Raw genomic sequence first — 227367 nt, 5'->3', positions numbered from 1 at the left:
ACCCGCTGCGGCTGCGGCTCGTTGCAGATCCGGACGATCGACGAGCACGGCACGCGGATCGTCTCCCGCAGCCTCCCCGCCCCCGACCGGCCCCGTCAGTCGAGCTCGGCCAGCCGCTGAACCACGGGCGCGGCGGACCGCTCGATCCAGGCGGCCGGCTCCCCCGCCCGCGGCGAGAGGATCACCGTGTCGACGCCGAGCTTGGTGTACCGGTCCACGTCCCGCACGAAGGCGTCGAAGTCGCCCTCGGTGAGCGCCTCGGCCGTGTGCAGGACGGTCTTGCGGATCTCGTGGTAGTCCCGGCCCTCGGTCTCGCAATGGCCGCGCAGGACGTCGAGCTTGTGCCCGACCTCCTCCGGGGTCGTGGCGAACAGATTGCAGGCGTCGCCGTACCGGGCCACGAACCGCAGCGTCTTCCGCTCGCCGCTGCCCCCGATCATGATCTCGGGGCGCGGGCTGCTCACCGGCGCGGGCACGCACAGCGTCTCGGCGAGGCGGTAGTGCGTGCCCTCGAAGGAGCCGTTGTTCTGCGGGTCCCACATCTGGAGGCAGATCCGCAGGGTCTCCTCCAGCCGTTCGAAGCGCTCCGCGACCGGCGGGAACGGCACCCCGAGTCCTTCGTGCTCACGGTCGTACCAGGCGGCCCCGACACCGAGGGTGGCCCGGCCGCCGGAGAGCACGTCGAGCGAGGTGACGATCTTGGCGAGGAGACCGGGGTGCCGGTAGGTCACCCCGGTCACCAGGGCGCCGAGCCGGACCGTGGAGGTGTGCGCGGCGAGGAAGCCGAGGGTCGTGTAGGCCTCCAGCATGGGGTCCTCGGCGCCGCCGTTGAACTCCATCTGGAAGTAGTGGTCCATGACGGACAGCCAGCTCACGCCCGCGGCCTCGGCGGCCGCGCCCGTCGCGGCGAGTTCCGCGCCGAGCGCGGGCCCGCCGCCGCTGTGGTCGAACCGGTTGATGTGTACGCCCACCCGCATGTCCGTCTCCGTTCACGGGATCCGTCGCCGATGCCGGTGACGCTAGACGCTGGAGCGCTCTCGAAGTCAAGCGCGCCCCGGGGCGGCCACAGCGGGGGACGGGTCACACCACCCGCTCCGCCTCGGCCGCCTCCTGCTTCTTGGAGGCCCGCAGGCTGGTGATCGTGGTGACGGCCAGCACCAGCACGATGAAGCCTAGCGAGAAGGGGATGCTGATCTCCGGGACGTGGACGCCGGACTCGTGCAGCGCGTGCAGGACGAGCTTGACGCCGATGAAGCCGAGGATGATCGACAAGCCGTAGGAGAGGTGGACCAGCTTCTTCAGCAGTCCGCCGATGAGGAAGTACAGCTGCCTGAGACCCATCAGCGCGAACGCGTTGGCGGTGAACACGATGTACGGGTCCTGGGTCAGACCGTAGATGGCGGGGATGGAGTCCAGCGCGAACAGGACGTCCGTGGAGCCGATCGCGAGCATCACGACCAGCATCGGGGTCATGATCCGCTTGCCGTTCTCCTCGATCCACAGCTTGGTGCCGTGGTAGCGGTCGGCCACACCGAAGCGCTTCTCGACCATCTTCAGGAGCTTGTTCTCCTCGTACTCCTCCTCGTGGCTCCCCTTGCGGGCGTCCTGGACCAGCTTCCACGCGGTCCAGATCAGGAAGGCGCCGAAGATGTAGAAGACCCACGAGAAGGTGGAGATGATCGCGGCGCCGGCGGCGATGAAGGCGGCGCGCAGCACCAGGGCCATGATCACGCCGACCATCAGCACGCGCTGCTGGTACTGGGTCGGGACCGCGAACTTCCCCATGATCAGGACGAAGACGAAGAGGTTGTCCACGCTCAGCGACTTCTCGGTGATGTACCCGGCGAAGAACTCACCGGTGGGCTTGGCACCCCCGAAGACCAGCAGCCCGACGCCGAAGAGGCAGGCCAGGACGACCCAGACGACGGTCCAGATCCCGGCCTCTCTGATCGAGACGTCATGGGGTTTCCTGCCGATGAAGAAATCCACGGCCACGAGGGCGCACAGGGCCGCGATGGTCAGCAGCCAGACGCTGAGAGAGACGTTCACTGGTACTCCTGTTGCATGGGGGGCACCGACAGCGTTGTCACCACATCAGATCCCTTCCACCTACGCCGGATGAAGAACAGGCAATGTCATGGTAAAGAACAGCAGGTCATCAGGTGGCCGGGGCTGAGGTCGCGGGCTGCCACCCGCCGTACGGCGGGCAGGTTCCGCCGTACGGCGGCGCTCCGGACGGCCCCCGCCGGGCCGACCATGACGGCACGAGCCGCCGCATCACTGTGTGAGGAGTTGCCATGAGTCACGTCCCGCCCCCGTTCGACCCGGAGCTGGCCGCCACCCTGGAGCTGATCAAGGACGTCATCTCGCCCGGCCTGACGATGGACGACATCGACGTCGTCCGGCAGGGACCGGGCATCGAGATGCTGGCCGAGCTGGATCTGACCGTGGGCGGCTTCTTCGAGATCGAGGACCGCACGGTGCCCGGACCCGAGGGCGCGCCCGAGATCTCCCTGCTGATCGGCCGCCCCGCCGCGCCCGACGTGGAGGGCCCGATGCCGGTCGTGTACCACGTGCACGGCGGCGGCATGATCCTCGGCAACAACCGGGTCGGCGTGGACGGTCCGCTGGGCTGGGCGAAGGAGCTGGGTGCGGTCGTGGTGTCGGTGGAGTACCGGTTGGCGCCGGAGCACCCGTATCCCGCCGCGATCGAGGACGTGTACGCCGGTCTGGTGTGGACCGCGGAACACGCCAAGGAGATCGGCGGCGACCCGGAACGGATCGTCCTCGCGGGGGCCAGCGCGGGCGGCGGCCTCAGCGCGGCACTGGCCCTGCTCACCCGGGACCGCGGCGGTCCCCGTCCCATCGGCCAGCTGCTGCTGTGCCCGATGCTCGACGATCGCAACGAGAGCGTCTCCTCCCACCAGATGGCGGGCCTCGGCGTCTGGGACCGTACGGCGAACGAGACCGGCTGGACCGCCCTGCTCGGCGAGGCGCGCGGCGGCCCCGACGTCCCCGCGTACGCGGCGCCCGCCCGCGCCGAGGACCTGACCGGACTACCGCCCGCCTTCCTGGACGTCGGCTCGGCGGAGACCTTCCGCGACGAGGTCGTCACCTACGCCACCCGCATCTGGCAGTCCGGCGGCGTGGCCGAACTGCACGTCTGGCCCGGCGGCTTCCACGGCTTCGACGGCTTCGCCCCCCAAGCCGCCCTCTCCCAGGCCGCCCGCACCGCCCAACTCGAGTGGCTGCGCAGGCTGCTGGCCTGACGTCGGCGGTACGACGACCCGCGAGACGCGGCGCGGGCGGCATCGCGGATCACGGGGAGGCCGGGCCGGGGGCCACTCGCCCGGGATCCCGGCCGCTCCCGCGAGAGCGACGGCTCCGCCTCTCGTGCCCGCTCAGTCACTTCTGCGGGCTCCACGGGGTCGGCCGGCCGGATTCCGTGCGGTGATCCGCAGGGGCGGAGGCCAGGCGTCCGCGGGCCTCGGACGGGGCGAGTCGGGGTGCCGTCGGGCACAGGGCTGCCCCCGACTGCCACGGCCGTAGCCCCGCCCGCACCGGCCCCGCCACTTCCCCGGGCTCCACGAATCGGACCGCATGGCGCACCATGGGCGTATGAGAGAGCTGGCGGGGCGTCTGACCGCGCTGGATCCGGACGCCGGTGCCGCCGTCCAGGTCATCGCCTACTTCGACCGACTGGCCGAGTCACGGGCCGGCCTGGAGGCACTGGTGCGTGGGGCGGCGGTGCTGGCCGGGGTGCCCGCGCGGCTGGCCGACACGGAGCGGCGGGTGCGGGTCCGTGTCGAGGCCGACGGCGTGCGCCGCGACTCGGACGTACCGCCGGACGCCGCCTGGCCGTGCGCGGCGTTGGCCCCGGGCGGTGCCCCGGCACTGTGGCTGGAGCGGGCGGAGGCGGCGCCGAGTGTGGTGGACGCGGTGATCCTGGAACGGGCCGCCGGCGCCGTACGTCTGGTCCTGGACCGCACGCGGGGCCGAGCTCCCGCCGACGACCCGGCGCTGGTGGAGACGGTCCTGGACCCCACCGCTCCGGAACCCGCACGGCTGCACGCGGCGCGCGGGCTGGGTCTGGACGTCACCGCGCCCGCGCGCGCACTGGCCCTGCGCGACGGCCGTCCCCGTATCGTCCCCGCCGACGCCGAACCCCCCGTCGGGCGCCTCGGCGTCGGTCCGGCCGTACCGGTGCTCGACCTGCCCGGCTCCTGGGCCGCAGCGCGGACCGCGCTGCGGTTCACGGCGGAGGGCACCGCGCGGGATCCGGGGCCGCGGGTGGTACGTGCCGAGGAGTTGGGCGCTGTCGCCCTGCTGAGCGAGCTCGTCGCGCCGGGCGCCGAACCGCCGCCGGACGTGCGGGCCCTGGAGTCGGCCGCCGCGTCCACGCCCTGGCTGCTGGCCACCCTGTACGCCGTGGCCTCGACGGCGAGCCTGCGCGCGGCGGCCGCCGAGATCAACGTCCATCACTCCACGCTCCAGGACCGCCTGGCCCACGCCGAGCACCTCCTCGGCTGGCCCCTGCGCACGCCTCAGGGCCGCCTCCGCCTCCACCTGGCCCTGACGATGCGGCACCTGGCGCGGCCGTAGCGGTCAGGTCGGTCAGGTCGGTCAGGTCGGTCAGGTCGGTCAGCGGAACTCGTGCACCACCTGGATCTCACCGACGATGTGCGCGTTGAACTCGAAGCGGGTGACGAAACCGGCGCCGTCGTGCTTGACGTTCCAGTCCCGGGCGATCCTGACCGCGTAGTCCTCGTTGAGGACCGGGGAGAAGATCGGCTGCTCGGGCAATCGCGGCGGCCAGGCCACACCATGCCCTCACTTGCCCACTTGCCCGCACACCATTACTTGCACACGCGCTATAGATGCGTGCGCTGGAAATTTCATCCATACCCTATCCTGGAGCGTGTCACTTCGGGACGGAGGAGCAGCCCCCATGACCGCCACGGACCCCGCACTCACCGCCCTCGCGCAGGGCTGGTGCGCGCTCTCCCTGCTGCACGGCAGGATCGAGACCCATATCGAGCGGGCGTTGCAGGCGGGGCACGACCTGAGCGTGCGGGAGTACTCGCTGCTGGACGTGTTGAGCCGTCAGCACGACGGGCCAGGTGGCCACCTTCAGATGAAGCAGGTCGCCGACGCGGTGGTGCTGAGCCAGAGCGCCACCACCCGGCTGGTGACCCGGCTGGAGGACCGCGGTCTGCTGTCGCGCTACCTGTGCCCCACCGACCGCCGGGGCATCTACACCGACGTGACCGAGGCAGGCCTCGACCTGCTCAAGGAGGCCCGCCCCACCAACGAGGCCGCGCTGCGCGAGGCCCTCGACCAGGCCGCGCTCAACCCCGAACTGGCGCCGCTCGTCCGGGCGGTGGAGACACTCCGCGCTCCCGCCTGAGCCCCGGGAAGACCTGCCCCGGGGCACGGCAGCACGCCTCAGTCGTCGTCGCCGACCTTCAGCACCAGCTTGCCCCGGGTGTGGCCCTCGCGGCTGAGCCGCCAGGCCTCCGCGGCCTCGGCGAGGGGCAGCACCCGCTCGACGGCCACGGACAGCCGCCCCTGGTCGGCCAGTTCGGCGAGGGCCGTGAGGTCGGCCGCGTCGGGGCGCAGCCAGACGTACTTGCCGCCCTTCTCCGCGGCCTCCGGGTCGACGACGGACGCGATGCGGTCGGGGCTCTTCAGGACCTGCCGGGAGACCTCCACCGCGCCCTCGCCCACGAAGTCGAAGGCCGCGTCGACGCCGTCGGGTGCGAGCGCGCGGACGCGGTCGACCAGTCCGTCGCCGTAGGTCACGGGCTCCGCGCCGAGGCCGCGGACGAAGTCGTGGTTGCGCTCGCTCGCGGTGCCGATGACGCGGGCACCGAGCGCGGCGGCGATCTGTACGGCGAACATGCCGACGCCGCCGGCCGCCGCGTGGACCAGGACGGTCTGCCCGGCCTCGACACCGATGCGCTTGATGCACTGGTAGGCGGTGAGCCCGGCGAGCGGCACTCCGGCGGCCTCCTCCCAGCTGAGGGAGGCCGGCTTGTGGGCGATCATGCGGACGTGGGCGGCGGCGAACTCGGCGTAGGAGCCGAGTTGCACCCAGTCCTTGCGGATGTAGCCGAACACCTCGTCACCGGGCGCGAACTCCTCCACGTCCAGCCCGACCCGTTCGACGACTCCGGCCACGTCCCAGCCCGGGATCAGCGGGAAGTGGGCCTCCATGACGGGGTCGAGATACCCTTCGCCGATCTTCCAGTCCACCGGGTTCACCCCGGCCGCCTTCACTCGGATGAGGACCTCCCCCGGAGCCACCTTGGGCTCGGGGTGGTCCACCAGCTTCAGGTCCTGTCCGTACTGATGCAGTGCGATGGCCTTCATGTCCCCCATGCAATCACATGCCGCGCGTGCGCACCGATCAGCCGCAGGCGAGGAAACGAGCGGGGAAAAGTACAGGTCAGGGGCGAGGACCCGCCGTTGACAGCCGCTTCGGCCCGCCCGTACAAATGGGCCCCATGAGCCTCCCCCAACGGCCTTTGTCCGGGATCACGGTGGTCAGCCTGGAGCAGGCCGTGGCCGCGCCCTACGCCACCCGGCAGCTCGCCGATCTCGGCGCCCGGGTGATCAAGGTGGAGCGGCCGGGCGAGGGCGACTTCGCACGCCGCTACGACACCACCGTGCACGGTCACTCCAGCTACTTCGTCTGGCTCAACCGCTCCAAGGAGTCGCTCACCCTCGACCTGAAGGACCCGCGGGGCCGCGAGGTGCTGCACCAACTCCTCGGCGACGCGGACGTGTTCGTGCAGAACCTCGCGCCCGGCGCGGCCGACCGCCTCGGCCTGGGCGTCGGGACGCTCACCGCCCGCCACCCCCGGCTGATCCCGTGCACGATCTCCGGGTACGGCACGTCGGGCCCGTGGGCCGACCGCAAGGCGTACGACCTGCTGGTGCAGTGTCAGACCGGGCTGGTCTCGCTGACCGGGACGGCCGAGGAGACCGCCCGGGTCGGGATCTCGGTCGCCGACATCGCCGCCGGGATGTACGCCTACAGCGGCATCCTGACGGCCCTGTACACCCGGGCCACCACCGGCACGGCGCACCCGGTGGAGGTCTCCCTCTTCGAGGCGCTGGCGGAGTGGATGGGCCAGCCCGCCTACTACACCGAGTACGGCGGCACCCAGCCGCCGCGCCTGGGCACCCAGCACGCCACGATCGCCCCCTACGGCTCCTTCACGGCCGCCGACGGACAGGACGTGCTCTTCTCCGTCCAGAACGAACGCGAGTGGGCCGCCCTGTGCGCCGAGTTCCTGGGCCGGCCCGAGCTGACCGACGATCCGCGTTTCGCGACCGGCTCCGCCCGGGTCGCCCACCGCGACGAGGTCAACGCCGTCGTCGCCGAGCGTGTCGCCCGCTCCGACGCGGAGGACATCCTCAAGGACCTGGCGGACATCGGCATCGCCTGTGCCGGGGTCAACGACGTCGCCGCGTTCCTGGACCACCCGGTCCTGGCCGCGCGCGACCGCTGGCAGAACGTGGCCGTTCCGGGCGGGGCGATGGTCCGGGCCCTGCTGCCGCCGGCCGACCTGGCGGGTCTGCCCGCGCGGATGGGTCCGGTGCCGGCGGTGGGCGAGCACACCGAGGCGATCCTCACCCGACTCGGCCGCGACGCCGCCGACATCGCGGCGCTGCGGGCCGACGCGGTGATCTGAGCGCGGGCGACGCTCAGCCGACCGGCTCCGCGGGGACCGCCAGATCGCGGTGACCGAGCAGTCGGGTCAGCGCCACCGGATCGTCCTTGGCGCAGGCCTCGGCCACCGTGTCGACGAGGTCGTCGTAGTCGGGTCCGGTGAGCCCGTCGTAGGCCTCGGTCATCCGGCCCCACTCGTCCCAGGGCAGCATCTCCCGGCCGCCCAGCGCCGCGAGGTCGCGGACGGTGTTGCCGCTGATCTCGGCCGGCCCCCAGGCGTGGTCGGTGCCGGGGACGCCGAAGGTCTGCGGGTCGATCAGGCCGGCCCGGTACCGCGTCCAGGCCTCGCCGCCGGTCAGGAACTCGCCGGGCGCCAGGTCCTCGGGGTGCTCGACGTGGTCCTTGTCCAGATGCTCCACGTCGACGCGCACCCAGCGCCGCTCCCCGGCCTTCCAGTACTCCGTGATCCAGTGGTCGAACCCGCGCCCGGCGGCGAAGTAGGTACCGAAGCCGCAGCGCGCCCGGGCGGGTGTCCCCCGCGCCCGCAGCAGCGCGCAGGCGAGGGTCGCCCAGTGACGGCAGGTGCCCACCACCCTCGTCTCCGGTGTCCGGGCCCGGTGCGGCGGGGCGGGGTCGAGCGCCATGAGCCTGTCCACCAGCTCGCTCACCGGGCGGATGTTCCGCTCCGCCATCCGCTCCTCGGGGATGCCGAGCCGGGCGGCGTCGAACGGCTGGATGAACAGGTCGTGCACGGCGGTGCAGATACCGACCGGATCGTCCGGCAGGCCGTCCAGGACCGCCGACTGCTCGGCACGGAACCGGGTGAAGGGCCCGGGACGGGACGGGTCGAGCAGGTCGTCGGTCATGGTGGGCATGCTAGGCGGCGGGTCTGACAACGCCCCCTGCCTGCGGCGGCCCGGCCTACCAGGGCAGGCGTCCCCCGGCGTCGACGTAGGTGCCGGTCGGGCCGTCCGGGCCCGCCTGGGCCATGCGGACGATGATCTCGGCGCCCTGCTCGACGGTCTGAGTGCCTGTCCGGCCGTTGAGGTCGGTCGCGGTGAAGCCGGGCTCCACGGCGTTGATCCGCATCCGCGGGAATGCCTTCGCGTACTGCACGGTGAGCGCGTTGACGGTGGTCTTCGAGGCCGGGTAGGCGACGCCGGGATAGGCGTGGCCGGGGTGGTCCGGGTCGGAGAGGTGGGTCAGGGAGCCCAGGCCGCTGCTGACGTTGACCACCACCGGCGCGGCCGAGCGGCCCAGCAGCGGCAGGAAGGCGTGGGTGACCCGGACCAGGCCGAAGACGTTCGTGTCGAACACGGTCCGCATCTGGTCCGCGGTGAGGTCGGCGGCCCCGGGCACGCTGTTGTCCCGGCCGCGGAGTTCGATACCGGCGTTGTTGACCAGGACGTCCAGCCCGCCGTCGGCCTCGACGGTCTTGGCGGCGGCCTGGACGCAGGCGTCGTCGGTGACGTCCAGCCGGACGAACCGGGCGCCGAGCCGTTCGGCGGCGAGACGTCCGCGGTCGGTGTCGCGGGCGCCGACGTACACGGTGTGGCCCGCGGCGACGAGCCGGCGAGCGGTCTCGAATCCGAGGCCCTTGTTCGCTCCGGTGATCAGTGTCGTTGTCATGCCTCCACGCTCCCGCCGGGCCGCCCGGCCTGCCAGGAGACCCTTCTTCCTGGGACTGCCGGTACCAGGCACCGTCGTGCGGAACGCTGTTCACTGGAGGCATGACGGCGACGGAACTCGGACAGGCGCTCAGGCGCTGGCGCGACCGGGTCTCCCCCGGCTCGGCCGGACTGCCCGCCGGCGGACAGCGGCGGGCCGCCGGGCTGCGGCGGGAGGAACTGGCCCTGCTGGCGGGGATCTCGGTGGACTACGTGACCCGTCTCGAACAGGGCCGGGCGGCCAACCCGTCCGTCCAGGTGGTGGAGGCCCTGGCCCGCGCGCTGCGGTTGTCCGGGGACGAGCGGGCGCATCTGTTCCGGCTGGCCGCGCTGGCCCGGCCGGGTCCCGACACCGTGCCCGCGTACATCACACCCAGCGTCCAACGCCTGCTGGACCGGCTGGTGGGCACACCCGTCGCGGTCTCCGACGCCGCCATGACGCTGCTCGTGGCCAACCCGATGTACGCGGCGCTGATGGGCGACCGGTCCGGACTGCGCGGCTTCGAACGCAACGGTGTCTGGCGGAACTTCACCGGCCACCCCACCCGGGCCCGGCACACCCCCGAGCAGCGGCGTGCCTTCGAGGCGGGCATGGTCGGCGAGCTGCGCGCGACCCTCGGCCGCTATCCGGGCGACCGTGAACTGCGGCGTATGGTCGCGCAGTTGCGCGCCAGGAGCGAGCGGTTCGCGGAGCTGTGGGACGCGGGGGTGGTCGGCAGGCTGGATGCCTCCCGCAAGACGATCGAGCATCCGCAGGTGGGTCTGCTGACGCTGGACTGCGATCTGCTCCGGGTGGACGGCAACGACCTGCACATCCTGGTGTATTCGGCCGAGCCGGGCACCGAGGACGCCGAGAAGCTGGAGCTGGTCCCGGTCCTCGGCACCCAGTCGCTCACCGCGCAGGCTCCCTGAGCTCCCTAGGGCTGTTCCTCCGTGAGGACCTTGACGTCCCAGGGGCCGAGGGGCACCTCGTCGGCGTATGCCGTGTCCGACAGCGCGTCCCGCAGGGGGCGCGGGACGGGCACGGAGACCGGTTCCCAGGACCAGTTGTGCAGGAAGCGGACGCGGCGGCCGTCCCGGGCGGTGGCCGAGGTGGCGGTGACGCTCGGGTGGCCCGGCCGCCAGGCGCCCTCCGTCTCGGCCGCCCATCGCAGCAGGGCTTCCGCGAACTCCGGATTCGGGACCGTGCCGACGTAGGTGATGCGTCCGGCACCGTGGCGGTGCGTGGTGACGGCGGGCCAGCGGCCGAAGTGCGGGTGCTCGTACGTCGCCAGCACCTCGGCACCCTGCGCCTGGAGGCCGTCGGCCCAGTGCAGGGCGCGGGCCTCGGGCGGTAGGGGCAGGGTGTCCGTGCCGGTCGCCGTCAACGGGGTGCTCAGGTTGCTGAACTCGTCGTAGGTCACGCCCGCCGCCTCGGCCAGCCGGGCGGGCTGGGCGTCGGTGCGGGCCCTGGCCTCGCTGTCGCCGTAGCCGGTGCGCGGGCCGAGCACCAGGTGACCGCCCGCCTCGGCGTAGGCCGTGAGCCGGTCCAGGATCGCCTCGTCGGCCGCGTAGTAGCCGGGCACGACCAGCACGGCAGGCAGGTCGGCTTCGGCGAGCTGCCCCGGGTGCAGGACGCGTGTCTGGAGGCCCGCGTCGAAGGCACCCCGGTAGAAGGCGTCGAAGATCGTCTCGTACGACCGCCCGTCCGGGCCCCCGTCGGCGGTGCCCAGCGGCGGCTGGGCCTGGAGCGCCCACTTGCTGGGGGCGTCGTAGAGGAAGGCGACGTCGGCGTCCGGGGTGAGGGAGGCCACCAGATCGCCCGCCTTCTCCAACTCCGCTCCGAGCGCGGCGAGTTCGCGGTAGACGCGGCCGGGCCGGCCGTTGTGCGGGAGGATGCCGCCCCAGTAGGTCTCGGCGCCGAAGTGCAGCGTGTGCCAGTGCCAGTACTCGATCATCGAGGCGCCGCGGGAGACCAGGGCCCAGGCGGCCTGGCGCCACTGGCCGTCGTAGGCCGGGCGGTTGTCCCACGGGTAGCCGATGGCCTGCGCGTTGGTCTCCGTGACCAGGAAGGGTTCCTGGCGGGAGGAGTACATGCGGTCGGCGCTGCGGTACAGCGCCCAGGTGCCGTTGGTCGTCCAGTGCTGGCCGGCCCCGCCCCTGTCGGGGAGTTCGAGGGCGTCCTGCATCGTGTAGTACGGGTTGCCGGCGGTGACGTCGAGCCGCTCGGTGAGCTTGTCGTCCTCGACGCCGGGGCGGTCGTAGGAGATGCAGGTGGTGACGAACTGGCCGGGGTGAGCATACTCGCGGACGAGGTCCGCCTGCCAGGTGATGAACTCGGTGACCAGGCGGGCCTGGAAGCGCCGCCAGGCCAGGTCGTACTGCGGCTGCACGTTGCCGTCCGGGGTCCACAGGTCGGCCCAGGTGGACAGGCGGTGCGACCAGTAGACCAGGCCCCATGCACGGTTGAGGGTCTCCACGTCGCCGTACTTCTCGCGCAGTTCGTCGGTGAAGCGCTGGAACACGCCGTGGTTGTGCAGGAGATGCAGGCCCGGTTCGTTGTCGACCTGGAAGCCGATCACGGCCGGGTGGTCGGCGTACCGGGCGACGATCTTCCGGATGACCCGCTCGGCGTGGAAGCGGAAGGCGGGGTGGGTGAGGTCGACCTCCTGCCGGGCGCCCCAGCCGATGCGCTCACCGGTGCGCACCTCCCCCGTGATCTCCGGGTACTGGCGGGCCAGCCACGGCGGTACGGCGTACGTCGGGGTGCCGAGGATCACCGAGATGCCCCGCTCGTGGGCGCCGTCCAGGACGGGCTGGAGCCAGTCGAGGTCGAAGCGGCCGTTCTCCGGTTCCCAGGTGGACCACACGGACTCGCCGACCCGGATGACGGTGAAGCGGGCCTCGGCCATCAGGTCGAGGTCGTCCTTGAGCCGCTCGTACGGCTGGTACTCGTGGTAGTAGGCCGCGCCGAACAGGACCCGGGGTGGAAGCTCGAACATCCTTCTCCAATACGGTGGTTGAGTGGGCGTCAGCCCTTGACGGCGCCGGTGGACAGCCCCTCCAGGAGCTGTTTGCGCAGCAGGACGAAGAGGGCGACGGCCGGGACGACGGCGATGACGGCCCCGGCGAGCACCAGGTCGTACTGCCGTTGCTCGGACACGAACAGGGTCTGCAGGCCGAGCGGCAGGGTGTACTGGGAGCTGTCGGAGACCAGCACCAGCGGCCACAGGAAGCTGTTGTAGCTCTGCAGGAACTGCCAGACGGCGAGCGCGCCGAGGGAGGGCCGCAGCAGGGGCAGCACGATGGTGCGGAAGATGCCGAACTCGCTCGCGCCGTCGATGCGGGCGGCCTCCAGGACCGAGTCCGGGACGGACTGCACGATGTACTGCTGCATCATGAAGATCCCGAACGCGGGTGCCACCCAGGGCACGATCAGCGCGAACCAGGGGCTGCCGAGCCCGGTCTTGACGAGGATCACGAACAGCGGCACGAGGATCACCGCGAAGGGGATCGACAGCGAGCTGAACATCACGCCGAACAGCAGCTTCTTCCCCGCGAAGCGGAACTTGGCGAAACCGTAGCCGGCCAGGGCGCAGACGAAGACCGAGACGGTGGTGGCGACGAGGGCGACGACCGTGCTCATCAGGAACCAGCGCCAGAACGGCTGCCCGGAGAACAGGCGTTGGTAGTTGTCGAGGGTGAACGGGTCGGGGATCGGCTGCGGCGGGTAGCCGAAGATGTCGCCGCGCGGCTTGAACGAGCCGCTGAGCGCCCACAGCAGCGGGGCCAGGAAGGCCAGGAGCAGCAGGACCAGGACGCCGTAGAGCGGGATGCGCGCGCGTGTCATGAGGTGGCCCTCCCGATGCCGAGGAGGCGGTTGAAGAGCTGGCTGAGGCCGAAGACCAGGACGAAGAGGACGACGGCCGCGGCGGCCGCGTAGCCGAACTGCTGGCGCTGGAAGGCGGCCCGGTAGATGAACATCGTCACCGACAGGGTGGATTCGGCGGGACCGCCGCCGGTCAGCAGGTACGGCTCCTCGAAGATCTGGGCCGCGCCGATGAAGGAGGTGACGACGACGAACGCCGTCACCGGCTTGAGCGCCGGGAGGGTGACGGTGGTGAAGGTGCGCAGTCGGCCGGTGCCGTCGATGGCGGCGGCCTCGTACAACTCCCGTGGCACGTTCTGCAGTCCGGCGAGGAAGAAGACCGTGAGATAGCCGGTCCAGCGCCACAGCATGACCAGGGCGATGCTCACCTTGGCCAGGCTCGGGTCGCCGAGCCAGTCGACGCCGCCGGTGCCGAACAGGGCGCGCAGCACCGAGTTGACGAGCCCGAACTGCCGGTCGAAGAGCAGCCCGAAGATGAGCGCGACGAGGATCGGGGAGACGACGATCGGCACGAAGTAGGCGGTGCGCCACAGGTCCCGGGCGCGCAGGCCGCGGGTGTTGAGGGCCTGGGCGATGAGCAGGGCGAGCGGGACGACCACGCAGACGGCGACGAGCACGAAGACGGCCGTGTTGCCCAGGGCCCGGTGGAAGCTGATGTCGGTGGCCAGGAGCCGGTAGTTGCGCAGGCCCACCCAGTGCGGGGTGCCCAGGCCGACCCATTCGGTGAGGCTGAGCCACACCGAGACGGCGACCGGGACCAGCATGAACAGCACGTACAGGAGATAGAAGGGCGAGATGAACAGGTACGGCGCCCAGGGGCGGCGCGGGCGGCGGGCGGTGCCGTCCGCTGTCGTACGCTCGTCGGCGGTGCGGGTGGGTCCCGCGATGGCGGTGGTCATGGCGGGGCCTCCTAGCGTCCGGCCTGGTCGCGGTAGTCGGCCGCGGTCTGCTTGAGTGCCTGACGTGGGGTGACGTCGCCGCGGTAGGCGCGCAGGAGGTTGCCGGCGAGGACGTCGAAGAGGATCGACTGGTCGGGGCTCTGGTAGAACGCCGGCACGTCGGGCAGCAGGGAGCGGTAGAGGCGGAAGAGGTGCTGGCCGCCGCAGAAGTCGTCGGTGGTGGCGTTGAGTCCGGGGTCCGTGTAGACGGAGCGGCGGGTGGGCAGGTAGCCGGTCTCGGTGAAGCGGCGGACCTGGCCGTCATGGGTGAGCCAGGTGTTCAGCAGGAAGTCGGTGGCCGCCACCGTGTTGGCCTTGTCCTTGACGACGCCGAATCCGGTGCCGCCCAGCGCGGCGGTCACTCCGCCGCCCTCGGTGAAGCGGGGCAGGGCCCGCACCCGCCATCTCCCCTTCTGTTCGGGCACGTTGGCGATCAGGCCGTAGTTCTTGTACCAGATGGCCATGGGCAGGCCGACGACCTTGCCGCTCTTCAGGGCCGCCTGCATGGCGGCGCCGTAGTAGTCGGAGATGTCGATGACGAAGCCGGTGCGCAGTCCCTCGCACAGGAAGCGCAGTGTCTCCTCGGCCTCCGGGGAGTCCAGGACGAGGTTCTGGTCGGCGTCGAAGAAGGCGCCGCCGCGCTGGTAGAGGAGCATCTGGAAGGACTGGACGATCTGTCCGGGGTCGCTGCCGGCGGTGGAGACGACGCAGAGCGAGGCGCCGTGGTCCCGGTGCACGCGGGCGCCGAGTTCGGCGAACTCCTCCCAGGTCGCCGTGGACTTGGGGAGCTTCCAGCGGGTGAAGAGGTCGTCGCGGTAGTAGTAGACGACCATCGGGGTGTCGGAGTCGAGGGCGTAGACCTTGCCGTCCTTGCCGAAGGGGGCGAGGCGGGCGGGCAGCAGGTCGTCCTTCAGGCCGGGGACGGCGGCGAGGTCGGGGGTGAGGTCGCGCAGGAGGCGCGGGGCGATGTCGCCGCGCAGCATCCTGGGGAAGCTGCCGATCTCGAAGCCGATGGTGTCGGGGGTGCCGCGGCCGGCGACGGCCTGGGCGAGGAGTTTGGTGACGAGGTCGGCGGGTCCGGCCCGGGTGACGTCGAGGTGGTAGCGGAAGTCGGTGAGCCGGTCGGCCTCGGGTATGCCCTTGCGGAAGAAGGTCTCGTATCCGGGGTCGTGGGTCCACAGGGAGAGCGTCACGTCTCCGGAGGTGCGGGCGGTGGTGCTGCCGCCTCCGCAGGCGGTGAGGGCGGCGGCGGTGCCGAGGCCGAGGGCGCCGCGCAGCAGGGTGCGGCGGGTCGGGGGTGCGGTGAACACACGTGACTCCTCACGTGGTGCGGCTACTGGAGGGCGCGTCGCGCCGCCGTCCCGGGCGGTGCGCGCGAACAGGGGTGGTGCGCGGGTCAGGCGACGGGGGCCTGTGCGCGCACCGGACCGCTGGAGGCTCGTACGGTCAGCTCCACGGCGAGGCCGGTGGGTCGGGCCGGGCGAGGGCGGCCCTCGATCATCGCGATCAGCACGTCGACGGCGTGGTCCGCGAGGGCCGTCGTGTCGTGGTGGACGGTGGTCAGGGGCGGTGAGGTGTAGGGGGCGGCGGGGATGTCGTCGTATCCGACGACGCTGATGTCATCCGGGACGGAGAGCCCGGCCTCGGCGAACGCGTGCAGGGCGCCGAGGGCCATGTCGTCGTTGGCGGCGAACACGGCGGTGACGTCGGAGAGTCGGGCGAGCTGCCGGCCGGCGGCGTACCCGGACGCCGGGCTCCAGTCGCCCGCGGTGGGCAGGGGGGGTTCGGGGGCTCCGGCGGCCGCCAGGGCCTCGCGCCAGCCTTGCAGGCGGTCGCGGGCGGCCCACCAGTTCTGCGGTCCGGGGATGTGCCAGACGGTGCGGTGGCCCAGGGAGAGCAGGTGCTCGGTCGCGAGGCGGGCGGCCGCGACGCCGTCGGCGCCGACCACCGCGCTCGCGCCCTCGGTGAGTTCGAGGCCCTCACCGAGGCTGACCACGGGCACGTCCGCGCCGATCCTGAGCGGGGTGCCGTCGTCGATCGGCTCGGACAGGACGATGCCGTCCACGCCCTGTTCCATGAGTGCCTCGACGGCGACCGAGATCCGCTGCCCCTCCAGGGTGCTGGCCAGGGCGAAGGAGTACCCCGCCTGCTGCATCGCCCGTTCCAGCGCGATGAGCAGGGTCGACGGGCCGTACAGGGCGGTGCCCAGGGAGACCACGCCGATGCGCCGGTAGCGGCCCAGGAGCAGGGCGCGCGCCGCGTTGTTCGGACGGTAGTCCAGTTCGCGGATGGCCCTCAGTACACGGTCGCGCACCTCCGGGCTGACGTGCGGTTCACCGTTGACGACCCGGGACACCGTCTTCTGCGAGACGCCGGCGGCCCGCGCGACCTCGGTCATACCGGGACCGCGGCGCCGTCGACCGGGGGTGGGACCGGTTGTCGTCATGGTCTTCTCCTGTCGATGGACTACGTAGTCATCACACCTCAGGCAAGCGCTGAAGAGGCGTGGTGACTACGTAGTCAGGACAGTGACAGGCGACTCCGGGCCGCGTCAATGGTTCGTACGGCGTGAACCTCTGTCGACGACGAACGGGCTCCGGGGACGGTCAGTAGCCGTAGCGGCTCTTGAGGTGGCGCCAGAAGTCACGGAGCATCCACTTGTCGAACTCCGTGATCCGGTCCGCGCTGCCCGCCTTCATCAGGAAGCAGCACTGGCCGGTCGGGGTCCAGTCGTAGAAGTCGTCCAGGCCGAAGGTGTGGCCGACCTCGTGCAGATAGATGTGGATGTTTTCCTGGTCCAGCGCTCCGGTGAAGTACTCCTGGCCGACCCGCTGGCCCCAGTCACCGCCCGCGCCGCCCTGGAAGCCCTTGGTCAGCCACAGCGACTGGTCGTAGTGGCGGGCGGCTCCGCCCGGGCACTTGGAGTAGTTGCCGTCCTGGTGGAAGAAGCGGCCGCAGTCGGGGGCGCACTGCGGGGCTCCGCCGCCGTCGAGGTTCCCGGCGTAGATGTCGACGGAGTTGTCGGTCCACTGGAGGGTGGAGCGGTTCTTCACCGCCCAGCCGACGATGTTGACGGGGACGGTGGTGTACGGCCAGGCGTTGTGGCCGGTGCCGTTGTCGAGCATGGCCGCCATCCACTTACCGAACTGCTTCTTCAGGGCGGCGTGGACGCGGTCGCGCAGTGCGGCGGAGACGGGTGCGTCGGACTCCCAGCGGACGCAGTAGTTGACGCTTCCGCGGTTGGCGACCAGCTGGTCCCAGCCGTAGTTGCGGAAGCCGTAGAGGTTCGGGTAGGTCGACTCGACGTGGTTCCAGACCTCGTTGAGCGGCTGGACCAGGTGCGCGGGCGGGTTCCAGGCGGCGGCCTGCCGTGGAGCCGAGACCTCCGCCGCGGCCGTGCCGGGTGCGGCGAGGAGCGCGGCCACGGCAGCGAGGACGGCGACCAGACGCGCGAGATGGGTGCGCATGGGTGAACTCCCTCGGTGGGGGACGGGATTTCACCTTCAGGTCGCCGCCGGCTCCCGGCGGGTTGCCGCTTTCTGACGGTGGGTCAGCCGGTCTGCGCTCCGGCGGCCGGGACAGCCGCGGGCAGATCGGCCGGCAGGTCGGCGGGCAGGTCGGCCGGCAGCTTGGGCAGTCCGCCGCCGAGCAGCCCCGTGACCAGGCCGAGGACCGGTGTCAGCAGGCCGGTGACGGCACCCAGGACCCCGCCCAGGTCGAGCGAGGTGAGCGCGCTCAGCAGTCCGTCGACGGCCTTCTGGAGCGACGCGAGCAGGTCGGACACGGGGTCCGCGGCGGCTCTGGGGGCGGATTCCGAGGCGGTCTGCGGGGCCGTGGCCGCCGCACCCGAGGCCGTCTCCTGGGCCGTCTCCGGGAGGCCCGCGGCCAGGAGCCGCTGCTGCACGGCGGTGTACGCGGCCCGGACCGTCTCCGCGTACCGCGTCGCCTCGGCCGGGTCGAGGCGGCCGTCTTCCGTCAGGGCGATGGAGTTCACCGCGTCGACCAGCGGGGCGAACACGTCGTCGTGGTCCGCCCTCTCCAGTACGTCGAGCCGCCCCGCGATCGCTTCCGCGGTGGGGGCGGACCACGCCACGGTGGTCCGGTCCGCGGTCTCCGCGTGGAGGTCGCTCGCTGCCGCGGCGGTGCCGACCGGCACGAACAGCAGGGCCGAGCACAACAGGGGCGGCAGGAGGAGACCGCGGGATACCAGGGGGCGCATGCGCGTTCCTTTCGAATACGTTGTCCTGGGCCCACCGTGAGAAGGCCCACCCCCGGCCGCAACCGGTCCTGGCGCCCGCGCGTCGCCGAGGCAGCCCGCGAGGCGGCCCTGACCAGCGCCTTTTCCGTGTCGGGCGCCCCCTGTCGGCCGTCGGCCGGCATTCGCCCGTCAGAGTATGAGCGGCCTCTCACCGGCGCGGAGGTTTGGGCCGCCCGCAACCGGTCAGGCGCGGCGGATGTCGTCGTTCTCCCCCGCCCCGGCCTCGATCTCCGTCCCCCGCGCATCCGAGAGGCCGACGCCTCCAAAGGCCAGAACGGCACAACGCGACGCCTTCTTCGACAACGCCAAGTACCTGGCGATCGTGCTGGTGGCTATGGGCCACGCCTGGGAGCCGCTGCGCGCCGACAGCCGTACCGTCACCGCGCTCTACACGATCGTCTACGCCTTCCACATGCCGGCCTTCATCATCATCTCCGGCTACTTCTCGCGCGGCTTCGACGCGAGCCCCCGGAAGATCAAGCGCCTGGTCACCGGGGTCGTCGTCCCCTACGTCGTGTTCGAGACGGCGTACACCTACTTCACCCGGTGGTCCGACGGCGTCCCCGACCGGCCGGTCAGCCTGCTGGACCCGCTGTACCTGACGTGGTTCCTGGCGGCGCTGTTCGTCTGGCGGCTGACCACGCCCGTCTGGAACAAGCTGCGCCATCCGCTGCCCGTCGCGCTCACCGTCGCGGCGCTGGCGTCGCTGTCACCGGGCATCGGAGGAGACCTCGACCTCCAGCGCACCCTGCAGTTCCTGCCCTACTTCGTGCTCGGCCTGTGCCTGCGGCCGGAGCACTTCAAGCTCGTACGCACCTGGCGGACGCGGCTGCTGGCGGTGCCGGTCTTTCTGTCCGCGCTGGTCTTCTCCTACTGGGCGGTGCCGCGGATGGACTACGCCTGGTTCTTCCACCGCGCCGCCGCCCAGGAGTTCGGCGTGCCCGCGTGGTACGGGCCCTTGATGACACTCGCCCTGTTCGGCTGCTCCCTGACCCTGGTCGCCTGCTTCCTGTCCTGGGTGCCGGGACGGCGCATGTGGTTCACCACGCTGGGCGCCGGCACGCTCTACGGCTACCTCCTCCATGGCTTCCTCATCCAGGCCGGCAACCACTGGGAGTGGTTCCGCCACGACTGGCCCCACTCCCCGCTCGGCGAGATCGCCGTCACCCTCGTCGCCGGCCTGGCCGTGACCGCCCTGTGCACCGCACCCGTCCGGCGGGTCTTCCGGTGCGTGATGGAGCCGAGGATGGACTGGGCGTTCCGTCAGGACCGGAACCGGGAGCCGGCGTCGGCTCCCGCATGACCGCCGGGGACCGGGGCGAGGGCCCTGAGCAGTACCGGCAGGGCGTGGTGCAACTCCCGTTCGCCGTAGGCCGGATGGTGGGTGCCCGCGTGGAAGTGGCCGGTCACCGGTGCGCCGAGCTGCCGTAGCCGGGTGTGCAGGGACCGGGTCAGGTCCTGGATGACGGCTTCCGAGGGGTCGTACGCGCTGCCGGGCGGATCCAGCGGCCCGGGCGTGCCGTCGCCCGTGGACAAGTAGACCGGCGTACGGCGCAGGCGCTCGGCCAGGTGGTACGGGTCGTGCGCCTGCCAGACGGCGCGCTGGGCCCCTGGGTCGCCCCAGAGGGCGTCCAGGTCGCCGCCGTACGCCTCCTCCAGCAGGGGCCAGACCTCGCGCATGCGGGGGTGGAGGAGGTGCACGGGCCCGCTGAAGCTCGCGGCGGCGCGGAACAGGTCCGGGCGGCGGGCCGCGTAGGACACCGCGCCGAAGCCGCCCATCGACAGCCCGGCCGCGGCACGGCGGGTTCCGGCGCCGTAGCGCTGTTCGAGCAGCGGGCGCAGCTCGTCCAGGTGGAAGGTCCCCCAGGCGGGCGGGCCGCCACTGCCGTGGTTCCACCAGTCGCTGTAGAAGCCGGCCTGCCCGCCCTCCGGCATCACCACCAGGACATCCCGCAGCGCGGGTAGTTCCTCAATGTCGGACTCGCGGATCCAGGTCTTGTACGTCTCCGGCTCGAACCCGCCGTGCAGGAGGTAGAGCACGGGCCAGGTGTCGCCGGGCCGCCGCCGCTCCCAGCCGTCCGGGGTCAGCAGCCGCACCTTGGCGGTCCCGCCCAGGGCGGGCGAGTCGACGGTGAGGTCGACCTGGCGGTGCCCCACCCGCTCCTCCGCCCGCACCTCCGGCTCGCGCAGGGCGTCCAGGAGGAGGGGCAGCGAGCGGTGGAACTCGCGCGTCCAGTAGGGCGGGGAGTGCGTGCCCGCGTAGAAGTGTGTCGTCACCGGGGTGCCGAGAGCCCTCAGACGGGCGGCCACCGCCTTCGACTCGCGGTGCATGAGGGTCTCCGTCGGGGAGACGGCGTCCTTGGGGAACGGGTCGGCCGGGTCCTCCAGTCCCGGGATCTCAGGGTCGGGTTCGGTGCCCGGTGGGTCAAGGACGCCGACCCGGCCGTCGCCGCTGGAGAGATACACCGGTGTGGTGCGCAGCCGGTGGGCCAGGTGGTAGGGGTCGTGGGCCCGCCAGACCGTGCCCTGGGCGACCGGGTCGCCCCACAGGGCCTTCCAGTCCAGGCCGAGGTACGTCATCGCGGCCTTGACCGCGTGCGGGTGCCGGCTGGGATGCACGAAGCCGCTGTAGCTCGCCGCCGCGCGGAAGAGGCCCGGGTGGCTTGCCGCATAGGAGAGGGCGCCGAACCCGCCCTGCGACTCCCCGGCGGCCGCACGACGGGTGCCCGCCCCGTAGTGGTGCTCCAGGAGGGGCCGCACTTCACGCAGGTGGAAGCTCTCCACGGCGGGCGGGCCGCCCCGGCCGTGGTTGAACCAGTCGCTGTAGAAGCCGAACAGCGGCATCTCCGGCATCACGACGAGGACGTTCCGCAGCTGGGGCAGGTTCTGGAGGCGGGCGTCGTAGTCCTCGGTCCAGGCCCTGTGGTTTCCGTCGCCGCCGACCAGCAGGTACAGCGTCGGCCAGGTGTCGCCCGGTTTCCGGTCCTCCCAGCCGTCCGGCGTCAGCAGCCGGACCTTCGCGGTGCGGCCCAGGGCGGGCGAGTCGACGGTGAGGTCGACCAGGCGCTCGCCCACCTCTTCCTCGGCCGTGATCCGCGCTCCGTGGGGCGCGGGCGGGGTCTCCCCGGCGTGAGCGCGGGAGACCCCGGCCGTCAGCAGGAGCTCGGCGACGACCAGGACGAGCAGCAGCCGCAGGCGGGCGGGGGTCCACGGCATGGTGAAACTCCTTTCGCGGAAAGGCTCTTGGTCCATGCCGACGACCGTAGGAGGCCCGGACGACCCGGACATCCGCCGCCGGGAGTCGACGGCTACTCCGCCGGGAGCAGGGGCCGGCGTGTCCGACCCGGCGAGTACACAAGCCCGCCGGAGGTCAGCGCTCGCCCGGCCTGACCAGCCCCGTCTCGTACGCCAGCACCACCAGCTGGGCCCGGTCCCGTGCGCCGAGCTTGGTCATCGCCCGGCTCACATGGGTCTTCGCGGTCAGCGGGCTCATGAGCAGGGCCGCACCGATCTCCTCGTTGCCGAGCCCGCCCGCGACCAGGGCCATCACCTCGCGCTCCCGCTCGGTCAGCACCGCCAACCGCTGCCGGCCCGCCGCCTCGGGTGCCTTCAGCCGGGCGAACTCCTCCACGACCGCGCGCGTGACGGCCGGTGCGAGCAGGCTCCCGCCGGCCGCGACCGCGCGGATCGCCGCCCGCAGGTCGTCCGGCTCCACGTCCTTCAGCAGAAAACCGGCCGCGCCGTGCCGCAGTGCCTCGAAGACATACGCGTCGACCTGGTACGTCGTGAGCACCAGCACCCGTACGGCGTCCAGGCCGGGGTCGGCGGCGATGCGGCGGGTGGCCTCGATGCCGTCGACGCCGGGCATGCGGATGTCCATCAGGACGACGTCGGGCCGGGTCAGGCGTACCGCCTCCACGGCCTGCTTCCCGTCGGCGGCCTCCGCGACCACCACGAGGTCGTCGGTCAGGTCCAGCAGGGCGCGGAACCCGGCGCGGACGACGGTCTGGTCGTCCGCGAGCACGACCCGCACGGTCATCGTCCACCTCCGGTCACGATCAAGCTTCCCCCACCGTCATCCGCGACCTCCCCATCACCCTCGTCCTCTCCCATCACCCTCGCCCTCTCCCATCACCCTCGCCCTCTCCCATCACCCTCGCCCTCCCCCGTCACCCTCGCCGTCGGCCCGGAACACCGCCCGTACCCGAAAGCCGCCCTCGGGACGCGGCCCGTGGTCGATCGTGCCTCCGGCGGCGAGCGCGCGCTCACGCATTCCGATCAGTCCGAAGCCGCCCTCCGCCGTCCCGGAGGACCCGCCGTCGTCCACGACCTCCACCGTCAGCCGGTCGTTCTCCCGGACGACCGAGACCGTCGCGTGCCGGGCTCCCGCGTGTTTGACGACGTTCGTCAGTGCCTCCTGGACGATCCGGTACGCGGCGAGCCCGACCACCGGCGCCGCTCGCTCCGGCTCCCCCTCCCGGCGGAGCGTGATCGCCACGCCGCCGCCCGCGAAGCGCTCGACCAGTTCCGGGATCCGGTCCACCCCGGGGGCGGGTTCCGCAGGGTCGCCGTCCGGGTCCCGCAGCACGGTGACCGTCGCCCGCAGCTCGCGCACCGCGTCCTTGCCCGAGTCGCGCACCTGCCGCAGCGCCCGCCGCGCCACCTCCGGCCGTACGTCGAACGCGTCCAGCGCCACGCCCGCCTGGACGGTCATCGCCGTGACCGTGTGCGCGACGACGTCGTGCAGCTCGCGGGCGATCCGTACCCGCTCCTCGTTCACCCGGCGGGCCGCCTCACGTTCCCGGTCCTGCTCGGCGCGGGCGGCGCGGGCGGCGTACTCGTCGAGCAACTGCCGCCGGGTGCGTACGACTTCACCGAGGAGCAGCGGCACGAGCGGCCACAGCATCTCCAGTACCGGCAGTCCCTGCGGGTTGACCACGTCGTGGCCCACCGCCAGAGCGACCGCCCCGGAGGCGAGTGAGGCGGCGAGGCCCGTCCACAGGGTGCGGGTGCGGTCGCCCCGCACGGCGACCGTGTACAGCGCCACGATCGTCGGCAGGTTCAGCAGTTCACCGATGTGCCCGTGCAGCGCCCAGCCCGCGCAGGCGGCCCCGGTCACCACCGCCACCGTCCTCGGCCATCGCCGCCGCCACACCAGGGCCGCCAGCGAGACCGCGAGCAGCAGCCAGGTGAACGAGTCCGCCTGCCGGTACTGCGGGTCGTTCGCCGCCGCGTCCAGTCCGGTGAACCAGGCGACCACGGCCACCACCAGCAGGTCCACGGCACGCGGCGGCAGTGCCCGGAGCCGGTCGGCCGGACGGTCGAAGGTCGTCACCCGCCCACCGTAGGAGCGAGGGCACGGGGGCGCATACGACGGCGGGAGTATCCGCGCGGTCGGCGACAGGAGGTCCCGGACACGACCCTGAGCCGACCCTGAGATGTCCCCCATCCGACCCCCATCTGTCCCCGAGAGGTGTCAGAAAACTTTGACAGGTGCTTCCCGCGCCTGTCAGTCTTTTCTGACAGGTACGACGGAAAGGGGCCGCAATGCCCGAGGTCCCGCCTCCGGCACCGACGGGCGACACCTTGCTGAAGGTGCTCTCCGCGCTCGGCAATCCGCACCGCATGCGGATCGTCGCGGCACTCGTGGAGCGCCGGAACTACGTCAGCGCGCTGGCCCGCGAGATCGGCATGGGCCGTCCGCTGCTGCACATGCACCTACAGCGCCTGGAGGCGGCCGGACTGGTCGTCGGCACGCTGGAGCTCGCCGAGGACGGCAAGGCGATGAAGTACTTCGACGTCGCCCCGTTCTTCTACGAGTTGACGCCCCAGGTCATCGCCCGGGCCGCCGCGACGATCACCGAGTCCGCCGATCGGACCGAGAAAGAGGACGCGAAGTGAAGGAGCAACTGGTGACCCTCGCCGCCACGGAGGACGAGTGGGGGGTGCTGGTCGGCGCCGTCGGCGCGGCCGGGCTCTTCACGCTGCTCATCGTGATCGTCTGGCAGGTCGCCGCCACCTGGCGGGCCCGCATGCTGGCGGCACGCGAGGAGCAGTACAAGGAGCTCGCCGTCAAGTACGCCCGACTCCTGGAGGACACGGTGGAGTTGCAGCGCCGGACGGTCGAGGAGCAGCGGCAGACCCTGGACGAGCTGACGCAGACCCGGCTGGCGGTCGGCTCGATGGAGAAGATGATGCGCGAGATCGAGTAGAGCACCGGCGGAGGTACGGCCGGATACGGACGGATGCGGCCGGATGCAGCCGGATGCAGCCGCGTACGGCCGGGAGCGGCAACTCCCGGCCGTACCGAGGAAGAACACCTTCGGTCACACATCCCGTACGCCACGGCAGGTTGTCACACCCTGTGCGCCGTGGCGCGGGTCCCGTGCGCCCCGATGCCGGTCACCGACCGGCGGCGCGCTTCCCACCCAAGGAGATTACTCATGCGTGCACTGTTGCAGCGCGTCGCCCGTGCGCCCGGCGGGCGGGGCGGCTGGGGGTCCCCCCTCTGGGGGAGGATGGTGCTGGCGGCCTGGCTGATCCTGGTCGTCGTGCTCGGCCCGCTGGCCGGAAAGCTCGGTGACGTCGAGGACACGGGGGCCAACGCCTTCCTGCCGCGCGGGGCCGAGTCCGCGCGCGTCAACACCGAGCTGGAGAAGTTCCGTACGGACACGATCGTGCCGGCCGTGGTCGTCTACACCGGTGCCGCCCCGGGCGCGAAGGCGGCGGCCGACCGGAGTGCGTTCGCGAGGTTCGCGCCCGTCGGCGAGGAGGTCTCGCGGCCGGTCCCGTCGGACGACGGCAGGGCCCTGATGACGGTGGTCCCGCTGGACAGCGAGGACGACGTCACCGCCAAGGTCGACGAGCTGCGGGAGATCGCCCACGCGAACGCACCGCCCGGCGTGGATGTCGAGGTCGGCGGCCCCGCCGGCTCTCTCACCGACTCGGTGGCGGTCTTCGACAGCCTCGACTCGACGCTGCTGCTCGCCACGGGTCTGGTGGTGGCGGTCCTGCTGCTGATCACCTATCGCAGTCCCGTGCTGTGGCTGCTCCCGCTGTTCTCGGTCGGCTTCGCGGCCGTCCTCACCCAGGTCTGCACCTACCTGCTGGCCCGGCACGCCGGCCTGCCCGTGGATCCGCAGAGCGCCGGCGTGCTGATGGTGCTCGTCTTCGGCGTCGGCACCGACTACGCGCTACTGCTGATCGCCCGCTACCGCGAGGAGCTCCACCGCCACGAGGACCGGCACACGGCCATGCGCGTCGCGCTGCGCCGCTCCGGCCCGGCGATCCTGGCGTCCGCCGCCACCATCGCCGTGGGACTGGCCTGTCTGGCCTTCGCCGACGTCAACTCCTCGCGCTCGCTGGGCCTGGTCGGCGCGGTCGGGGTCGTCTGTACCTTCCTCGCGATGGTCACCGTGCTGCCGGCGCTGCTCGTCGTCGCGGGCCGCTGGGTGTTCTGGCCGCTGATCCCGCGCCACGGCCCGCCCGCCCGCAAGGCGGACACGGTGTGGTCCCGGATCGGTTCCGCCGTCGCCCTGCGGCCCCGCTGGTCGTGGCTGATGTCCGTCGCCGTGACCGGGGTGCTCGCGCTGAGCGCGGCCGGCATGTCCATGGGCCTCACCCAGGCCGAGCTGTTCCAGGACAAGCCCGAGTCGGTCGTCGCCCAGGAGCGGATCTCCGCGCACTATCCCTCGGGCGCCTCCGATCCCGCGAAGGTCGTCACGGGCACGGACCGGGCGGCCGAGGTCCGTACGGCCGCCGCCGCGGTCAACGGCGTCGCGCGGGTGGAGGACGGCGCAGACCGCACCCCGGACGGCGAACTCACCACGCTGTCCGTGGTGTTGGCCGACGCCCCGGACAGTACGGCGGCCAAGGGCACCATCGACGACCTGCGCGCGGCCGTGCGTCCGATGGACGCGCTGGTCGGCGGCAGCACCGCCGAGGCGCTGGACACCCAGCGCGCCGCCGGCCGCGACCTCACGACCGTCATCCCGATCGTGCTGCTCGTCGTCCTCGGTGTCCTGATCGGGCTGCTGCGGGCCCTCGTCGCCCCGCTGCTGCTCCTGGCCACGGTGGTGCTGTCGTACCTCGCCGCCCTGGGCGCCTCGAACCTCCTGTTCGAACAGGTCCTGGGCCACGCGGGCGTCGACTGGTCGATCCCCCTCATGGGTTTCGTGTTCCTGGTCGCGCTCGGTATCGACTACAACATCTTCCTCATGCACCGAGTGAAGGAGGAGGCCACGCGCCTCGGTCCGACCCGGGGCGTCCTGGAGGGGCTGACGAGAACCGGCGGCGTGATCACCTCCGCCGGTGTCGTCCTCGCCGCCACCTTCGCCGTCTTCGCCGGACTGCCGCTGGTCACCATGGCCCAGATGGGCGTACTCGTCGGCATCGGCGTCCTGTTGGACACCTTCCTCGTCCGCACGGTCCTCGTGCCCGCCCTCGCCATCGACCTGGGGCGGTGGTTCTGGTGGCCGGGAACGCTCTTCCGCCGATTCGGCCACGGCGAGGACGACGGACCGGGAACGGCCGTTCCGGGCCCGGCGGCCCCCGCGGTCCCGGCCGCCCCGACGGTCCCTGCCCGGACCCGGGGTGTGCGCCGGTGAGGCGTCGGTCGGCAAGGCGGTCCGGGGGCCGCCCGTCCGGTGCGCCGTCCGTGAGGTCTCGGCCTCTTTCCCCGACCCGCCTGCCGAGCGCATGAGCGATGGCCCATGATGAGCGGGCCATGCACCAGCCGGTCACATCGTCGCGCGCACCGCTGCCCGTCCTCCGGGCGGCGGTGTTCGCCGCCGTCGGCACGCTGCTGGGGACGAGCGCCCACCATCTGCTCTCCCCCGGCCCGCCACCCTGGGCGCAGGGCGCGGCCGCGGGCGCCGTGCTCTTCGGGCTGGGGCTCGCCGGCGCGCGCCGCCCCCGGCGCGCGGCCACGGTCGTCGTCTGCGGCGTCGCCGGACAGTCGGGGCTGCACCTGTGGCTGACGCTGACCGCGCACCCCCGGCCCCTGGAGCGGGCGCACGCGCCGCATCACGGGCCCGCGTCCGCGCCCGTCCGGGCCGGTGCCGGCGTCCCGCGCGACCCCGGTCCGCCCTGGCAGGAACGGCTCCACCACTCCGTGGCCATGACGGTCGCGCACGCGCTGGTCGCCGTGCTCGTCGCGGTCCTGCTGCACCGGGCGGACGCGGCGTGCTGGGCACTGGCCCGCGAGGTGACGACCGTGTGCGGGACGGTCCGGGGCCGCCTCGCCGTCGCCCGCGCCCTGGTCGCGGGACGAGCGGCGGCGCCCGCGGGCGCCGGGGTGCAGCTCCTCCTGCCGACCGAGCGCGAGCGACGGCCGGCCATGAGCCGGATCCTCGCGGACGCGGTGATCCGGCGGGGCCCTCCCCCGGCGGTGGCAGCCCCACTCGTCAACTGACCCGGCCCGAGCGGCGGTTCACACCGTTCGCCGTACGGCCCTTCGCCCCGTCCCCTTGCCTGGAGAGACATCCATGTCCCGCATCACCCTGGCGCGTACGGCGGTTGCCGCGGCCGCCGCGGCAACCGCCGTCCTGCTCACCGCCGTTCCGGCCGCCGCCCATGTGGAGGTCGAGTCCGACAACGCCCAGGCCCTCGCCCAGAACGTGGCCCTCACCTTCACGGCCGAGTCGGAGTCCGGCACGGCCGGGATCACCGAGCTGCGGGTGATCCTGCCCAAGGGCATCACGCCCGCCGACGTGGCCTACGGCAAGGGCCCCGAGGGCTGGAAGTTCAGCACCACGGCCGACGGCTACGCCGTGAAGGGCCCGGCCCTGAAGGTCGGCGCCGATGTCGAGCACTCGGTCGTGGTTCGGCAGCTGCCCGACGCGAAGGAGCTGGTGTTCAAGACGCTTCAGACCTACGGCGACGGCAAGGTCGACCGTTGGATCGAACTGAACGACTCCGGCGGCGACCACGGGCACGGCAACGAGGCCCCGGTCCTCGCACTCAAGGCGGCCGCCCCGGGCGCGAAGCCGGTCAGCCCCTCCCCCAGCGCACCGGACACCCCGTCGGCGTCCCCCACTCCGACCACGGAGCCGGCCGCCTCACCGGACACCCAGGTCGCCGCCGACACCGCGAACGACGACGACAACGGCATGTCCGCCGTCGCCTGGACCGGCATCGCCGCCGTGTTCGTCGTCGCGCTCACGGCGGTGGTCTTCGCCGTGCGGCGCCGCAACAGCGCCCAGCGGTAGCCCACGGAACTACGTCTTTGGTGCCGGTCCCGCCTGGTCCCGCGGCCCGATCCGCCGCGTCTTGGGGGCGGTTAGCGTCGCAGCATGCGTATAGGACTGCTTGGCACCGGCAATGTCGCCCGCGCTCTGGCCCAGGGCTGGAGCGCGGCAGGACACGACGTCCTCCTCGGTTCGCGCCACCCCAAGGAGCGGACGGACCTCGCCTTCCGCGTGGAGGGTCTGGCCGAGACGGCCGCCCACGCGGAGGTGCTGGTCAACGCCACTCCGGGGACCGTCTCCGTGGACCTGCTGCGCTCCATCGGGGCGCCGGCGCTGGCCGGCACCCTGCTGATCGATGTCGGGGTCGGTCTCTCCGACGACTTCACCGAGCTCTCGCACCCCAACAGCAGCCTGGCCGAACAGATCCAGGAGGCCTTCCCGCTGACCCCCGTCGTCAAGACGCTGTGCACCATGGACTCCACCGTGATGATCGCCCCTCACGCTCTGGAGGGCCCCAGCACCGTCTTCCTCTCCGGCAACGACGCCGAGGCCAAGCGGACCACCGCCCGCCTGCTGACCGACCTCGGCTGGCCCGCTTCGTCCCAGCTGGACATCGGCGACCTCACCACCGCACGCGGCCAGGAACACTTCGCCCTGCTCTTCATGGGCATCGCGAACGGTCTGGGCGCCCACACGTTCAACATCAAGGTGGTCCCGGGCGCCTCGGCCTAGACCTCGCGGGCGAGTTCGGCCGCGCCGAAGGACACGTCGAACCGGTCGCACCAGATGCTGACACTGGTGAACTCGGCCGGATCGACGTCCGCGGGCAGGGGGTAGTTCTGGCTGCCTTTGTTGCCCTTGAGCTTGCCGAGGCTGACGTACGCGCCGTCGTCGAAGACGTGCCAGCCCGCCCGCCCCTCCTTCACCGGCGCGTCGGTCAACCACACCCGCAGGTCCGGGCCGTTGCTGGTGTCGAGGTTCTCCAGCCGGACGACATGGGAGCCGTCGGCGAGCCGTACGAGCTTCACCGTGCCCGAGGTGGTGTGCTCGTGGCTGATCAGCTCACCGTCGGCCACGGTCCGGGGCCCGGACTCAGGCGTCGGCGTCGGTTTCGCTGCCGGGGTGGAGGCGTCGGCCTCGGAAGGTGCGTCCGCCTCGGGGGCCGGCGTCACCACGACACCGGGCAGGGCCTCCTCGACCGTCTCGTCCTGCCAGAGCTTCCACGGCTGGAACCAGTACAGCCCCAGGCCGGCACCGGCCACGGCCACCACCAACACCCCGATGGCCCACGGCCTGCCCAGCATCTTGCGCACGCGCCCCATTCCCGCCTCGCTTCGTGAGAACGTCCCCGTCACCACCCATCCAACGGGACGGGCGGCCGTCGTACAGCAGATAAGTGATGACGAAACCCTTACGTCGACACCGCACCCGCGGTCATCGACGCCCCCGGTCATCCCCCTGTCACCCCCTGGCCGGCCGCCCGGTCAGCCGCCCGTGCGCGCGCTCCAGTGCGCCTCCAGGAGGGCGGCCACCTCGGCGGGCCGCTGGAGCAGCGTCCAGTGGTTGCAGTCGAGTTCGGCGACCGTGGTCGCGCGCAGGGCGACGCCCAGTTTCCGGCCGAACTCGACCGGACAGGCCGGGTCCAGCGCCCCGCAGAAGACAAGGGACGGCGCGGAGGCCTGCGCGAGAGCCGGTTCCCACTCCGCGCCCACGGTCACGGCGGAGCGGTAGAGCCGGAGGATGCTGTCCTTCATCGGCCCGTCCACCCGGCCGGCCATCTCCTCGGCCAGGTCCGGGGGGACGTCGAAGCCCGCCACCAGGTCGGCGGCGAATGCCTCCGCCTTCAGCTCGGCCATGAAACGGTCGCCCTCGGCCCGGTCCTGCCACACCTGGGCGACCGGATGCCAGACGTACTCGGCGCTGATCGGCCCGCTGCCCCCGGCCCATGTGCGGACCAGGTCGGGCCGCAGGGACGCGATGCGCGCGGTGAGGATGCAGCCCCAGTCGTGGCCGACCAGGTCCACCGGCTCGCCGATCCCCTCCAGCCGTTCGACGAGCAGGTCGACGTACTCCTCCTTGGTGGAGCCGAAGCCGGCCGGACGCGGTGCGCCGAACCCGGGCAGGTCCCAGGCCTCCACGTCGCTCCGGGTCAGGTGTCGGCGTACGCCGTCCCATACGCGGTGGGTGTCGGGGACGCCGTGGATCAGAATCGCAGGCATGCGGGGCCCTTCATCGGTGGACGGGACCGAGCATCGTGTCACACGGGCACAGTGAGTGACACCGTGTTTCCAGCGCGGCTGCGGCGACTTGTAGCATGGTGGCCTTCGGATACGAGGGGACGACCATGCAGACTGGGGATGGCACCGGTTCCCTCGACCGGGCGACCAGGGAGTTTCTCGCGGCCCGTCCGCGGCTCTTCGGTATCGCCTACCGCATGCTCGGCAGCGCTGTGGAGGCCGAGGACGTCGTCCAGGACACCTGGCTGCGGTGGCAGAACACCGACCGCGCCTCCGTCCGCGAGCCGCTGGCCTTCCTGACGACGATCGCCACGCGACTGTCCATCAACGTCGCCCAGTCCGCCCGGGTACGGCGGGAGTCGTACGTCGGCCCGTGGCTTCCCGAGCCGCTCGACACCAGCCTGGATCCGCAGGTGGGGGCGGAGCGGGCCGAGGCGCTCGAACTGGCGGTCCTCTTCCTCCTGGAGAAGCTGAACCCGGTGGAGCGGGCGGCCTATGTCCTCAGGGAAGCCTTCGACTACCCCTACCACCAGGTCGCGGACATCCTGGAGACGAGCGAGGGCAACACCCGCCAGCTGGTCAGCCGGGCCCGCAAACACCTGGCCTCCGAGCGCAAGGAGCGCGTCGACCCGGCCGATCACAAACGGCTGCTGGAGGTGTTTCTCGCCGCCGCGCGGACCGGTGATCTGGCGGTGCTGGAGAACGTCCTCGCCGCGGACGTCGTCAGCTACTCCGACGGCGGCGGAATGCGGGGCGCGTCGAGGATTCCGGTCGTCGGCCGCACGCACGTCTCCAAGTACCTCGTGGCCTTCGCGCCCCGGTTCTGGCCCCCGACGGACACCCGGTGGGTGGAGGCCAATGGGCGGCCGGCCGTTCTCATCTCCGCCGACGGTGACGCGGTGGCGCTGTTGTCCGTCGACGCGTCCCCCGACGGGATCGACCGGATCATGTGGATGATGAACCCGGAGAAGCTGGTGCCGTACGTGGAGTCCCTGAGCGCCTGATCCGCCACGGGGCGTACCTGTGTGGCGTCCGTTGTGGCGTCCGTGGCGGATGTCAGGAATGCTGGCGCGCATGGTTTCGGTGGTGCAGAACGTGGCGATCGACTGTGCGGATGCTTATGAACTGGCCCGGTTCTGGAGCCGGGTGACCGGCCGGCCCCAGCATCCGGAGGACAGGCCGGGTGATCGGGAGACACAGGTGCCGCTGGCGGAGGGCCCGGTGCTGTACTTCAACCAGGTGCCCGAGGCCAAGAAGGTCAAGAACCGGATCCATCTGTGTCTGCGCCCCGAGACCTCACGGGATCAGGAGGTGGAACGGCTGCTCGGGATCGGTGCCACCTTCGTCGCCGACCACCGCAATCCCGACGGCTCCGGCTGGGCGATCCTCGCCGACCCCGAGGGCAACGAATTCTGCGTCCTGCGCAGCGAGTCCGACCGGATGGCGGGCGGCTCCGAGTGACTACCGCGCCTCATCGCAGGGCCGCCCTGAACCGCAACTCGGGGCGCTCCCAGGCCACCTTCGGCGGCGACGGGGCGATCGTCCCCACCCGCTCGGCGCCCAGATGCCGGTAGAACTCCTCGGCCGGAGGGTGGGAGACCACGCGCACATCGGTCAGGCCGACCTCCCTGGCCTGACCGATCATGTGCTCGATGAGGAGTCGGCCGACGCCCCTTCCCTGCGCGTCATCGGCCACGAACGCCAGATCCAGTTCCGGCGGCTCCACCACCAGGGCGTAGAAGCCGAGCAACCGCCCGTCCGCGTCGACGGCCACGAAGACCCGGTGCCGGGCGATGTAGTCGGCGGTGACCCGGTAACCGGAGATGATCGAGGCGTACGTCCCCCGGTAGGCGCCGGACTCCTGGATCAGGGCGGTGAGGCGCTCCGTGTTCGGAAAACGGTGGGTTCCAGTGACGTACCCACCGGTGGGAAACCACTGCATATGATGCTTTCCAGGGGAATCCATGGGAGGAACACATGGTCTCTGTGACCCACACGCCACACGACATCGAGCTCACCGCCGAGAGCCTGCAGTCGGAGCTGGCCCGCCTGGAGCTCCAGAAGCAGGCGCTGGAAAGGGAGTTGGCCGCGGTCGTGGCACATCTCGGCTCGGTGCAGCGGGCCCTCGGCGCCCTGGAGACCGCGCTGCTGCGCCCGGCCACCACCGTGTCGGAACGGGAACCGGAACCGGCCTCGGCATCCGTCGAGGCGGGCGCGGATCCGGCCCCTCCCCGGCGCGGGGATCTCACCGAGGAGTCCGACGGGCACAAGAGGTACGGCAAGCTCACCGAGCAGATCATGGAGTACTTCGCCGAGGTCGGGGACGTCGACGTGCGGGCCCGTGATGTCGCGGCGGCACTCGGTCGTGACACCGACAGCGGAAGCATCAACGCGGTGCGCAGCACGCTCGACCGGCTCGTCGGCACGTCCCGTGTCCGGCGCGCGGGGCGGGGCCTCTACCGTGCCGCGAAGCCCGGAACACGGTGATCGGCCGCAGCGGGGAGGCTGTGCGTCCCGGGCCGCGTTGACACCGTTTCGCCAACAGTGTTCGGCGGTGGTGGCACCGTGGCCTACGGCTGAGCGGCGTCAGCGGATCCGGTGTCGAGTCCGGCGACCAGGTCGCGCAGGACGGGGCCGTACTCGGGGTGGGACAGGGCGAAGGCCATCTGGGCGACCAGGTAGTCGGCCGGATTGCCGGTGTCGTACCAGCGGCCTTCGATGACCTGCCCGTACACCGCGCGGGTGGCGGCGTAGGCGTTGATGGCGTCGGTCAGGTAGACCTCGCCGGTCCTGTGCTCGTACCAGCGGCGGGTCTGCTCGCGCAGTTCGTCGATGATGCCGGGGGTGACGACGTAGCCGCCGACGGCCGCGTACGACGACGGGGCGGCGGCCGGTTCGGGCTTCTCGACCAGGCCGGTGATCCGCAGTTGGCCGCCACCGAGGTCTTCCTTGACGATGGGCACGCCGTAGCGCTGGGACTCGGTGGGGTCCATCGGCAGGAGGGCCAGCACCGGACAGCCGGTCTGCTCGTACGCGCGGATCAGCTGCTGGGCGCGGGGGACCTCGGCCACGAACACGTCGTCGGGCCACAGCACCAGGACCGGTTCGTCGCCGAAGGAGCGGGCGGCGTTCAGGACCGGGGTGCCGTTGCCGTACGGGCCGTACTGGTCGAGGTAGGTGATGTGGCCCCGGCGGGCCAGGTCCGCGATCTCCTGCACGGCGTCCGCGTAGGCCGTCTTGCCGTCCTCGCGGAGTTGTTCGACGAGGGCGGGGTTGGGGCGGAAGTGGTCCTGGATGAGGCTCTTGCCGCCGGAGACGACGATGGTGATGTCGGTGATGCCGGAGTCCACCAGCTCCCGCACGGTGTGCTCGATGACCGGCTTGTCGCCGACAGGAAGCATCTCCTTCGGTGTCGCCTTCGTCAGGGGCAGCAGACGGGAGCCGAGTCCGGCGGCGGGGATGACGGCCCTGCGAATCGTCGGGGACATCGCGTCTCTCCTGGTCTCTCCTGGTCCAGCGGGACACCGCACCGGCCGGCACGGCACACGCCGACGCTACAACGCCCACCATGGAACGGGAATCAACCTCTCGTCGATCTTCAGGCCCGGAATCCGAAGCCGCGCTCCACCGAAGGGCCGCCGGCCACCCGGTTCAGCACGCTGCGCCGCCTCACGCCCTCCCGGATCTTCTCCACGCAGATCCGCAGGTACAACCGGCTCGCCGTCTGACGCACGGTCCACACCCACCCCATAAATGCGAGTCTGGCATTCGTATTTGATAGCGTCCTCGCATGCGGTTGACGAAGTTCACCGACCTGGCACTGCGTGCCGTGATGCGTCTGGCGGTCTCCGAGCAGGACGAGTCTCCGACCACCCGAGAGGTGGCGGAGACCATGGGTGTGCCCGCCAGCCACATGGCCAAGGCGATCACCCGTCTGCAACACCTCGGCGTCCTGGAGGCCCGCCGGGGTCGCGGTGGCGGGCTGGAGCTGACCGAGCTGGGGCGGCACGCGTCGGTCGGCTGGTTGGTGCGGGAGTTGGAGGGCGAGGGCGAGGTCGTGGCCTGCGACGACGATCCGCCGTGTCCCCTGCGAGCGGCGTGCCGACTGCGCCGGGCACTGCGCGAGGCCCAGGAGGCCTTCTACGCCGCTCTCGACCCGTTGACGGTGGCCGATCTGGTGACCTCCCCGACCGGGCCCGTCCTCGTGGGCCTGACCGGCCGCCGTTCCGCCTGAGCCGAGCGCAGGACGCCGTACGGTCGGCGGCCCCCCAGCTCCCCACCCCCTTAAATGCGAAGATCACTTACCTATTTTGGACACTGTACTGTCCGAGCAGTCCACCGACCTGTGGCTCGGCGGCGAGTAGGCCCGTCCGTCGCGGGCCGGCGCGCGGGGCCGAGGCGAGGAGAGGCGTGTATCGTCCGACCGTCTATAACGACTGTCATAGGAGCGTGTCATGACGATCATCACCGTGAACACCCCGACGGGGCGCCTGAGCCAGGAGCAGCGCCGCCGGCTGGCCGAGACGCTGACGGACGCGGTCCTCGTGCCCGAAGTGGGGCAGTTCGCTCCGCCCGCGCGGGTCGGGTTCCAGGTGCACTTCGTCGAGCGGGAGCCCGACATGATGGCGATCGGCGGTCGGCTCCTCGCGGACATCGACCCGGACGCCGATGTCATGGTGATCGACGTGGCGGTGATGGACGGAGACTGGCGGCAGGAGGTCAGGACCGCGGTCATCGAGCGCGTTCTGGCCGCGCTGGCCGATGCCTGCGGGCTGTCGGAGCCGTCGCCGAGCTGGTGGGTCAACTTCCGCGTCATCGACGAGGGCAGCTGGGGTTCCAGCGGTGGCGTGCTGTCCGTCCTGTCCCTGCTCGACACTGGTGTGTTCACCGAGGAGAAGGTCAAGGTCATCCGGGCCGCATTCGGCGCGTGACGCGGAGACAGTGGCGGCGCGGAGCCGCGCGAACGCAGGGACGCCAAGGGCCGCTCCCGAAGCTCGCGACTGGCGGGGACGGCCGGCCGCCGCCCGGGTCACCCCCTCGTGGCGGCAGCGACGAGGGCCTGGAGCTGGTCGGCGGTGCGGTCGAGGGGCTCTGTGCTGCGCTTGGCACGGCACATGGCCACCGTGCCCTCCACCGCGGCGACGACGAGCGTCGCGAGCTGCGCGGCCTCGTCGGCCTCGACGCCGTGTTCCCGCAGAGAGGCGGCGAGCAGGGCCTCCCACTGGTCGAAGACCTCGGCCGCGGCTGCCAGGGCGGGCGGGACCTCGTCGGCCGGGGGCTCCTCGATGGCCACCGCCAGGACCGGGCAGCCGGCATGGAAGTCACTCTCCACGACGATCCCGCGCCACAGGTCGAGGAAGGCCCTCAAGCCCGCGGCCGGCCCCGCCTCCAGCTCCCTGCGCAGGCTCCGGGCCACCCACTCACCGGTGTAGCGGACGGCCTCGGTGGCCAACTGCTGCTTGCCTTCGGGGAAGTAGTGGTAGGTCGAGCCGAGCGGCGCCTTGGCGTGCTTGGCCATCTCCCGGATGCTCGTGGCACTCAGACCACGCCGGCTGATCATGTCGGCCGCGCCGGCCACGATCCGCTCGCGCGACGGCGTGCTGCTTCTGGGCACCTGCACCCTCCCCATGGTTATGACGTTCGTCATAGTCTACCTCGCGAAGACCGTGCCCCACCGACCGGCGACGATACGGGTGACGTATGCAGATGGAGATCCGGGCCGCCGCCATCCGCGGCATCGATCGTCTGATCGATGATCTCGGCGGCGACGGGGCGGCGCTCTTGGCCGAGTTCGGCGTCTCGCCCGGAGATCTGGACTCCGATCACGGCCTGCTCCCGACGGTGACGGCCGGGCGGATCATCCGCCGCGCGGCGAAGCGGCTGGACCGTCCGGATCTGGGGCTGCGGCTGGCGGCGTACCAGGACATGTCGATGCTCGGCCCGCTGGCCCTGGCCGTCGGGAACTGCGACACGGTCGGCGAGGGCCTGAACTGCGCCTCCCGGTTCCTGTTCGTGCACAACCAGGGCATCCGCCTGTCCCGTACGGACGATCCCGAGCGGTGTGCGGGAGTGGGGGCCGTCGAATACCGGATGCTGCATCCGGACGTCCCCTACGAGCCGCAGACGATCGACGCGGGCCTGGGGATGCTGCACCGCAACCTCATCACGATGAGCGGCGGATACGAGCTGCTCGGGGTCCACATGCCCCATCCACCGCTGACCGACGAGTCGGTGTACACCGACTTCTTCGGCGCGCCGGTCCGGTTCGACACCGGCCGCGCCCTGCTGCGGGTGCCGACGAAGCTCTTCGACCGGCCGATGTCGACCCCGGTCAACCCCGAACTGCGGCGCATGGTCGTGGAGTACCTGGAGGCGCACTACACCGATCCGCGCGAGAGCACCACGACCATGGTGCGATCGGCGGTGGCCCGCGCGCTGGGCACGGTCTCGGTGCGGATCGACCTGGTCGCGGAGTGGCTGCACCTGCATCCCCGCACGCTGCAACGGCGACTGGCGCAGGAGGGCACCTCGTTCCAGGCGATCCTCGACGGCGTCCGCAAGAACGCGGCGCACCGGCTCCTGACGGCGACCGACATGCCGTTCTCCCAGGTCGCGTCGCTGGTGGAGCTGGCCGGGCAGGCGGCACTCACCCGTGCCGCGCGCCGTTGGTTCGGCCGGACGCCGACGCAGGTCCGTCGTGACGCGAGGCACGCGTCTCCCGCACCGCGTGTCGCGCGGGGTTAAATTTTTGTCGCCCAGGGCCAAGCGGCGCCCTCGGAGCGCTTCCATACTCGGGTGCCATGCCCCCTTCCCCTCACCCTTCCTCACTGCCCGGTCATGTCGACGTCCTGATCGTCGGCGCGGGGATCTCCGGTATCGACGCCGCGTACCGGGTGCAGTCGCGGTGTCCCGATCGGTCGTACGCCGTGCTGGAGGCCCGCGCGTCCCTGGGCGGGACGTGGGACCTGTTCCGGTATCCGGGCGTCCGCGCCGACTCCGACATCTACACGCTCAGTTTTCCGTTCCAGCCCTGGACGGGCGAGAACTCGATGGCCGACGGGGACGAGATCCTCGACTACCTGCGGCGCACCGTCGACCGGTTCGGCATCGACCGCCGCATCCACTGCTCCACGAAGGTGGTGGCGGCCAACTGGTCGGCCGCGACGGCCCGTTGGACGGTCACCGCCGAGCAGGGCGGCGGCGAGGACGGGCCGCGGCGGTCCACCGTGACCTGCTCGTTCCTCTACCTGTGCACCGGCTACTACGACTACGAGCGCGGGCACGACCCACAGTTCCCGGGTGTTGAGTCCTTCGCCGGCACGGTGGTCAATCCGCAGTTCTGGCCCGACGGGCTCGACCACGCCGGCAAGCGGGTCGTCGTGATCGGCAGCGGCGCGACGGCGATCACGGTGGTCCCCGCGATGGCGCGCGACGCGGCGAGCATGACCATGCTGCAGCGCACACCGACCTGGGTCAGCGCGTTGCCGCGGCGGGACCGGTTCGCCGCCAGGGTCCGGCGCCGACTGCCCGCCGGGCCGGCGCACCGGGTCGTCAGGGCGCGCAACGCCGCCTACTCCAACGGCTTCTACCACTACTGCCGGCGTTTCCCGGACCGGGCGCGGACGCTGCTGACCAGGGCCGCCGCGCGACGGATCGGCGAGGAGGCGGTGCGTGAGCACTTCACCCCGCCGTACGCGCCGTGGGACCAGAGGGTGTGCATCACGGCCGACGCCGACCTGTTCAAGGCGATCGAGCGCGAGGAGGTCGACGTGGTCACCGCTCACATCGACCGCTTCGTCCCGGAGGGGATCCGGCTGCGGTCGGGCCGGGTGCTGCCGGCCGACATCGTGGTGACGGCGACCGGGCTGCGCATGCTGGCGTTCGGACACATCGCGGTCAGCGTCGACGGCGAGCCGGTCGACCCCGCGCGTCACCTGTTGTGGCGGGGCACCATGCTCAGCGACGTACCGAACTTCGCGCTCTGCTTCGGCTACGTCAACCTCTCCTGGACGATGCGAGCGGACCTCACCGCGCGGCTGGTGTGCCGCGTGCTCAAGCACATGCGCCGCGCGGACCTCGCTGCGGTCACCCCGCCCGCGGAGCCCGGCGTCCGGGAGCAGCCCATGATCGAGCTGGCGTCCGGCTACGTCCGGCGGGGCGTCCGGAGCTTCCCCCGGCAAGGTCACCGCACCCCGTGGCGGATGCGCCAGACCTATCTGCTCGACGTGGCCGACATCGCGCGGGCGAGCCTGCGCCGCGAGTTGCGCGGTGTGCCTCGCGCGTCGGTTCGCCCGGCCGCGGACGACATCCGGACCGGAGGCTGACCCGAGATCCCGTCAGCCGCTGTGAACAGCCGCAGCGACATCTGCCATGGTTATAACGTTCGTCATAACGGGAGAGGGGTAACACATGACCGAGCCGGTGGTCCTGGTCGCGACGATGGTCGCCAAGCCGGGACAGGAAGAACTGGTCGAGACGACGGTGACGGCGGCGCTGCCCAAGGTGCACGCCGAGCCCGGATGCCTGCGATACGCACTGCACCGCAAGGCAGGCACCACCGGTGAGTTCGTCATGATCGAGAAGTGGGCCTCGCGGGAGGCGCTGGACGCGCACATGAAGGGTGCCGCGATGCGGGAGATCGGCGCCGCCCTCGCCCAGGCACTCGCCGGAGCGCCGGACCTGGTCTTCCTGGACCCGGTCCCCGCCGGCGATCCGCACAGCGGCGCCGTCTGACCGACCACGGTGACCGGGCCGGCGGACCAGTCCGGCCAACCCGGCATCCCATGAAACCGAGGAGCTTTCCCGTGAAGAGCCTGATGTTCGTCGCGCCCGGACAGCTGCGCTTCGACGAGGTCGACGCACCCACCCTCGTCCAGGGCACGGACGCGCTCGTGCGCCCGCTCGCGGCCACGACCTGCGATCTCGACCACCATGTCATCGCCGACAAGACCCCGTTCTCCGGATTCGGCCCCTTCCCCATCGGCCACGAGTGCGTGGGCACGGTGGTCGAGGTCGGCCCCGACTGCACGAACGTCGCGGTCGGGGACGTCGTCGGCGTCGCGTGGCACATCGCCTGCGGCACCTGTGCGCAGTGCCGGCTCGGACACACCGCCCGCTGCCTCGTCCACGGCGACGCCCAGTACGGCCTTCCGGTGAACGGAGCCTGGGGCGGCACCTTCGACGAACTCATCCGCGTCCCCTACGCGGACTTCAACCTCGCCAAGCTGCCCGCCGGGGTCGACCCCGTCCACCTGGCCTCCATCGGCGACAACCTCGCGCTCGGGTGGGAGACGGTGATGCCGACCGTCGCCGGGATCACCGACCCGAAGATCGCGGTCTTCGGCGGAACCGGCTCCATCGGCCTGTACGCGGCCGACGTGGCGGTCCACTGCTCCGGCGCCCGCACCGTCTACTACGACGACGACCCGGTCAGGATGAAGGTCGCCGAGCAGCTCGGCGCCGAGGTCCAGGACATCAACGGCAAGCGGGAGAAGGACTTCCACCTCGCCGTGGACGCCGGATGCGACCCAGAGCGACTGCGCAAGGCACTGCTGTCGGTCATGCCCGAGGGCCACGTCAACAGCGTCGGCATCTACTTCGACGACGTCCCGCTCCCCCTGCTCGCGCTGTACCAGCGCGGAGTCCACTTCCACAACGGCAAGGGGCACGCGCGGCCGAACATGACACCGACCCTGGACGCGGTGGCCGCCGGCACACTCCACCCCGAGCTGGTCACCAGCGGTGTCTACGGCTGGGACGAGATCCCCGACGTACTGACCTCCGACCGCGCCGGCCACAAGCCGGTCTTCGTCCTGGAGAACTGAGGGAACCGATCCCGACCCGCGTCCGCTCTCGCCTTCGGTCGGTCACCAACAGGCCGGCCACGGAGACGGCTGACGCCGGACGAAGACGCCGCGGTCTTCCCCGCGGCCTCCTTCTCCCTTCCGGTCGTAGCGTCGCCACGACCGGAAGTGGCCGCCCGGGACGGTGTCCGCGCGGCTTGGCCGCGGTCAGGGACCGGTTGGACCGGTTCGGCACCGTCTTCCGGCGGCGGGGATGGCGCGGGCAAGGGGGACGGCGAAGGCACGAGGGCGGGAGCGGCGGGGCCGGTCGCCGGGGAGCAGTCCGACGGCGTCGGCGCGAGCGACGCACTGGCCGGGAGCGGGGACACCGACGCCACGCCGGACGCGGCGGCCAGTGCCGCGGCCTGCGGGCCCGTGAGCCGGGCGGTGAAGGTGGAGGGCGAGTCGTCGAAGGTGTCGCTGAGCCGCACCGCGTAGAGACCATGCCGTCGCGCCACCGGACCCGGAGCGTGGACGGTTGTCGTTCGGGCCTGCACGATAGTGAAGGTGAGCACCAGGGCTCCGGCGAAGACGGGGGTCAGCAGCACGCCGATCGCCCGGCCACGTCTACGGTTCGTTGACAACTCTGCTCCAGGCAAGGAGGGGGAAGCATGGTCTGGAATGCGGTCCGAAGCCCGACCGCGGGGCCCCTCGCCTCGAAGCGGCGCAGGGCCGGGGCACACACGGCGACGGCGGGCGCACGTCAGCGAGCACGCCGTTGACGACGGTCAGGGCCAGGTCGACGACATGGCGACGGTCGCAGCGAGGCTGAGTGATGTCATGGCAAGGAGATCTTCCGCGTGGGGGGAGTGCGGTGCGAACGCCCGGGCACGCCGCCGGGCGTGGGTGAGCCCCGACGGCGAACACAACCGGACAGCCGTCCGATACGAGGAAGGTACCGGACATCAGTCCGGTTAACAAGGGTGCGTTCGACCGGCTGAAGGACGAAGCGTCGAGGTCAGGCGAGGTCGGCGAGGTCCTCCTCGGTGAGGGTGATCTCGCCTGCGGCCATGTTGTCCTCCAGGTGAGACAGCGAGCCGGTGCCGGGGATGGCCAGGGCGACCGGGGAGGACGCCAACAGCCGGGCCAGACTGATCCGGTGGGCCGTGACACCGTGCCGCGCCGCCACCTTGGCCAGCCGCTCGTCGTCGGGTTCGCGGCCGCCGCCCACCGGGAAGAACGGCACCCAACCGATGCCGGACTCCTCGCAGGCGGCCAGGAGGTCCGCTTCGTGGCTCCGGCCGGCGTGGTTCTGCACGGCCACCACGGGTGCGACGGCGCGGGCCTCCGCGAGATGGTCGATGTCGACGTTGCTCAGGCCGAGGTGACGGATCAGGCCCTCCTCGCGCAGCACCGCGAGGGCTTCGAAGCGCTCGGCGAGGGACTCGCCGCGCGGGGGTTCCATGGCACCGATGCGCAGGTAGACCAGGTCGAGGCGGTCCACGCCCAGGCCTTCGAGGTTGGCCTCGACAAGGCCCCGCAGGTCGGCCGGGGTGGCCTGGTGAAGGCCGTCGGAGCGGATGACGGGGCCCACCTTGGTGGCGATGACCAGGTCGGCCGGGTAGGGGGACAGGGCCTCGCGCATCAGGGTGTTCGCGCGCACCGCACCGCCCGCGCTGACGTAGAAGTCGGCGGTGTCGATGTGGTTGACGCCGAGTTCGACGGCGCGGCGCAGTACGGCACGGCCGTTCTCGGGGTCGCGGGCGGGGCCGCCCATGCCCTGCTGGGACGGCAGGCGCATGGTTCCGAAACCGAGCCGGTTGACGGCCAGGTCGCCGCCGAGACGAAATGCGTTGCTCATGGGCCCAGCGTCCACACCGCGCACCGTGCGGACCAGGTGCTGGCACCTTGCTGCCACCGGCACAATGAACACATGCCACAGATCATGGTCCTCAACGGTGACCTTGAGCTTCGGGCGCGGATCAGACCCTTGACGGAGTCGGACGACGCGGAATGGGTCAACACCGCGCGCGACCTCGACACCTGGCCCGGCACCCGCGAGGCCGCCCGCCTGCGGATGAGGGGGGACGGAGCACGTCGAGCCCGGAAGCTCTACAGTGCCGTCGCGCTGGCCGACGAGCGGGACCGGCAGATCCTGGGCGAGATGGTCGAGCACGGCATGCAAGTGCGCATCGCCGCAACCCCGTTGCTCCAGGGAGCGGTGTTCATCGACCGGCGGACCATGATCCTCACCGACTCCACGGTGTCGGCCCCGTCCGCTCGTGGCCGGGGCCGCCGTACGTACAAGATGAGCGCCGAACCCGCCCTGGTCAGCGGGGCGTACGCGCTGTTCGAGGCCGCGTGGGAGACGGCCACCGACCTGGCGGCCTTCTTCGCCGCCGACCGGCCCCTGATCGGCGCGCGGGCCCGCGAGGTGCTGTACGCCCTGGGCTCCGGCGTGACCGACGTCGTGGCCGCACGTGAACTGGGCGTATCGCTGCGCACCTACCGCCGCAGGGTCGCCGAGCTCCTCGTCACGCTGGGCGCGGAGTCACGCTTCCAAGCCGGCGTGCGGGCCGGCGAGTTGGGCCTGACCCGCGGGTGAGCGAGCCTTCACCTCCGCCCGGGCGCTCCCGCGCGCATGCCGTCCATGATGAGGTCCAGTAGCCGGGTGGCCTGCGCATGCCAGTCGCCGCCGACGTCGATCTGCCAGATGCCCGCGATGGCCAGGAGGAAGTCGTCGGAGGTCAGCCCCGGGCGGATGGCACCGACCTCGTGGTTGGCGTCGAGGAGCATCTCGATCGCGTCGACCACCAGGGAGTACCCCGGCCTGTCCGGACCGCCCGTCGCACGGGTGGCCTGCCGCAGCGCGTCGGCCAGGCCGGCCTTGGCCATGGCGAAGCGGGCGAGGCGGTCCATCCACTCACGCAGGGCCCGGTCGGGCTCCCTGGTCTTCAGCAACTCGGCCGCGCTGTCGGTGAGTTGCTGCACCTCATGGCGGTGCACCTCCAGGACGAGCGCCTCGCGATGGGGGAAGTTGCGGTAGAACGTCCCCTGCCCGACACCGGCCTTCTTGGCGATCACGGTCAATGGGACGTCCGCCGAACGCGACAGCTCGACCAGCGCCACCTCCAGAATCCGCTCGCGATTGCGCTGCGCGTCCGAGCGCTGGGGTACGTCGTTCCTCGACTCCACCCGTCCTCCTTCCAGGCCCGCAACGGAAGCCCTCACCGACCGAACGACCGCCCGACATATTTGATCCCGATATCGGACTACCGTCCACTTAAGGGAAACCATAGCGGGCGAACGGGTTCGGCCGGGACGGCCGGCCGTGGGCAGGTCGCGGTCCCGGCGCCAGACCCGCACCAGGCCGAGTCGCGCGGCTTGGCGTCCACGTTCACTCTTGCCAACCGGACAGCCGTCCGTTACTTTCGACCCGGCTAGCGGACGACAGTCCGCTTAAGTTGACCCCCACGGCGGACACGGCTGGGCAGGTGGCCGGAGTTGTGCGCGACCTGTGCTCGGTGGCCCGTTCCCGCTCTGCCACAGAAGGCTGAGGAGAGCCCCATCAACGACGAGCCTCGTCACGCCCACCGACACGCCTCGGCCACGGCCCCCGAATCCGCAGCTCGTCGAAATCCAACGTGTCACGGGAAGAACAATGAACGAACACACCTTGTCGGCCGTCGGCACGACATCCGACGCACACGCCGACTACCCGCTCGGAAGCTCGGACCTGGAGCACCGGCGTCTCATGCTCCAGGCGCGGATTCTGCGGCCCTCGACGGATCGCTTCCTGCGGCTGGGCGGTCTTCGGCCCGGCATGTCCGTCCTCGACCTCGGTTCGGGGATGGGTGACGTGTCGATGCTGGCCGCCGAGATCGTGGGGCCGCGGGGCCGGGTCCTGGGCATCGACCGCGATCCGGTGACGACGGACAAGGCCCGCCGCAGGGCGTGGCACGAGGGCCTAGACACGAACGTCGAGTTCGAGGTCACCGAGCTCGACGACTTCGACACCGCGGAACGCTTCGACGCCGTGGTGGGCCGCTACGTCCTGCCGTACCAGAAGGATCACGCCGCCACACTGCGCCGGTTCGCCCGTTTCCTGCGACCGGGCGGGATCCTGGCGTTCCACGAGTTCGACTTCCTCGTACAGAACCCCACATGGCCGCCGTGTCCGCTGTGGGACGACAGCTACCAACGGCTCACCAAGGTGTACGAGGCCACCGGAACGCCGCCGGACTTCGGGCGCCGGCTGTACCGCACCTTCCTCGACGCCGGACTGCCCGGCCCGACGGTGGAGTGCCAGGGGCCGGTCGGGACAGGATCGGACTCCCCGCTCTTCCCGTGGCTGGCGTACTCGCTGCGTGTCCTCGAACCGGCGCTGGCGAAGGCGGGCCTGTCCCTGCCCGAGGGTCTCGTCGCCGACGACACCCTGCCGGACCAACTGGAGAAGGCCGTACTGGAGCAGAACAGTCAGATCCTGGCCACGTTGCAGTACGGCGCCTGGACCCGTGTCCCGTAAGACACAGCCGGTAGGCGGCGGGCCGAGGGCGACGGCCGGGCCCTCCCCGCGGAGTCGCTCCACCGAGGTGGCCTACCGACTCCCGCCTGCCGCGCAGAGGAGGCACGAATGACCGTCCGCGTACTCCTCGCCCACGACCAGGCCCTGATCCGCTCCAGTCTTCGCCTGATCCTCCGGTCGGAGCCGGACATCGAGGTCGTCGGGGAGGCGGCGACGGGCGACGAGGCGGTCGAGCTGGCCCGCAGCACCCGCGCCGACGTCGTCCTGATGGACATCCGCACGCCCGGCATGGACGGCCTCGCCGCCACCCGTGCCATCACGGCCGACGAGGACCTCGCGGGCGTACGGGTGTTGATCGTGACGACCCTGGAAGCCGACGAGTACGTCTTCCAGGCGCTGCATGCCGGTGCGGGCGGGTTCCTCGGAATGGGCGTGGAGCCCGCCGACCTCCGATACGCCATCCGGCGGGTCGCCCGGGGTGAGGCGTTGCTGTCCCCCAGGGCGACCAAGGCTCTCATCGCCCGCTACCTCGCCGTACCGGACCCCTTGAGCGTGACGGCGCCGGAACTGAAGCCACTGACCGTGCGCGAGAGGCAGGTACTCGACCTCGTCGCCGCCGGCCTCTCCAACGACGCCATCGGCAAACGGCTCCACGTCTCGCTCTGGACCGCCAAGACCCACGTCAACCGCATCATGGCCAAGCTCGGCGCCCGGCACCGCGCCCAACTCGTCGTGATCGCCTACCAGTCGGGCTTCGTCCGTCCCCGCGTACGAACGGGTGCCTGACACCACGAGGCCTCGGTCGACCGGACCGGCCCTTCACGCTCGTGCCCCCTCCCTGATGGCACGTCAGCCATGTTCAGACAACGGAGACCAACCATGAACCTGCCCCGCCGAAACCTGCTCACCGGGGCGGCCGCCGCCGCGGCCGCCACCCTGACCGCATCTCCGGCGACCGCGGCACCCGGCGGAAGCCGCCCCACCGGCTGGCCCCGACCGGCCGCGGAGCAGGGCCGCGGCATACCGGACGGCCGCATCCTGATCCGCAACGGCCATGTCATCGACACCGAGCCCCGACCGGTCGCCCACGCCCGCACCGACATCCTCATCGAGAAGGGCAGGATCACCGCCGTCGGACGGAACCTCCGCTCCGACGGCGCCATGGTCATCGACGCCACCGACCGCATCGTGCTGCCGGGCTTCGTGGACACCCACCGGCACATGTGGCACTCGGTGCTGCGCAGCGCGGCCGTTGACGTCGAACTCGCCGCCTACTTCCGCCTCCTGGGATAGGTCGGCCCGAAGTTCCGGCCGCAGGACGTGCACATCGCGACCCTGGCCGGCGCGCTGGAGTGCCTCGACTCCGGCATCACCACCCAACTGGACTACGCACACATCGCGTACTCGCCCGAGCTCGCGGACGCCGCCGTCGACGCCCTGCAGACGGCGGGCCTGCGCGCGGTCTTCGGCCACGGCACCCCGGTCGACGTCACCGGGGGCGGAAGACTCGCCGACGTCCGCCGGATCCGCGAGCGCCTGGCGGACGACACCGCGCTCGTCACCATGGCGTACGCGCCGCTCGGCCCCGTGTCCACCCCGATGGAGACCGTGGCCGGGGACTGGCGCATAGCCGACGAGCTGGACCTGCCGCTGACGATCCACCTCGCGGGCAGCCCCACCAACGAACAGCCCGTCTTCGCCCTGCGCGAGGCCGGTCTGCTCCGCGAGAGGACGCTCTACGTCCACGCCTCCGGCATCGGGGACGACGAGCTGAAGCTGATCGCCGACTCGGGCGCCACCGCCTCGGCCACGCCCGGCGACGAGGCCGGTCGGCTGCGGCGCGCCGGTATCACCACCGGCACCGGCGTGGACACCGTCGTCTTCGCCCCGGGCGACATGTTCTCCACGATGCGGGCGGTGCACCTCGCCGGCCAGATCGCCGGAGACCCACGCCTGACCGCCAAGGACGTCCTGCGGATGGCCACCCTGGACGGTGCCGCCGCGATGGGACTGGGCGACCGCACCGGCTCGCTGCGTCCCGGCAAGCAGGCCGACGTCGTCCTGCTGCGCCTGGACGACCTCAACATGCTCACCGCCGAGCGCGACCCCATCGGCGCCGTGGTCACGGAGGCGCGGCCGCACAACGTGGACACAGTGCTCGTCGCGGGCAAGGTCGTGAAGGCCGGGGGCCGGCTGGTCCACGCCGACCTCCGGCGCACCGGCCGGGCCCTGCGCGCCAGCGCGGCCGCGCTCAACGCCCGCTGACGGGAAGCCACCGCCTCCGCCCCGGGCCGTCGAGGATCGATGCTTCGCTGCCCGGCCGACACTCAGCCGTCGCAACTCAACGGTGGGTGATGGACGAGACGCTGTAGCGGCAGTTGGTGCCGTCCGAGCCGCTGCCCAGTTCGGTCGGCTCGGCGCCGCTGCTGTTCCCGCGGAATCGCTCACATACCGTGATGCTCCGGTCGCCGACGATCGTCACTCCCGAAATGACGGCGGTGTCACCGTAGTTGGCGTTGACGCCGGCCAGGACCTGGCCGGGGGCGGTCGCCCGCACGTTGCTGATCACGACGTGGCGCGGGTACTGGGTACGGCAGTTGCCGCACGAGCGGTACAGCTTGCCGAAGTCGGCGGCCTGGAAGTTCCGGATGGTCAGTGTGCCGGCGCCGTTGTGCTGGAAGACCTTGTCGTCGGCCTTCCGCGCCCCGCCGCCGTCGACCAGGTACGTGGCGGAGGCGGACGTGCCCTTGAAGGTGGCCGCGTCCTCGCCGACGTCCTCCCACCACACGTTGCGCAACGTACAACTGCCCAGGCAGTGCACTCCGTCGGCGGCCGGGGCCCCGAGGACGACGTTCCGCAGCACGGCACCGTCGGCGAGTTCGAAGAGCGGTCCCTGGTCCTCGCCCTGGCCGTCCGTGCCCAGGCCGCCGGAACCTCGGAAGCGCTTCAGGCCACCGTCGTAGGTGCCGCTGACCTCGATGGTCGAGCTGACGGCCCGGTCGGCGGTCGGGGTGGGCCAGCCGCCGAGCGCGGCGGTGCGCGGGGAGGCAGAGCGCTTCTCGGGGGACTTCGCCGCGGGTTTCGCCGCCGGCTTCTCCTTGGGCGCGGAGGCGGAGGCGGAGGGGGAAGCAGACGGCCCGGTCGGGGACACGGACACGGACACGGACACGGACGCGGACGCGGACGCCCGTGCCGTGGGCGAGGCGTTGGAGGTGTACGTCCCTCGCGCGCCGGAGGACGCCCCGGCGGTCCCGCCGGATCCCGAGCCCGACACGAGTACTCCGGCGACGACCACGCCTGCGGTCGCGGCAGCGGCCGTCACGGCGACCAGGATCCGTCTGCGGCCGCGGCTGCGGTTCATCGGACCGCGCCGGTGGCGCCGGGTTGCTCTGTTGCTCACGTCGTCCTCTTCGCGGGATTCCTGGTTTCCCCGTTCGTCGCCGCCGAGCGCGCCCAGGTTGCCGAGTGCCCTCTGTGACGTGCCTCTCAGTGGAAGGGGTGCTGCCCGGCCTGTGCCGTCATGTCGTCGGAGAGCGTTCGTACGGAAACCCGGCGCCTGGAAGGCTGAGCGGCCGCGTCGGGAACAGCCGGTCCGGTCGGCGCGGTTGCACCGACGAAGAACCCGGCGCCGCGCCCCAGGATCGTGGGGTGCCCGCCGCCCACTCCGACCAGGACATATCTCCGCAGGAGGACTGTTTTATGACGGACCGGCCCTTGACCCTCATGGCCGTACACGCCCACCCCGACGACGAGGCCACCGGAACCGGAGGCGTCCTCGCCCGGTACGCGGCCGAAGGCATCCGCACGGTTCTCGTGACGTGTACCGACGGCGGTTGCGGTGACGGACCGGGGGGTGTCAAGCCGGGCGATCCCGGGCACGATCCGGCGGCCGTCGCCTCGGTGCGCCGTAAAGAACTGGAGGCGAGCTGTGACGTCCTGAAGATCAGCGATCTGGAGATGCTGGACTATGCCGACTCCGGGATGACGGGCTGGCCGAGCAACGACGCCCCCGGATCCTTCTGGCAGACCCCCGTGGAGGAAGGTGCGGCCAGACTCGCGGAACTCATGCGGCACTACCGGCCTGATGTGGTCGTCACCTATGACGAGAACGGTTTCTACGGCCACCCCGACCACATCCAGGCCCACCGCATCACGATGGCTGCGCTGGAGATGACCGAGCTGACACCGAAGGTGTACTGGACCACGATGCCCCGCTCGATGATGGGGCGGTTCGGCGAGATCATGCGCGAGTTCCAGGAGGACATGCCGGAGCCGGATCCCGCCGAGGCCGCCGCGCTGGCCGAGATCGGTCTCCCCGACGACGAGATCACCACGTGGGTGGACACCACCGCGTTCAGCGGTCAGAAGTTCGACGCGCTGGCCGCGCACGCCAGTCAGGGCGAGAACATCTTCTTCCTCAGGATGGGCAAGGAGCGGTTCGGCGAGCTGATGGGCATGGAGACCTTCGTACGGGTCCGGGACACCACCGGCACGGCCCTCCCCGAGAACGATCTCTTCGCCGGGCTCCGCTGACCCGTCGGCCCGCCCGGGACAGCGCGTCCGCGGGCCCGGATCACCCCGGGGGCCTGACCACCGTCGGCAGTCGAGAGGCGTCGGCGGTGGTCCGGCGACGGGTGCGGCAGCGGCCCGGGGTCGTTCCGACGATGGCGGTGAACGCCGCGATGAAGCTGCTCGGGTTGGCCCATCCGCAGGCGTGGGCGGTGTGGCTGGTGTCGTGGCCTTCGGCGAGGAGCACCAGGGCGTGGTAGACGCGGAGCTGCGTGCGCCACTCGTAGAAGGTCATGCCGAGTTCGTCCCGGAGCAGTCGGCTGAGGGTGCGGGTACTGGCTCCGACCGTCTTCCCGAGTTCGGCGAGCGTGGAGTTGTCCGCCGGCGTTTCGTACAGCGTCCGGGCGACGGCTCGCAGTCGGTCGTCCCGTGGCTCGGGCAGGTGCAGTGGCTGTTCGTGTGTTTCGTGGAGTTCGTCGACGAGGACGCGAAGGAGGCGAGCGCGCGCGGAGCGGCTGTAGCCGGGCACCGCGTCGTCGTGGCCGCGGGGGCCGGTCAGGGCGAGCAGGACCTCACGGGCCAGGTCGGAGGCCAGGAACACGGCGGGGTGGTCCGGTACGAGCCGGGCGAGGGAGGGCGGGAGAAAGACGATCCGCATGTCGGTGTCGCCGTGGGCGCGGTGGTAATGGGTGAACCCGGCGGGAGTCCAGGCGACCCGGTTGGCGGGCACGATCGACGTACCGCGCTCGGTGTGCACCGCCAGGACCCCGGCGGCCGCGTACACCAGGTGTCCCCGTGTGTGCGACTGGACCTGGCTTGTCGCGCCGGACGGCCAGAGGTGTCGGCCGCCGGACGGCCACACATGGGAGGTCGCACCGGCGGTCGGGCGACTTTGGCGGCGAAGAGGCATCGCTTGGCATTCTATCGGTGGCAAGCCACACCCTGATCCGTTGACACTGCCTCAATGACACGACTTGAGGAAGAAGGAGAAGGGGGAAACACATGGCGACGTTCGTCCTCGTGCCCGGCGGTTGGCACGGTGCCTGGTGCTTCGAGGCGGTGGTTCCGCTGCTGGAACGTGCCGGTCATGCCGTTCACGCCCTGACCCTGACCGGTCTGCGGCCGGACGACGACAGCGCGACGGTCGCGACCGCCAACCTCGACACGCACGCGGACGACGTGTTGCGGGTCCTGGATCGCACCCGCACCGCCGACGCGACACTGGTCGGCCACAGCTACGGCGGGATGGTGATCGCGGCCGCCGCCGATCGCGCGGAGGGGCGGGTCGCGCGGCTGGTGCATCTCGACGCCTACGTGCCGCGGGACGGCGAGTCGTGCTGGTCCTCGACGAACGAGCGCTACCGGGAGGCGTTCGCCGCCGGTGCCGCGACCACCGGTTACGCCGTCCGGCCTCCGGACGGCGGCGATCCCCGCCGCCGTCCCCATCCCCTCGCCTCGTTCCTGCAGACGATCCGCCTCACCGGCGCGGTCGCCCAGGTCCCCCGTCGCGAGTTCGTCTACTGCTCGGGATGGGAGGACCGGACGCCGTTCACCGCACTGCGCACCCGGCTCCGAGCCGATCCCGGCTGGCAGGTCCACGACCTCCCCACCGCCCACAACGCCATGCGTGAGGCCCCGGAGGCGGTCGCCGCACTGCTTGCTCGGTGAATGCGCCGCCGAGGCATCACCCCTTTCATCACCCCTTTGACGACGCGTGCGCGGCGTACGCGAGGGGACGGTCAGTGGCCCGCGAGGTCAGTGACCAGCGATCACCCCGGACAGTTCGTTGGTGCTCTTCGGCAGGGTCACGGACGTCACCTTCTCGCCCGATGCGAGGTCGACGGCGTGCAGTTGGCGCCGGCCCGGCTCGGAGACGTACGCGGTGTGGTCGCGGACGAAGAGGGTGGGCCGGGGCTGCTGCCAGTCCAGCGGCTCCTGCCACGCGCCCACGACGGGGATCTTCTTCTCCACCTTGCCCGTTTCCGGATCGATGACGTGCAGGGTGCCGTTCGTTCCGAGGACGAGTGCCTCGCCGTCGGGTCCGCGGCCGAGCGAGCGGAAGGAGTAGCTGGTGCCCAGGTCGACCAGGCGCAGCTTCGCGGTCTCGGTGTCGATGAGGGAGATGCGGGTCGGCCGCTCCAGTTCGGCCTCCGGGTCGGTCTTGTAGTCGCCCAGGAGGATCGGCGACGCGTCGCTGCCGCTCTGGTTGCCGATGCGGCCGTAGTCGTCGGGGGCGTCGACCTTGGTGAACCTGCCGTCCTTGTAGATCAGGATGCCGTCCTCGCAGCCGATGCCGATGGCCTCGCCCTTGGCCGCGGCCTCGCCGTGGACGCCGGGGCACTTCTCGTTGCGCTTGATCTCCTTGTTGTTCTTGTCCAGGACGAGGGCGCCGGTGCGCTTCTCCTCGGTGCCGAGGGTGCTGAGGAGTTCGCCGTTGCTCAGCTCGATGGCGACGCCGTGGTGCGGCTCGGCGGAGGTGTAGGTGCGGCCTTCGGGCTTGGTGCCGCCGGCGAGGTCGTCGGGGTCGAAGACGTTGACCTCGCCGGTGCCGTCGGTGAACAGCACGGTCTTGCCGGCGTGCCGTACGACGTGGCCGGGCTTGGCGCCCTTGTACTCGACGCCGGTGAAGGTCTGTTGGGCGGCGTCGAGGACGCGGAAGCCGGCGTCGGTGGAGACGATGACGTGGGATGCGTCGCCGGCGGGGTTGAGACGGTTGAAGCCGGGCAGCTCGATCGTCTTCGCCGGCTTCAGGCTCTGGCCGTCCAGGACGTACAGCCCGCCGTCGAACGTGGCGAGCAGCGGGTCCTTGACGGCTACGGCCTTGGTGCTCGGCGCGTCCTCGGCCTTGGCGTCGGACGAGGTGTCCGCTCCTCCGCAGGCGGTCAGAACCGCGGATACCGCCAGGGCGAGGGCCGTTCCCGTGAAGGCTCTGGTGCGGATCGACTTGTTCACCGGTGTGTTCCTTTCTGGGCCGCGGGCGCGGCCGGGGGTGCGGGTGTGTGACGGCCGGTCGGCCGGTGTCCACGTGAGGGGGCTGATTCAGGCGCCGGTCAGGCCGTCGGTCATGGCGGTGGTGTTGGCGCGCATCATCTGCAGGTAGGTGCCGGCGCCCTTGCCGGGCTCGGTCAGCGATTCGGAGTAGAGCTCGACGACGCGTACCTGGCCGCCCAGCTCGGTGCGCAGGACTTCGGCGAGCCGCTTGGGCTGGGAGGAGTCGGCGAAGACGGTGCGTACTCCCGCCTCGCGCATGGCCTGGGTGAGCGAGCGCAGGTCCGAGGAGCTGGGTGAGGCCAGGGTCGTACCGCTCGGGATCACCGCGCCGATCACCCGGAAGCCGAAGCGTTCGGCGAGATAGCCGAAGACGTGGTGGTTGGTGACCAGGGCGCGCCGGCTGTCGGGGACGCGGGCGAAGGACTTCTCCATCCAGGTGGTCAGGCCGGCGAGTTGTCCGTCGTAGCGCTCGGCGTTGGCGCGGATCGTCTGCTCGTCCACGCCGTCCACGTGCTCGACCACCTGGTCGGCGATCAGTCCGACGGTCTTGCGGACGCGGTCGGGGTCGGTCCAGAAGTGCGGGTCGGACTGTCCGGCCTCCGCCTCGGGTCCGCCGTCGTCGGGTGCCCGGAAGGTGAGGGGGTCCGCCACCTTGCCGGCCTCGAAGGTGGCCACGCCGGAGTCGCGGGCGGCGTCCACGTGCCGTAGTACGTTCTCCTCCAGGCCCAGTCCGTTGAAGACGACGAGGTCGGCGCGTTCCAGTTCGGCGGCCTGCACGGCCGACAGGCCGAAGGAGTGCGGGTCGGCGTTCGGTTTCATCAGTACGGTCACGTCGGCTTCGTCGCCGACGATCTGCCGGGTGACGTCGCCCAGGATGTTGGTCGTCACCACGACCGAGGGCCGGTCGTCGCTGCTCGTGCAGGCGGTCGCCGCGCCGGCGGAGGCCAGGGTGAGCAGGGCGAGCAGCAGGGTTCTCAGGCGCCGTGTGCCGCGCGTGTGTCCCGTCATCGTCCGGTCTCCACCATCAGGGTCGGTTCGATGTCCAGGGCGAAGGTGCGCGCGATGCGCAGGTTGTCGTTGTAGTCGATCTCGTACACGCGTTTGCCCTTGGGGTCGTTGAGGTAGGCGCGGCTGCGGTCGACCTCGATGACCGGTGCCGCGTTCCCGTCGGCGCCGGCCTCGGCGGCGCCCGTCACCAGCGGCTTCGTCCGGGAGATCTGCTTGCCGGTGGCGATGTCGTAGCCGTGGAGCGCTCCGTCGGCCTGCAGGACGATCAGGACGGAGCCCTCGCCCGCGGTGTTGGCGGCGACCACGGGGCCGTTGGTCCTCACCCGTGTCCAGGCGCGCTCGGTGACGTCCAGGACCCATACGGCCCGGTCGCCCGCCGGCGCCGTGAGCGTGTCGCTGCCGGGGCGGTGCCGGAAGGCGGTGGCCCGTTCCTCACCGGGTACGTCATCGTCGTACGGGATCCTCTCGGCCGTGAACGTGTCGTCGGCGGCACGGACGAGCAGGGCGCCGTCGGCGCATCCGAGGACGACTCCGCGCCGGGTGACGGCGTCGCCGCGCGGGTCCTCGCACGTGCCGTCCGGCGACGCGACGCCCTGGCCGGCGCGGTCGTACACCGTGAGCTTCGCGGGGCCCTTCCCGTCGCCGGTGAGGCCGAGCAGGTGTTCGGCGTACGGCACGACGGCGTGCGCGTGTGTCCCGGAGAGCGCGCGCGGGGAGCCGACCCGGCCCTTCTCCAGTTCGGTCCGGCGGTGGATCCTGGCCCGGCCGTCCGCGTCGGTCACGACGGTCACGGCGGCGTCGCTGCGGATGCGCGCGCCCGGGCCTGCGGGCAGTAGGCCCGCCTCGCGTATCTGCGCGCGGTAGTAGTGCACGTGGTCGCCGTGGTCCACCATCCAGGCTCCGCTGTCGAGGACGTGGGTGCCGCGCGCGGTGGGGAAGTAGCCGAACCGGCCGTCCGTCGTGAGCTGTGCGGTGCCTTCGATGCGGGCGGTCCTGTGCACCTTCCCGCTGATGAGATCGAGGACCTGGGTGTCTCCGGTCCTCCGGTCGTTCAGCACCAGCCGGGACTGCTGCTCGGCCTTCTCCTGGGCGCCTTCGACGTACCCGTGCGGGGCGGAGGACGAGGCGGTCGCCTGCCGGGCGGAGGTGTCGTCGTCCTGTCCGGCGCAGCCTGTGGTGAGCAGTGCGGCGGCCGCGAGAGCGGCCGGTACCCAAGGAGTGACGTTTTTTCGGAGGAGCAAGGGAATCGCCTCGGGTTTCATTCAGGTGGTCGCCGCGGCGTGGGCGCCGGCCGGGCGGGCTCGGTGGCGGTGGCGGAAACCGGATGCCAGGTGGGAGAGGAAGAACAGGGTCACCGCGAGGGCGGAGACGGTCGCGCCGGCCGCGGTGCTCAGATGCCAGGACAGCAGCAGGCCGCCGAAGGTGGCGGTGACGCCGAGCAGCGCCGCGAGGGCCATGACGCCCCGCACGCTGCGCGCCCAGGGCAGCGCGGCGGCCGGTGGGGCGATGAGCAGGCCCAGGACCAGCAGCGTCCCCACGATGTGGAAGGAGGCGACGATGGCCAGCGCCAGCAGTCCGAGCAGTACGGCGTGAGCCAGGCGGGGGCGCAGTCCGAGGGTCCGGGCCTTGCGGGGATCGAACGCCAGCGCCAGGAAGGCCCGGTGGCCGAGAACCGAGACGACCAGGGCGAGCAGCAGCGCCCCGCCCAGTAGCGCCAAGTCCTGTTCACGGACGGCGAGGACGTCGCCGAAGAGGAACCCGGTCAGGTCGACCGCGAAGGACTGCGAGCGCGACACGATGATCACGCCGAGCGACAGCATCCCCACGAACAGCAGACCGATGCCCGTGTCCTGGGACAGCCTCGGGGTGCGGCCGAGGGCGGTGACGCCGGCTGTCATGACGGCCGCGCTCAGCAGGGCCCCCACCAGCAGGTTGCCGCCGAGCAGCGCGGCCAGCGCGACCCCGGGCAGCAGCCCGTGGGACATGGCGTCGCCGAGGAAGGCCATCCCCCTGAGCACCACCCACGTGCCGGCCAGGGCGCAGATCGCCGAGACCAACATTCCGCCCCACAGGGCCCGTTGTACGAAGGTCACCTCGAAGGGACCCGTCAACCACTCCATGTAAACACACTACAATGAAAATCATGTTCAAAAAATCCCCCGCCGCCCGCGCCGAGGGCGGAACGCCCCGCGTCCACTTCACCGGGCTGTGCGCCGGCTACCCGGGGCGGCCCGTCCTCCATCAACTCGACGCAGAGATACCGGCGTTGGCCACCACGGCACTCGTGGGCCCGAACGGGAGCGGGAAGTCCACCCTGCTCGGAGTCCTGGCAGGCGTGATCCAGCCCACATCAGGCGAGCTGCACCATGACGGCGATCGGCCGCCGGCGTTCGTCCCTCAGCGCGGCGCCGTCGGGGACACACTGCCGCTGACGGTCAGGCAGACGGTGGAAATGGGGCGCTGGGGCGAACGCGGACCCTGGCGCCGGCTGACCCGGCAGGACCGCGCCACCGTGGACACGGCCATGGAACGCCTGGGCATCACCGACCTCGCCGCCCGTCAGCTCGGGGAACTCTCCGGCGGTCAGCGGCAGCGCACCCTGATCGCCCAGGGCCTCGCCCAGGAGTCCGACCTGCTCCTGCTGGACGAGCCGACCACCGGGCTCGATCCCGAGGCGAGGGACCGGATCGCCGCGCTGCTGACGGAACTGGTCGCCGACGGGGTGACCGTCGTCCAGGCCACCCACGACCTCGAAGCCGCGCGCTCGGCGAACGCCTGCCTCCTGCTCCGCGAGGGCCACCTGATGGGTCAGGGGCACCCCGAACAGCTCCTCACCACCTCGGCGCTGGCCCAGATCTGGCAACCGGCGTGACGCGACGCATGGCCACGACGCTCACGTGCCGCGTCAGGTGCACCGCACCTGCCCGGCACCGGTGGTGCGGCGCTCGGTCACCGAAGTGAGCCCGCCTTGTGCCGGCGGAACACCGCGACATCGTCAACCGCCTCACACAGTGGCGGGAGACGCCCCACGAGATCGCCGGAACCACCCCCGGCCCGAACCGCCGCCGACCGTCCTGCCCTCCCCGGCCCGGGAGTCGCTGCCCGCCGAGACCCAGTCCGAGAACGCCCCTTCCCCGCGGAACCACTCGCCTTGGCAACACCCCACATGCACCGTCTGGCCGCACTGCCCCCACGCCCTGTGTCCGCCAGAGTCGTGGGGGTCGGCGGACACGGGCCGGCGGATTCTCATGCGGGAGGGGAAACAGCATGTCCGAAGCAACAGGTGGGGCACATCGCGGTGTGGCGCGACGAGGGTTTCTGGCCGGGGCGGCGGCCGTGACGGGGGCGGCGCTGACGGGCACGGGGGCCGTCGGCACGGCACGCGCGGCCGGGACGGGGGCCGCGGACGGCGGTGCCGGCAGCGGGCCGTTGGCGTTCACCCACGTCACCGTGATCGACGGATCGGGAGCGCCCCCGGCCCCCGACATGACGGTCGTCGTCGAGGACGGCCGTATCACCGCGCTCGCCCCGAGCACACGCACCCGGCTCCGACCGGGCACCCGCACGGTGGATCTCACCGGCAAGTACCTGATGCCGGGACTGATCGAGGCGCACACCCACAGCGACGGCCCGGAGACGGTGGTCCCGCCGCTGTACGCACTCGCCGGTGTCACCACGGTCCGGGAGATGCGGGGCCAGCCGGTCCATCACGAGTGGCGCGAGAAGATCCGCAGCGGTGAACTGCTCGGCCCCCGCTGGGTGGTCGGCAGCCCCATCGTCGACGGCACGCCCTCACTGTGGGCGGCCGACGTGGGCCCGACCGTCGAGGTGCGTGACGCGGCCGAGGGCCGGCGGGCCGTACGGCGGCTCAAGCGCGAGGGCGCGGACTTCGTCAAGGTGTACTCCCGTCTGTCCCGCGAGGCCTACTTCGCCATCGCGGACGAGGCCCGGCGCCTGGGCATCCCCCACCTCGGGCACTGCCCCGACACCGTACGGATCGCGGAGGCGAGCGCCACCGGCCACCGCACCATCGAGCACCTGCACGCGCTGCTGCTGGCGACCTCACGGCACGAGAAGGAGATACGGCGCCGCCTGGCCGCCGTACGGATCGACCCGCGCGACCCCAGCAGTCTGTCCCGCTACCACAGTTGGTTCCAGCAGGTGCATCCCCTCGAATGGCGGGCGGTGCAGGGCTACGACCGGGACCGGGCGGACGCCCTCTTCCGGAGTCTGGCGGCCGGCGGGACGGCAGTCGTCCCCACGCTCAGCGTGCACCGCACGCTGGAGCTGCCCGACGACGTTCCGTCCCGGGCCGAGGAGTGGAAGTACCTGCCCGCCTGGCAGGTGGAGAGCTGGCCGGACCAGCTGACGGCCCTCATCGGCGGGCGCACCGCCGAGCAGGCCCGGCAGATCCGCCGGATCTTCGCGCACCGGCTCCAGCTGGTGAGCGAACTGCACGGCGCGGGTGTCCGGTTGGCGGCGGGCACCGACACCGGCACGGGATATCTCGTCCCGGGCTTCGCCCTCCACGACGAGCTGGCGCTGCTCGTGTCGGCCGGCCTCACCCCGGCCGAGGCCCTGCGCGCGGCCACGCGGGACGCGGCCCGCACCCTCGGCCTGCCCGCCGTCGGCACCGTGGCCCGCGGACAGGCCGCCGATCTGCTCGTCCTCGACGCCGACCCGCTGCGGGACATCCGCAACACCCGCCGCATCCACGGCGTGGTCGTCGACGGCCGGTGGATCCCGCCGGAGGAACGCCGCCGGCTGCTCGCTGCGGTGGAAGAGGCCGCCGCACAGACCCCGCCGCCCGAGGCGGGCGCCACCATGACGGGCTGCGGCTGCGGCGGACACCCCTGACAGAGGCCAACCCCGACAGAAGCCACTCCTGACAGAGGCCGCCCCGCTGCGACGGTCAGCGAGGTGTCGGGGCCCGGGTCGGCGTCGCGCCCGGCGGGCGGCTGCCGGCCTTCTGGGCGGTGGGGAAGGCGCGGGTGTACGAGATCCACAGCCGGATGTCCCCGGCATCCGTACGGCCGTTGCCGTCGAGGTCACCGGCCGGGCCGGCGGTCGGGATCGCGGCCAGGTCCCTGGCGTTGACGGCTCCGTCGCCGTCGACGTCCGGGGTGCGGTGCGCCAGGAGTCCCGAACGGACCGACAGCAGATGGAACTTGGTCACGCCGCCGTTGAAGCCGAAGTTGTCGTCGGCGACCAGGACGAGCGAGCGGGAGCCGTCGGGCAGTCGCGGCCCCCAGGTGATGCCCTCGACGTTGTCGGCGTCGGTGCCGGAGGTGGTGAAGTCGTACAGGAGCTTCTTCGGCATCGGCTTCCACGATGTACCGGTGCCGGACAGGGCTTCCTTGGCGCTCACGTCCGTCGCGCCGAGAGTGCTGGTCCAGTAGAGGCGGATGGAGAAGCCGACGCCGGAGGCGAAGGACCGTTCCACGGTGAGGTAGTCGGTGTCGTTGATCGCGAGGATCTCGGAGACGCCCCGGTCCGCCGCGTATGTGCCGACCGGGGCGGGCAGCGGCGCGGTGGGCGCGTCGGAGATCGGGTCGACCTCGTAGACGTGCTCGGCCCTCGGCTTCCCCGTCCGACGGTCCAGCTCCAGCAGGCGGGAGGGGCTCTTGACCGTCAGCCCGGCGGCGGGGCCGTCCTGGACGAGGGCGTTCTCGGTGATCGTGACCACCTTGCGGCCGTCCGGGGAGAGGGTGAGGCCTTCCACGGCCTGGTTGTTGCGGACCCCGGCGGTGAGGGTGCCCGAGGCCGAGCGGACGGGGGCGTACGCCTTGGGCAGGGGCAGTTCGCGCAGGTACCCGCCGGAGGTGGCCGCCTCGCGGACGAAGGCGGGCTGCCCGGCGGAGGAGGCGCCCTCGCTGGTCCACAGCAGGCTCTCGCCGCCCGGCGTCCAGCGGATCGCCTCGGGGTCGACCGCCTTGGGGGCGAAGGGTTCGCCGGTGGTGTCGGCGAGCACGGTCAGGCCGTCGAGGGCGGGCTTGTCGGTGGCGAACGCGGCCCCGTCGAGCGGGAGTCGGAGGGTGTAGAAGCGGGCCCTGCCGTTCTCCGAGCGGTCGTCGCTGACGGCGACGTACTCTCCGGTGCGCGGGTCGCGGTCGATGCCGGACAGCCCGCCGAACGGCATGCCGAACCCCGTCGTCCCGGCGGGCACCGTGAGGGTGTCGAGGAGCCGCACGTCCTGCGGCTTGCCGGAGCTGTCCGTTTCCGGTTCCGCCGCGAAGCCGTCGGTGCGGGCGAGGCTGCTGAGGAGGCCGGCCGCGGCGAGGGAGGCGAGGAGCGCGCGTCTGCGGCGTACTGGGGATCTGTGGCGCATGACTGTCCTTCCGAAGGGAGGCGTGCGGGCATGGCTCGCCGACCCGCACGGCCGGCAGGGTGCGGACGGGTGGGCGAGTCCGGTGAGGCGGGTGCTGCGAAGGTGTCAGAGCGAGGCGGCCGCCGGCACGGCACGGCCCCGGCGCTTGCGGCGCCAGGCGTACAGGGCGAGGGCGGCCAGGGTCATGACGTACGGGATCGTCGACACGAGCTGTGGTGGTACGTCGAGGGTTCCGAGTTGTACGGCCAGTGCTTCCGCCGCTCCGAAGCCGAGCGCGGCGAGGAAGACACCCCAGGGCCGCAGGCCGCCGAGGAACACGGCCGCGAGGGCGATGAAGCCGCGGCCGGCCGTCATGTCCCGTACGAAGAAGGAGACGTAGCCCATGCTGAGGAAGACCCCGGCGAGTCCGGCGAGGGCTCCGCTGAGGGCGAGTCCGGTGTACTGGACGCGCCGTACCGCGATCCCGACCGATGCCGCCGCGTCCGGCATCTCGCCGACCGCGCGCAGGTGGAAGCCGAAGCGGGTGCGGAAGAACAGCCAGGCGACGAACGGCGCGGCCAGGAAGGCCAGCCAGGTGATCATGTTCTGGCCGCTCAGCACCGCGCCGACCACCGGGATGTGCTCGATGCCGGGCAGGGTGACCGTCGGCAGGCTGCCGCTTTTGAGGCCGGTGGTGCCGCCCTTGTCGTCGAGGAGGGTGTAGACGGCGTAGGCGGTGCCGCCGGAGGCGAGGAGGTTGAGGCCGATGCCCGCGATGATCGCGTCGGCGCCCAGTTCCAGGCGGAGGGCGGCGAGCAGCAGGCCCAGGAGTGTCGCCGTCGCGACGCCGCTGAGTGCGCCGAGCGCGACGGAGCCGCTGTAGCCGGCCACCAGCGCTCCGGTGCAGGCGGCGGAGAGCATCTGGCCGTCCAGGGCGATGTTGCTGATGCCGGCCCGTTCGGCGACCAGCCCGCCGAACGCGGCGAGCAGGTACGGGGTGGCGATCCGCAGTACGGCCGCCAGGAAGGCGCTGCTGAGGACGACGTCGAGCACGGAACTCATCGGATCCCCACCTGCTTTCGCGCGATCCGCCGCTTGAGCAGGTTCGGCAGGGCCTGGGCGGTGACCAGCAGCACGATGACCGCCTGGATGACCACCACGATCTCGGTGCCGACGTCCGTCTGCTGTTCCATGATGTCGCCCCCCGCGCGCAGGTAGGAGTAGAAGAGTCCGGCGACCACGACGACCAGCGGGTTGTTCCGGGCCAGCAGGGCGACCACGATCCCTTCGAAGGCGAGGCTTCCGGCGAGCCCGGGTTCCAGTCGCCCGTACACGCCCTGGACGAGGTGGGCTCCGGCGAGGCCCGCGACGGCGCCGCCGATGACGAAGCTCCACTCGATGACGCGGGGTACGCGGATGCCGCCGTACGCCGCGAAGTCGGGGTTGGCGCCGGTCATGCGGATGCGGTAGCCGAGCGGGGTGCGGGTGAGGAGCAGCCACAGGGCGACGGCGGTCAGCAGCATCACACCGAGGCCGATGTTGGCGCGGCCCAGCGGGACGCCGAACCAGTCGGTCAGCGGGGTGAGCGCGGAGTCGGGCTGGATGTTCTTCGAGTGCACGGCGCTGCTGCCCGACTCCTTCAGCGGGCCGTTGACCAGGTAGTCGTAGACGCGGACGACGATGGCGTTGAGCATCAGGGTCGCCACGATCTCGTTGGCGCCGAGGCGGGCCTTCATCGATCCCGGGACCAGGCCCATTCCGGCGCCCGCGGCGGCGGCCGCGGCCATGGGCACGATCACGGCGAAGACCGGCGGCAGCGGCAGGAAGATCGCGACGGTCGCGGCGGCCAGCGCGCCGGCGTAGACCTGGCTCTCGGCGCCGAGGCTGATCTGCCGGGCGCGGAAGGGGATCGCGACCGACAGCCCGAGCAGGGTGAGGGTGGTGGCGTCCTCCAGCCAGCGGCCGACGCGGAAGGAGCGGTCCAGCGGGCCGGTGAGCATCGCCTCGTAGGCGCGGATCGGGTCGTTGCCGGTGGCGAGCATGACGAGGAAGCCGATGGCCAGGGCGGCGAGGATGGTGGCCAGGGCCATGCTGAGGTCGACGGCGAAGTCGCGGCGGCGGGTCGCGCGGTACTGGCGGCGGTCCTCGGTCTCGATCGCCGTCATGGGGGTGGTGGTCACGGGGCCTCCTCCCACGGGTCGTCCAGGTGGGCGGTGAGCCGGTCGCGGTCGTGCTCCTCGACGCCGAGCATGTACAGGCCGACCCGCTTCTCGGTGAGTCCGGTGGTGTCGTCGAACCGGGCGACCAGACGGCCGTCCTTGAGGACGAGCAACCGGTCGGAGAGGGCGAGGAGTTCGGTGAGGTCGGCGGAGATCAGCAGGACGGCGGCGCCCTCGTCGCGCGCGGCGACGAGACGCTCGTACATGAACCGCATGGCGCCGATGTCCACCCCGCGGGTGACCTGCGAGGCGATCAACAGGCGTGGCCCGGCGGAGAGTTCGCGGGCGACGATCACCTTCTGCATGTTGCCGCCGGACAGTGCGCGGACCGGGACCGAGGGGTCGGGGGTGCGGATGGCGTACTGGTCGATCAGCCGGTCGGCGTGGGCGCGGAGGGCGCCCGGGTGCAGGACGCCGTGTCGGGCGAGGGGCGGTCGGTCGTGGCGGTCGACGACGAGGTTGTCGGCGATGGACGCGTCGAGGGCGGCGCCGTTGTGCAGCCGGTCCTCGGGGACGTAGCCGATGCCGGCCCTGCGGTGTCCCGCCACGTCGAGACCGGCCGTGTCGGTGCCGTCGATGTGGACGGTGCCCCCGGTGGGGCGGCGCAGTCCTGCGAGGATCTCGGCGAGTTCGCTCTGGCCGTTGCCCTCGATGCCGGCCACGCCGACGATCTCGCCGGCGGCCACGTCGAAGTCGAGGCCGTGCAGGCACTGGCCGATCGGGGTCTCGTAGCCGAGGCCGCGTACCCGAAGGGTGGTCCCCGTGGGGCGGGCGGGTGTGCGGTCCACGTCCAGGGACATGTCGCGGCCGACCATCATGGCGGCGAGCGAGCGTTCGGTGGCGTCGGCGGTGGCGACCGTGCCCACCAGGGAGCCGGCGCGCATCACGCTCACCTTGTCGCTGATCTCCCGTACCTCGCGCAGCTTGTGCGAGATGAACAGCACGGTCATCCCGCCGTCGCGCAACCGGCGGACGGCGGCGAAGAGGTCCTCGGTCTCCTGCGGGGTGAGTACGGCGGTCGGCTCGTCGAGGATCAGTACGCGGGCCCTCCGGTGCAGCGCCTTGAGGATCTCGGTGCGCTGGCGCATCCCGACGGACACCTCGTCGACGCGGGCCCTGGGGTCGACGGTGAGGCCGGACTCCTCGGCGAGCCGGGCGGTCGTCTCCACGGCCGCCTTCGGGTCGACCAGGCCGCGACGGCCCGGCTCCACGCCGAGGACGACGTTCTGGGCGACGGTGAAGGACGGCACCAGCATGAGGTTCTGGTGCACCATGCCCACGCCCAGGGCGATCGCCGAGGCCGGGCCGCGCAGGACGCGTGGCCGTCCGCCGACCAGGATCTCGCCCGCGCTGGGCTGTTCCAGGCCGTAGAACATCTTCATCAGCGTGGACTTGCCGGCGCCGTTCTCCCCCACCACCGCCCGGATCTCGCCCGGCGGGACCTCCAGGTCCACGGCTCGGACCGCGCGCACCCCGTTGGCGTAGGTCTTGGTGACCCCACGGGCGGCGACGGCCGGTCCGTCCTTGCCCCATGGCTCGTTCATCGTCAAGGCCGTTCGGTTAGAGGGCGCTGGGCACCGTGACGGAGCCGGACTTGACCTTGTCGGCGGCTTCCTGGACCTCGGTGCGGATGGTCTCGGGCACCAGCTCCTTGAAGTGGTCGTCGTTCACATAGCCGACGGCGTCCTGGGCGAGGCCGACGGTGGAGACGGCGCCGTACTTCAGGGAGTCCTTCTGGTCGTCCTGCGCGGCCTTGTACAGGGCGTTGCCGACGTTCTTGAGGATGGAGGTGACGACGGTGTTCTTCTGGGCCTGGTCGGTGAGGGTCTGGTACTGGTCGGAGTCGACGCCGAACGTGTACCGCTTGGCGGCGACGGCCGACTCGAAGGTGCCCAGACCGGAGAGGCCGGCGACCGGCCACACCAGCGCGGCGCCCTGGCCGTACATGGCGGTGCTGATCTCCTTGCCCTTGGCGGGGTCGCCGAACGGCTTGTCGCCGCCCACGTACTGCACGAGGACGTCGGAGTTCTTTCCGCCGGCGGCCTGGAAGCCCGACCTGAAACCGACGACGAAGTCCTCGATCAACGGGATCTTGACGCCGCCCATGACGCCGACCTTCTTCAGCGATTCGGTTCCCTTGAGCGCTTTCGCGGCCACCAGCTTCTCGGCCAGGAATCCCGCGAGATAGCCGCCCTCGTTCTGCTTGAAGGTGACGGAGTAGACGTTCTCGCACTTGTTGGAACAGCCGCCGTTCTTGCCGCTGTAGTCGACCGGGGCGTCGAAGAGCCAGAACTTCTTGTCCGGGAATTGCGGGGCGAGTTCGCCGATGTACTCGGTGACTTCGAAGGTCCCGGCGGCGAGGATGTCGTAGTCGTCGGCCGAGGCGGCGTCCTCGAAGCCGGGCTCCCACTTGGTGCGGTCGGAGCCCAGCTCGACCACCTTGAGCTGGTATCCGAGGTCCTTCTCGGCCTTCTTCAGGCCCGCGTAGGCGGAGTCGAAGAACGACTTGTCCCCCAGCCCGCCGTTGAGCACCAATTTGATGCGCGGCTTGCCGGAGGCCGACCCTCCGGAATCGTCTCCGCCGGAGCCTGAGCACGCGGTCAGCGCGAGCATCCCTGTCACCGCGAGAGCGGCGCTTCTTCCGTATCGCATCATCGGTCTCCTGATCATTTCCCTGCTGAGTGAGCGGCTGCGTTGACAGTAGAAAGTGCAAAACGTTTTGGCTACGTCGCCCGGTTTCGGTTTGATTTCCGGTGAGGGAATTTCAGACATCGGCGAGCAGCGCGGCGGCGGCAATGCGCACTGCCCGGTCGAAGTCCGTCTCGCGTTCCTCGGCGGTGAGGGCCTCACCGGTGTGGAGGTGGTCGGACACGGTGAGCACGGCGAGGGCCTCGCCGCCCTCCGCGCAGGCCACGGCGTACAGTCCCGCCGCCTCCATCTCGACCGCGAGGGTGCCCCGGCGCCGCAGGGCGTCGAAGAGGGCGGGACGGTCGAGGTAGAAGTGGTCGCTGCTGAAGACCGGTCCGATGTGCACGGCGGACGGCGCCGTCTCTGCGGCGTCCGCCGCGGCGCGCAGCAGCCGGTAGGACGGCGCGAGCGAGAGGGTCAGCCCGTCCACGAGGAGGCGGCTGAGGCTGGAGTCGGTGTGCGCGGCGGAGGCGATCACCACGTCCCGTGCGGACACCGAGGCCGGGATCGCGCCGGCCGTGCCGACCCGGACGATCCTGCGCACGCCGTAGTGGCGGAACAGCTCCGTCGCGTAGATCGTCACGGACGGTATGCCCATGCCGGAGGCGAGGACCGACATCGGTACGCCCCGGTGGCTTCCGGTGTAGCCGAGGATGCCGCGTACGTCGGTGACCTGCCGTGCGTCCTCAAGGAACGTCTCGGCGATCCGGCGGGCGCGACGCGGATCCCCCGGCATCAGGACGAGCGGCGCGAAGTCGCCGGGGCGGGCCGCGAGGTGCGGTGTGCCGGTCGTCCTCACTTCCCCGGCCGTCACAGTTCCCCTCCCGCGAGCCAGCGCACCAGCCGGTCCCACAGCTCGGCGTACCCCTTCCAGTCCAGGAAGGCCGGCGGCGCCCAGTGCGGTGCCACGTCGGAGGTGAAAGCCGCGGATCTGCCCGCGCCGTGCGCGCCGACGACGAGCAGGGGGTGCCCGGCGCATTCGGCCAGCAACGAGGCCTCCGGCCGTGCGGTGACCTCGTTGAGGCCGAGCAGCGCGGGCCAGGACCGGTCCATTCCTCGTACGACGGCGTGCTCGCCCACCACCTCGGGGACGGCACCGCCCGGAAGCTCCACCCGGTCGTCGCGGTCCGCCATCGTCACCGGCAGGGCGGCGGCGAGCGGGGACCGCCCCCAGCGTGCGCGGGCGTCGATGCCGCTGAAGGTCAGATAGCCGCCGATCATCAGCACCCCGCCGCCCCGCTCCACGAAGCCGCGCACCAGCTCGGACCGGTCGGGCGAGGGGACGGAGTGCTGGAAGGTCTCGGGCGGGAGCTGGAAGCTGTTGGCGCCGACGTCGCTGATGACGACGACGTCGTAGGCGTCGAAGCCGTCGGCGGAGGCCGGAAACCGGGTCGGGATCTCGTGCGAGGGCACGTAGGTCACCTCGTGGCCGCGTGAGCGGAGCGCGTCGAGGAAGGCACCGCCGCCCTCGGTGTACTCGGAGGTGTGGAAGGCGTCGAAGCCTTTCTGGTGGACCGTGTAGGTGAACCAGGACTCGCCGACGACGAGCACTCTGGGCATGGCGAACCGCCTTTCGGGCAGGGAGTGTTGCCGCTTTCGGGGCAAGGGAGTGGTGCCGCGCGGCACGTGAGGTGCGGTGCGGCGCGGTGCAGTGGGGTCAGCGGGCGGCCGGTGCCGTGCTGCCGCGGACCTTGAGTTCGACGGGAAGGGTGTGCCGGGAGGCGGGCGGGACCTCGCCCCGGGTGACGTACTGGAGGAGTTGGGCGGTGGCGGTGCGGCCCACGTCGTAGGCCGGCTGGTGGACGGTGGTCAGGGGCGGATGCGCGAGCGAGGCCGCCCGGATGTCGTCGAAGCCGACCACCGAGATGTCCTCGGGCACCGAAAGGCCCGCCTGGCGCAGTGCGGTGAGGGCGCCGAAGGCCATGAGGTCGTTGGCCGCGAAGACGGCCGTGCAGCCGCCGGGGAGACCGCCGTCCTGGAGAAGGTCGGTGACCAGGCCGTGTCCGGAGGTCTCCTTGAAGTCGCCGACGCGTTCGACGACCTCGCCGCGGAAGGCCCGGACGAAACCGTTCGCGCGGGCGTTGCTGCTCTTCAGGGCGCGCGGGCCGGTCAGCATCAGGGCCCGGCGGTGGCCGAGCGCCCGCAGGTGCTCGCCGACGAGCCGCCCGCCCGCCTCATGGTCGGCGGTGGCGATGAGGGCACCTTCGAGACCCTCGACCTCCTCGTCGGCGAGCGCGATGGGGAACTTGCCCATGAGGGCCTCCAGCCGTCGCCGGGACGGCGCGGACCCCGAGGCGTAGACCATGCCGTCGATGAACCGGCTGCGGATCATGCCGAGGTAGCGGTCCTCGCGGTCGGCGTCGAACTCGGTGTTGCACAGGATCAGGCCGTAGCCGAGGTCGTGGGCGGCGTCCTCGGCGCCCTTGGCCAACTCGGCGAAGAAGGTGTTGCTGATGTCGGGGATCAGCAGGCCGATCACCGAGGTGGCCCCGGCCTGGAGGCTGCGGGCCAGGGAGGCCGGGACGTAGCCGAGCCGGTTGACGACGCTGCGGACCCGGGCGGCGGTGTGCTCGTTGACCGGCCGGTTGCCGCTGAGGACGTGGGAGACGGTGGTGGCGCTGACGCCGGCCGCGGCGGCCACGTCCTTGATCGACGCGGGGCGCCGGACCGCCGCCCGGTCGTACGGCTCAGGAGCCATGTCGTACGGCTCAGGAGTCGTGTCGTACGGCTCAGGGGTCATAGTGCTGCACCGCCCTCCCGTGGGAGGTGTCGAGGATCCGGGCCACCCGGGCGTCGGCGTCGGCCAGCAGCTCCGGCACGTCCACGGTGAGCAGCCGGCCGTCGCGCATCAGCACCCGGCCGTCGACGACGACCGTCCGTACGTCACTGGCGCGGGCGCTGTAGACCAGTGCGGCGCGCGGATCGTGCAGCGGACGGCAGTGCAGTCCGGACAGGTCGGTGAGGACGATGTCGGCGCGCATGCCCGGTTCCAGCGCCCCGATCTCGTTCTGCAGGCCGAGGGCGCGGGCTCCGCCGCGCATGGCCATGCGCAGGGTGTCGGAGACGGTCATCCAGGTGGCGTCCCGCACGGCCTGCTTCTGGGTGAGCGCGACCAGCCGCAGCGCTTCCCACACGTCGAGGGTGTTGTGGCCGGCGGCGCCGTCCGTGCCGACGGCGACCGCGACGCCGGCGCCGAGCAGGTCGCGGACCGGGGTGAGCGGGGTCAGCGCGTGCTTGAGGTACACCTTGGGGCAGCAGGCCACGGCGGTCGTGTCGGCGTACCCGGCGAGCAGCGGCAGGTCGTCCTGGACGATCCCGCAGCCGTGCGCGATCAGCGCCCCGGCGTCCAGCACGCCCGTCTCGTGCAGTACCCGGATCGGGGTGATGCCGCGCCGCTCCAGGCTCGACCGGGTCTGCTCCAGGTGCTCGGCGGCGTGGATGTGCATCCGCAGGCCGAGCCGTCGGGCGTGTTCGGCGAGGGTGCGCAGGTCGGTGTCGTCGACCGTGTAGGGGGCGTGCGGGCCGAGGGAAACGGTGACCCGGCCGTCGGCGCGGCCGTGCCATGCCTCGGCGAACTTCACCGTGTCCTCCAGGGCCGCCGCGCCCCGGCTGCTGAAGTACGTGGGCGCGATGTCGGCGCGCAGGCCGGTCTCGGCGACCGCCTCGGCGATCTGCTCGGGGAAGAAGTAGTGGTCGGCGAAGGTGGTGACACCGGAGCGGATCATCTCCGCGCAGGCGAGCCGGGCCCCGATCCGCACGTCGGCGGGGGTCAGGTTGGACTCCATCGGCCAGACGCGGTCGTTGAACCAGCCCTCGACCGTCACGTCCTCGGCCGCTCCGCGCATCAGCACCATCGGGGAGTGCGTGTGCGCGTTGACCAGGCCGGGAACGGCCAGCAGTCCACGCCCGTCGATCACGTCGGCCGTCGGGCCCGGGCCGAGGGGGCCGCCGGTCGGCCGTACGTCCTCGATCACACCGTCCGCGACCACGATGTCCCGCGCCCGCAGAACCTCGCACTCGCCCCGCGCCGGGACGCGCAGCACGTCGCAGCCGCGCACCAGGAGGCGGCTGCCGGTCGGGGGAGGCGTTGTGTCGCTCATGGCGCACAAGCTAGATATCCAAAACGTTTTGCACAACCATCGGATCCGGGTGCCCGCTCGGGGATCAGTAAGTCGGCGTCGCGGCGGTCCCTGCGGGCGGGGGGAAGCGGTGAACCGTACAGGCTCCTCATCGACTGCTTGGTTTCCCCTGAGTGGGAGACATACAGGGGTCCGCCAAGACAGGTGATCTCGAACGAGCCCTGTCTGCTGATGTGTTCGGTGACTATGTCGCGCGCTCGGTCAATGGTCGCCTCGAAGGGCTGCCCTGCCGGACTGCTGAGGACCACGCCGAGCACGGAGCCGGACCGACGATTTTCAGGTCAGGACCAGCCAGCGACGGCCGTCGATCAGCTCTCGGGCTGCGTCGAGGTGGCCGCCGTGGCACGCAGTCTCGGTGATGACGTGCAGCAGGACGTCGCGCAGGGTGTGCAGGTGCGGTTTACCGAACAGGTCGTGGGGCCACCAGGCCAATGCGGCGTCGGCAGGGGTGGCGGTGATGATGGCATCGGCGAGTTCTGCCTCCTGCCGGTATCGGTCGAGGACGTCGATGGCCGGCACTTCCGGAGCCACCTTCCACGCCTCGTCGCCGCTCGTCAGACCGCGGATGACCTTCTCGTCCCCCGCGACGACCGCGCGGAACCAGAACCGCTCCACATCCAGCGCCAAGTGCTGGACCAACCCCAGGCAGTGCCATCCGGAAGGCAGGACGGGCCGTCGAAGATCCTTCGCGTCGAGCCCGTCGAGGATGCCGAGAACGTGGCGTCGCTGTCCGTCCAGGACTCGGAGCAGCGCCCCTACCTCGCCACCTGGGGCTGTATCGCTCACATTGTTGGTCACGGTCACCCAGGATCCCCGAATCCCTTTGAGCGCGTGAGGAGTTATCCATATCCGGGACACGCACCCGCCCGAAGGCCGACGGAACCGTGAGGCAGGCAGCTGCCGAAGTCAACCTTGAGGCAACGCGCGTCCCGACAGTCAGACGCCGCAGGCCCCGTTTCCGCCGAGGCTGGTCATGGCGCGGTGCAGCTGCTCCTCGGTGAGCGGCGGCGCCGGCAGCGGATGGGCGCGGTCGGTTCGAAAGCCGTCGAGCGGAAGGTAGAGGTGGCGGCGCCAGGCGTCCGGGGCGATGGCGTGGGTGGCCTCGGTGACGCAGCCGTGCGACCAGACGACGAAGGCGAGGTCCTCGGGGGTGAGGTCGGGGCGCAGGCTGCCCTGCTGCTGTGCACGCTCGACGATGTGTTCAGCGAGTTCGCGGATGCGGGTCTGGGTGCCCGCCAGGCAGGCGCTCTCCGGCAACCGTATGGGCGCCAGGTCGTTTCGCTTCCGACCACGCCGCGATCTTCACGGACACGGAGTCCGTGGCGGACGGCGGCCACACCCCGCCCGAGGACAACAGCCGGGTCCAAGTTCGCGCCCAACTCCCACTCTGGTCGGTGACCGGGCCCGTCCATGTGCATGGCGCCTGTTCAAGTGCGTTTACGCAGGGTGTGATGCCGCTTCGGTTTCGGTCTCCTCGATGGCGCCGACGCACGGCGGAACCGCCGGCCCGCTCGGCTGCTCCTGCGGAGCCAGGTCCTCCAGCGTGGCCAGCACCCGGGCGAGGGCGGGGTTGCGTGAATGCCGTGGCCACAGCAGATGCAGTTCCACCGGTCGGGGCACATGTGTGGCCAGCGGGATGAACTCGACGTGGGGAATGCCGAGCAGGGCGGCGGAGGCGGGTACGAAGGCGACGCCCCGCCCGGCGGAGACCAGCCACAGCATGGTGAGGATCTGGCTCACGCTGTGCACCACCCGTTCCTGGGCCAGCGGGATCATGCTGACCATCAGGTCGTGGAAGTAGCGGGCCTTGCGCTGCGAGTGGAAGATCAGCGGTTCGCCGGTCAGGTCGTCGGCGCGTGCGGGCCGGTCCAGGCCGGCCAGCCGGTGCCCGGCGGTCACCGCCAGCAACAGCGCCTCCCGCTGGATCAGGCGCGAGTCGAAGAGTTCGGAGTCGAACGGCGGACGGGCGAGCCCGAGATCGATGTCCTCGCCGGCGAGGGCGTCGATCTGCTCGCGCGTCACCATCTCGAACAGCTCGATGCGGACCTCCGGCAGGCTCTGCTCCAGCCGGTTGAGGATGCAGCCGAGTGTGCCGAAGGTGGACGCGGCGGTGAAGCCGAGCCGCACCACGCCACGGGAACCCGAGTGGATGCGGCGGGCCAGGTCCGGGGCGGCCTCGGCGATCGCCAGGATGCGCCTGGCCTCGACCAGGAACGCCTCACCGGCCGGTGTGAGGGCCACACGCTGCTTGTCCCGGTCCAGGAGGCGCACGTCGACGGCCGCTTCGAGCTTCTGGATCTGACGGCTCAACGGCGGCTGGGTCATGCGCAGTCGCGCCGCCGCCCGGCCGAAGTGAAGTTCCTCGGCAACAGCGACCAATCCGCGTAATTGCTCCAAGGTATACGTCATGCAAGAAAGGTATCAGCCTATGCGCTAACGGAGTTGGACAGGCATGACAGGCGGTCATAGGCTGCGCGACACCGCGGACCGAGATCTGTATCACATCTCCACCCAACTCGCTTGAGGGAGACGTTCATGCACACCAGGCTTCGGGTCCATCGCCGCACAGCCACGGTCGCCGTGATCGCCGCCGTGATCGCGCTGCCCGGTTGTGGTGGCAACGTCGGTGACGAGGGATCCAAGGACCAGACCTCGTTCCCGGACCGGGCCATCACCCTGCTCGTCGGGCAGGACCCCGGCGGCAGCACCGACCTCACCGCCCGCGCGGCCGCCAAACCCGCCGGCGCCGACCTCGACGAGACCGTCACGGTCGTCAACAAGCCCGGCGCCAACGGCGCGGTCGCCGCCAAGGAGTTGGCCGGCGCCAAGGCCGACGGCCACACCCTCATGCTCTTCGTGGGCTCACTGGCCTACATCACACCCTTGGCCGTGTCCGCCGACGAAGCCGTCGACATCAACGACTACGAGGTCGTCACCGGCCTGTCCCAGGACGACTACGTCCTGGTCGCCAGCCCCAAGTCCGGTTTCAAGACGGTCAAGGACATCGTCGACGCCGACCGCTCGATCAAGTACGGCACGACCGGCGTCGGCACCGGCAGCCACCTCAGCCAGGCGCTGCTGTTCTCCCAGGCGAAGGTGAAGGCGACCGCGGTGCCCTTCGACGGCGGAGCCCCCACACTCACCGCCGTCCTGGGCGGTCAGGTCGACGTCGCCTCGATCCAGCTCGGTGAGGCCCAGCCCCAGATCAAGGCCGGGAAGATCACCCCTCTCGTCACCTTCGCGGAGAAGCGGCCCACGTACATGGCCGACATCCCCACCGCGGTCGAGGCCGGCTACGACGTCCCGGTGCAGCAGTCGCGTGCCGTCGTCGCCCCGAAGGGCACGCCCAAGGAGGTCGTCGACCGGCTGCGGACGGCGTTCGGCAAGGCGTTCGAGGACAAGAAGTACCAGGACTTCAACACCCAGCGGCTGCTCACCCCGAACGAGGTCGAGGGCGCCGAGCTGCTCAAGCAGTGGACCGGTTCGCTGAAGACGTACCGCGCGCTCGTCGACAAGTACCGGATCGACATGAGCGGAAACTGAGAAGCGCATGTCCACCGAGACCCCCTCGACCGCGGACGAACCCACCGACGACGCCTCCGACGACACCCGGCCGCCGGCAGCGGGCACGGTGACCCAGCTGGTCACCGCCGCCGTCGTCGTGGTCCTCGGTGGCGCGGCGCTCGCCGGGGCGTGGAACCTGGGCCTGGGCAGCCCCTCGAAACCCGGGCCCGGCACCTGGCCTGCCCTGGTGAGCACGGCACTGATCATTCTCGGCGTGCTCCTGGCCGTCGCCGCCCGACGCCTGGACGACGCCGAGCGGTTCACCCGCACCAGCCTCCTGGTGATCGTGGCGGTCGGGACCATGGTGGCCTACGTGGCGGTCATCAGCGTGATCGGCTTCGAGATCCCCACGGCCCTCCTGGCCCTCTTCTGGCTGCGGGTCCTGGGCCGGGAGAGCTGGCGTACGTCCGTCGCCGTCAGCCTCGGCTCCACCTGCGCGTTCTACGCCCTGTTCGTCGGCGCGCTGAAGGTGACCATCCCGCACCTGTTCTGACCGCACACCACCGCACGTTTGGGAGGAGCGTTGGACGTGTCCCCCGTGCTCGACGGCTTCGCCGTCGTCGTCGAGCCGACCAACCTGCTGTACTGCCTCGTCGGGGTCGTCATCGGCATGCTGGTCGGTGTCCTGCCCGGTCTGGGACCGGCCGCCACCATAGCGATTCTGCTTCCGATCACCCTGGGCATCGAACCCGTCACCGCGATCATCATGCTGGCGGGCATCTTCTACGGAGCCCAGTACGGCGGCACCATCACCTCCGTCCTCCTGCGCCTCCCCGGTGAGGCGTCCTCCGTCGTCACCGTCTTCGACGGCCACGCCCTCGCCCGCCAGGGCAAGGCCGGCACCGCGCTGGGCATCGCCGCCATCGGCTCCTTCGTCGGCGGCACCCTCGCCATCATCGCCCTCAGCGTGGTCGCCCCCCTCGTCGCCGAATTCGCCCTGGACTTCGGCCCACCCGAATACACGATGCTGGCGCTGCTCGGCATTCTGCTGGTGGCCACCGTCTCAGGCGGCGGCATGCTCAAGGCCCTCATCGCCGCCGCCGTCGGTCTGCTGCTCGCCACCGTCGGCCGGGACGGCTTCACCAGCGCCGAACGGTTCACCTTCGACAGCCTGTCACTCGCGGACGGGCTGGACTTCGTCCCCATCGCCATGGGTCTCTTCGGCCTGGGCGAGATCCTCTACACCCTGGAGACCCGCCACCGCGCGGCCCACTCCCCCACCACCGTCGCCAACGTCTGGCCGAGCCGCTCCGATCTGCGCCAGTCCTCCGGCGCGATCGGCAGAGGGGGCGTCATCGGCTTCGTCCTCGGCATTCTCCCCGGAGGGGGCGCGGTCCTCGCCTCGCTCGCCGCCTACGCCGTGGAAAAACGCCGGTCGCGCACCCCGGAGCGGTTCGGCCACGGCGCCGTCGAAGGTATCGCGGCACCCGAGACCGCCAACAACGCGGCCGCCACCTCCTCGTTCATCCCGCTGCTGTCCCTGGGCCTGCCCGCCAACGCCACCATGGCGGTCATCTTCGGCGCCCTCCTGATCCAGGGCGTCACCCCCGGCCCCCAACTCGTCACCGAGAACCCCGAGTTGTTCTGGGGCGTGGTGAACTCGATGTACATCGGGAACATCCTGCTGCTCATCATGAGCATCCCGCTCGTGGGGCTGTTCGTACGCATCCTGCGCGTACGCCCGACCATCCTCGCCCCCATCACCGTCCTCATCACCCTCATCGGCGCCTACACCGTCAACAACAGCGTCTTCGACATCGGACTCGTGGTCTTCTTCGGCGTCCTCGGATACCTCATGAAGAAGCTCGGCTTCGACCCCGGCCCCCTCGTCCTCGCCTTCGTCCTCGGATCACTGCTGGAAAGCTCGCTCCGCCGCTCACTGCTGCTCTTCGAAGGCGACCCCGGCGGCTTCCTCACCCGCCCGATCTCGGGAACGCTGTTCGTGCTCTTCCTCGCCGTCGCGCTGTTGCCGGCCGCCCGGACTGTCTGGCGCACCCGCACAGCCGATCCCCGGCGCAGCGAGGAGTCGGTATGACCGGCTGTGACAGGCGGTGCGACCGCGGGCGTCAGTGAGCCGTCAGGCGGGCTTCACGGATGCAGGTGTCGAGGATGTCGATCGCGGTGGCGATGTCCTCGTCGGTGTGGTCCGCCATGGCCTGCATGCGGAAGCGGGACGCGTCCGAGGCCACCGCGGGCTGTTCCACGAGGTGGGCGACGAGGCCCGCGCGGGCGATGAGGCCGGAGGCGGTACGGCCGGTCGGGGTGTCGCCGATGAGGACGGGGACGACCGGGCAGACCACGTCGCCCATGACCTCCAGACCGCGCGCCGTGAGCCCCTCGCGCAGCCGGGTCGCGACCGACCTGACCGCCGCGCGGCGTCGCGCGCCCTCGGGTGAGGTGACGACCCCGAGCGCCGCCAGAGCCACCGCCGTCTGCACGGGGGTGATGGCGCTGGAGAAGGTCTGCGGGCCGCCGAACATCCGGACGTACTCGCGCGCGGAGGCGGACGGTGTGGCCAGGAAGCCGCCGGTCGTCGCGAAGGTCTTCGAGAACGCGCCGACGACGAAGTCGACTTGGCCGAGGATGCCGTACACCTCCGGCCGGCCGCCGCCGTGTTCGCCCATGGCGCCGAAGTCGTGGGCCACGTCGACCATGAGCTGGGCGCCGAACTCCCGGCAGATGTCCAGGAGTTCGGCCAGCCGCGGGGTGTCGGAGTCCATGGAGAAGACGCCCTCGGTGACGACCAGGACCGCGTTCTCGCTGTCGGTGGCGCGGATGCCGGTGAGGTGGCGGCGGACGGCGTCGTTGTCGAGGTGGCGGAAGAACTCGACCGTGGCGCCGCTCGCGGCGGCGCCCTGACGCAGCGAGTCGTGGGAGAGCTTGTCGAGGAGGATGTGGTCGCGGCGGTGCATGAGCGCCCGTATGGTGCCGAAGCCGGAGGCCCAACCGGTCGGGAAGAGCATGACGTGCTCGGTGCGCAGGGCCTCGGCGAGACCGGCTTCCAGGCCCTTGCTGAGCGGGGTGGCGCCGCCCAGGGCGGGCGAACCGGCGGTGAGCGGGCCGTAGTCGCGCAACGCCCGGTGGGCGGCGTCGAGGACGGCGGGGTGCCTGGTCAGGGAGAGGTAGTCCTGGCCGCCGAAGTTGGGGCCCCGGGTGACCACTCCGGTGTCGGACACGACGGTGGCGCGGGGGGTGAGGGCGGAGGTCTCGTAGCGGCGGAAGTACGGCCACAGGTCGGCCTGTTCGCGGTCGCGCTGCCAGGCGAGGTAGGCGTCGTTGCGGGTGGTCAGGTCCGGCCCGGACACCGTGCGGAACCGCATGATGTCCTTCTCCCGGGCGTTCGTGCGGCGGGTGTCGAGGGGCCCGGGAACGGTGGTGGTCATGGGACGTCGTCTCCTCGGAGAGGGCCTGGTCGGGCCGGCTGTGGGGGGGTGCCCCGGTCAGGGGCGGCACGACGACGCTACGACCGGAAGGACGGTCGACTCGTCTGTGCATACGGCCTTTTGATCCCTTGCGAGCCACCTCTAACGCTCTGCTGACACCGTCGGCCGCTCGGGACGCCGCTGTGGTGCCGTGCGTACGGACAGCACCATGGTGAGGCCGCCGCCCGGGGTGTCCTCGGCGTGGATCGTGCCGGCCATCGCCTCGGTGAAGCCCCGGGCGACCGCGAGGCCGAGGCCGACGCCGGCTCCGCGTGGGGAGTCGCCGTAGCGCTGGAAGGGTTCGAAGATGCGGTCCTTGGCCTCGTCGGGGATGCCCGGACCGCGGTCGACCACGCGCACCTCGACGCGGTCGGCGAGGGCGCTCGCGGACACCAGGACCGTCTCGCCCGGCGGGCTGTGCTTGACGGCGTTCTCGACGATGTTGGCGACGGCCCGTTCCAGCAGCCCCCGGTCGACCGCGACCATGGGCAGGGTCTCGGGGATGTCGAGGTCGACACCGTCCTCGGGCACGCCGCCGAGCGCCATCGGGATGACCTCGTCGAGGTCGGTCTCGCGGATGATCGGGGTCACGGTGCCGGTCTGCAGGCGGGACATGTCCAGGAGGTTGCCGACGAGGTTGTCGAGGCGGTCGGCGCCCTCCTCGATGGACTCCAGCAGTTCCGCACGGTCCTGCTCCGACCATTCGACGTCGTCCGAACGCAGGGACGTGACCGCGGCCTTGATGCCGGCCAGCGGGGTGCGCAGGTCGTGCGATACGGCGGCCAGGAGCGCGGTGCGGATGCGGTTGCCCTCGGCGAGTGCGCGGGCCTGGTCGGCCGCCTCCTGCAGGCGCCCCCGGTCCAGGACGACGACGGCCTGTGCGGCGAAGGCCGCCAGGACCCGGCGGTCCTCGGCCGGCAGCACCCGTCCCGCCAGCGCGAGCGCCATGTGGTCGCCGACCGGCACGTCGACGTCCGCGTCGTCGGGGACCGCGCAGGGGCGCGAGCCCACGCTCCCGGCGCAGGTCCAGGGCAGCACCTCGCTCTCCCGCTCCAGCAGCGCCACGGATTCCATGCCGAAGGTCTCGCGGACCCGTTCGAGCAACTCCTCAAGGCCGGTCTCGCCGCGCAGCACGTTCCCGGCGAGGAAGGAGAGGATCTCCGACTCTGCGCGCAGGCGGGCGGCCTGGTGGGTGCGGCGGGCGGCGAGATCGACGACCGAGGCGACGGACACGGCGACCCCGACGAAGATCGCGATGGCGACGATGTTCTTCGGGTCGGCGATGGTGAAGGTGTGGATCGGCGGGGTGAAGTACCAGTTCAGCAGCAGGGAACCGGTCGCCGCCGAGGCCAGGGCGGGGAGGAGACCGCCGAGGAGGGCGGCCGCGACCGTCAGCGTCAGGTACAGCAGCATGTCGTTGGCGAGCCCGACGTCGGGGGCCGCACCGCTCAGCAGCCAGGTCAGCAGCACGGGGCCGCCGAGGCCGACCAGCCAGCCCCGGATCACGCGGGACCGGCCCAGCCGCGCACCCCGGTTGACCGGGAGTCCGCGCCCCTTGCCGGCCTCGTCGTGGGTGATCAGGTGTACGTCGAGGTCGGGGCCGGAGTCCCGGGCGACCGTGGCGCCGACGCCGGGGCCGAAGACGTACTGCCAGCCCTTGCGGCGGGAGACACCGAGCACTATCTGGGTGGCGTTGACCCCTCGTGAGAAGTCGAGCAGCGCCACCGGGATGTCCTCGCCGATGACGTGGTGGAAGGTGCCGCCGAGGTCCTCGACCAGGGTGCGCTGGACGGCCAGTTCCTTCGGTGAGGCGGCGGTGAGACCGTCGCTGCGGGAGATGTAGACGGCCAGCACCTCGCCGCCGGCGCCCTTCTCCGCGAGCCGGGCGGCCCGGCGTATCAGCGTCCGTCCTTCCGGACCGCCGGTCAGCCCGACGACGATCCGCTCGCGCGAACCCCAGATGGTGGAGACCTGGTGTGCGCTGCGGTACTCGGTGAGATAGGCGTCGACCCGGTCCGCCACCCACAGCAGGGCCAACTCCCGCAGGGCGGTGAGGTTTCCGGGCCGGAAGTAGTTGGACAGGGCCGCGTCGACCTTGTCCGGCTGGTAGATGTTGCCGTGCGCCATCCGGCGGCGCAGGGCCTGCGGGGACATGTCGACCAGTTCGATCTGGTCGGCGCGGCGTACGACCTCGTCGGGCACCGTCTCGCGCTGCCGCACCCCGGTGATCGACTCGACCACGTCACCCAGGGACTCCAGGTGCTGGATGTTGACCGTGGAGACGACGTCGACGCCGGCGGCCAGCAGTTCCTCCACGTCCTGCCAGCGCTTGGTGTTGCGGGAGCCGGGGACGTTGGTGTGGGCGAGTTCGTCGACGAGCGCCACGTCGGGGCGGCGCGCGAGGACCGCGTCCACGTCCATCTCCGTGAACACCGAGCCGCGGTACTCGATCTCCTGCCGCGGGACCTCCTCCAGGCCGTGCAGCATCACCTCGGTGCGCGGCCGGTGGTGGTGCTCCACGAAGGCGACCACGCAGTCGGTGCCCCGCTCCACCCGGCGGTGCGCCTCGGAGAGCATCGCGTAGGTCTTGCCGACGCCGGGTGCCGCGCCGAGGTAGATCCGGAGCTTGCCGCGAGCCATGGTCATCCTTCGTAGCGGTAGCCCATGCCGGGCTCGGTGATGAGGTAGCGGGGGTGGGCGGGGTCCGCTTCCAGCTTGCGGCGCAGCTGGGCCATGTAGACCCGCAGGTAGTTGGTCTTGTTGCCCTGGGTGACGCCCCAGACCTCCTGGAGCAGGTGCTTCTGCGTGATCAGCCGTCCCGGGTTGGTGACCAGGATCTCCAGCAGGTGCCACTCGGTGGGGGTCAGGCGTACGTGGTGGCCGCCGCGGACCGCCTTCTTGGCCAGCAGATCGATGGTGAAGTCGGCCGTCTCCACGAGCGTGGTGCCGGCCGCGAGCGGTACCTCCCCGGTCCGTCGCACGGCGGCCCGCAGCCGGGCGAGCAACTCGTCCATGCTGAACGGCTTGGTGACGTAGTCGTCGGCGCCGGCGTCGAGGGCCGCGACCTTCTCCTCGGACGCCTGCCGGGCGGACAGCACCAGGATCGGCACCCGGGTCCAGCCGCGCAGGCCCTTGATGACCTCCACGCCGTCCATGTCGGGCAGGCCCAGGTCGAGCATCACGACATCGGGCTGCCGGGCGGCCGCGAGCCGCAGCGCGGTGGCGCCGTCGGGGGCGGCGTCGACCCCGTAGTGGCGTGCCTGGAGATTGATGATGAGGGCCCGTACGAGCTGCGGGTCGTCCTCCACCACCAGCACCCGTGTCATCGGCGTGCGCCTTCCTGTCGTACGTCGTGGGGACGTACCTGCTTCATGACTGCGGGAGTCGGCGCACCCGGTCGTCCGGGCCGCCGACTCCCCTGTGGGTCGGGTAACGCCATCAGTTCTCGGCCACGAGGGCCTTGAGCGCGATGTTGAGTTCGAGGACGTTCACGCGGGGCTCGCCCATGAAGCCGAGGGTGCGGCCCGTGGTGTGCTCGGCGACCAGGTGCTGTACCTGGGCGACGGTCAGGCCGTTCTGCTCGGCGATCCGGTGGACCTGGATGCGCGCGTACTGCGGGGAGATGTCCGGGTCCAGGCCGGAGCCGGAGGAGGTGACCGCGTCGGCGGGCACGTCGGACGGCTTGACCTTGTAGTCGGCGGTGGAGTTGTCCTTGATGACGGCGGCCTTGGCCGCGGTCACCCAGTCGATCAGGTCCTTGTTGTCGGCGGACCGGTTGGTCGCGCCGGACAGGATCAGTTTGTACTGGGTGTTGACGCTGTTGGCGCCGAGGCCGTTCTGCGGGCGGCCCTGGAACCACTTGAGGTCGGGCTCCGGGGTCTCCTGGCCCTTCTTCAGCGGCAGGTTGTACGCCTGCCCGATGAGCGCGGAGCCGACGACCCTGCCGTCCGCCGTGATCTCGGAGCCGTTCGCCTTGTTGTGGAACAGGGCCTGGGCGATGCCGGTGACGGCCAGCGGGTAGAGGACGCCGGTGAGCAGGGTCAGCACGAGCAGCGCCCGCAGGCCCGCCCCGAGCAGCCGGGCCGTGTTCGTAACGGAGTTGTTCATGACGGGTCAGCCGATCCCGGGGATGAGGGAGATGAGCAGGTCGATGAGCTTGATGCCGATGAAGGGGGCGATCAGTCCGCCGAGGCCGTAGATCGTGAGGTTGCGGCGCAGCATCCTGTCCGCGCTGACCGGCCGGTACTGCACGCCCTTCAGCGACAGCGGCACCAGCGCGATGATGATGATCGCGTTGAAGATGACGGCGGACAGGATCGCGGAGTCGGGTGAGGCCAGGCCCATGATGTTGAGCTTGTCCAGGCCCGGATAGACCGCCGCGAACAGCGCCGGGATGATCGCGAAGTACTTCGCGACGTCGTTGGCGATGGAGAACGTCGTCAGCGCGCCCCGGGTGATGAGGAGTTGCTTGCCGATCTCGACGATCTCGATGAGCTTGGTGGGGTTGGAGTCGAGGTCGACCATGTTGCCGGCCTCCTTCGCGGCCGACGTGCCCGTGTTCATCGCGACACCGACGTCCGCCTGCGCGAGGGCGGGCGCGTCGTTGGTGCCGTCACCGGTCATCGCGACCAGCTTGCCGCCGGCCTGCTCCCGCTTGATGAGGGCCATCTTGTCCTCGGGAGTGGCCTCCGCGAGGAAGTCGTCGACACCCGCCTCCGCGGCGATCGCCTTGGCCGTCAGCGGGTTGTCGCCCGTGATCATGACGGTCTTGATGCCCATGCGGCGCAGCTCCTCGAAGCGCTCGCGCATGCCCGCCTTGACGACGTCCTTGAGGTGGATGACGCCCAACACCCGGGCGCCGTCGGTGTCTTCGACGGCCACGAGCAGCGGGGTGCCGCCCGCCTCGGAGATACGGTCGGTGAGCCCGCCGGCGTCCCCGGACACCTCGCCACCCTGCTCGCGCACCCAGCTGATGACCGAACCGGCCGCACCCTTGCGGATCTTGCGCCCGTCGACGTCCACACCCGACATCCGGGTCTGGGCGGTGAAGGCGATCCACTCGGCGCCGGCCAGCTCGCCCTGCTGCCGCTCTCGCAGCCCGTACTTCTCCTTCGCCAGGACGACGATGGACCGCCCCTCGGGCGTCTCGTCGGCCAGCGACGACATCTGGGCCGCGTCCCCCAGTTCGGCCTCCGTCGTTCCCGCCACCGGCACGAACTCGGCGGCCTGCCGGTTGCCCAGGGTGATGGTGCCGGTCTTGTCCAGCAGCAGCGTGGAGACGTCACCGGCCGCCTCGACCGCCCTGCCGGACATGGCGAGGACGTTGCGCTGCACCAGGCGGTCCATGCCCGCGATGCCGATCGCCGAGAGCAGCGCGCCGATCGTGGTCGGGATCAGACAGACGAGCAGCGCCACCAGGACGACCATCGTCAGGTGGGTGCCCGCGTAGTCCGCGAAGGGCGGCAGGGTCGCCACCGCGAGCAGGAAGACGATCGTCAAGGACGCGAGCAGGATGTTCAGCGCGATCTCGTTCGGTGTCTTCTGCCGGGCCGCGCCCTCGACGAGGTTGATCATGCGGTCGATGAAGGTCTCGCCGGGCTTCGTCGTGATCTTGATGACGATCCGGTCCGAGAGGACCTTGGTACCGCCGGTGACGGCTGAGCGGTCGCCGCCGGACTCCCGGATGACCGGAGCCGACTCACCCGTGATCGCCGACTCGTCGACGGACGCCACACCCTCGACGACGTCACCGTCGCCGGGGATGATGTCGCCCGCCTCGCAGACGACCAGGTCACCGATGGTCAGAGCGGTGCCCGGAACCTGCTCCTCCCGGCCGCCGACGAGCCGCCGCGCCACCGTGTCGGTCTTGGCCTGGCGCAGGGTGTCGGCCTGCGCCTTGCCCCGGCCCTCGGCGACCGCCTCCGCCAGGTTGGCGAAGATCACGGTCAGCCACAGCCAGGCGCTGATGGTCCAGCCGAACCAGTCTCCGGGGTCCTTGAAGGAGAAGACCGTGGTCAGCACGGACCCGATCCACACCACGAACATCACCGGTGACTTGACCATCACCCGCGGATCGAGCTTGCGGCAGGCGTCCGGCAGCGACTTCAGAAGCTGCTTGGGGTCGAAGAGGCCCGCGCCGACACGGCCCTCGGGGGACTTGTGCCCGGTGGGTACGTCGCTGTGCGGTGCAAGGGTGGGAGTGGACATGGCGTCCTGCTTCTCTACGTCGGTGGTCATGACGCCAGCCCCTCCGCCAGCGGCCCCAGCGCCAGGGCCGGGAAGTAGGTCAGGCCGGTGATGATGAGGATCGCGCCCACCAGCAGGCCCACGAACAGCGGCTTGTTGGTACGCAGGGTGCCCGCGGTCTCAGGGACGGGCCGTTGCTCGGCGAGCGAGCCGGCCAGCGCCAGGACGAACACCATCGGCAGGAAGCGGCCGAGCAGCATGCAGAGGCCGAGCGTGCTGTTGAACCACTGCGTGTCCGCGTTCAGACCGGCGAAGGCCGAGCCGTTGTTGTTCGAGGCGGACGTGTAGGCGTACAGGATCTCGGAGAACCCGTGCGCCCCGCTGTTGGTCATCGAGTGGCCCGGGGTGGGCAGTGCCATCGCGGCGGCGGTGAAGACCAGCACCAGCGCCGGGGTGATGAGGATGTAGCAGGCCGCCAGCTTGATCTCGCGGGTGCCGATCTTCTTGCCCAGGTACTCGGGCGTACGGCCGACCATCAGCCCGGCGATGAACACCGCGATGATCGCCATGATCAGCATGCCGTAGAGGCCGGAGCCGGTACCGCCGGGCGCGATCTCGCCCAGCATCATGCCGAGCATGGTGATACCGCCCCCGAGGCCGGTGAAGGAGGAGTGGAAGGAGTCCACCGCACCGGTCGAGGTGAGCGTGGTCGCCGTGGCGAAGATCGAGGAGGCGCCGACCCCGAAGCGGGTCTCCTTGCCCTCCATCGCCCCACCGGCGATGTCGAACGCCGGGCCGTGGTGGGCGAACTCGGTCCACATCATCAGGGCGGTGAAGCCGATCCAGATGGTGGCCATGGTGGCGAGGATCGCGTACCCCTGCTTGACCGAGCCGACCATCACACCGAAGGTGCGGGTCAGCGCGAACGGGATGACGAGGAGCAGGAAGATCTCGAAGAGGTTGGTGAAGGGCGTCGGATTCTCGAACGGGTGGGCGGAGTTGGCGTTGAAGTAGCCGCCCCCGTTCGTGCCCAGCTCCTTGATGGCCTCCTGCGAGGCGACCGCACCGCCGTTCCACTGCTGCGAGCCGCCCATGAACTGCCCGACCTCGTGGATGCCGGAGAAGTTCTGGATGACCCCGCACGCGACGAGCACGATCGCGGCGACGAAGGCGCCCGGCAGCAGGATGCGTACGACACCCCGCACCATGTCCGCCCAGAAGTTGCCGAGCTCACCGGTGCGCGAGCGGGCGAAGCCGCGTACGAGAGCCACCGCGACGGCGATGCCGACGGCCGCGGAGACGAAGTTCTGTACGGCCAGCCCGGCGGTCTGCACGACGTGGCCCATGGCCTGCTCGCCGTAGTACGACTGCCAGTTGGTGTTCGTGACGAACGAGACCGCGGTGTTGAACGCCTGGTCCGGATCGATCGAGGCGAAGCCCAGCGAGCCGGGCAGCACCCCCTGCAGCCGCTGCAACAGGTAGAGGAACAGCACCCCGGCGGCCGAGAAGGCGAGCACCCCGCGCAGGTACGCGGGCCAGCGCATCTCGGTGTTCGGGTCGGCACCGATGCCCTTGTAGATCCACTTCTCCACGCGCCAGTGCTTGTCGGAGGAGTAGACCCTGGCCATGTAGGTGCCCAGGGGGATGTGGGCGAGTGCCAGCGCCGCCATGAGGGCGAGCAGCTGGAGGACGCCGGCGAGTACGGGACCCATAACCGATCTCAGAACCTCTCCGGGAAGATCAGGGCGAGGACGAGATAGCCCAGCAGGGCGACGGCCACGACGAGGCCGACGATGTTCTCGGCGGTCACAGCTTCGTCACCCCCTTGGCGACGAGGGCCACCAGCGTGAAGACCGCGACCGTGGTGACGACGAAGGCCAGATCGGCCATCGCGAACTCCTAGAAGAGGTTCGGAAGAGATACGGACAGGTAGAGGAAACCCCGCCCCCGGCCGGAATCGACCGGCCCTTGACGAGTCCCTTACGGCGGCCCTCACAGCTTTGACGGGTCTCTTACGGCCCCGTCCCCACAGCCCACGGCCCACGGCCCACGGCCCGCCGCCCTCACATCAGGCGGAAGCGCAGCCGGCGGTTGACGGCGTCCGTCTCCCGCCGCACGGCGTGGGCGACGACCGCGCCGCGCTGGTTCTGGAGGAGCCGCTGCCACAGCCGCTCCGGCTCGGCCTCCGGGATCAGTACGGTCACCCGGGCGGCCGGTTCCGAGACCATGACCTCATGGACGTAGGCGGCGATGGGGCGGCCCAGGGAACGCCGCTCGCACGACAGCCGGACCAGGGGCACACCCGGGTCCCACTCGGCCCAGGAGCGCTCCAGCGCGTGCAGGGCGGCCCGGTCCTCGGGATCGGGGTGACAGACGGTGACCGCGCGCACCTCGTCGCCGAGGGAGGCGGCGGCCGTCAGTACCTCCGACGTCAGCCGGGACAGGGAGGAGACGGGCACGATCACCAGCGAGCGCTCGCGGTGCGGGGGCTCGGGGATGCGGCCCAGACCGAGCCGCTCGCCGATCCGGGCGTACGCGCGCTGGACGGCGCCGAAGGCCGCGACCAGCAGCGGCAGGGCGATCACGATCAGCCAGGCGCCCTGCTGGAACCTCTCCAGCGTGACGACGACCGTCGCCACACCGGTGAGCGCGGCGCCGGAGCCGTTCAGCAGCGCCCTGCCCCACCACCCCGGGCTCCCCTGCTCCCGGCCGCCCGCCCGGCGTTCGAGATGCCAGTGCCGGACCATCCCGACCTGGGCGATCGTGAACCCCACGAAGACACCGATGGCGAACAGGGGGACGAGGGTGTTGGTGTCGCCGCCGGAGAACACCAGCAGGGCGGCCGAGACCAGGGCCAGGGCGAGGACGCCGTGGCGGTGGACCTGGCGGTCGGCCTTCAGGGCGAACACATGGGGCGGGTAGTTGTCCCGGGCGAGCAGCTTCAGCAGCACCGGCAGCCCGCCGAAGGACGTGTTGGCCGAGAGCGCGAGCAGGATCATCGTCGCGAACTGGATGACGTAGAACGCCCAGTTGTGGCCGAGGGAGGCGTCCGCCAGCTGGGCGAGGACGGTCACGCCCTCGACCGGCTGGAGATGGAAGCGGCCGATCAGCACCGACAGGCCGATCAGCATCACACCGAGGACGGCGCCGAGGGCGACCTCGGCACGCTGGGCCCTCTTCGCCCGCGGGCGGCGGAAGGACGGCACGGCGTTCGCGATGGCCTCGACCCCGGTGAGTGCCGCACATCCGGAGGCGAAGGCCTTCAGCAACAGCAGCGCGCCCACGGTGGTGGCGTGGTCGGCGAGCACGGAGGCGTGACCGTCCGCGGTGACCGTGCTGACCGGCCCGGACCGGAAGAGACCGACCGCTATGAGCACGAGGATCGAGCCGACGAACACCACGGTCGGCACGATGAAGACCCTGGCCGCCTCGACGATGCCCCGCAGGTTCACCGCGGTGATGAGCACGAGCACGCCGAGGCAGAGCAACAGCCGGTCGCCGTAGAGGGCCGGAAAGGCGGAGGTCAGCGCGGCCACGCCGGCCGTGACGGCGACGGCGACGTTCAGGACGTAGTCCAGGACGAGGGAGGCGGCCGCGACCAGGCTGGTGCGCGCCCCCAGGTGCGTCCTGGCAACGGCGTACGACCCGCCGCCGTCCGGGAAGGCCGCGATCACCTGACGGTACGAGGCGACCAGCACCGCGAGCAGGCCCGCGATGGCCGGCGTCACCGGCAGCGTGAAGCCGAGCTCATATGCCAAGAGTTCGGCGATCCGAACGGAACAGCGCATTACCGCTGGTCAGAGGCATAGTCATGAGCCCACCACATATGGGATCTTGAGGCCGCGAACAGCCCATGGCAGGCTCGTGCCGCATGATCGATGAATTCGCGAAGGACAACCTGCACAAGAGACTGCGGCGGGACCGCGAGGCGCTGCTCTGGAAACTCGACGGCTTGTCCGAATACGACGCCCGCAGACCTCTGACAGCGACCGGGACCAACCTCCTCGGCCTGGTCAAGCACGTGGCCACCGTCGAGGCCAGGTACTTCGGCGAGGTCTTCGACCGCCCTTCCCCGGAACCGCTGTGCCGGTGGCAGGACTCCGACGGCAGCGACATGTGGGCCGCCGAGGACGAGACCCGCGATCAGATCATCGGGTTCTACCGGCGTACGTGGGAACACTCGGACGCGACGATCAACGAGCTTCCCCTCGACGCCCCCGGCCACGTGCCGTGGTGGCCGGAGCCTTCTCCCAACACCAACCTGTTCGCCGTCATGGTCCATGTCCTCAGCGAGTCCGTCCGGCATGCCGGGCACGCCGACATCCTGCGCGAGGGCCTCGACGGCCGGACCGGGTTGCGCGCCGAACACGAGAAGCAGATCGACGAGGAAGCTCGTGCGGCCCACCGCGCGAAGATCGAGCAGGCCGCCAGGTCGGCCGCACCGATCAAGGCTTGAGCCGGGGGGGGCACGACCTGTTCCGACACCGGCAGCGCACGGCACGTGGGCTCGGATCCGGGCTCGGATCGTCACCCACCGTCTGCCCGGCCCCACAGGCCATACGCCCGCCCCGGGGCGCCTTTGCCGACGGTTCGGCGCCGGACGGGCCCCGGGGCGGGCGGTGGTTGTTCCTACGACTGGTGGTACGTGAAGGTGCGGCCGTTCTTGGACTTCGGGACGTACACCTGGTGCCAGTTCCAGCCGGCCGGGGGTCGGACGTAGTGCAACTCGACCGAGACGTTCGTGCGCCACCAGTAGTTCGAGGCCGTCGTGCAGCCGTTGGCGGGGACGTCCCAGAACCGGGAGTTGACCCAGTCGCCCTGGTCGTTGCGGCCGACGAGGAAGAACTTCAGGGCGGAACCGTTGTCGTTGCAGATCTGGATCTGCACGTTGTCGGTGGCGGCGGCGGCCGTCCCGGGCGCCGCGAGGACGCCGGTGGCGGCGGCCACGGCGAGCGCGGCGATGGTGAGCTTTCTGCGGAGGTGACCCATGTCGATGCTGCCTTTCGGAGGAGGTCGAAGAGGGCGTGGAGTGCTCAGCCGAGCAGGCCGTTGGACCGCAGCCACGTCCGCGCCGTGCCGGACGGGGAGGCCCCGCCGTCGACGGAAGCGGCCAGTGCGGCCAACTGCGCTGTGGTCAGAGGGGAGTTGAGGCGGGCCAGGGCCTTGCGTGCGGGCAGGCCCGCGTAGGGGGCGCCGATGAGCGGGAAGACGTGCTCGGGAGGCAGGGCGTTCTTCGGATCGGTCAGCACGACCAGGCCGTCCCGGGTGATGACGGGGTCCGTGCCGCGCAGGACCAGGACATCGGCGGTGGCCGAGGTACCGGTCTCGGTGAGGCGGGTGCCGTAGGCCTTCCCCAGCGAGGCGACGGACGGGGCGTCCGGATCGCCGGAGGCGGGGCCGCCGAGGGTGAGGCGGCCGGCCTTCGCGAGGTCGGCGAGGGTGCGCAGACCGTGCGTGCGGGCTGTGGCCCGGGTGACCGCGAGGACGACGCCGTTCTGTGCCCGCGCGGGTGGCAGGGCGTCGATGCCGGGGGGCAGGGCCATGCTCAGGGTGGCCGCCATGTTGCCGGGCATGGTCTGGCCGCCGGGAAGGGCGCGCAGTGTCGAGGTCTCGTAGGCGGGCGCTAGAGCGATCCTGCCCTCCGCGACGGCCCGTGTGGTGTCGGCGGGCGAGGCGTAACGGGTACTCGCCATCCGCACCTTCACCCCCGCGTCGGCGAGCAGCTCGCCGTACAGGGCCGCCACGACCCGGCTCTCGGCCGAGCCGTCGGTGCCGATCACCGTCGGCCCGGCACCGTCCGCGTAGGCGGTCGCGTCGTTGCCCTTCGCCGCGCCGCCGCAGCCCGCGAGGAACAGCAGCGAGCAGAGGGCGGCCGCGACGGCGGCGCGCGGACGAAGACGATGACGAAGACGACTGTCTGGCATCACGGAACAACCACTTCTCGGTGGGGGCGGGCGGCCCGGTGCGGTCCGTTGCCCGGCGCCGCCCGCTGTCCTACGGGGATGGTTCAGCGGCAGTGCGCGGAACGCTCGCCGGACGTCATCACCGCGTCCTTGAAGTTGACGTAGCCGTTCTGCGGGTGGTCCTGGTCCCAGCCCGCCGCCTCGTAGTTGTTGATGTACCAGATGTAGTGGCCGTAGTAGCGCTTGCCGAAGTGAAGCTCGTACCAGCCCTTGGCCTTCTGCTTGGCAGTGCCGCGCTGGAGCCAGCCCTTGTATCCGGGGCGGACGTTGAGCGTCTTCGTTTCGGAGTCCGTGTGCGAGGTCGTCCAGGAGTGGGAGTACGAGACCTCGACGGAGGCCTTGTAGACCTCCCAGAACTCCACGCCCGCCTCGATCGCGACGCCGACCGTGTTCGTGGCGGAGGTCGTGTCGAACCAGGTGACGGTGTGCTGGTTGGTCACGCCTGTGCAGTTGTACGCCGTGGAGCCGACCTGGTGCGCCGGGCCGGTGTACGCCGTGTAGCTCTGCGGGTGGAACTCGCACACGTCGGCCGAGTCGCAGGCGTTGAGGAGCTCCCTGACAGAGGGGCTGTCGGCGGCGTACGACTGCGGGGCCGCCATGAGGGAGGCGCCCAGGGCGAGGGCGACAACGGCACCGGCGCTGCGGGCGACGCGGCGGGAGGGGACGGTGGGAGTTGAGCGGAGCGCGAATCGCATCGAATACTCCAGTGAAAGTCGGCTTCTCCCGTGGGGCGGGAGAACATTGCTGACGAAAGCCCGGGAATTACTTCTGCGCTGCTGTTCGCTGCTGCTTTTTGCCGGCCCTCAGGGTGTGAGGGCCGGCACCGGTGACCGCGCCTCCGCCGCACCGGGGGGAGTCGGCGGCGGTGGAGCGGGCCGTTCGACATCCACTCTCGGAGCCTCGGAATTGTTGATCAATGCAGGTCAGAGGGGTAAACAACGCGATCGGCGACCTACTGCCGGGTACGGCGCGGCCGTATGTCGCCGTCGTGTCGGACGGGATACACGGACATGACCGGGGTATTCCTCGCCCGACCGGTGGCCGAATTCTCGGGCGGCGGGCTGAATCGCCCATGCCGGGGCCCTGGTGAAACTCCTGGCGGCGGCACGGGTCCACCGGGCCTTCAGGGGCCGGGGGCAGTCGCAGGCTGGCGGGCGGCGGGCGGCAAAGACGCTGCATGGCGCGGCAAGGCTGGTTTCAGGGTTGGTGGTGCGGCCTCGGCAGACCAGACGAGCACCACCCCGGCACCCAACGCGCCGGCCCGCGGCTGCCAAGTCGGCCGCTACCGCCGACCGGCGGAGGGAGACCGCGCACCACGAGGATCGCGGTCCACAGCTGGAGTGCTTTCCGCCTTGCGGTGCTCACCCGCGTGGCTCTTGGTCGCCTCGTTCTTGCCCACCTGGCTCTTGGCCACCTGGTCCTCGCCCACCCGGCCTTGGCCCGCCTGATCCTGGCCCGCCTGATCCTGGCCCGCCTGATCCTGGCCCGCCTGGCCTTGGCCCGCCTGCCCCTCATTCGCCCGGTCCTTGCCCGTCCCCTGTTCCGGCCGTGTCCGGGGCGGGGCAGCGGGAGTGGGCACGGGCTCTTGGCCGTCGGTGTTGTCCGGGAGCGCTGTCGTCGCCGGAGCCTCGCGGGCCGGCTCGACGAGGCCGGAGCCGGTGTCCGAGCCGGGGCCGGGCTCGGTCACGGCCTGCCCGGACCCGTCGTCCGGGCGGGACCCGTCGTCCAGATGAGACCCGTCGCAGACGCGACGGTAGGCCACGCCGGGGAAGTAGCGCCGCCACTCGGTGACGGTCAGGGACCGCCCCGCGCGGGCGCAGAGCCGGGCGGCGACCTGTGCGGGGCCGATGGGATAGGCGCGGAGGGAGACGTGCGGGCCGACGGCGTAGAGGGAGCCGTCGGGGCCGAAGGCCAGGGAGTCGATCACATCGCCCGAGGTGATTTGGCTACCGCCCAGGGGCCGGTTCAGATGGAGGTCCCACAGCCTCAGGGCTCCCGAGCCGTAGGCGACGGCGAGGGTGGTGCCGTCAGGGCTGAAGGCCAGGGCGGTGACCTGCTCGCAGGCGACGCATCCGGCGGAAGCAGGGGGCGCGGGGATCACGGCTTTCGGGACACGGTCCGCTCCGGTGTCCCACACGGTGACGGTGCCGAAGGCCCCGCCCGTCGCCACGTGCGCGCCGCCGACGCTGATCGCGAGGTCGTACGTCTGCGTCGGGTCGACGAACGAGGGGTGAGGGTCGGGTCCCTCGGGCGATATGGCCATCCGGCCGGTGACACCGGCAGCCATCGCCTCCCTGACCACGGCCTCCGGGTCCAACGACCGTGCCCGCGGGGTCCCGGGCACGGTGTCCCACATCTGTCCGACGAGCGCGCCCGCGGGCGTGCTCCAGCCGACCAGCAGCTTGCGGCCGCGCGCGGTGAGGACGATTCCGCGGGCCGTGGCCCCCGCCGGACCCGTCACGTCGAAGGAGGTGCCCTCGCGGCCGGCCGGCGAGACGTCCCGCACCGTGAACCGCACGGTGCGGGCGGGCCCGGGCACCACGGTGGCGCCGTAGGCGATGCTGCGGCTGTCCGGGCTGAAGGCGATCAGCGGGCGGGAGGCCTTGCCGGGGTCGGTGGCCCGGCGGGGGAAGGCCTGTTCGGTGACGAGGCGAGCGGAACGGGTCTGCCGGATGCGGAGCCGGTAGCCGGCCGCACTCCGCTCGGCCGTGGCAAGGAGCCGGCCGTCCGGACTGAGCGCCACGGCGTCCACGGCTCGCTCACGCCACGGGGAGGCCAGGGCGGAGGCGAGGTCCAGGGAGTGCACGGTGCTGCCGGTCAGATAGCGCAGGGTCCGGCCGGCCGGGTCCCAGGCGAGGCCGGTGACGGAGCCGCCGGGTACCGGCTGGCGTAGCACCGGCAGCCGTGAGGACGCGATCCGCCAGACGGTGACACCGTCGGGGCCGGACGCCGCCAGGAACGATCCGTCCGGTGCGAAGGCGAGGTGCCCGGCGGCCGGCCCGGCGAGGTCGGCGAGCTGCCGCCCGGTGGCGGTGTCCCAGACGCGGACGCCGGTGTCCGTGGCCACGGCGAGTCGTGCGCCGTCCGCGTCGAAGGCGACGGTCGCCGAGGAGCAGTCCGCCGGCCGGACGGTCTTCCAGGCGCCTGGTCGGATCCGGTCCCGGGCGGTGTCCCACACCTGCGGCGGCCTGTCCGGCAGACAGACGGTCACCAGGTGACCGTCGGGCGAGGGCACGGGATAGTCGTCGCCCGCCGCCTCGAACAACGTCCTGCCGTCGTCGACCGCGCGCAGCCGCACCCTGGGGTCCGGCCCCGAATCCCGTACGACATAGCTGTGTCCGTCGGCCCCGAAGCCGAGGACGCGGCCACCCGCCACGAGACGACCGCTGCCGCTCCCCGCGGCCAGGTGCCACAGGCCCCCGCCGGTCAGCAGCAGGTTCCGGCCCGCGGAGTCGGCCTCGGCCACCTGACCGTCCGGCAGCGCACCCGATCCGGTGGGGCGGTGCGTGGCCACGTCCCAGGAGGACCAGGTTCCGGAGCCCGCCACCAGCAGGGTGCGGCCGGAGTCGGTGAGGAAGGCGCGGTCGTCGTCACCGAGCACCGGCCCGGTCAGGATGTCGTCCTCGGGTTCGGCGAGGGTATTGGCCAGGGCGGAACGGCTGACCGGGCCGGGGGCGAGCCGCCAGGCGGCGACGCTCAGCAGTGCGGCGGTACGGGGATCGACCGGCTGGGTGCGGGCGGCGAGAGCGGCGGCCTCCAGGGCCGCGGCACGAATGTGTTCCAGGTCGGCCGCGTTGTTGCGCTGCCAGGCCATCTGCCCGACGACGAGCGCGCCCACCACGACGACGGTGCACGCGACGGCCAGTGACCGCATCCGCCGTCGGATCCGCCCCGCGGTCCAGCTCTCCAGGGAGTCGGCGACCCGGGAGGCGCTGAGGAAGGCCCGCTCCCGCCCGGTGAGGCCGTGGTCGCTGGTGCCCCGGCCGAACAGCAGGTCGGCGACGGCCAGATGGGTTCCCCGGTAGAGGGTGGCGGGGTCGTGGTCGCGCTCCGTCCAGAGCCGCGCGGCCTCGCTGAGGCGCCGGTGCTCGCGCAGCCGTTCCCGGTTCGTCTCGATCCACTCCTGGAGCCTGGGCCAGTGTGTGATCAGGGCCTCGTGGGCGAGTTCGACGTTCTCCTCGTCCAGGACGACGAGCCGGGCGCCGGCGAGCCGGTCGACCACGGCGGGCAGTTCGGGGTCGGGCCACTCGCGCAGATCGGCGAGGCTGTACGGGCGGCGGGTGTCGGCCCTGCCCTCGCCGGGGGTGATGAGCGCGAGCAGTAACCGCCGTGCGGCGGCGGCCTGGACGGGCGAGAGGCCGCCGTAGACCTCCTCCGCGGCCGCGGCGATCGCGCCGCCGATGCCGCCCGCCGCCTCGTACACGGCCGGCGTCAGAACACCGCTGGTCCGTCTCCGCCAGGTCTCCCGCAGGGCCTGCGAGAGCAGCGGCAACGCGCCGGGCCGGTCCACGGCCTCCTCGACGATCCGGGCGGTGAGCTCCCGCTCCACCCGCAGCCCCGCCGCCGTGGCCGGTCTGACCACCGCCTCCTGCAACTCCGCCCGCGTCATGGGCCGGACGGTCAGGGTGTTGTGTCGCAGCACGTCGGCCAGACCGTCGTGCTCCGCACATCGGATGTGGAAGCTGCCGCCCATCGCGATCACCACGCGCAACCGGCTCGCCGGTGCACGGGCGGCCAGGAGCCGGTCCACGAACCGCCAGCGGTCGGCCCGGTCCCGGCAGAGCGTGAAGACCTCCTCGAACTGGTCCACCACCACGAGCCGTTCCGGCCCGTCCGGCGGCGGATCCAGCAGCCGCTCGTGAGTGATCGCGGGCCGGGGCCCCGGCGTGATCAGCCGGAGTTCCGTACCGCACCCGCGCTCCCGGACCAGGTCGTCGAGACGGGGCAGCAGTCCGGCCCGCAGAAGTGAGGACTTCCCGCTGCCCGAAGCGCCGTGCAGCACCGCGAACCGGTGGTCCACCACCAGCTTCAGCGCGTCCTCGACCAGCCGGTCCCGGCCGAAGAACAACGCCCTGTCGCCCGCCTCGAACCTCGCCGACCCCCTGTAGGGACAGTCCCCCTCTTCCGCGCCCTGCGGTGCCGTCTCCTCGGCGACGACCTGGCGACGGCGCTCCCACTCGTCCGGATCCGCTCCGCAGGCCAGCGCGTACGCCCGCACCACCGCGGCCGAAGCCAGCCGCTCGCCGGAGGCCGCCCGCGACAGCGCGGTCACGGAGAGGCCGGTGCGCTGGGCCATCGTCCGGTACGACGGCAATCCACCGTCCCTGCGCAGCGACCGCAACTCGTGCGCGAAGCGTTGCAAGGGCCCGGACTCGGGGTCCACTGGCCGTTCGGGACGTCCCAAGGAGCCACCTCACCTCAGGGCATACCATGCCGGGAAAGCGATTTCCTTGTACTTTAAAATATCGGAATGGAGAATTCCACCCCCGGCCCCGTGAGCCGGCGGAGGGCGCCTCGGAGACCCTGACCGCTGTCGGCTTCGGGAGTCGCTCGACCCACGGGGCGGAGATCCATACGGCGATACGGACGGCGATACGGACGGCGATACGGACGGCGTGGCGGGCCTGGCGGGCCTGGTCCTGGGCGGCGACCGTGTCGCCGTGGCGCAGCAGGGTGCGGCCGCGCAGCGAGTGGGCGGCGATCTCACTGCGGATCAGACCGCTGCGCAGGGTTTCCTCAATCGCCCGACAGCATCGCCATCCGGCGCCTCGGCGGGCGCGGCGGCCGGCGCGGTGGCCGGTCCGTCGGGCATGCGCTACTCCTCGCCGGAGTGCCCGTTCAGCAGTCGCCGGACGGCGGTGATGTCGTCCTGGTCGAGAAGCCGCTCGGTGGCGAGGACCCGGTACCAGATCAGGCCGAACACCAGGTCGGCGGCGAAGGCTGCCGTCAGGTGAGCGGGCTTGTCACCGCGGGCCGCGGCCCGCTCGACGACGGTCTCGAGCGCGGCCCTGCGTTTGGTCAGGAAGCCGTCCTGGAAGCGGTGCCGGAAGTCCGCGTCGCGCTGCGCCTCGGCCATCAAGGAGCGCAGGACGGGGACCACCCCCGGAAAGGCCATCAGGGCGGCGGAGTCACGCAGGAACGTGTCCAGCTCCGTGTCGAACGAACCCTGGTCCGCGATGGAGACCTTCAGATCCGCCTTGAGCGCCAGGGCTTCGAGCAGGACGTCCGCCTTCGTGGGCCACCAGCGGTACACGGTCTGCTTGCCCGCTCCGGCACGGGCGGCGATGCCCTCGATGGTGAGGTCCGGAAAGCCGACCTCGGTCGTGAGCTCATAGGCGGCGGTGAGGATCGCGAGCCTCGTCTGCTCGCTCCGCTTGCGGCCGCGGGTGGGTGTCGTGGCGCCGGTCATGCGGGCCAGCCTAACCCATTATCGAGACGTCACGTCTAGAAATGCTGCTACTCTCATTCGAGACGTCACGTCTAGAAATAGGGAGTGAGCATGTCCACTGCACTCGTGATCGGTGGCACGTCGGGGGTCGGCCTGGCGGTTGCCCGGCAACTCGCCGACCGAGGACACGCGGTCCACATCGCCGGACGGAACGCGGAGCGGCTCGACCGGGCGACCTCGGCCATCGACGGAGACGTCCACGGGCACGTTCTCGACGCCGCCGACGCGGTGGCGGTCGCGTCGCTCGCGGCGAGGGTCGCCCCGATCCGCCACCTCGTCATCACCCTCTCCGGCACGGGCGGCGCCGGCCCGCTCGGCGAGTTGCCGCTCGACGGCCTGCGGCAGGCGTTCGAGGAGAAGTACTGGCCCACCGTCACCGCACTCCAGGCCTCGCTCGCCCACCTCGGCGAGGACGCCTCGATCACCCTCGTCGGAGCCGTCACGGCGAGGGCCGCCCTGCCCGGCACAGCCGGGATCGGTTCGCTCAACGCCGCCGTCGAAGGGCTCGTCCAACCACTCGCCGCCGAGCTGGCGCCGATCCGCGTCAACGCCGTCTCTCCGGGATACGTGGACACGCCCTGGTGGGACGGACTCGCCCCCGAGGACCGATCCGCGTTCTTCAAGCAGGCCGCCGACACCCTGCCCACCAAGCGCATAGCCACCGCCCCGGATATTGCCGAGGTCATCGTGCTGCTGGCCACCAACCCCAACATCACCGGAACCGTCATCGAGACGGACGGCGGCGCACGCCTCACCGCCTGACACTTCGTCACCAGTGCCCTGCCGCCATACCCTCGCGGCACGGAACGGCCACGTCGAGCAAGTCGTGGCCCGCATGCAGGGCGGGGTGGTCAGCCGCGGCTCACCACCCCGCCCTGTGCCGCCTCACAGAGCCTTCTCCCGACGCAGCCCAACCTCCACCCCGCCGTCGACGGGTTCAGTCGACTCGCCCAACCCGGTGAACGGTCCTATTCCGCTGATTCCCGCCCGCTCTGCCCGAAGGCGGCACGGCAGCGTTCGACCTGGTCGGCCACCCGCTCCATGAACCAGCGCATGATCTCGTAGGGGATGACATGCTCATCGTGTCTGTGGATGTGGACGGTCGGTTCCAGATCCGGATCCTCATCGGGGACAAACGCCACCATGAAGGCGGCTCCTGGCAGGTGCGTCTCCGCATCCGGGTTCTCGGCCCGTGCAGGTGGCGCGGGCGCGGGCACGGCCTCGCTCAACTCGACGGCCCAGGCGTCGTCGGGCAGGGCGTAGTGAAACCGGACGGCGTAGTGACGCCCTGCGTGTTCGCGCAGTTCGGCTGGCATGACGGCAGGCTGCCACAGGCGAGGCATCGACATCGCTGCAGCCCTCACCGGCCTCTTGCGGGACAGCGGTTCAGACGACCAGGTAACCAAGTAACCAACGCCCTGGCCTCCTTCGCCATCTACGGGGTCGGCCTCGGGGCCCGGCCCGTCGGAGCCATCCTGTTCGGCCGGCTCGGCGACCGCATCGGCATCTCCGCACCCGTGCTGCTGGTGCTGCTGCGACTGCTCCAGGCCAGGGGACGGCGGATGGTCGCCGGCAGCGAGGCCGCGCCAGTCAGCACGGGGCGGGTGGGCCGCTGGTGTCGGCACGCACGCCAGGCCATGGCGCACACCGCACGGGTTGCGGGGGTCGGGAATCTCGGCTAACCCGGCCGGCGGTCCGGACAAGAGCGACGCACTCAAAGACCAGGTACGAGCCGATAGCGACACGTGATGGACAAACGGCTACGGGTCGGTTCGCAGTGCGCTGGGATGACCGGATCACTGGCGACACGTCGGCTGGGGCGGATATGAGCGACGACAGCAAGGCAACGGCCGTCCGACCGCTCACGGGTCTGGAGCCGAACCGGCGGACCTACGTCCCTCCCCCGCGGTCGGGCGAACCGGGCAGCGCCGCGGAGCACTTCCGTGGGCTGCTGGAGGCGGCCCCGGACGCCATGGTCATCGTCGACGACACCGGAATCATCAGACTCGTCAACGCCCAGACCGAAGCCCTCTTCGGCTACCGCCGCGAAGAACTCCTCGGCCAGTCCGTGGACTTCCTCGTACCGCAGCGCCTGCGGGGCCACCACGGCCGGCACCGGGACGCGTACGCCACGAACCAACAGGTACGTCCGATGGGCGCCGGCCTGGACCTGTACGGACTGCGCAAGGACGGCAGCGAGTTCCCCGTCGAGATCAGCCTCAGCCCCCTGGAGACCGCCGACGGACTACTGGTCTCCGCCGCCGTACGCGACGTCAGCGACCGCAAGGCCGCCGAGGAACGGTTCCGTGGGCTGCTGGAGGCTGCGCCGGACGCCATGGTCATCGTCGACGACACCGGAACCATCAGACTCGTCAACGCCCAGACCGAAGCCCTCTTCGGCTACCGCCGCGAAGAACTCCTCGGCCAGTCCGTGGACTTCCTCGTACCGCAGCGCCTGCGGGGCCACCACGGCCGGCACCGGGACGCGTACGCCACGAACCAACAGGTACGTCCGATGGGCGCCGGCCTGGACCTGCACGGACTGCGCAAGGACGGCAGCGAGTTCCCCGTCGAGATCAGCCTCAGCCCCCTGGAGACCGCCGACGGACTACTGGTCTCCGCCGCCGTACGCGACGTCAGCGACCGCAAGGCCGCCGAGGAACGGTTCCGTGGGCTGCTGGAGGCGGCCCCGGACGCCATGGTCATCGTCGACGACACCGGAACCATCAGACTCGTCAACGCCCAGACCGAAGCCCTCTTCGGCTACCGCCGCGAAGAACTCCTCGGCCAGTCCGTGGACTTCCTCGTACCGCAGCGCCTGCGGGGCCACCACGGCCGGCACCGGGACGCGTACGCCACGAACCAACAGGTACGTCCGATGGGCGCCGGCCTGGACCTGCACGGACTGCGCAAGGACGGCAGCGAGTTCCCCGTCGAGATCAGCCTCAGCCCCCTGGAGACCGCCGACGGACTACTGGTCTCCGCCGCCGTACGCGACGTCAGCGACCGCAAGGCCGCCGAGGCCCGCATCAACGAACTGGCCACGCTGGTGGAGTCCTCCCAGGACGCCATCCTCGCCAAGACGCTGGACGGACACATCACCTACTGGAACGTCGCCGCCCAGCGGTTGTACGGACACACGGCCGCCGAGGTCGTGGGCCGGCACATTTCCCTCCTCGCCCCGACCGACCGGCACACCGAGATCGCCATGCTCCTGAGCCGGCTCCGGCTCGGCGAAAAGATCGAACACTTCGAGACCCTGCGCGTCACCAAGTCGGGCGCCCTGCTGGACGTCGACGTCACCGTGTGGCCGACCCGGTCCCCGGACGGCACGGTCATCGGGGCCTGCGCCATCGCAAGGGACATCAGCGACCGCAAACGGGCCGAGGCCGAGCTGACCGTCCTGTACGAACAACAGCGCCACGTCGCCCTCACCCTGCAACGCAGCCTCATGGGCGTCCCGCGGGCCGTCCCGGGGCTGGCCACCGCCAGCCGCTACCGCCCCGCGACCCAAGGGGCCGGCGTGGGCGGCGACTGGTTCGACCTGATCCCGCTCGGCGCCGGCCGGGTCGGTGTCCTCATCGGCGACGTCATGGGCCGCGGGCTGGAGGCAGCCGCCGTCATGGGCCAACTGCGCTCGGCGGCACACGCGTTGGCCAAGACCGGCATGCAGCCCCGACGGCTGATACAGGCCCTGGACACCTGCGTGGCGGATCTGGACATGCCCGACCAGCTGGTCACCTGCTGCTACCTGGTCATCGCTGCCGACGAGGGAGAGGTGACGCTGTGCTCCGCCGGCCACCTTCCGGTTCTGGTCATCGTGCCCGGTGACGAGGCGCGGGCGCTCCCCACCCCGGTGAACGCGCCGCTCGGTGTCGGCGACGTGCTGTACGAGCAGTCGTCGACGACCGTGCCGGCAGGAGCCACCCTCGTGCTCTACACCGACGGCCTGATCGAGACCCCCGGCTGCGACATCGAGAACCAGCTCGCCGAACTCGCCACCACCTGCAGCACCCTGTTCGCCACCCACTCACCGGACCTGGAGGGCGTGGCCGACCGCATCCTGTACACCCTGCGGCCGGATGCGGAGGGCCATGACGACGACGTCACGCTCCTGCTCGCCCAACTGCCCGCCGCGCCGCTCGCGTCCGTCACGACAGACCTGCGTGCCTGTCCCGAGTCGGTGCCCGAGGGCCGCGCATTCCTCAGCAAGGCCCTCACCTCCTGGGACTGCGACCAGAAGGCCGACGACACATGCCTCCTCGTCTCCGAACTCCTCACCAACGCCGTGCAGCACACCCAGGGCCCCATCACCCTGCACGCCTGCCGTACCGCCGCGGAGCTCACCGTCGAGGTGAGCGACGGCAGCCCGCACCTTCCCGAACCCCGACGAGCCGACGACGACGAAGAGTCCGGCCGGGGACTCAATCTCGTCCGCCTCCTGGCCGACGACTGGGGCGTGCGCCCCACCGACCAGGGCAAGACCACGTGGTTCACCCTGCGCCTGTGAACGATTGCACGGTCTGCGTCAGGGGCACGCGCGCGGATAAGGTCGACGGTCGCTCCACCCTCCCTGCACACGGACGCAGGCGCCGGCGAGATCATCGTTCACGGCACGCCCGCCGCCGACCCCGAAGACCTGGGACGGCTCAAGCACTTCGGAGCCGCCGAGTCAGCGGTGGCCGTGCCGCGTGAACTGCTCGTGACCTGGAGGGCGAAGGAGATGGACCGCGCCGCGGCCACGCGTCGGACCGTGAGGACCCCGACGACACTGGCATCGACCTGACCATCAACCGCCGCAGCGGCCCAAGACGGCGATCCCCGAAAGGTCAACAGCCGCACGAGAAGTGGACCAGACAGGACCCGTGGAGATCGTCTGTGCACCGAGCCGGTTACCCGGGCTCCCCAGGGCCATGCCGGGAGGTGCCGAGCCCAGCGGAGCGGTACGGCCGGGCGATGTGCGATACGGAGCGGCCCACCGCCGGGTCCGTCCGGTGGTGGGCCGATGAATGAGCGGTCAGGCAGCCGGCCGGGACAGGGACCGGCCTGCCTCCGCCTCCGTACGCGCCTTCTCCACCGCTTCCCAGTCCTCGGTGTCGAGGGTGGCGAGCGCGGCCGGGAAGACGCCGTCCTGCTCCTCGAGGATGTGCTCGCGCAGCAGGTCGAGGGTGTCGATCAGCCGGTCCGGCCAGCCCGTGTCGGTCAGGAACGGTCCGTCCGCCTCGGCCAGCACCGCTTCGATGCGGCGGTGCTCGGCCTCCAGCGCGGCGATCTGCTCGGGAAACGCCGTGGCCATCGCGGGGAACAGGCCGTGCTCCTCCACCTGGGTGTGCGGGCCGAGCACGGTGGTGATCTCGCGCGCGAGTTCAGCCATCCGGGTGATCGCTCCGTCCCGCCGGGCGTCGCGTACGTGGCTGATGAGGTTCACGACCCTCTCGTGCTCCTGGGTCAGTTCGTCGATGGTCTCCAGTGCCTGGCAACCGCAGTACTCGCACACCGGTGATGCTCCTTGGTTGTTCGGTCCGTCGTGGTCAGCCGCGTGTTCTCACGCGGTGGTGTGCGCGGTGCGGTGCCGTCGCCCACGGCCGGTCCGCGGAGCCCGGCCGCCGCCGTGGGCGGCGGAGCGGACGCCGGTGAGGGTGTAGGCCAGTGCCGCTGCGGCCACGATCGCGAGCAGTGCCAGACCGGCCGCGTACGTTCCGTACTGCCCGTACAGCGAGCCCATCACCAGCGGCGGCAGGAAGCCGCCCAGGCCGCCCGCGGCGCCGACGACGCCGGTGACGGAGCCGACCTGATCGGCCGGGGTGAGCAGGGCCACCAGGGCGAAGGTCGCCCCGCTGCCCGCGCCGAGCGCGGCGGCCATGGCCAGGAAGGCGATGGTCCCCACCGGTGCCAGGGCGGGGGTGAAGGACTGCGCGACCGCTCCGGCCACGACCACGGCCAGCGATCCGGCGAGCACCCGGACCGGTCCCATACGGTCGGACAGCCAGCCGCCGATCGGGCGCATCGCCACCGCGAGGAGCACGAAGCCGGCCATGCGGTTGGCGGCGTCGGCCTGGGTGAGGCCGTAGCCGGTCTTGAGGTAGGTGGGCAGGTAGACCGAGAAGGCCACGTAGCCGCCGAAGGCCACCGCGTACAGCGCGGATGCCTGCCAGGTAATGCCCAGTCGGGCGGTGGCGGCCAGTCGGCGGGCCAGCGGCTCGGTCGGCACGGTGCGTCCGGGCGCGTCGCGCAGCAGCAGCGCCGCGGCCACGGCGTAGACGGCGAGCACCGCGGCGGTGATCACGAACGGGGTCGCCATGCCGCTGCCGTCGACCAGCTTGACCGTGGTCAGGGCGCTGATCGCGGTGCCGCCCATGCCGGCGCCGAACACGCCGATGGCAAGGCCGCGCCGCTCGGGCGGGAACCAGGCGTTGACGAGGGGCACGCCGACGGCGAAGGCGGTGCCGCCGATGCCGAGGAAGAACCCGCCGACCAGGAGCGCGGCGAGGGAGGAGTGCCCGGCCAGGCCGAGGTAGAGCACCGGCACGATGCCGGCCGCCGACACGATCGGGAACATCACACGGCCGCCGAACCGGTCGGTCAGGGCGCCCACCGGGATACGGCCCAGGGAACCGACCACGACCGGCACCGCCACCAGCAGCGACTGCTCGAACGACGACAGGTCGAGGCTGTCCTTGAACCGCGGGCCGAGCGGGCTCAGCAGTGCCCACGCCCAGAAGTTCACGGCGAAACCGATCGTGGCCAGGGCCAGCATCCGCCACGCCCGGCCGGACACCGCAGCACCTGACGGTGAGCTGTCACCCTTCGACTTCAACGGCTGGACCATGTTGTCCGTCCCTTTCCTCTGCACGGTGGTACGGCGCCACCGGGATCGCACGCGTCCGACAGACCTCTTGCCTGCTGGGCGGCGCCGCGTCACCACTGTCCGCAGCCGGGCTCGCCGGCGGCATGGGCCATCAGTCCCTACCGGGGGCCGGACGGGACCCCGGGGTCGGACCGGTCCGTCTGTCCCACGGTCCGTCCCTCCCAAGACCCCCGCATGCAGCCGCCGTCTCACAACGGAGGTAGGGCCGACTGGCCCTACCTCCCCCATCGCCGGCCAGGGGACGATGGACTGATGTTCCAGACAGACGGCTTTCGCGCACTCGACCGGCAGGAGTGCCTGCGCCTGCTGGCCAAGGTGCCGATCGGCCGCGTGGTGTACACCCGACAGGCGCTGCCGGCGGTCCTCCCCATCAATTTCTCGCTGGACACGGACGCCTCCGTCCTGCTGTGCACCTCACCGGCCTCGGATCTCGTCCATGCCATCGACGGCGTCGTGGTCGCCTTCGAGGTGGACGAATTCGATGCGGCGACCCGGTCCGGCTGGAGTGTGGTCGTCACCGGACGGGCCACTGTGGTGACCGACCCCGCCGATCACGAACGTCTGACGCAGACCGGCCCGAGCTCCTGGATGCCCTTGCGGGAAACGGTGTTCGTGCGGATCGAGTCGGAGATGGTCACCGGACGCCAACTCAGGGGCGCACCCGGCCTGCTGTGAGGCACAACGCCGTGGCCACCGCGGGGCTTTGACACCTGGTACGCGCCTTCGGTCCGAGCCGAGCTGATCATCTCGGGTGTCCAGCTCGCGCGGGTCCCAGTTGGGCACGGCCTCGGCGCGGCAGTGCAGGCAGGCCGGCGGGCAGGCCCGAGTGGCGACGCTCATCGTTCGGCCCTTCCCAGCGCCCTGGGGCTGTGTCCGGCCGCCCTGGAGTCAGGGCAGACGAGGCGGGCGGCCGGACGGTGACCGGGCCGGACCGTGCGCGGCACCCGCCGCGAGCGGCAGCGGTGGCATCGGCCTCGAGGGTGGTCGATGTGGTCGTACACGGGGTACCTCCGGATCGGTCGCCGTCAGCTTCCACCGGCGGCGAAGGTCGGCGCGGCGGCCGATGGTCTTCGTCCACAGGGCCGACGGTCCCTCGTCACGAGAGTTACGCGGGGCCGAACGGCCAGTCGCCGGAATGAGACAGGGTCAGCAGTGGTTCGAGGAGCAGGGGGTCAGGGCGCCCGCGGTGGCCACCATCGCGGCTCCCACACCGGTGAGTGCGGCGCCCAGGCCCGTGACCAGGGTGGTGAGGTGCCATGCCTGGTAGGCGGACATCAGCGAGGCGCGCAGGGACTGGCCCATGAACGCGGTCTGGCGCAGCTTGGCGAGCTTCTCGTCGTCGCCTCCGGTGGCGTGCAGCTCCGCGGTGATCTCGGCGTAGGTGCGGCCGCCTGTGGCGTGGGCGAGGTTGCCTCTGATGAACTCGGCGTAGGCGTGCGCCTCGGGGCCGGTTTCCACCCGGCGGCCGGCGTGGGCGGCGAGTTCGGCGGGCAGCCCGCGCTCGGGGAAGGTGATTTTCTGAGCGGCCAGTTCGCTGCGGATCTCCTTCCTGCCGCTGCGGCCGCGCCACAGCATGACCGGTCCGGCGACTACCAGGGCTGTACCGACCGTCCTGAGCAGGGTGCCGGCTCGGCGATGCGATCCGTCCATGACGTGTTGTCCTTCTTCCCTTTGCTTGCGGGTGCGGCGGTGCGTGGCCATCGGCCCGAGCGGGGTGCACGCATCGCCGCAGGGTGAGTGCCGTCGGGTCAGCGGTGGCTGAGCCGCAGCCGCCAGGCTTCGGGGCCGCGTTCGAGGTACTCCACCGAGAACGCGCCCGGGTCGCGCTCCTCGATCTGCGCGAGCAGCGGCAGCGGGTCGTGGTGGGAGATCAGCACCATCGCGGCACCCGCCGGGACGGCGTCGAGCGCGCCGAGGACCGTGGCGTGACGGAGGGCATGCGGAACGTCCCTGACGTCCAGCTCGGGTTCGTTCGCCTCCTCGGCGCCGCCGCGGCCGCACACGCCGTCGCAGCCGCCGGTCTTCTCGATCCGCGCTTCGTCGACGTCGTGCCCTTCCTCGTTGTGCTGTTCTTCTGGTGTGCCCTTGTCGGCCGAGTCGTTCGCGAGCCGGTGGTGCATGTCCGCGAGCAGCTCCGCCAGACAGACCTCGGGGGTCATGGCGAGCAGCGGCAGGACGAGGCCGTTCTCCTTGGCCAGGTGCTCCTCGAAGAGCACCTGCAGGGCCCGGGCGTCGGCCGCGGCGGCCGCCGGGCTCGGTGCGGCGCGCAGGGCGTCGACGAGCGCGGTGAGGCAGCGGTGTTCGCCGATCAGGCTTTCGATCAGCAGCCGGGCCTCGGGCATGCGGTGGGCGGCAGGGTAGAGCGCGGCTTCCTCGGCTGCGGCGTGCGGCAGGAGCGAGCGGTCGCAGAAGGCCACGAGACCCGCGTGGATCATCTCGGCGGCCGTCGGGTTCCGGTCCATGGCGGTGAGCAGTATCCGCACCCGTCCGGCGAGTTCCCCGGCCAGTCGTGCGTGATGCGCCTCGGCGCTTTCCAGGGCCGTGGCGTCTCGGGGGTGCGAGGCGAGGGTGAGCACGCGCATGACGGTCTCTCCAGCGGGTCGGGCCGGCCAGGCCGGCCGATGCGAGCGGGGCGGCACTCCAGAAATCCAGGTGCCGACTCCGGCGGCGGAAGGCGTCCGGCCGCGGTGAGCGGCCGGACGCCCGACCGAACCGCGCCACGCGCGCCGTACGTGCTCTGCCTGCGGCGGCCGGGACGGGGGAATGGCTGCCTGACAGGCGGGATGCGGTCGTACGGGGCGGATGGGCATCTGCGGTTCGATCACAGCCAGCATGCAACGCCCGGCGCACCCGTCTCCCCGGCCGACCGGACCCGGAACCGGGACCATTGGTCCCTGTCGGCACCGGCAACATGGGGCCGGTAGGCCGTCCGCCAGGGACCCCCAGCCCCAGGTGCCGGAGGCCGTGCGCCGCTTAGCGTCCTGGCCATGGAGAACGATCAGAACGCACGGCAGCGGAAGTCGCGCGCCGCTGAGAGCTGGCCGCTGGCGGCCCGCAGACTGCTCACGCGCAGCGAGGTATCGGCCGACGGCCGTGCCGTGTTCGGAACCGGCGACCCGAAGTGGGAAGGCTTCTACCGGGACCGCTGGGCTCACGACAAGGTGGTGCGCTCCACGCACGGCGTCAACTGCACCGGTTCCTGCTCGTGGATGGTGTACGTCAAGGACGGCATCATCACCTGGGAGCACCAGGCCACCGACTACCCGTCGATCGGCGCCGACTGTCCCGAGTACGAGCCGCGCGGCTGCCCCCGTGGAGCCTCCTTCTCCTGGTACACCTACTCGCCCAGCCGGGTCCGCTACCCGTATGTGCGGGGGGAGTTGCTGAAGCTGTGGCGTGAGGCCCGCAGGCGGCTCGGCGACCCCGTGGCGGCCTGGTCCGAGATCACGTCCGACCCGGCCAAGGCGCGCGCGTACAAGCGGGCCCGCGGCAAGGGCGGTCTGGTGCGCGCCGACTGGGACGAGGTGAGCGAGCTGATCGCCGCCGCCCAGGTGCACACCGTCAAGACATACGGCCCCGACCGGGTCGCGGGCTTCTCGCCCATCCCGGCGATGTCAATGGCGTCGTTCGCGGCCGGTGCCCGGTTCCACTCGCTGATCGGCGGCACGCTGCTGTCGTTCTACGACTGGTACGCCGACCTGCCGATCGCCTCACCGCAGGTCTTCGGCGACCAGACGGACGTCCCCGAGGCCGCCGACTGGTGGAACGCGGGCTATCTGATCATGTGGGGCTCGAACATCCCCGTGACCCGCACGCCCGACGCGCACTTCCTGACCGAGACCCGTTACAACGGCACCAAGGTCGTGGCGGTCAGCCCCGACTACGCCGACAACGTCAAGCACGCCGACGAGTGGGTGGCCCCGCACCCCGGCACGGACGGCGCGCTGGCCATGGCCATGGGGCACGTGATCCTGCGCGAGTTCCTCGTCGACCGTGACGTGCCCTACTTCCGGGACTACCTGCGCAAGTTCACCGACGCCCCGTTCCTGGTGTCCCTGCGCGAGCACGAGCGCGGGCTCGTCCCGGACGGATTCCTGACCGCCGCCGATCTCGGCCACGAGGACGAGCACGCCGAGTTCAAGACGGTCCTCCTGGACGGGGCCACCGGCGATCCGGTGGTCCCCGGCGGCTCGCTCGGCTTCCGGTGGGGGGAAGCCGGGCGAGGCCGCTGGAATCTCGATCTGGGCGATGTCGTACCCGAGTTGAGCCTGATGGATCGTGCCGAGGACACCGCCGAGATCGCCCTGCCCCGCTTCGACGAGGGTGCCACCGAGGGCGGCTCGACCATGGTGCGCGGAGTCCCCGTCCACAGGATCGGCGGTCGCCTGGTCACGACGGTGTTCGACCTGATGCTGGCCCAGTACGGCGTCCACCGCCCCGGCCTGCCCGGCGCCTGGCCCTCCTCGTACGAGGACGCGGAGCAGCCGTACACCCCGGCCTGGCAGGAGACGATCACCTCCGTGCCGGCGCAGCAGGCCGCGCGGATCGCCCGGGAGTTCGCCCGCAACGCGGAGCGCACAAACGGCCGTTCGATGATCGCGCTGGGCGCCGGCACCAACCACTGGTTCCACTCGGACACCATCTACCGGGCCTTCCTGGCGCTGACGACGATGACCGGCTGTCAGGGTGTCAACGGCGGCGGCTGGGCGCACTACGTCGGCCAGGAGAAGGTCCGCCCGGTCACCGGGCAGCAGCATCTGTCGTTCGCCTTCGACTGGCAGCGGCCGACGCGGCACATGGCGGGCACCTCGTACTGGTACCTGAACTCCGACCAGTGGCGCTACGAGGCGTTCGGGCCCGAGGAGTTGGCCTCCCCGCTCGGGAAAGGGCGGTTCCAGGGCAAGGGGTTCGCCGACTGTCTGGCGCAGGCCGTGCGGCTGGGCTGGACGCCCGGTCACCCCGGCTTCAACCGCAACCCGCTCGACCTGACGGACGAGGCAGCGGCCAAGGGGCGCCCGGTCGCCGAGCACGTCGTCGACGAGCTGAAGTCCGGGCGGTTGCGGTTCGCCGTCGAGGATCCCGACGACCCGGCCAACTTCCCCCGCGTGCTGACCGTCTGGCGGGCCAATCTGCTCGGTTCCTCCGGCAAGGGCAACGAGTACTTCCTGCGCCACCTGCTCGGCGCCGACGCGGCGGTCCGCTCCGAGGAGACCCCGCCCGAGCACCGGCCGAAGGACGTGGTGTGGCGGGAGGAGGCGCCCGAGGGCAAGCTCGACCTGCTGGTGTGCATGGACTTCCGGATGACCTCCACCGGCCTGCTCGCCGATGTCGTCCTCCCGGCCGCCACCTGGTACGAGAAGGACGACCTGTCCAGCACCGACATGCACCCCTTCGTGCACGCCTTCACCCCGGCCATCGCCCCGCCGTGGCAGGCCCGCACCGACTACGACACGTTCCTGACCATCGCCGACCGTTTCAGTGAGCTGGCCGCCGAGCACCTTGGCACCCGCACCGACGTCCTGGCGGTGCCACTGCTGCACGACACCCCCGACGAACTCGCCCAGCCCGGCGGCGTCGTACGGGACTGGAAGGCCGGCGAGTGCGAGCCGGTTCCCGGCCGGACCATGCCGAAGCTGGTGGTCATCGAGCGCGACTACGCCGCGATCGCGCAGAAGATGCGCGCCGTCGGTCCGCTGCTCGACACGCTGGGCACCACCACCAAGGGCGTCACCGTCCACCCGAACCAGGAGATCGACGACCTCCGGCGCCGCAACGGCACCATCAGGGACGGAGTCGCCGCCGGCCGGCCCTCGCTCGCCACCGCGTCCCACATGTGCGAGGCGATCCTCGCCCTGTCCGGGACCACCAACGGACGGCTGGCCACCGAGGGCTTCCGGGAGCTGGAGCGGCGGACCGGCAGCGAGGGGTTGGTGGAGCTGGCCTCCGAGCGCGAGGCGGAGCGGATCACGTTCGCCGACACCCGTACCCAGCCCCGTTCGGTGATGACCTCGTACGAGTGGTCGGGATCGGAGACCGGCGGGCGCCGCTACTCGCCGTTCGTCATCAACACCGAGCACAAGAAGCCCTGGCACACCCTCACCGGCCGCCAGCACTTCTTCGTCCAGCACGACTGGATCGCCGAGCTCGGCGAGCAACTGCCCGTCTACCGGCCCCCGTTGAACTCGCCCCGGCACTACGGCGATGAGCACCTGAACGAGAACGGCCGCGCCGAGGTCACGGTCCGCTACCTGACCCCGCACTCGAAGTGGTCCATCCACTCCAACTACCAGGACAACAAGTACATGCTCGACCTGTCCCGCGGTGGACCCACGATCTGGATGTCCCTCACCGACGCCGAGAAGATCGGCGTCAAGGACAACGAGTGGATCGAGGCGTACAACCGCAACGGTGTCGTCGCCGCACGGGCCGTGGTCACGCACCGTATGCCCGAGGGCACCGTGTACATGTACCACGCCCAGGACCGCACCGTGAACGTCCCCAAGACCGAGGTCAGCGGCAAGCGCGGCGGCATCCACAACTCGCTGACCCGGCTGCTGCTCAAGCCCACCCATCTCGCGGGCGGCTACGCGCAGTTCACCTACGCCTTCAACTACTACGGCCCGACCGGCAACCAGCGCGACGAGGTCACCGTCATCCGCCGTCGCTCGCAGGATGTGGAGTACTGACATGCGCGTGATGGCTCAGATCGCGATGGTGATGAACCTCGACAAGTGCATCGGCTGCCACACCTGCTCGGTCACCTGCAAGCAGACGTGGTCCAACCGCACCGGAGTCGAGTACGCCTGGTTCAACAACGTCGAGACCAAGCCGGGGGTCGGCTACCCCCGCCGGTACGAGGACCAGGAGCAGTGGAAGGGCGGCTGGATGCTCGACAGGCGCGGACGGCTCGTCCTGCGCTCCGGCGGCCGGATGAAGCGGCTCCTGTCCCTGTTCTCCAACCCCGACCTGCCGTCCATCGAGGACTACTACGAGCCGGTCACCTACGACTACGACAACCTGGTCAACGCCCCGGCCCAGAAGGACATCCCCGTCGCCCGGCCGCGCTCGGTCCTCACCGGCAGGCCGACCGCCATCACCTGGGGCGCCAACTGGGAGGACGGCCTCGGCGGTGCCCCCGAGCACGCCGGCGGCGACCCCAACCTCACCGGCGAGTGGGCCGAGAAGGTGAAGTTCGAGTTCGAGCAGACCTTCCTCTTCCACCTGCCCCGCCTGTGCGAGCACTGCCTCAACCCGGCCTGCGTCTCCGCCTGTCCGTCCGGCGCGATGTACAAGCGCGTCGAGGACGGCATCGTCCTCGTCGACCAGGACCGCTGCCGCGGCTGGCGGATGTGCGTGACGGCCTGCCCGTACAAGAAGGTGTACGTCAACCACGCCACCGGCAAGGCCGAGAAGTGCACCTTCTGCTTCCCGCGCGTCGAGGCCGGACAGCCCACCGTCTGCTCCGAGACCTGCGTCGGACGGCTGCGCTACCTCGGACTGCTCCTGTACGACGCCGACCGCGTCGGCGAGGCCGCGGCCACCGCGGACGAGCACGATCTCCTCGACGCCCAACGCGGTGTGTTCCTCGACCCGCACGACCCCGAAATACGCGCCGCGGCACGCGAGTCGGGCATTCCGGAGGACTGGCTGGAGGCGGCCCGCCGCTCACCGGTGTACGACCTGGTCATGCGCTACAAGGTGGCGCTTCCGCTGCATCCGGAGTACCGGACGATGCCGATGGTCTGGTACGTGCCGCCACTGTCCCCCGTCCTCGACGCCGTGGACGCGGCGGGCGGCGATCAGGACGACCCCGACCACGTCTTCGCCGCCGTCACCCGGCTGCGTATCCCGCTGGAGTATCTGGCGGAGCTGTTCACCGCCGGGGACACCGACGTGGTCGCCGGGGTGCTGATGAAGCTCACCGCGCTGCGCTCGTTCATGCGCGAGCGCACCCTCGGCGAGGACGGCGACGAGGCGGTGCTCAAGGCCGTCGGTCTGACCACACGTGAGGCGGAGGACCTGCACCGGCTGCTCGCCGTCGCCAAGTACGCCGACCGGTACGTCGTCCCGGCCGCGCACAAGGAGGACGCCGCCGCGCTGACCGCCATGGAGAACCGCTGCCCGGTCGAGTCGTCGGGCGAGCCGGTCGAGGCCGGTGGCCGCCGCGTGATGCTCGGCATCCCCACCCTGCGCCGCCGTACGACCGAAACCGCCACCGGAGGCCACCCGTGAGCCCGCAGCCCGCATCGATCCCCGCCCTCGTCCGCACCCGAGTCCGGGCAGCCGTACGCCGCCCGGCCCGTCTCACACCCGAGGAGACGGCGGGCCGAGCCCTGATACTGCGGCTCGTGTCGCTGCTCCTGCAGTACCCCGACTCCGAACTGACCGCTGCACGCACGGAGTTGACAGCCGTCGTCAAGGCCCTTCCGGCCACGCCAGGCGCGCGGCACCTGGCCCGGTTCACCGACTGGTTCGCCGACCAGGATCCCGAGGCGCTGGAGCGGCACTACGTCGAGATGTTCGACCTGCGCCGCAAGAGCAGCCTCTACCTCACCTATTACCTGCACGGCGACACCCGCCGCCGCGGCATGGCCCTGCTCACCCTGAACCAGCGGTACAAGGCCACGGGCTGGAACACCGACGGGGGAGAACTGCCCGACCACCTCCCGGTCGTCCTGGAATTCGCCGCCCTTGTGGGCCCGGGGGGTGGCGAGGCTCCGCTGCGCCAGCACCGGCGCGGCCTTGAGCTGATCCACCGGGCGCTGACCGACGCCGACTCCCCCTACCGGCACGTCCTGGCCGCACTGCTCACCCTGCTGCCGCCGCCCACCGAGGCCGACCGCGCGGCGGTGGCCCGGCTCGCCGCCGAGGGCCCGCCCAACGAGGAGGTCGGCCTCGACCCCTACGGCACCTACGGGGACGGCGAGTTCGCGCCGCCGGGCACCTTCGTGCCGCCCGTGCCCGCCGCGCCGACGTATGTGCCACCCGCTGCGACCAACCGTAGGGAAGGCCTCCGATGAACGCCGCACCCGCCTCTCTGGCCGCCGCGTCCACGAGCGGCGCCGACCTCCTGCTGTGGGTCGCCGTTCCCTACATCTGCCTCGCCGTGTTCGTGGTCGGGCACGTCTGGCGCTACCGCCAGGACCAGTTCGGCTGGACCTCCCGCACCACCCAGCTCCTCGAACACCGGTGGCTGCGCTTCGGCAGCCCGCTGTTCCACGTGGGCGCGTTCATGGTGATCGCCGGGCATGTGGTGGGCCTGGCCGTCCCCGACTCATGGACCGAAGCCGTCGGCATCACCGAACACGCGTACCACACCACGGCCGTCTGGGCGGGCTCGGTGGCGGGCGTCGCCATGGTCGCGGGGCTGGGCATGCTCTGCGCCCGCCGCCTGCTGACCCGCCGGATCCGGCTCGGCACCGACCGCAGCGACAAAGTCCTCTTCCCGCTGCTGTCCGCCACCGTCGTGCTGGGCATCACCGCCACCGCCGCCCACAACGTGTTCGGCGCCGGCTACGACTACCGCTCCACCGTCTCCGTCTGGTTCCGCGGCCTGTTCGTCCTCCAGCCGCAGCCCGAGGCGATCGCCGGGGCCCCGCTGCTGTTCCAGCTGCACGCCCTGAGCGCCTTCCTGCTCTTCGCGGCCTGGCCGTTCACCCGGCTGGTGCATGTGTGGAGCGCGCCGATCGGTTATCTGGCCCGTCCGTACCTGGTCTACCGGCGACGCTCCGCCCCGGTCTCTGCCCCGACGACCGGGGGCCGGACCCGGTCGGCCTCCGGCTCCGGGCGAGCCGCATGAGCCACGAACCCGTGCCGGCACCGGACGCGCTGACCGCCCGGCGCCCCCGGGCGGTCGGCACGGGCCGCCGCACGGGATGGGTGATGGTCGTCACCGGCACCGTCGGCTGGCTCGCCTCCTTCCAGCTCACCGTGGACGACTGGCGGCTCCTGCGCGACCCCGCCTACCAGCCGCCGTGCAACATCAGTCCCGTGGTGGGCTGCGGCAGCGTCATGTCGAGCCCGCAGGGCAGCCTGTTCGGCTTCCCCAACATGCTGCTCGGACTGGGCGCCTTCGCCGCCGTGGTCGCCTTGGGCGTCGCCGTGCTCTCGGGTGCGCGCCTGCACCGCCGGCTGTGGCTGGCGCTGAACGCCGGGGCGCTGGCGGCGGTGGCTTTCGTCCACTGGCTGATCCTGCAGTCGCTCTACGTACTCAACAAGCTCTGCCCCTACTGCGCTGTCGTCTGGGTCGTCACCATCGCCCTGTTCTGGTACGTCACCGTGCGCTCCCTGGAAGAGAGGATCATCCCGGTGCCCCGCGGTGTGCTGGAGGTGGTCCGGGACACCCACTGGATGCTCCTCGGCGCCTGGTACGGGGTGATTGCCCTGCTCGTCCTCACCCGCTTCTGGCCCTACTGGAGCGGCCTGCTCTGACCGGCCGGCGGACCCGAGGGCGGTAAGCAATGAACTGGCAGGTTGTGACAGGTGACGGTGGCACAGGCGGCGGGTCGAGCAGGCCGAATCGCGTGCTGGCGCCACGCTCCTGACGCCCTTTAGGATTCGAACAGACAAGCCAGGACTCCTCGGCGTCCAACCAAAGACCTGGCCACGGCCCCCAGCCCCCGGGCCCCCACGACAACCGAACCAGCAGGGAAACCAGGGTCCGCAGTCACGCGAACGGTCCGCAGGCCCCGGTCCCTCGTCCCCGCGGCCGGTTCAAGTTGGGGCGAACTCCCGCACGCCCCAGGGCCCGTGAGGACGATCCGCGCGAGAACCCCGTGCGCTTGGGGAGCCACGCGGGGTTCTCGCGCCGGCGGCCGCCGCCTCTGTCGTCGACCACCGGCGGCGGCCGCCCTCAACGCAGCGCCCACCCTCGCCAGCCGCCCGCAGAACAAGAGCGCCCTGATGGTCGTGGCCCTGCCCGACACCGGAGAGCGCTGTCTCGGCACGGACCTGTTCCACGACGAGTAGGAGCGTCGCGGAGTCCACCCGCCATGACTGACCCACTGGGCCCCGCAATTCGGGACGTTCGGCCCCCGTACCCCACCATCACTCGAAGTTAGGTTCACCTAAGTAGCGCGAACGCAGGCAGAGAGCGAGGCACGACCATGGCATCGACCAACGATCAGGCCCTGCAGCAGAACATCTCCCTTCCCGGCGACGGACTGGACGCCGCCCGCATGCCCGGCCACTGGCTGCTCGCCCGCCTGGGCAAGCGCGTCCTGCGCCCCGGCGGTGTGGAGTTGACCCGGTGGATGCTGGACGCCCTGGGGGTGGATCCGGAAGACCGGGTGGTGGAGCTGGCCGCCGACCTCGGGGCCACCGCCCGGCTGACCCTCACCCGCCGCCCGGCCGCCTACACCGCCGTCGACCGCGACGTCGCCGCCGTGGCCACGCTGAGCACGCTCACCGGCCCCGGCCCGACCGAGGCACGCGCCGTACGGTCGGACGCCGCGGCCACCGGGCTGCCGGACGGTTGCGCCACCGTCGTGTACGGCGAGGCGATGCTGACGATGCAGCCCTGCCCCGCCAAGCGTCGCGTCGTACGGGAAGCACGCCGCCTCCTCGACGGCTCCACCGGCCGCTACGCCCTCCACGAACTGTGCCTGCTGCCCGACGACCTCGACCCGGCCCTCGCCGACCGGATCACCGCGGACCTGCAGGACGCCATCCACGTCGGCGCCCGCCCCCTGACCCCCAGCGACTGGAGCGAGCTCCTCATCACCGAGGGGTTCACCGTCACCGCCCAGAAGACCGCACCGATGGCGCTGCTCGAACCGCGTCGGCTGATCGACGACGAAGGGCTGATCCCCGCCCTGCGCATCGCCGGCCGCGCACTGCGGGATCCTTCCGCCCTACGGCGTGTGCTGCACATGCGCCATGTCTTCCGACGCCACAGCGCTCACCTCGGCGCGATCAGCCTGCTCGCCGTCCCCACCCCGACCCGAGCCTGAGGAGGCACCCCATGCCCGCCACCGTGATCACCGACCTGGCCGCCGAACTGACCGTGCCGGAGGACGGCACCCTCAGCCGCGTTCTGTACCGCGACGACCGCCTGCGCGTGGTCGGCTTCGCCTTCGCCGCCGGCCAGGAACTGACCGAGCACACCTCTGCCCTGCCCGTGGTCATCCAGGTCGTCTCCGGTCGCCTCGACCTCGTCCTGGGCGACGCGAAGACCGAGGCGACACCGGGCAGCTGGATCCACCTGCCCGCACGACTGCCGCACACCGTACGGGCGACCGAGCCCAGCGTCATGCTGCTGACCATGCTCCCCGCCCCGGAACCGTCCGGATCCGGGGTCCCCTCCGCGGCGCGTCACATGGGTCGGTGACCTGGACACGGCAGGTGTGAACCACCGTGAACTGTGCGGCGGAGACACACCGGCGCGCCGATGACCACGACGCCGGCCTCGCGCGTGCTCGCCGGCCGGCCTGAGCCGCGTGGGGCTCGGAAGGAGGGCGCCATGGATCCCCAACTGGGCTCGGCCTCCGGCGAGGTACTGGTGTCGCTGGGCCGGGCGGCCGCCTCATCTCGCCCGGCGCGCGGCACCTGCGTGGGACCCGGGCAGTAGGGCCGACCGGCCCTACCGTCACCTCGCTTTACCCTGTTGTCTCATCCCATGTCCGGAATTGACTGCAGGTCCACGCCTCACATCACGGAACACCCTGTCGGTGAAACCACTGTCGTGGAGCTGCGTGGCGAGATCGACATCCTCACCGCGCCGCCCCTGGCGGCCCGCCTGGACACCCTGACCGCCGACCCGCGCCCCGATCTGGTGCTGGACCTGCGCTCCACGGCCTTCATCGACTGCACCGGCCTGGGAGTCCTGTGCCGGGCACGGAACCGAACCGAGGCACAGTACGGACGGTTGAGGCTGGTCACCGACAGCGCCGGCTTCCGGCGGATCCTGCGCGCCGTGGGCCTGGCGGGTGTCTTCGAGCTCCACTCCCACCTGAGCGGGGCTCTGGCCGGTACGTCCGCGACCGTCGTCGCGAACTGATGCAAGGGCACACCGTGCGGTACGTCACCCCGTGCATCGACACTCGAATGAAGCGCACCCCAGGTCTGCGCACTGCTGCTGAGCTCCGCGCGCCCCTCCTTTCGGGACCCCCCATGGGGCCGATGCGCCCGAGTCGGTGGGGCCGTTCGGCCCCTCTTCGCCCAGGGCCGCGGAACCTCGCCGAAACCTGGCCCGGTGCCTGATACACAAGACGGAGCCGCCCTCCTTGGATGCGGCCCCTTCCCCCTCATCAGCCCTGTCCGGGAGGCTCCATGCTGTCCGCAGAATCCGCCGCCGTGGTCCGTGCCACCCTGCCCGCCGTGGCCGGAGCACTCGACGAGATCACGACACGCTTCTACGGCACGATGTTCCGCGACCGGCCTGAGCTGCTCGACGGGATGTTCAACCGCGGCAATCAGGCCAGCGGAGCCCAGCGCCGCGCGCTGGCCGGCTCGATCGCCGGGTTCGCGACTGCGATGCTCGAGACGCCGGGCACGCGCCCGGACGTCCTGCTGGATCGGATCGCGCACAAACACGCCGCCGTCGGGGTCACCGACGACCAGTACACGATCGTGCACAAGTACCTCTTCGGCGCGATAGCCGAGGTGCTCGGCGACGCGGTCACCCCGGAGGTGGCGGCCGCCTGGGACGAGGTGTACTGGCTGATGGCCGGTGCCCTGATCGGCCGGGAGGCCCGTCTGTACCAGGACGCGGGGGTGGAGCCCGGCCAGATCTGGCGGCCGTGGACGGTCGTCGAGCGCCGGACCGAGACTCCGAACGTGGTGTCCTTTCTGCTCCGCCCGGCCGACGGACAGCCGGCGCCACAGGCGCGGGCTGGCCAGTACGTCAGCGTGCGCCTGCGCATGCCCGATGGAGTACACCAGCTGCGCCAGTACAGCCTGTCCTCCGACCCGGGCGGGGAGCTGCGGCGCATCACCGTCAAGCGGATCTCCGGGGCGTCCGGAGCACCGGACGGCGAAGTCTCCAACCTGCTGCACGAGCACGTTCACGAGGGCGACGACCTGACGCTCTCCGCTCCCTTCGGCGACGTCTTCCTCGACGACCCGGCCGATGCCACCACTCCGGTCGTCCTGGTCTCCGCGGGCATCGGCGGCACCCCGATGACCAGCATCCTGGCCCACCTCGCCGCCCTCGGTTCCGCCCGCCCGGTGCTGGTCCTGCACGCCGACCGGTCGCCCGCCGACCACGCCCTGCGCACGGAGACGACCGAGTTGGCCGGGCAACTGCCGCACGCCCACGCGGTCTTCTGGTACGAGCAGCCCGGCCCGGAGGAGCCCGGCGCCCGCGCGGGCCTGATGAACCTCGAGGGCATCGAACTGCCCAAAGGCGCCACGGTGTTCCTGTGCGGCCCGCTGCCGTTCATGCGCGACGTCCGCGCACAGCTGCTGCGCGCCCGAGTTCCGGCACAGCGCATCCGCTACGAGGTCTTCGGCCCCGACCTGTGGCTGCCCGGCCCGGCGGCCTGACCGTCGGACGTCCCACCGCACTTCCTGGAGAGGAACCGACATGACCGGCAATGCCACCCGGACCACCACTCCCAGCGTGTTGGTGCGTGCGGACGGCGAGGTGGACGAGGAGACCCTGGCGTACGCCCGCACGAAGATCGACGCCATCGTCGATCGGCCCGGGCTGCCCCTCGTCACCGGCGAAGTGCGGATCGCAAAAGCGGCCGCTCACCACGCGGACCGTCCATGGTCGGCCGCGGTGACCCTGCGCGTCGGACGGCGTGAGGTCGTCGTGCTCGCCGAAGGGGCCACCGACCGTGAAGTCGTCGACCAGCTCCAGGACCGGCTGCGCCGTCGGACCGACAAGGCGACCCGCGCCGGCCACCACGGCCACCGGACGGCGGCCCCGCCATGGCGCGGCGGCCCCCGGTAGTCGGCCTCCTGCCGAAAGCAGCGGCCCGACGGTGGACTCTCCCCCGGCCTGACTCTGCGGTGAGCACTGGCCCGGCCGGTGACTGTCCACCGACCAGGCTTCTGCGAGGCAGCGGGATCGCGGCGCTCGCCACGGCCACGTTCCTGCATCAGTCAGTCGTCGTCTCCTTCTGATGACAGCGCGCGCAGGCCATTGCCGTGGAAGACCAACGCCCGCCCGGCGCCGGGCGCGGTTCCTCAAGGGTGGCGACCCGGCCGTCCCGCGCACTTGTCTCCTCCCGAGCGGGCGAAGCGGGCGCACAGGTCGTCCTGGCCGGCCGCCAGGACGTTGACGGCGAAGCGGCTCACCCGCTCCATGTGCGGCCAGCTGGTGGAGGAGGTGGCCACGAAGAAGCCCGCCCTCACGAGTTCTCCCGATCCGCGGCTGCCAGGCTTTCCCGGGCCCAGGACACGGCCTGTCCGACGCCCGTCGACTGGTCCACGGGGGAGCCCCAGAAGCGGGATGCCGCCTCGGAGGCGGGAAGGCGCCCGCCCCCGACGAAGGCCAGGCCGCGGCATCGGCTCGCCAGGGCCGGAATGACTAGGCTTTCCGGGCCAGTCCGGCGGCGATGAGGTGTTCCCAGACCGTGAGTTCTCGTCTGTCGCCCCTCCCCCACGCGTTGTCGGTCTCGTCGGGACGCCACAGGGACGCGGGGACGACCCCGGGGTCGAGAATCTCCAGGCCGTCCAGCAGGGAGGCGATTTCCGCGTCCGTGCGCCACCGACCGCGGCCGAACGTCCGCTGGAGGACCTTCTCGGCTTCCGCGGTCTCCGGGTTGTTGCCGGAGCGGAAGTGGCTGACGAAGAAGTAGCTTCCGGAGGGGACGTGGTCGCGCCAGTAGCGGACGATGCCGGCCGGGTCCTCGTCATCGTTGACGTGGTGGAGGATGGCGCTGAGGATGACGGCCACGGGACGAGTGAAGTCGATGAGGTCGACGGTGTCGGGGTGCGTGCGGATGCCTTCGGGGTCGCGTACGTCGACCGCGACGACGCGGGTCCGGTCGTTGTTCTCCAGCAGCGCGCGGCCGTGGACCAACACCTGGGGGTCGATGTCCACGTAGACGACCCGGGACTCGGGAGCGTGCCGCTGCGCGACCTGGTGGACGTTGTCGGCGGTCGGCAGGCCACTGCCCAGGTCGATGAACTGCCGGATACCGGTGGTCTTCGCGATCTCCCTGACCGCCCGGGTCAGGGCCGCGCGGTTGGCGAAGGCGATGGCCACGGAACCGGGCAGGTCGCGCTTGAACACGTCCCCGATCTTCCGGTCCACGGCGTAGTTGTCCTTGCCGCCGAGCAGGTAGTCGTAGACACGGGCGATGCTGGGTTCGGCCGGGTCGATGGAGGAGCCCTCGTTCGTCACGGTTGCCATTCTTCACCGCAACGGCGCCTGCGCACCCTGGTTTTGGGGTCCTTCCAGCCGGTCGGTGCGGTGCGGTGCGGTGCGAGGACACGGATGCCAGGGTTCGGCATCCCTCGGTCCGGCCCGCGGTGCCGGTGTTCTGCCGCTGCACGCCGACTGAGGCGGTGCCCTTCTTCAGGAAGCCGGCCTCGTCCACGATCAGCACGCCATTGCCGGCACGGGGGTGTCCGGGGACGCAGCCCGCGGCTCCACCGGCTTGTCAGCCACGGCCGTTCGGCCGCACGACGCGCCCACGCCCAGGTGACACCGCTCGCCGCGCTCCGACCGCCGCGCCGGGGGAACCGGAAGAGGTCGCCGTGCCGTCGATCGCCGTCAATGGGGCAGACATCCACTACGAGCTGCGGGGCACCGGCCCATCGGTGATGTTCGTCTCCGGCGCGGCCGGTGACGCCGGACATTTCGAACGCGTCGCGGACCTGCTCGCCGACGAGTTCACCGTGCTCACCTACCACCGGCGAGGCAACTCGCGCAGTGTCCGTCCCGACGGCTGGGAGACGACGTCGGTGGCCGAGCAGGCCGACGACGCCGCGGCGCTTCTCTCCGGGCTCGGGCTCGCTCCCGCCGCCGTGTACGGCAACAGCTACGGGGCGATCTTCGCCCTCGACCTGTTCCTCCGCCGGCCTGGCGTTGTCCGCCGCGCGGTACTGCGCGCGGCGCCGGAAGAGATCGCGGTCACCGGCAAGGACTCGGTGAAGCTGCGCGCCGGCACCAGCTGGACCGGCTCCCTGACGGCGAAGGCGGCCCTGTACACCGGCGAGAAGACGTCCGGCACCCTCACCGGAACCGACCAGTCCGACTTCTCGGCGAGCCGGCACACCAACGACGCGGTCGTGAAGCACCGGATCCACGTCCCCGAGGGTGCCGCCTTCACCCGCGTGGCCATCACCTCCGCCGACCACCTTCCCGGCAGCGACATCGACCTCTACGCCTTCGACACGGCCGGAAACCACGTCGGCCGCTGGCCCGGCATCCGCTCCGACGAACACGTGGACCTGCCGCCCGGCGACTACGACGTGTACGTCGTCCAATACCAACTCCCGACGGGCGCGACCAGCCAGCAGTACACCCTGTGGAGCTGGGAGGTCGGCCCGGGCACCCCGGCGGTGACCCCCACGGTCGCCCCGGCCACCCAGAAGGTCACCGCCGGCGACCGCACCGAGGTGACGGTGACGTGGGGTTCGGCCGCGACACGCGGCGAACGGTACGTCGGCGTCGTGGAGTTCGGGGACGGCTCGACGGTGGTGGGGCGGACGGCGCTGGCGGTGACGCCGTAAGGAAACACGGCCCCAACCCATAACCGAACAGCGGCTCCTGGACGTCCTGTGCCGACGGTGTTGATCGGCACAGGACGTTGTCGTCCCCGCCGGTCACCTCAGAGCCGCGGTCTCTCGGTCACACCCCACGCCGGCTGTGAGCAGGGTGGTGTCGCTCACCAGCACTTCGTACGGCGGTGTCGTCACGGCGTGGCTCCGTCTCCGGCGTAGAGGTAGCCGCCGGGGTTGGCGGGGTCCGCGATCAGCAGTACCTGGTCGCCGGTGCGGGGGATGCGCAGCTTCGACACGATGGTCTGGAGCGTGATCGGGTCGGCGGTGACCTCGGTCAGCTGGAGGACCAGGCCGACGACCGGGTCGAAGTTGACCAGCTTGCCGGTGTCGCTGATCGACACGACGACGGCGGGGGTGGTCGGTACGCCCATGGCGAGCAACTGCCGCACGGTGGCCCCGGACTTGGCCGCGCCGAGCGACTGCTGGAGCTTGGCGTAGTCCTCGCTGCCGAGCGTCGCGCGGGTCATGCGGCCGTAGAAACCCTTGCCGCCGGCGATCTGCTCCACGATCTCGGCGGTCTTCTCCTCGCGGCTCTTGCCCTTGCCGAAGATTCCCATGGTGTGACTGCCCTTCCGGTCCGTTCTGCCTGGTGGTGTGGACGTTAGGAGGCGGGCAGCGCCTACCGATCCCAGGTTCGACCGTCAGTTCGCCCAGGACGTACGCTCTGCCCATGCCGTCCCCGAGCCAGCCGTCGACCGGCGGGCGCCGTCCGCGCGCCATGGTCATCGATGGGGCTTGGCGCGGCCTCGGGCCGGGCCCCCGGGCGCTGAGCGGGCCCGGGGGCGCACCGCTGACCCGGACGGTCAAGCTGATCGTGCTGCCACTGATCGTCCGGCCCGCGCTGCGTCCGGACCTCGCCGCCGACTTCCTCGGCGCGCGGGAGGCGGAGCAACTCGACGCGCTGATACGGGAGTCCGGTGCCGTTCTGGAGGCGACGGCGCAGTGGTTCACGCTGTTGAAGAAGACCCGCCGGGCACTGGGGATCGTGGCGGGCAACCCCCAGGACCTGTATTTCCAGCGGTGCTTCGAGCTGGCGACCGAGCACGGGGCGCCGGGGCCCGGCGCGGACGCGGTGGCCAGGGCGGTGCTGGAGGACGTCGTGGACGCTTCCGGCGGACGGACGGTGGAGGCACTGAAGGAGCATCTGGCGGACGCCGCCCGGCGCGCCCGGCTCGACGCCGAGCTGGCGGCTGCGTGGGACGGACGTGAAGCGCTACCGGACGCCGCCGATACCGGCCTGGCGGCGGAGGTCCTCGAAGCCTGCGGTACGGCGGGGGCCGACGCGCCGGCCTTCGCCGCCATGGTCCGGGCCGGGCACGGCAGCCTGCTCGGGCAAGCCCTGTGGGCGGCAGCGCACCCGGACGACGTCTGGGGCCGCGCCGACATACCTCCGCACCTCGGACTGACCGCGCACCGCGTGCCCCCGCGCCCCGAGGTCGGCCGGAGCGCCTCGACCGCCACCCTCCCCGCGCCGTTCGACCGCACGCTCTTCGAGCGGCTCTTCACCGTGCTCCAGGCGTCGACCCACCGCGCGCAGCTGCCGCCCGTGCCGGAGCTCGTCCGGCAGGAAGTCGGCCGCAGCTGCGCCCCGCTGGGCCTGCACGACGAGAGCCTGCGCGTCGCTATCGTGCTCGGCGGCCGACTCGCGGTGGGGCTCGATCCGCTGGGCTCCGGAGCCTCCGTGGCGGGGTCGACGGCGGCACACCGCATAGTCAACAGCCGCTGGCGGCGGGAGGCTTCGGTCCTGCGAGCCCGCAGGATGACCGTCTCCCCCCACCCCGACCCGGACGGCGGTGTGCTGAACGCCCTCGCCCAGGATCTGCGCACCCCGTGGGCCGCGTACATGCGGCGCCTTTGGGTACGGCTGCACGGGCGCGATGTCCGCGACGCGGCACTGCCCGACACGGCATCGGCCTGGGGCGTGCTCGACGGGGTCGCCCGCTCGGTGATGATGGACCACCGCGCACGCGTCCGTACGGCGTTGCGCACCCTGTCGGTGACCGCCGCGCCCTCCGAGCCCGCCGCACCCGTCGCGACCGTCGCCGAGATGAGGAGCGCGTGATGCCCGAGCAGCGCTGGGCCGTCACGCGAGCCGAGGACGGCACCGTACGCATCGCGGGACCCTCCGCCGGTCCCGCCTTCACCCGGGCCGTTCTCGATGTCGCGGGCGCTGTGCTGACCTGGCCCGTCCTCGGCCCGACAGGTCTGCCGGCAGCGGAGATCCACGACGTTGGGCAGGCCCAGCAGTGGCTGTGGGCGGTCTACGGCGAGGGCACCGCCGCCGCTGTCGACGCCCTCGCGTCGGGAGCTCCGGCCACCGAGGTGACGCTGCCCGAGCGGCCGACCGCCCTCGCCGAGGCTGCCGCCCGCCTCGCCCTCGGGCACTGGGCGGCCCGCTGGTGGCCGGCGTCGCACCTGGACGGCATTCCCCCGCTCGAACCGGCCCTGCTGAGCCTGGAGTTGGCCGCACTGACCCACGAATGCCAGCAGCTCCTGGAGGAGTCGGGGGAGGTGGAGGGGATCGAGCTCCTGGAGGAGCACATGGCCGCGCTCGATCCGCTGATCCGTTGGCAGGAGTCGGCGGACCCGCCTCGCCAACTGGACCGCGTCCTGAGGCTGATCGACGACGCGGCCGACAACTCCGGGCTGGACGGGGAGGCAGTGCGGCGGCTCCGGTCGGCCCTGGAACAGGACCATCACAGGCCGACCGCCGCGCCGCTGGACCTCGCCGAACTCTTCGTAAGGCAGCGGGAGTTCGCCCTCGCAGCAGGCAGTCCCGGCACCGAGACCGGCCGCGTGATCGTCCGGGGCTCGGGGACCAACGACTGGCGCCGCTATCCCCCCGGCTTCGTCGACGCGGCCGAGGACGCCGTGTCCTGGACGGCATACGCGCTCGGCGCCGGGCGGCGGATCGAGGTCGAGGTCGTCGCCGACATCGCGGCCCCCGCAGGCGGGGTGCACCTCGCGGCGGAGGTCCACGTGGACGGACGCCCGCCCAGCCGCGTTCCGCTGGCCAGGCGGGACGACGTATGGTCCGGCCGGGCGGACCTGGACATCCCGGCCTCGACCACACCGGGCATCGAAGTCGGCGTCCTGCTACCGGGGTTCGACCCGGGACCGGGTGCCGATGAGCGTGCGGCACGTGAGGCGGTACGCGCTCTGGCCCGGCACCGGCTGAGCGACGCGGCGGCACAACCAGCCCCGTTCCTCGCCGAGATCGCGGCTGCCGCTGCTGGGGAGGAGGAGTTCTAGGCCATGCCGAAAGACGCGGGGGCCCCGGAGGACGCGGCGGAGCAGGAAGAGCAGGCGGCGGGGCTCAGCTACGGCGAGCCCTTCGACAGCGGCTTCGCGCTAGCCGAACGCCATCAACTCACCCCGGATCTCCCGGCAGCGCTGGCCATCTACGGCGAACTCCTCGCCGTGGCCGAGTCGTTCGAGGACTCCCCCGACGTACGGCTTCTGCACGGGCACCTGTTGTCCGACATCGGGACGGTTCAGCTCGCGGCCACGGATCTGCCCGGGGCAGCCCTGTCCATCGGACGCTCCCTCGATCTGGTGCGGGGCATCGCGTCCGTGCCGATGGGACCGAATGGCCGCCGGCTGTGGCTGGAGATCCTGCTCAAGACACTGCTGGCCAGGGTCGAACTGCTGCGCAGGACGGGGCAGTTGGACGAGGCGCAGGAGGTGATGGACGAGGCGACGGCTTTGCTGCCGGAGTTCGACGATGTCGAGGGGCTGCGCACGGCCGAGGTCGGCCTGAGCCGGGTGCATCTGCTGATGGACCGCAGCGCGTGGGGCGCGGCCGAGGAACTGGCCGTGGCGCTGCTGGCCGACGCACCGCCGACCGAGCCGTATCTGCTGGACTGTCTGGGGGTCGTCTGCGCCTCGACCGTGCGGTTCGAGCAGGCGGAGGACTACTTCGCCCGCGCGGAGGAGGCCCATGTGGCACGGGGTCACCACGCGGGGCGCCAACAGGTGGTCTCCCACCGGGCGTACGCGGCGCTGCGGGCCGGTGATCTGGACCGCGCGGAGGAGTTGTTCGCGGAGGCCGCCGAGCTCTTCGAACGGCAGGGCCAGGCCGAGGACTTGGCGGTCTGCGAGCAGGCCCGTGCCGCCATCGCCGCTCACCGCGGGGACGCGACCGGCGCCGCCGCTCTCACGGCGTCCAGCCTGGCCCGCTTCCAGCAGGTCGGTGCCGCGATCGCCGCCGCCGACACCATGCTGATGGGTGCCCGGCACGCGTACGAGCGGGGCGACATCGACGAGTTGAAGCGGCTCGCCCAGGGTGCGCGGGACGTGTACCAGGAGCGCGGGGTGTACGAGCGGTGCGCCCAGGTGGACCTGATGCTCGCGCACGCCCTTGAGGACAACCTGAACCGGACCGACCACGGCGACCACGAACGCACCTCGCTCGCCAACGCGCTCTCCCTCGCCCTGCCCGCCGCTCTGGCGCTCGAAGCGGCCCGCTACGACTTCGCCACCGCCCACGCCCGCAGCCAGTGGCTCCAACTGGCCGACGAGGCCATGCAGTTGGTCTTCCGTCTGGCTCTCCGCGGCAACGACCAGGGGCTGATCTTCGAGTTGGTGGAACACCGGTGCGCGGGCGCCTCCCTGGCGTTGAGCCGCACACCCACCGGCGACAAGACAGTGGCGGTCTTCCCGGACGCCGCCATGAAGACGTACTCCCCCGACGGCGACGCTCCCCTGACGCTGGGCGGTGTCGCGGCCGAGGCCGCCGCCTCCGTCGGCCTGCGGGTGGCACCGCCGCCGAAGATCGTGATGTCGGCGGAGGCGGGCGGCCGTGCCGCGCTCCAGGAGTACGTCCAGGCAGCCGAGTTCCGCTATCACCGGCGGATCGTGAGCGAGGAAGAGGTGCCGTTCTGTCCGCCGACGCTCTGAGAGATCCGAAACGTCCGGTGGTCCAGGTGCGCCTCGCCGACGCCGGTGACCTGCACATGACCTGGACATGGGTCCGTGGGGCGCAGGGTTTCGGCACCGGGTACGCGCCGGGGCCGGACGTGGACGGGGCCGTCCGCGCGCTGGCCGCCGAACTGCCGGGCGGCGGCACGGAAGGCATGCGGCGTGTGTTCGAGTCCGGCGCGCTGGCCACGTACGCGGAAGAGCGCCGCCTCTCGCGCAGGCTGGCCGAGGTGCTGTGGCCGCCGGGCCTGACCGACCAGATCCGCCAGGTCTCCGCCCACCTGGGCCGTCCGCTGATGCGGCTCCAGCCGTCGCCCCGGGTCGCCCAGGTCCCGTGGGAGCTGCTCGCCGTGGACGGTGACGACAGCGACGTACGACTGATCGACCTGGTGGACATCGCCACCACGGCACCGGCGTCGCTACGACGGGCCGGCGCCACCCCGACCGGTCAGGACCCGGACTCGAACTCTGACCCGGCCCCGGACTCGGATGCCGTGGTGCTCGTCCTGGACCCGCGCGTCCCCGGTTTCCGTGCCGACTCCCCGCTCGGCTCGGTCCTGGGGCAGCCCGGCTCGGACCCGGCACTGCTGGACCTCGTACAGCGCAGGCTCGACGCGGGCACCGTCGTGCCGTCCGTCGCCGCCCCCGTCGAGGCCTTCCGCCGTACCGATCTCGACCGTGACTGGCTGGGCGAGGCGCTGCGCAAGGGTGCCCGTCGCCTGCTGTATGTCGGTCACGTCAGCGGCGCCCCCGTCGAGGGCGGGCAGAGCGAGGACGTCACCCTCCACCTGTGCTGCGGCCCCGAGACCGCGGGGATGGCCCAACCGGTGCGCACCCACCGGCCGTTGTCCGCCAAGGACCTTCTCTTGGGCACGCTCCCGCTGCGCGCGGACGGCGTGCCGGGTGCCCGGCTGTGGCCCGCACCGCCGCGCGTCGCGCTGATCGCCTGCGAGAGCGGCGGTGATCTCCGCTTCGCGGAGTCCTTCGGCCTGGCGACGACGATGATCCACAACGGCGCCCATCTGGTCACCGCCACCCGCTGGGTGCTCCCCACCAGCTTCGCCTTCCACCGCCTGGCCGGTCTGCCGGAATCCGTACGGCCGCTCACCGAAGCCGTGATCGCCGTGGACGCGGCCCACGAGGACCCCGACCCGGTCCGCCGTCTCGGCGCCTGGCAGCGACAGCGGCTCGATCAGTGGCGCTCCGAGGGCCGGATCGAGCACTCACCCCTCCTCTGGGCGGCCCTGACCTGCATTGTCAGGTGAAGGGCCAGGGGTGGCGGAGGCAGTAGCCGCCCACTGCGATCGCGGCGGTACCGGTGACCAGCAGGGTGGCGATGAACCTGATGTTCCAGGCGCGCTCGCGGCGTTCGTGGTCGGGGTCGGCGGTGAGGAGGGACGGGTCGGCGGGCGCGTAGCGGAGGGGGATGTCACGGCCGAGGGACCGGGCGACGTCCCGGATGCCCTGCGAGCACAGCGCGGTGACCCCCACGCCCTCGTGGGTGGTGAAGGCGACGACGCAGGCGTGGCTGACGCTCTCGCCGCCTTCGCCGTCGGAGTGGACGTCCCTGGTGACGGCGACCACCCGCCCCTGGACGGTGACGCCCTCGGCCAGTTGAGCGGCGCGGGCGCGGACGTACTCGCTGTCCCGGCTCAGCGCGACGACGAGGAGCAGCAGGCCACCGACGCAGATCAGCCCCCACTGCCAGCCCCACGCGAAGAACGACTGGACGACCAGTCCCAACACCAGCAGGATCACCATGCAGTTCGGCCCGCCGACCCCGGAGGTCCGCCCCTCGCTGTCCAGCATGAGATGGAAGCGTTCCGGCCGCCGCCGTGGAAACCGGACCGGGAACTCCTGCCCCACCCAGGCCACTTGCACCCGGTCGCCCCGCTTGTTCTCGTGCCGCAGCCTGAACTCCCGCCCGGTGCCGGGGTCCTGGTACACGATCGTCACCGGTATCCCGTGCTTCGCCGACTCACCGTGTCCCGGCGGATCCACCTCCACGACCCGAGCCGTCACCCACACCGCCCGCTGCGGCCGGGTCAGCCCGGCCAGCGAACACACATAGCCCACCAACGCCAGCCCCGCGGGCACCGTCCACCACAGCCCGAGCATCTTCTGCAGGTCCATGCGGCGAGGCTCTCGCCGCCGGGAGGGCTACCGATCCCAGGTTCGGTTCAGGCCAGCCGTCTCTTTCGTGAACCCAGCCATCGAGCGCTCCCCGCTCGAAGTCCACGAACGGCCCAAGCTCTTCGGCGTAGGCCGACGCGTCCTCGATGCCGTCGGGCAGCTCGTAGACGTACTGGAGGCCGCCGCGCCCAGTCCGGATCGACAGCGACGCCGACAGCTCACCGTGCGCCGCCTCCAGTTCGGTCACCCCACCCCCATGGTCGGTGCAGCTGCAATGGCACCCTGCCGCCTCGACGACCGCCCAGGCCGGCGTCCCGCGGCGGTTCGGGTCGAGATCGAGGACGGCCACGACCACCATGACCGGTGGTGTCGTCACTTCTCCTCCGGGCTCGTCCGTGCTCCGGCGTGCGGTGGGCGCCGGGGCCGGGTCCGTCGGGGAAGCGGCCCCCTTCGGGCGCGCCGCGGGACCGACCGGGCGCGGGGCGGCGGTCGGTCCCTGGGCTCACCTGGTGTCGCTGGTGTCCGTCGTGTCGGCGATCGCGGCGCGGCCGGCCTCCAGGCGGGCCGCCGGGAGGCGGAAGGGCGAGCAGGAGACGTAGTCCAGTCCGGCGCGGTGGAAGAAGTGGATGGACTGCGGGTCGCCGCCGTGCTCGCCGCACACGCCGGTCTCCAGGTGGGGGTCGACCTCGCGGGCCGCCGTGACGGCGAACTGCACCAGCCTGCCCACGCCTTCCTGGTCGATCGTCTCGAACGGTGACGTCTCGAAGATGCCCTTCTCCAGGTAGAGGGGGAAGAAGGACGCCTCCGCGTCGTCCCGGGACAGTCCCCAGGTCGTCTGCGTCAGGTCGTTCGTGCCGAAGGAGAAGAAGTCGGCGGCCTTGGCGATACGGGCCGCGGTGAGCGCGGCGCGCGGCAGTTCGATCATGGTGCCGATGGGGAGGTCCAGCGGGGTGCCGGTCTCGGCGGCGACCTCGGCGAGGACGCGTTCCGTCTCGGCGCGGGCCAGGCGCAGTTCCTCGACCGTGCCGACCAGCGGGATCATGATCTCGGCGTGCGGTTGTCCGCCGGCGCGCAGGCGCCCGACCACGGCCTCGGCGATCGCCCGTACCTGCATGGCCATCAGGCCGGGAACAGCCAGGCCCAGGCGGACCCCGCGCAGGCCCAGCATCGGGTTCTGCTCGTGCATCCGCTCCACGGCGTCGAGCAGCTGCCGGTCGTGGAGGTCGGGGTGGGTGGCACCGGCCAGGCGGACGGCGAGTTCGGTGCGGTCGGGCAGGAACTCGTGCAGCGGCGGGTCGATGAGGCGGATGGTCACGGGCAGCCCGTCCATCGCCTGAAGGATGCCGGTGAAGTCCGTGCGCTGCAGGGGCAGCAGCGCGGCCAGGGCCTGTGCGCGTGCCGTGTCGTCACGGGCCAGGATCATCGCCTCGACCAGCGCCCTGCGCTCGCCGAGGAACATGTGCTCGGTGCGGCACAGTCCGATGCCCTGAGCGCCCAACGCCCGTGCGCGTACGGCGTCCTCTGGTGTGTCGGCGTTGGCCCGCACCTCAAGGCGGCGTACCGAGTCGGCGTGCGCCAGTGCGCCGAGCACCGCCTCGGTGAGCGCTCCGGTACCGGTGCCGCGCTCCAGGGCCCGGCCCACGTCGGACGCGGTCAGCGGCAGTGCGCCCAGGTGGACGGTGCCGGCGGTGCCGTCGACGGAGACGGTGTCGCCCTCACGGACCACCGTGCCCGTGGAGGTGGTGAACCGGCGGGCGGCGGGGTCGACGGTCAGTTCCTCCGCGTCGCACACGCAGACCTTGCCCATGCCGCGTGCGACCACGGCCGCGTGGCTGGTCTTGCCGCCCCGGCTGGTCAGCACCGCCTGGGCGGCGATCATGCCGGGCAGGTCGTCGGGGGTCGTCTCCCGGCGGACCAGGACCGTGGGTTCGCCGGCAGCGGCACGCCGTACGGCCTCGGCGGAGTCGAAGACTACGGCTCCAACGGCCGCGCCCGGTGAGGCCGGGACTCCGTGGGCGAGGGGCTGGTCGGTGGCCTTGACGTCGAAGCGGGGGAACATCAGCCGGGTGAGTTCGGCGCCGCTGACGCGGGTCAGGGCCTCGTCGGCGGTGACGGTCCCCTCCTCGCGCAGATCGTGGGCGATACGGAAGGCTGCCTCGGCGGTGCGCTTGCCGACGCGGGTCTGGAGGATCCACAGCCGGCCGCGCTCGACGGTGAACTCGACGTCGCACAGGTCCCGGTAGTGGGCCTCCAACGTGCGCAGGTGGTCGCCGAGTTCGACGTACGCGCGGGGGTCGAGGGCCTTCAGCTCGCTCAGCGGCAGCGCGTCGCGGACGCCCGCGACGACGTCCTCGCCCTGGGCGTCGGGCAGGTAGTCGCCGTACATCCCGCGCTCGCCGGTGGCCGGGTCGCGGGTGAAGGCGACGCCGGTGCCGGAGTCGTCGCCGAGGTTGCCGAAGACCATCGCCTGGATGTTGACGGCGGTGCCGAGGTCGTCGGGGATGTGCTCGCGGCGGCGGTAGACGCGGGCGCGTTCGCCGTTCCAGGAGTCGAAGACGGCGCGGATGGCGCGGGCGAGCTGCTCGGCCGGGTCCTGCGGGAAGTCCTCGCCGGTCTCCTTGCGGACGATGTCCTTGAACTCCTCGGTGAGCAGGACGAGTTCACCGGTGTCGAGCTCGTGGTCGGTGGCCGCGCCGCGCCTGGCCCGGTGCGCGGCGATGGCCGCCTCGAAGAGGTCCCCGTCGACGCCCATGACCGTACGGCCGAACATCTGGACGAGCCGCCGGTAGGAGTCCCAGGCGGCGCGCTCCTGCCCGGAGGCCTTGGCGAGCCCGGTGACGGACTCGTCGTTGAGGCCGATGTCGAGGATCGTCTCCATCATCCCGGGCATCGAGAAGCGGGCCCCCGAGCGCACCGAGACCAGCAGGGGGTCCTCCGGTGCGCCGAGAGTGCGTCCCATGGCGCGCTCCAGTCCGGCCAGGGCGTGGGCGGCCTCGACGCCGAGTTCGGGCGGCTCCTGGCCGGTCGCGAGGTAGACCTTGCAGGCTTCGGTGGTGACCGTGAAGCCGGGTGGCACGGGCAGTCCGAGCCCGGTCATCTCGGCCAGCCCGGCTCCCTTGCCGCCGAGCAGCGCGGCCATCGTCCGGCTGCCCTCGGCGAACTCGTACACGTACTTCGTCGGCTTGCTCATGGTGGCTTCAGACCTCTCACTCGTGTCAGTCGTGGGGTACGACGGCCACGGGGCAGCCGGCGTGGTGGATGACGGCGTGGGTGACGGGGCCGGTGCGAGCGAGTGCCGGGGGCACGGCCGCGCGGCGGCCGACGACCAGCAGGCTCGCCGCGGACGCGGCCCGGATCAGGGGTGGGGCGGGCCGGCCCCTGACGAGGGTCTCGACGACCTCGACGCCGGGGTACTTGTCGCGCCAGACCTTCAGGACCGCGTCCAGGAAGCCGCCCCACTCCTCGGCGCGGTGCGGTTCCCGCACCAGGGCGATCTCTCCGGGACCGAGGGTGAACGGGCCGGGTGGCTGCCAGGCGTGGAGCACCCTCAGGCGCGCCCCGCGCAGCCGGGCGGCCTCGAAGGCGAACTCGATCACCTCGTCGCACGGGTCTCCCAGGTCGAGACCCAGCACCACGTCCCGGTGACCGGTCCGCGCGGAGTCCGTTGCGTCCGCGGCGAGAAGGCGATGGTCGGCCGCGGGACGGTCGTCGGCCGGAAGGTGATCGTCGGGCGGAAGGTGATCGTCGGGCGCCCGGACGAGGACGACGGGCCGCACGCTGCGGGCCACCACCCCGAGGGCGACCGAGCCCACCAGCAGCCCGGTGAAGCCGCTCAGGCCGCGCGAGCCCAGCACCAGCAGGTCGGCCTGCCCGCCCGCCCGCAGCAGGGCGGCGGTCGCGGGGCCCTCGACCTGCTCGTCGCGGAGGGCGACGGTGGGACAGGCGCGGCGGATACGGTCCTCCGCGTGCCGCAGTGCACGGCGCGCCAGGTGCCGCTGGGCGGCGTTGGCCGGCTCGCCCTCCCGGCGCGGGTGCCAGTTCCAGGCGTGAACCAGCCGCAGCGGCCGCTCACGCCGTACGGCCTCGTGGGCGGCCCATTCGGCCGCGGCGAGGCTCTCGGGCGATCCGTCCACTCCTGCGATGACGGGGCGAAGCATGGTGCGCACCTCCTGCGCTCTGCGCTCGATCCGCTTCTCACCGCCAGCGTCGCGCCGGGCGCCGCCGCCGGGTATGGGCCGCCAGGGCTTCGACCGGGTCCGTTCGGCCCCCTGTGCCGAGGCGGCCCGCCCGGTCAGGGTGGAGACCCCTCTTCCGGAAGGCGGCCGAGCATGGAACGAGTGATCACCACCCGTGCGGACGGCACGGTCCACGGCCGCGCCGCGATGGACTGGGCGGCCCGAGAGGCCGGGCGGCGCCGACTGGCGCTGCGGCTGACACACCTGGCGCCACCGGGGCCCACGGACACGGCGCAGTCCGCGTCGTACGACGTCCTGGTGGCCGAACTGGCCGCGCGGCACCCGTCGTTGACGATCCGGAGCGTGCCCGTCACCGATCGGGCCGCCGCCGCTCGGGACTCGCTCACCGAGCGGACGGAGATGCTCGTCCTCGGTCCCGGCGCCGAGGAGGCCGTGGCCTCGGCGGTCGCCTGTCCGCTGGTGCTGGTGCCCGCGACGTTCGCCTCCCCCGCGTGGACGGGCGGTCCGGTGTCGGTGCGGGTCGATCCCGGTGATCCGGCGGTCGACGTCCTCGCGTTCGCCTTCGAGTCCGCCCGGCTGCGCGGGGTACGGCTGCACGCGCTGCACACCTGGGCGCTGCCCGCGCGGGCGGCCGCCTCCCCCTTCCCGGTCCTGGAGGAGGACCGGGCCACCTGGGAGGACCAGGAGGTGCAGCGGTTGTCCGACGCGCTGCGCCCCTGGCGGGCCAAGTACCCGGACGTCGACGTGCTGGAGGACGTCGTGCTGTTCACCCCGTCCGAGGCCCTCCTGCACGCCTCGGAACGGGCCGGGCTGGTGGTGGTCGGCCGGCGGGAAGCATCCACGGCGCTGCCGCGGCGCTCCCACTGCCCGATCGCCGTCCTGCCGGTCCCGTGAGCGGCGTCAGGGGGCGGACCGGCCCCCCGGGTGGGGTCGTTCGGCCCCTGTGTGGCCCTCCGCGCGCACTCCACCGTGGGAGCCATGAGGGCACGAGCGAGCATCGCCGTGATCGGCGTCGGCAACGAGTTCCGGCGTGACGACGGCGTCGGCTGGGCCGTCGTGGCCCGGCTCCGGGAGCGGGCCGGCGAACGGCCGCTGCCGCCGGACACCGTGCTCGCCACCTGTGACGGCGACCCGGGGCGGCTGATCGGACTCTGGGATGGTGCCGCTCTGGCCGTGGTCGTGGACGCCGCCCACGCCCATCCGGGCACACCCGGCCGCGTCCACCGCCTCGCACTCGACTCCGGCCGCCTCGCCCCGCCGTCGGCGACCAGCTCGCACGGTCTGGGCCTGGGAGAGGCGGTCGAACTCGCCCGGGCCCTGGACCGGCTGCCCCATCACCTCGTCGTCTACGCCGTGGAGGGCGCCGACAGCTCGTTCGGCACCGGCCTGTCACCCGGCGTCGCTGCCGCGGTGCCCGAGGTCGCCGCGGCGGTCGAGGACGAGCTCGCCCGGCACCACGACCCGACGGCCGGGGAGCGGTCATGACCGTGCGGCACTTCCATGTCGAAGGCATCGTGCAGGGCGTGGGGTTCAGGCCCTTCGTCTACCGCACCGCGGTCGCGCTCGGGCTGGACGGCTGGGTGGCCAACGTCAACGGGCACGTCGAGGGCGAGGTCGCCGGACCGCCCGGGGCCGTCGAGACGTTCGCCGCCCGCCTGCGCGACGACGCCCCGGCCCTCGCCCTGGTGCGCCGGGTACGGCTGACGGACGGTGTGCGCCGCGTGGAGCACGCCCCCGGCTTCCGGGTACGGCACAGTCCGGCCGGCCACCCCGACACGGCCGTCCGCGAGATCCCGCCCGACGCCGCGATCTGCGCCGCCTGCCTGCGTGACCTGCGCGACCCCGGTGACCGCCGGTACCGCTATCCCTTCGTCAACTGCACGGACTGCGGCCCCCGCGCCACGATCATCGAGGATCTCCCCTACGACCGGATCCGTACGACCATGCGCCGCTTCCCGATGTGCGCGGACTGCTCGGCCGAGTACGCCGATCCGGGCGACCGCCGCTTCCACGCCGAGCCCGTGGCCTGTCCCGTCTGCGGCCCGCGCCTGGCCTGGGACGACCTGCGCGGCGAGGAGGCGCTGGGCGCGGCGGTCAAGACCGTCGCCGGCGGCGGGATCGTCGCGCTCAAGGGCCTCGGCGGCTACCAGCTGGTGTGCGACGCGGGCGATCCACGGGCCGTGGCCGAGCTGCGGCGCCGCAAGCGGCGTCCGGTGAAACCGTTCGTGGTGATGGTGGCGGACGTGGGATGCGCGGCCCGCCTGGCGCGGATCTCGGCCACGGAGCTGGCAGCCCTCACCTCCACGGAGCGACCCGTGGTGCTGCTCGCCCGCCGCCGCAGGCACGGTGCGCCCGCTCTGGCGCCCGAGGTGCATCCCGGCCTGCGGCGGGTCGGGCTGCTCCTGCCGACCACGGGCCTGCACCACCTCCTCCTCGACGAGCTGGCGCGTCCCCTCGTGGTGACCAGCGGCAACCTCAGTGACGAACCGATCGCCATCGCCGACGACACCGCCCGGCGGGCCCTGGCCCGGGTCGCGGACGGCTTCCTCACGCACGACCGGCCGATCCGTTCCCGCTACGACGACTCCGTGGTGCAGTTCGCAGGCCGCACCCGGATCACCCTCCGCCGGGCCCGAGGTCTCGCCCCCGCCCCGCTCCCGCTCGCCGTGGAAGAACCGGTGGCGGGGGTCGGTGCCCATCTGAAGCACACGTTCACCCTGGCCGCCGACGGCCGGGCCCACCTCGGTCCGCACACCGGCGACCTGGCGGGCCTCGCGTCCTTCGAGGCGTTCCAGGCGTCGTACGACCACCTGAGCCGACTCACCGGCATCACCCCTCGGGTGCTGGCACACGACCCGCACCCCGACTACCTGTCCACGCAGTGGGCGATGCGCCAGCCGTTGCCCCGCATGGCCGTGCAGCACCACCACGCGCACGTGGCCGCCTGTGCGGCCGAGCACGGGGTCCGCGGACCGTTCCTGGGCGTCGCCTACGACGGTCTGGGCCTGGGCGACGACGGCACCCTGTGGGGAGGCGAGATCCTCGTCGCCGGCCTGACCGGCTACCGCCGTGTGGGCAGGTTCTCGACCGCGCCCCTGCCCGGCGGCGACGCGGCGGTACGCCATCCCTCCCGCACCGCTCTCGGCCATCTGTTCGGCGCCGAGACGCTGGGCTCCCCGCGCCCCTACCCCTGGCTGACCGGGCCCTTCGTCGAACGGCTCGACCCGTCCGAGGTCGCCGTCGTCCGCGCCATGATCGCCCGGGACGTCAACTGCCCGCGCGCGTCGAGTGCCGGGCGGCTGTTCGACACCGTCGCCGCACTGCTCGGGCTGGCCGACCGCGTCTCCTACGAGGGCGAGGCGGCCGTACTGCTCGAAGCGGCGGCGGGCGACGAGCACGCGGTCCCGCTCGCCCACCGCCTGATCCGTGCGAACGGGCTGTGGGTGTACGACTCGACGCCCACTCTCGCCGACCTGCTGGAGCGGCGGCTGAGCGGGGAGCCGACGGCCCGGCTCGCCGCCGCCTTCCACCTGACCCTCGCCGCCGTCACCGCCGACCTAGTCGCCCGAGCCGTCGCCGACGGCGCACCGCACACGGTGTGCCTGGGCGGCGGCTGCTTCGTCAACCGCCGGCTGCTGACCGAGGTGAAGCGCCGCCTGCACGCCCAGGGGCTGCGGGTGCTGGTGGGCGGGCAGGTCCCGGTCGGGGACGGCGGCATCAGCTACGGCCAGGCGGCGGTCGCCTCCGCGCGCCTCGCCGGGAAGGGGTGATCGCGATGTGTCTGGGCATCCCGGGCCGGATCCTGGAGATCCACGACGACGCCGGACTGCGCATGGCCACCGTCGACTTCGGCGGCATCCGGCGCGAGGTGTGCCTCAGCTGCACTCCCGACGCGGACATCGGCTCGTACGTCATCGTGCACGTCGGCTTCGCGATCACCCGGGTCGACGAGGCGGAGGCCCACCGGACGCTGGACGTGCTGCGCGCCATGGCGGGCGCGGTGGAGGGCGAGCTCGGCGAGCCGCTTCCCTGAGGCCCGGCGACGGGCCCCGAGGCGGGCCGCTCGGCCGGTCACGACCCGGTCGGCCCGCCGGATTGGGCCGGTCAGCCCCTGCCGCGGACGGTGCGGCAGCCGGAAGCTGACGGTGGAGGCACCCGGATGCGCCCCGCGCGAGGAGGACCCTCATGACCGCCATCGCACCTTCCGCCGTCATCGACACCGACGGACTGGACGCGCTCGTCACGGTCCTGTTGGCGCGGGGCCGCACGGTCGTCGGACCCACCGTCCGGGACGGCGCGATCGTGCTCGCCGAACTGTCCTCCGCGTCCCAACTGCCCTATGGCTGGGGGGTCGAACTCGACGCCGGGCGCTACCGGCTCGTTCCCCGTGAGGACGGCGCGGCCTTCGCGCACAGCGCGGGCCCGCAGTCCTGGAAGTCCTGGCTGCACCCGGCGCGCGAGCGCCTGTGGAGCGCCGACCGGACCCCGGAGGGCGAGGTGTCCTTCACCGCCGCCGAACCCGAGGCGCCGTCGTACGCGTTCCTCGGTGTCCGCCCCTGCGACCTGCGCGCCATCGCGATCCAGGACGGCGTCCTGACGGGCGGACGGTACGAGGACACCGGATACGGCGCCCGCAGGCGGGGCGCCCTGCTGATCGCCGCCGAGTGCACCGAGCCCGGCGCCACCTGCTTCTGTGTGTCCACGGGAGGCGGCCCCGCGGCCGACCCCGGGTACGACCTGGCGCTGACCGAGATCGTCGACGACGACGGCCATCGCTTCCTCGTGCGCATCGGCAGCGAGGAGGGCGCCCGGCTCCTGGACGACGTGCCCCACCGCAGGGCAGACATGGTCACCGAGGCCACCGCCCGCGGCGCCGTGGACGCCGCCCGGGACCGGATGGGCCGTGCCCTGCCCGCGGTCGACCTGCGGGCGCTGCTCGGCGCGAGCCCGGAGGCAGACCGCTGGGACGACCTCGCCTCCCGCTGCCTGACCTGCGGAAACTGCACCCTGGTGTGCCCCACCTGCTTCTGCACCACGACGGAGGAGGTCACCGACCTCACCGGCGATCACACCGAACGCTGGCAACGCTGGGACTCGTGCTTCGATCTGGACTTCTCGTTCCTGCACGAGGGGCCGGTGCGCTCCTCGGGGCGCTCCCGCTACCGGCAGTGGCTCACCCACAAACTCTCCACCTGGCACGACCAGTTCGGCAGCTCCGGCTGCGTCGGCTGCGGGCGCTGCATCGCCTGGTGTCCGGTCGGTATCGACATCACCGAGGAAGTCGCCGCCCTGCGCGCCGAACAAGAGACGGAGACGGAGCGATGACCCCTTCGATCACCCTGCGCCTGGAGCACGCGCTGCCCGCCGAGCACCGGGAACGGCTGCTGCGTGTCGCCCGCGAGGCCGAACTGCCGCCGGGCGCCCGGCTGTTCGAGGAGGGCGGGCGCGCCGACCGCTTCTGGATCGTCCGCGAGGGCACGGTCGGCCTCGACATGCACGTGCCCGGCCGTCGCACGCCCCTCGTCGAGACGCTGGGCACCGGCGACCTCGTGGGCTGGTCGTGGCTGTTCGAGCCGTACGTCTGGCAGCTGGGCGCCGTGGCGACGACCCGGGTGCGGGCCTACGAGTTCGACGCCGTCGCCGTGCGTCTGATGTGTGACGACGACCCCGAGTTCGGCCGCGCGGTCGGTCGCTGGGTCGGCGGCGTGCTGTCCCACCGGCTGAACGCGGCCCGCGCCCGGCTGGTCGACCTGTACGGCTCCCCCGCCGTCTTCACCGCCGGTGGTGCGCCATGACCGCGGTGCCCGTTCCGTATCTCGTGGTCGACCGCCGGCGGGAGACCTCGGAGTCGGTGACCCTGCGACTGGAACCGGTCGGGGAGGCGCTCGCCGACTTCGCTCCGGGGCAGTTCGCGATGGTGCACTGCTTCGGCCGCGGTGAGATCCCCCTGTCGGTGAGTTCCGTACAGTCCACGGGCGGCCTCGCGCACACGATCCGCAGCGTGGGAGCCGTGTCTGAGGGACTGTGCGCGGCCCGCGTGGGGGACGTCGTCGGTCTGCGCGGTCCGTACGGATCGAGCTGGGAGCTTCCGCGGGCGCGCGGGGGCGACGTGCTGGTGGTCGCCGGAGGCATCGGGCTGGCCCCTCTCAGGCCGCTCGTGCTGGGCGCGCTGGCCGGATCCCGCGCCTACCGTCGGCTGAGTGTCCTGGTGGGGGCTCGTACCCCGGCCGACCTGATCGCCCGCACGGAGCTGGATCTGTGGCCCACGGCGTACACCGGCGTGACGGTGGACTGGCCGGACCCGACGTGGCACGGGGACGTGGGCGTGGTCACCCAGCTGCTCGGCCGGGCGCCCTTCGACCCCGATACGGCCTGGGCCTTCGTCTGCGGACCCGAGCCGATGATCCGGGCCACGGCCCGCGACCTGGCCCACCGCGGCGTGCCGCCGGAGCGGATCCGGGTCTCGCTGGAGCGCACCATGCGCTGTGCCACCGGGACGTGCGGACACTGCCAGCTCGGTCCGCTGCTGGTCTGCCGGGACGGACCGGTCGTCGGCTGGGACCGGGCCGCACCCCTGCTGTCGGTGAGGGAGTTGTGAGATGAGCGCACCCAAGCTCGCCGTGTTCAAACTGGCCTCCTGCGACGGCTGCCAGCTCACCCTGCTGAACTGCGAGGACGAACTGCTCGCCCTGGCGGGCGCGGTGGAGATCTCCCACTTCCTGGAGGCCTCCAGCGCGGTACTCCCCGGCCCCTACGACCTGACCCTCGTCGAGGGCTCGGTCACCACCGCCGAGGACGCCGAGCGCGTCCGCGCGATCCGCGCCGCCTCCCGCCATCTGGTGACGATCGGCGCCTGCGCGACCGCCGGCGGCATCCAGGCCCTCCGGAACCTCGCGGACGTCGACGAGTACCGGCGCACCGTCTACGCACACCCCGAGTACATCTCCGCGCTCGCCACCTCCACACCCGTGTCGGACCACGTGGACGTCGACTTCGAACTGCGCGGCTGCCCGGTCGACCGGCGCCAGTTCCTCGAAGTGATCACCGCGTTCCTCGCCGGGCGCAAACCCGACGTGCCGAACCACAGCGTGTGCTTCGAGTGCAAACGGCGCGGCACGGTGTGCGTCACGGTGGCCCACGGCACACCCTGCCTGGGGCCGGTCACCCACGCCGGCTGCGGGGCGCTGTGCCCGGCGTACCGGCGGGGCTGCTTCGGCTGCTTCGGACCGTCCGGTTCGGTCAACCTGCCCGCGCTGATCCCGCTGCTGCGCCGCGACGGCCTCGACGAGGACGCCGTGGAGCGCTTCCTGCACACCTTCAACACCGCCGCCTTCGACAAGGAGCTGAGGTCGTGACCCACCGTGGATCCCGTGTCCTGCACGTCGGCTCGCTCTCCCGGGTCGAGGGTGAGGGCGCGCTGCGCCTGCACGTCCAGGGCCGCACGGTCACCGAGGCACGGCTGGAGATCTACGAGCCGCCGCGCTTCTTCGAGGCGTTCCTGCGGGGCCGCTCCTACACCGAGCCGCCCGACATCACCGCCCGGGTGTGCGGGATCTGCCCGGTGGCGTACCAGATGAGCGCGTGCGCGGCGATCGAGGACGCCTGCGGGGTGAGTGTCGACCCGGCGATCCGGGAGCTGCGCAGGCTGCTGTACTGCGGGGAGTGGATCGAGAGCCAGGCCCTGCACATCCATCTTCTGCACGCTCCGGACTTCCTTGGCCGGGCGAGCGCCATCGACCTGGCACGCACGCACCGGGCCGAGGTGGAGCGCGGGCTCCGGCTGAAGAAGGCCGGCAACGCGCTGATGGAGCTGCTGGGCGGGCGGGCCGTGCATCCGGTGAACGTCCGCCTGGGCGGCTTCCACCGGGTGCCGGCGCGAGCCGAACTGCGCTCCCTGTCGGAGGAGTTGAAAAGGGCGCTGGACGACGCCTGGGCGACCGTGCGCTGGGTGGCCGGGTTCGGGTTCCCGGACGCGCACACCAAGGCCTCGCTGCTGGCGCTGGCCGACCCGGACACCTACGCCATCGAGGGCGGCACCCCGACCGTCCTGCGCGCGGACGGGACCAGCGGTTCCTTCCCCGTGCGGGAGTTCACCCACCGGGTCCGCGAGACCCAGGTGCCGCACTCCACGGCCCTGCACTCGCGGCTCGACGGGCACCTGCATCTCACCGGCCCCCTCGCCCGGTTCGCCGTCGGCGGCAGCAGGCTGTCGCCGCTCGCGATCGAGGCGGCGGTCGAGGCCGGTCTGGGCGATCCGCGCGAAGGCGCCGTCTGCCGCAATCCGTACCGGTCCGTCCTCGTCCGGGCGGTGGAGACGGTGTACGCCGTCGGCGAGGCCCTGCGGATCGTCGAGACGTACGAGCCGCCCGAGCACCCGTACACCGAGGTCCCAGCGGTCGCGGGCACCGGCCACGGTGCCACCGAGGCGCCCCGGGGACTCCTCTACCACCGCTACGAGATCGACGCGGACGGAATCGTGACCAGCGCGCTGCTGGTCCCTCCCACCGCCCAGAACCAGGGTGCGATCGAGGACGACCTGCACCGGCTGGCCCAGGAGGCCATCGCCGAACACGACCCGACGGACGCCGAGTTGACGGCGCTGTGCGAGCGGGCGATCCGCAACCACGACCCGTGCATCTCGTGCTCCACCCATTTCCTCGACCTGACGGTCGTTCGCACCCCCGGAGGCCACGATGCCTGAATCCCCCTTCACCGTGAGCGATGTGATGACCCACACCGTCATCGCCGTCGGACGCGACGCGTCCTTCAAGGAGATCGTCGGGCTGATCGACCAGTGGAAGGTCAGCGCACTGCCCGTCCTGGAGGGCGAGGGACGGGTGATCGGGGTGGTCTCCGAGGCCGACCTGCTGCCCAAGGAGGAGTTCCGGGACACCGACGAGGGCGATCCGGCGGAGTGGGCCAAGGCCGGCGGGGTCACGGCGGGCGAGCTGATGAGCACGCCGGCCGTGACCGTGCACGCCGACGCCTCGCTCGCCGAGGCGGCCCGGATCATGGCCCGCCGGCACGTCAAACGACTGCCCGTCGTGGACGGCATCGGCATCCTCCAGGGCGTGGTCAGCCGCAGCGACCTGCTGAAGGTCTTCCTGCGGGGAGACGAGGAGATCGCCGAGGAGATCCGGCACGGCGTCCTCGACCGGCTGCCGGTCCTCACCGAGCTGGAGGTGTCGGTGAGCGAAGGCGTGGTCGTGCTCAGCGGCTCCCTGCCCGACCGCACGCTCGTGCCCGTCGTGGCCCGGGCGATACGGGCCGTCGAGGGAGTCGTCGACATACGGCTGGACCTGACGCACCGATGAAGTACCTCGACGAGTACCGCGATCCCGTGCTCGCCCGGCGGCTGCTGGACGAGCTGCGGGGCACCGCCACGCGCCCCTGGCGCATCATGGAGGTGTGCGGTGGCCAGACCCACACCCTGGTCCGCCAGGGCATCGACGAGCTGCTGCCGGCCGGCATGCGCATGATCCACGGGCCGGGCTGCCCGGTGTGCGTGACCCCGCTGGAGACCCTGGACCGGGCCATGGCCGTCGCCGCCCGCCCCGGTGTGATCCTCACCAGCTTCGGCGACATGCTGCGGGTGCCCGGCAGCGACACCGACCTGCTGTCGCTGCGGGCCCGGGGCGCGGACGTCCGCGTGGTCTACGCCCCGATGGACGCCGTACGCCTGGCGGCCGCGCACCCCGACCGCGAGGTGGTCTTCCTGGCGGTCGGGTTCGAGACGACGGCACCCGCCAACGCGATGGCGGTGCTGCACGCCGCCCGCCTGGGCCTGGCCAACTTCTCGATGATCGTCAGCCACGTCCTGGTGCCGCCCGCGATGACCGCGCTGCTCGAAGACCCTGACTGCGAGGTGCAGGCCTTCCTGGCGGCCGGGCATGTGTGCGCGGTGATGGGCTGGCGTGAGTACGAGCCGATCGCCGCCCGGCACCGGGTACCGATCGTGGTCACCGGTTTCGAGCCGCTGGACCTGCTGGAGGGCATCCTGATGGCCGTACGGCAGCTGGAGTCGGGCCGGTACGAGGTGGAGAACCAGTACGTGCGGGCCGTACGCCGGTCGGGCAACACCGCCGCCCAGGACGCGGTCCGGTCGGTGTTCAAGGTCACCGACCGGACCTGGCGCGGCATCGGGGCGCTGCCCGACAGCGGCCTCGAACTCGCGGACGCCTACGTCCGGTTCGACGCCGCGCGCCGTTTCGCGGTCGGCGGCCTGTGCCCCGCCGAGGACCCGGAGTGCATCGCGGGCGCCATCCTCACCGGGGCGAAACTGCCCACCGACTGCACCGCGTACGGCACCCGCTGCACGCCCCGTCGTCCGCTCGGCGCGCCGATGGTGTCGTCCGAGGGGACCTGTGCCGCCTTCCACGCGGCCGGACGAACCAGGAGTGCGCCATGACCATCGAATGCCCCGCCCCGCGCCACGAGGACGAGGTCGTGCTGCTGGGACACGGAGCCGGCGGCCGGCTGACGGCGGAACTGCTCGACCGGGTCGTTCTGCCGGGTCTGCACGCCGGCCCGGGTCCCCTGGAGGACGCGGCGCTGCTTCCCGGCCATCGGGAACTGGTGATCAGCACCGACAGCTTCGTCGTCAGCCCGCTGTTCTTCCCCGGCGGGGACATCGGCTCGCTGGCCGTGCACGGGACGGTCAACGACCTCGCCATGCGCGGCGCGTGGCCCCTGGCCCTGTCCGTCTCCCTCATCGTCGAGGAGGGACTGCCGCTGGCCGAACTGCGGTCCGTGGTGGAGTCGTTGGGCAAGGCGGCCCAGGAGGCCGGGGTGCCGGTGGTCACCGGGGACACCAAGGTCGTCGGACGGGGCGCGGCCGACCGGCTGTTCGTCAACACCACCGGCGTCGGTCAGCGGCACGGCTCGCTGCACCCGTCCGCCGCGCTGGCCCGCCCCGGCGACGCGGTCCTGCTGTCCGGCCCGATCGGACTGCACGGCACGACCGTGCTCAGCACCCGTGAGGGCCTGGGCTTCGAGGGGGACATCGCCTCCGACAGCCGGCCGCTGCACCGGCTGGTGCGCGCGCTGGGGCCGATCGGTGGCGCGGTGCACGTGCTGCGCGACCCGACCCGGGGCGGTCTGGCCGCGGCCCTCAACGAGATCGCCCGTGACTCGGCCGTGGCCGTGGAGATCGAGGAGAGCGCCGTTCCCGTGCCCGAGGCGGTCGCCTCCGCCTGTGACCTGCTCGGGCTGGACCCGCTGATCGTCGCCAACGAGGGCTGCATGGTCGCCTTCGTCGCCGCCGACGCCGCCGGGCGGGCCCTCGACGCCCTGCGCTCCCTGCCCGAGGGCGCGCAGGCCGTACGCATCGGCGAGGTCCTGCCGGAGGGGCCCGGCGGACGGGTCACGCTGCGGACCCTGGTGGGCGCCCGGCGCATCGTGGACATGCCGCTCGGGGAGCAGTTGCCCCGCATCTGCTGACGGCGGGAATCGGGAAAGCCGACTCGGTGGTCTTCGCCCCGATCCGTCGTCACCCGTCACCGTCCGGCCGTCGCCCGATCGCGCACCAGCAGGTCGGCGAGCGGGCGCCGTGGCACGGCGGCGGCCGGCGCCGTGTGGCCGAGCCTGAGCACCATCTGCGGGAAGCGCCCCGGGGTGAGCCGTGCGCGCACCTGACCGCGCGTGTCGGACAGTTCGAGCGGCTGGGTGTGGAAGGCCGCCATCACGTCGTGGGCCGCCGCGTGCAGCAGCACGCGCTGGAGCGCCTGCCCGGCCCGTAGCCAATCCGCGGGTCCGTCGCCGGGGGTGGACAGCACGAGCACGGCTCCCGTCCCGGCGCGACGGTTGCCGGCCGGGAGGACGTACCGGTGCGCCGCGCCGAGATAGTCGCGGCCGGCCAGCAGCGTCAGGTCCGGGGGGATCCTGCACATCGCGGCGGGCAGCCCCCACGGTCCGACGCAGCGCGCGAGTTCGGCGACATGTATGGGATCCGCCCGGTGCCGATCCTCCGCGGTGCGTACCAGTTCCGCCAGTGTCGCCAACCGGTCCGAGGTGTCGACGGCCTCCAGATCGGCGCCCTCGGCCCGGGCGTGCTCGCGCAGGTCGTCGAGCAGCGTCGTGGGCAGTCGCCCGGGGAGGAACGGGCCCCGACGGGTTCGCCGGTGGCCGATCGCCCGGGCCATCCGCGCCTCGTCCTCGGTGGCCGAGGCGTACGGGCCGAAGCCCACCCGGGCCAGATAGCCCGGCCGGCCGAGCGCCGGCAACACGTCCACGACGGGCCGGAATCCCAGCTGCCGTACGGCGATCCGCACGTTGAACAGCGCGGCACCGCCGGCGATGACGGTCTGCCTGCCGCCCGGGTCCGTCCACGTCAGACGTCGGGCGGCGTCGGTGTGGATCTCGAAGCCGTGGTCGTGGCCCTCCTCGGCGAAGAACCAGGGCTGACTGTTGTGCGGCGAAGGTGCCAGGGCCGCGGCACGGGCCAGGTGGAGAACCGCGCGGCCGGGATTCCGGTACGCCATGGACATCATCGGCACCACCCTTCGGGAAGCGTCCACCCTCAGCGTCCCCGCCCCCGGCCCCGGGTCACAGGGGTCTGTTGACCCTGTCCCGGTCCGGACGTCCCTCCCCGACATCGGCCCGTCGCCCCCGCCCCGGGGAGGACTCGCGTGTTCCGCGGGACCTCCCGCACCCGCGTCCCCCAGGGCCGACCGGTCCCCCGAGGTACGGCCCCGACGGCCCCGCGATCGGGCCCGGGGAGCTCTGGTACGAGCCCGGGTCGAGCGCTTCGCTGGAGGTGACGGCGGAGGAGGAGACCATGACCGGTGAACCGCGCACCTCGTACCCGGCGCCCGCCCCTTGATCTTTCCCACCGTGCCGCGGGCCGTGAGGCACCGACACCGGCCCGCGACACGAAGAACCCCGGCGTGAGCATCCACGCCGGGGTCGCCCACGTCCCGCCCTCCGTCGTACCGAAAACGCCGCCGGACGCGAGGGGGCCGCACGTCCCCCGCCGGGGCCGGGTGGCCCATGGTCCGGCCGGTCGCCCACGGCCACTCTGGAAGAGGCAAGGACGTACCGCCTTCCTGGAGGCACCCCATGAACGCTCCCGCCACGACGCACATGCCGCGGGCGCTGCCCGCCGAGCACCGTCAACGGCTGCTGAACATCGCCCGGGAGGTGTCCTTCCCGCAGGGCACCCGGCTCTTCGAGGAAGGGGGCCGCGCCGACCGGTTCTGGATCATTCGCACCGGCACCGTCGATCTCGACATGCACGTGCCCGGCCGCAGGGCGGCCGTCGTCGAGTCCCTCGGGCACAACGAGCTGGTCGGCTGGTCCTGGTTGTACCCGCCGCACACGTGGCACCTGGGGGCCGAGGCCACCTCCCCGGTGCGCGCGTACGAGTTCGACGCCGCGGCCGTGCGCGACCTGTGCAAGGACGATCCGGCGTTCGGCATGACCGTCTCCCAGTGGGTGGGGCAGGTCGTCGCCCACCGGCTGCACGCGGCCCGGACCCGGCTGCTTGACCTGTACGCCCCGTACGGCAGCGGCGGCCTGCGCTGACCGCCGTGCCCGAGTCGAGGAGCCACCGTGCACGGATCCCCGCACATCGTGAGTGACGTGATGACGCGCGACGTGGCCACCGCCGACCGCGGCGCCACGTTCACGGAACTCGTCCGGACCATGCAGGACCGCGGGATCAGCGCGCTGCCCGTGACGGACCGCGCAGGCCGCGTCCTCGGGATCGTGTCCGAGGCCGATCTGCTGCCCAAGGAGGAGTTCCGCGACAGCGACCCCAGGCGGCTCACCCAGATGCGCCGCCTGTCCGACCTCGCGAAGGCCGACGCGGTGACCGCGGGCGAGCTGATGACCTCGCCCGCGCTGACCGTCCGTGCGGACGCCACGCTCGCGCAGGCGGCGCCCATCATGGCGCGCGCCGAGGTCAAGCGGCTGCCCGTCGTGGACGAGCAGGGCCGGCTGGAGGGCGTGGTGAGCCGTGCCGACCTGCTGAAGGTGTTCCTGCGCGAGGACGAGGAGATCGCCGAGGAGGTGCGGCGCGAGGTGGTGGCGTATCTCTTCCCCGCCCCGGCGTCCGCCGTGCGCGTCGAGGTCCGCGACGGTGTCGTGCGGCTCGCCGGCCGGGTCCGGGACGTCTCGCTCGTCTCCGTGGCCGAGCGGCTGGTGCGCGCGGTGGAGGGCGTCGTGGACGTCCGTTTCACGCTTGAGGTGCCCGGCGCCGCACCCTCCGGGTGACCGGCCGGGAACACGGCGCGCGGCGCGGGCCGGTCGGCCCACCCCGGTGGCCCGACCGGCCCGCGGCGGCGGCAACTCGGCTGCGGTGCAATGGAGTTGAGGAACACGTCCGCTCTCCGCACGGAAGGAAAACGCCATGAGGTCGCCCCGTGCCCTTCGTCGTGTCGGTCTGGGTGTCGTGATGCTGCCCCTCGGGGCGGCGGCAGCACCGGCCGCCACCGCGACCGGCGTCCAGGAGGACGCCCCGGTCACCACGGTCACCACCGTCACCGCTCCGGCCCGGCAGGGCAGTCCACGGTCCACCGTCGACCGCGTCGCCGACTTCTACGGCGCCTACATCGACGTCCTGTACGACTCCGGCCGCACCCCGCTGGCCCAAGCGCTGCGCGAGCACTACCTCACCGCCGAGTTCCGTGCGGCCCTGACCCGTTGGGAGGCCGGCCACCACAAGGACGGCATGCTGCGGGCCAAGGGCGTGCCGGTCGCCTGGGAGGTCGTCTACAACGACAGCGGGATGGGCCACTGCTGGACCCGTGTCACCCTCACCTGGCAGGACTCCGGTGACCGGACCCACCGCACATACCTGATGATCCAGTCCGACCTGGAGTCGAGCCTCATCTCCGGCATCCGGACCGCCGACCGGCAGTGAACACGTTCGCCCCGTCGCCGTCACGCGGCACATCCAGGTGCCCGCGGCTCCGCTGCGGGCCACGGCTCGGGGACGCCGTCGACGACGGATCCCGGCCCTCCCCCAGGCGGCCTGTGCGCGCGACGGTTCGCCCGGCGCAGCCTCAGCGCGTCGAGGAACGCGGTCAGGACGAAGCCCGTGCCCATCGCCGCGAACAGCAGGAGCACGAACCGCTCCCAGAACTCCAGTGCTGGACTCGTGCCCACTGTCCTCGCCTCCCGGGCCGGTGCCGTTTCCTCTCATGTCCAGCCAACCGCGTCCCGGACGAAAGGGCATGAGCCGTCCGGCACCGAACGCAGGACTGGAGCCCGGTAGACGTCGAGGGCGGCGAGCGCCATCGGACTGTCGACGTAGACCGGCACCGACGCGGGAATCCCGCCCTCCTGCCGCAACGCGGCGAGCTCGTGCAGGACGACCTCGGTACGGTCGAGCGCGAACGCCGGGATGACGACGGTGCCGCCGCGGGCCAGCGTCCTGGCGAGCACGTCGGCGAACCGGGACCGCCCGGTCTCCTCCTCGTGCCGCCGGTTGCCGTAGGTGGACTCCATCAGCAGCACGTCCGCCCCCGAGAACGGCTCCGGCGGACGCAGCAGGGGATGGCCGGGGCGGCCGAGGTCACCGCTGACGGCGAGAGTGTGCCCGTCCTCCAGGGTGAGCCGCGCCCAGGCGGAGCCGAGGATGTGACCGGCCGGATGCAGGGTGAGCTCCGTTCCGGCGGCGATGTCGACCGGCGTGCCGGTCGGGACGGGGTCCAGGAGCTTCAGGGTGCGGTCCACGTCCGAGTCGTCGTAGAGGGGCTGCGCGGGCCGGTGTTTGGACCAGCCGTGCTCGTTGGCGTGCTGGGCGGTCTCGGTCTGCAGCTTGGCGCTGTCGCGCAGGACGATCTCCATCAGCCGGGCGGTGAACTCCGTCGTGACGACGCGTCCCCGGAAACCGTGCCGGACCAGCCGGGGGAGGTATCCGCAGTGGTCCAGGTGGGTGTGGGTGACCACGACCGTATGGATGTCCGCGGCGTCGCAGAGCAGTCCGCGCCAGTTGCGTCTGCGCAGGTCGGCGAGGCCCTGGAAGAGACCGCAGTCGACGAGGACGCGGGCGTGGTCGCTCTCCACGAGGAACTTGCTGCCGGTCACCGTCCCGACCCCGCCCATGAACGTCAGCAGCGCCGGCCTGGACCTCGTCACCGGCACGCCTGCCCGGTCTGTCCGCACACTCGTCATGACGTCGTCTCCTTCTCAACCGGGGCCGTCCGGCCCGGAAGGCCCCGCGGTCCGGCGACGCCGGCGCCCGCGGCGCTGTAGTCGGCGTCGGTGGACCAGGTACCGGAGCCGGCCCCGGTTTCGACCAGGACGTCGATCCCGGCCTCCGTGACGAGGGCGACGCGGCGTTCGCCGGGCTCCCGTTCCTGTACGGCCCCTACGGTGACGGTGGCCATGATCTGTTGCCTCTCCTCCCTTTGGCCCGGCGTCGGCCTCGTCGATCTCCTCGGCCGGGCCGTGGTTGCGTGAAGGGGCCAGGACACGTCCACCGGCCCGGGCCCACGGGGACGGTCAGTTCCGCTTCGGTGCGCCCGCCAGTTCGTCGGCGACCCGCGCTGCCCAGCGCTCGATCTCGGTGAAGTCGCGGAAGTCTCCGCCCTTGCCGTTACGCACGATCATCCGTGCGATCCGGCCCTTCGCGCCCTCCTCCAGGCAGCCGCCGAAGGTGGTGTGGCCCTTGGCGTCGAGCCTGACCATGGCGCGCTTCACACCGGGTACGGGCGGGATGTCCTTCTCCGAGGCCGAGGCGTCGAGCGGGCCGCTGCTGAAGAGCCACAGCGGGCGTTCGGCGAGGGCCTGGCGGTTCCGCCGGAGGAAACGGCGCGCGTCCTTGTGCCAACGGCCCGCGTAGAGGCCGCCGCCGACCACGACGGCGTCGTAGCGCGTCACGTCCCGCACCGACCGGGCCGACTGTGCCGAGGCCGCGAATCCCTCCTTGCGCAGCACCTCGGCCACGGTCTCGGCGATCTGTGCGGTGGATCCGTTCGTCGTGCCGTAGGCGACCAGCACTTCGGTGGTCATGTCGGTCCTCCTGTCAGAGCCTGCGCAGCCAGTCGTCGGCCACACCGTGCAGTGCCTGCTCCTGGGGCCGGACACGGGCGTCGTCCAGCCGGTAGGAGAGCTTGTCGACGACCGCGACGACCCCGTCGATCCGGCGGGTCATCGAGACGGCGATCTCGGTCTCGCTCCTGCGTTCCATGTGTCCGGAGAGCGTGACCACGCCTTCGGTCACGGAGACGTCGATGCTGCGGGGCGGCAGCCACAGGGCCCGGACGAGCACCTCGTCGATCACCTCGGCGCGGATCTCCGCGTCGGGCCGCAGGAAGACCTGGAGCAGATCCCGCCGGGTGACGATGCCGACCAGCCGGTCCGCCTCGTCGAGGACCGGCAGCCGCTCGACGCGGTGCTGGGCCATCGTGCGGGCGGCCTCGACGATCGTGTTGTCGGCGTGGACCGTGACGGGCGGCTCACTCATGAGCTGTCCGGCGGTGCGTGCCCTGGCCTTGGCCGCCCGCTTCCGCGCGGCGGACGTCAGGTCGGCGAACCGGAAGCGCTTCTTCGGCTCGTACGGGTCGGGCATGTCCGCCTGGCGGGCCATCAGGTCCGTCTCGGAGATCACCCCGATGACCTTGTCGTCCTCGTCGACCACCGGCAGGCCGCTGATGCGGTGCTCGCCGAGCAGGCGGGCCACCTTCTTGAACGGGGTGCCGTAGGTGACCCGGACGACCTCGGTGGTCATCACGGAGCCGACCTTGTTGTGCTTCATGGCTGTCTCCTTGTCAGCGGAGCCTGCGAAGGTAGGGGTCCTGCGGCCTGCGCGGCAGCAGGCGCACGCGCGCGTCGAGCACCGTCACGCCACCCGGCGTCGCGAGCACGGGGTTGAAGTCGGCCTCGGCGAGCTGCGGAAGGTCGCGCGCCATGCGGGACAGCCGGTGCAGTACCTGTTCGAGGCCGGCGAGGTCGACGGGCCCGCCGCCGTCCGCTCCGAAGAGCAGCGGGGCGCAGCGCGGGGAGGTGATCATGTCGTGCACGTCGTGGTCGGTGAGCGGGGCGAGCCGGGCCGCGTGATCGGCGAGGATCTCGGTGGCGGTGCCGCCGAGTCCGAACAGGACGAGCGGTCCGAAGACCTCGTCCTGGACGACACCCGCGAAGAGTTCGGTGCCCCGGGACGCGAGTGGTTGCACGACCACACCGGTGAGCAGTCCCGCGAACCGGGTCTCCAAATCCCGGAACGCGGCGCGCACTTGACTGTCGCCCCGAAGGTCCAGGTGGACGGCGTGCTCCACGCTCTTGTGCAACAGGCCGGGCCAGTACCCCTTCATCACCACGCGGCCGTCGGCGCCGCGCAACCGGTCGGCGGCCATGACCGCCCGGTCCTCGGTGTCGGCCCACGCCCAGGGCAGCTGCGGGATGCCGTAGCAGTCCAGGAGTTCGGCACATTCGGCCGGGGCGAGCCAGCCCCCGTCCGGGTGGGTGTCCAGGTAGGCCTCCACGACCGCGTGGGCACGGGCGGTGTCGACGCCGTCGAGTTCGGGGAGCGTGCCGGCGGGACGGGCCAGCCAGGCGGCCCGGCGTGCGGCGTGGGCCAGCGCCCGTGCCGCCGCCTGGGGTTCGGCGTAGGCGGGGACGGTGCCGTCGGTGCCGGGCAGCAGCTCGACGGGCAGGGCCTGTTCGAGCCGTACCACGAGAACGGGCTTCGCCCTGTGCCGGGTCCGCCCCGTGACGGCCTTGACGAGGTCGTCACCGGTGGCCGTCGCGACCGCCGTGGGCACGAGCGCGACCAGCACGGCGTCGATGCCGGTGCCGCGCATCAGCCGGTCCACGCAGTCGCCGAGTTGTTCCTCCGTCACGGCGGCGGTGGCATCGATCGGGTTGCCGATCGCGGCGCCGTCGGGCAGGACGGCGAGCAGGTCGTCGACCAGGTCGGGGGCCGGGACCGGCAGCGCGAGCCCGGCCTCGGCGCAGGCGTCCGCGGCCAGCACGCCGGCGCCGCCCGCGTTGGTGACGATCGCGACCCGGGATCCCGCCGGCAGCGGCTGCGCGTGCAACAGCGCCGCGGTCTCCAGGAGTTCACCGACCGAGTGGGTGGCGGTGATGCCGGCCTGGGTGAACAGGGCCTGGCGGGTCATGGTGCGGGTCGCGGCGGCCGCCGTGTGCGAGGCGGCGGCTCGCCGGCCCGCGTCGGTGCGCCCGGCGTCGACGGTCAGCACCGGCATACGGCGGGTCACCCGGCGTGCCGTGCGGGAGAAGGCGCGCGGGTTGCCGAAGGACTCCAGGTGGAGCAGCGCGAGGTCGGTGCGGCCGTCGCTCTCCCACCACTGGAGCAGGTCGTTGCCGCTGACGTCGTACTTGTCACCGAGGGAGGCGAAGGTGGACACCCCGATGCCCAGCCGGGACAGGCCGTCCAGCAGGGCGATGCCGATCCCGCCGGACTGCACGGCCACCCCCGCCGTACCGGGGCGCGGGTGCGTGGCGGCGAAGGTGGCGTCCAGGCGCAGTTGCGCGTCCGTGTTGGAGATGCCCAGGCAGTTGGGCCCCACCATCCGCATCCCGTAGGTGCGGCAGGCCGTCAGGAGAGCCTGTGCCTGACCGGCGTCGAGTCCGGCGGTGACGACGAGCAGGGCCCGTACGCCTGCCTTGCCGCACTCGTCGGCCGTCGAGGCGACCGCGGCGGCGGGTACCGCGACGATCACCAGATCGGGAGTTTTGGGCAGCGCGCCGACGCTCGGGTGGGAAGGGACGCCGAGCAGGGAGTTCACCGCGGGATTCACCGCCCACAGCCGCCCGGTGTAGTCACCGGCCTTCAGGTGGTGCAGGATCGCCCGGCCGACCGACCCGGCCTTGCGTCCGGCGCCCACGACGGCGACGGTCCGGGGTTGCAGCAGGGGCCGCAGGCTCACCACGTCGGCGGTCCGACCGCGCTCCTCGACCGCCGTCAGGTAGGTGTCGTCCTCGTCGAGCGCGATGGTGCAGCGCACTTCGGGCCCCTCGAAGCTGCGGGCCGTGCGCAGGCCGAGGTCGGTGAACAGACGCAGCACCTCGTGGTTCTCGCTCAGGGCGTCGGCGGTGAAGGACGTGACGCCGTCCGCGCGGGCGAGGGAGACCAGGTGCTCGACCAGGAGGGTTCCCACGCCCCGGTGGTGCAGCCCCTCGGCGACCGCGATGGACATCTCGGCCTCGGTGCCGGAGCCGCTCGTGTCGTACTCGGCCAGACCGATCACCCGGCCCTGGGTCTCGGCCAGCAGCGCCCGGTATCCGGCGTGCGGCGCGGCGCACGCGCGGTCGGCGGCCATCTGCGCGGACCTGCGGCTCGCCGCGAAGAAGCGCAGCCGCAGGTTCTCCGGGGACATCTCCTCGTACAGCCCCTGCAGTTGGTCGTGGTCGCCCGCCGCCACGGGGCGGATGCAGACGGTGGTGCCGTCCGCGAGCAGGGCGTGCACCGGGGGCCTGCTGAGCGTTTGGTGCGTCATCGCGGATCTCCTTCGGGTTCTCTCCACGCTTCGAGCGTCCCGCGGAACAGGGCGGGCTCCCATGGGCTGACCGGCGGTGACGAGGGGCCGTTCGGCCCTCGGTCGCCATGTGCCGGCGACCGCCACCACGCTCCGCGCCCGGCCGCCACGCTCCACGCCCGGCCGCCGGGTGAGTGCGGCCGGGCGCGGGACGAGCAGCGTTTCCCGGTGCGGGTCAGTGGTGCGGGACGACGGCGACGGGGGCCGTCGAGTGGTGCAGGACGGCGTGTGCGACGGGCCCGACATGGGCGCCGAACGGGCTGCGCCGGATCCGCCGGCCCACGACGACGAGCGAGGCCTCGCGGGAGGCGTCGACCAGGTGGTTGGCGGGGCTCCCGGAGCGGGACAGCTCCACCACCTCGACCGCCGGGTACTTGGTCCGCCAGGGACGCAGCGCCTCGGTCAGTTCGGCGGCCTTCTGGCGGGCGATCTCGTCGTGGAGCCCCAGGTCTGCGGAGAGTCCGTAGACGTAGTACGGGGGCAGGTTCCAGCCGGAGACGACCCGCAGGCCGGTCTCGCGGCGGGCGGCCTCCTCGAAGGCGAAGGCGATCACCGAGTCGTCGGGGCCCGAGGTGTCGAGCCCGAGCACGACCGGGCGGAACCGGGTCGCCGCGGAGGGGATGCCGGTCGGGTCCGGCTCGTGTTCGTCGGCCGCCTGCTCTCCGGCGCGGACCATGACGACCGGCCGCTCGGCGTGCGCGACGACCGCCAGGCCGACCGAGCCGACCATGAAGCCGCCGATCCCGCTCATCCCGCGCGAGCCGAGGACCAGCAGCTCGGCGTCCTGCGCGGCCTCCGTGAGGATCTCGGCGGGCCGGCCGGGCTCGTGCCGCGCCTCGACCTCGACTCCCGGGTGCCGCAGGCGGATGCCCTCCGCCGCCTCACGCGGGATCCTCTCGCTCCAGTGCTGGAGAGTTTCGCCGCCGACGAGCGGGGCCTGGGCCACGGGCTCCGGTACGGGCTCCCAGACGTGGAGCAGCTTCAGCGTCAGGCCGCGCAGCTTCGCTTCGCGGGCCGCCCATTCGGCGGCGGCCCGGCTTTCGGCGGATCCGTCGAGACCTGCGACAACGGTGCGGACCATGGTTCTGCCTCCTGATCGGGATGTCTGTCTCCAGGCTCGTGCCGGGAGAGCGGGCTGTGCAGGGGCCGCTGGTCCCGGTTCGGGGCCGACCGGCCCCGGCTCGGGCCCGCCGGGGCGATCAGGAGGACGGCGTGGACGACGTGGTGCGGACAGTCCTTTCGCGGCGGACCGGTCGCCCGGCGGTCGCACCGGGCGTATGCGTCACGCGGTGAGCAGGTGTATGACAGGAATGGCGGGGCACACATGCCCATCGGGGCGCGACGCGGCGAGAATGGGGCCGGTCGGCCCTGGTGCGTACGGCCCGGGGCGCGTGAAGATCGACCCGGAGGCGGGCCGCGATCCGCCGATTCGCCGAGAACGAGGGGCCAAGATGACCGAGGCACGCACCTTCACTCCGGAGGATCCGATCCGGGTCTTCCTGCTGGACGACCACGAGGTCGTCCGACGCGGCGTGGCCGATCTGCTGGACGCCGAGGACGACATCAGTGTGGTCGGCGACGCGAGCACCGTCGAACACGCCCTCGCGCGAGCGCCCGCGGTCCGGCCCCACGTGGCCGTGCTCGACGTACGGCTTCCGGACGGCGACGGCATCACCGTCTGCCGCGAGCTGCGCAGCCGGATGCCGGAGCTGGCCTGTCTGATGCTGACCTCGTTCGACGACGAGGACGCCCTCCTCGACGCCATCATGGCCGGCGCCTCGGGCTACGTCCTGAAGCAGATCCGGGGCTCCGACCTGGTCTCGGCCGTCCGCACGGTCGCCTCCGGCCAGTCCATGCTGGACCCCGCCACCACCGCCCGCCTGATGCGCTCCCTGCGCGCCGACCCCGCCGAGACGCCCGCCCTCTCACCGGAGCTGGAGAGCCTGTCACCACGGGAGCGCGACATCCTCGCCCTGATCGGCGACGGCCTGACCAACCGAGAGATCGGCAAGAAGCTCTACCTGTCGGAGAAGACCGTCAAGAACCACATCTCCCGCCTGCTGGCCAAGCTCGGCGTCCAGCGCCGCGTCCAGGCCGCCGTCCTCGCCTCCCAACTGGACCAGCCCGACACCGGCGACCACCCCGGGCGGCGGTGACACAACGGCGGCGCCGTGCGCCACGGCGCACGCATGATCCTGCTCCTCGGCAGGGCCGCCCGGGGCCTCCTCTCGGCTACTCTTGAAGAGTTCTTCAATTCGTTAGTTGCCTTGACAGGCAGGTTCCACGAGGAGGTCCCCGGTGGGCGGGTTCGTCGAGGCCGCGCGGGAGCGGGTGCGCGACGCGCACACCGCGCTCGCGGCCGCCCGGAAAGCCGAGGACGCCTACGCGACGGCCGTGGCGCAGGACGAGCTGGACGACGCGCTGCGCGTGGCTCGGGGGCACGGCATCAGCGTGGAGGACCTGGAAGCGGGCGAGGGGTGATCACGGTGCCGGTTCCGCTGTACGAGGCGAAGGCGGAGTTCTTCCGGATGCTCGGGCACCCGGTGCGCATCCGGGTGCTGGAGCTGCTGCAGGACGGGCCGAAGCCGGTGCGCGACCTGCTGGCCGCCATCGAGGTCGAGCCGTCCAACCTGTCCCAGCAGCTGGCGGTGCTGCGCCGCTCCGGAATCGTCACCGCCACCCGCACCGGCTCGACGGTCGTGTACGAGCTGGCCGGCGGCGACGTCGCCGAACTGCTCGGCGCCGCTCGACGGATCCTGACCGTCCTGCTGGCCGGTCAGCAGGACCTACTGGACGAACTGCGGCAGGACGAGAGCGGGGAGTTGGCGCGGTGAGCGACACGAGGAAGGACCCGGACGACGAGAACTGGAAGGGGCGCGGCGTCGCGCTGCGCGCCTTCTTCTACATCTTCGGCACACACCTGTTCGCGGGATTCGTGTGGCTGCTGTTCTACCTGGGCGAGCACGCCCAGAAGTAGCGGCGGCAGTTCCGCTCCCCCGGAGGGGGGCGTCGTGAGAGCCGTCGCTACGACGACGGCTTCGCCTCCCCCTGCACGGCCTGCAGGTCGGCGAGCAACTCGGCCTGGCCGGCCAGCACGCCGGAGAGGATGGTGCGGGCGACGCGGAGGAGTTCGGCGACGTCCGGACTGGTCAGCGCGTAGTGGACGGTCGAGCCCTCCTTGCGGGACACGACCAGGTTCGCGCGTCGCAGGACGGCCAACTGCTGGGACAGGTGCGCGGGTTCGATGCCCACCTCGGGCAGCATCTCCGCGACCGCGTACTCACGCTCGCTCAGCAGCTCCAGCACGCGGATGCGGGCCGGATGCCCGAGCGTCTTGAAGAACTCGGCCTTCAGCTGGTACAGCGGCGTACTCATCGTGCCGTCGCCTCCTCGACCCGACAGCACGGCCGCACCGGCCGGGCCTCGGCGCATCGCATCCACCCACTCGTCCACACCATGCGGCCCATCCTCGCCTGCCGCACCGGCCTCGCCGAACCGCGCCGAGGAACGAAACGGCCGAATCCAGCGGTCGTGACCTCAGCAGTTGCCAACATTAGCAATTCCTGAGGTCACGTGAGGGGGGCGAGCTGCTCCCTGACGGTGGCAGGACGCCCGCCGTCTCCAGGTGGTCCCGGGCGGCCCGGATCGCCTCCGGCGTGGTGGCGTACTCCCGGTCGTGGGGGCGCAGCAGCGCCAACGCGCCCACCGAGTCCAGAACTTGGCGCTGGCCGGGGCGGATTCCGGAGGCGAGGACGAGGATGCCGCGCCGCCGGAGTTTCCCCACGGCGTCCTTCAGGACCAGGGCGCCGGTGGCGTCCATGGTCGAAACCCTGGACATGCGCAGGATCACGACCCGGACGTCGGCGACGTCGGTCAGTTCCAGCAGGAAGCGGTGGGCGGCGGCGAAGAACAGCGGGCCGTCGATGCGGTACGCCACGATGTGCTCGGCCAGCAGCGCGTGCTCCTCGGCGCTGTGGTCGCCGCGGTCCAGCGGGACCTGGTCGAAGCGGGCCTGCTTGGCGACGGTGCGCAGGGCCAGGGCGCCCGCGACGGCCAGGCCGATGACGACGGCGTACACGAGATCCAGGGCGAGGGTCGCGACGGCGGTCAGGACCAGGATCAGCCCGTCCGAACGGGTGGCCCTGGCCATCGCCCGCAGGGAGCCGACCTCGACCATGCGGATCGCCGTGGCCAGCAGGACGCCGGCGAGTGCGGCCAGGGGAATCCTCGAGACCAGCGGAGCCGCCGCGAAGACGATCACGCCGAGGATCGCGGCATGGGCCAGAGCGGCGAGCCGGGAGCTCGCGCCGGTCCGGACGTTGACCGCGGTGCGGGCGATCGCGCCGGTCGCGGGGACGCCGCCGAAGAGCGGGGCGGCGATGTTGGCCAGGCCTTGGCCGAACAGCTCGCGGTCGGGGTCGTGCTTCTGGCCCACGGTCATGCCGTCCGCGACCGAGGCCGACAACAGGGACTCCAGGGCGGCCAGGGCGGCGACCGCGACGGCCGGGGCGAGCAAGGTTCCCAGGGAGCCGAGGTCGAGGAAGGCCAGCGAGGGCGCGGGCAGCCCGGCGGGCAGGTCACCGATCGGCCGGGCCGCGTCCAGGCCGGCGCTCCGCGCGACGATCGTCGCGGCGATCACGGCCAGGATGGAGAACGGCACGGTCGGCCGCCACCGCGCGCCGACCAGCATGACGGCCGCCACCGCTGCGGCGAAGCCGAGGGCGGTCCAGTTCGGGGACCGTGCGAACTCCGCCACGGCCCGCCAGGTCACGACGAGCACCCGGTCGCCCTCCGGCTTGGGCACACCGAGCGCGTTGGGGATCTGCTGGAGGCCGATCACGCAGGCGATGCCGAGGGTGAAGCCCTCGACGACCGGAGCGGGGATGTACTGCATGTAACGGCCGGCCTTCAGCACGGCCAGCGCGACAAGCATCACGCCCGCCATCAGCCCCACCGTGAGCACGCCCGTCGGCCCGTACTCGCCCACGATGGGGACGAGGACCACCGTCATGGCGCCGGTCGGCCCCGACACCTGCAGATTCGAGCCGCCGAAGACCGCGGCCAGCGCACCCGCGACCACCGCGGTCGCCAGGCCCGCCTCCGCGCCCAGCCCGGAGGAGACCCCGAATCCGAGCGCGAGCGGCAGCGCCACGACGGCCACGGTCACACCGGCCAGCAGGTCCCGGCGCGGGTCGCGCCGCAACTCCGCCAGATCGGCGCCGGTGGGCAGCAGCGAGGAGATCCGGGACCGGACCCGGCTGATCCGTGAGGTCATCGCGCGATGACCTCGACTTCGGCCTGATGGAGCGGAACGGACACGACCCTCGGCTTCCCCTGCGCGCTGATGCGAACGACTGGGCCCGCGGCTACTTGCGAGCACAACAAACACAGCATCTAACCAATTGCGAAATTATGCAATTGCGCATCTCATCTCGGGCGGCGGAGCCTGGCCCGTCCGTGGCGGAACGCCGGGGTAGGGCCCAGTGGGCCCCGCGCAACGGGACCAGTGGGCCCGGCGCGGGACTTGTGGCCGCTGATCGCCCACCTCGCCGCGCAGCAGGATCGATCACAGACCGACACCCGCTGCGGACGGCGTACGGAGGCCCAGTCATGTCCGGAAGCACAAGGAGAAGCACGGCCCGCGGCAGTAAGAAGCCTGCCGCGAAAGCGGCGCTCGGCCTTCCCGCCGCGTCGGCGCTGGTGATCGGCAGCATCATCGGCACGGGGGTCTTCGCCCTGCCGTCGGCCCTGGCGCCGTACGGGCCGATCTCACTCGTCGCCTTCGTCGCCGTGACGCTCGGCGCGCTCGCGCTGGCCATGACCTTCGGTGCGTTCAACGCAAGCGGTCAGTCGGCGCTGGGCGCGGTATCGGCCGCCGCCGCCATCGCCCTGTTCAGCTATCTCGGCCTGGAGGCCGCCTCGGTGGTGGCCGGACGGGTCCGCGAGCAGGGGCGCAACGTACCGCGCGCGACCGTGTACGGCACCGTCGTCTGCGCAAGCAGGGCATCGAGATCGTCACCATCGCCGGTGCCGAACTGGGACGCGGTCGGGGCGGACCACGGTGCATGAGCTGCCCCGTCGAACGCGACGCGGTCGCCTGACCGAGCAGGGGGACCACCCTGACCATCGACCTGCTCCTGCCGGCCCCGCACGCCATTGAGGCCGTCCTCGCCGACACCCCTGGAGGTTGAAAAGCCATGCGCCTCGTCGTCGCCCTCGGCGGAAACGCCCTGCTGCGCCGGAACGAACGCCCCGACGCGGCCGTTCAGCAGGCCAACATCGACCGGGTGGCCACCGCTCTCGCCACGCTCGCCCACGACCACGAACTCGTCATCACCCACGGCAACGGCCCCCAGATCGGCCTGCTCGCGGTCGAGAGCGCCGCCGACCCGGCCCTCAGCGCCCCCTATCCGCTGGATCTGCTCGGCGCCCAGACCCAGGGCATGATCGGCTCGCTGCTCGCCCGGGCCCTGCGGGCCGCCCTGCCCGGTCGGCATGTCGCCGCCCTCGTCACCCACACCCTGGTCCGGGCGGACGATCCCGCCTTCGCCCGGCCCACGAAGTTCGTCGGCCAGGTCTACCCCCGGTCGCAGGCTCGCTCCCTCGCCCGCGACCGCGACTGGCACATCGCCCAGGACGGCACGGGCTGGCGCCGCGTCGTCCCGTCGCCCCTGCCCGAGCGCGTCGTGGAGACGGACACCGTCCACGAGCTGCTCAACTCCGGCACGCTGGTGATCTGCGCCGGCGGCGGAGGCATCCCCGCCACCGCCGACCGCGACACCGGCGCGCTGAGCGGAGCGGAGGCCGTCGTGGACAAGGACCTCACCGCGGCCCTGCTCGCCGAGGACCTCAAGGCCGACTTCCTGCTCATCCTCACCGACGTCCCCTGCGTCTACTCCGCCTTCGGCACCCCGGACCAGCAGCCCGTACTCGACGCCACGCCCGCCGAACTGCGCCGCGGCACCTTTCCCGACGATTCGATGAGGCCCAAGACCGAGGCGGCGGCCCGGTTCGTGGAGCGTACGGGCGGCCTGGCCGCGATCGGCGCGCTCGACGCGGCGTACGAGATCGTGCACGGCAGGTCCGGCACGCTGGTCCGCCCGGACCTCACGGGCGGGTGAGTGCGGACCACGACGACCTGTCCCTCGGCAGGCCCCTCAGCAGGTCCGCGAAAACTGGGCAGGAGACAAGGGCCGTATGGCCCAAGCGGAGTCCGACGACCCCTTACATGCTGAAAATACGGGGCCAGAGCAGAAGATCTTCTCCTGCGGACCCGACGAGGAGTGAGGGATCATGACCGACCCGACATCGTCGTACGGCGCCGGCCAACCTCCACAGGGGGACCTCGGACGCCGCATCCAGAGGCGGCGCACGGAACTGGGGATCACCCTGGAGGAACTCGCGTTCCGCACGGGCATGGCCCCGAGCTGTCTCGCCCGCCTGGAGGAGCACAGCACGGCTGTGCCGGAGGCGGACACCCTGCTCCGGTTGGCCGGAGCCCTGCGGACCACCACGACGGAACTCGGCGGCGGCAACGTCGGCCTGCCGGCCGGTGTGGGGCGTGCCGCCCGGACTCCCCACCTGACCGAACTGAGCGAGCAGGAGTGCCGCCGACTGCTCTCCACCCACGGCGTGGGCCGCGTGGCGATACCGACCGGCGCCGCACCCCTCGTCGTTCCCGTCAACTACTCCGTCGTCGACGACGCGCTGGTGTTCCGGACCCGGCAGGACTCTGTGCCGACACGGGGACTCGACCGGGAGGTGTCCTTCGAGGTAGACCGCGTGGACGACGCGTTGAGCCAGGGGTGGAGCGTCCTGGTGCGCGGGCGGGCCGCGGCGGTGACCGACCGCGACGCCGTACGCCGTCTCGTCGAGCGCGCCTACAGCGAGCCGTGGGCCGGGAGCGGGCGGGACCTTTGGATCCGCGTCGAACTCACCGCCGTCACAGGCCGCCGTATCGACACCTGGTGACCTCGCGCCGGGCAGCACGGAGCCCCTCGCGGAGGGCAGGACGGCTCAGCTCGTCACGCCGGGGGCGTGCCGTCACGACGCGGCGCACGTCACCGGTCGTCGCGCCACGCCCGGTAGGCGGCCACCGCGGTCGGCAGGGTCGGAAAGACGAGATCCGCGCCGACGGAGTCCACCAGGCCGTACGCCTTCAGGTCGTCCCGGAGGTCCTGCTTGACGCGGGCCAGTGCGAACACGATCTGGCGACGGGCCAGTTCGCGGCGGAGTTCGTCGACCGCGTCCAGGGCCGTGATGTCGACTTCCACGTTGGCCTCGGTGTTGAGGACGAACCAGCGGACGGGCTCGGTCTGTTCGTCCACGGCGGCCAGCGCCCGGCGGCGGAAGTTGTCGGCGTTGGCGAAGAACAGCGGGGAGTCGTAGCGGTAGACGAGCAGACCGGGGATGGTGCGGGCCTGCGGGTAGTCGTCCACGTCGTGCATGCCGGCCACCCCCGGCACGATCCCCTCCACGGCGTCGTGCGGGCGGGCCACCCGCGTGAGCAACTCGGCCACCGACAGGCCGACGGCCACCAGCACGCCGTACAGGATGTCCAGGGCCAGTACGCCGCCCAGGCAGCCAAGTGCCAGCAACAGCTCCCGCCGGCGGAACGACGCGAGGCGCCGGAAGCCCGCCACATCCACCATGCGGACGGCGGCGTAGACCACCAGCGCGCCCAGCACGGCCGCCGGTGTGCGGGTCAGCAGCGGGCTGAGGAGGAGCAGTACGGCGAGCACGGCCGCGCCGGCCACGAGCGAGTACGCCTGGCTGCGTGCGCCCGCCGACGACGCGAGCGCGGTGCGGCTGGCGCTGCTGCTCACGGGGAAGCCGTGCAGCAGGCCCGACCCCAGGTTGGCGGCGCCCAGGCCCAGCAGTTCCTGGTTGGCGTCGAGTTCCTGTCCCTCGGTACGGTCGGCGAAGGCCCGTGCGGTGAGGATGACGTCCGTGTAGCCGACCAGGAGGACGCCGAGCGCGGGCAGCACCAGGTGCGGCAGTCCGCCCAGGTCCGGCAGCGCGAATCTGGGCAGCCCGGACGGCACTTCGCCGATCACCTTGATGCCGTACCGGTCGTCGAGGTCGAGGACGGCAACGGCCGCCGTGCCGAGCACCACCAGCAGCAGTGGGGCGGGAACGGCACGGAAGAAGTAGGGCAGGGCGAAGACGAAGCCCACCGCGGCGACGGCGAAGAGCACGGTGGCCGGGTGCGCCTGCGGCAGGTGGCGTACGAAGGACCACAGCTGGGGGAAGAAGGCGCTCCCGGTTGTCCGTACCCCGGTGAGTTTGGGCAGTTGGTCCACGATCATGATGCAGGCCACGCCTGCCAGATAGCCCACCAGGACCGGCCGGGACAGCAGGTCGGCGACGAAGCCGAGCCGCGCCGCCCAGGCCACGACACACAGCAGGCCGACGGTGATCGCCAGGGCGGACGCCAACACCGCGTACCGGCCCGGGTCGCCCGCGGCGAGCGGGCCGACCACGGTGGCCGTCATCAGCGCGGTCGTGGACTCCGGGCCGACCGACAGCAGCCGGGAGGAGCCCAGCACCGCGTACAGGACAAGCGCGGGCAGGATGGCCCAGAGGCCGACGACCGGCGGGAGGCCTGCCACCACCGCGTACGCCATCACCTGCGGCACCAGGTACGCGGCCACCGTCGCGCCGGCGAGCAGATCGCCCCGCAGCCACGAGCGTTCGTAGCCGGCCAGAGTGGCGATCCCGGGCGTCAGACGGCGCCACCCCAGGGCGTGCCCGCCCCGCTGCTGGGCCATGGGACTCCTTCCACCGCGCATCCTCGGCGTCCGCCTTCGCGGAGGTCGGGATCATCGTGCCCGATGTCCCACCGCCCGACGTGCGTCTGCGCGGATGGCGCCCCCGGCGGTCAGTGGCGGTGCATGGTGTCCAAGGCCTCTTTCAGCACGTGCGGGTCGTGGTGCCCCTTGTAGACCTCGGGCGGCCGCCGTTCGAGGCCGAGCAGTTCGGCGACCGCCGTCCACGCGGTGCGGACCGAGTACTCGACGGTGAAGACCACGTCGTCCGGCACCTCGGCGAACTGTCCGACGAACGCCAGGTTCACCGATCCCCGGGGCACGACCCGCGGCCGGTCCCCGTACCGGCGGACCAGGAACTGGCTGGTGATGTACGGCATCAGGCACGGCACGACGGTCGAGCCCGCCAGGACGCGCCGCGCGAGATGCTCGTCGAACCGCAGGTGGTGCAGCACCTCTTCGAGGATCTCGCGCCCGGAGCACTCGGTCATCGGCCTGCCGGTGAGGTTGCCCGGCCGGTCGGGGAAGAGGCCGTAGCCCCACCACACCGACACCCCCTCGGGCTGGTCGCGGTAGACGGGCTGGCGGTTGACCACGATGGTGAGCAGCCAGTTGGAGGCGGTGAAGGTCATCAGCCCGCCCCGCCCCGTCTCGCGCCCGCTGAGCTTCTCCATCGCGTCGACGAACGCCGGATCGTGGGCGGTGACGGTGAACGACTCCCACCGCGACTCCGGGATGTTCTTGTCGAACGCGGCGGGGTTGCCGAATTCCTTCCGGCCCCGTGACAGGCGGTGCCACAGCAGCCAGGCGCCGGAGCGGTGCACGCCGCGAGGATCGGGCGCCTCGGTGTGGGAGCCGCGGCAGGAGGCGTCCGTCATCGAGCCGTTGGTGACCAGGACGAGGTCCTCGGGAGAGATCCGGATCTCGTCGTCGTGGCCGTTTCGGCGCAGCAGGACCCGCTCGACGGTCAGGCGGTGCCCCGGGGCGTGCGCGAGGTCCCGTACCTCGCAGCCGGTGTGGAGGGTCACGCCCCGCTCGGCCAGCCAGGACCGCAGCGGGCGGACGATGGAGTCGTACTGGTTGTAGCGGGTGCGGTGGATCCCCGACATGGTGGCGAACCCGGGGAACAGGTGGATGAACCGCTTGAGGTAACGGCGGAACTCGATCGCGCTGTGCCAGGGCTGGAAGGCGAAAGTGGTGCACCACATGTACCAGAAGTTCGTGGTGAAGAAGTGGTCCGTGAAGCAGTCGGTGATCCGCCTGCCGTCCAGCCGTCCCTCGGGCGTGGCCAGGCAGCGCATCACATCCAGCCGGTCACGCTCGGAGAACCCCATCGAGGTCACGTCGACGATCTCGCCGTTCTCGTCCACGAGCCGTGAGATGTCGTCCCAGGCGAAGGCCTCGTGGCCGTCGAGGATCTCCTGAGTGACCGACACCGACGGGTCGTCCAGGGAGGGGATCTCGGACAACAGGTCATAGGTGCAGCGGTACTCGGCCTCGAACATCCGGCCGCCGCGCATGGTGTAGCCGGTCTCCGGGGTACCGCCGGCGTCCAGGCTGCCGCCGATCCGCTCCTGCTCCTCGAAGAGGTGGATGTCCGTCCCGTCGAAGCCGCCGTCGCGGATCAGGAACGCCGCCGCCGACAGCGCCGCCATGCCACTGCCCACCAGATATGCCTTCGCCATCTCAACAGCTCCTCGGTGCTTGCGTGTTCGACCTGCGGTGTCCTTCACAGCGCCCGCAGGCCGTGTTCCCGGAACTGCTCACGCACCCGGTCGGTCAGCTCGGGGGCGGGCACGGGGGTGTCGTGCAGGGGGAAGGGGATGCCGAGGGCGTCGTACTTGTGGGCGCCGAGCTTGTGGAAGGGCAGGACGTCCACGCGGTCGACGTTGCCCAGTTCGGCCAGGAACGCGCCGAGCCCGTCGACGGCCCGTGGGTCGTCGGTCCAGCCGGGCACGAGGACGTAGCGGATCCACACCGGGACACCGAGCCGGTCCAGTCGGGTGGCGAAGTTGAGGGTCGGGGAGAGTTCGCCACCGGTCAGCTTCCGGTAGGTCCGCACGTCGAAGGACTTGATGTCCAGCAGGACCAGGTCGGTGTCGGCGAGCAGGTCGTCGCTCGCGCGGGCGCCGAGGAAGCCGGAGGTGTCGAGCGCGGTGTGCAGGCCGAGCTCCTTGCAGCGGCGCAGGACCGCGGCCGTGAACGCCGGCTGCAACAGGGCCTCGCCACCGGTCAGCGTCACTCCCCCGCCCGCCGTGGTGACGACGTCCCGGTAGCGCTCGATGCGGGCCGCGACCTCGTCGACGGTCGTCTCCTCGCCGTCGCGCATGTGCCAGGTGTCGGGGTTGGCGCAGTACAGGCAGCGCAGCGGGCAGCCGCTGAGGAAGAGGACGAACCGGGTGCCGGGGCCGTCCACTCCCGTGGACAGGTCCCAGGAATGGACCCGGCCCGTCAGGGACTCGGTCGCGGTGTTCACAGCGATCCGTGGAAGGTGCGGCTGATCACGTCGAGCTGCTGCTCGCGGGTCAGGCGGACGAAGTTGACGGCGTATCCGGAGACCCGGATCGTCAGTTCCGGATACTTCTGCGGGTGCTCCATGGCGTCTTCGAGCGTCGCCCGGCTCAGCACGTTGACGTTCATGTGGAAACCGCCCGCGCCCATGTGGGCGTCGAGAATGCCGGCCAGGTTCGCGGCGCGTTCGGCCGGGTCGTGCCCGAGTCCCTCGGGTGTGACGGTCGAGGTGAGGGAGATGCCGTCGCGGGCCTGTTCGTACGGCAGCTTCGCCACCGACAGCGCGGAGGCGACCATGCCGTGCCGGTCCCGGCCGTTCATCGGGTTGGCACCGGGCGCGAAGGGAGCACCGGCGCGCCGGCCGTCGGGAGTGTTGCCCGTGTGCTTGCCGTAGACGACGTTGGAGGTGATGGTCAGCACCGACTGGGTGTGCTCCGCGTCGCGGTAGGTGGGGTGCTCGCGCACCTTCGCCATGAACGACTCCACCAGGTCCACGGCGATGCCGTCGGCGCGGTCGTCGTCGTTGCCGTACGCCGGGAACTCGCCCTCGGTGCGGAAGTCGACGGCGAGTCCGGTGGCGTCCCGGAAGACCTTCACGCGCGCGTGTTTCACGGCGGACAGGCTGTCCGCGGCGACCGACAGGCCGGCGATGCCGCAGGCCATGAAGCGGTGCACGGGGTGGTCGTGCAGGGCCATCTCGATGCGCTCGTAGGCGTACTTGTCGTGCATGTAATGGATGACGTTGAGCGCGTCGACGTAGGTCCCGGCCAGCCAGTCCAGCATCCTGTCGTAGGCCGCCGTCAGCTCGTCGTAGTCCAGGTACTCGCCCGTCAGCGGGGGCGTCTGGGGCCCGACCTGCTCGCCGGTCATCTCGTCCCGGCCGCCGTTGACCGCGTACAGCAGCGCCTTGGCCAGGTTGACGCGCGCTCCGAAGAACTGCATCTGCCTGCCCACCGCCATCGCGGAGACGCAGCAGGCGATCGCGGTGTCGTCGCCGGTGCGCGGACGCATCAGGTCGTCGGACTCGTACTGGATGGCGCTGGTGTCGATGGACACCTGGGCGCAGAACTCCTTGAAGCCGGACGGCAGTCGGGGCGACCACAGGACGGTGAGGTTGGGCTCGGGTGCCGGACCCAGGTTGTACAGGGTCTGCAGGAAGCGGAAGGAGGTGCGGGTGACCAGCGGGCGTCCGTCGGTGCCGATGCCTCCGATGGACTCGGTCACCCAGGTCGGGTCGCCGGAGAACAGCTCGTCGTACTCGGGGGTGCGCAGGAACCGTACGATCCGCAGCTTGATCACGAAGTCGTCGATCAGCTCCTGGGCGCGGGTCTCGTCGATGCGCCCCTCGTCCAGGTCCCGCTGGAGGTAGACGTCCAGGAAGGTGGAGGTGCGGCCCAGCGACATCGCGGCGCCGTTCTGCTCCTTCACCGCCGCCAGGAAGCCGAGGTAGAGCCACTGCACGGCCTCGTGCGCGGTGGCGGCGGGCCGGGTGACGTCGCAGCCGTACGAGGCGGCCATCCGGGCGAGTTCGCCGAGGGCGCGGATCTGTTCGGCCAGTTCCTCACGGTCGCGGATGACGTCCGCGGTCGAGGGCCGCGCGTCCAGGAGTGCCTGTTCGGCCCGCTTGGCCTCGATCAGGCGGTCGGTGCCGTACAGGGCGACGCGCCGGTAGTCGCCGATGATCCGGCCGCGGCCGTAGGAGTCGGGCAGGCCGGTGATGATGCCGGCCTTGCGGGCGGCGCGCATCGCGGGGGTGTAGGCGTCGAAGACACCGTCGTTGTGGGTCTTGCGGTAGGTGCCGAAGACACGGGTGACGAAGGGGTCGGGCTGGTATCCGTACGCCCTGAGCCCGTTCTCGACCATGCGCAGTCCGCCGTTCGGCATGATCGCCCGCTTGAGCGGGGCGTCGGTCTGCAGGCCGACGATCAGCTCGCGGTCGCGGTCGATGTAGCCGGGGGCGTGGGAGGTGATCGTCGAGGGGGTGGCGGTGTCGACGTCGAGAATGCCGTGGAGCCGCTCCTCGGGGAACAGGGCGCTCACCTTGCGCCAGACGGCGCGTGTGCGCTCGGTCGGGCCGGCCAGGAACTCGGGGCCGCCCTCGTACGGCGTGTAGGTGGCCTGGATGAAGTCGCGCACGTCCACGGTGTCGCGCCAGTGCGCTCCGCCGAATCCGCGCCATGCCCGCAAGGGCGCGTCCACGCCGACCTCGGTCACCTGTGCGTGGGGTGCCATCGTCATCACTGCCTCCGCAACTCTCATCACGCCGCCCGCAGCGGCTTCACCTACGATGCTCGTCGCCCGCAGCCGCCGGGAGGAGGGCCACCGGGATCACCTCGCCGCGCCATCCGGCCCCTGCTCGGCAGGGCCGATCGGACCTGTCTCGGCGCACGGCCGTTGTCCGGACGCCGACGCGGGACCCCGCCTCAAGGCCTCGCCTCAGGCCGGCTCTCCGGACCTGCGCAGCACCGCCCTGGTGCCGCGGAGGAGCAGTTCGACCAGCAGCACCGTGCTCGCCGTGCCCAGGCACAGGGCCCACTGGGCCAGGTCGAGCGACTGCGTGCCGAACACCGCCTGTGCCCAGGGCAGTTGGACGGCGCCGAGCTGGACGAGCAGGACTCCGGCCAGGCACAGCCACAGGGTGCGGTTGCGCAGCTGGTGGCGGCCGAGCAGGGGACCGTCGTCGGCGCGGGCGACGAGCGAGTTGAACAGCTGGAACAGCACGAACGTGGTGAACGCCATGGTCAGCGCGGTGTCGGCGTCGGTCCACTCCCGGGCGAGGGCGAGCAGGCCCACGGTGCCCAGGGCCATCACCGCGCCCGCCCTGCCGATGCCGAGCAGGCGGCGGGCGTCGAGGATCCGCTCGCCGGCGTCGCGCGGCCGGCGGCGCATCACGTCGTCGTCGGCGGGGTCGACCGCCAGCGCCATCGCGGGCGGCCCGTCCATGATGATGTTGATCCACAGCAGCTGGGCCGCCGTCAGCGGCGCGGGCAGTCCGGCCAGCGATGCGCCCAGCAGGGTCAGGATGGCGCCGATGTTGGTGGCCAGCTGGAAGCGGACGAACTTGACGATGTTCGCGTAGATGGCACGTCCTTCCCGGACGGCCCGCACGATGGTGGAGAAGTCGTCGTCGGTCAGGACCATGTCGGCGGCTTCCTTGGCCACGTCCGTGCCCGTGACCCCCATGGCGACCCCGATGTGCGCCGCCCGCAGCGCGGCGGCGTCGTTGACGCCGTCGCCGGTCATGGCGACGATGTGGCCCCGGTCGGACAGCGCCCGCACGAGGGCCACCTTGTGCTCGGGCGCGACGCGGGCGAACACGCCGATGCCGTCGATGCGTTCGCGCAGTTCCTCCGGCGCCATCCGGTCCAGTTCCGCGCCGGTCACCACCTCACCGGTGATGTCCAGCTCGCGCGCGATCGCGGCGGCGGTGTCCGCGTGGTCCCCGGTGATCATCTTGACGGCGACCCCGGCGGTGCGGCACAGCGCGATCGCCTCACGGGCCTGGGGACGCGGCGGGTCGGCGATGCCGGCGATGGACACGAGGGTCAGTCCGGACAGTCCGGCCGGGTCGGGCGGGCCGTCCAGCACGGTGGTGGCGGCGCCCAGGACCCGCAGTCCCGCCCCGCCCAGGCGCCGGGTCACATCGAGGACCTCGGCTCGACGCCGGTCGTCCAGAGCGCTCGCTCCGTCCTCGGTCGCCACCTCGGAGCACAGCCCCACCAGCACGTCCACGGCACCCTTGACGTGGACGCGGGTACGGCCGTCGGGTTCGGCGTGGAAGGTGGCCATGTACTTGGTGGCCGCGTCGAAGGGCACTTCCCCGAGGCGGGGCAGTTCGGCCCGCAGTCCGTCCGCGTCCAGGCCGGCCTTCGCGGCGAGGACGACCAGCGCCGCCTCGGTCGGGTCGCCGACGAAACCGTCGTCCGTCAGGTGTGCGTCGTTGCAGAGGGCGAACGGCAGCAGGGCGGACACGAGTGTGTCCTCGGCGCCGCGGACGGTGCCCTTCGTGCCGTAGCCCTCGCCGGTGACCTCGTGGAGAGTACCGGCGGTCCACAGGGCCCGTACGGTCATCTCGTTGAGGGTCAGGGTGCCGGTCTTGTCGCTGCACACGACCGTGGCCGAGCCGAGCGACTCCGCCGAGGCGAGCCGTTTGACGATGGCCCCGCGCCGGGCCATGCGGTACACCCCGAGCGCCAGGGTCAGTGCCAGGACGGCCGGCAGGCCCTCGGGGATCGCTGCCACGGCCAGCGCCACGGCGCGCAGCGCGATGTCCGCGAGCCCTTCGCCACGGAAGAGGGCCACGAGCGCGTACGCGGCGACCGCGACGCCGCTGAGCAGGGCGAGCCGTCGGCCCAGGCTGTCCAGCTGGACCTGGAGCGGGCTGGCCGGTTCGGCACCGGTGCGCAAGGCCTCGGCGATCGAGCCGAGTTCGGTGCGCATCCCGGTGGCCGTGACGATCATCTCGGCGCGGCCGCGGGTCAGCGCGGTGTTCATGAACAGCATGCAGGTGCGCTCGGCCAGCGGCACCTCGCCCGTCGCGTCGGTGCTCTTGGCCACCGGCTGCGACTCGCCGGTCAGGGCCGCCTCGGCGACCTCCACCGACTCCGCGACGGCCAGCCGCCCGTCGGCCGGAACCCGGTCACCCGCCTCCAGCACGACCACGTCCCCCGGCACGAGGGTGTCCGCCTGCACGATCTGCTCCACGCCGTCGCGGCGGACCCGTGCGGTCGGCACCAGCATCCGGCGCAGCGCCTCCAGGCTGCGCTCGGCCCGCCGCTCCTGGAGGTAGCCGAGGACCGCGTTGATCTGGAGGACGACGGTGATCACCAGAGCGTCCTTGACGTCACCGATCGCCCCGGCCACCACGGCCGCCGCGATCAGGATGCCGATCAGCCAGTTGCGGAACTGGTCCAGGAACTTCAGCCACTCCGGTCGCCTGGCCGGTTCGGCCAGCCGGTTCGGGCCGTGGGCGACGGCCCGTTCGGCGGCCTCCCGCCCGCTCAGCCCCACGCCCGGATCGACACCGAGGCCGGATGCCAGGTGCTCGGGGGTCAGCCGGTGGGGGTCTCGGGATACCGCCCGTGCGGCGGCCCCGTCCCTTCCGGTCGTTGTCAGCGCGTCCACGATCCCGCCCCTTCTGCCGGGATCACGGCGACGGGGCAGTGCGCGTGGTCCACGAGGGTCCGGGCCGCCGCGCCCGGCAGGGCGTCCGCGATCCGATGGCGGGCCTCGATCACCACGAGCTGGGCCCCGGAACTCGCCGCGACGAGAGCCCGCCCGGTCCGGGCCCGTACGCGCCGGCCGTGCACCAGGACGTCGGGGTACCGCTCGCGCAGTGCGGTCCAGGACCGTGCGGTCGTGGTGCGCGGGTGCAGCACGACCAGGTCGGTGCCGCGTCGCGCGGCCTCGGCGAAGGCGAACCCGGCGGCGGCCGGTGACGTGTCGTCGGCCAGCACCACGGGACCGGTCGGCGCGGGCCTGCCCCGCACCACGAGCACCGGGCAGCGGCCTCGGGCGGCCAGCTGTCCGGCGACGGATCCGCGCAGCCGGGCGGCGAGGCCGGTCACCCGGTGACCGCCCACCACGGTGAGCACGGCCGTCCGCGCCTCAGACTCCAGCACGGTCACCGGCTCACCGATCAGTACCTCCCGTGTCACGTCCACCCCCGGGGCGGTCCGCCGGGCCCGTCGCTCAGCCTCGGCCAGCGGCCCGGTCACCCGCACGCGCGCCGCGCCGCCGTCCGGGTCCCACGGCGGCACGCCGGGCGGGAGCTGTGCCGAGGACCAGGTGAGGGCGTGCGCCAGCCGCAGGCCCGTCCCCAGCCGTTCGGCCGCCCGCGCCGCGGCCTCCACCACGGCCGGGCTCGACGCCGAGCCGTCGATTCCCACCACCACCGGACCACTCATGGCAGCCCTCCCCCTTCACGTCTCCAGCCGCCTCGGGACGTCTCCGTCCCCACGGCGGCACATGTCGGCCGGGACCGGGTACGGCCCGTGGACCGGGCGGCCCAACCCTCTTCGCACCGCCCCAGCCTCCGCCCGCCGGCTCTGCGCCGCAGTGGGCCATACGGGCCCAAGAGCGCACCGTCCGGCCCTCCCCCGGTGGCCGCGGGCCGACCAGCCTGGAGGTGGGACGCAAGCGCGCGGCGCCCGTCCGTCGCGCCGATACCGGAGGTGCGCCATGACCGGACCTGTCGTCGTCGGACTCGACGGCTCCCCCGCGAGCGTGACGGCCGCGTGGTGGGCGGCCCGCGAGGCCATGGGCCGCCGCCTGCCCCTCGTGCTCCTGCACTCCTGGACCACCCAGCCGCTCAACGTGCCCATCGCGCAGGAAGCCCTCAGCAAGCAGCGCTACGGCGGACAGGTGCTGCAGCGCATGGAGAGCGAACTGCTGCACCGTTACGAGGACCTGGCGCTGACCACGGAGCTGGTCTCGGACCCGGCCTCGAAGGTCCTGGTGGACCTCAGTGACACCGCCTCCCTGCTGGTCCTCGGCTCCCGCGGCCAGGGCTCCGTGGCGAGCTTCCTGCTCGGTTCCATCAGCCTGCACGTCCTGGGCCTGACCCGGTGCCCCGCGGTGACGGTGCGGGCCGGTGATCCCGCCGTGGAAACCGGCTGGGGACGCCCGACGGAGGGCGACCGGCACGAGATCGTCGTGGGTGTGCCCGAGGCCGGACCGGCCACCGACCCGCTGCTGGAGTTCGCCTTCACCACCGCCGAGTCGCGGGGAGCGCGGGTGCGCGCGGTCCGGGCACTGCCGCTGTCGTCCCTGGTGACCCATCCGCACACCGCGCAGGCCGACGGGGGCTACGAGGTGGACGAGCAGGCACGTCTCGCGGCGGCCCTGGCACCGTGGCGGGAGAAGTTCCCCGCTGTCGACGTCGTGTACCACGTGGCCAGGGGGCCGGCGGCCCAGGTGCTGCTGAGGGCCTCCGCGCCCAGTGCCCTGACCGTACTGGGCCGCAAGCGGCATCCGTCCCCGCTGGCCTGGAAGCTCGGCCCGGTCGCGCACGCCGCTCTGCACCACGTGCCGTGCCCCGTCGCGATCGTCCCGCACGACTGAGCCGCGGGCCCCGGTGAGGACCGACATGGACCGCCTGTCCGCGGGAAAGCGACGCGCGGCGCTGTTCTGGCCGCCGAGCCCGGAAACGGGCCTGCTCGTCGTCACGGCGGCCGCGCTCGCCGCAGGCGGCGTCTGCCGGCTCGTCGGCGCCCCCGCACCGGCCGAGCTGCTCTGGGGGCTCGGCACGGCCGCCGCCGTCGTCCCGGCCGTCGGCTGGGTACTGGCCGCCCTGCGCCGCGGCCATGCGGGCGTGGACCTGATCGCCGTCCTGGCGCTCGCCGGCACGCTGGCCGTGCGCGAGTACCTGGCGGGAGTGCTCATCGCGCTGATGCTCGCCACCGGCCGCACCCTGGAGACCGCGGCGCGGCGACGCGCCTTCCACGATCTGCGGGCCCTGCTGGAACGCGCGCCGCACACCGCCCGGCTACTCACCGCGGACGGGGCGCGCACCGTGCCGTCGGCCGAGGTCGCGGTCGGTGACCTGCTGGTCGTCGGACCCGGTGAAGTGGTGCCCGTGGACGGCCGGGTGGCCGGGACGGTGGCCGTGCTGGACGAGTCCGCGCTGACCGGCGAGTCCCTTGAGGTGCGGCGTGTGCAGGGCGAGTCGGTGCGCAGCGGTGGGGTCAACGCGGGCGGTGCCTTCGAACTGCGCGCCACCGCGAGCGAGCGGGACAGCACGTACGCCGGGATGGTGCGGCTGGCCCGGGAGGCCGGCGCCGAGTCGGCTCCCGTGGTGCGGCTGGCCGACCGCTACGCGGCCTGGTTCCTGCCGCTGTCGCTGCTGGCCGCGGGGACGGCCTGGCTGATCAGCGGCTCCGCGGTGCGGGCGGTGGCGGTCCTGGTGGTCGCCACACCCTGCCCCCTGCTGCTGGCGGCGCCGGTCGCCGTCGTCTCCGGTCTGTCGCGGGCCGCCCGGCTCGGCGTGGTGATCCGTGACGGGGGCGCGCTGGAAAACCTCGGCCGGGCGCGGACCCTGCTGCTGGACAAGACCGGAACGCTCACCGTCGGTCGCCCGCGCGTCCTGGACGTCGCCGCCGCGCCCGGCTGGCAGCCCGTCCAGGTGCTGCGGCTGGCGGCCTCCCTCGACCAGTACTCCCCGCACGTCCTGGCACAGTCCCTGGTGGAGGCCGCCCGTCGGCGCGGACTGCGCCTGTCCACGCCCACCGACATGCACGAGGAGCCGGGCCACGGCGCCGCCGGCACGATCGCCGGGCGCCGGATGGCCGTCGGCCGCCTCGCCGACGGTATCGACCAGCCGGCCTGGGCGCGCTCGGCGGACAACCGGGCGCTGCTCGACGGAGCGTCCGTCGCCTGGCTCACCCTGGACGGTGCGCCCGTCGGCGCCGTCCTCCTGCGCGATCCGCCGCGTGCCGATGCCCCGCGCACCCTGCGCCGGCTGCGCGCGGCGGGGATCGACCGGCTCGTGATGCTCACCGGTGACCGCCGTGAACCCGCGCGCGAGGTCGCGGCCGTTCTCGGCCTGGACGACGTGTGTGCCGGTCTCACTCCGGCCGACAAGGTCGCCGCGGTGCGCGCCGAGCGCGAGCGCGCGGTCACCGTGATGGTCGGCGACGGTGTCAACGACGCGCCCGCCCTCGCGGCCGCGGACATCGGCGTGGCGATGGGCGCCCGGGGTGCCACGGCGTCCTCCGAGGCCGCCGACGTCGTCCTGACGACCGACCGCGTGGACCGCCTGGCCGACGCCGTCACCATCGCCGTACGGGCGCGCCGCATCGCCGTGCAGAGCGCGCTGGGCGGCATGGCGCTGTCGCTGGCCGCGATGGCGGCGGCCGCGTTCGGTCTGCTCCCGCCGGCCGCCGGTGCCCTGCTGCAGGAGGGGATCGACGTCGCGGTGATCCTGAACGCGCTGCGCGTGCTGCGCGACCCCCGGGACGGCCGGCCCGCGCTGTCGCCGGCCGCGGAAGCCCTCATCCACCGGTTCGCGGCGGAGCACGACGACCTGCGGGACGTCCTGGACGCCGTCCGCGATGCCGCCGACAGCCTCTCGGACGCCGCCGGACCGGAGTCCCTGGCGCCGGTGGCCGAGGTGCACCGGCTGCTCACCGAGCGGCTCCTGCCGCACGAGTACGCCGAGGAGCACCAGCTGTATCCCGCGCTCGCCCCGACGCTCGGCGGCCCGGAGTCGACCGCCACGATGAGTCGCGCCCACGCCGAGATCGAACGGCTCGCCGGGCGCATCGCCGTTCACCTCGCGCCGGCCGGACCCGACGGCCGCCCGGCCCCGGAACAACTCGACGACCTGCGTGCCTGCCTCTACGGCCTGCACACCGTGCTGCGCCTGCACTTCACGCAAGAAGAAGAGAACTACTTCTCCCTCGCGCCCTGAGGTGACCTCATGAACGATCCACCACGAAAGCCACCCGTCCTCGACTGCGCCCACCTCGTCCGGCACTTCGGCGACCGCGCCGCCGTGGACGACGTGAGCCTGAGCATCGCGCCCGGCGAGACCTACGGCCTGCTCGGGCCGAACGGCGCGGGCAAGACGACCACCATCCGCATGGTCTGCGGGCTGCTGCGCCCCGACGCCGGGACCGTGCACGTGGCCGGGGCACCCATGGGCGTCTCGGCCGGACCGGCCAAGCGGCTCATCGGCTTCGTCCCGCAGGACGTCGCCCTCTACCCCGATCTCAGCGTCCGCGAGAACCTCCGGTTCTTCGGACGCCTGTACCGGCTGCCGCGGCGACGGCTGGAGCGCCGCGTGGACGAGGTGCTGGACCTCGTCGACCTGACCGCCCGCGCGGGCGACCGGGTCGACTCGCTGTCGGGCGGCATGCGCCGGCGCCTCAACATCGGCGCGGGGCTGGTGCACTCGCCGACCCTGCTGGTGCTGGACGAGCCGACGGTGGGTGTGGATCCGCAGAGCCGGCACGCGATCCTGGAGAGCGTCACCCGGTTCGGCGAGGAGGGCATGGCCGTCCTCTACACCACCCACTACATGGAGGAGGCCGAGCGCGTGTGCGACCGGGTCGGCATCATCGACCGCGGCCGTCTCGTCGCCGAGGGCAGTCCGCGCGAGCTGGTGGCGCTGGTGGCCGAGCGCGACCGGGTCCGGCTGGCCGCCGTCGGCGACCTGGCGGCGTACGCCGAAGCCTGCCGACTCCTGCCCCGCGTCGAGGGCGCGGGCCGGACCGGCGACCACGGCGAGGTGGTCGAGCTGGTCGTCAAGGACGCCCGCAGCCTGCTGCCGGACCTGCTGGATCTCGCCCATGAGCAGGACGTCGACATCCGCAGCGTGGAGATCGACGAACCCGATCTGGAGGCGGTCTTCCTCCACCTGACCGGCACCGCGCTGAGGGAGTGAGCCGTCGTGCGTGTCGTACTCGCCATCGCGGCCAAGGATCTGCGCCAGCGTCTGCGCGACCGGTCGGCCTGGGTGATCGTGTTCCTGGCGCCGGTCCTCATCTCCGCGCTGATGGCCCTGGCGTTCAACAACAACGAGGACTTCCGCGCGAACGTCGGCGTCGTGGACCTGGACCGGGGCCCGGCCGCCACCGGGCTCGGCCAGGTACTGCGCAGCCCGGAACTGCGGGGCACGGTCCACGTGCGCTCCTACGACGCCGAGAGTGCCGCCCGGCGGGCGGTGGACGCGGGTGACGTGCACGTCGCCGTCGTCGTGCCCGCCGGGTTCACCGAGGCGCTGCACGGCGGCGGCGCGGCTCCCGTGAAGGTCCTCGACAGCGTCGACTACGGCCTTCAGGCCCAACTCGCCCGAGCGGTCACCGAGTCCTACGTCGCCCAGGTCAACGCCGACCGGCTGTCGGTCGCCACGGCCGTGGCCGCCGGCGCGGAGCGGGCCGACGTTCCCCGGCTCGCGGCCGAGGCGGCCCTGTTGCGCCTGCCGGAACAGGTCAGGGCCCAGGGGCTGCCCGACGACCCGCTGAAGGTGATCAGCTACTTCGGGCCGAGCATGGGCATGTTCTTCGTGCTGTTCACGGTCGGTTTCGGAGCCCGCGGCTACTTCATCGAACAGCGGCAGGGCACCCTCGACCGGATCGCCGCGGCGCCCGTCGGACGGGGTGCGCTGCTGCTGGGCAAGTCGGTGTCGACGTTCGTCTACAGCCTGGCCGGCCTCGTCACCGTGACGCTCGTGTCGTGGCTCGCCTTCGACGCCCGCTGGGCCGACCCGGTCGGTGTGGCGGCCCTCAGTGTGGCGATGGCCGTGTGCGTGGTGTGCCTGACCGCGCTGGTCATCGCGCTGGTGCGGACCGAGCAGCAGGCGCAGGGGCTCGCGCAGATCCTGGTCTTCGCGCTCGTCCTGCTCGGCGGCAACTTCGTCTTCGCCTCCGGCACGACGCCCCTGATCCGCCGGCTCGCGCTGTTCACACCCAACGGGTGGGCCCTGCGCGGCTTCACCGACCTCGGTACCGGGGTGCGCGGCTGGGACGCGGTCGGGGCCCCGCTGCTGGGCATCGCCGCGTTCTCGGCGGCGGTGGCCGTGGTGACCGTACTGCTCCTTCGGCTGAGGAGGACGACATGACCGCGTTCGCCGTGACCCGGGCCTCCCTCACGCGGGTGCTGCGGGACCGTACGGCGCTGTTCTTCATGGTGCTGCTCCCGGTCGCCATCATCGTCGTCATCGGAGTCACCGTCAGCGGCTTCGACCGGTTCCGGGTGGGGCTGGTCCCAGGTGCCCGAACGGGCCCGGTGGCACAGGAGCTGGCGTCGGAGCTGAGGGCCGCGCCCGGACTGCGGACCACCACCTTCACCACCGCCGAGGACGCGCACACCGCGCTGCGCCGCGCGGAGCTCGACGCGGTGGTGGTGCTGCCGTCCGGCCTCGACGCCGACCTGCGGGCGGGACGCCCCGTCACCGTACGGGTGCTGGTGGAGCCCTCCGGCAGCGCCGGACACGGGGCGGTGTCCTCGGTGTCGGCGGTGGTGGCCGAGCACGCGGCACGGGTACAGGCCGCCGGCTTCGCCGGTGCGCAGGTCGGCGGTGACTTCGACGACAATCTCGCGCTGGCCCGCGGTGCCGAACGGACGGCGTCCCCGATCGCCGTACGTACCGAGACCGTCAACGGTCAGAGCGACTTCCTGCCTCTGGGCTACAGCTACAGCACGCCGACCATGCTGGTGCTGTTCGTGTTCATCAACGCCCTGGCGGGCGGTGCGGCCATCGTGGAGACACGGCGGACCGGGGTGTACGCGCGGGCACTCGCGGCGCCTGTCGCCGCCCGCACGCTCGTGGTGGGCGAGGCGGTCGCCCATCTCCTGCTGGCTCTGGCGCAGTCGCTGCTGATCGTGGGCATCGGGGCGCTGGCCTTCGACGTCGCCTGGGGGGATCCGACGGCCGCCGCCGTCCTGGTGGGCGTGTGGGCGCTGGTCGGGACCGGGGCCGGGATACTGGCCGGGGCGGTGTTCCGGACGCCGGAGCAGGTCCACGCCGTGGGGCCGGCGGTCGGGATCGGGCTCGGCATGCTCGGCGGGTGCATGTGGCCGCTGGCTCTCGTGCCCGACTGGCTGCGCTCCGCCGGACACGCCGTACCGCACGCCTGGGCCGTGGACGCGTGGACGACCCTGCTGTCGCGGGAGGGCGATCTCACGGCGATCGTGCCGGAGCTGGGCATCCTGGCGGGCTTCGCCGCGGTGCTCCTGGCCGGCGCCTCGCTGGCCCTGCGGCACCGGCTGACCACCCACCCCGGCGCATGACCCGCCGACCGGTCCGCACGCCTCAGAGCAGGTCGAGCACCTCGCGCACGGGGCGGCGGGGCGACGCGGTGCCGGGAGGGCCGTAGCCGAGGCGCAGCACCATGTGCACGAATCCCATGCCGGACCCGGGATCCCGGGCCAGTTCGCGCAGGTCGCGCTGTTCCAGGGCGTGTGAACTGAGCGCCGTGGCCAGCCCGTTCAGGGTGGCCAGCAGCAGGACCCGCTCCAGCGCCTGCCCGGCCCGCAGCCAGTCGGCGGGGCGGTCGTGACCGGTACCCAGGAGCGCCAGGTTGGGGGTGGTCTCGAAGGCGGCCGCCGGCCGGCCGGGGAGGTGTCGTCGGCCGGCGAAGTCCCGGACGGGCGCCCGGCCCGAGCGCAGGCGCGGGCCGAAGGCGTGCTCCGGGACCCCGTCGACGGCGTCGTCGGAGGCCTCCGCCCCCATGCGGGTCCACTGCCGCAGGTCCTCCGAGCGCGCGGGGTCCAGCGCGTCGCGTCCCTCGGCGTCACGGACTTGGTCGAGCAGGGCCTCCATATGCCATGCGCCGGGGAAGAGGAGCTGGGCGCCCTCCCGGGCGGCGGCGTCCCTCAGAGCTTCCTGGACGTCGGCCGGAACCGGCCGGTCCTCGAAGGGGTGGCGGCTGGTGTGGCGCCGATCGAGCGCCGGACGCAGCCGGGCCAGATCGCGGTCTGGCGGGCCGGTGTCGGCCAGCCGCACCGTGGCCAGCAGGTACGGGTCGGAAGGGTCGGGCAGCAGCAGTGCGGGGGCGTGCAGACCGCTGTGCGCCGCGGCGACGCGCAGGTTGAACAGGGCCGCTCCGCAGCCGAGATGGAGGGCACGGTGGTCGGGGTCGGTGCGCGGCAGGCTGCGGTCCAGGTCGGCACGGAGTTCGAGGACGCGGCCGTCCGAGTGCCAGCGGAAGTGCCACGGCTGCGTGTTGTGGAGCGAGGGAGCGGCCGTCGCGGCGGTCACCAGTGCCGTGACGGTCCTGACGTCGAGCGGTTGCGCCTTCATGCGGCGCACCTCCCCTCGGGGAGCGGGGCGGGCGCGGTCAGTGTTTGGTGAGGCGGGGACCGTCGGACCGCAGGACGGTCAGGCGGCGCCGGTACTCCTCCTCGTCGATCTCGCCGCGGGCGAAGCGCTCGGCGAGCAGTTCCTCCGACGGAGGCACGGCGTCGGAGGGCGGCGGCTGCGGTACGCGGGTCAGGGCGCGGTACAGCAGGACGCCGAGGGTGATGAGCAGGGCCCAGAACAGAACCGTGCCGGTGGCGTACCCGATCCAGTCCCAGCCGGTCATGTCGTGGCGGTTCCCGTACACGGCGGTCACTCCCTCTCGCCCGTGGTCGGCAGGGCTGTCCTACGGCCAGCCTCCCGCCGTTGCCCACACGCCGGAATGGGCCGGCAGGTCCGTCCCCAGGGCCGTCCGGCCCAAGGGTGCGGCCATCACGCGTCCCATGAGCGAGCCTGATCGGTGCCGCTTTTCCGCGCCGGGCGTTCCTCAGTCGGCGAGCACCAGCCGCCCGGTCTCCCCCGGCTGCAGGCAGACCGCGCGGTCGGGCAGTTGCACGTCGATGGGCGAGCGGTCGGACGACGGTACGGCGATCTCCAGCTGTTGGCGTTCCAGACGCAGTCGTACGCCCCAGTGCCCCTGGTAGCGAAGGGCGAAGCCGTAGGACGACAGCTCCGGCAGCGGGACCGGGTCGAGCCAGAGCGCGCCCTCGCGGGTCTCCAGGCCCGTCAGGCCGCGCTGGACGAGATCGAGGGTGCCGGCCATGGCGCCGAGGTGGATGCCCTCGCCGGTGGTGCCGCCCTGTACGTCGGCGATGTCGCCCTGGAGTGCCTCCTGGCAGAACTTCCACGCCTCGGCGCGCCGGGCCCGGGCCAGCACCCAGCCGTGGACCAGGCCGCTGAGGGTGGAGCCGTGGCTGGTGCGGGCCAGGTAGTGGTCGACGGTGCGGTGCCAGGTGTCCTCGTCCAGGCGCAGCCCGAGCCGCCGGAAGAGACCCTGGAGTTCGCCCGGCGAGAAGAGATAGCCGAGCATCAGGACGTCGGCCTGCTTGGAGGCCTGGTAGCGGTTGACGGTGTCGCCCTCCGCCTCCAGGATCCGGTCCAGGCGCCGGATGTCCCCGTACCGCTTCCGGTAGCCGTCCCAGTCGAGTTCGGCGAGATCGCCGTACCCCTGGAACTGGCTGATGACACCGGCGTGGAAGGGCACGTGCAGGGTGCGTGAGACGTCCTCCCACTGCTCCAGTTCTCCCCCGTCCAGGCCGGTGCGCTCGACGAGTTCGCGGCGGCGCGGTTCGGGGAGGTTCTCCAGCAGTTCCAGGGTGCGGGCGAGCACCCAGGCGGCCGTGACGTTGGTGTAGGTGTTGTCGTCGAGGCCGGGACGTTCCGCGTCGGGGTAGGCCTCGTGGTACTCGTCGGGGCCGACCACGCCCTTGATGCGATGACGCCCGAGGCCGGTGTCGTAGACGGCGGAGTCGGCCCAGAAGCGCGCGATCTGCAACAGCATCTCGGCGCCCTTGGTGTGCAGGAACTCCGTGTCACCGCTGGCCTGGCAGTACTGCCACACGTTGTAGGCGATGGCCGAGCCGACGTGGTGCTGGAGCCGGGAGTGGTCCGGCAGCCAGCGCCCCGAGCGGGGGTTGAGGTGCAGTTGCTGGGTCTCCTCGCGCCCGTCGCTGCCGCTCTGCCAGGGGTACATCGCGCCCCGGCGGCCCGCTTCCCGGGCGGCGGTGCGGGCCTGTTCCAGGCGGCGGTGGCGGTAGCGCAGCAGGGCGCGGGAGACCTCGGGGAAGTGCAGGTTGAGGTAGGGCAGGACGAACAGCTCGTCCCAGAAGACATGGCCGCGGTACGCCTCGCCGTGCAGTCCGCGCGCCGGGACCCCGACGTCGAGGTCGGCGGTGTGGGGGGACAGGGTCTGCAGAACGTGGAAGAGGTGCAGGCGCAGGATGCGGCCCGGTTCCCCGGGCACGTCGAGGTCGGCGCGGCGCCACAGCTGGTCCCAGGCCGTCAGGTGCGATTCGAGCAGGTCGTCGAAGCCCGGTGCCCGCCCGACCCGGTCGACGGCCGCGTACAGCGGATCGCTGATGGCCGGGTCGCGCGAGGTGTGCAGGGCGATCGTCTTGTCGACGGTCACGGTGCGGCCCCGCGGCAGGTCCAGGCGGACGTGCTGGACGGCACGCGGTTCCTCGTGCCGGTCCGTGACGGCCGCTGGGGCGGTGAGCCGGGCCGCCATGCCGATCCTGATGTCCGAGGTACGGGTGCGACAGCGCAGCCACACCGTGTCCGGGGCGGCGGTGCCGGTGTGCACATGGGTCAGGTGCCGGCCGTCGAGGTCGCGGTAGCGGGCCACGCCGCCGTTGGTGACGCCGCCGTCGAGCGCCGACTCCACCTCCAGCACCCCGGTGAAGCCCTCCGCGGTGAACTCGGTGCGCAGGGCGGCCAGATGGGGATCCCCCATGTGCACCAGGCGCTGCTGCCGCACTGTCAGCTCCCGTCCCTCCCCCAGGCCGTAGCGTGTCCTGCGTTCCAGCAGCCCCGAGGCCAGGTGCAGGTCCATGCGGTGGTCGAGCACCGGGGTGCTGTCGGGCGTCAGCCACTGCCCGCCGGGCAGGCGGAAGCGCAGGGGCAGCCAGTTGGGCACGTTGACCATGTCCTCGTTCTCGACCTGCCGGCCGGACACGTCGGAGGTGAGGCGGTTGTAGCAGCCGGCGACGTAGGTCCCCGGGTAGTGGATCTCGTCCGCCGCGCACTCCGGGAGCGCCCCCCGGGTGGCGAAACGTCCGTTGCCCAGCGTGCACAGGGACTCCCGCAGACGCTCGTCGGCGGGTGCATAGCCCTCGTACTCCCAGGTCCAGTCCGTCACGTCGGCACTCCTCACGTCAGCAGTTCTCGCAGATCCCGTACGACGACGTCGGCGCCGTGCCGGAGCAGTCTGGGCCCCGAGTCCCCGTCCGCGGTGCGATCCACGCCGACGACGAGGCCGAAGCCGCCGAGACGGCCCGCCTCCACTCCCGCCAGGGCGTCCTCGACGACGGCGGCGTGGGAGGCGGGGACGCCGAGTCTGCGGGCCGCCTCCAGGAAGAGGTCCGGACGGGGTTTGCCGGGCAGCCCGAGCCGGGCCGCCTCACCGCCGTCCACGAGCACGTCGAAGAGGTCCAGCACGCCCGCTCCGGTGAGCAGCTCTCCTGCGTGCCGGGACGCGGAGACCGCGGCGCGGGGCGTGCCGGCCCGGCGCAGCGCGCGCACCAGGCGCACGGTGCCCGGATACGCCTCGACGCCCTGTCGGCGCAGCCGGTCGGTGAACAGCCGCTCCTTCTCGGCGGCCACGGCCTGCACCGTGGCCGCCGTGGGCTCGACGCCCCGTGCGGCCAGGAAGGCCGCGGCGCCGTCGAGGCGGGACCTGCCGTCCACGTACCGCAGATAGTCGTCCCGGGCGTCGAACGGGCCGCGCAGCGCGGGATCCTCGGGCGGGTGCTCCCTCAGGTAGGCGTCGAACGCGGCCTTCCACGCGGCGGCGTGCACGCGGGCCGAGTCGGTGATCACCCCGTCCGTGTCGAACACGACGGCCCGCACGGCCCGCAGCAGGGGCGCCGGTGTCTCCGGGAGGGTGATCGCGTCGCGGGTCATGGTCACACCCGCTGCGGCACGATCGCCACCGGGCAGTCGGCATGGTGCAGCAGGGTGTGGCCCACCCGGCCCAGTTGGAGACCGAAGTGGCCGGACCGGCGCCGCGCTCCGATGACCACCAGGTCCGCGGCGGCGGAGCGGTTCAGCAGCACCCGGCGGGCCTGGCCCTCCACCGTGCTGCGGCGCACCCGGACTTCGGGGTGGTCGGCCGCCGCGTCGTGCAGCAGAGCGTCCAGCAGGGCACTCGCCCGCTCCTCGTGACGGTGGGCGGGATCCTCCGCCAGCTGGGGATGGTCGGCACTCTCGTGCGCGGGACAGCGCCAAGTCCGTACGACGTCGAGGACTGCGCCGCGGGCCGCGGCCTCCTGGAAGGCGAACCGCACGGCCTCGCCGCCGGACGCGGGCTCACCCGCGCCGAGGACGACGCGTTCATGTGTTCCCTCGACACCGGCCTTGTCGCCCCGGACCACGACCACCGGGCAGTGCGCCCGGGCCGCCACAGTCAGGCCGACCGAGCCGAGCAGCAGCCCCTTCACCTCGCCGCGTCCACGCGACCCGGTCACCACGGCGGAGGCGTTGTGCGCCTCCCGCAGGAGCGCGTCCGCCGCCTCCTCGGGAACCACCTCGGCGGACACCTTCACCTCGGAATCGCGCCGTCGGGCACGCTCCACGGCGGTCCCCACCACGTTGTCCGCCAGGACCTGTTCGGACGGACGCTCCCGGCCGACGGAGGGGACGACGTCCTCGTAGCGCTCCCACAAGGACGCGTACACCAACCGCAGCGGCAGGCCGTGCCGGGCCGCTTCGTCCACGGCCCAGTCGAGCGCGACCAGGCTCGACTCCGATCCGTCGACACCCACAACCAGGGGCAGCTCCATCGTCCCCACCACCTTTCGTCGAACCGCACGGGTGTGCGGCACGGGGGCTCCACCGTCAACCTCCCACCGGTGTCCGAGCTCTTCCAGATGCGGTTCGGCCCATCCCGGGGCCGTTCGGCCCCATGCCGGGAACGCCGCTCGGGCGGGGGCCGCGTCCGGTCCCCGAGCGAGGGCCACTCGGCCCGCTGCCCGGCCCGCTCAGCCCCTGGGCCGGTGCACGCGCCGGCCGGACGCTGAAGGTGAGGTCAGTGAAGGAGGGCACGCCATGAAAGCCACGCGGATCGGCTCTCTGATGGTCGGGGAGGTCGTCACCGTCGGCCGTGACGCTTCGTTCAAACAAGTCGCCCGGCTTCTGGGCGAGCACCGGATCAGTGGACTGCCCGTCGTCGACGAGGACGACAAGGTCCTCGGGGTGATCTCGGAGACGGACCTGATCCTCCGGCAGGCGCGGCGCACAGGCGCCCGTGCCTGGGCCGGCCGTCTCCGCCACGGCGTGCGCGGGGCGGCTGTCAAAAGCCGTGCCCGCACCGCGGGCGGGTTGATGTCGGCCCCGGCCGTGACGGTGCGGGTCGACGCGACCGTTCCCGAGGCCGCCCGGCTCATGGCCGCACACCGTGTCGAGCGGCTGCCGGTGGTGGACGAGGAGGACCGGCTCGTCGGCATCGTCACCCGCCGCGATCTGCTGAGGATCTTCCTGCGCACCGACGAGGAGATCCGTGCCGCCGTGAAGCAGGAGGTCCTCGTCAACACCCTGTGGCTGACTCCGCAGAACATCGCGGTCGATGTGCGGGACGGCGTGGTCACCCTCACGGGGCGGATGGAACGGCGCAGCGAGAAGGTCATCGCGCTGCGCACCACGGGCCGGGTGGACGGGGTCGTCGGCGTGGTCGACCGGCTGTCGTACCGGACCGACGACACACGGCTCCAGCCGGCCGAGCGAGCCCTGCACGGCACGGCCGAGGACTGGCTGCGCGGGCTGTGATCCGGTTCAGACCCCGTCGGCGGGCCGTCCGGCCGACGGGGTGCGCGTAGGGACGAATGGAGGCAGTCATGATTCCTCTCCTGCTGTTGGGTGCGGCCGTACTGGGCGCCTGCATGGTGTTCGGCTACAGCTCGTTCATCGTCGGCTTCCTGCTGATGGCCGCCGGCGTCCTCGGCCTCATCGTCTTCATGGCCACTCCCGGGATGGTCCGGCGGCCCGGCGAGAACGAGGTGGTCATCGAGAAGCACTACATCGGTGAGGGGGACGACCATCGCCGCTACCGCAGCTGACCTTGTCCGACCGCCGGAACGACCAGGCGGCCAGGGGCCGTTCGGCACGCAGACGGTGCCGGACGGCCCACGCCGCACTTCGCCCGTCCGAAGCATCGTGGAAACCCAGGAACGACTCCGGGGAGGCGGCCATGACCGGGTGCGACGACGTCAACGGCATCGTGGTGGGCATCGACGGTTCCGAAGCGTCCCGCGCCGCACTGCGCTGGGCCACGGACCAGGCGCACTCCCTCGGCACGCAGGTCGTCGCCGTGCACGCCTGGGAAGCGGCCCCGGCGGCCCCCTACGCCCCGGTCGCGGCCCGCCCCACACCGGCGGCACAGCGTGAGCGGGCCGCGGAGCTGCTCGCCGCCACGGTGCGCGAGACCTTCGGCCCCCGGGTCGACCCCGCGGTGCGTGCCGTCCTGGTGGAAGGGCCACCCGCGCGTGTCCTGCTCCAGCAGGCCCACAGCGCCCTGCTGCTGGCCCTGGGGCTCAGGCGGCACGGCCAGGGCGAACTGCCCGCCGTCGGCCCGGTGGGCCGCGAGTGCCTGCGGCACGCGACCGTCCCGGTGGTCACCGTGCCCGCCCACGACCGGACCACGGCACCCCTGCGGGCCGTCGAGGACACCGCTGCCGTCGGGAAGGACGTCGCGTAGCCGACGCCGGTCGGCCGCGTGTCAGGGCCCGTCCGCTTCGGCTGACGGGCCCTGACACGCGGCCGACCGGATTCTCAGCGGCTTGCGACCGTTCGGTGGTCCGTGCCGGCAGGCCGGTGCGGCAGCCGTGCGGTGGGCGGCGGTGCCGACGGCCTGTGCCCGCGGCGCCTTGCGATCCGTACCGCCAGTGTGTCGAGCAGCGCGGCGAGGACGACGGTCATGGCCGCCGCCACGACCAGCAGCACGACGAATCGATCCCAGAACTCCGGTGTGAGGCTCGTACCCACGGTCCTCTCCCCTCTCGAACAGACGTCGTTCCCTTACACCTCCAGCCAACTCCCTTGTCGCTGACGGCACATGAGCCGGCTGGGCCCGAGCCCAGGCGCGGAACGGCCCTCGGTCCGAACCCGCTTCGGCCCGAGATACGGGGCCGATGGCCTCATTGCCTCGGGCCCGCCCGCGCAGTGTCCCTGCCGACGGGCTGGGTCCTCAGCTCTTCGCAAGGGCCCCACCGGCCTCCGGACAGGTCCGATCGCCTCTGCCGGGCACGGCCTCGCGGAGTGATCATTGAATCGGGCGAGAGCGTCGGACAGGGCATCCGTGAGGGGTTCCCCCGTCTCCCGAACGGAACGACGCTCGCGCCGAGGGGGCGGCCTGCCCAGCAGGTCGGGGCCGTACCTGGGTCGTCGGCCACGTGCCCGCGTGATGTGCTCCGCGGGCACGCCCCCGCGCCGGGCTTCCGCCCCGCACGAACCGCCCCGCGGTCAGCGTCCGACCGTCAGGGGCACGGTGTCCTCGACGACCATGTGGCCGTCCTCCAGGGAGTTCCAGTACGCGGTGAGCGTGCCGGCTCCCGCGCGGGCGGTCCGGAAGGGGACCGTCACGTCGAACGTGCCGCGGGTGCCGCTGCCGGAGGTGGCGGTGACGTGGACGTCGGCCGCGGTCCGTCCGGCGGCGTCGGTGATCCTCAGTTTGAACGTCGCCTCGAAGGTGTTGGCGCTCCCCCAGATCCGGACCGGCGTCCGGACGGTGTCGCCGATCAGCGGCGACTCGACGAGGACGAGGGGTGCCAGGTCCTCGAAGTCGGCGCGGCCCACCGGGTGGTCGAGGACGATCCCCTCGCCGCCGAAGGAGGTCACCGGCTTGCCGTCCAGCTCGAAGCGGACCTTCTCGATGGACGGGAAGCGGGTCGCCGTGAAGACGACCTGGGCGAGCCTCGACTGCATCGACAGGCTCCCGCCGCCGTCGTCGTAGCGCCCGGACAGGTCGATCGTCGCCACGCGGTGGCGGACCACGATCGAGTGGAGTGTCGTGCCGGACGGAATGGCCGTGGCGCGTCCATGGCCGCGCTCGTACCGGTTGGGGCCGGCCAGCAGAGCGCGCAGGGCGGCGGCAGCGGTCGCGGGCGGGGTGACGGTACGCGGGGCGGCCGAGATCTTCTCCCCGTGCAGGAAGTACACCGACGCGCGCACCGGACGCGGTTCGCCGGCGCCGGTCGGCGGCGCTGCCGGCTGCGTGGGGGTGCGCGGTGCCGTCCCGGGAGTTCCGGGTGAGGTGGATCCGCCCTGGCCGGGCGTGGTGGTGCCTCCGGTGGTTCCACCGGAGGAGTCCCCGCCGGTCGCCGTGCTCGGCCGGGCCTCACCGGGCGACGTGCCTCCGGAGCCCGTGTCGCTTCCGCACGCGGTCGCCGCGGTGGACATCAGCAGGACGGCCGCGGCCAGAACGATCGGCCGACGGGACCGGTGAGTCCGGCGAGTCCGGTGGGACGTGCGCCTGCTGGAGATCTTGGTACGCATGGCAGCCTCCTCCGACCCTTCCAGGCAACACCTGGGGCGCGGCCGCCCCAAGTGCCGTACGGGACCCGGCCGCTGGGCCGTCCGGCGCCGTTTCCGGTCCGGTCGGCCACTGGTTGACGGCGGATCAGGTGCCGGGGGCCGGTCGCGGCCAGAGGCGGGGCCCGCGCCTGGCCGCCACGTCCTCGACCCAGTCGATCAGCAGCACGGCCGCGCCGATCAGGGGCCACGCCAGCAGGAACAGGAACCAGTCCGCTCCCAGCGGGAGGAACCTCTCCAGTACGTCCACCCGCCAGGCCCGGTCGATCAGCACGACGCCGAGGACCAGCGCCACCTCGTGCCACAGGTAGACCGTGACCGCCCGGGCGTTGAGCAGCACCACCGACGCGTGCACGGGCCTGAAGCGCCGTACCCACCGGTCACCGCGCGGGCGGAAGCGCATCAGCAGCAGGACGAAGCCGAACGACCACAGTGCCTGGGCGAACGGGATCTCGCCCAGGTCGTAGCCCTCGTCGGTGGGGTGCGTGAACGCGAACCAGCCGCCGGCCGCCATGGTGAGCCCGGTCAGCGCCAGCACGCGCCGTGCGGGCAGCCGGCCCACGAGTCCGTCGCGGTGGGCGAAGCCCAGCAGCCAGCAGGCACCGAAGACCACCAGGTCCGTCACCGGCGCCTCGACCCGGGCCGGCAGCGGCACCAGGCCGGTCTGGACCACGGCCGCGAGGAGGAGGAAGCCGGTCACACAGGCCCACGGGCGGCGGCGGAAGAGACGCAGCAGCAGGGGCGAGAGCAGCACGAGCAGCAGATAGGCGCGGATGTACCAGAGCGGGGCGACGACCTGCCGCGCCCACTCGCTGTCGGCGCCGGGCGGTGTGTCCAACGGCACGATCCACCACACAAGTTCGGCCCACCCGCCGCTGCCGCCCTCCTCGTCCGGGGTCCAGCCCTGCCAGAACATCACGCCGACCACGCACACGGCGAACGCCCACAGCGGCGGCAGCAGACGGCGCATCCGGGCCCGGAGCACCGCTGCGGCACTTCGGTCGCGTCGGTCCAGCGAGCGCGCCATCAACGATCCGGCCAGGGTGAACATCACGCCCATGGCGGGGAAGGCCAGGGTGAGCCAGGCCCAGTTGAAGGCGTGATAGGCGACCACGCGGACGAGGGCCAGAGCCCGCAGCAGGTCCAGGTAGAGGTCCCGGGGCCCCTTCTTCGGGGGTGGCTGCGCAGGGGGCGCGGGCAGGGGGCGCCGCGGTACGGGCCCGGGTACGGGCCGGAGCGGGGGCGAGGGCCGTGGCACGGGCAAGGGGCGCGGGGCGGTCACGGTGCGCTGCTCGGACACAGGCAGCGGGGCGGGCTGGGCAGGCAGGGCCGACCGCACGGACAGGGTCGGCGGCCGCGATGCCGGGGGCACGCTCAGGCGGCCGATGCGCCTCAGCTTGTGCCAGCGCAGCCGGGCCCCGGTCACCGCGGTCACGCAGGACTGCAGCAGAACCAGGTACAGGAGCTGCCGGTAGGCGATCTGCTGCAACGGCAGCGCCCAGAGCACGCGCAGCTTCTCGCCGTCCAGGCGCAACGCGTAGGCCGCGCACAGCATGTGCACGGCGAGCAGGCCGCCCCACGCCAGCAGCGTGCGCACCGGGTCCTGGAAGAGCAGGCCGTACAGCAGGAACAGGTCGATCAGAGGGGCCAGCAAGGGGGTGAGAACGGTGAAGAGCGCCACCAGCGCCAGGCCGTAACGGCCGAAGTGCCCCGCGTGTCCGCGCTCGACGACCGCGTGACGGTGCTTCCACATCGCCTGGAGCGTGCCGTAGCTCCACCGGTAACGCTGCCACCACAGCTGGGCGACGGTCGCGGGCGCCTCGGTCCAGCCGCGTGCCCCCTCCTCGTACACCACGTCCCAGCCGGCCCGGTGCAGGGCCATGGTGATGTCGGTGTCCTCGGCGAGCGTGTCGTCGCTCATGCCACCGGTGTGCCACAGCGCGGTGCGGCGGAAGGCTCCGACGGCGCCCGGCACCGTGGGAATGCAGCGCAGCAGGTCGTACATGCGCCGGTCGAGGTTGAGGCCCATCACGTACTCGAGGTGCTGCCAGGTGCCGAGCAGACGGCGTCGGTCGGCGACCTTGGTGTTGCCCGCCACCGCCCCCACCCGGGGACGGGCGAAGGGCTGTACGAGCCGGTGGACGGTGGTGGGTTCGAAGATGGTGTCGCCGTCCATCATCACGATCAGCTCGTGGGAGGCGTACGCCACTCCGGTGTTGAGTGCGGCGGCCTTGCCCCGGTTGACCTGTTCGACGACCCTCACTCCGGGCAGGCCCAGGGACCGCACGATGCCGGCGGTGCCGTCGGTGGAGCCGTCGTCGACCACGACGATCTCGACCGGGTGCGTGCTGCGCGCCACGGACAGCACTGTCTGGGCGATGCACGCGCGCTCGTTGTAGGCGGGGATCACGACGCTGACCGGTTCGGTGACCTCGCGGCCCCAGGAGAAGTCCGGGCTGCCGCGCACGCGCGCGTGACGCCGGGCGAACAGCGGCATCAGGGACAGGCGGGCCAGGACCAGCGCGCCGACCACCGCCAGCGACACGGCCAGGACGGGCACGAGCCGGTCGGCGACCGTGACCGCCGCGACGAAGACCCGCCCGCTCCACAACTGGGTGCCGTGCACCTCGTGCTGGGCGCTGTCCGCGCCCATGGCGCCGGTGACCGTGGCGAAGCGGTACCCGCGGCTCCTGAGCTCGGGGACGATCCGGTCCAGTGCTACCCGGGGTCGGGCCCGTTGCCGCGGGCGCGCCTCGACGGCACCTGGAGCTTCCATCTGCGGCCGGCCTCCGGCGGCCGGACCCGCCTGGTGGTGCGGACGCGCGGTCGAGGCCGTCCGCACGCGGTGACCCGGCCGCTCGATCTGCTGCTGGGTGAGCCCGCGCACTTCGTCATGCAGACCCGCCAGTTCCAGAACCTGCGCCGCCGGGTCGGCTCCGGACGGAGTCGGTGACGGTTCGACGCCGTCCTCGTCCGGCGATGCGGCCGAGGACGCGGGCACGGCCGGGGCGCCACCGCTGGTCGGCGGTGGCGCCCCGGCCGGTCTCGGAGGAACCCGGAGCGGTCACAGGAGCCAGCGGTTACGGCTGACGAACGGCAGCCGTGCCCAGGCCCTGCCCAGCCCCCAGGTGGCACCGGCGCCCGCGGCCGCCAGGGCGATCAGGACGACGGCGTAGACGAGGTGGTAGTCGGCGAAGGGGTTGGTCGACATGCTCAGCGACCCGTCGGAGAGGTGCCGGGCGGGCGGCCACTCGGCGATCCACATCAGCGCCATCATCGCGGTGCCGGCCACGGCGGCGAGCCGCAGCAGGATCCCGCCGACGAGCGCGAGACCGATGCCGAGCAGACCGAGCATGAACAGCCAGTCCGCCCAGGCGGCTCCGGCCCAGTCGTGGAACGTGGACTCCATCGGTCCGACGGCCACACCGCTGAGGAAGCCCTTGGTGGGCGAACCGCCGTCGATCCAGCCCTTGCCGTCCTGGGTGGCGTAGCCGAAGCCGAAGGTCTTGTCGAGGAACGCCCACAGGAAGACGAAGCCCGTCAGCAGGCGGAGCCCGGCGAAGACGTACGCGCTCGTCGCGGTGACCGCCGCGGCATCGGTTGCCGCCGGTGCCTTCCCGGTCCGGTGCAGGGACGGGAACCGGAATCCCAGGTGCCGGTGCGGGTGGTCATGGACTGCCATGATGCTCATCCCTTCCAAGTGAGTGTCTGCCGAGGTGCTGTGGCCCTCGGTGCGCCTTCAATGTCTCGCCTCCGCCGCTCGGACCGGAGGGGCTGCAGGGCCCCGGGAGCGGTCCGAACGGCCCTTCCTGAATGCCTCACCCGTCCCTGTTCAGGCGGCGATCGGCACCAGCACGACCGGGCAGTGCGAACGGTGCAGCAGCGCGTGCGCGACCGGTCCCAGGTGGTGCCCGAGCCGGCCGGTACGCCGGTGGGCGCCGATCACGACGACGGAGGCGTCCCGTGTCGCCTTCAGCAGGGCCTGCGTCGGGGCGGTGCGGACCGCGCGGGCGTCGACGACGACCTCGGGGTGCCGCTCCTCCAGGTGCGCGAGGGTGAAGCGGGGCACGGCGTCCTCGGCCCGGTCGGCCAGGGCCTGACGATCCTGGCCAGGGCTCGTCGCGGGCACCAGCGAGGGAAGTTCGGGGGTGAGGTGCCGACGGGTCGAGGCGTGCAGGACGCTCAGTCGCGCACCGCGTCGTTCCGCCTCCTGGAAGGCGTACACGGCCGCGTCCGCGTCGGCGTCGCTCTCCACCCCGAGCAGCACCGCGGGAGCGTCCCCGAGCTCCCGGCCGCGCTCGGTCGAAGGCGTGCCGCGGTCACACGGGTGGTCGTCGCGTACGACCATCAGCGGCCCGCGCGCGTGCACAGCCAGGCGCAGGCTCACCGACCCGAACATCAGGCCGGAAACCGCGTTGAACCCCCGGGTTCCCACGACGGTGAGGGCCGCGTCGCCACTCTCGCGGGTGAGCGCCTCCACCGGGCCGCCCTGGACCGCCGCGGTCACGACCCGCAGGCCGGGGTGGCGTGCGCGGGCCCGGGCGGCGGCCGAGGCCAGAACCGGACCGGCCTCGTCGCGATCGGGCACCGCGTACACGACACGCAGCACGGCACCACGCCGTACCGCCTCCTCGGCGGCCCGGTCGAGAGCCCGTACGGCGATGAGCGAACCGTCCACTCCGACGACCACTTGGTGAAAAGTCATGGTCTGGCTTCCCTTCTGTGCCGTTCTCGTTCGTTCCGGTCGGAAGGGGCCACCGGGGACCAGGCGCGTGCTCCGCCAGGCAGCTCACGGTGACTGCCGCGGCGGCTCCACGAAGGATGCTCGTCCCGGGCCGGCGCCCGGGACAGGGGCCACCCGAACCCGTCTGCCGGCCGGACCTCCCCATACGGCAGGGCCGTTCGGTCCCTCGTTCTCGGTCCCTCGTTTCCGGTCCCTCGTTCAGGAGGAGAGGTCGATGCCGTACATGGTGCGCCCGGCGACCAGCTCGCGGCCCGTGACCAGTTCGGGTTCGATCCGCACGAAGACCTCCTCGGGCGAGGGCGCCCAGGAGCGGGGCCCGGTGCGGGTGAGGCGCTCGTGGTCGACGGGGTCGGTCACGACCGTGGCCGACCCGGTGATGATCACGCTCCAGCCGGAGCGCGCGCCGGTGTCGACCTCGTCGGCCTCGAAGGCCACCACCGAGCCGTCGATCGCCCGTGCCAGTTCGGACGCCGCGGCGGTGCGCAGCAGCACGGCGTCGTCATCGTCCAGGCAGAAGTTGACCGGCAGCACCGCGGGCATGGCCTGGCGTGTGTGCACGATCCGACCGACAGGCACTTTCCGCAGCAGGCGGAGGCACTCCTGTCGGTCCAGCTCGCGGAATCCGTCGTTGCGGTACATCGGTCAGTCCGTCCTTCGCCTGGAGTACACATTCGTTCCTGGCCCTGCTGGGCACGGGCCACGCAACCGGTTCACGGCCCCGTGTCGATCACGTCGCGCACCGGGCGCCGTGGGCCGGCAGGTCCTTGCGGCCCGTATCCGAGCCGCACGAGCATCTGCGCGTGGCCGCCGCCGTCCGGGGTGGCCAGAACGTCGTGCCGCAGGTCCGGCCACTCCATCGCCTGATGCAGCAGGGAGGTGCGCAGACCGTGAGCCGTGGCGACCAGCAGCACGCGTTCCAGGGCCTGTCCGGCCCGCAGCCAGTCCGTGCGGCGGTCGTGCACCGTGCTCAGCAGGGCGACGACCGGGGCCGCCTCGAAGGGGCGGGCGGCAAGTCGCTCGGGGTGCCGCTGCGCGGTGAAATCACGCAGCGGCAGTCGCTCCCGGGTGTCCTGCGGACCGAGCAGCGCGGAGGGCAGGCCGGCGTCGGCGGCCTCGTACGGATCCTGGTGCACCCACCTGCGGCTCTCCATGGCACGGCCGACGTCCATCCGGTTGCGCTGCTCGGCCTGTGCGGTCAGCCGAAGCAGGCGGAGCGTCTCGGCGGACGAGGGGAAGCGGAGCACGGCGCCTTCCGTACGAGCCGCCTCCTCCAGTTCCACGGGCAGACGCGGGGGCAGCGGCCGGTCACTGAAGGGGAGGCGGCTGCTGTGCCGGCGCCGGATCGACTCGTAGAGGTCGGCCTGACCCGCGTCCGCGCCCCCGGGCACGCGCGCGACCGGCCGCACGACGGCGAGCAGGTCCGGGTCCCCGGGACAGGGCAGCAGCCGGACCACCGGCGCCCGACCGAAGTGGGCCATGGCGACGCGCAGGTTGAACAGACACGCCCCGGCCGACACATGCAGGGCACGACCGTCCGGGTCCACGTGCCGCAGGCCTCGCTCCGGAGCGGCACGCACCTGGCAGGTGAGCGCGTCGGGCTCCAGGCGGAAGGTCCACGGCTGGGTGTTGTAGATCGACGGCGCCGCGACCGCGGCCGCGACACAGGCCTCCATGATCGCGACGTCAAGGGTTGCGCTGGACATCGTGGCCTCCTCGCCTGTGAGGTCGGACGGTGCTGCTGTCTTCGAGCGTGGGCGCCGTCCCGCCGCCGGGTGAGGAGCCGTTGGTCCCTCACCGGGGCCCTGACGGGCCACACCTCTCGTACTAGGCCGCCTGGGCAGCCGGTGGGACTCGGTCGGACCGCGCCGGAATCGCACGTCCGGTGGCCCGGGGCGGGACTGTCGGCCCTGGCCCCGGGGCCGAGCGTCCCCTGGGGCCGGGGCCCTGTCCGTAGCAGCCTTGAGGCGTCATCGGAACGATCACAGGGAGTGGAGCGGATGACAGCCAAGGACAACGGGCGCGACGCCACCGCCGGCGTTCGGGTGCGAGCCGAGGGCGACGTGGACGAGGAGTCCCTCGCCTACCTCAGGGAGAAGGTCGGCACCGCTCTGGACCGTCCCGGCCTCCCGCCCGCCGACGGTGAGGTGCGCGTCGTCAGGGCCACGGCCCACCACGTCGAGCTGCCCTGGTCGGGGGCCGCCGAGATCCACGTCGGCACCGACCTCGTCGTCGTCCATGCCCGCGAGGCGAGCGCCCGGGAGCTCGCCGACCGGCTCCAGGACAGGCTCCGCAGCCGCACCGAGCGCCTCGCGCATCGCGGCGACGCCCTCCGCAGGGCGGCCACGCCACCGCCGTGGCGCGGCGGTCCGCCGCAACGGTAGTCCCCGCCCCGGCCAGGTGGGGCCGAACGGCCCTGCCCGACCGGGCCGGCAGGGCTCGAAAGGGGACCTTCGGCGCCTGTCACGGCCCCGGGTCCAGGAGAAAGAGTCGGTATCCGGGAGCCGCGCCCCTTCGAGCGCCTCCCACCGGTACGACCGCCGTACATGACCGCCGTACGCCTATGGCGACCACCAAAAACGGAGGCACCCTCCCATGCCTGGACACGACTCCCCCACCGACACCACGGTCGTCGTGGACCGTCTGGTCACAGCGGGCCTCAAGGCACTCGCCGACTACGACAGCCTCACCCAGGAGCAGGTCGACCACATCGTGAACAAGGCGTCGGTCGCCGCCCTGGACCGGCACACCGCGCTGGCCCGCCTGGCGGTTCAGGAGACCGGGCGCGGTGTGTTCGAGGACAAGGCGGCCAAGAACATGTTCGCGTGCGAGCACGTCACGCACAGCATGGGTCCGATGAAGACCGTCGGGGTCATAGGCCGCGACGACATCGAGGACATGGTCGAGATCGCGGAGCCGGTGGGGGTGGTGTGCGCGATCACACCCGTCACCAATCCGACCTCCACCACCATCTTCAAGGCGCTGATGGCGCTGAAGACCCGCAATCCGGTCGTGTTCGCCTTCCACCCCTCCGCCCAGCGGTGCAGCACCGAGGCGGCGCGGATCGTGCGTGACGCGGCCGTCGCCGCGGGAGCGCCCGAGCACTGTGTGCAGTGGATCGAGTCGCCGTCGGTCGAGGCGACCGACACCCTGATGCGGCACCCGGGCGTCTCGCTGATCCTCGCGACCGGCGGCAACGCCATGGTGAAGGCCGCCTACTCGGCCGGCAAGCCCGCCCTGGGCGTCGGCGCCGGCAATGTGCCCGCCTATGTGCACAGGAGCGCCAGGCTGCGCCGGGCCGTCAACGACCTGGTGCTGTCGAAGTCGTTCGACAACGGCATGATCTGCGCTTCCGAGCAGGCCGTCATCCTCGACGGCGACATCTACGACGCGGCGGTGGCCGAGTTCCGCGTCCTGCACGCGCACCTGGCCACCGCCCAGGAGAAGGCGAAGCTGGAGTCCTACCTCTTCCCCACCGGCAAGGCCACGGGAGGTGGTTGCGAGCCGAAGGTCAACTCCGCGGCTGTGGGGCAGAGTCCGGCGTGGATCGCCGAACAGGCCGGGTTCACCGTGCCCGCCGACACCTCGGTCATCCTGGTGGAGGCCGAACGGGTCGGCCCCGAGGAGCCGTTGACGCGGGAGAAGCTGTGCCCCGTGCTCGCCGTGCTCCGTGCCGAGTCCGAGCAGCGGGCCTTCGACCTGGCCGCCGACATGATCGCCTTCCACGGCCAGGGCCACAGCGCCGTCATCCACACCGAGGACCGTGCCCTGGCCGAGTCGTACGGCATGCGGATGAAGACCGTCCGGGTCATCGTCAACTCCCCTTCCTCCCAGGGCGCCATCGGGGGCATCTACAACGGACTGCTGCCCTCCCTGACCCTCGGGTGCGGTTCCTGGGGAAGCACGTCGGTGTCCAACAACGTCTCCGCGGCCCAACTGCTGAACGTCAAGCGGGTCTCCACCCGCCGCAACAACCTCCAGTGGTTCAAGGTCCCGCCGAAGATCTACTTCGAGCCGCAGGCCATCCGGTATCTGCAGTCCATGCCCGAGGTCCACCGCGTCACGATCGTCACCGACGCGACGATGACCCGCCTCGGCTTCGTCGACCGGATCACCCGCGTCCTGCAACGGCGTCCCGAGCCGGTCACCCTCCAGATCATCGACAACGTCGAGCCGGAGCCCAGCATCGACTCCGTACGGCGTGGCGCCCGTCTGATGGGCGACTTCCGTCCGGACACGATCATCGCGCTCGGCGGCGGTTCGCCCATGGACGCGGCGAAGGTCATGTGGCTGCTGTACGAGCAGCAGGCCGTCGGCGAGGACATCGACTTCGAGGACATGCGGCAGAAGTTCTCCGACATCCGCAAGCGGGCCTTCCGCTTCCCGACCCTGGGCGCCCTGGCCCGTCTGGTGTGTGTGCCCACCACCTCCGGGACCGGTGCCGAGGTCACCCCGTTCGCCGTCATCTCCGACCCGGCCACCGGCAAGAAGTACCCGCTGGCCGACTACGCGCTCACGCCCAGCGTGGCCATCGTCGACCCGCTGCTGACCATCGAGCTGCCCCCGGCCCTGGCGGCCGACAGCGGCTTCGACGCCCTCACCCACGCCATCGAGGCGTATGTCTCGGTCTACGCCAACGACTTCACCGACGGTCTCGCCCTGCACGCGATCCGGCTGATCTTCGGCAACATCGAGGCGGCCGTCACCGACCGTGCGGCGTCGGCCGAGGCGCGGGAGAAGATGCACAACGCCGGCACCATCGCGGGCATGGCCTTCGGCAACGCGTTCCTCGGCATCGTGCACGCCATGTCGCACACCCTGGGCGCCACCTTCCACATCGCGCACGGCCGCACCAACGCGGTGCTGCTGCCGCACGTCATCCGCTACAACGGCGCCGTTCCCACGAAGCTCACCGGCTGGCCCAAGTACGAGAACTACCGCGCCCCCGAACGCTTCCAGGACATCGCCCGCACCCTCGGTCTGCCCGCCACCACCCCCGCCGAGGGCGTGGAGTCCCTGGCGCGAGCCGTGGAGCGGCTGCGCGAGGCCGTCGGGATCGAGCCGACGTTCCAGTCGTTGGGCGTCGACGAGCAGACCTTCCTGGACGCCCTTCCCCAGCAGGCCCTCAACGCCTACGAGGACCAGTGCGCGCCCGCCAACCCGCGTATGCCGATGCTGGACGACATGCAGGACCTCATGCGCGGCGCCTACTTCGGCTGAACCTGCCGGCCGTCGGCGGAAGATGGGGCCGATCGGCCCTGGCGGCGGCCGGCACGGGCATGGTGTGCTGGAGGTGGCGGGAAGGGCTCGCCAGTGGACGCGGGGAAGCGGCTACGGGTCGCGCACCGCGCAATCAGGATCCGCGAGAAGCGGATGGGCCCTCCCCGCCTCCGTGCGGTCCTCATGGCGAGGCGCACTCCGGCCGGAGACACGCAGGCGCGGCCCGGACAACCGTCCGGGCCGCGCCTGTCTGCGCCGGTCCTTGGTGGTGCGGCGTTCAGCCGTGCCGCACGGGGATGGTCCGGGTGCTCGTCTTCTCCTCCGGAACCGGGACCGTGACGGTCAGGACACCGTCCTTGTACTCGGCGGTTGCCTCGTCGCCCTTGGCTCCGGCCGGCAGCCGCACGGAGCGGGTGAAGGTGCCGTAGCGGAACTCGGTGTGATGCTTGTCCGTCGTCTCCTCGGTGCGCTCGGCGCGCAGGATGAGCACGCCCTCCGTGATGGTGATCTCGACGTCCTTGGCGGCGTCGATGCCGGGAAGCTCGGCCCGCAGCAGATACGTCCCGTCCTTGACGTGCTCCTCGACCCGGATGCCGTGCGTCCCCGGGGCGGTGTGCGCCGCGGGGAGGCCTGCCTCCACCCAACCGAACAGGTCAGGGAAGGCCGGCCGACCGGTCAGCCGCTCGATCATGCCGCTCATGTCACCCTCCTCTTCGCCCTTGCTGATTCCAGTTCGCTCTTGCTGATTCCAGCGTCACGCGCCGGGGCGGCGCAGGCGTGGGCCGACCGACCCCACAAGGGACCCGGTCGGCCCTGTCAGCCGGTCATCCTCTTCCGCCACTCGGGACCGACGGTCGCCCACTCCGTCTCCCAGTCCCGCATCCGGCGCCGGTTCAGCCGGTGTCGTGCCACCCACCCGCATCCGAGGACGGCGCCACCGGTGCCGACCGCGACCAGTACGCCCGTCAGCGCCGACTCCACAAGCGCCTCCGTCGCGGAGGGCGGGGTGCGGACCAGGGCGCCCGTCCGGTCGGACCACACGGTGACGGGAGTCCCCGCGTCGCTGCCCGCCACGACCCGGGTCTTCGCCGTGTGCGTGGATCCGTCAGGAGCCGTCCAGCGCACGGTCGCCCGCACGGTGCCGTCGCTGCCGACCGACGTCACGCTCGGTGCCTTGTCCGCGTCCTCGACGAGTACGGCCGACACGGGATGCACGGCGGCCCGTCGGGCGGCGAGACCGTCCTCGACGACCGCCCCGGCCACTTCTCCCGCGAGCAGACCGCCGAGCAGAGCGACGGTCCAGGTGACCAGGACGATCCGGGCTTCCACCGTGTCGCTGTGGCGCCGGAGCGGATTGCGCCGCCACCGCCAGAACCACACCTTCTTCACGGGTGTGTGACGTGTCTCCGCCATGAGTCGACACCTCCTCGACCGGCCGTCGGCCTCAGCCTCAGGACGGACGGCCGCTCGGCGGGTCCCCGTCGGGAAGATCCGGATCCAGATCCGGTCGACGCGGCGGTCCCAGAAGCACGCAGTCCACGTCCACCACGCCCTCGACGGACCGCACCAGACGCACCGCGACGGGCACGAGCGAGGTGTCCTCGACGCGGCCCGTCACCGTCACGACACCGTCGCGCACCTTCACGCGGATCGGCTCGACGGGGTCGGGGAAGAGGAACGCGACGACCTCGCGCCGCACCTCCCGGGCGATGTCCTCGTCGTCCCGCAGGAACACCTTGAGCAGGTCGGAGCGGCTCACGATGCCTTTCAGCACTCCGTCGGCGTCCACCACCGGCAGCCGCTTGACCCCGCATCGCGCCATGGTGCGGGCAGCCTGCGCCAGCGTCTCGTTCGCGCGGGCGGTGACGGCGGGCGCCGTCATGAGCTCCTCGGCGGTGCGTGCCCCGGCCTTGGCCAGATCGGACAGTCGGCGCAGTCGGGCGTACCGGTCCGGATCCCCGTCGCGGAACTCCTCCTTGGGCAGCAGGTCCGCCTCGGACACCACACCGACGACGTGGTGTCCGTCGTCCACGACCGGCAGGGCGCTGATCCCCCACCGTTCCACGGCCTTCACGATGTCCTTGAACGGCGTGTCGCTCCGCAGGGCGACGACGGTACGGCTCATCACGTCGCTGACGGTGTGCGGGGTGCCCTGCATGGCGACCTCCGGTGGTACGGGGTACGGCGCCTGTCTTCAGAGTGGGTCATGGTCGTACGGAGCGCATGGGCCGACCGGCCCTTGTCGGGGAGGCCACTGTGGACCTGCCGCGGCACACGAGGTGGGGCCGCACCAGGTGACAGGGCCCGACGGGCCTCGGACCCGGGCCCACCGGCCCTCGCGGCCGCCTCCGGCCGACGGTCACGCTGGGCATGGGACCACACCGACGTGTCTCACCACGCGGTGTCCTACGGGAGGCGAAGGAGCTGATCGACCATGACGACCCTTGCCGGAATTCCGGGCCGCCCGGTCCGTGTCGACGCGGTGCTCGACGCACCGCTGTCGCGATGGCTGTGGCTGGTGAAGTGGATCCTGGTCATTCCGCACTACGTGGTGCTGTTCTTCCTCTGGATCGGCTTCGCCGTCGTGAGTGTGATCGCGTTCTTCGCCATCGCGTTCACCGGCCGCTATCCACGCCCCCTGTTCGACTTCAACCTCGGTGTGCTGCGCTGGAGTTGGCGGGTGGCGTACTACTCCTACGGCGCCCTGGGCACGGACCGGTATCCGCCGTTCAGCCTGGGTGAGGAGCCCGACTACCCGGCCCGGCTGGACATCGCCTACCCCGAGCGGCTCTCCCGCGGCCTGGTGCTGGTGAAGTGGTGGCTGCTGGCCATCCCGCACTACATCGTCGTCGGCTTCTTCCTCGGCGGCCTCCACCTCGGATGGTGGGACGGTGGGCTGATCCTCGTGCTGACCCTCATCGCGGCCGTGGTCATGGCCGTCACGGAGAAGTACCCGAGGAACCTGTTCGACCTGGTGCTCGGCCTCAACCGCTGGGTGCTGCGGGTCGCCGCCTACGTGGCCCTGATGACGGACACGTACCCGCCGTTCCGGCTGGACATGGGCGGCACGGAACCGGCCGTTCCGGCGCAGCGGTCATGATCACCGCCCTGGTCGGCGTCTTCCTGATCGCGCACGGGCTGCTCCACCCCGGAGTCTGGACGGCGCCGGCCCCGGCGGGCCGGCCGGCCCCCTTCGATCCGGGGCACTCGTGGGCGCTGACCGCGGCCCACGTCGCCGACGCCCCGGCGAGGGCCACGGCCCTGGCGCTGGCCTGGTACACCGCGCTGGTCTACGCCGTGGCCGGTGCGGGTGTCTTCGCGGGCAGCGGCTGGTGGCCCGTGGCGGCGGTCGTGGGCGCCGTGAGCGGACTCGTCCTCAAGACGGCCTGGTTCGACCCGTGGCTGTCGGTGGGCGTCCTGCTCGACGTGGGCGTCATCCTCGCCGCGACGGGCGGCTGGCCGGCGTCCCTCCACTGAGGCCGCCGTGCCGCCGACCGCGCCCCCGCCCCTTGGGGACCGTTCGGCCCTACGACGAGGACTCCCAGCCCCTGCCCCCGCGCGTCACCGCACGGAGATCCTGGTGCTGGAGGGGACCGCCACGGAGGTGGGGCCCCCGTCTCAGGGAGGTGTTGGCAGTGCTTCGTCCCGTTGTCGCGGGCCTGGACGGTTCGCGTGAGAGTCTCGCCGCCGCCGACTGGGCGGCCAGGGAAGCCCTGCGTCGCGGCCGTGCGCTGCGCCTGGTTCAAGCGTCGGAGGCGCTGTCGTCCGAAGCGGTTGACCTCCCCGAACTCGACGCCCCACGGGACCGGGCCCGGCACATCCTGAACACTGCCATGGACCGCCTCAACGAGCGCTGTCCGCAGCTGCGTCTCAGCGCGGACCGGATCGCCCGGCCCGCGCCCGACGCGCTCGTCGAGGCGGGCGCCGACGCCGAGTTGCTGGTTCTCGGCAGCCGGGCGCTCAGCGGCCTCGGCGGGTTCATGGCCGGTTCGGTGGCCTCGGCGGTCGTGGCTCGCGCGACGCGGCCCGTGGTCCTCGTACGGGCCGAACACACCCTTGAGGACGAGCATCTGCGGGACGCGGAGGGCCGGATGTCGTCCCGCACCCCGTACCGCGATGTCGTCGGCGGCATCGATCCGGCGCACTCCTACGAGGACCTGCTCGCCCTCGCGTTCGACAGCGCCCTGCTGCGGGACGCGCCGCTGCGCGTGGTGTACGCGTGGCAACTGCCCTACATGCCACCGGCGGCGGAGGCCAAGGCCCGCCGGGCCGTGCGGGAGGCGGCCGAGCGGACCCTGTCCTCGCTGCTGGTGCCGTGGCGGGAGAAGTATCCCGCCGTCGAGGTGCACGAAATGGCCGAGGAGGGGCGTCCGGCCCATCGACTGGTGGACGTGGCACGGGATGCCGGTCTGCTGGTCGTCGGACGCCGGATCCGCCCGGCCGGGCTCGGCACGCACACCGGACCGGTCGCGCACGCGGTGATCCACCACGTCCGCTGCCCGGTCGCCGTGGTCCCGCACGACTGAGGCGCGACGAGCCGTCGGCCCCTTGCCGTGCCGCCGAGGGCCGGCCTCCAGTCGCTGCGACGGAGCACGGCCCCGACGGAGAGGGCCGAGGGATCAGCCGCCCACCGGCACCCGCCACACCAGAGTGGTCCCGCCCCTTGCGGGGCAGTCCACCGTGAGTTCGCCGCCGAACTGTTCCGCGCGGTCGGTCATGTTGCGCAGCCCGCTGCGGCGCCCCTCCGCCGGGATGCCCACACCGTTGTCGGACACAGTGAGCCGGACCTCGCGCCCGTCGGTCTCCAGGATCACGTCGGCCCGGTCGGCGCGGGCGTGCCGGGCGACGTTGGTCAGGGCCTCGGAGAGCACGGCGATCACGTCGTCCGCGATCTCGCGGGGCACGTCGGTGTCGACCAGTCCCTCCATCCGGATGCTGGGGGCGAAACCCAGCACCGGTGCCGCCTCACCGGCGACGCGGACCGCGCGGGCCCGCAGTCCCGACCCCTCCGCACCCTCGCGCGAGCGCAGTCCGAAGATCGTGGACCTGATGATCTTGATGGTCTCGTCCAGGTCGTCCACCGCCCGAGTCACCCGCTCCGAGGCCTCCGCGTGCCCGATCAGACGGCCGGCGCTCTGGAGGGTCATGCCGGTGGCGAAGAGCCGCTGGATCGCCAGGTCGTGCAGGTCGCGGGCGATGCGGTCGCGGTCCTTGAGCACCGCGATCTCCTCGGCGTCCTGCCGGCGCTCCGCGAGCTCCATGGCGATCGCGGCCTGCGCCGCGAAGCCCCTGAGAGGATCGATCTCCTTGGCGGTGAACACGGTCCGGCCGGCCTCCCGCACCAGCAGGACGACGCCCCGGACCCCGTCCGCACCCGATCCGATCGGCACCGCGACCGCCGGGCCGAGCCCGCCGAAGCGTTCCGGGAAGGTCGAGACACGATCGTCGGCGGAGACGTCCGTGCTGGTCACGGGGGCGGCGGTGGAGTAGGCGTGCCCCATCAGGGAGCCCTCCACAGGCAGCACGAGCCCCCGGTGGGCCTCCGCCTCCGTCCCGATCGCCAGTTCCACGCTGAGCGACTCCGTGTCCTCCATCGGCATCGCGACCACGGCCAGCACGGCACCGGTGTTCTCCCGGGCCAGGTCCGCGATCAGCCTCAGGACCTCCGCCTGCGCGGCCCCGGACATCAGGCTGTGGGTGATCTCCGCGGTCGCCCGCAGCCAGCGCTCCCGCAGCCGGGACTCCTCGTAGAGGCGGGCGTTGTCGATGGCGACACCCGCCGCGACGGCCAGGGTCGACAGCACCGCCTCGTCCTCCACGTCGAACTGGACACCGCCGCGCTTCTCGGTGAGGTACAGGTTGCCGAACACCTGGTCGCGCACCCGGATCGGGACACCGAGGAAGGAGTTCATCGGCGGGTGGTGGGCCGGGAAGCCGTACGAGGCGGAGTGCTCGGAGATCTTGGTCAGACGCAGCGGTTCCGGGTGGCGGATGAGCTCCCCGAGAATGCCGTGGCCCTCCGGGTAGGGCCCGATCTTCGCGATCTGCTCGTCGGTGACCCCGACGGTGTGGAAGGCCGACAGCCGTTTGCCGTCCGGGCCGATCACGCCGAGCGCCGCGTACTGGGCGTCGACCAGCGCGGCGGCCGCCTCGACGATGCTGTGCAGCGCCTGTTCCAGGTCCAGTTCACGGCCGACCGAGAGCACGGCCTCCAGGAGGCTGTGCACCCGGTCGCGGGTGCCGCGGGCCGCGTCGAGCCGGGCCTGCAGCTCTTCCAGCAGCTCGTCCAGCCTCAGCTGCGGCAGCTTGACGCGTGCCTCCCCGGTTCCTTCCGAGCCACCCACGTTGTGATCCTCCAGACGCCTCGCCCGGCCCCTTGCCGTCACCTGCCAAGGTAATGGTCAGCACCGCACGGCGATACAGGATCAGGCCAGGTCGACGGTGCCCGAGGAGGATCACTCCGGCCGGTCAGGCGCGCGGCAGCCGGGCGGCGACGTACTGGGTGAGGTCGAGCAGCCGGTTGGTGTAGCCCCACTCGTTGTCGTACCAACCGAAGACCTTGACCAGGTCTCCGTGCGCCTGGGTGAGCGGGGCGTCCAGCACGCAGGAGGCGGGGTCGCCCACGATGTCGCGCGAGACGATCGGCGCGTCGGAGACCCGCAGCACGCCCTTCAGCGGCCCGTCGGCGGCCTCCCGGAACGCGGCGTTGACCTCGTCCGCGGTCACCTCCCGCTCCAGGACCACGCTCAGGTCGGTCAGCGACCCGTCCTCGACCGGGACGCGTACGGCGATGCCGTCCAGCGTGCCCGCCAGCTCGGGCAGGACCAGGCCGACCGCGCGGGCGGCCCCGGTGGACGTCGGGATGATGTTGACGGCGGCGCTGCGGCCCCGCCGGAGGTCCTTGTGCGGGCCGTCCAGGACGACCTGGTCGTTGGTGTAGCCGTGGATGGTCGTCATCAGGCCCTTGACCAGGCCGAAGTGGTCGTCCAGCACCTTGACCATGGGCGCCACGCAGTTGGTGGTGCAGGAGGCGTTGGAGACCACGTCGTGGCGCTCGGGGTCGTAGGTGCCCTCGTTGACCCCCATGACCACGGTGGCGTCGACGCCCTTGCCCGGCACGGACAGCAGCACCTTGCGCGCGCCCGCCCCCAGGTGTGCTCCGGCGGCCTCACGCGTACGGAAGCGGCCGGTGGCCTCGATGACGATGTCGACACCCAGGCCGCTCCAGTCCAGGGCGGCAGGGTCGCGTTCGGCGGTGACCGAGATACGGTGCCCGTCCACGGTCAGGGAGCTGTCATCGTGCTCGACGACGCGTCCGAGGCGCCCGTACGTCGAGTCGTGGGCCAGCAGATGGGCCAGCGTCTCCGGCGAGGTGATGTCGTTGACCGCCACGACCTCCACCGGGGTTCCGGTGTCGTTCTCCATACGCTCCAGCACACAGCGCACATAGTTGCGACCGATGCGACCGAAGCCGTTGATACCCACGCGCACGCTCATGTCCGTCGTCCTCCCCTGTCGGTGTCCGTTGCCTCCAGACTCCCGGGGACGGGCCCGTCGCGGCTTGAGCCGTACGGGGTGGACCGGGGGCCGGACGGGACCACGGTGAGGGCCGACCGGCCCTGGCGGTCTCGGCATCAGCTCGCTCGAATGTTCTCATCGCACGCGAAAGCCCCACCCCACACGTACGGGATCTGTCATGACCCTCGACGACGCCCACCCGTCCCCGGCCGAGCCGCGCCGAAGCAGCGGGATCGACCGCCTCGAAGCCATGCGGCTGCTGGGCAGCGTCTCCTTCGGGAGGATCGTCTTCACCCAGCACGCGCTGCCGACGATCCGCCCGGTCAACCATGTTCTCGTGGACGGCGACATCGTCATCCGCACCCATGCCGGCGCGGCTCTGACCTCACAGGCCCAGCAGGCGCGGGACCCGGGTGTCGTCGTCGCGTACGAGGCCGACGCCATCGACCCGGACACCCACCTCGGCTGGAGCGTGATGGTGACGGGATACGCCCAACTGGTCACCGACCCGCACGAACTGGTCCGCTATCAAGGGCTGTTGCGCCCCTGGGTGGAGCGGACCATGGACTACGCGGTCCGCATCCGCCCGGATCTGGTCACCGGACTGCGCCTCGTGGCCGCCTGAGCACCGAACCGTCGTCGGCCGTTCCGGCAGTTCGCGGGGCATGGCTTCGCAGTGCCGTGACTTCGCGGGGCCGTGATTTCACAGGGCCGTGGCTCAGTCGTGGGGCACCACCGCGACCGGCGCGACCGCCTCCCGCAGGACCTGATGGGTCACCGGGCCGATGCGGGGGCCCAGCGGTGCGGAGCGGCGACCGCGGCCCACGACGACGAGTGAGACATGGTGGGAGGCGTCCACCAGGTGTGCTCCCGCGGTACCGATCACCGGTTCCTCGGCCACCTCGACCTGGGGGAACTTCTCCCGCCACGGCCGCAGGGCGTCGGTGAGCAACTCGCCGTGTTCCACGTCCGGTTCCTCCGGTCCGCGTCCAGCCCGGGTGGCGGAGGGACTCCAGCCATGGATGACCCGCAGGGTGCCGCCGCGTCGTGCGGCCGCGTCGAAGGCGAACTCCAGGACGGTGTCGGCCGGAGGGTCGTGCAGGTCCAGGCCGACAGCGACGTCTCGATACGGATCCGCCGGGAAGGCCGTTGCGGTCCCCGCGTCGTCCGGTCGCCGCTCGTCCGCGACCCGTACCAGGACCACCGGCTGCTCGGCCCGGGCCACGACGGCCGACGCCACGGAACCGAGCAGGTGTCCGGCGGCCCGGCCCAGGCCCCGCGAGCCGAGCACCAGTACCTCCGCCTCACTCGCGGCCTCGGTCAGCGCGACCGCCGGGCGGCCGGCCGGACGACCGGAGGTGACGAGCAGGCCGGGGTGACGGCGGGTGAGCGACACTCCGACCTCGTGCAGCATGCTCGCGGCCCGGTCCACATCGGGCGGTGCGACGGTCTCGCCCGCGAACGGCACGTAGCCGTACGGCGGTTGGTCTCCGGCGTGCACGAGACGAAGCGGGAGCGACCGCAGCAGGGCTTCGCGGGCGGCCCAGTCGGCGGCGGCGACGCTCTCGGCTGAGCCGTCCAGGCCGGCGGTTACGGTGCGGGACATGTGGGCCTCCTTCAGGACGTGCTCCACTGTCGCCGCCCGCGGCCCTGTGGCAGGAGGGGCCACAGGTCCCGAAGTTCCGCCGGACGGTCCTGATCTCGCCGCCCACCGCCGCGCCGCCCGACCGCCGTCCGACGCTCACCCCGGGGCAGTCCGCAGCACGGAGCGACCGGCGCGGCAGCGGGTTCGCTCACCTGCCGTCGAAGGACCGCTCCCTGATCAGCCGGCCGGTGATGTCGTCCGGTTCGACGCGCACCCACAGGTCCCGTCGACCGCCCGCCCAGGGGCTGCTGTACGCGTGGGCCGCCAGCCGGCGCACGGCGGCGGGGTCCGTCACCTGTTGTGCGGGCCCGCGGACCAGGACGCTCCAGCCCTTGCTGAAGGTGTCGTCGATGTGGTCGACCTCGAAGGCGACCCTGGCTCCGAGTACTTGTGCGAGCAGGGAGTGGGGGGCCGTCCTGAAGACGATCGCGCCGTCCACGACGCTGTAGTTGACCGGCAGGACCGTCTGTCCCTCGGACGTGAGCGCCGCGAGCCGGCCCACGCCGTGTGTCGACAGCCTCCGCCGGCACTCCTCGACGTCCAGCGCCACGAACTCCGGCGCGCGGGATGCCTGTCCCAGGCCGGGCGGGCGTTCGGCGTCGCCGCCGGTGAGCGCGGTCAGGGTGGTCCTCAGGGCACCGGCGAGCCGCATGAGCGCGCTGGTGCCGGGGGCCGCGGTGGAGGTCTCCTCCAGGTAGCGGAGGTAGCCGGGGTCCATGCCCGCCCGGGCGGCCACCTCCCGTCGGCTCAGACCGAGTTCGGTGCGTCGGCGCGCGAGCCGCCGCCCGAGGTCACCGCGTGCGGAGTCGACCGACGGCGTCGCCGTGGCGGCCGGTGCCTGTTCGAGCACGGCTCTCGCCTCCTTGCGTCCTCAGGCCGCCGGAACGGCCAGGGTGTCGTGCCGTGTCCCGCCGAGCACGACCTTGAGCGCGCCGGTGTCGGCCGCGCGGGAGAAGACGTCGTACGCCTCCTCCATGTGTTGGAGCGGGAAGGAGTGGGTGACCAGCGACGAGGTGGGCAGCCGGCCGGCTGTGGCCATCCGCAGCAGGGTCGGCGTGGACGAGGTGTCCACCAGCCCGGTCGTGATCGTCACGTTCTTGATCCACAGGTCTTCCAGGTGCAGCGTCGCGGGCCTGCCGTGCACGCCGACGTTCGCCACGTGTCCGCCGGGCCGCACCATGCGCGTGCACATCTCGAAGCTCTCGGGGACGCCCACCGCCTCGATGACCACGTCGGCACCGAGGCCGTCGGTGAGGTCCCGGACCAGTTGCGCGGGATCGTCGTCGAGGGTCGCCACGGCGTCGGCACCGAGCCGGCGGGCGGCGTCCAGCCGGGACACGGCCGGGTCCACCACGAGGATCCGTTCCGGTGTGTACAGCCGGGCCGTGACGACCGCGGCCAGCCCGATCGGTCCGGCGCCGACGACGGCGACGGTGTCGCCGGGCCGCACGTGTCCGTTGAGCACGCCGACCTCGTAGGCCGTCGGGAAGATGTCGGCCAGCAGCACGGCGTCCCGGGAGTCCAGGGTCGCGGGCAACGGGTGCACGGAGAGGTCGGCGTGGGGTACGCGCACGTACTCGGCCTGCGTGCCGTCGACGAGGTGGCCGAGGATCCAGCCCCCGCCCCCCAGGCACTGGCCGTACGCCCCTTCGCGGCAGTAGCGGCAGCGGCCGCAGGCGGTGATGCAGGAGACCAGGACCCGGTCGCCCGGCCGTACGGTGCGGACGTCGCTGCCGGTCTCGACGATCTCGCCGACCGCCTCGTGGCCCAGGACCGTGCCGGGGCGCACCTCGGGCACGTCTCCCTCGAGGATGTGCAGGTCCGTTCCGCAGATGGTGACCGCGTCCACGCGCACGATCACGTCGGTCGGTTCCTTGATCGCGGGATCCGGGACGTCCTGCCAGGCGGACTGGCCGGCGCCGAGGTAGACGAAGCCCTTCATGACCGTTCCTCCTCGTTCCGGCGGAGCCGGGAGGGCCCCACATGTCCAGCCTGTACCGGGTGCTCCGCGTTCGCTTGGGCCGGTCGGCCCCCGTTCGGCGCCGAGGGGGCCCGGGTCACGGCGGTTCCGGGTCGAGCACCGCTCGCGGGTCGCGCCGCGGAGTGGCGGGGCCTTCCGGGCCGTAGCCGAGTCGGATCAGTATCTGGGCGTGCCCGGTGTGATCCGGTACGGGGCTCAGGTCCCGGCGCAGGTCCGGCCACTCCATGGGCTGGTGCAGCAGGGACGCGCGCAGTCCGTGGGCCGTGGCCACCAGCAGGACGTGCTCGAGGGCCTGGCCGGCGTGCAGCCAGTCGGTGCGGCGGTCGTGCCCGGTGGTGAGCAGCGCGATGGCGGGGGCGGTCTCGAAGTCCTGGGCGAGCAGCCGTTCGGGGTGCCGCTGCGCGGTGAAGTCACGCATCGGAATGCGTTCCCGCGCGTCCTGCCGTCCGAGGGTGTCCGACGGGATACCGATGTCCGCCCGGTCGTCCCGAGCCGCGTGCACCCAGCGTCGGCTCTCCACACTGCGATCGGGGGCGGCGCGGTTGCGCCGCTCGGCCTCGGCGGACAGCCGCAGCAGGCGCGTCGTCTCGACCGCCTCGGGGAACGCGAGGGACGCTCCCTCCGCGTGGGCGGCTTCGCCGAGTTCGGCACGGACCGCCGGAGGGAGTGGGCGGTCGGAGAAGGGGAACCTGCTGCTGTGCCTGCGCCAGATCGCGGCGTACAGGTCACGGCGATGGCTTGCTCCGGGCCGACGGCCGGGCGTCGTCAGCCGGACGGTCGCCAGCAGACCGGGTTCGTCGCAGTCGGGCAGCAGGCGTACGACGGGTGACCACCCGAAGTGGGCCACCGCGACACGGAGGTTGAACACGGACGCGCCCACCGACAGGTGCAGGGCGCGGCCCGTGGGATCCGCGTGGCGCAGGCTCCGCTCCGGTGCGGCGCGTACCTCGAAGGTCACGGTGTCGGGGTCCAGCCGGTAGCGCCACGGCTGGGTGTTGAAGTACGAGGGCGCGGCCACCGCCGCCGAGACACAGGCTTCGAGGGTCGCGGCATCCAGAGTCACGGTTCGCATGGCGCACCTCCCGTGGGGCGTCGGACAGTACCGATGCCTTCGAGCGTGGGAGTACGGCGGCCGCATGGCGAGGGGCCGATGGTCCCTCGCCGGTGGCCGACCAGGGCAGTGCGGGCCGCGGCGCCGAAAGCCTGCCGGTGCGCCGGCTCGGTGGGCGATGGGGGGCTGAACGGCCCTTGGCGACTCCGGACTTGGCCCCCGTTCGGCCCTCACCGGCCGCCTGGTCGGCCCATGCCACGGCCGGGGCCCCGATGCCACCTTGCTGACAGTGACCGTGACCGGGAGGTGCGTGGCGATGCGCGAAGGCAGGCGTACGACGAAGAGGCTGTGGCGGTGGCGGAACAGCCCGCTGCGGCGACGTGACGACGTTCTCGAGGCGTGGCTCGTGCTGACCGTGTGGGTGATCGCCGTCGTGGGCGGCACGCTCGCCGGCACGTTGACGGCCGGGGCCGCGGACGAGGTCTTCTCACAGCAGCGCGCGGAGCGGACCTCGGTACGGGCCGTACTCCTCGCCGACACCGCGTCCGCCTCGGCGAAGAGCTACCGGGCGGTGGCGAAGGTCCGGTGGACGACCCCGGACGGCTCCACCCGCACCGACAGCACCCTGGTGAAATCCGGCCAGAAGGCCGGATCCAGGATCGTGGTCTGGACGGACCGGCAGGGGAACCTGACCACCGCACCGCCCAGCCCCACGAACGCGGTCCTGGAGGCTGGCTTCCTGGGGGCCGTCGCCGCCCTCGCCGTGACCGGGGCGGCGTTCGGTGCCGGGAGGGCCGCGCGCTGGGGACTCGACCGGCGCCGCATCGCCCGCTGGAGCGAGGAGTGGGATCTGGTCGGCCCGCTGTGGAGCCAGCGGACGAGCTGACCCGTGCCGGACCGAGCGGCGCCGGCCGGTGCGCCGCAGACCGCGGACGTCCGGCGCCAGGTCCCCGTCCCTCTCCCTCCCCACAGCGCACACCCTTGTTCAGTCGTGCGGCACGACCGCCACCGGGCAGCGGACGTGGTGCAGCACCGCGTGGGTCACCGGCCCGATGTGGCCACCCGGACGACCTGCGCGAGTACGGCGGCCCACGACGGCGAGGGACGCTCCGGAACAGGCGCGCACGAGTTCGCCGGCCACCCGCCCCTCCCGTACGGTCTCCACCACGGACACGTCCGGAAACTTCGCGCCCCATGAACGCAGGGTCGCGACGACGGCGTGTTCGTGTCGGGCCAGCAGCTCCGGTCCAGGTGCCGGACCCGGCCCGGCGTCATCCGTGAGTTGGCCCGAGGCGCCGTAGACGTGCAGCACGTGCAGTGTGGCGCCGTAGCGGCGGGCGGACTGGAACGCGAACTCGATCAGCTCGTCGCAGGGGTGGCCGGTGTCGAGGCCGAGGACGACGTCTCGGCTGGGGATGTCCGGGATCTCGTCGGGCGAGATCCCGTCGGCCACCGGCAGGTGGTCGTCCGCCGCGGTCGCGCCCGCTCGTACGACCACGACGGGGCGCGTAGAGCGCGCGACCACGCGTTGGGAGACCGAGCCGACCACGAACCCGGCGAAGGCGCCCAGCCCTTGGGAACCGAGCACCGACACCTCCGCCTCGTCGGCCGCCGCGACCAGCGCGGTGACGACGGAGTCCGACCTCACCAGGTGGTCGACGATCTCCAGCTCCGGGTGCGCGGCACGGACGCCGGCGACGACGCCGTTCAGTGTCCGCTCGGCCCAGTCACGCTGGGCCGTACCCAGGGGCACGGCGGTGGAGGGGTGCGGGTGCCACTGCCAGACGTGCACGATCCGCAAGGGGGCGCCGCGTCGCAGCGCCTCCCGAGCCGCCCAGTGGGCGGCGGCGAGACTTTCCGGGGATGCGTCGACTCCCGCGACAACGTACCGAACCATGTGCGCGCCTCCTGGCTCCGGGCTGCTCGTTCCGATGTCGAGACTGCTGCCCCGACGGCCTGGCGAACAGGGGCCGTACGGCCCCGCCGGAGAACGGCCGGATCGGTCACGCCGACCGGGGCGGCCGGATCACCCGCCGCCGGAGTCCGTCCGGCCCCGCACGACGTGGAGGTGCTCGCCGGTGCGCGTCCGGGGTGCGCAGGTCGTCGTCGGAACGTACGGTGACGTTCTGGTGTTCGACCGTGGACTGGGGATGGCTCCGAGGGCGGGTCATCGGGTGGTGGAGGCGGCATGGCCGGCAGGGACGCGGCGAGGGTGCCGCGCAAGGTGTACGAGCAGGAACTGCTGCGGCTTCAGACGGAGTTGGTGAAGCTCCAGGAGTGGGTGCGGGCGGAGGGCGTCCGCTTGGTCGTGGTCTTCGAGGGCCGGGACGCGGCGGGCAAGGGCGGCACCATCAAGCGGGTCGCCGAGCACCTCAACCCCCGGGTCGCACGGATCGCGGCGCTGCCGAAGCCGACCGAGCGCGAGCGCACCCAGTGGTACTTCCAGCGCTACGTCGAGCATCTGCCGGCCGCCGGGGAGATCGTGCTGTTCGACCGGTCCTGGTACAACCGGGCCGGTGTCGAGCACGTGATGGGCTTCTGCACCAAGGAGGAGTACCAGCTGTTCCTGCGCCAGTGCCCGATCTTCGAGCGGATGCTGGTGGAGGACGGGATCGTGCTGCGCAAGTACTGGTTCTCGGTGAGCGACACCGAGCAGCAGGAGCGGTTTCGCAAGCGCCTGGAGGACCCGCTGCGGCGCTGGAAGCTCTCGCCGATGGACCTGGAGTCGCTCACCCGCTGGGAGGCGTACTCCCGGGCCAAGGACGAGATGCTGGTGCACACCGACGTCTCGGAGGCGCCGTGGTACGTCGTGGAGAGCGACGACAAGCGCCGGGCGCGTCTGAACATGATCGCCCACCTGTTGGGTTCGGTGCCGTACCACGACGTGCCGCCTCCGGTCCTGGAACTGCCGGAGCGGCCGAGGTCGACCGGCTACGAGCGCCCGCCGCGCGATCTGCAGACCTACGTCCCCGATCACGCGGCGAGTCTCTGAGAGCCGGTCTCCGCGGTCATGCCCGTTCGGGCACGATGGCGACCGGGCAGGCGGAGTGGTGCAGGACGCCGTGGGCCACCCGGCCCAGTTGCAGCCCGAAGTGCCGTTGTCCGCGCCGGGCCCCGATCACCAGGAGGCCGGCGCGGTGCGAGGCCTCGACCAGCACGGTCCGGGGGTGGCCCTCGACCGTACGGCGCCGCAGGTCGACGTCGGCGGGAACTTCCTTGAGCGCTGCTTCCAGGTCTTCCACGGCCCGCTGCTCGTGCAGGCGGGCCGGCTCCCCGGTCAGCAGCGGATGGTCGGTGCTCTCGTGCGCGGGGCATCGCCAGGCCCGCAGCGCTTCCACCGGCACTCGGCGTCGTTGTGCCTCCTCGACGGCGAAACGCACCGCCACGGGGGCCGTCGGCCCCTCACCGACACCCAGGACGATGCGGTCGTACGTCCCTGGCAGGGTCCGGTCGTCGTGGTCGCCCCGCACGACGACCATCGGGCAGTGCGCGTGCCCGGCGACGGTCAGGCTCACGGAGCCCAGCAGCGCCTCGGCGAGGCCGGTGCGGCCGCGGTTGCCCGTCACCAGCAGGGAGGCGCTGCGGCTTTCCCGCACCAACACGTAGTCGGGTTCCTCGGGCTCCACATGAGTGGAGACCTTCACGTCGGCCTGACGGCGGTGGGCGCGCAGGGCCACGGAGTCCATGATGTTCTGCGCCCGTACCCGCTCGGACTGCTTGCCCAGGGCCTCGGCCAGCTGGGAGCCCTCGTAGTGCTCCCACAGGGAGGCGAACACCAGCCGCAGCGGCACCCCGCGCAGGGCGGCTTCGTCGGCGGCCCAGTCGACGGCCCGCAGACTCGACTCGGAGCCGTCGACACCGACGACGACCGGAAGCTCCATCGCGCTCACCGTCCGGTACCGAGGTCGAAGACGATGCGGGCCCTGACCTGGCCGCGCAGCACCTCGTCGATGGACTCGTTGACCGAGGCCAGCGGCCGGGTCTCGGAGATGACCCGGGTGCGGCCGGCCGCGTGCAGCTGGAACACCTCGGAGAGGTCCTGCCGGGTACCGACGATCGACCCGATCACGCTGGTGCCGTTCAGGACGGTGTCGAAGATCGGGACCTGGACGGTGCCGTGCGCGGGCAGGGCGACCATGACGAGCCTGCCGCCGCGCCGCAGTCCGGAGTTGACGGCGGCGAAGGCGGCCTCGTTCACGGCCAGGGCGATCGCCGCGTGCGCGCCGCCGTGCCGCTTGAGTACCTCGCCCACGTCGTCCTTGCGGGCGTCGATGACGAGGTCCGCGCCCAGTTCGGTGGCGAGTTCGAGTTTCTCGTCGGTGACGTCGATCGCCGCGACCAGCGCTCCGGCGATCTTCGCGTACTGCACGGCCAGGTGACCGAGTCCGCCGATCCCGGAGATCGCCACGAGCTGCGTGGGCCGCACGTCGGCGACCTTGAGCGCCTTGTACGTCGTCACTCCGGCGCAGGTCAGCGGGGCGGCGTCGACGGCGGTGACGCCCTCGGGCACCGGCTGGGCGAAGTCGGCCCAGGCGAGCATCTTCTCGGCATGGCCGCCGTCGCAGCCGTAACCGGTGTTGATCTGCTGCTCGCACAGCGTCTCCCAGCCGGACAGGCAGTGCTCGCACCGCCCGCAGGCCCTGCCCAGCCAGGGCACGGCGACCCGCTGCCCGACGGAGAGGCAGGTGACCCCGTCGCCGAGCTTCTCGACGAGGCCGACACCCTCGTGACCGGGCACGAACGGCGGGTTCGGCCGGACCGGCCAGTCGCCGTGGGCGGCGTGGATGTCGGTGTGGCACAGCCCGGAGGCCTCGACACGGACGCGCACCTGGCCGGGGCCGGGCTCGGGGTCCGGCCGGTCCTCGATGACCAGGGGCGTGCCGAAGGCTCGGACAACCGCTGCCTTCATGACGGTTCCTCCTCAGGGATGGGGTACGACGGCGACGGGGGCGGTGGAGTGGTGCAGGACGGTATGGGCGACGGAGCCGATGTGGGCGCCGAACGGGCTGCGGCGGATGCGCCGGCCCACGACGACCAGCGAGGCCTCGCGGGAGGCGTCGACGAGGTGGTGGCCGGGGCTGCCGTAGGAGGACTCCTCGCCGACCTCGACGTCCGGGAACTTCTCGCGCCACGGGGCCAGGACCTCGGTCAGGACGGCGGTCTCGCGCCGGGACAGTTCGCCGTGGAGTTCGAGGTCCACGGACAGGCCGTAGGCGTAGTACGGGGGTGGGTTCCAGCCGTGGACGACCCGCAGGGACGTCGCGCGGCGGACGGCGGCGGCGAACGCGAAGGCGATCAGCTCCTCGTCCGGGTTCTCGATGTCGAGGCCGAGGACGACGGGCCGGAACGGGGTCGCTGCGGACGGGATGCCGGCCGGGTCCGTCTCGTGCTCGTCGGCGGCCTGTTCTCCGGCCCGGACCAGGACGACCGGCCGCTCGGCGTGCGCCACGACCGCCAGGCCCACGGAACCGACCACGAATCCGCCGATCCCGCCCAGTCCGCGCGAGCCGAGGACCAGCAGTTCGGCGTCCCGCGCCACGTCGGTCAGTACCTCGGCCGGTCGGCCGGAGAGCTGCTCGGTGGTCACGTCGAGGCCGCGGTGGCGCAGCCGGAGCCCCTCGGAAGTCTCCCGGGGAATGCGCTCGGTCCAGTGCTGCCGGGTCTCGGCTCCGAGCAGCGGCGCCTGCGCCATGGGTGCCGGTGCGGGCTCCCAGACCTGGACCAGCTTCAGCGGCAGGCCGAGCAACTGTGCCTCGCGGGCCGCCCACTCGGCCGCCGCGCGGCTCTCGCGCGTGCCGTCGAGGCCGACGGTGACGGTGCGGGGCATGGTCTCCGCCTGGGGCATGGTCTCGGCCTGGGTCATGGTCTCCACCTCCTGAACAGGGGTCCCCGACTCCTGGCTCGGGGTCCCGATTCGAGCGTCGTCTGCGGATGAGGCCCCCGGCAGGGGCCGCATGTCCCTGCCGGGGGCCGACCGGCCCTGGCCGGTCGTCGGTACGGCGGACCCGCCGACGGGCCCGCCGTGCCTTCCTCGGTCAACGCAGCCAGCGGTTGCGGCCGACGAGCGGAAGCCTGGCCCACAGTCGGCCGAGGCCCAGGGTGTCGCCGGCGGAGGCGGCGGCCAGGGCGATCAGGACGACGGCGTAGACGAGGTGGTACTCGGCGAACGGGTTCGTCGACATGCTCGGCGAGCCGTCCGAGAGGTGCTGGGCGGGCGGCCACTCGGCGACCCACATCAGCGCCATCATCACGGTGCCCGCGACGGCCGCGAGCCGCAGCGCCACACCGGCGATCAGTGCGACGCCGATGCCGAGCAGACCGAGCATGAACAACCAGTCCGCCCAGGCGTCGCCCGCCCAGGAGTGGAAGGTGGACTCCATCGGCCCGACGGCCACTCCACCGAGGAAGCCCTGAGTGGGCGAGCCGCCGTCGATCCAGCCCTTGCCGGACTGCGTGGCGTAGCCGAGACCGAAGGTCTTGTCGAGGAAGGCCCACAGGAAGACGAACCCGGTGAGCAGGCGCAGGGACGCGAACGCGTAGGCCGGCGCGGTGTCCGTGCCGATGAGCGCCGACGCGGCGGAGTCGGTTGCGGAAGCGGTCCGGCGCCTGCGGAAGGACGGCAGGTGGAAACCCGGGCTCCGGTGAGGGTGCTCGTGCACGGCCATGGTGGTGATCCCTTCGGGGAGGGGGAACCGTCCGGTCGGTTCCTGACGCCCCTCACTCTCGTGCCGCGGGGCGGCGACCACCGAGTGCCGAAGGACCGTGGCCGTGGGGCTGAACGGCCCTGCCTTCAGGGACCGTTGGGTGCCGTGTCCGGCCTCAGTACGCCCTCAGTACGGCCTCAGAGGGGAAGGCCTGGGCCGAGTCGACGCACCCGGTGAACCCATGAGGCCGCGCGATGGTGCCGAAGGTCGTCTTGGGCGGAGCCGAGTGGCCCGGCAGACGGGCCGAGTGGCCCATGGGCCGACGTCGGTGAGGGGCACAGGCTGGCACTGGTAGTTCCCATACCGTCGGGAGGCACGCCATGATCACCACGCCCACGCCCACGCCCAGCATGCTGCGCGCCCTGCCCGCCGAGCACCGGCACCGGCTCATGCGCGTCGCTCGTGAGGTGACGATCCCGCAGGGGACGCGACTGTTCGAGGAGGGCGGCCGGGCCGACCGGTTCTGGATCATCCGTACCGGAACCATCGAGCTCGACATGCACGTTCCCGGACGTCGCGCGGTGGTCATCGAGACCCTGCGGCACAACGAACTGGTGGGCTGGTCCTGGCTGTTCGCACCGCACGCCTATCACCTGGGTGCCGAAGCGACGACCCCCGTGCGGGCCTACGAGTTCGACGCGACGGCCGTCCGCCTGATGTGCCAGGACGACCCGGCCATGGGCCACGCCCTGGCCCAGTGGGTCGGTGACGTGCTCGCCCACCGCCTGCGCTCCGCCCGGATCCGCCTGTTGGACCTGTACGCGCCGTACGGCTCCGGCAGCTACGTCTGAACCGAAGGAGTGACCATGCACGGCACCCCGCACATCGTCAGCGACGTCATGACCCACACGGTCGCCGCCGTCGGCCGCGAGGCGACCTTCAAGGAGATCGTGCAGCTGATGCAGGACTGGAAGGCCAGCGCCCTGCCCGTTCTGGAGGGCGAGGGCCGGGTCGTCGGCGTCGTCTCCGAGGCGGATCTGCTGCCCAAGGAGGAGTTCCGCGACAGCGACCCCGACCGGTACACCCAGCTGCGCCGCCTCTCCGACCTGGCGAAGGCCGGCGCGGTCACCGCGGAGGAGCTGATGACCTCCCCGGCCCTCACCACCCGCCCGGACGCCACCCTCGCCCAGGCCGCCCGCACCATGGCCCACTCCAAGGTCAAGCGGCTGCCCGTGGTGAACGAGCTGGGCATGCTGGAGGGCATCGTCAGCCGGGCCGACCTGCTCAAGGTGTTCCTGCGCGGCGACGAGGAGATCGCCGAGGAGGTCCGCCGCGAGGTGGTGTCCTACCTGTTCCCCTCCCCCGCCTCGGCGATCCGCGTCGCCGTGCACGACGGCGTCGTCACGCTCTCCGGCCGCGTCCGCGACACGTCCCTGATCCCTGTGGCCGCCCGCCTGGTACGCGCCGTCGAGGGCGTGGTGGACGTGGACTTCGACCTGGAGGAACGGGGCAACTCCGGCGGCTCGACGGACACGAGGGCCGCACAACCCGGTCGCGCGGGAGCCAGTCACTCGGCGTCGGATCCTCGGTGAGCCGGCGGCGCTCCACGGTCAGTTGGGGTGCGACGACGTCGTACGCCGAGCTGGTCGCCGTTCCAGGGTGACGGGTGGCGCGGCCGGACGGTTGCCCGTGGCGCTCGGGGGCAGGCACAGCCACATGATGAACAGGAGCCGGCCTTCGACGATGCCGATGCGCCGCTTGACCGGATTACGTCGGCAGGATCCGGTAGACACGGGCGTCGGTGATCCCCCGCGGCGAATGTTTGGGCGGGCATCTTCCCAGCTACATGCCCCGAAGCGGCGAGGCGGATTGGGCCTCCGGCGCGCGACTCGGGCCGCGACCTGGCGATTCCGTCGGCTTGATCGCTACACCACAGGGCGGGACACCATCCTCGGCGGCGGCACGAGTGGCGCCGGCACCGCCCACGCCGCATGTGAGAGAGCCGTCGGATATTCGACTCACCGCCCCGTCGTCCCTACTCCACCAGCACAGGGACTGCCACCTCACCTGTCCTGCGCGGGACTTCGCACACGCCCTCCAGCGATCAAGTGGCGTGGGTCGGCGGCGCGGTTGATCGCCGTCTCGACGGCCGCGATTCGGTCGGCGAGCAGACCGAGGGTGGCGACCGCGCGGGTGAGAGGGTCGTCGTCGGGTCCGCCCAGGGTTTGGGTGCGGACGTATGCCGCCTTCAACTCCGTCCAGCGCAGGGCCTGTTCGGGTGTGAGGGTGCCGCGCAGCTCCGCCAGTTTCAGCAGGTTGGCCTCGGCGCCGGTGGTGAGGGTCTGGGCCTCGGCGGTGTAGTGGTCGTCGATCAGCGCGGCGAGCTCGGTGTCGTTCATGACGGGCTGGACGCGTTGGGCGATCTTGTTCATGGTGCGGTAGGAGCTCTGGAGCTGGAAGGGCGGTTCGGTGCGGGTGGTGTCGGTCTGCGCGGCGGAGGCGATGTAGGCGGCGTTGACGGCGAGGACGGTGTCGCGGGCCGTCAGCAGGTGGTGAAGGACGGTCAGGATCCGCTCCAGTTCGGCGGGCGCGTACGAGTGGGTCAGCCGGTCGGCGTGGGCCGTCGTGTCACCCTCGGCGAGGCGGATCAGCAGGTCGAGGTCGGTGCGGTCGCGGCCGGCGAGCGGGGCGAGCACCGGGTTGGCGGTGAGCGCGTTCTCGATGAAGCTGAGCGCGAAGACGGCGTCCTTGCCGGTGAGGACGTCACCGAGGTTCCACACGTCGGCGCGGTTGGCGAGCATGTCGGGGACGCGGAACCGGCTGCCGGACTCGGTGTAGGGGTTGCCCGCCATGCAGACGGCGAACCGCTTGCCGCGCAGGTCGTAGGTGCGCGGCTGCCCGTTCCACACGCCCTCGATGCGGCGGGTGGCGTCGCACAGCGGGATGAACTTCTGCAGCAGTTCGGGCGAGGTGTGCTGGATGTCGTCCAGGTGGAGGAGGGTGTTGTTGCCCGCCTCCAGCGCGAAGTTGATCTTCTCGATCTCCTGGCGGGCCGTGGCGTTCGGGGCCTCGGCAGGGTCGAAGGAGGTGACGGCGTGCCCCAGCGCCGGGCCGTTGACCTTCACCAGGACCAGGCCGAGGCGGTCGGCGACGTACTCCATGAGCGTCGTCTTGCCGTAGCCCGGCGGGGAGACGAGCAGGAGCAGGCCGCCGGTGTCGGTGCGCTTGGACTCCCCCGTGCTGCCGAGCTGCTTGGCCAGGCTGTCGCCGATGAGCGGGAGGTACACCTCGTCGATGAGCCTGCTGCGGACGAACGTGGACATCACCCGCGGCCGGTACTCGTCCAGGCGGATGCGCGTGCGCTCGGCGGCCACCAATGCGGTACGGCGGCGCTGGTAAGCACGGTGGCCGATCACCTCATGGGTACGGAAGGCGTGTGTCCGAGAGAGGAGTTCGTCGACGCGGACCGTGAGCGTACGGCCGGTGATCCGCGGGTGGGTACCGCGCAGGCCCTCGACGGTCTCGGTCAGCCGTGCGTCGGACTCGTGGCGGGGCAGGTCCGGGCAGAGCTCGGCCGCCACGGCCTCGGCCAGGTCGCCGGCGGTGATGTCCGTGCCGGTGGAAGACGTGTACGAGGAGAGCCAGGCCTCGACGAGCTGCCTGCGTTCGGCCAGGTCGCCGAGTGCGGCGAGGTCGTCGTCGTACGCCGATGTGCCCACCGTGCGGCGGAACTTGTCGAGCAGCGTGCGAGTGCCGGCACTGATGACGAAACCGTCGGGGCCGCTGGTCAGCTCCTCGAAGAGGTACGCGGCGGCGGCATCCGCGGCCTCTCCGGTGATCGCGTGTGCCAGGTCCTGCCGCAGGTCGGCGATCGCGGGCACCATGCCGAACGTGTCCCGAGCGCGGGCCAGCGACACCGCGCGCCGGGTCCACCTCTCGCGGTTGCCCTCCCGTCGTGCCGTGCGCCCAGAACAGCTGGGCGGTGGCGCGGGCGGCGGGCTCGTGGCGCAGCAGGCCCGCGCCCTCGTGCAGGCGCAGGAGTGCGGCGAGGATCAAGGTGGCGTCGTGGTCGTGGACACCGCGCTCGTATCCCTCGTCGTACGCCGCCTCGGCCGCCTGCCTCACGAGCGCGGGCAGGTCGGCCTCGGCCAGGGCCGCCGGGCCGTGTTGGTCCAGCAGGCGGGCGGCGAGGTGCTCGGCGCGGTAGACCTGCGGGGACTCCGAGGGCAGCGGGCGGTCCCAGTACGGGCGGGTGGCGGCGAAGTCGGGGTCCGTGATCGGTGCGCGGTAGTCGGTGCCGGTGAGTGCGAAGGCGAGGGTGTCGCCGTGCGGGACCAGGGTCAGGTCGAGGGGCTGGGTGTTGACGGCGAAACGGTGGGTGCCCAGGCGCAGGGTGCGGCCGTCGTCGGTGTACAGGTCGGTGCGGTCGCGCAGGGCGCGCAGGGCCTCCTGGCGGGCGGTCTTGAGGCGGCCGTCGACTTCCTCCGCCCTGACCTGGTCGCCGAGTGCGCGTAGTTCGTCGGCGAGGCGGCGGACCTTGGCGGGCACCGGGTCGGTGGTGAAGTACGTGGTGACGGCGTCCAGGTCGGCGAGCGCGGCCGCGCGCCGGGCGACCGTCGCCAGTACCCGGGCCGCGGAGTCGGCGAGGCGTTCGGCCCGGCGGAAGCGGGCGTCGGCCAGGGTCTGCTTGCGGGCGGTGAACGCCTCGTGGACCTCGTCGCGCTTGTCCGCGAGGGTGCCGAGGAAGTCGTCGAACTCGGCGAACCGGGACTCCAGGTTCTCCACCTGCACCAGCACGCGGGCGAGTTGCTCGTCGCACGTCTCGGGGCTGTCCGCGGCCGCGAGCGCGCCCGTGACGGCTTGGCCGAGCAGGGCGAACTCGGCGGCGAACTCGGCGCGTCCTTCGTGGTCGAGGAGTGCACGGCGGCGGCCGTCGAGGGTGGCGCGGGCGCGATTGACGCCGCCCAGGACCTCGGCGATGCGTTCCAGGATGGACGTACGCACGGTGGCGTCGCCGACGTCCAGACCGGCGACGACCTCGGTCACCGTACGCAGGCCCTCGGCGAGTTCGTCGAGACGGGCGGCGACCGGCGCCGCCTCGGCAACAGTGGCGATCGCCTCGGCGGCGGCGACCAGGTGCCCGATGTCGGCCTGGTGGTCGGCGAAGGCGTCCTCGCGGGCGAGGTGGGCGACCGCCCGCTGACCGAAGGTGGCGAGGTCGGTCTCGACATCGGCGGCGAGTGCGTCGATGCGGGCGGTGTCGGCGTACCGCAGGTCCTTGAGGGTGAGCAGATGCCCCTGGGCGCGCCGGAGTTCCGTCAGTCCCCTGACCCAGGAGGCGGCACCACGCGGAGCCTCGCCGCGCAGACGTCGTACGACCCCGGCGACCCGCGCGGCGGCCTCCGCGAGCGCGTCGGCGGCTTGGCGGGTGAGGGCCTGGACGGTCTCGAACTCGGCCAGCACCTGCTCAGCGGTACCCCGCACCTGAGTGAGCGGCTCGTGCAGATCCCCGAGTTCGGGTTCCCCCAGCCAGTGGTGGGTGTCGGCGGCCCGGACGCACGCGGCGGCCAGCGCCTCGTACACCTCGCTCGTCGGGGTGGTCTCGGCGACCGCGCGCGTGATGGACAGACAGTCGGAGATGCCCCGCACGAGGTCGGCGTTGCCGACGCGGGCCAGCGGTCCGGTGCCGACGGGCCGCGCGGCGGCATGGGTGTCGGAGAGATACGGCGAGCGCCACAGCTGGACGGGGTGCACCCGCTGCGGCTCGTCGCCGCCGGCCCGCAGCGCCACGAGCCCACCGTCGTCGAAGAGTGCCCAGCCGTGGCAGGACAGCGGGGACGCGACCTCCTTGCGGATCATGTTGTACGGCAGCAGCAGGCTGCGGCCCTCCGCCCGCGCGTGGAACGCGAACAGCACGTCCTCGCCGTTGGGCGAGCGCACCACGCGCTCGAACTCCAGGTCGGCGCTGTCGATGCCGTCGAAGGTCTTGTGCGGGCCGCCGGCGAGGCAGTACCCGCCGGGGAAGACGATGCCCTCGTCCTCGGGCAGGCGGCGGCACGCCTGCCCGACGCCGTCGAGGCGTACGACGGTGCGGGTGAGGGTGTCGAACACCAGGTAGCGGTGGACATCCTCCTTGTAGGGCAGGATGTCCAGCAGAATGAGGGCGCCCACGCGCGCGTACGCGATGTCCGCGTCGGCGAGGGACTGGAGCGGCTCGTCCACGGGCTCGGTGTAGATGCCCTGGTCCGTCTCGGTGTCGTCATCGACCTTGACCGTGAGGGCGCCGCCGACCGTCCCGACGAAGACCGCGTCCTCGACGGACACGTGCGGGTGCCTGCCCAGGACGTGGTCCTCGCGGGTCGTGCCGGTCCACTCGAAGTCGTGGGAGGGCGGGAAGACGTGGTCGCGGTCGCCGCGCGCGTCCAGGAAGCCCGCCCGGCCGTCGTCCGACAGCGACCAGCGCAGGACACGGATGTCTTCGGCCTTCTCACCGGTCCGGAACACGGCGAGCAACTTGCCGTCGACGCGGCGCAGCTGGAGCAGGTGGGCCTGACGGTAGTAGCGGTGGAGCGCCCCGAACTCGCGCACGAAGGCGGGGTCGTCGAGCAGGCCGGGCACGGCGTCCTCGGGCAGCCGGTTCAGATCACGGTCGTACAGAGCGAAGGCGTCACCGACCGTCGTCTCGGGCTTCCGACCGACGAGGACGTTGTGGCCGAAGAGCAGCACCTCGCCCACGGAGACGAGGTCGCGGGGCACGCAGGCGTGCTCGGTGCGCAGCCGCTCGGTACCCCTCAGGTCCATCCGGGTGGAGCCGAACTCCTCGGTCCGGCGGGTGTTGAGTGCCTCGGCGCGCCGGGCGAGTTCGGCGGCCTGCGCGGTGAGGCGGTCGCGCAGCACCTCGTACGTGCCGGTGTCCGGACCGGTGGTCATGGAGTGTCCCTCTCAGGAAGTCGGAGAAAACGCGGTCCGGAGCTGCCACCCCCTGTACGGCAGCTCCGGACCGCGGGTCGGTCAACCCCTGGCGCTGCCGTTCAGGGCGGTGAGGGAGGTGTCCGCGAGCCCCAGCTCGCCTGCCTTTTCCAGCAGTTGCCGGAACTGCCCGGCGTTGTCTCCACCGGTCTTCATCAGCTTCATCAGCAGGGCGGAGACGGTCAGGTTCTGCACGTCGGCCGTGGAGACGGAACCAAGGACACCGCTCAGGTCGTCGGTGAAGCTCGACGTGCCGTCCAGCCACGGCTTCGCGAGCGCCTGCGCGGTCTCGGAGTGCTGGACGAAGCCGTCGACGCCCTTGCCGAGCGCGATCGCCCCGACCAGCCGGTCGAGGAAGACCGACTCGCCGCCGACGATGTTGATGTCGGCGTTCTCCAGCCCGGTGGCCAGCACCGTGGCCTGCGCCTCGGCGACCTGCCGCTGGACCTCGAGTCCCGCGAGCCGTACTTCCTTGTCCGCCTCCAGCCGGAGCCGGTACTCCTCGTGACCGCGGGACGCCTCGTCGAGCGCGGCCATCGCCGCCGCCTTCTCGGTGAGACCGGCCGCCTCCGCCTTCAGCTTCTCGCCGATGGCCGCCGCCTCGGCGAGCGCCTTGGCCCGGGCTCCTTCCGCCTCGGCACGCATCCGCGCCTCGGTCGCCTCGGCCTGCGCGCGGCCGGCCTTCTCGATGACCTCGGCCTCCTTGTCGCGGACCTGGACGACGGCCAGACCTTCCGCCGCGGCCTCCGCCTGGACGCCCTCGGCGAGGCGCAGCTTGGCCCGCGCGTCCAGGTCGGCGGTCTTCAACCGGGCCTCGGCCAGGGTGAGTTCCTCGGCCGCGCGGTGGGTGGCCGCCTGCTCGGCGGCCTCCGCGGCCTTGATGTCCTTGACCAGCCTCTCCTGCGCCTCGGCCTCGGCGGCGATGATCACCGTCTGCCGCCCACGCTCGGCCTCCTCGACGGCGCGCAGTTTCTTGATGGACTCCTCCTGCTCGGCGACCGTACGGTCCACGGCCACGCGCTCGCGGATGACTTCGGCGATCTCCCGCTTCTCCGCCTCGACCTCCTTGGAGGCGGCGATCCGGGTCAGCTCCGTCTCCCGCTCCCGCGCGATGACCTCCAGCAGCCGGTCCTTCTCGATGCGCTCGCTCTCGATGGCGATCACCCGCTCGCGGTTCTTGGCGGCGACGGCGACCTCACGGGCCTGGTTCTCACGCTGTACGCCGAGTTGTTCCTCGGTGCGCAGGAACGCGCCCTGGGCCCGCAGCCGCTCCTCCTCGACCACGCGCGCGGTCTCGGCCTCCTCCCGCGCCCGTACGGTCTCGATCTCCCGCCGCTGCTTGATCTCCGCGTCGGCCCGGCGCCGTTCCAGCTCCAGGATGGCCTCCCGGGCATCGACGTTCTGCCGGGTGATCTCCTTCTCCTCGTGGCGCTGGAACTCGTTGGTGCGCACGTGCTCGATGGCGGTCAGCTCGGTGATCTTGCGAATGCCCTGTGCGTCCAGGACGTTGGCGGGGTCCAGCTGGGTCAGCGGCGTCTGCTCCAGGTAGTCGATCGCCGCGTCCTCCAGGTGGTAGCCGTTCAGATCGACGCCGATGACCTCGATGATCCGGTACCTCAACTCCTCGCGCTTGGTGTAGAGGTCGGTGAAGTCCAGCTGCTTGCCGACGGTCTTGAGCGCCTCGGAGAACTTCGCGTGGAACAGCTCCTGCAGCGTGTCCCGATCGCTCGCCCGCGCCGTGCCGACGGCCTGGGCGACCTTGATGACGTCGTCGACGGTCTTGTTGACCTTCACGAAGAACGAGATCCGGATGTCCGCACGGATGTTGTCCTGGCAGATCAACCCCTCCTTGCCGGCCCGGGTGATCTCGATGGTCTTCACCGAGATGTCCATCACCTCCGCCTTGTGCAGCACCGGCAGCACGACCTGCCCGGTGAAGGTCACATCGACCTTGCGCATCCTGGAGACGATCAGCGCCTTGCCCTGCTCCACCTTGCGGAACAAGCGGGCGACGACGAGTACGACGAGCAGGCAGACGGCGGCGAGCACGCCGATGCCCACGATGACGGAGACCATGGCATTCGTCCTTCATGCATGAGGGGGTGAGAGTGAGGAAGAGAGGCCGGAGGTGAGATCCGGCGGCGGCGCGACTCAGGCGGCGCGGTTTCGCGGAGGACGCACCGTGTAGCGCGACACGTCCTCATGGGGATCGCGGCTGTCGGTGTCCGCCGGCGCAGCGGTGCCCGTGCGAGCCGCGCTCGGCCCCGACGGCACGGACGGCACGGACGGCACGGGTTCGTCCGGGAAGAGGCTGTGCAGCGGCCGTACGATCAGGCAGGTCGTGGCCCAGGCGACGAACAGCGCTCCCACGGGCAGCACGAGGCGCACGGTCCCGGTGACCGGGCCCGAGGCCGCGAACACGGCCAGGAGCACCGTCGTTCCGACACTCAGGGACCAGGCGAGCACCGTCAGCAGCGAGAAGGCGACCGTCGCGGGAATCCCGCTCATGCGCCAGGCCCGAAGGTCCACGTCCGTGTCGAAGCTGCGAACGCCGGCGATACCCGCGGCGACCAGGAGCCAGAAGCAGACAACCACGACGAGAGCGGCGGTCAGCAGGATCGTGGGCATCCCCGTGGCCGCTGCCAGAAAGATCCGCATTCCCCACCTCCCTCTCCGCACGCGGCACGCGCCAGGTGCCAGGCGTCTCCGACGATGGGCGGTCGTGCTGAGCCTCATGCCGGGCACCGGCAGGTACCGGGCCCCGGAACCATCCGTCGTGCTTCCCGTCCGGTCATGCTGCACGATCCGCTCCCGACCGCGCATTGCCGGTTTCCGGCAGTGTTGCGAGGGCCTGCATGCCGGTCCCCGTCAAGAAACCGTCAGCGGCTCATCGAGAACCGGGAGCCGACGTGCGGACCTGGACCCTGCCGAGCCGTGTGCGGACGAAACCCCGGTCGTCCGCCCGCCGTTCGAGGCCGGCAACACCGGCCGTCGCAGGGGCGGTCGGACGGGAAGGTCGGAAAGGGGAGGTCCGGCACCTGAGCGTCGGCGATGTCGCGACCGCCGACCCGCGATGCGCACGCCGGCGGGCGCGGGCCTCGTCGGTCAGGCGGTCAGGCCCTGGTCCACCCGCCGCCGGACGACCGGCGGATGCCGAGGCGGTACAGGATTCCGCCCGCCAGGCCGGCACGCAGACAGGCTCCGATGCTGATCGCGGCCGCCGCGGTGCCGTAGGCCCAGGCCTGGAGGGGAAAGCCGGGCAGGAGTCGGTCGGCGAGGTAGAGGGTGGTCCCGGCAAGAGTGATCGTCAGCCACTCCCAGCGGCCGTCCATGGCCACGAGGGCGACCACGAGCAGGGAGTACCAGGGGTAGCTCGGGGAGAACAGGAGCAGGGTGGTGCCGGTGAGCAGGAGTGCGCCGCGCCAGGGGCGTGCCGGGTCCCCGCGCCACCACACGTACAGGCCGACCAGGGCGAGCAGCACGGTGGCGGTCACGCCGGCGGCGGCGTCCGGCAGCAGGAGTCTCAGCAGGGCGAAGCGGCGTACGTGGCCGGGTTCGTAGCCCTCCTCGTGAAGATAGCCGGGGAGGTAGCCCAGCACGTCCCCGCCCGAAGCGACGACATAGGGCAGGTAGGCGAGCGCGACGGCGGTGACGGCTGCCGCGACGACGCGCAGGACGCGTGCCGGGCCGCGCTGCCCGGACAGTGCGCCGGGCAGGGCGAGGACGGGCAGCAGTTTGACGGCGATCGCGGTCCCGAGCAGCGCACCACGGCGCGTTCCGGCGGTGGCCGTGCCGAGCGCGAGCACGACGAACAGGACGCCGAGGGTGTCGATGTGGGCGTTGTTGACCGCTTCCAGGGCGACGGCCGGACACCAGGCCCACAGCGCGGCCCGAGCCGGGGCCCGCTGCGGATCGCCGCGCCGTCGCAGCACCCGGAGCAGGGCCAGGGTCGTACCGAAGGCCAGGACCGCGCCACCGACCTGGAGCGGCTTGTGACGGCTGTCCGGCGGAGACAGCGTGTGCACGGCGAGGTACCACCCCTCGGCGACGGGCGGATAGATGGTGGGGACCGTCGGGCGATTGATGCGGACGCAGAGGCCGCTGCCGGTGTGGGTGAGCCCCCAGCCCTCGCAGGTCTCCCGGGTGGGGAACAGCCAGTCGTCGCGCAGGTGTGAGAGTTCGGGTGCGGCGGGCGGATGGGCGTAGGGGGAGATCCCGGCGGCCTGGACGCATCCGTCCCAGGCGTAGCGGTACATGTCGTTGCTGGTGCGCGGCTGCGCGCTGAGCCCGGCCAGCGCGACCGCGGCCGATCCGGCCAGGACGAGGACGGTCGCGGCCCGGGCCGGGATCTTCCGCACGGTCCACACGGCGGCGGCGAACAGGGTCCAGGCGACGGCGTATCCGCCCAGCAGCCTGCCGGGAGCACTGCGGTCGTCACCTTGTTGGAGCGTGATGACCATGACCGTGGTGAGTGCCGCGAGAAGGAGCCCCGTCATGGCGGCTCGGATCCGGGCTCCGCGCGCGAGCGGACGCGGAGGCGAAGGCGGTGGCGTGCCAGAGGACCCGGGATCCTGCCGATGCTGGGTGGCGGTGTCGGTCACCGGCGGTCCGTTCCCTCGCCGGGCAGGGGGCGCGCTGCGTCGAACCCGGCGTTCGGCCGGTGGAGTTCCACGAAGGGCCGGCCGTCGGTCGTCCACCGGCCGGTGAGGATCCAGCCGGCCGCATCGGCGGCGTTCAGCAGGGCGGTGACACCCACCCGGGCCCAGGGAAAGGAGCGTCCGTGGCGGCCATGGGCGTCCTCGACACGGGCGGTGAAGCGTTCGTCCACGTCCTGCGGGGCGGCTTCATAGAGGCAGGGCGGCACGGCGTCCACAGGAGAAGGGGAGGTCTTGATCACCCCACTCACCCTACGGACGCAAAACGGCCATAAAGGGCGCCCGGTCCTTACGGATCGCTGACGTCGCTCATCGCCGCCCGCCGCGGCGGCACCCTGACACGGCACCCGGTGGGGTGCCGGCCCCGATGCCGCCGCCCGGCATGGACGGGCCGTCGCCGCAACCGAGAACGTCAGGAGTTCGTGAGCGGTACGGCGGCGGCGCGGGCCTCGGCGGGCCGGGCCGCCGCCACCGTCAGGAGAGCGAAGGCGGCGGCGAAGCCGAGCATGGTGATGACCCCCTGGGGCCAGAAGATATGGCTGTCGACGAACGACCAGCAGGCGGCGAACAGGACGACGGCGCCCGGCAACACCCGCACTCCGTGCCGCCGCCAGAGCACCGCGCAGGTGGCGAACGAGGCCACGGCAAGCCCGTACACCCCGGCCCGGCCCAGCTCGTCGCCGACGGCGAACAGCGGCCCGGCCACGCCGCGGACCCCGTGGTCCACCACGGTGCCGGCGGAGATGCCGGCCACCGCGTCCAGACCGGAGTAGTACGCGGCGAACCAGAGACAGCCGACCCAGGAGACAACCGTCAGGGCCCCCTCCGCGTCGCGGCGCGGCCTGCCCCACAGGGGGACGACCAGCCCGAGGACGAGGAGAGGGAAGACGGGCAGCAGGACGATGTGCAGACCGGCCCAGTGGCCGGCCGTCGATGCCGTCAGATGCCGGGGATGAATCAGACCGGCGACGGCCAACAGCAGCGGAGCCGCAGTGACCAGGACTGTCGTGCGCAGGGTACGGAGGGATCGCATCCGGTCACGCTAGGCGGCCCGCCGGCACCCCGCCGCCCCCGCTCGGCAGGCGTAAGACCCCCGTAATACGGCCGGCCCGTCCGCGTGCGGGACGCGCTCACACGACGGTCACAGGACCGGCGACCGTCAAGGGAGCCACGAGCACGAGGACCCCCGGCGCGCCAAGTTCTTACGGAGGCATGACATGACGTCGGCATCCCCGCTCTCACGCCGCTCCCGCCCGTAACCATCACTGCAGCCGGCTTCGGCACGTCTGACAGCAGAGGCCCTGCACGGTGTGATCCGGGGTTCGCACGAACCTGCTCGACTCGACATCCTCAGAGGAATCCCATGCGACGCAACATCCGCAAGCGATCGAAGACAACGCATCGAGCCGTCGCCGCGGCGGCGGGTCTGGCTCTGGGGGCGGGAGGGCTGATAGCGGTCAACGTGTACGCCTCCGCCCATGAGAGCGGTACCGGCAACGCGACGAAACGCGCCTCCCAGGCCGGGAACCAGGTCCTGGCGTCCGGGGCCACCACGATCAGCTGTCCGGATGTCGGCGCGAAGCTGACCTCGGTCCCCGGCCAGGCCAGGGCGCAGGTCGACAAGGAACTCGCGCTCCTCGACCAGCAGGTGGCCGAGGCCTATCAGCGACTGCAGAATTCGGCGCGGGCCATCCAGCAGGACGGCAACTTCGCCAACAACGCGATCATGGGACCGCTCAAGGACAAGCGGGTCGCGACCATCGACCGGATCGCGACCGTCATCGGCAGGTCGGGCCCGAGGCCGCAGGGCCTTCAATCCCTCGCCGCCTGTTCGCTGCGCGCCTCCGGCAACCAGCAAG

206 protein-coding genes and 5 pseudogenes (2 of these 211 cut by a window edge) are annotated in these 227367 nt (G+C 72.0%); 94 read left to right on the top strand and 117 right to left on the bottom strand.

Annotated features, from left to right (window positions below; all coding sequences use genetic code 11):
* Positions 1-120: the 3' portion of a hypothetical protein gene (locus K4B79_RS30310; RefSeq protein ID WP_232030340.1), read on the top strand. Its footprint begins 111 nt before the window's first position; only the last 120 of its 231 coding nucleotides appear in the window; the start codon falls outside the window, past its left edge; the stop codon is at positions 118-120.
* Here K4B79_RS30310 and K4B79_RS30305 read toward each other — a convergent pair.
* Entirely contained in the window at positions 96-977 is an 882-nt protein-coding gene (locus K4B79_RS30305; protein WP_232030338.1) for an LLM class F420-dependent oxidoreductase, read from the bottom strand. The two genes, K4B79_RS30310 and K4B79_RS30305, sit on opposite strands and share 25 nt — an antisense overlap.
* A gap of 103 nt (positions 978-1080) precedes the next feature.
* Positions 1081-2049: a TerC family protein gene (locus K4B79_RS30300; RefSeq protein WP_232030336.1), complete on the bottom strand. Its 969-nt coding sequence runs from the start codon at positions 2047-2049 to the stop codon at positions 1081-1083.
* A gap of 248 nt (positions 2050-2297) precedes the next feature.
* Between K4B79_RS30300 and K4B79_RS30295 the strand changes: the two genes are divergently transcribed.
* Positions 2298-3269 carry an alpha/beta hydrolase gene (locus K4B79_RS30295; protein WP_232030334.1) on the top strand — a complete coding sequence of 324 codons (972 nt, stop codon included), beginning with the start codon at positions 2298-2300 and terminating at the stop codon, positions 3267-3269.
* A gap of 349 nt (positions 3270-3618) precedes the next feature.
* Positions 3619-4602, top strand: coding sequence for a helix-turn-helix domain-containing protein (locus K4B79_RS30290; RefSeq protein WP_232030332.1), 984 nt, complete (start codon positions 3619-3621; stop codon positions 4600-4602).
* A 39-nt stretch (positions 4603-4641) separates the two neighbouring features.
* Here the strand turns inward: K4B79_RS30290 and K4B79_RS30285 are convergent, their stop codons facing one another.
* The gene (locus tag K4B79_RS30285; protein ID WP_232030546.1) at positions 4642-4821 is read right to left on the bottom strand and encodes a hypothetical protein; all 180 of its coding nucleotides are present in this window, start codon (positions 4819-4821) and stop codon (positions 4642-4644) included.
* A gap of 127 nt (positions 4822-4948) precedes the next feature.
* Here K4B79_RS30285 and K4B79_RS30280 point away from each other — a divergent pair, with 127 nt between their 5' ends.
* Positions 4949-5407: a MarR family winged helix-turn-helix transcriptional regulator gene (locus K4B79_RS30280; protein ID WP_232030330.1), complete on the top strand. Its 459-nt coding sequence runs from the start codon at positions 4949-4951 to the stop codon at positions 5405-5407.
* A gap of 38 nt (positions 5408-5445) precedes the next feature.
* On the opposite strand, the gene K4B79_RS30275 is transcribed toward K4B79_RS30280, so the two are convergent.
* Positions 5446-6372: an NADP-dependent oxidoreductase gene (locus K4B79_RS30275; RefSeq protein ID WP_232030328.1), complete on the bottom strand. Its 927-nt coding sequence runs from the start codon at positions 6370-6372 to the stop codon at positions 5446-5448.
* Positions 6373-6506: 134 nt separating this feature from the next.
* Between K4B79_RS30275 and K4B79_RS30270 the strand changes: the two genes are divergently transcribed.
* On the top strand, positions 6507-7700 hold the full coding sequence (locus tag K4B79_RS30270) for a CaiB/BaiF CoA transferase family protein (protein WP_232030326.1): 1194 nt from the start codon (positions 6507-6509) through the stop codon (positions 7698-7700).
* Positions 7701-7713: 13 nt separating this feature from the next.
* Here K4B79_RS30270 and K4B79_RS30265 read toward each other — a convergent pair whose 3' ends face one another.
* Positions 7714-8544, bottom strand: a complete 831-nt coding sequence (locus K4B79_RS30265) for a transglutaminase-like domain-containing protein (protein WP_232030324.1) — start codon at positions 8542-8544, stop codon at positions 7714-7716.
* Positions 8545-8599: 55 nt separating this feature from the next.
* Positions 8600-9307, bottom strand: a complete 708-nt coding sequence (locus K4B79_RS30260; protein WP_232030322.1) for an SDR family oxidoreductase — start codon at positions 9305-9307, stop codon at positions 8600-8602.
* A gap of 101 nt (positions 9308-9408) precedes the next feature.
* Between K4B79_RS30260 and K4B79_RS30255 the strand changes: the two genes are divergently transcribed.
* Positions 9409-10257 carry a helix-turn-helix transcriptional regulator gene (locus K4B79_RS30255; RefSeq protein WP_232030321.1) on the top strand — a complete coding sequence of 283 codons (849 nt, stop codon included), beginning with the start codon at positions 9409-9411 and terminating at the stop codon, positions 10255-10257.
* A 5-nt stretch (positions 10258-10262) separates the two neighbouring features.
* Here the strand turns inward: K4B79_RS30255 and K4B79_RS30250 are convergent, their stop codons facing one another.
* From K4B79_RS30250 to K4B79_RS30220, 7 genes are all read right to left on the bottom strand, one after another.
* The gene (locus K4B79_RS30250; RefSeq protein ID WP_232030319.1) at positions 10263-12326 is read right to left on the bottom strand and encodes a beta-galactosidase; all 2064 of its coding nucleotides are present in this window, start codon (positions 12324-12326) and stop codon (positions 10263-10265) included.
* Between the two features lie 29 nt (positions 12327-12355).
* On the bottom strand, positions 12356-13174 hold the full coding sequence (locus tag K4B79_RS30245; protein ID WP_232030317.1) for a carbohydrate ABC transporter permease: 819 nt from the start codon (positions 13172-13174) through the stop codon (positions 12356-12358).
* Positions 13171-14112: a carbohydrate ABC transporter permease gene (locus K4B79_RS30240; protein WP_232030316.1), complete on the bottom strand. Its 942-nt coding sequence runs from the start codon at positions 14110-14112 to the stop codon at positions 13171-13173. The genes K4B79_RS30245 and K4B79_RS30240 overlap by 4 nt, the downstream gene beginning before the upstream one ends.
* Before the next feature lie 11 nt (positions 14113-14123).
* Complete coding sequence (locus K4B79_RS30235) at positions 14124-15461, bottom strand: ABC transporter substrate-binding protein (RefSeq protein WP_232030315.1); 1338 nt, start codon at positions 15459-15461, stop codon at positions 14124-14126.
* Positions 15462-15547: 86 nt separating this feature from the next.
* On the bottom strand, positions 15548-16597 hold the full coding sequence (locus K4B79_RS30230) for a LacI family DNA-binding transcriptional regulator (protein WP_232030314.1): 1050 nt from the start codon (positions 16595-16597) through the stop codon (positions 15548-15550).
* Between the two features lie 160 nt (positions 16598-16757).
* Positions 16758-17618, bottom strand: a complete 861-nt coding sequence (locus tag K4B79_RS30225) for a hypothetical protein (RefSeq protein WP_232030313.1) — start codon at positions 17616-17618, stop codon at positions 16758-16760.
* A gap of 83 nt (positions 17619-17701) precedes the next feature.
* Positions 17702-18370, bottom strand: a complete 669-nt coding sequence (locus K4B79_RS30220) for a hypothetical protein (protein ID WP_232030312.1) — start codon at positions 18368-18370, stop codon at positions 17702-17704.
* Between the two features lie 235 nt (positions 18371-18605).
* On the opposite strand from K4B79_RS30220, the gene K4B79_RS30215 reads away from it, so the two are divergent.
* On the top strand, positions 18606-19712 hold the full coding sequence (locus tag K4B79_RS30215; protein WP_232030305.1) for an acyltransferase family protein: 1107 nt from the start codon (positions 18606-18608) through the stop codon (positions 19710-19712).
* On the opposite strand, the gene K4B79_RS48365 is transcribed toward K4B79_RS30215, so the two are convergent.
* The 3 genes from K4B79_RS48365 to K4B79_RS30195 all read right to left on the bottom strand — a co-directional run bounded on the left by K4B79_RS48365 (position 19673) and on the right by K4B79_RS30195 (position 23744).
* A complete protein-coding gene (locus K4B79_RS48365; protein WP_308280536.1) occupies positions 19673-21625 on the bottom strand; it encodes an alpha/beta hydrolase in 1953 nt (650 codons plus the stop codon). The two genes, K4B79_RS30215 and K4B79_RS48365, sit on opposite strands and share 40 nt — an antisense overlap.
* 154 nt (positions 21626-21779) lie before the next feature.
* Positions 21780-22448: a response regulator gene (locus K4B79_RS30200; RefSeq protein ID WP_232030303.1), complete on the bottom strand. Its 669-nt coding sequence runs from the start codon at positions 22446-22448 to the stop codon at positions 21780-21782.
* Between the two features lie 111 nt (positions 22449-22559).
* The gene (locus tag K4B79_RS30195; RefSeq protein WP_232030301.1) at positions 22560-23744 is read right to left on the bottom strand and encodes a sensor histidine kinase; all 1185 of its coding nucleotides are present in this window, start codon (positions 23742-23744) and stop codon (positions 22560-22562) included.
* A gap of 212 nt (positions 23745-23956) precedes the next feature.
* Here K4B79_RS30195 and K4B79_RS30190 point away from each other — a divergent pair, with 212 nt between their 5' ends.
* The 6 genes from K4B79_RS30190 (at position 23957) to K4B79_RS30165 (ending at position 29328) form a co-directional block, all read left to right on the top strand.
* Positions 23957-24310, top strand: a complete 354-nt coding sequence (locus K4B79_RS30190) for an ArsR/SmtB family transcription factor (protein WP_232030300.1) — start codon at positions 23957-23959, stop codon at positions 24308-24310.
* Entirely contained in the window at positions 24307-24621 is a 315-nt protein-coding gene (locus K4B79_RS30185) for a hypothetical protein (RefSeq protein WP_232030298.1), read from the top strand. Before K4B79_RS30190 ends, K4B79_RS30185 begins: the two co-directional genes overlap by 4 nt.
* A 231-nt stretch (positions 24622-24852) precedes the next feature.
* Positions 24853-27015: an MMPL family transporter gene (locus K4B79_RS30180; RefSeq protein WP_232030296.1), complete on the top strand. Its 2163-nt coding sequence runs from the start codon at positions 24853-24855 to the stop codon at positions 27013-27015.
* 119 nt (positions 27016-27134) lie between these two features.
* The gene (locus K4B79_RS30175; RefSeq protein ID WP_232030295.1) at positions 27135-27821 is read left to right on the top strand and encodes a hypothetical protein; all 687 of its coding nucleotides are present in this window, start codon (positions 27135-27137) and stop codon (positions 27819-27821) included.
* 73 nt (positions 27822-27894) lie between these two features.
* Positions 27895-28617 (top strand): DUF1775 domain-containing protein, encoded by a 723-nt coding sequence (locus tag K4B79_RS30170; RefSeq protein WP_232030294.1) that lies wholly within the window; start codon positions 27895-27897, stop codon positions 28615-28617.
* Positions 28618-28701: 84 nt separating this feature from the next.
* Positions 28702-29328: an NADPH-dependent F420 reductase gene (locus tag K4B79_RS30165; RefSeq protein ID WP_232030293.1), complete on the top strand. Its 627-nt coding sequence runs from the start codon at positions 28702-28704 to the stop codon at positions 29326-29328.
* Here the strand turns inward: K4B79_RS30165 and K4B79_RS30160 are convergent.
* Positions 29325-29918, bottom strand: coding sequence for a DM13 domain-containing protein (locus K4B79_RS30160; RefSeq protein ID WP_232030292.1), 594 nt, complete (start codon positions 29916-29918; stop codon positions 29325-29327). The two genes, K4B79_RS30165 and K4B79_RS30160, sit on opposite strands and share 4 nt — an antisense overlap.
* Positions 29919-30080: 162 nt before the next feature.
* On the bottom strand, positions 30081-30815 hold the full coding sequence (locus K4B79_RS30155) for an alpha/beta fold hydrolase (protein ID WP_232030291.1): 735 nt from the start codon (positions 30813-30815) through the stop codon (positions 30081-30083).
* Positions 30816-30940: 125 nt separating this feature from the next.
* Here K4B79_RS30155 and K4B79_RS30150 point away from each other — a divergent pair, with 125 nt between their 5' ends.
* Complete coding sequence (locus K4B79_RS30150) at positions 30941-31837, top strand: RNA polymerase sigma-70 factor (protein ID WP_232030290.1); 897 nt, start codon at positions 30941-30943, stop codon at positions 31835-31837.
* 70 nt (positions 31838-31907) lie between these two features.
* Complete coding sequence (locus K4B79_RS30145) at positions 31908-32294, top strand: VOC family protein (protein WP_232030289.1); 387 nt, start codon at positions 31908-31910, stop codon at positions 32292-32294.
* A gap of 10 nt (positions 32295-32304) precedes the next feature.
* Here the strand turns inward: K4B79_RS30145 and K4B79_RS30140 are convergent, their stop codons facing one another.
* The gene (locus K4B79_RS30140) at positions 32305-32775 is read right to left on the bottom strand and encodes a GNAT family N-acetyltransferase (protein ID WP_232030282.1); all 471 of its coding nucleotides are present in this window, start codon (positions 32773-32775) and stop codon (positions 32305-32307) included.
* Between the two features lie 35 nt (positions 32776-32810).
* Between K4B79_RS30140 and K4B79_RS30135 the strand changes: the two genes are divergently transcribed.
* A complete protein-coding gene (locus K4B79_RS30135) occupies positions 32811-33320 on the top strand; it encodes a hypothetical protein (RefSeq protein ID WP_232030281.1) in 510 nt (169 codons plus the stop codon).
* Positions 33321-33403: 83 nt separating this feature from the next.
* On the opposite strand, the gene K4B79_RS30130 is transcribed toward K4B79_RS30135, so the two are convergent.
* The gene (locus tag K4B79_RS30130) at positions 33404-34321 is read right to left on the bottom strand and encodes a UTP--glucose-1-phosphate uridylyltransferase (RefSeq protein ID WP_232030279.1); all 918 of its coding nucleotides are present in this window, start codon (positions 34319-34321) and stop codon (positions 33404-33406) included.
* 110 nt (positions 34322-34431) lie between these two features.
* A complete protein-coding gene (locus K4B79_RS47945) occupies positions 34432-34566 on the bottom strand; it encodes a hypothetical protein (protein ID WP_269464111.1) in 135 nt (44 codons plus the stop codon).
* Positions 34567-34623: 57 nt separating this feature from the next.
* Between K4B79_RS47945 and K4B79_RS30125 the strand changes: the two genes are divergently transcribed.
* Together K4B79_RS30125 and K4B79_RS30120 are read left to right on the top strand one after the other, a co-directional pair.
* Positions 34624-35067, top strand: a complete 444-nt coding sequence (locus tag K4B79_RS30125) for an RrF2 family transcriptional regulator (protein WP_232030278.1) — start codon at positions 34624-34626, stop codon at positions 35065-35067.
* Positions 35068-35287: 220 nt separating this feature from the next.
* A complete protein-coding gene (locus K4B79_RS30120; RefSeq protein WP_232030277.1) occupies positions 35288-35764 on the top strand; it encodes a tautomerase family protein in 477 nt (158 codons plus the stop codon).
* Between the two features lie 98 nt (positions 35765-35862).
* On the opposite strand, the gene K4B79_RS30115 is transcribed toward K4B79_RS30120, so the two are convergent.
* On the bottom strand, positions 35863-36447 hold the full coding sequence (locus tag K4B79_RS30115) for a TetR/AcrR family transcriptional regulator (RefSeq protein ID WP_232030275.1): 585 nt from the start codon (positions 36445-36447) through the stop codon (positions 35863-35865).
* A gap of 86 nt (positions 36448-36533) precedes the next feature.
* Here K4B79_RS30115 and K4B79_RS30110 point away from each other — a divergent pair, with 86 nt between their 5' ends.
* The 4 genes from K4B79_RS30110 (at position 36534) to K4B79_RS30095 (ending at position 40657) form a co-directional block, all read left to right on the top strand.
* A complete protein-coding gene (locus K4B79_RS30110) occupies positions 36534-37577 on the top strand; it encodes an AraC family transcriptional regulator (protein ID WP_232030273.1) in 1044 nt (347 codons plus the stop codon).
* Positions 37578-37633: 56 nt separating this feature from the next.
* A complete protein-coding gene (locus K4B79_RS30105) occupies positions 37634-39157 on the top strand; it encodes a flavin-containing monooxygenase (RefSeq protein WP_232030271.1) in 1524 nt (507 codons plus the stop codon).
* 85 nt (positions 39158-39242) lie between these two features.
* Positions 39243-39566, top strand: coding sequence for a putative quinol monooxygenase (locus K4B79_RS30100; protein WP_232030270.1), 324 nt, complete (start codon positions 39243-39245; stop codon positions 39564-39566).
* A 71-nt stretch (positions 39567-39637) separates the two neighbouring features.
* Entirely contained in the window at positions 39638-40657 is a 1020-nt protein-coding gene (locus K4B79_RS30095; RefSeq protein WP_232030269.1) for a zinc-dependent alcohol dehydrogenase, read from the top strand.
* 976 nt (positions 40658-41633) lie between these two features.
* On the opposite strand, the gene K4B79_RS30090 is transcribed toward K4B79_RS30095, so the two are convergent.
* A complete protein-coding gene (locus K4B79_RS30090) occupies positions 41634-42476 on the bottom strand; it encodes an aldo/keto reductase (protein ID WP_232030268.1) in 843 nt (280 codons plus the stop codon).
* Between the two features lie 72 nt (positions 42477-42548).
* On the opposite strand from K4B79_RS30090, the gene K4B79_RS30085 reads away from it, so the two are divergent.
* Positions 42549-43220 carry a DNA-binding response regulator gene (locus tag K4B79_RS30085; RefSeq protein WP_232030267.1) on the top strand — a complete coding sequence of 224 codons (672 nt, stop codon included), beginning with the start codon at positions 42549-42551 and terminating at the stop codon, positions 43218-43220.
* A gap of 8 nt (positions 43221-43228) precedes the next feature.
* Here K4B79_RS30085 and K4B79_RS30080 read toward each other — a convergent pair whose 3' ends face one another.
* Positions 43229-43810 (bottom strand): TetR/AcrR family transcriptional regulator, encoded by a 582-nt coding sequence (locus K4B79_RS30080; protein ID WP_232030265.1) that lies wholly within the window; start codon positions 43808-43810, stop codon positions 43229-43231.
* A 466-nt stretch (positions 43811-44276) separates the two neighbouring features.
* On the opposite strand from K4B79_RS30080, the gene K4B79_RS30075 reads away from it, so the two are divergent.
* From K4B79_RS30075 to K4B79_RS30060, 4 genes are all read left to right on the top strand, one after another.
* On the top strand, positions 44277-45140 hold the full coding sequence (locus K4B79_RS30075) for an SAM-dependent methyltransferase (RefSeq protein ID WP_232030263.1): 864 nt from the start codon (positions 44277-44279) through the stop codon (positions 45138-45140).
* A gap of 108 nt (positions 45141-45248) precedes the next feature.
* The gene (locus K4B79_RS30070; protein ID WP_232030262.1) at positions 45249-45926 is read left to right on the top strand and encodes a response regulator; all 678 of its coding nucleotides are present in this window, start codon (positions 45249-45251) and stop codon (positions 45924-45926) included.
* A gap of 93 nt (positions 45927-46019) precedes the next feature.
* Positions 46020-46433: a hypothetical protein gene (locus K4B79_RS30065; RefSeq protein ID WP_232030260.1), complete on the top strand. Its 414-nt coding sequence runs from the start codon at positions 46020-46022 to the stop codon at positions 46431-46433.
* 27 nt (positions 46434-46460) lie between these two features.
* Entirely contained in the window at positions 46461-47405 is a 945-nt protein-coding gene (locus K4B79_RS30060; protein ID WP_232030259.1) for an amidohydrolase family protein, read from the top strand.
* Positions 47406-47481: 76 nt separating this feature from the next.
* Here the strand turns inward: K4B79_RS30060 and K4B79_RS30055 are convergent, their stop codons facing one another.
* Complete coding sequence (locus K4B79_RS30055; protein WP_232030532.1) at positions 47482-48309, bottom strand: pectate lyase; 828 nt, start codon at positions 48307-48309, stop codon at positions 47482-47484.
* 530 nt (positions 48310-48839) lie between these two features.
* On the opposite strand from K4B79_RS30055, the gene K4B79_RS30050 reads away from it, so the two are divergent.
* Entirely contained in the window at positions 48840-49673 is an 834-nt protein-coding gene (locus tag K4B79_RS30050; RefSeq protein ID WP_232030258.1) for a PIG-L family deacetylase, read from the top strand.
* 40 nt (positions 49674-49713) lie between these two features.
* On the opposite strand, the gene K4B79_RS30045 is transcribed toward K4B79_RS30050, so the two are convergent.
* Positions 49714-50433, bottom strand: coding sequence for a helix-turn-helix transcriptional regulator (locus K4B79_RS30045; protein ID WP_308280535.1), 720 nt, complete (start codon positions 50431-50433; stop codon positions 49714-49716).
* A gap of 218 nt (positions 50434-50651) precedes the next feature.
* On the opposite strand from K4B79_RS30045, the gene K4B79_RS30040 reads away from it, so the two are divergent.
* A complete protein-coding gene (locus tag K4B79_RS30040; protein WP_232030255.1) occupies positions 50652-51317 on the top strand; it encodes an alpha/beta fold hydrolase in 666 nt (221 codons plus the stop codon).
* An 87-nt stretch (positions 51318-51404) separates the two neighbouring features.
* Here K4B79_RS30040 and aztD read toward each other — a convergent pair whose 3' ends face one another.
* From aztD to aztB, 4 genes are all read right to left on the bottom strand, one after another.
* Positions 51405-52601, bottom strand: coding sequence for a zinc metallochaperone AztD (gene aztD, locus K4B79_RS30035; protein ID WP_232030254.1), 1197 nt, complete (start codon positions 52599-52601; stop codon positions 51405-51407).
* 87 nt (positions 52602-52688) lie between these two features.
* On the bottom strand, positions 52689-53648 hold the full coding sequence (aztC, locus tag K4B79_RS30030; RefSeq protein ID WP_232030253.1) for a zinc ABC transporter substrate-binding protein AztC: 960 nt from the start codon (positions 53646-53648) through the stop codon (positions 52689-52691).
* Positions 53645-54889, bottom strand: a complete 1245-nt coding sequence (locus K4B79_RS30025) for a hypothetical protein (RefSeq protein ID WP_232030252.1) — start codon at positions 54887-54889, stop codon at positions 53645-53647. Before K4B79_RS30025 ends, aztC begins: the two co-directional genes overlap by 4 nt.
* Before the next feature lie 21 nt (positions 54890-54910).
* Positions 54911-55768, bottom strand: coding sequence for a zinc ABC transporter permease AztB (gene aztB, locus K4B79_RS30020; RefSeq protein WP_232030251.1), 858 nt, complete (start codon positions 55766-55768; stop codon positions 54911-54913).
* A 14-nt stretch (positions 55769-55782) separates the two neighbouring features.
* Here aztB and aztA point away from each other — a divergent pair, with 14 nt between their 5' ends.
* Positions 55783-56520 (top strand): zinc ABC transporter ATP-binding protein AztA, encoded by a 738-nt coding sequence (aztA, locus tag K4B79_RS30015; RefSeq protein ID WP_232030249.1) that lies wholly within the window; start codon positions 55783-55785, stop codon positions 56518-56520.
* Positions 56521-56915: 395 nt separating this feature from the next.
* Positions 56916-58505 carry an amidohydrolase family protein gene (locus K4B79_RS30010; protein ID WP_232030247.1) on the top strand — a complete coding sequence of 530 codons (1590 nt, stop codon included), beginning with the start codon at positions 56916-56918 and terminating at the stop codon, positions 58503-58505.
* Positions 58506-58560: 55 nt separating this feature from the next.
* Here the strand turns inward: K4B79_RS30010 and K4B79_RS30005 are convergent, their stop codons facing one another.
* From K4B79_RS30005 to K4B79_RS29950, 12 genes are all read right to left on the bottom strand, one after another.
* Entirely contained in the window at positions 58561-59976 is a 1416-nt protein-coding gene (locus tag K4B79_RS30005) for an esterase-like activity of phytase family protein (protein WP_232030245.1), read from the bottom strand.
* Between the two features lie 105 nt (positions 59977-60081).
* Positions 60082-61017 carry an ABC transporter permease gene (locus K4B79_RS30000; protein ID WP_232030240.1) on the bottom strand — a complete coding sequence of 312 codons (936 nt, stop codon included), beginning with the start codon at positions 61015-61017 and terminating at the stop codon, positions 60082-60084.
* A complete protein-coding gene (locus K4B79_RS29995; RefSeq protein WP_232030238.1) occupies positions 61014-62135 on the bottom strand; it encodes an ABC transporter permease in 1122 nt (373 codons plus the stop codon). Before K4B79_RS29995 ends, K4B79_RS30000 begins: the two co-directional genes overlap by 4 nt.
* The gene (locus K4B79_RS29990; RefSeq protein ID WP_232030236.1) at positions 62132-63718 is read right to left on the bottom strand and encodes an ABC transporter ATP-binding protein; all 1587 of its coding nucleotides are present in this window, start codon (positions 63716-63718) and stop codon (positions 62132-62134) included. The genes K4B79_RS29995 and K4B79_RS29990 overlap by 4 nt, the downstream gene beginning before the upstream one ends.
* 16 nt (positions 63719-63734) lie before the next feature.
* Positions 63735-64787: a BMP family lipoprotein gene (locus K4B79_RS29985; protein ID WP_232030530.1), complete on the bottom strand. Its 1053-nt coding sequence runs from the start codon at positions 64785-64787 to the stop codon at positions 63735-63737.
* Positions 64788-64938: 151 nt separating this feature from the next.
* Positions 64939-65676 carry a purine-nucleoside phosphorylase gene (deoD, locus tag K4B79_RS29980; protein ID WP_232030234.1) on the bottom strand — a complete coding sequence of 246 codons (738 nt, stop codon included), beginning with the start codon at positions 65674-65676 and terminating at the stop codon, positions 64939-64941.
* Positions 65673-66422, bottom strand: a complete 750-nt coding sequence (locus tag K4B79_RS29975; RefSeq protein ID WP_232030232.1) for a glutamine amidotransferase — start codon at positions 66420-66422, stop codon at positions 65673-65675. Before K4B79_RS29975 ends, deoD begins: the two co-directional genes overlap by 4 nt.
* Positions 66423-66519: 97 nt before the next feature.
* Positions 66520-67602 (bottom strand): LacI family DNA-binding transcriptional regulator, encoded by a 1083-nt coding sequence (locus K4B79_RS29970; protein ID WP_232030230.1) that lies wholly within the window; start codon positions 67600-67602, stop codon positions 66520-66522.
* On the bottom strand, positions 67592-68962 hold the full coding sequence (locus tag K4B79_RS29965) for an amidohydrolase (protein WP_232030228.1): 1371 nt from the start codon (positions 68960-68962) through the stop codon (positions 67592-67594). Before K4B79_RS29965 ends, K4B79_RS29970 begins: the two co-directional genes overlap by 11 nt.
* 315 nt (positions 68963-69277) lie before the next feature.
* Positions 69278-69805: a DinB family protein gene (locus K4B79_RS29960; protein WP_374208525.1), complete on the bottom strand. Its 528-nt coding sequence runs from the start codon at positions 69803-69805 to the stop codon at positions 69278-69280.
* Between the two features lie 132 nt (positions 69806-69937).
* Positions 69938-70258 carry an SbtR family transcriptional regulator gene (locus K4B79_RS29955; protein ID WP_232030227.1) on the bottom strand — a complete coding sequence of 107 codons (321 nt, stop codon included), beginning with the start codon at positions 70256-70258 and terminating at the stop codon, positions 69938-69940.
* A gap of 180 nt (positions 70259-70438) precedes the next feature.
* Entirely contained in the window at positions 70439-71410 is a 972-nt protein-coding gene (locus tag K4B79_RS29950) for a LysR family transcriptional regulator (protein WP_232030225.1), read from the bottom strand.
* 126 nt (positions 71411-71536) lie between these two features.
* Between K4B79_RS29950 and K4B79_RS29945 the strand changes: the two genes are divergently transcribed.
* Genes K4B79_RS29945 through K4B79_RS29935 form a run of 3 tightly spaced genes read left to right on the top strand, consistent with a single transcriptional unit; the run spans position 71537 to position 74600 of the window.
* A complete protein-coding gene (locus K4B79_RS29945) occupies positions 71537-72544 on the top strand; it encodes a tripartite tricarboxylate transporter substrate binding protein (protein ID WP_232030223.1) in 1008 nt (335 codons plus the stop codon).
* Positions 72545-72551: 7 nt separating this feature from the next.
* On the top strand, positions 72552-73058 hold the full coding sequence (locus K4B79_RS29940) for a tripartite tricarboxylate transporter TctB family protein (RefSeq protein ID WP_232030221.1): 507 nt from the start codon (positions 72552-72554) through the stop codon (positions 73056-73058).
* Positions 73059-73094: 36 nt separating this feature from the next.
* A complete protein-coding gene (locus K4B79_RS29935; protein ID WP_232030219.1) occupies positions 73095-74600 on the top strand; it encodes a tripartite tricarboxylate transporter permease in 1506 nt (501 codons plus the stop codon).
* Between the two features lie 31 nt (positions 74601-74631).
* Here the strand turns inward: K4B79_RS29935 and K4B79_RS29930 are convergent, their stop codons facing one another.
* The 8 genes from K4B79_RS29930 to K4B79_RS29895 form a co-directional block, all read right to left on the bottom strand.
* On the bottom strand, positions 74632-75948 hold the full coding sequence (locus K4B79_RS29930) for an aminotransferase class I/II-fold pyridoxal phosphate-dependent enzyme (RefSeq protein ID WP_232030217.1): 1317 nt from the start codon (positions 75946-75948) through the stop codon (positions 74632-74634).
* A 141-nt stretch (positions 75949-76089) separates the two neighbouring features.
* On the bottom strand, positions 76090-78627 hold the full coding sequence (locus K4B79_RS29925) for a sensor histidine kinase (protein ID WP_232030216.1): 2538 nt from the start codon (positions 78625-78627) through the stop codon (positions 76090-76092).
* Between the two features lie 2 nt (positions 78628-78629).
* Positions 78630-79313: a response regulator gene (locus K4B79_RS29920; protein ID WP_232030214.1), complete on the bottom strand. Its 684-nt coding sequence runs from the start codon at positions 79311-79313 to the stop codon at positions 78630-78632.
* 112 nt (positions 79314-79425) lie between these two features.
* Positions 79426-80094, bottom strand: coding sequence for a potassium-transporting ATPase subunit C (locus K4B79_RS29915; RefSeq protein ID WP_232030212.1), 669 nt, complete (start codon positions 80092-80094; stop codon positions 79426-79428).
* A 6-nt stretch (positions 80095-80100) separates the two neighbouring features.
* Positions 80101-82224: a potassium-transporting ATPase subunit KdpB gene (gene kdpB / locus K4B79_RS29910; RefSeq protein WP_232030211.1), complete on the bottom strand. Its 2124-nt coding sequence runs from the start codon at positions 82222-82224 to the stop codon at positions 80101-80103.
* Positions 82221-83885, bottom strand: a complete 1665-nt coding sequence (gene kdpA, locus K4B79_RS29905) for a potassium-transporting ATPase subunit KdpA (RefSeq protein ID WP_232030210.1) — start codon at positions 83883-83885, stop codon at positions 82221-82223. The genes kdpB and kdpA overlap by 4 nt, the downstream gene beginning before the upstream one ends.
* A gap of 8 nt (positions 83886-83893) precedes the next feature.
* The gene (gene kdpF, locus K4B79_RS29900; RefSeq protein WP_016434100.1) at positions 83894-83983 is read right to left on the bottom strand and encodes a K(+)-transporting ATPase subunit F; all 90 of its coding nucleotides are present in this window, start codon (positions 83981-83983) and stop codon (positions 83894-83896) included.
* A 253-nt stretch (positions 83984-84236) separates the two neighbouring features.
* Positions 84237-85931 carry an APC family permease gene (locus K4B79_RS29895; protein ID WP_232030206.1) on the bottom strand — a complete coding sequence of 565 codons (1695 nt, stop codon included), beginning with the start codon at positions 85929-85931 and terminating at the stop codon, positions 84237-84239.
* 113 nt (positions 85932-86044) lie between these two features.
* Between K4B79_RS29895 and K4B79_RS29890 the strand changes: the two genes are divergently transcribed.
* Positions 86045-86629: a DinB family protein gene (locus K4B79_RS29890; RefSeq protein WP_232030204.1), complete on the top strand. Its 585-nt coding sequence runs from the start codon at positions 86045-86047 to the stop codon at positions 86627-86629.
* A 173-nt stretch (positions 86630-86802) separates the two neighbouring features.
* Here K4B79_RS29890 and K4B79_RS29885 read toward each other — a convergent pair whose 3' ends face one another.
* The 5 genes from K4B79_RS29885 to K4B79_RS29865 all read right to left on the bottom strand — a co-directional run bounded on the left by K4B79_RS29885 (position 86803) and on the right by K4B79_RS29865 (position 94545).
* Positions 86803-87162, bottom strand: coding sequence for a hypothetical protein (locus tag K4B79_RS29885; protein ID WP_232030202.1), 360 nt, complete (start codon positions 87160-87162; stop codon positions 86803-86805).
* Positions 87163-87206: 44 nt separating this feature from the next.
* Positions 87207-88097: a glycine betaine ABC transporter substrate-binding protein gene (locus K4B79_RS29880; RefSeq protein ID WP_232030200.1), complete on the bottom strand. Its 891-nt coding sequence runs from the start codon at positions 88095-88097 to the stop codon at positions 87207-87209.
* 83 nt (positions 88098-88180) lie between these two features.
* Positions 88181-88831 (bottom strand): hypothetical protein, encoded by a 651-nt coding sequence (locus tag K4B79_RS29875; RefSeq protein WP_232030199.1) that lies wholly within the window; start codon positions 88829-88831, stop codon positions 88181-88183.
* A 587-nt stretch (positions 88832-89418) separates the two neighbouring features.
* Positions 89419-93540 (bottom strand): nSTAND1 domain-containing NTPase, encoded by a 4122-nt coding sequence (locus K4B79_RS29870; protein ID WP_232030197.1) that lies wholly within the window; start codon positions 93538-93540, stop codon positions 89419-89421.
* A gap of 411 nt (positions 93541-93951) precedes the next feature.
* Positions 93952-94545, bottom strand: a complete 594-nt coding sequence (locus tag K4B79_RS29865) for a TetR/AcrR family transcriptional regulator (RefSeq protein WP_232030195.1) — start codon at positions 94543-94545, stop codon at positions 93952-93954.
* A gap of 90 nt (positions 94546-94635) precedes the next feature.
* Here K4B79_RS29865 and K4B79_RS29860 point away from each other — a divergent pair, with 90 nt between their 5' ends.
* Positions 94636-95346, top strand: coding sequence for an SDR family oxidoreductase (locus K4B79_RS29860; RefSeq protein WP_232030188.1), 711 nt, complete (start codon positions 94636-94638; stop codon positions 95344-95346).
* A gap of 206 nt (positions 95347-95552) precedes the next feature.
* On the opposite strand, the gene K4B79_RS29855 is transcribed toward K4B79_RS29860, so the two are convergent.
* Positions 95553-95900 carry a hypothetical protein gene (locus tag K4B79_RS29855; protein ID WP_232030186.1) on the bottom strand — a complete coding sequence of 116 codons (348 nt, stop codon included), beginning with the start codon at positions 95898-95900 and terminating at the stop codon, positions 95553-95555.
* Positions 95901-96409: 509 nt separating this feature from the next.
* On the opposite strand from K4B79_RS29855, the gene K4B79_RS29840 reads away from it, so the two are divergent.
* Positions 96410-99094, top strand: a complete 2685-nt coding sequence (locus K4B79_RS29840) for a PAS domain S-box protein (protein ID WP_269464109.1) — start codon at positions 96410-96412, stop codon at positions 99092-99094.
* A gap of 507 nt (positions 99095-99601) precedes the next feature.
* Here the strand turns inward: K4B79_RS29840 and K4B79_RS29835 are convergent.
* Together K4B79_RS29835 and K4B79_RS29830 are read right to left on the bottom strand one after the other, a co-directional pair.
* A complete protein-coding gene (locus K4B79_RS29835) occupies positions 99602-100081 on the bottom strand; it encodes a hemerythrin domain-containing protein (protein ID WP_232030184.1) in 480 nt (159 codons plus the stop codon).
* Between the two features lie 48 nt (positions 100082-100129).
* Positions 100130-101413 (bottom strand): MFS transporter, encoded by a 1284-nt coding sequence (locus K4B79_RS29830; RefSeq protein ID WP_374208524.1) that lies wholly within the window; start codon positions 101411-101413, stop codon positions 100130-100132.
* Positions 101414-101704: 291 nt separating this feature from the next.
* On the opposite strand from K4B79_RS29830, the gene K4B79_RS29825 reads away from it, so the two are divergent.
* Complete coding sequence (locus tag K4B79_RS29825) at positions 101705-102127, top strand: pyridoxamine 5'-phosphate oxidase family protein (RefSeq protein WP_232030182.1); 423 nt, start codon at positions 101705-101707, stop codon at positions 102125-102127.
* 471 nt (positions 102128-102598) lie between these two features.
* On the opposite strand, the gene K4B79_RS29820 is transcribed toward K4B79_RS29825, so the two are convergent.
* Together K4B79_RS29820 and K4B79_RS29815 are read right to left on the bottom strand one after the other, a co-directional pair.
* Positions 102599-103102, bottom strand: a complete 504-nt coding sequence (locus tag K4B79_RS29820) for a hypothetical protein (RefSeq protein ID WP_232030180.1) — start codon at positions 103100-103102, stop codon at positions 102599-102601.
* A gap of 98 nt (positions 103103-103200) precedes the next feature.
* Positions 103201-104034 (bottom strand): DUF2249 domain-containing protein, encoded by an 834-nt coding sequence (locus K4B79_RS29815; protein WP_232030178.1) that lies wholly within the window; start codon positions 104032-104034, stop codon positions 103201-103203.
* 405 nt (positions 104035-104439) lie between these two features.
* Between K4B79_RS29815 and K4B79_RS29810 the strand changes: the two genes are divergently transcribed.
* The 10 genes from K4B79_RS29810 to K4B79_RS29765 all read left to right on the top strand — a co-directional run bounded on the left by K4B79_RS29810 (position 104440) and on the right by K4B79_RS29765 (position 116348).
* Positions 104440-108138, top strand: a complete 3699-nt coding sequence (locus K4B79_RS29810) for a nitrate reductase subunit alpha (RefSeq protein WP_232030177.1) — start codon at positions 104440-104442, stop codon at positions 108136-108138.
* 1 nt (position 108139) lies between these two features.
* On the top strand, positions 108140-109684 hold the full coding sequence (narH, locus tag K4B79_RS29805) for a nitrate reductase subunit beta (RefSeq protein WP_232030175.1): 1545 nt from the start codon (positions 108140-108142) through the stop codon (positions 109682-109684).
* On the top strand, positions 109681-110472 hold the full coding sequence (gene narJ / locus K4B79_RS29800) for a nitrate reductase molybdenum cofactor assembly chaperone (RefSeq protein WP_232030173.1): 792 nt from the start codon (positions 109681-109683) through the stop codon (positions 110470-110472). Before narH ends, narJ begins: the two co-directional genes overlap by 4 nt.
* Positions 110469-111251: a respiratory nitrate reductase subunit gamma gene (narI, locus tag K4B79_RS29795; RefSeq protein WP_232030171.1), complete on the top strand. Its 783-nt coding sequence runs from the start codon at positions 110469-110471 to the stop codon at positions 111249-111251. The genes narJ and narI overlap by 4 nt, the downstream gene beginning before the upstream one ends.
* Positions 111248-111883, top strand: a complete 636-nt coding sequence (locus K4B79_RS29790; protein WP_232030169.1) for a vitamin K epoxide reductase family protein — start codon at positions 111248-111250, stop codon at positions 111881-111883. Before narI ends, K4B79_RS29790 begins: the two co-directional genes overlap by 4 nt.
* Before the next feature lie 674 nt (positions 111884-112557).
* Entirely contained in the window at positions 112558-113403 is an 846-nt protein-coding gene (locus K4B79_RS29785) for a class I SAM-dependent methyltransferase (RefSeq protein ID WP_232030167.1), read from the top strand.
* 11 nt (positions 113404-113414) lie between these two features.
* Positions 113415-113780, top strand: a complete 366-nt coding sequence (locus K4B79_RS29780) for a cupin domain-containing protein (RefSeq protein ID WP_232030161.1) — start codon at positions 113415-113417, stop codon at positions 113778-113780.
* 288 nt (positions 113781-114068) lie between these two features.
* Positions 114069-114449: an STAS domain-containing protein gene (locus tag K4B79_RS29775; protein ID WP_232030160.1), complete on the top strand. Its 381-nt coding sequence runs from the start codon at positions 114069-114071 to the stop codon at positions 114447-114449.
* Between the two features lie 272 nt (positions 114450-114721).
* Positions 114722-115936 carry a globin domain-containing protein gene (locus K4B79_RS29770; RefSeq protein ID WP_232030159.1) on the top strand — a complete coding sequence of 405 codons (1215 nt, stop codon included), beginning with the start codon at positions 114722-114724 and terminating at the stop codon, positions 115934-115936.
* Between the two features lie 40 nt (positions 115937-115976).
* The gene (locus tag K4B79_RS29765; protein WP_232030158.1) at positions 115977-116348 is read left to right on the top strand and encodes a hypothetical protein; all 372 of its coding nucleotides are present in this window, start codon (positions 115977-115979) and stop codon (positions 116346-116348) included.
* A 236-nt stretch (positions 116349-116584) separates the two neighbouring features.
* On the opposite strand, the gene K4B79_RS29760 is transcribed toward K4B79_RS29765, so the two are convergent.
* From K4B79_RS29760 to K4B79_RS29750, 3 genes and pseudogenes are all read right to left on the bottom strand, one after another.
* Positions 116585-116752, bottom strand: a complete 168-nt coding sequence (locus K4B79_RS29760) for a flavin reductase family protein (protein WP_232030157.1) — start codon at positions 116750-116752, stop codon at positions 116585-116587.
* 175 nt (positions 116753-116927) lie between these two features.
* Complete coding sequence (locus K4B79_RS29755; RefSeq protein ID WP_232030156.1) at positions 116928-117755, bottom strand: SAM-dependent methyltransferase; 828 nt, start codon at positions 117753-117755, stop codon at positions 116928-116930.
* A 94-nt stretch (positions 117756-117849) separates the two neighbouring features.
* Positions 117850-117954: pseudogene (locus K4B79_RS29750) on the bottom strand (transposase); the annotation flags it as partial.
* Positions 117955-118102: 148 nt separating this feature from the next.
* On the opposite strand from K4B79_RS29750, the gene K4B79_RS29745 reads away from it, so the two are divergent.
* Positions 118103-119080: an alpha/beta fold hydrolase gene (locus tag K4B79_RS29745; protein ID WP_232030155.1), complete on the top strand. Its 978-nt coding sequence runs from the start codon at positions 118103-118105 to the stop codon at positions 119078-119080.
* A 182-nt stretch (positions 119081-119262) separates the two neighbouring features.
* Here K4B79_RS29745 and K4B79_RS29740 read toward each other — a convergent pair whose 3' ends face one another.
* Positions 119263-119688 carry a hypothetical protein gene (locus K4B79_RS29740; protein ID WP_232030154.1) on the bottom strand — a complete coding sequence of 142 codons (426 nt, stop codon included), beginning with the start codon at positions 119686-119688 and terminating at the stop codon, positions 119263-119265.
* Between the two features lie 113 nt (positions 119689-119801).
* Here K4B79_RS29740 and K4B79_RS29735 point away from each other — a divergent pair, with 113 nt between their 5' ends.
* Genes K4B79_RS29735 through K4B79_RS29720 form a run of 4 tightly spaced genes read left to right on the top strand, consistent with a single transcriptional unit; the run spans position 119802 to position 125316 of the window.
* Complete coding sequence (locus K4B79_RS29735) at positions 119802-121193, top strand: hypothetical protein (protein WP_232030152.1); 1392 nt, start codon at positions 119802-119804, stop codon at positions 121191-121193.
* Positions 121193-122383 (top strand): hypothetical protein, encoded by a 1191-nt coding sequence (locus K4B79_RS29730; RefSeq protein ID WP_232030150.1) that lies wholly within the window; start codon positions 121193-121195, stop codon positions 122381-122383. Before K4B79_RS29735 ends, K4B79_RS29730 begins: the two co-directional genes overlap by 1 nt.
* A 3-nt stretch (positions 122384-122386) precedes the next feature.
* On the top strand, positions 122387-124030 hold the full coding sequence (locus K4B79_RS29725; protein ID WP_232030148.1) for a hypothetical protein: 1644 nt from the start codon (positions 122387-122389) through the stop codon (positions 124028-124030).
* A gap of 17 nt (positions 124031-124047) precedes the next feature.
* The gene (locus K4B79_RS29720; RefSeq protein ID WP_232030147.1) at positions 124048-125316 is read left to right on the top strand and encodes a CHAT domain-containing protein; all 1269 of its coding nucleotides are present in this window, start codon (positions 124048-124050) and stop codon (positions 125314-125316) included.
* Here the strand turns inward: K4B79_RS29720 and K4B79_RS29715 are convergent.
* From K4B79_RS29715 to K4B79_RS29705, 3 genes are all read right to left on the bottom strand, one after another.
* A complete protein-coding gene (locus tag K4B79_RS29715; RefSeq protein ID WP_232030140.1) occupies positions 125309-126184 on the bottom strand; it encodes a DUF3592 domain-containing protein in 876 nt (291 codons plus the stop codon). The two genes, K4B79_RS29720 and K4B79_RS29715, sit on opposite strands and share 8 nt — an antisense overlap.
* 502 nt (positions 126185-126686) lie before the next feature.
* A complete protein-coding gene (ppdK, locus tag K4B79_RS29710; RefSeq protein ID WP_232030139.1) occupies positions 126687-129374 on the bottom strand; it encodes a pyruvate, phosphate dikinase in 2688 nt (895 codons plus the stop codon).
* A gap of 25 nt (positions 129375-129399) precedes the next feature.
* On the bottom strand, positions 129400-130341 hold the full coding sequence (locus tag K4B79_RS29705; RefSeq protein WP_232030138.1) for a universal stress protein: 942 nt from the start codon (positions 130339-130341) through the stop codon (positions 129400-129402).
* Positions 130342-130512: 171 nt separating this feature from the next.
* On the opposite strand from K4B79_RS29705, the gene K4B79_RS29700 reads away from it, so the two are divergent.
* The 12 genes from K4B79_RS29700 to hypE all read left to right on the top strand — a co-directional run bounded on the left by K4B79_RS29700 (position 130513) and on the right by hypE (position 141819).
* Positions 130513-131274 (top strand): universal stress protein, encoded by a 762-nt coding sequence (locus K4B79_RS29700; RefSeq protein WP_232030136.1) that lies wholly within the window; start codon positions 130513-130515, stop codon positions 131272-131274.
* An 84-nt stretch (positions 131275-131358) separates the two neighbouring features.
* The gene (locus K4B79_RS29695; protein WP_232030134.1) at positions 131359-131865 is read left to right on the top strand and encodes a hydrogenase maturation protease; all 507 of its coding nucleotides are present in this window, start codon (positions 131359-131361) and stop codon (positions 131863-131865) included.
* Entirely contained in the window at positions 131862-134150 is a 2289-nt protein-coding gene (gene hypF / locus K4B79_RS29690) for a carbamoyltransferase HypF (RefSeq protein ID WP_232030132.1), read from the top strand. The genes K4B79_RS29695 and hypF overlap by 4 nt, the downstream gene beginning before the upstream one ends.
* Before the next feature lie 5 nt (positions 134151-134155).
* A complete protein-coding gene (locus K4B79_RS29685) occupies positions 134156-134413 on the top strand; it encodes a HypC/HybG/HupF family hydrogenase formation chaperone (protein ID WP_232030131.1) in 258 nt (85 codons plus the stop codon).
* Positions 134414-134565: 152 nt separating this feature from the next.
* Positions 134566-135705 (top strand): 4Fe-4S dicluster domain-containing protein, encoded by a 1140-nt coding sequence (locus tag K4B79_RS29680; RefSeq protein ID WP_232030130.1) that lies wholly within the window; start codon positions 134566-134568, stop codon positions 135703-135705.
* Complete coding sequence (locus K4B79_RS29675) at positions 135702-136175, top strand: Crp/Fnr family transcriptional regulator (RefSeq protein ID WP_232030128.1); 474 nt, start codon at positions 135702-135704, stop codon at positions 136173-136175. The genes K4B79_RS29680 and K4B79_RS29675 overlap by 4 nt, the downstream gene beginning before the upstream one ends.
* Positions 136172-136978, top strand: coding sequence for an FAD/NAD(P)-binding protein (locus K4B79_RS29670; protein WP_232030127.1), 807 nt, complete (start codon positions 136172-136174; stop codon positions 136976-136978). Before K4B79_RS29675 ends, K4B79_RS29670 begins: the two co-directional genes overlap by 4 nt.
* A 1-nt stretch (position 136979) precedes the next feature.
* Positions 136980-137735: an oxidoreductase gene (locus tag K4B79_RS29665; protein WP_232030126.1), complete on the top strand. Its 756-nt coding sequence runs from the start codon at positions 136980-136982 to the stop codon at positions 137733-137735.
* Entirely contained in the window at positions 137732-139081 is a 1350-nt protein-coding gene (locus K4B79_RS29660; protein ID WP_232030125.1) for a Ni/Fe hydrogenase subunit alpha, read from the top strand. Before K4B79_RS29665 ends, K4B79_RS29660 begins: the two co-directional genes overlap by 4 nt.
* Positions 139074-139694, top strand: a complete 621-nt coding sequence (locus tag K4B79_RS29655; protein ID WP_232030124.1) for a CBS domain-containing protein — start codon at positions 139074-139076, stop codon at positions 139692-139694. Before K4B79_RS29660 ends, K4B79_RS29655 begins: the two co-directional genes overlap by 8 nt.
* Positions 139691-140788, top strand: coding sequence for a hydrogenase formation protein HypD (gene hypD / locus K4B79_RS29650; protein ID WP_232030123.1), 1098 nt, complete (start codon positions 139691-139693; stop codon positions 140786-140788). Before K4B79_RS29655 ends, hypD begins: the two co-directional genes overlap by 4 nt.
* Positions 140785-141819: a hydrogenase expression/formation protein HypE gene (hypE, locus tag K4B79_RS29645; protein WP_232030121.1), complete on the top strand. Its 1035-nt coding sequence runs from the start codon at positions 140785-140787 to the stop codon at positions 141817-141819. The genes hypD and hypE overlap by 4 nt, the downstream gene beginning before the upstream one ends.
* A gap of 56 nt (positions 141820-141875) precedes the next feature.
* On the opposite strand, the gene K4B79_RS29640 is transcribed toward hypE, so the two are convergent.
* The gene (locus tag K4B79_RS29640; protein WP_232030119.1) at positions 141876-142895 is read right to left on the bottom strand and encodes an Acg family FMN-binding oxidoreductase; all 1020 of its coding nucleotides are present in this window, start codon (positions 142893-142895) and stop codon (positions 141876-141878) included.
* Positions 142896-143436: 541 nt separating this feature from the next.
* Here K4B79_RS29640 and K4B79_RS29635 point away from each other — a divergent pair.
* The 3 genes from K4B79_RS29635 to K4B79_RS29625 all read left to right on the top strand — a co-directional run bounded on the left by K4B79_RS29635 (position 143437) and on the right by K4B79_RS29625 (position 145240).
* Entirely contained in the window at positions 143437-143901 is a 465-nt protein-coding gene (locus tag K4B79_RS29635) for a Crp/Fnr family transcriptional regulator (RefSeq protein ID WP_232030118.1), read from the top strand.
* A 27-nt stretch (positions 143902-143928) separates the two neighbouring features.
* A complete protein-coding gene (locus tag K4B79_RS29630) occupies positions 143929-144591 on the top strand; it encodes a CBS domain-containing protein (protein WP_232030116.1) in 663 nt (220 codons plus the stop codon).
* A 136-nt stretch (positions 144592-144727) separates the two neighbouring features.
* Positions 144728-145240, top strand: a complete 513-nt coding sequence (locus tag K4B79_RS29625; RefSeq protein ID WP_232030115.1) for a hypothetical protein — start codon at positions 144728-144730, stop codon at positions 145238-145240.
* A 20-nt stretch (positions 145241-145260) separates the two neighbouring features.
* Here K4B79_RS29625 and K4B79_RS29620 read toward each other — a convergent pair whose 3' ends face one another.
* The 7 genes from K4B79_RS29620 to K4B79_RS29590 form a co-directional block, all read right to left on the bottom strand.
* A complete protein-coding gene (locus K4B79_RS29620; RefSeq protein ID WP_232030113.1) occupies positions 145261-145485 on the bottom strand; it encodes a hypothetical protein in 225 nt (74 codons plus the stop codon).
* Between the two features lie 33 nt (positions 145486-145518).
* Complete coding sequence (locus K4B79_RS29615; RefSeq protein WP_232030111.1) at positions 145519-146496, bottom strand: MBL fold metallo-hydrolase; 978 nt, start codon at positions 146494-146496, stop codon at positions 145519-145521.
* Complete coding sequence (locus tag K4B79_RS29610) at positions 146493-146711, bottom strand: hypothetical protein (RefSeq protein ID WP_232030109.1); 219 nt, start codon at positions 146709-146711, stop codon at positions 146493-146495. The genes K4B79_RS29615 and K4B79_RS29610 overlap by 4 nt, the downstream gene beginning before the upstream one ends.
* A gap of 115 nt (positions 146712-146826) precedes the next feature.
* A complete protein-coding gene (locus tag K4B79_RS29605; RefSeq protein ID WP_232030107.1) occupies positions 146827-147336 on the bottom strand; it encodes a flavodoxin domain-containing protein in 510 nt (169 codons plus the stop codon).
* Positions 147337-147349: 13 nt separating this feature from the next.
* The gene (locus tag K4B79_RS29600) at positions 147350-148081 is read right to left on the bottom strand and encodes a CBS domain-containing protein (protein WP_232030105.1); all 732 of its coding nucleotides are present in this window, start codon (positions 148079-148081) and stop codon (positions 147350-147352) included.
* Positions 148082-148094: 13 nt separating this feature from the next.
* Positions 148095-150785, bottom strand: coding sequence for a bifunctional acetate--CoA ligase family protein/GNAT family N-acetyltransferase (locus K4B79_RS29595; RefSeq protein WP_232030103.1), 2691 nt, complete (start codon positions 150783-150785; stop codon positions 148095-148097).
* A 214-nt stretch (positions 150786-150999) separates the two neighbouring features.
* Positions 151000-151905 carry a universal stress protein gene (locus K4B79_RS29590; RefSeq protein WP_232030102.1) on the bottom strand — a complete coding sequence of 302 codons (906 nt, stop codon included), beginning with the start codon at positions 151903-151905 and terminating at the stop codon, positions 151000-151002.
* A gap of 370 nt (positions 151906-152275) precedes the next feature.
* Between K4B79_RS29590 and K4B79_RS29585 the strand changes: the two genes are divergently transcribed.
* The 4 genes from K4B79_RS29585 (at position 152276) to K4B79_RS29570 (ending at position 153801) form a co-directional block, all read left to right on the top strand.
* On the top strand, positions 152276-152980 hold the full coding sequence (locus K4B79_RS29585; protein WP_232030100.1) for a response regulator: 705 nt from the start codon (positions 152276-152278) through the stop codon (positions 152978-152980).
* 142 nt (positions 152981-153122) lie between these two features.
* Complete coding sequence (locus K4B79_RS29580; RefSeq protein WP_232030098.1) at positions 153123-153305, top strand: hypothetical protein; 183 nt, start codon at positions 153123-153125, stop codon at positions 153303-153305.
* A gap of 5 nt (positions 153306-153310) precedes the next feature.
* Positions 153311-153658, top strand: coding sequence for an ArsR/SmtB family transcription factor (locus K4B79_RS29575; protein ID WP_232030096.1), 348 nt, complete (start codon positions 153311-153313; stop codon positions 153656-153658).
* Positions 153655-153801, top strand: coding sequence for a DUF6126 family protein (locus K4B79_RS29570; protein ID WP_232030094.1), 147 nt, complete (start codon positions 153655-153657; stop codon positions 153799-153801). The genes K4B79_RS29575 and K4B79_RS29570 overlap by 4 nt, the downstream gene beginning before the upstream one ends.
* A gap of 47 nt (positions 153802-153848) precedes the next feature.
* On the opposite strand, the gene K4B79_RS29565 is transcribed toward K4B79_RS29570, so the two are convergent.
* Both K4B79_RS29565 and K4B79_RS29560 read right to left on the bottom strand, forming a co-directional pair.
* The gene (locus K4B79_RS29565) at positions 153849-154199 is read right to left on the bottom strand and encodes an ArsR/SmtB family transcription factor (RefSeq protein ID WP_232030092.1); all 351 of its coding nucleotides are present in this window, start codon (positions 154197-154199) and stop codon (positions 153849-153851) included.
* A gap of 178 nt (positions 154200-154377) precedes the next feature.
* A complete protein-coding gene (locus K4B79_RS29560; protein ID WP_232030091.1) occupies positions 154378-156099 on the bottom strand; it encodes a SulP family inorganic anion transporter in 1722 nt (573 codons plus the stop codon).
* A gap of 712 nt (positions 156100-156811) precedes the next feature.
* On the opposite strand from K4B79_RS29560, the pseudogene K4B79_RS29550 reads away from it, so the two are divergent.
* From K4B79_RS29550 to K4B79_RS29540, 3 genes and pseudogenes are all read left to right on the top strand, one after another.
* Positions 156812-156925, top strand: a pseudogene (locus K4B79_RS29550) (arginine deiminase family protein); the annotation flags it as partial.
* A gap of 96 nt (positions 156926-157021) precedes the next feature.
* Positions 157022-157945 carry a carbamate kinase gene (locus K4B79_RS29545; protein ID WP_232030089.1) on the top strand — a complete coding sequence of 308 codons (924 nt, stop codon included), beginning with the start codon at positions 157022-157024 and terminating at the stop codon, positions 157943-157945.
* A gap of 172 nt (positions 157946-158117) precedes the next feature.
* On the top strand, positions 158118-158795 hold the full coding sequence (locus K4B79_RS29540; RefSeq protein ID WP_232030087.1) for a helix-turn-helix domain-containing protein: 678 nt from the start codon (positions 158118-158120) through the stop codon (positions 158793-158795).
* Positions 158796-158884: 89 nt separating this feature from the next.
* Here the strand turns inward: K4B79_RS29540 and K4B79_RS29535 are convergent, their stop codons facing one another.
* The 6 genes from K4B79_RS29535 to K4B79_RS29510 form a co-directional block, all read right to left on the bottom strand.
* A complete protein-coding gene (locus K4B79_RS29535; RefSeq protein WP_232030085.1) occupies positions 158885-160594 on the bottom strand; it encodes a SulP family inorganic anion transporter in 1710 nt (569 codons plus the stop codon).
* Between the two features lie 110 nt (positions 160595-160704).
* Complete coding sequence (locus K4B79_RS29530; protein WP_308280529.1) at positions 160705-162324, bottom strand: oleate hydratase; 1620 nt, start codon at positions 162322-162324, stop codon at positions 160705-160707.
* Positions 162321-163067 (bottom strand): pyruvate formate-lyase-activating protein, encoded by a 747-nt coding sequence (pflA, locus tag K4B79_RS29525; RefSeq protein ID WP_232030081.1) that lies wholly within the window; start codon positions 163065-163067, stop codon positions 162321-162323. Before pflA ends, K4B79_RS29530 begins: the two co-directional genes overlap by 4 nt.
* Entirely contained in the window at positions 163064-165340 is a 2277-nt protein-coding gene (pflB, locus tag K4B79_RS29520; RefSeq protein ID WP_232030080.1) for a formate C-acetyltransferase, read from the bottom strand. The genes pflA and pflB overlap by 4 nt, the downstream gene beginning before the upstream one ends.
* A 198-nt stretch (positions 165341-165538) precedes the next feature.
* Entirely contained in the window at positions 165539-168226 is a 2688-nt protein-coding gene (locus K4B79_RS29515) for a cation-translocating P-type ATPase (protein ID WP_232030078.1), read from the bottom strand.
* The gene (locus tag K4B79_RS29510) at positions 168214-169008 is read right to left on the bottom strand and encodes a universal stress protein (RefSeq protein WP_232030076.1); all 795 of its coding nucleotides are present in this window, start codon (positions 169006-169008) and stop codon (positions 168214-168216) included. The genes K4B79_RS29515 and K4B79_RS29510 overlap by 13 nt, the downstream gene beginning before the upstream one ends.
* A 274-nt stretch (positions 169009-169282) precedes the next feature.
* Here K4B79_RS29510 and K4B79_RS29505 point away from each other — a divergent pair, with 274 nt between their 5' ends.
* The 5 genes from K4B79_RS29505 to K4B79_RS29485 are packed head-to-tail and all read left to right on the top strand — an operon-like array spanning position 169283 to position 175834.
* A complete protein-coding gene (locus K4B79_RS29505; protein ID WP_232030075.1) occupies positions 169283-170164 on the top strand; it encodes a universal stress protein in 882 nt (293 codons plus the stop codon).
* A 25-nt stretch (positions 170165-170189) separates the two neighbouring features.
* Positions 170190-172511 carry a heavy metal translocating P-type ATPase gene (locus tag K4B79_RS29500; RefSeq protein WP_232030073.1) on the top strand — a complete coding sequence of 774 codons (2322 nt, stop codon included), beginning with the start codon at positions 170190-170192 and terminating at the stop codon, positions 172509-172511.
* A gap of 9 nt (positions 172512-172520) precedes the next feature.
* Positions 172521-173486 (top strand): ABC transporter ATP-binding protein, encoded by a 966-nt coding sequence (locus tag K4B79_RS29495; RefSeq protein ID WP_232030071.1) that lies wholly within the window; start codon positions 172521-172523, stop codon positions 173484-173486.
* A 6-nt stretch (positions 173487-173492) separates the two neighbouring features.
* The gene (locus K4B79_RS29490) at positions 173493-174662 is read left to right on the top strand and encodes an ABC transporter permease (RefSeq protein ID WP_232030069.1); all 1170 of its coding nucleotides are present in this window, start codon (positions 173493-173495) and stop codon (positions 174660-174662) included.
* Positions 174659-175834, top strand: a complete 1176-nt coding sequence (locus K4B79_RS29485; RefSeq protein WP_232030068.1) for an ABC transporter permease — start codon at positions 174659-174661, stop codon at positions 175832-175834. Before K4B79_RS29490 ends, K4B79_RS29485 begins: the two co-directional genes overlap by 4 nt.
* A gap of 22 nt (positions 175835-175856) precedes the next feature.
* On the opposite strand, the gene K4B79_RS29480 is transcribed toward K4B79_RS29485, so the two are convergent.
* From K4B79_RS29480 to K4B79_RS29460, 5 genes are all read right to left on the bottom strand, one after another.
* Positions 175857-176846 carry an Acg family FMN-binding oxidoreductase gene (locus K4B79_RS29480; RefSeq protein WP_232030067.1) on the bottom strand — a complete coding sequence of 330 codons (990 nt, stop codon included), beginning with the start codon at positions 176844-176846 and terminating at the stop codon, positions 175857-175859.
* Positions 176847-176883: 37 nt separating this feature from the next.
* Entirely contained in the window at positions 176884-177150 is a 267-nt protein-coding gene (locus K4B79_RS29475) for an SHOCT domain-containing protein (RefSeq protein ID WP_374208523.1), read from the bottom strand.
* A gap of 180 nt (positions 177151-177330) precedes the next feature.
* The gene (locus K4B79_RS29470; RefSeq protein ID WP_232030065.1) at positions 177331-179700 is read right to left on the bottom strand and encodes a glycoside hydrolase family 65 protein; all 2370 of its coding nucleotides are present in this window, start codon (positions 179698-179700) and stop codon (positions 177331-177333) included.
* Between the two features lie 11 nt (positions 179701-179711).
* Positions 179712-180464, bottom strand: coding sequence for an HAD family hydrolase (locus K4B79_RS29465; protein ID WP_232030064.1), 753 nt, complete (start codon positions 180462-180464; stop codon positions 179712-179714).
* A gap of 2 nt (positions 180465-180466) precedes the next feature.
* Positions 180467-181342, bottom strand: a complete 876-nt coding sequence (locus K4B79_RS29460; RefSeq protein WP_232030062.1) for a universal stress protein — start codon at positions 181340-181342, stop codon at positions 180467-180469.
* Between the two features lie 265 nt (positions 181343-181607).
* Here K4B79_RS29460 and K4B79_RS29455 point away from each other — a divergent pair, with 265 nt between their 5' ends.
* From K4B79_RS29455 to K4B79_RS29445, 3 genes are all read left to right on the top strand, one after another.
* Complete coding sequence (locus K4B79_RS29455) at positions 181608-182324, top strand: CBS domain-containing protein (protein WP_232030060.1); 717 nt, start codon at positions 181608-181610, stop codon at positions 182322-182324.
* Between the two features lie 68 nt (positions 182325-182392).
* Positions 182393-182614 carry a hypothetical protein gene (locus K4B79_RS29450; RefSeq protein ID WP_232030058.1) on the top strand — a complete coding sequence of 74 codons (222 nt, stop codon included), beginning with the start codon at positions 182393-182395 and terminating at the stop codon, positions 182612-182614.
* Between the two features lie 131 nt (positions 182615-182745).
* Positions 182746-183252, top strand: coding sequence for a universal stress protein (locus K4B79_RS29445; protein WP_232030056.1), 507 nt, complete (start codon positions 182746-182748; stop codon positions 183250-183252).
* A 74-nt stretch (positions 183253-183326) separates the two neighbouring features.
* Here K4B79_RS29445 and K4B79_RS29440 read toward each other — a convergent pair whose 3' ends face one another.
* The 8 genes and pseudogenes from K4B79_RS29440 to K4B79_RS29405 all read right to left on the bottom strand — a co-directional run bounded on the left by K4B79_RS29440 (position 183327) and on the right by K4B79_RS29405 (position 191531).
* Complete coding sequence (locus K4B79_RS29440; RefSeq protein WP_232030054.1) at positions 183327-183539, bottom strand: hypothetical protein; 213 nt, start codon at positions 183537-183539, stop codon at positions 183327-183329.
* Positions 183540-184016: 477 nt separating this feature from the next.
* Positions 184017-185048 (bottom strand): Gmad2 immunoglobulin-like domain-containing protein, encoded by a 1032-nt coding sequence (locus tag K4B79_RS29435; protein ID WP_232030052.1) that lies wholly within the window; start codon positions 185046-185048, stop codon positions 184017-184019.
* A 124-nt stretch (positions 185049-185172) separates the two neighbouring features.
* Positions 185173-186225, bottom strand: a pseudogene (locus K4B79_RS29430) (acyltransferase family protein); the annotation flags it as partial.
* A gap of 198 nt (positions 186226-186423) precedes the next feature.
* A pseudogene (locus tag K4B79_RS29425) lies at positions 186424-187821 on the bottom strand (bifunctional polysaccharide deacetylase/glycosyltransferase family 2 protein); the annotation flags it as partial.
* 327 nt (positions 187822-188148) lie between these two features.
* The gene (locus tag K4B79_RS29420; protein WP_232030050.1) at positions 188149-188766 is read right to left on the bottom strand and encodes a DoxX family membrane protein; all 618 of its coding nucleotides are present in this window, start codon (positions 188764-188766) and stop codon (positions 188149-188151) included.
* A gap of 150 nt (positions 188767-188916) precedes the next feature.
* Positions 188917-189789, bottom strand: coding sequence for a universal stress protein (locus K4B79_RS29415; protein ID WP_232030048.1), 873 nt, complete (start codon positions 189787-189789; stop codon positions 188917-188919).
* 237 nt (positions 189790-190026) lie between these two features.
* Positions 190027-190467, bottom strand: coding sequence for a pyridoxamine 5'-phosphate oxidase family protein (locus K4B79_RS29410; RefSeq protein WP_232030046.1), 441 nt, complete (start codon positions 190465-190467; stop codon positions 190027-190029).
* Between the two features lie 71 nt (positions 190468-190538).
* The gene (locus K4B79_RS29405) at positions 190539-191531 is read right to left on the bottom strand and encodes an Acg family FMN-binding oxidoreductase (RefSeq protein ID WP_232030045.1); all 993 of its coding nucleotides are present in this window, start codon (positions 191529-191531) and stop codon (positions 190539-190541) included.
* A gap of 294 nt (positions 191532-191825) precedes the next feature.
* Between K4B79_RS29405 and K4B79_RS29400 the strand changes: the two genes are divergently transcribed.
* Together K4B79_RS29400 and adhE are read left to right on the top strand one after the other, a co-directional pair.
* Positions 191826-192209 (top strand): hypothetical protein, encoded by a 384-nt coding sequence (locus tag K4B79_RS29400; protein WP_232030043.1) that lies wholly within the window; start codon positions 191826-191828, stop codon positions 192207-192209.
* Positions 192210-192420: 211 nt separating this feature from the next.
* Complete coding sequence (gene adhE, locus K4B79_RS29395) at positions 192421-195045, top strand: bifunctional acetaldehyde-CoA/alcohol dehydrogenase (RefSeq protein ID WP_232030041.1); 2625 nt, start codon at positions 192421-192423, stop codon at positions 195043-195045.
* A 277-nt stretch (positions 195046-195322) separates the two neighbouring features.
* Here the strand turns inward: adhE and K4B79_RS29390 are convergent, their stop codons facing one another.
* The 3 genes from K4B79_RS29390 to K4B79_RS29380 all read right to left on the bottom strand — a co-directional run bounded on the left by K4B79_RS29390 (position 195323) and on the right by K4B79_RS29380 (position 197203).
* Positions 195323-195745: an Hsp20/alpha crystallin family protein gene (locus K4B79_RS29390; protein WP_232030039.1), complete on the bottom strand. Its 423-nt coding sequence runs from the start codon at positions 195743-195745 to the stop codon at positions 195323-195325.
* Positions 195746-195861: 116 nt separating this feature from the next.
* On the bottom strand, positions 195862-196458 hold the full coding sequence (locus K4B79_RS29385) for an Rv1733c family protein (RefSeq protein ID WP_232030037.1): 597 nt from the start codon (positions 196456-196458) through the stop codon (positions 195862-195864).
* Positions 196459-196495: 37 nt separating this feature from the next.
* A complete protein-coding gene (locus K4B79_RS29380) occupies positions 196496-197203 on the bottom strand; it encodes a CBS domain-containing protein (protein WP_232030035.1) in 708 nt (235 codons plus the stop codon).
* A 276-nt stretch (positions 197204-197479) separates the two neighbouring features.
* On the opposite strand from K4B79_RS29380, the gene K4B79_RS29375 reads away from it, so the two are divergent.
* The 3 genes from K4B79_RS29375 to K4B79_RS29365 all read left to right on the top strand — a co-directional run bounded on the left by K4B79_RS29375 (position 197480) and on the right by K4B79_RS29365 (position 199571).
* Positions 197480-198145: a DUF4389 domain-containing protein gene (locus tag K4B79_RS29375; RefSeq protein WP_232030033.1), complete on the top strand. Its 666-nt coding sequence runs from the start codon at positions 197480-197482 to the stop codon at positions 198143-198145.
* The gene (locus tag K4B79_RS29370) at positions 198142-198522 is read left to right on the top strand and encodes a hypothetical protein (RefSeq protein WP_232030031.1); all 381 of its coding nucleotides are present in this window, start codon (positions 198142-198144) and stop codon (positions 198520-198522) included. The genes K4B79_RS29375 and K4B79_RS29370 overlap by 4 nt, the downstream gene beginning before the upstream one ends.
* 158 nt (positions 198523-198680) lie before the next feature.
* The gene (locus K4B79_RS29365; protein ID WP_232030030.1) at positions 198681-199571 is read left to right on the top strand and encodes a universal stress protein; all 891 of its coding nucleotides are present in this window, start codon (positions 198681-198683) and stop codon (positions 199569-199571) included.
* A 93-nt stretch (positions 199572-199664) separates the two neighbouring features.
* Here the strand turns inward: K4B79_RS29365 and K4B79_RS29360 are convergent, their stop codons facing one another.
* Together K4B79_RS29360 and gap are read right to left on the bottom strand one after the other, a co-directional pair.
* Entirely contained in the window at positions 199665-201389 is a 1725-nt protein-coding gene (locus K4B79_RS29360) for a sensor histidine kinase (protein WP_232030028.1), read from the bottom strand.
* Between the two features lie 124 nt (positions 201390-201513).
* A complete protein-coding gene (gene gap / locus K4B79_RS29355) occupies positions 201514-202542 on the bottom strand; it encodes a type I glyceraldehyde-3-phosphate dehydrogenase (protein ID WP_232030026.1) in 1029 nt (342 codons plus the stop codon).
* Between the two features lie 199 nt (positions 202543-202741).
* Between gap and K4B79_RS29350 the strand changes: the two genes are divergently transcribed.
* Complete coding sequence (locus tag K4B79_RS29350) at positions 202742-203188, top strand: pyridoxamine 5'-phosphate oxidase family protein (RefSeq protein WP_232030024.1); 447 nt, start codon at positions 202742-202744, stop codon at positions 203186-203188.
* Positions 203189-203281: 93 nt separating this feature from the next.
* Here K4B79_RS29350 and K4B79_RS29345 read toward each other — a convergent pair whose 3' ends face one another.
* The 4 genes from K4B79_RS29345 to K4B79_RS29330 all read right to left on the bottom strand — a co-directional run bounded on the left by K4B79_RS29345 (position 203282) and on the right by K4B79_RS29330 (position 207261).
* Positions 203282-204169 carry a universal stress protein gene (locus K4B79_RS29345; protein WP_232030021.1) on the bottom strand — a complete coding sequence of 296 codons (888 nt, stop codon included), beginning with the start codon at positions 204167-204169 and terminating at the stop codon, positions 203282-203284.
* Positions 204170-204356: 187 nt separating this feature from the next.
* Positions 204357-205058, bottom strand: a complete 702-nt coding sequence (locus tag K4B79_RS29340; RefSeq protein ID WP_232030019.1) for a helix-turn-helix domain-containing protein — start codon at positions 205056-205058, stop codon at positions 204357-204359.
* Between the two features lie 21 nt (positions 205059-205079).
* On the bottom strand, positions 205080-206150 hold the full coding sequence (locus K4B79_RS29335; protein ID WP_232030017.1) for a zinc-dependent alcohol dehydrogenase family protein: 1071 nt from the start codon (positions 206148-206150) through the stop codon (positions 205080-205082).
* 115 nt (positions 206151-206265) lie between these two features.
* Complete coding sequence (locus K4B79_RS29330) at positions 206266-207261, bottom strand: Acg family FMN-binding oxidoreductase (RefSeq protein ID WP_232030015.1); 996 nt, start codon at positions 207259-207261, stop codon at positions 206266-206268.
* 295 nt (positions 207262-207556) lie between these two features.
* Between K4B79_RS29330 and K4B79_RS29325 the strand changes: the two genes are divergently transcribed.
* Entirely contained in the window at positions 207557-208126 is a 570-nt protein-coding gene (locus K4B79_RS29325) for an Rv1733c family protein (protein WP_232030014.1), read from the top strand.
* Between the two features lie 99 nt (positions 208127-208225).
* On the opposite strand, the gene K4B79_RS29320 is transcribed toward K4B79_RS29325, so the two are convergent.
* Complete coding sequence (locus K4B79_RS29320) at positions 208226-209137, bottom strand: universal stress protein (protein ID WP_232030012.1); 912 nt, start codon at positions 209135-209137, stop codon at positions 208226-208228.
* A gap of 291 nt (positions 209138-209428) precedes the next feature.
* Here K4B79_RS29320 and ppk2 point away from each other — a divergent pair, with 291 nt between their 5' ends.
* Positions 209429-210232, top strand: a complete 804-nt coding sequence (gene ppk2 / locus K4B79_RS29315) for a polyphosphate kinase 2 (protein WP_232030010.1) — start codon at positions 209429-209431, stop codon at positions 210230-210232.
* A gap of 16 nt (positions 210233-210248) precedes the next feature.
* On the opposite strand, the gene K4B79_RS29310 is transcribed toward ppk2, so the two are convergent.
* The 4 genes from K4B79_RS29310 to K4B79_RS29295 all read right to left on the bottom strand — a co-directional run bounded on the left by K4B79_RS29310 (position 210249) and on the right by K4B79_RS29295 (position 213905).
* Positions 210249-211121, bottom strand: a complete 873-nt coding sequence (locus K4B79_RS29310; protein ID WP_232030008.1) for a universal stress protein — start codon at positions 211119-211121, stop codon at positions 210249-210251.
* Positions 211122-211126: 5 nt separating this feature from the next.
* Positions 211127-212149: a zinc-dependent alcohol dehydrogenase gene (locus K4B79_RS29305; RefSeq protein WP_232030007.1), complete on the bottom strand. Its 1023-nt coding sequence runs from the start codon at positions 212147-212149 to the stop codon at positions 211127-211129.
* A 12-nt stretch (positions 212150-212161) separates the two neighbouring features.
* Positions 212162-213067, bottom strand: a complete 906-nt coding sequence (locus K4B79_RS29300; RefSeq protein WP_232030520.1) for a universal stress protein — start codon at positions 213065-213067, stop codon at positions 212162-212164.
* Between the two features lie 208 nt (positions 213068-213275).
* The gene (locus K4B79_RS29295; RefSeq protein ID WP_232030006.1) at positions 213276-213905 is read right to left on the bottom strand and encodes a DoxX family membrane protein; all 630 of its coding nucleotides are present in this window, start codon (positions 213903-213905) and stop codon (positions 213276-213278) included.
* A 359-nt stretch (positions 213906-214264) separates the two neighbouring features.
* Here K4B79_RS29295 and K4B79_RS29290 point away from each other — a divergent pair, with 359 nt between their 5' ends.
* Positions 214265-214735, top strand: coding sequence for a cyclic nucleotide-binding domain-containing protein (locus K4B79_RS29290; RefSeq protein WP_232030005.1), 471 nt, complete (start codon positions 214265-214267; stop codon positions 214733-214735).
* A gap of 15 nt (positions 214736-214750) precedes the next feature.
* Complete coding sequence (locus tag K4B79_RS29285; protein WP_232030004.1) at positions 214751-215476, top strand: CBS domain-containing protein; 726 nt, start codon at positions 214751-214753, stop codon at positions 215474-215476.
* Positions 215477-215494: 18 nt separating this feature from the next.
* Here the strand turns inward: K4B79_RS29285 and K4B79_RS29280 are convergent, their stop codons facing one another.
* The 7 genes and pseudogenes from K4B79_RS29280 to K4B79_RS29250 form a co-directional block, all read right to left on the bottom strand.
* Positions 215495-215677, bottom strand: a complete 183-nt coding sequence (locus tag K4B79_RS29280; RefSeq protein ID WP_232030003.1) for a hypothetical protein — start codon at positions 215675-215677, stop codon at positions 215495-215497.
* A gap of 270 nt (positions 215678-215947) precedes the next feature.
* Positions 215948-220814, bottom strand: a pseudogene (locus tag K4B79_RS29275) (DNA repair ATPase).
* Between the two features lie 81 nt (positions 220815-220895).
* Positions 220896-222929 (bottom strand): SPFH domain-containing protein, encoded by a 2034-nt coding sequence (locus tag K4B79_RS29270; RefSeq protein ID WP_232030002.1) that lies wholly within the window; start codon positions 222927-222929, stop codon positions 220896-220898.
* 75 nt (positions 222930-223004) lie between these two features.
* Positions 223005-223511 carry a hypothetical protein gene (locus K4B79_RS29265; protein ID WP_232030001.1) on the bottom strand — a complete coding sequence of 169 codons (507 nt, stop codon included), beginning with the start codon at positions 223509-223511 and terminating at the stop codon, positions 223005-223007.
* A gap of 455 nt (positions 223512-223966) precedes the next feature.
* Positions 223967-225349, bottom strand: a complete 1383-nt coding sequence (locus K4B79_RS29260) for a glycosyltransferase 87 family protein (protein WP_232029999.1) — start codon at positions 225347-225349, stop codon at positions 223967-223969.
* Between the two features lie 101 nt (positions 225350-225450).
* Positions 225451-225750, bottom strand: a complete 300-nt coding sequence (locus K4B79_RS29255) for a hypothetical protein (RefSeq protein WP_232029996.1) — start codon at positions 225748-225750, stop codon at positions 225451-225453.
* Between the two features lie 170 nt (positions 225751-225920).
* The gene (locus tag K4B79_RS29250) at positions 225921-226541 is read right to left on the bottom strand and encodes a hypothetical protein (RefSeq protein WP_232029994.1); all 621 of its coding nucleotides are present in this window, start codon (positions 226539-226541) and stop codon (positions 225921-225923) included.
* A 330-nt stretch (positions 226542-226871) separates the two neighbouring features.
* Between K4B79_RS29250 and K4B79_RS29245 the strand changes: the two genes are divergently transcribed.
* Positions 226872-227367 carry the start of a DUF1996 domain-containing protein gene (locus K4B79_RS29245; RefSeq protein WP_232029992.1) on the top strand. 1016 nt of this gene lie beyond the right edge of the window, so the window shows 496 of its 1512 coding nt (coding positions 1-496); its start codon is at positions 226872-226874; its stop codon lies beyond the right edge, outside the window.

The sequence above is a fragment of the Streptomyces lincolnensis genome (assembly GCF_021173675.1).
In the GTDB taxonomy this organism is placed as follows: Bacteria; Actinomycetota; Actinomycetes; order Streptomycetales; family Streptomycetaceae; genus Streptomyces; species Streptomyces lincolnensis_B.
Note: the sequence above shows the minus strand (reverse complement) of the source record. Positions and strands in the feature narration are given on the sequence as shown.

Excerpts from the sequence above, each read along its gene's own strand:
- K4B79_RS30040 (WP_232030255.1), top strand. The coding sequence starts at position 50,652 with ATGGCGACGTTCGTCCTCGTGCCCGGCGGTTGGCACGGTGCCTGGTGC.
- K4B79_RS29985 (WP_232030530.1), bottom strand. The coding sequence starts at position 64,787 with ATGCTCGCGCTGACCGCGTGCTCAGGCTCCGGCGGAGACGATTCCGGA.
- K4B79_RS30200 (WP_232030303.1), bottom strand. The coding sequence starts at position 22,448 with ATGACCGTGCGGGTCGTGCTCGCGGACGACCAGACCGTCGTCCGCGCC.
- K4B79_RS30270 (WP_232030326.1), top strand. The coding sequence starts at position 6,507 with ATGAGCCTCCCCCAACGGCCTTTGTCCGGGATCACGGTGGTCAGCCTG.
- K4B79_RS30170 (WP_232030294.1), top strand. The coding sequence starts at position 27,895 with ATGTCCCGCATCACCCTGGCGCGTACGGCGGTTGCCGCGGCCGCCGCG.
- K4B79_RS30260 (WP_232030322.1), bottom strand. The coding sequence starts at position 9,307 with ATGACAACGACACTGATCACCGGAGCGAACAAGGGCCTCGGATTCGAG.
- K4B79_RS29410 (WP_232030046.1), bottom strand. The coding sequence starts at position 190,467 with ATGTACCGCAACGACGGATTCCGCGAGCTGGACCGACAGGAGTGCCTC.
- K4B79_RS30135 (WP_232030281.1), top strand. The coding sequence starts at position 32,811 with ATGGTCTCTGTGACCCACACGCCACACGACATCGAGCTCACCGCCGAG.
- K4B79_RS29310 (WP_232030008.1), bottom strand. The coding sequence starts at position 211,121 with ATGGAGCTTCCGGTCGTCGTCGGTGTCGACGGCTCCGAGTCGAGTCTG.
- K4B79_RS29305 (WP_232030007.1), bottom strand. The coding sequence starts at position 212,149 with ATGAAGGCAGCGGTTGTCCGAGCCTTCGGCACGCCCCTGGTCATCGAG.
- K4B79_RS29445 (WP_232030056.1), top strand. The coding sequence starts at position 182,746 with ATGACCGGGTGCGACGACGTCAACGGCATCGTGGTGGGCATCGACGGT.
- gap (WP_232030026.1), bottom strand. The coding sequence starts at position 202,542 with ATGAGCGTGCGCGTGGGTATCAACGGCTTCGGTCGCATCGGTCGCAAC.
- hypD (WP_232030123.1), top strand. The coding sequence starts at position 139,691 with ATGAAGTACCTCGACGAGTACCGCGATCCCGTGCTCGCCCGGCGGCTG.
- K4B79_RS29625 (WP_232030115.1), top strand. The coding sequence starts at position 144,728 with ATGAGGTCGCCCCGTGCCCTTCGTCGTGTCGGTCTGGGTGTCGTGATG.
- K4B79_RS29685 (WP_232030131.1), top strand. The coding sequence starts at position 134,156 with ATGTGTCTGGGCATCCCGGGCCGGATCCTGGAGATCCACGACGACGCC.
- K4B79_RS29300 (WP_232030520.1), bottom strand. The coding sequence starts at position 213,067 with ATGCCCCGCACCGTCACCGTCGGCCTCGACGGCACGCGCGAGAGCCGC.
- K4B79_RS30165 (WP_232030293.1), top strand. The coding sequence starts at position 28,702 with ATGCGTATAGGACTGCTTGGCACCGGCAATGTCGCCCGCGCTCTGGCC.
- K4B79_RS29970 (WP_232030230.1), bottom strand. The coding sequence starts at position 67,602 with ATGACCCCTGAGCCGTACGACACGACTCCTGAGCCGTACGACATGGCT.
- K4B79_RS29725 (WP_232030148.1), top strand. The coding sequence starts at position 122,387 with ATGCCGAAAGACGCGGGGGCCCCGGAGGACGCGGCGGAGCAGGAAGAG.
- K4B79_RS29605 (WP_232030107.1), bottom strand. The coding sequence starts at position 147,336 with ATGACCACCGAAGTGCTGGTCGCCTACGGCACGACGAACGGATCCACC.
- K4B79_RS29435 (WP_232030052.1), bottom strand. The coding sequence starts at position 185,048 with ATGCGTACCAAGATCTCCAGCAGGCGCACGTCCCACCGGACTCGCCGG.
- K4B79_RS30130 (WP_232030279.1), bottom strand. The coding sequence starts at position 34,321 with ATGTCCCCGACGATTCGCAGGGCCGTCATCCCCGCCGCCGGACTCGGC.
- K4B79_RS30050 (WP_232030258.1), top strand. The coding sequence starts at position 48,840 with ATGACGGACCGGCCCTTGACCCTCATGGCCGTACACGCCCACCCCGAC.
- K4B79_RS30145 (WP_232030289.1), top strand. The coding sequence starts at position 31,908 with ATGGTTTCGGTGGTGCAGAACGTGGCGATCGACTGTGCGGATGCTTAT.
- K4B79_RS29330 (WP_232030015.1), bottom strand. The coding sequence starts at position 207,261 with ATGCGAACCGTGACTCTGGATGCCGCGACCCTCGAAGCCTGTGTCTCG.
- aztC (WP_232030253.1), bottom strand. The coding sequence starts at position 53,648 with ATGACGGGACACACGCGCGGCACACGGCGCCTGAGAACCCTGCTGCTC.
- K4B79_RS29260 (WP_232029999.1), bottom strand. The coding sequence starts at position 225,349 with ATGACGGGGCTCCTTCTCGCGGCACTCACCACGGTCATGGTCATCACG.
- K4B79_RS29635 (WP_232030118.1), top strand. The coding sequence starts at position 143,437 with ATGAACGCTCCCGCCACGACGCACATGCCGCGGGCGCTGCCCGCCGAG.
- K4B79_RS29615 (WP_232030111.1), bottom strand. The coding sequence starts at position 146,496 with ATGACGAGTGTGCGGACAGACCGGGCAGGCGTGCCGGTGACGAGGTCC.
- K4B79_RS30160 (WP_232030292.1), bottom strand. The coding sequence starts at position 29,918 with ATGGGGCGCGTGCGCAAGATGCTGGGCAGGCCGTGGGCCATCGGGGTG.
- K4B79_RS29420 (WP_232030050.1), bottom strand. The coding sequence starts at position 188,766 with ATGGCAGTCCATGACCACCCGCACCGGCACCTGGGATTCCGGTTCCCG.
- narI (WP_232030171.1), top strand. The coding sequence starts at position 110,469 with ATGAACGCCGCACCCGCCTCTCTGGCCGCCGCGTCCACGAGCGGCGCC.
- K4B79_RS29385 (WP_232030037.1), bottom strand. The coding sequence starts at position 196,458 with ATGGCGGAGACACGTCACACACCCGTGAAGAAGGTGTGGTTCTGGCGG.
- K4B79_RS29860 (WP_232030188.1), top strand. The coding sequence starts at position 94,636 with ATGTCCACTGCACTCGTGATCGGTGGCACGTCGGGGGTCGGCCTGGCG.
- K4B79_RS30255 (WP_232030321.1), top strand. The coding sequence starts at position 9,409 with ATGACGGCGACGGAACTCGGACAGGCGCTCAGGCGCTGGCGCGACCGG.
- K4B79_RS30105 (WP_232030271.1), top strand. The coding sequence starts at position 37,634 with ATGCCCCCTTCCCCTCACCCTTCCTCACTGCCCGGTCATGTCGACGTC.
- K4B79_RS30005 (WP_232030245.1), bottom strand. The coding sequence starts at position 59,976 with ATGCGCCACAGATCCCCAGTACGCCGCAGACGCGCGCTCCTCGCCTCC.
- K4B79_RS29510 (WP_232030076.1), bottom strand. The coding sequence starts at position 169,008 with ATGAGTGGTCCGGTGGTGGTGGGAATCGACGGCTCGGCGTCGAGCCCG.
- K4B79_RS29320 (WP_232030012.1), bottom strand. The coding sequence starts at position 209,137 with ATGGTTCGGTACGTTGTCGCGGGAGTCGACGCATCCCCGGAAAGTCTC.
- K4B79_RS30240 (WP_232030316.1), bottom strand. The coding sequence starts at position 14,112 with ATGACCACCGCCATCGCGGGACCCACCCGCACCGCCGACGAGCGTACG.
- K4B79_RS29375 (WP_232030033.1), top strand. The coding sequence starts at position 197,480 with ATGACGACCCTTGCCGGAATTCCGGGCCGCCCGGTCCGTGTCGACGCG.
- K4B79_RS29680 (WP_232030130.1), top strand. The coding sequence starts at position 134,566 with ATGACCGCCATCGCACCTTCCGCCGTCATCGACACCGACGGACTGGAC.
- K4B79_RS29595 (WP_232030103.1), bottom strand. The coding sequence starts at position 150,785 with ATGACGCACCAAACGCTCAGCAGGCCCCCGGTGCACGCCCTGCTCGCG.
- pflB (WP_232030080.1), bottom strand. The coding sequence starts at position 165,340 with ATGACGATGGCACCCCACGCACAGGTGACCGAGGTCGGCGTGGACGCG.
- K4B79_RS30275 (WP_232030328.1), bottom strand. The coding sequence starts at position 6,372 with ATGAAGGCCATCGCACTGCATCAGTACGGACAGGACCTGAAGCTGGTG.
- K4B79_RS30010 (WP_232030247.1), top strand. The coding sequence starts at position 56,916 with ATGTCCGAAGCAACAGGTGGGGCACATCGCGGTGTGGCGCGACGAGGG.
- K4B79_RS29535 (WP_232030085.1), bottom strand. The coding sequence starts at position 160,594 with ATGGCCCAGCAGCGGGGCGGGCACGCCCTGGGGTGGCGCCGTCTGACG.
- aztB (WP_232030251.1), bottom strand. The coding sequence starts at position 55,768 with ATGGAGTGGTTGACGGGTCCCTTCGAGGTGACCTTCGTACAACGGGCC.
- K4B79_RS29790 (WP_232030169.1), top strand. The coding sequence starts at position 111,248 with ATGAGCCACGAACCCGTGCCGGCACCGGACGCGCTGACCGCCCGGCGC.
- K4B79_RS29890 (WP_232030204.1), top strand. The coding sequence starts at position 86,045 with ATGATCGATGAATTCGCGAAGGACAACCTGCACAAGAGACTGCGGCGG.
- K4B79_RS29695 (WP_232030134.1), top strand. The coding sequence starts at position 131,359 with ATGAGGGCACGAGCGAGCATCGCCGTGATCGGCGTCGGCAACGAGTTC.
- K4B79_RS29495 (WP_232030071.1), top strand. The coding sequence starts at position 172,521 with ATGAACGATCCACCACGAAAGCCACCCGTCCTCGACTGCGCCCACCTC.
- K4B79_RS29335 (WP_232030017.1), bottom strand. The coding sequence starts at position 206,150 with ATGAAGGGCTTCGTCTACCTCGGCGCCGGCCAGTCCGCCTGGCAGGAC.
- K4B79_RS30280 (WP_232030330.1), top strand. The coding sequence starts at position 4,949 with ATGACCGCCACGGACCCCGCACTCACCGCCCTCGCGCAGGGCTGGTGC.
- K4B79_RS29545 (WP_232030089.1), top strand. The coding sequence starts at position 157,022 with ATGCGCCTCGTCGTCGCCCTCGGCGGAAACGCCCTGCTGCGCCGGAAC.
- K4B79_RS29465 (WP_232030064.1), bottom strand. The coding sequence starts at position 180,464 with ATGACCCGCGACGCGATCACCCTCCCGGAGACACCGGCGCCCCTGCTG.
- K4B79_RS29565 (WP_232030092.1), bottom strand. The coding sequence starts at position 154,199 with ATGAGTACGCCGCTGTACCAGCTGAAGGCCGAGTTCTTCAAGACGCTC.
- K4B79_RS29920 (WP_232030214.1), bottom strand. The coding sequence starts at position 79,313 with ATGACACGGGTGCTGGTGGTGGAGGACGACCCGCAGCTCGTACGGGCC.
- K4B79_RS30305 (WP_232030338.1), bottom strand. The coding sequence starts at position 977 with ATGCGGGTGGGCGTACACATCAACCGGTTCGACCACAGCGGCGGCGGG.
- K4B79_RS30085 (WP_232030267.1), top strand. The coding sequence starts at position 42,549 with ATGCCACAGATCATGGTCCTCAACGGTGACCTTGAGCTTCGGGCGCGG.
- K4B79_RS29915 (WP_232030212.1), bottom strand. The coding sequence starts at position 80,094 with ATGAACAACTCCGTTACGAACACGGCCCGGCTGCTCGGGGCGGGCCTG.
- K4B79_RS29730 (WP_232030150.1), top strand. The coding sequence starts at position 121,193 with ATGCCCGAGCAGCGCTGGGCCGTCACGCGAGCCGAGGACGGCACCGTA.
- K4B79_RS29875 (WP_232030199.1), bottom strand. The coding sequence starts at position 88,831 with ATGCGATTCGCGCTCCGCTCAACTCCCACCGTCCCCTCCCGCCGCGTC.
- K4B79_RS29370 (WP_232030031.1), top strand. The coding sequence starts at position 198,142 with ATGATCACCGCCCTGGTCGGCGTCTTCCTGATCGCGCACGGGCTGCTC.
- hypF (WP_232030132.1), top strand. The coding sequence starts at position 131,862 with ATGACCGTGCGGCACTTCCATGTCGAAGGCATCGTGCAGGGCGTGGGG.
- aztA (WP_232030249.1), top strand. The coding sequence starts at position 55,783 with ATGAAAATCATGTTCAAAAAATCCCCCGCCGCCCGCGCCGAGGGCGGA.
- K4B79_RS30140 (WP_232030282.1), bottom strand. The coding sequence starts at position 32,775 with ATGCAGTGGTTTCCCACCGGTGGGTACGTCACTGGAACCCACCGTTTT.
- K4B79_RS29675 (WP_232030128.1), top strand. The coding sequence starts at position 135,702 with ATGACCCCTTCGATCACCCTGCGCCTGGAGCACGCGCTGCCCGCCGAG.
- K4B79_RS29715 (WP_232030140.1), bottom strand. The coding sequence starts at position 126,184 with ATGGACCTGCAGAAGATGCTCGGGCTGTGGTGGACGGTGCCCGCGGGG.
- narH (WP_232030175.1), top strand. The coding sequence starts at position 108,140 with ATGCGCGTGATGGCTCAGATCGCGATGGTGATGAACCTCGACAAGTGC.
- adhE (WP_232030041.1), top strand. The coding sequence starts at position 192,421 with ATGCCTGGACACGACTCCCCCACCGACACCACGGTCGTCGTGGACCGT.
- K4B79_RS30110 (WP_232030273.1), top strand. The coding sequence starts at position 36,534 with ATGCAGATGGAGATCCGGGCCGCCGCCATCCGCGGCATCGATCGTCTG.
- K4B79_RS29825 (WP_232030182.1), top strand. The coding sequence starts at position 101,705 with ATGTTCCAGACAGACGGCTTTCGCGCACTCGACCGGCAGGAGTGCCTG.
- K4B79_RS29950 (WP_232030225.1), bottom strand. The coding sequence starts at position 71,410 with ATGACGTATACCTTGGAGCAATTACGCGGATTGGTCGCTGTTGCCGAG.
- K4B79_RS29830 (WP_374208524.1), bottom strand. The coding sequence starts at position 101,413 with ATGGTCCAGCCGTTGAAGTCGAAGGGTGACAGCTCACCGTCAGGTGCT.
- K4B79_RS29540 (WP_232030087.1), top strand. The coding sequence starts at position 158,118 with ATGACCGACCCGACATCGTCGTACGGCGCCGGCCAACCTCCACAGGGG.
- K4B79_RS29930 (WP_232030217.1), bottom strand. The coding sequence starts at position 75,948 with ATGACCACCACCGTTCCCGGGCCCCTCGACACCCGCCGCACGAACGCC.
- K4B79_RS29820 (WP_232030180.1), bottom strand. The coding sequence starts at position 103,102 with ATGGACGGATCGCATCGCCGAGCCGGCACCCTGCTCAGGACGGTCGGT.
- K4B79_RS29670 (WP_232030127.1), top strand. The coding sequence starts at position 136,172 with ATGACCGCGGTGCCCGTTCCGTATCTCGTGGTCGACCGCCGGCGGGAG.
- K4B79_RS30150 (WP_232030290.1), top strand. The coding sequence starts at position 30,941 with ATGCAGACTGGGGATGGCACCGGTTCCCTCGACCGGGCGACCAGGGAG.
- K4B79_RS29325 (WP_232030014.1), top strand. The coding sequence starts at position 207,557 with ATGCGCGAAGGCAGGCGTACGACGAAGAGGCTGTGGCGGTGGCGGAAC.
- K4B79_RS29585 (WP_232030100.1), top strand. The coding sequence starts at position 152,276 with ATGACCGAGGCACGCACCTTCACTCCGGAGGATCCGATCCGGGTCTTC.
- K4B79_RS30075 (WP_232030263.1), top strand. The coding sequence starts at position 44,277 with ATGAACGAACACACCTTGTCGGCCGTCGGCACGACATCCGACGCACAC.
- K4B79_RS29610 (WP_232030109.1), bottom strand. The coding sequence starts at position 146,711 with ATGGCCACCGTCACCGTAGGGGCCGTACAGGAACGGGAGCCCGGCGAA.
- K4B79_RS29460 (WP_232030062.1), bottom strand. The coding sequence starts at position 181,342 with ATGGAGCTGCCCCTGGTTGTGGGTGTCGACGGATCGGAGTCGAGCCTG.
- K4B79_RS29770 (WP_232030159.1), top strand. The coding sequence starts at position 114,722 with ATGCTGTCCGCAGAATCCGCCGCCGTGGTCCGTGCCACCCTGCCCGCC.
- K4B79_RS29455 (WP_232030060.1), top strand. The coding sequence starts at position 181,608 with ATGAAAGCCACGCGGATCGGCTCTCTGATGGTCGGGGAGGTCGTCACC.
- kdpB (WP_232030211.1), bottom strand. The coding sequence starts at position 82,224 with ATGACCACCGACGTAGAGAAGCAGGACGCCATGTCCACTCCCACCCTT.
- kdpA (WP_232030210.1), bottom strand. The coding sequence starts at position 83,885 with ATGGGTCCCGTACTCGCCGGCGTCCTCCAGCTGCTCGCCCTCATGGCG.
- K4B79_RS29735 (WP_232030152.1), top strand. The coding sequence starts at position 119,802 with ATGCCGTCCCCGAGCCAGCCGTCGACCGGCGGGCGCCGTCCGCGCGCC.
- K4B79_RS30180 (WP_232030296.1), top strand. The coding sequence starts at position 24,853 with ATGCGTGCACTGTTGCAGCGCGTCGCCCGTGCGCCCGGCGGGCGGGGC.
- ppk2 (WP_232030010.1), top strand. The coding sequence starts at position 209,429 with ATGGCCGGCAGGGACGCGGCGAGGGTGCCGCGCAAGGTGTACGAGCAG.
- K4B79_RS30220 (WP_232030312.1), bottom strand. The coding sequence starts at position 18,370 with ATGCGCCCCCTGGTATCCCGCGGTCTCCTCCTGCCGCCCCTGTTGTGC.
- K4B79_RS48365 (WP_308280536.1), bottom strand. The coding sequence starts at position 21,625 with ATGCCGTGGACCCCCGCCCGCCTGCGGCTGCTGCTCGTCCTGGTCGTC.
- hypE (WP_232030121.1), top strand. The coding sequence starts at position 140,785 with ATGACCATCGAATGCCCCGCCCCGCGCCACGAGGACGAGGTCGTGCTG.
- K4B79_RS29295 (WP_232030006.1), bottom strand. The coding sequence starts at position 213,905 with ATGGCCGTGCACGAGCACCCTCACCGGAGCCCGGGTTTCCACCTGCCG.
- K4B79_RS29780 (WP_232030161.1), top strand. The coding sequence starts at position 113,415 with ATGCCCGCCACCGTGATCACCGACCTGGCCGCCGAACTGACCGTGCCG.
- K4B79_RS30295 (WP_232030334.1), top strand. The coding sequence starts at position 2,298 with ATGAGTCACGTCCCGCCCCCGTTCGACCCGGAGCTGGCCGCCACCCTG.
- K4B79_RS29350 (WP_232030024.1), top strand. The coding sequence starts at position 202,742 with ATGACCCTCGACGACGCCCACCCGTCCCCGGCCGAGCCGCGCCGAAGC.
- K4B79_RS29505 (WP_232030075.1), top strand. The coding sequence starts at position 169,283 with ATGACCGGACCTGTCGTCGTCGGACTCGACGGCTCCCCCGCGAGCGTG.
- K4B79_RS30000 (WP_232030240.1), bottom strand. The coding sequence starts at position 61,017 with ATGAGTTCCGTGCTCGACGTCGTCCTCAGCAGCGCCTTCCTGGCGGCC.
- K4B79_RS29840 (WP_269464109.1), top strand. The coding sequence starts at position 96,410 with ATGAGCGACGACAGCAAGGCAACGGCCGTCCGACCGCTCACGGGTCTG.
- K4B79_RS29665 (WP_232030126.1), top strand. The coding sequence starts at position 136,980 with ATGAGCGCACCCAAGCTCGCCGTGTTCAAACTGGCCTCCTGCGACGGC.
- K4B79_RS29925 (WP_232030216.1), bottom strand. The coding sequence starts at position 78,627 with ATGGCTCGCGGCAAGCTCCGGATCTACCTCGGCGCGGCACCCGGCGTC.
- K4B79_RS29480 (WP_232030067.1), bottom strand. The coding sequence starts at position 176,846 with ATGAAGGCGCAACCGCTCGACGTCAGGACCGTCACGGCACTGGTGACC.
- K4B79_RS29285 (WP_232030004.1), top strand. The coding sequence starts at position 214,751 with ATGCACGGCACCCCGCACATCGTCAGCGACGTCATGACCCACACGGTC.
- K4B79_RS30125 (WP_232030278.1), top strand. The coding sequence starts at position 34,624 with ATGCGGTTGACGAAGTTCACCGACCTGGCACTGCGTGCCGTGATGCGT.
- K4B79_RS30065 (WP_232030260.1), top strand. The coding sequence starts at position 46,020 with ATGAACCTGCCCCGCCGAAACCTGCTCACCGGGGCGGCCGCCGCCGCG.
- K4B79_RS30290 (WP_232030332.1), top strand. The coding sequence starts at position 3,619 with ATGAGAGAGCTGGCGGGGCGTCTGACCGCGCTGGATCCGGACGCCGGT.
- K4B79_RS30155 (WP_232030291.1), bottom strand. The coding sequence starts at position 30,815 with ATGCCTGCGATTCTGATCCACGGCGTCCCCGACACCCACCGCGTATGG.
- K4B79_RS30175 (WP_232030295.1), top strand. The coding sequence starts at position 27,135 with ATGCACCAGCCGGTCACATCGTCGCGCGCACCGCTGCCCGTCCTCCGG.
- K4B79_RS29740 (WP_232030154.1), bottom strand. The coding sequence starts at position 119,688 with ATGGGAATCTTCGGCAAGGGCAAGAGCCGCGAGGAGAAGACCGCCGAG.
- K4B79_RS30230 (WP_232030314.1), bottom strand. The coding sequence starts at position 16,597 with ATGACGACAACCGGTCCCACCCCCGGTCGACGGCGCCGCGGTCCCGGT.
- K4B79_RS29265 (WP_232030001.1), bottom strand. The coding sequence starts at position 223,511 with ATGCGGATCTTTCTGGCAGCGGCCACGGGGATGCCCACGATCCTGCTG.
- K4B79_RS29865 (WP_232030195.1), bottom strand. The coding sequence starts at position 94,545 with ATGACCGGCGCCACGACACCCACCCGCGGCCGCAAGCGGAGCGAGCAG.
- K4B79_RS29815 (WP_232030178.1), bottom strand. The coding sequence starts at position 104,034 with ATGCGCGTGCTCACCCTCGCCTCGCACCCCCGAGACGCCACGGCCCTG.
- K4B79_RS29400 (WP_232030043.1), top strand. The coding sequence starts at position 191,826 with ATGACAGCCAAGGACAACGGGCGCGACGCCACCGCCGGCGTTCGGGTG.
- K4B79_RS30090 (WP_232030268.1), bottom strand. The coding sequence starts at position 42,476 with ATGAGCAACGCATTTCGTCTCGGCGGCGACCTGGCCGTCAACCGGCTC.
- K4B79_RS29405 (WP_232030045.1), bottom strand. The coding sequence starts at position 191,531 with ATGTCCAGCGCAACCCTTGACGTCGCGATCATGGAGGCCTGTGTCGCG.
- K4B79_RS29965 (WP_232030228.1), bottom strand. The coding sequence starts at position 68,962 with ATGAGCGACACAACGCCTCCCCCGACCGGCAGCCGCCTCCTGGTGCGC.
- K4B79_RS29945 (WP_232030223.1), top strand. The coding sequence starts at position 71,537 with ATGCACACCAGGCTTCGGGTCCATCGCCGCACAGCCACGGTCGCCGTG.
- ppdK (WP_232030139.1), bottom strand. The coding sequence starts at position 129,374 with ATGAGCAAGCCGACGAAGTACGTGTACGAGTTCGCCGAGGGCAGCCGG.
- K4B79_RS29600 (WP_232030105.1), bottom strand. The coding sequence starts at position 148,081 with ATGAAGCACAACAAGGTCGGCTCCGTGATGACCACCGAGGTCGTCCGG.
- K4B79_RS30265 (WP_232030324.1), bottom strand. The coding sequence starts at position 8,544 with ATGACCGACGACCTGCTCGACCCGTCCCGTCCCGGGCCCTTCACCCGG.
- K4B79_RS29855 (WP_232030186.1), bottom strand. The coding sequence starts at position 95,900 with ATGCCAGCCGAACTGCGCGAACACGCAGGGCGTCACTACGCCGTCCGG.
- K4B79_RS29250 (WP_232029994.1), bottom strand. The coding sequence starts at position 226,541 with ATGCGATCCCTCCGTACCCTGCGCACGACAGTCCTGGTCACTGCGGCT.
- K4B79_RS29700 (WP_232030136.1), top strand. The coding sequence starts at position 130,513 with ATGGAACGAGTGATCACCACCCGTGCGGACGGCACGGTCCACGGCCGC.
- K4B79_RS29755 (WP_232030156.1), bottom strand. The coding sequence starts at position 117,755 with ATGGCAACCGTGACGAACGAGGGCTCCTCCATCGACCCGGCCGAACCC.
- K4B79_RS29590 (WP_232030102.1), bottom strand. The coding sequence starts at position 151,905 with ATGGTCCGCACCGTTGTCGCAGGTCTCGACGGATCCGCCGAAAGCCGG.
- K4B79_RS29705 (WP_232030138.1), bottom strand. The coding sequence starts at position 130,341 with ATGCTTCGCCCCGTCATCGCAGGAGTGGACGGATCGCCCGAGAGCCTC.
- K4B79_RS29390 (WP_232030039.1), bottom strand. The coding sequence starts at position 195,745 with ATGAGCGGCATGATCGAGCGGCTGACCGGTCGGCCGGCCTTCCCTGAC.
- K4B79_RS30225 (WP_232030313.1), bottom strand. The coding sequence starts at position 17,618 with ATGCGCACCCATCTCGCGCGTCTGGTCGCCGTCCTCGCTGCCGTGGCC.
- K4B79_RS29765 (WP_232030158.1), top strand. The coding sequence starts at position 115,977 with ATGACCGGCAATGCCACCCGGACCACCACTCCCAGCGTGTTGGTGCGT.
- K4B79_RS29885 (WP_232030202.1), bottom strand. The coding sequence starts at position 87,162 with ATGGGTCACCTCCGCAGAAAGCTCACCATCGCCGCGCTCGCCGTGGCC.
- K4B79_RS29775 (WP_232030160.1), top strand. The coding sequence starts at position 114,069 with ATGTCCGGAATTGACTGCAGGTCCACGCCTCACATCACGGAACACCCT.
- K4B79_RS29810 (WP_232030177.1), top strand. The coding sequence starts at position 104,440 with ATGGAGAACGATCAGAACGCACGGCAGCGGAAGTCGCGCGCCGCTGAG.
- K4B79_RS29940 (WP_232030221.1), top strand. The coding sequence starts at position 72,552 with ATGTCCACCGAGACCCCCTCGACCGCGGACGAACCCACCGACGACGCC.
- K4B79_RS29990 (WP_232030236.1), bottom strand. The coding sequence starts at position 63,718 with ATGAACGAGCCATGGGGCAAGGACGGACCGGCCGTCGCCGCCCGTGGG.
- K4B79_RS29485 (WP_232030068.1), top strand. The coding sequence starts at position 174,659 with ATGACCGCGTTCGCCGTGACCCGGGCCTCCCTCACGCGGGTGCTGCGG.
- K4B79_RS30215 (WP_232030305.1), top strand. The coding sequence starts at position 18,606 with ATGTCGTCGTTCTCCCCCGCCCCGGCCTCGATCTCCGTCCCCCGCGCA.
- K4B79_RS29345 (WP_232030021.1), bottom strand. The coding sequence starts at position 204,169 with ATGTCCCGCACCGTAACCGCCGGCCTGGACGGCTCAGCCGAGAGCGTC.
- K4B79_RS29785 (WP_232030167.1), top strand. The coding sequence starts at position 112,558 with ATGGCATCGACCAACGATCAGGCCCTGCAGCAGAACATCTCCCTTCCC.
- K4B79_RS29290 (WP_232030005.1), top strand. The coding sequence starts at position 214,265 with ATGATCACCACGCCCACGCCCACGCCCAGCATGCTGCGCGCCCTGCCC.
- K4B79_RS29415 (WP_232030048.1), bottom strand. The coding sequence starts at position 189,789 with ATGACTTTTCACCAAGTGGTCGTCGGAGTGGACGGTTCGCTCATCGCC.
- K4B79_RS30190 (WP_232030300.1), top strand. The coding sequence starts at position 23,957 with ATGCCCGAGGTCCCGCCTCCGGCACCGACGGGCGACACCTTGCTGAAG.
- K4B79_RS29975 (WP_232030232.1), bottom strand. The coding sequence starts at position 66,422 with ATGCCCAGAGTGCTCGTCGTCGGCGAGTCCTGGTTCACCTACACGGTC.
- K4B79_RS30120 (WP_232030277.1), top strand. The coding sequence starts at position 35,288 with ATGACGATCATCACCGTGAACACCCCGACGGGGCGCCTGAGCCAGGAG.
- K4B79_RS29560 (WP_232030091.1), bottom strand. The coding sequence starts at position 156,099 with ATGACCTCACGGATCAGCCGGGTCCGGTCCCGGATCTCCTCGCTGCTG.
- K4B79_RS29500 (WP_232030073.1), top strand. The coding sequence starts at position 170,190 with ATGGACCGCCTGTCCGCGGGAAAGCGACGCGCGGCGCTGTTCTGGCCG.
- K4B79_RS29380 (WP_232030035.1), bottom strand. The coding sequence starts at position 197,203 with ATGCAGGGCACCCCGCACACCGTCAGCGACGTGATGAGCCGTACCGTC.
- K4B79_RS30250 (WP_232030319.1), bottom strand. The coding sequence starts at position 12,326 with ATGTTCGAGCTTCCACCCCGGGTCCTGTTCGGCGCGGCCTACTACCAC.
- K4B79_RS29880 (WP_232030200.1), bottom strand. The coding sequence starts at position 88,097 with ATGCCAGACAGTCGTCTTCGTCATCGTCTTCGTCCGCGCGCCGCCGTC.
- K4B79_RS30100 (WP_232030270.1), top strand. The coding sequence starts at position 39,243 with ATGACCGAGCCGGTGGTCCTGGTCGCGACGATGGTCGCCAAGCCGGGA.
- K4B79_RS29655 (WP_232030124.1), top strand. The coding sequence starts at position 139,074 with ATGCCTGAATCCCCCTTCACCGTGAGCGATGTGATGACCCACACCGTC.
- K4B79_RS30070 (WP_232030262.1), top strand. The coding sequence starts at position 45,249 with ATGACCGTCCGCGTACTCCTCGCCCACGACCAGGCCCTGATCCGCTCC.
- K4B79_RS29270 (WP_232030002.1), bottom strand. The coding sequence starts at position 222,929 with ATGGTCTCCGTCATCGTGGGCATCGGCGTGCTCGCCGCCGTCTGCCTG.
- K4B79_RS29450 (WP_232030058.1), top strand. The coding sequence starts at position 182,393 with ATGATTCCTCTCCTGCTGTTGGGTGCGGCCGTACTGGGCGCCTGCATG.
- K4B79_RS30245 (WP_232030317.1), bottom strand. The coding sequence starts at position 13,174 with ATGACACGCGCGCGCATCCCGCTCTACGGCGTCCTGGTCCTGCTGCTC.